The following is a 222,975-nucleotide window of genomic DNA, read 5'->3' as shown; positions in this document are numbered from 1 at the left end:
CACCCACTCCACGAGCCCACCCCAGCCCGGCCGACACACCCGGCCCCGCCGGCACAACCCAGCCCGGCCGGCACAACCCAGCCCGGCCGACACACCCGGCCCCGCCGGCACAACCCGGCCCCGCCGGCACAACCCGCCCCGCCGGGCACAACCCAGCCCCGCCGGCGATTGAGGCGCGGGGTCCGGGGCGGGGCCCCGATTCTTTGAGCCCCGCCGGCGATTGAGGCGCGGGCCCGGGGCGGAGCCCGGGCTTCGAGCCCCGCCGGGTCAGCGCACCGGCAGGTGGTACGCCAGGCGGTAGCGGTCCGCGGGGACGACCACGTCGGCCGTTTCCACCGCGCGGCCGGAGGCGTAGTACGTACGCCCGATCACCAGCACCACATGCCCCGGCACCCCGCCGAGCAGCAGGATCTCCTCCGCCAGACCCGGTCTCGCGCCGACCTCCTCCACCACGTTGTCCACGACGACGTCGATCGCCGCCATCCGGTCGACCACCCCGGAGCCCCCCAGCGGGCCCTCCTCAGGCAGCATCACCGGCGTCCGGCCGGTCACGGCCAGCGGCTCCCAGGAGGTCGACAGCATCATCGCCTCCCCCGCGTCGCGGAACACGTACCGCGTCCGCATCACCCGCTCGCCCGGCTCGATGCCGAGCCGCTTGGCGATCTCCGCCGGGGCGGCCGTCTGCTCGCTGTTCGACTCCCACGTGCCGCGCGCGCCCGACTCCGCCTGCTCCTGCCGGAACGGGGTCGAGATGCCGCCCGTGCGGTAGCCGGAGCGGGCGACCCGGCGCGGCACCGGCTGCTCCCGTACGTACGTGCCCGACCCGGACCGGCCCTCGACCAGCCCTTCCGCCATGAGGACCTTGCGCGCCTCCAGCGCCACGGTGTCGGAGACCCCGTACTCCTCGCGGATGCGGGCCTGCGAGGGGAGCCGGGCGTGCGGGGGCAGGGAACCGTCGACGATCTTCCGTCGCAGGTCCCCGGCCACGCGCAGATAGGCCGGCTGCTCACCGAAAGTCACTGGCCACTCCCATCAGGTTGACAGACAGCTACACCCTGGCAACCGACGGTTGTGGACCGCAAGCAAGGGCCAGAGTTTCACCCGAAGTGATGAAGCCTGGTCACCCAAACCCGTTACCGCGCGTTACGCGGACGACGTCACGCCGCTTGCGCCGAAGGCTCCCGGCCGGGCCCGCTCCCGGGTTCCTCCGGGGACTCCGCCAGCCACTCCGGAACCTCCGTCGCCAGCCCGTACGCACCGCGCAGCGCCTTCTCCGTCTCCACGGACATCGCGCGCAGCGCCCGGTCCCACTGCCGGTCGAAGTCGGCGGCCGTCGTCGCCTGGGAGGTACGCTGCCACGCCGCGCGGGCCGCCTCGATCTCGCCCAGCTGCGCCCGGACCGCCTTCTCCAGTCCCGGCCGGGCCTTGTCGGCCTCCAGCGCCTTCGCCTCGTCGCCGAGCGCCGAGTACACCGAGCGCGCCCACGCCTGGTGTTCGGGGAGCGTGTCCTCGAGGTCCCCCACGGGCGGCCGGCCGAGCACGAACTCGACCTCGTTGGCCACCCGCAGGAAGGCGGACTGCTCGGGCTTCAGCGATCCCGCGTCCTGCCGCAGGCTGCCCCGCCGTTCCTCCGCGGTCGTGCCGATCACGCACACCAGCCGCCGGTCCCCCTGGCGCCAGGACTGGCGGGAGGGGGCGAAGTAGAACATCTCCGCGTAGGCGGGCAGCGCCCACGTGTCCATCGCGTAGGCGTCCTGAGCCTTCCAGCACTCGTCCTCGGAGACCCGGTCCGCCTCGGCCGACTCGGGGGCGTTCGCCGGCTCCAGCAGCTTGGAGGCGGTCACCTCGCCGTGGTGCGGCTCCGCGCAGTCGATCCGGTACGTCAGGGGCCGGTCGGCCATCAGGTCCCCGCCGGGGACGTTGAAGCAGTCGCCCGCCCGCAGGTCGTCGAGGTCCCGGAGGTCGCCCTCGACATCGGTGAACTCGCCCATCGCGTCCATCCGGTGGCGGACCTCCGAGGCGACCCGGTCGACCGCGAACACCATGACTCCGGTCATCACCACGGACACCGCCAGGCCCACGATCGCCAGCACCCTGCCCCGCTGCCGCCGCCTGCCGGTCTGTACGAGGGCCACGACGCCGAAGACCAGGCCCAGCGGCGGCAGGCACAGCAGCCCGACCAGCAGCGAGGCGAGCGCGAAGCCGTTGAGCCCCTGTTCCGGACGCGGCTGCCCGTAGCCCGGTGGCGGCCCCCACCCCGGCTGCGGGGAGGGCGGCGGCCAGGAGTGGCCCGGTCCGGGGGGCGGGCTCGGCGGGGTGCTCACGGGCTGGGGAACTCCATCACGGGGTGCGCGAACGAATGCGCGAATAGTACGCAGCGGGGGCGACCGCCCTGCCGGTCGCCCCCGCCTGTTCACCGCGTCCCTGCGCGTGCGTTCAGTACCGGCGCCTCATGTGCGGCGCCGGTGCCTCAGAACTGGAGCGCCCAGGAGTCGATCTTGCCGGTGTCGATGTTCGCGTTGTCGTTCACCCGCAGCTTCCAGACGCCGTTGGCCACCTCGGAGGAGGCGTTGACCGTGAAGGTCCGGATGATGTTGTCGGCGCTGCCGCCGGCCCGGTTGTGCAGGGTGTAGACGGTGCCGTCGGGGGCGACGAGGTCGACCTTCAGGTCACCGGTGTAGGTGTGCTTGATGTCCACCGGCACGCTCAGCGTGGCCGGGGCGTTGCCGGAGACCCCGCTGACGGTGATCGGCGATTCGACGGTCGCGTTGTCGTTGATCGCGTAGTCGGCGGTGTTCTCGAACTTCGGGCCGGGCGGGACGGTGCCGCCGGCGCCCACGTTCAGCAGGCGGTTCGGGGAACCGGTGCCGGGGCTGGTGACCACGTTCGGGGTCGAGGCGCTCACCAGGCCCGCGGAGACCTGGGCGGGGGTGCTGCCCGGGTTCTGCGAGAGGTAGAGCGCGGCCGCGCCCGCGACGTGCGGCGAGGCCATGGAGGTGCCCGAGATGGTGTTGGTGGCGGTGTCGCCCGTGCCCCACGTGGACGTGATGTTGGAGCCCGGCGCGAAGATGTCCAGGATCGAGCCGTAGTTGGAGTAGCTGGCCTTGGCGTCGGTGTTGGTCGTGGCGCCGACCGTGATGGCCTCGGCGACGCGCGCCGGGGACTTGGTGGAGGCGTCGGTGGACTCGTTGCCCGCCGCGACCGCGTAGGTGATGCCGGAGGCTATGGAGTTGCGCACGGCGGTGTCGAGCGCGGAGTCCGCGCCGCCGCCGAGCGACATGTTGGCCACGGCCGGCTTGACGGCGTTCTGCGTCACCCAGTCGATGCCCGCGACGACCTGGGCGGTCGTGCCCGAGCCCTGGTTGTTGAGCACGCGGACGCCGACGATCTTGACCTTCTTGGCCACGCCGTACGCGCCGCCGCCGACGGTGCCGGCGACGTGCGTGCCGTGGCCGTGGCCGTCCTGGGCGGTGTTGTCGTTGTCGATCGCGTCGTAGCCGTCGGCCGCGCGGCCGCCGAAGTCCTGGTGCGTCTTGCGGACGCCGGTGTCGATGATGTAGGCGGTGACACCCTCACCGGCCTTGTCCGGGTAGGTGTAGCTCTGGTCCAGCGGGAGCGCCCGCTGGTCGATGCGGTCCAGGCCCCAGGACGGCGGGTTGGGCTGGGTGGCGTCGACGGTGAAGACCCGGTTCTGCACGACGGACTTGACCGCCGGGTCGGCGGCCAGCTTCTTGGCCTGCGCCTCGGAGACCTCGACGGAGTAGCCGTTGAGCGCGGCGCTGTAGGTGCGGTCGATCTTCGCGCCGTACCGCTTGGCGACGGCCTTGCCGCTGTCCGCGGTGGAGCGGGCGGCCGTGTCGTGCAGGGTCACGATGTAGCTGCCGGGGACGGCTCCGGCGACACCGGCGTTCTCGATGACGCCCTGCGGGGCGTTGTCGGCCGCCGAGGCGGGCAGCGCCGCGGCCGTGCCGAGCGCGAGGGCCACGACGGCGGTCGCACTGATGCCGGCGAGCTTCCGGCGGGTGTGACGCATCACGGACATGTGAGGGGTCCTCCTCATAGGTGGTGCGCTGCGGGGGGTTAAGCGGAGCCGCGCGGTCCGACGCACGGGCACGTGGGTTAGCCATGCCCATGACAAATCATTCGGCCGAACGGGCTGCCGCCTCCGAAAGGTTGACGCACCCTCACCAGCTCCCACAAGAGGACGGCCGACGCGTAACATCCATGCCATACGCCCGCCATGATCGAGCAAAGGCGCTCCGCACATGACGCACGCACTCCCCGGATACCTCTGCCCCGAGGACGGCACCCGCGCCGACGTCCGGACCGCGCCTTGGTGCTGCCCCGTCTGCGCCGGCCCCTGGGACCTCGACTTCACACCGGATCCGGCCAGCGCGCTGGAACCGTCCGCCGGGCCGAACTCGCTGTGGAGGTACGCGGCCGCGCTGCCGCTGCCGGGGGCGTTCTCCGTGTCGCTGGCGGAGGGGAACACTCCGATGGTGCCGCTGGCAGAGCGGGTTCACGCCAAACTCGACTTCCTGATGCCGACGCTGTCGTTCAAGGACCGGGGCGCGGTGATGCTCGCGGAGGTGGCCCGCCGGCTGGCTCCGCAGCGGGTGGTGGCGGACAGCAGCGGCAACGCGGGGGCCGCGGTGGCGGCGTACTGCGCACGGGCCGCACTGAGTTGTGAAGTTTTCGTGCCCGAGGGCACCTCGGAGAGGAAAACGGACCGGATCCGGTCCCACGGGTCGGCCGTACGGGTGGTGCCGGGCGGCCGCGAGGCCACCGCGGAGGCGGCGCGGGCCGCGGCGGACGATCCGGGGGTGTTCTACGCGAGCCACGTCTTCAACCCGTACTTCCTGCACGGCACGAAGACGTACGTGTACGAGGTCTGGGAGGCCATGTCGGGCCGGCTGCCGGACGTCCTGGTGGTCCCGGTGGGCAACGGCACCCTGCTGCTCGGGGCCGCGCTGGCCGTCGAGGAGCTGGCCCGGCGCGGGGTGCGGCCGCCGGCCCTGATCGCCGTCCAGGCGGAGGCGGTGGCTCCGCTGGCGTCGGCGTTCGCGGCCGGGGCGGAGGACGCGGAGCCGGCCGCCCAACTGCCGACCCTGGCCGAGGGCATCGCGATCCCGGCTCCGCCGCGGGCCCGGCAGATCCTGGCGGCGGTCCGCACGTCGGGCGGCACGTTCCTGACGGTCCCGGACGCCCGGCTCCGCGAGGCCCAGCGGGACCTGGCCCGCCGCGGGCTGTCGGTGGAAGCGACGGCAGCGGCGTGCTGGGCCGCGGTGGGGCCCCTCGCCCCCGAAGACCCCTTGCAGGGCCGCACCGCGGTCCTCCCCCTGTGCGGCGCAGGCCCGAAGTAGCCGCCGCCCCGACGCCCGCATCCAGCCCCGCCGGCGTCTGAGGCGCGGGGTACGGGGCGGAGCCCCGGGCTTCGAGGTGCGGCCGGCCCGGCCCGGCGCTGCCTACATGTCGGAAAATCGCGAGCCCCGGCCCGCGGGGTCTGCTGAACTGGGCCGCATGACCAACAACCCCGACCTCACCGAGCTGGCCGCAGGCTTCACCGCTCTGCACACACCCGCCCGGCCCCTCGCCCTCGCCAACGCCTGGGACGTGGCCAGCGCCCGCGTCGTGGAGGCGGCCGGGGCCCCGGCCGTCGCGACGACCAGCGCCGGCGTCGCCTGGTCCCTCGGTTCGCCCGACGGCGACTCCCTGGCCCGCGACCGCGCCCTCGACCTCATCGCCCGCGTGGCCGCCGCCGTCTCCGTCCCGGTCACCGCCGACATCGAGAGCGGCTTCGGCGCCGATCCCGCCGCCGTCGCGGAGACCGTCGCCGGGGTGCTCGCCGCCGGCGCGGTCGGCATCAACATCGAGGACGGCACACGCGCCGCCGCCGAGCACGCCGAGCGCATCGCCGCCGCCCGCTCCGCCGCGGACTCCGCCGGGGTCCCGCTGTACATCAACGCCCGGATCGACACGTACCTGAAGGGCCTCGGCGACCCCGGCCCCGCCGCCCGCCTCGACGAGACGCTGGCCCGGGCCGCCGCCTACCTCCGCGCGGGAGCCACCGGCGTCTTCGTGCCCGGCGTCACCGACCCGGCGACCGTGGCCCGGCTCGCCCAGGGCATCGACGCCCCGCTCAACGTGCTCGTCGGCCCCGGCGCCCCCTCCGTCGCCGAGCTCGGCGCCCTCGGCGTGGCCCGGGTCAGCCTGGGGTCCTGGGTGGCCGAGGCCGCGTACGCCGTGGTCCGCCGCACCGCCGAGGAGCTGGTCGCGGGCGGGACGTACGGACCGCTCGCGGACTCCCTGCCGTACCGCGAGCTGAACAGCCTGCTCCAGGGCTGAGAGGATCTCGGCCATGCGCACATCAACCCCGGCGGAGAGCCGGTCCACGACCACGCCGCACCGCAAGACAACCGGCGCGGTCTGGACCGCCCTCGTCCTCGTCTACGTCGTCTGGGGCTCGACCTACCTCGGGATCCGGATCGTCGTCGAGACCATGCCCCCGTTCCTCTCCGCCGGGGCCCGCTTCATCACCGCCGGCCTGCTGCTGGCCGGGGCCGTGGCCTGGCGGTCCGGCCCGGCCGCGCTCAAGGCCACCCGCGCCCAGCTCGGCTCGGCGGTCGTGGTAGGCCTGCTGCTGATCCTCGGCGGCAACGGCCTCGTCGTGCTCGCCGAGACCTCGGTGCCGTCCGGGCTCGCCGCGCTGCTGGTGGCGGCCGTACCGATGTGGGTGGTGCTGCTCCGCGCCGGCACCGGGGACCGGCCGCAGCTGCGCACCCTGGGCGGGGTCCTGCTCGGCCTGGCCGGGCTCGCGGTGCTGACCGTCCCGGGGCTCAGCGGCGCGGTGCAGCTGTCGGGGGTGCTGCTGGTGCTGGCCGCTTCGGCGTCGTGGTCGCTGGGCTCGTTCACCGGGTCGAAGGTGGACCTGCCGAAGAATCCTTTCACCGGGAGCGCGTACCAGATGCTCGCGGGCGGGATCGCGGGCGTGGCCGTCGGCCTGCTGCGCGGCGAGCACCACGGCCTCGACCCGGCGGCGTACTCGACCTCCTCCTGGCTGGCCCTCGGCTACCTGATCGTCTTCGGCTCGCTCGTCGGGTTCACCGCGTACGCCTGGCTCCTGCGGAACGCGCCGCTGTCGCTGACGGCCACGTACGCGTACGTCAATCCGGTGGTGGCCGTGGCCCTCGGCGCGCTGATCCTGGACGAGGCCCTGACCTGGCCGATCGTGCTCGGCGGCACGATCGTGGTGGCGGCGGTGGGCGTGATCGTCAGCACGGAGCGCAAGAAGTAACGGAACGGCGGCCGGCCGGCCCGGCACCCACGGCGGCCGCGGCGAACACGGCGGCGTTGGCGCCCACGGCGGCCCCGCGCGGCCCTCAGCCCTCCGCGGCCCGCTCGTACAGCGCCTTCGCGTGCTCGTCGAACAGCGCGGCCGTGGAGTCCACGTCCGTGTCCCCGCCGCTCAGCACCCCGATCAGCCGGCCCGGCCGCTCGGGCCCGCCCCGGTCGGCGATCCAGGGGCTGCCGCTGGTCCCCGTCCAGAACCCGGCGCAGCTGATGTACAGCATGTCCGGGTCCTCGTCGTCGTGGCGGGTCTGCGTGGTGCACGAGACGGGCTTGTTCTGCGGGTTGTGCTCGGACTCCGGGTATCCGACGACGGTCACGTCCCGCTCGTACCCCGAGGTCCAGTCCGGCTTCGGGGTTTCGGCGCCGCCGCCCACGGCCTCCTGGACGCTGCGCCCGTCGCCGTCCGGCGCGATGGTGAGGAAGGCGAAGTCGGCCGTGTCCTCGCCCCACTTCGTCCAGCGGTCGTCGACGTGGATCGAGCGGACCTTCCACGTGCCCAGCGGACGGCTGCCGGAGCCCTCGCCGGAGAAGGCCGGGGCGAAGGCGAGCTCGCCGATGGCCAGGCCGTCGTGCGCGACCTCGCCCGGCTGCCCGTCCTCGCCGGCCGGGGCCACGCAGTGCGCGGCGGTGGCGACGACGTTGCCCTTCGGGCTGTCGACCACGCTCGCCGTGCACCAGTGCTCGCCGCCGGCCATGAGCACGCCCACGGTGGGGAAGGGCCGCACCGGCCGCTCGCCCGGCGGCTTCAGGAACGCGACGGCGCACACCGCCACGATCCCCGCCGCGGCCGCCGCCGACGCGCCCTTCACCACGGGGCTCACCGCACGCCGGGCTCGGGTGTCGGTCCGACCATCACCTTGCTGATCCACTCCAGTGCGCCCTCCCGCATCCCGCGTACGTACGACTTCCCGTTGTGCTCACCATCCTGGATCACCTGCAGCTTGGTGTGCACGGGACCCCTGCCGTAGTCCTTCATGAACTGCTCGGCCTTCTCGCGGCCGGTCTCGGCGGTGCCGATCTGGAAGTTGATGTAGACGTCCGGACCGCCCGCCGTGATCAGCTTCTCGGCGAGCTTCTCGGGGTTGTTCTCGTCCATGGCCTGCGTGTTCCCGTTCCACAGCGGGGAATCGGGGACGATGTCGACCCCGCTCGCGATGGCCGCCTTGAAGCGGTCGGGGTACTTCAGGACGTGCTTGAAGGCGCCGAACCCGCCCGCCGAGGAGCCCATGTAGGCCCACCCGTCGCGGGAGGTGAACGTCCGGAAATTGGCCTTCGTGAAATCCGGGACGTCTTCGACCATCCAGGTGCCCATCCTGGCCTGGCCGGGGATGTCGGAGGCGTCGAAGTGGTGCTTGGTGTCGGCGTTGTGCACCGGCATGATCAGGATGAAGGGCAGGCTCGTACCGGCCTTCGCCCCGTCGCTCACGGCCTTCTGGAGGCCGAGGCCGGGGCCCGTCCCCCAGTAGTTCGTGGGGTAGCCGCGGCCGCCGGGCAGGGAGATCAGGACGGGGAAGGCGCTCTTGGCGTACTTCGGATCGTCGTACTCCTTGGGCACCCACACCCACACGTCGCCCGTGAACCCCGACTTCGCGCCGGTGAGCGTGGTGCGGCCGATCTGGGTGCCGTCGGGCAGCCGGTTGGTGCGGACGAACTCGGCCTTCGGGCCGGTGGGCATGCGTACGCCCGGACGGGTGTCGGAGGCCTTGGTCGCGGCCTTCCCCTTGACGTCGACGTCGGCGTCGGCCTTCCCGAAGGAGACCGGCTCCCCTATGTCCGAGAAGAGCTTGTACTTGTACGCGACGGCGCCGCCCCCGGCGGCGAGGGTGAGCGCGAGGCCGCCACTGATCAGAAGCAGGCGCAGGCGCTTGGGGCGACGGCCGCCCTTGGTCATGGGGCTGCCGTCGCCTTGCTGGTCATGCTGCACGGATTTGTCCCGTTCCTTCTCCGGCGCTCGGATGGGAGCGCGGGCCGGACCGATCGGTCCCCCTTACACCCTTTACAGAGGTATGAACGACGGGATGGGTTGCCTGGGACGGACGGGACGTGGCACGCACCACGCGACCTGCGGCGGGGGAGGTCAGGCGGCGTCGGGCTTCGGGCCCTTGAGCACCTTGCTGATCCACTCCAGGGAGCCTTCCTTCATGCCCCGGACGTAGTGCCAGCCGTTGTGCTCGCCGTTCTGGATGTCGCGGATGGTGGTCTTGACGGGGCCCTGGCCGTACGTCTGCACGAACTTCGTCATCCGCTCCTTCCCGCTCTCCTTGGTGCCGATCTGAAAGTTGATGTAGACCTCGGGACCCTTGGCGTCGATCAGCTTCCGGGCGAGCTTCTCCGGGTTGTTCGCGTCCATCTCCGCCTGGTGGCCCTTCCAGAGCGGGGAGTCGGGGACGATCTCGCCGCCGCTGGCGATCACGGCCTTGAACCGGTCCGGGTACTGCAGGACGGTCTTCATGCCGACGAAGGCGCCGGAGGAGGAGCCCATGAAGGCCCAGCCGTCACGGGACTTGTACGTACGGAAGTTGGCCTTGGCGAAGTCCGGGACGTCCTCGGCGATCCAGGTGCCCATCTTGGGCTGGCCGGGGATGTCGGCGCCGTCGTAGTAGTACTTGGCGTCCGGGTTGAGCACCGGCATGACCACGATGAAGGGCAGGCTGGTCCCGGCCTGGACGCCGTCGCTGATGGCCTTCTGCAGGCCGAGGCTGCGGTCGGCCCAGTAGTTCGCCGGGAAGCCGTTGCCGCCGGGGAGCGCGATGAGCACCGGGAAGCCGCTCTTGGCGTACTTCGGGTCCTCGTACTCCTTGGGCGCCCACACCCATACGTCGCCCTCGAAACCGGACTTCGCGCCGGTGAGGCGGGTCTTGGCGATGATCGTGCCGTCGTCGAGCTTGGTGGTCTGCTTGAAGTCGGCCTTCGGGCCCGTCGGCATGAGCACGTCCGGGTCGCCGGAGGGCGAGGGCTTGCCGGACGGGGACTGGCCCGGCGTCTGCTTGTCCCCGGCCGCGGACGGGGCGCCGCCCGCCTTGCCGAAGCTGACGGCCTCGCCGTTGCCGGAGAACCAGTCGAGCTTCCAGGCGGCGAACCCTCCGCCGCCGAGAAGGAGCGCGAGGGCGGCCACAGCGCTGATCCATATGAGGCGGCGGGAACGCCGGGGCGGCTCCGGCTGGTACGGGTCGTGGTGCACGGACTTCGCTCCGAACGGTCTTGAGTGGCCCCGAGGGCCGAGGGCAGAACGGCTGGGTCCGAATAGGCACCCATTGGTCCTGATGTACGAATCCCCAGGGCAGTTCCAAATCCGAGCAAAAAACTCCCCGGAACCAGCGGACACCCCCCTAGCGCTGGGTGCCGAGCACTTCCGCACACCGGCCGAGCAGCCGGATGAGCTGCTCCCGCTCCTCCCCGGTGAACGCGGCGGCCAGCGCCCGCTCGACCCGCACCGCACCGGAGTCGGCCAGCTCCAGCGCCGCCCGCCCCGCGTCGGTGAGCCGGGTCTCCAGCACGTTGCGGTGCCACTCGTGCGGGGTCCGCTCGATGAGCGCGCGCTCCTGGAGGTTCTTCAGCACGGTGTTCATGGTCGGCGGGGTGACCCCGCACAACCGTGCGAGCGCGGCGGCGGAGATGCCGGGCTTCTCAGCCAGCCAGAGGAGCGCAGCGTACTGCGGAACCGTTACTGCGGCCGGCTTGCACGCGGCGCTCTTCGCCGCGAGAAGCGCCTGCTCGGCGCGCTTGAGGTGCGAGCCGATGCGCTCCTCGGGGGCCATGGAGGTCATCCCCGCATCCTACGGGCCGCACCCCTTGCCGATGTTAGAGCCCTCACATACATTCGCCCGCACCCGACCAGTAGAGGACGACACCTCATGCGCCTCCTGCCCCCCGCCTGGACGACCGCCCTGACGACCGCCGCGGCCGCGGCCCTCACCCTGGGAGCGGCACCTCCCGCACCCACCGCGAACACGCACACCTCCCAGATCTCCCAGACCTCCCCCGTCTCCTCCCTCATATCGACGGCGTTCTCCATACCCGGGGCGAGGGTCTACCCGGAGGGCATCGCCTCCGACGCCCGTACCCACACCGTCTACGTCGGCTCGTACGCGGACGGCACCGTCTACCGGGCCCGCCCCGGCCGGTCCGAGGCCGAGGTCTTCCTGCCCTCCGGGACCGACGGCCGCCGCACGGCGAACGGACTGCGCGTCGATGCGCGGGGCCGCCTGTGGGTGACGGACTCCACGACCGGGGTCGCCGTCTACGACACCGCGACCGGAGCCCGGCTGGCGCACTTCGAGGTGGCGGGCGACGCGCCCCGCTTCGTGAACGACCTGACGATCACCCCGGACGGCACGGCGTACCTCACGGACAGCGTCCGCGGAGTCCTGTACCGCGTGACCCCCGCCCAGCTGGCCGCCGGCAGCGGCCCCCTCACCGAGGCCCACGACCTCTCCCCGGCCCTTCGCCCCCGCCCGGCGGGCGCGTACGGCCTCAACGGCATCACCTCGGACCGGACGGGCCGCTACCTGCTCACCGTCGACATGGCCGCGGGCGACCTCTACCGCGTGGACCTCCGCAGCGGCGCCATCCGCCGCGTCACCCTCACCGGCGCCGACCTCAAGGCCGCCGACGGCCTCGACCTCTCCCCCGGCGGCACCCTGCGCGTGGCACACAACACGACCAACACCCTGACCCGCTGGCAGCTCACCCACGACGGCACCCGCGCCCGCCTGCTGCGCACGCTGACGGACCCGTCCCTGCAGATCCCCACGACCCTCACCCACAGCGGCGGCCGCACGCTGGTGGTCCGCTCCCAGTTCGACAAGGGCGGCCCCCTCGCACCGCACGGGGGCACCCCCACCCCGTTCACCATCGCCTCGGTCCACGGCCTGTAGCCGCGCGACGGCACGACGGTCCCCCGCCTTCGTCGTGCGGCCCGGGTGGCCGCACGACGAAGGTTCAGAGGATCTTCTTCAGCCCCACGTGATCCACGATGATGCGCCGGCCCGCCGGATCGAGGGCGAAGTAGATCCGGCCGACTTCGTTGGGGCTGACCGCGTCGCGGACCTTGACGTGCGGAAGACCGTCGCGGGGACCCTCGAATTCGAAGAAGCGAAGCTTCGGCTTCTTCTTCAGCTCCAGGTCGCTGAACGCCACGTTGAGCCCGTGCTCGGTCTTGAACCAGTCGTCGAGCCGGGGCATCTTGCCCGCCTGCTGGTCGCTGTACAGGTCGATCGACGCCTTCGCCAGCGTCACCAGGACGTCGGTCATCTCCTTCGGGTACGGGTAGCGGGACGCGGTCCACGATCGCTCTGCGGCGGGCGTGAAGACGAGCCTCCCTTCGGAAGCCACCTCCAGGTCCCGAAACGTACCCGCCGCGTCATGGGACTCCAGAGCGGGAATGGCCTCCCACGGGTCCGCTTCGGGAGACGGAGCCGCCCGCCGGGTCTCCTCGAACGCTTCGCGCCAGGAGTCCCTCTCGCGACGAAACCGTTCGGCCGCTTCGGCCAGCGGCGCGAGGTCCGCGACCTTGGACTCCAGTTCCTCTGCCGCGTTCTCCCAGAACTCCGCGGCCTCACTGACCTTCGCCACCTGCGCTTGCAGGGCGGAGATCTCCCGGCGCGAGTTTCCGGAAGCCCGCGCGCTCTCCGACTCCTTGCGCGCAGCGTCCTCCTGCTCCCGCAGCACGGCCCGGCGCGCCAGCCCCCACCCGTTGTCGGATCCCCTCGCCACGACGGAGAGACCCGCCAGCGTCTCCATGAGATGCGCCCGCAGCCCGTCCTCGCCGCCGCCTTCGACGTCCTGCCGGCTGAGCGCGGGATGCAGGAAACGACGACCGGGCCAGACGAGCCGGACGCCGCCGTCCGGTACGGCCAGATCCGAGTGAAGGGAAGCGAGGGCGTGGGAAGTCGAGTAGTTGAGGGTGACGACCTTCGCCAGCCCGATCAGGCCCTGTGCGGCGCGCCCGATCGCCTGCCAGGCGATGTCGGAGCGAGGGTGCGCGAGGACTATGGGGAGTCGGGAAGGCGTTTCGACGGCCTCGGCGAGGACCTCGACGGTGGCGGCTTCGCGGATCCTGTCGTACCTGCCGTCCACGCGCTGGCCGAGAACGCGCACGACGAGCGAGGCGTCCCGGCACACGAGGCCCGTGAGCCGGGGCTGGTAGAGGCTCGCCTCCTTCGCCGGGGCGAGCCAGTCACTCGTGATGCGCTGGCCCATCGCGACGCGCAGCCTTGTCGCAGCACCGTTCCTGGCCACCGTGACCGTGGTGACGAACACCTCGTCACCACTCCCGTGCGGCTGCGAGAGTTCCAGACGGACGGCTTCGACGTCACGTGCTCGCTGCACCTCCCAGGCCGCTGCCCGCTTGGGCTTCAGGCCCACCTGCGGCAGGGTGGCGCTGCCCGGACTCTCGAGGCTCGAGCCGAAGTCCGGCCCCAGCCAGCCGGCGACATGGTGCAGGACCCTCGCGTAGGCGGCCTTGCCGCCGGCGTCACCCGACTCGGACTGGCCGCCCATCGCTATGTCGAACGAAGTGACGTAGAGAACCTGCACAGTTCCCCCAGTTCCTCGCGCCCCCGTCCGGGCTTCCCCCGGATCACCTGGTGCGGTGCAGCCTACTGCCGCACCACCCGGCCGCAGTAGAAACGATCAACATTCAAACCCTCGGGTACGCACCGGATCTCGAGCCAGGACGTGTAGTCCTCCCAGCCCTGATCCTCCTGTCCGCCAGGGCGAGACCTTGGCCGAGGTCGTTGAGCGAGCCGATCGGGACGACGTGCCCACGGTGATCACGCGCCGAGGCAAGGAAGTGGCCGCGGTCGTCTCCATCGAGGTGCTGCGCACGTACCGGGAACGGGAAGAGCGCGAGATCAACCGGATCATCGACGAGCGCATGGCCAACCATGTCCCCGGCATCCCGATCGAGGACGTCATGAGGGAGACGCCGGCGCGCGGTGAGTGACTACCGAACCGTCTTCCGCCCTGAGGCGCAGGCCGATCTTCGGAAGGCCCCCGTGACATGGCGCTGCGCATCCTGGCCAAGCTGACCGAGCTGGAGAGCGATCCCCTCGGCTTCAACACCACCGCGCTCGTGTCGCAGCCGGAACGCCGTCGCCTGCGAGTCGGCGACTACCGGATCGTGTACACGATCGACAACGGAGAGCTGGTGGTGTGGGGTCGTGCACGTCGGGCATCGACGAAGGGGCCGGCTCCTCCAGGAGTCGCCCCCTACCGACCTGCACGCTTGACGCATCGCCTGGCGTGCAGTGCTGGCACGATCACACGTTGAAGCGGAGAAGACGTCAAGTGCAGAGCTATGACCTGCGGAAACGCATTCTTCGATAGGGTCATACCAGCACCAACCCAGCACGGGCGGTCAGTAGTGGTACCGAGCCGCGAGGACGACGATCTCCTTGTCTGTCACCAGGTAGACGAGGCGGTGCTCGTCGTCGATCCGCCGCGACCACGCGCCAGGCAGGTGGTACTTCAAAGGTTCGGGCTTGCCGATCCCTGAGAACGGGTCACGCCTGACGTCCTCGATGAGCTTGTTGATTCGGGCGAGCATCTTGCGGTCGTTCTTGAGCCAGGACGTGTAGTCCTCCCAACCCTGATCCTCGAAGACGAGCCTCACTCGGCACCCGCACCCGCACCCGCGTCCGCCGAGTCCGGATCGATCAGCTCGCGTTCCGACACGTTGATGTTCGCCAGGGCGTTCTCGTACGCCTTGAGGAGCCGGCGAGCGTTCGCAGGTGAACGCAGCAGATACGAGCCCTCGCGCAGCGCCGCATAGTCCTCAGCCGAGACGAGCACGGCGTTGCCGTGCTTCGAGACGATCTCGATGGCCTCGTGGTTCTCGTTGACCTTCTTGATCAACGGGAAGAGCTCCTTGCGGGCTTCACTCGCGGTTATGGACATGCCCTGACCTCTCCCGTGAAGTGGTACCTAATAACGTACCACTACCCACGCCCCTCGCGCAGGGTGAACCAGCCAGGGGACGTCGCTGCGGCACGAGCGGCTTCAGCCCCGCGGCGCACCTGCAAGCACCACGCAACAGCCATGAAGCAGCGATAAGGAGCGGACTATCTTGCACCGCCACCCACGTGAAGGGCACCATTCTCAATATCGTCGACATGGACGATAGCGTCCGGGATGCCGTCGAAGTGCATGAGCGCCTTCACGGAAACCTTATAGCTCGGACATCTCTTCACGTTCAACACCTAAATCGCGAGAGATCCTCGAGGATATTGAACGGAAACACGGAACGATACAATCCAGAATGACCAATCGCCAGGCGTCTCGACCACCCAAATCACACAGCCGCCCCATGGCAATCAAGGACTCCCACAGACGGGAAGTTGGAGCTGAACGCACGCCCGCCGAGATCGCCTCGGTGCGAAACTTTGAATAAGTGGGATGACGCTTAATGTCACACTCGTCGATGTTCCCGACATGAACGCAAATGGCGGCTCAAGAAGAGCCTCAGGGTCACACTCTGGACGAGTCATCCAATTACGTGAAGAATGTTCACCATCGGTCTTTGCCGGTTGCGCTACACCCGGTAGTGCCTCGCGGAGATGCGCGTCGGGCGCCCAGCGATGAGGCGATGGGCCGGACGAAGGCGCAGATGGCAGCGCAGGAGCCTCGCCTGCATCCCAGCACGACAGGAGTGAGCAGGGGTGATGAGAGGTGACGTGGGGTCACATTTCCCAGCACCATCCCAGCACGGGAAACAGTCAGGGGTCCGACTCCGAAGAGCCGAACCCCTTTGACCTGCATGTTTGCTAGATCATCTGCGTTGCGGTATGTAGCCGGCTACACGTTGAAGCGGAACTCCACCACGTCGCCGTCCTGCATGACGTAGTCCTTGCCCTCCATGCGGGCCTTGCCCTTGGCGCGGGCTTCGGCCACCGAGCCGCATTCGACCAGGTCCGCGAAGGAGATGACCTCGGCCTTGATGAAGCCGCGCTGGAAGTCGGTGTGGATGACGCCGGCGGCCTCGGGGGCGGTGGCGCCCTGCTTGATGGTCCAGGCGCGGGTTTCCTTCGGGCCTGCCGTCAGGTAGGTCTGCAGGCCCAGGGTAGCGAAGCCGACGCGGCCGAGGGTGGCCAGGCCGGGCTCGTCCTGGCCGACGGACTGGAGGAGCTCGAGGGCCTCCTCGTCGTCCAGCTCGGAGAGGTCCTGCTCGAGCTTGGCGTTGAGGAAGATGGCCTCGGCCGGGGCGACCAGGGCCGACTGCTCGGCCTTGAAGGCGTCGTCCGTCAGCTCGTCCTCGTCGACGTTGAAGACGTAGAGGAAGGGCTTCGTCGTGAGCAGGTGGAGCTCGTGGAGGAGGTCGCCCTGCTCCGTGCCCTTGGTGATGCCCTTGGAGAAGAGGGTGTCGCCCGCTTCGAGGATCTTCTTGGCCTCGACGACGGCCGCGAGGACCGCGACCTTCTCCTTCTGGAGGCGGGACTCCTTCGTCAGGCGCGGTTCGGCCTTCTCGATGGACTGGAGGTCGGCGAGGATCAGCTCGGTGTTGATCGTCTCGATGTCGTCCTTCGGGGAGACCTTGCCGTCGACGTGTACGACGTTCTCGTCCTTGAAGGCGCGGATGACCTGGCAGATCGCGTCCGACTCGCGGATGTTCGCCAGGAACTTGTTGCCCAGGCCCTCACCCTCCGAGGCGCCGCGGACGATGCCGGCGATGTCGACGAAGTCGACCGTGGCGGGCAGGACGCGCTGCGAGCCGAAGATGCCGGCGAGGACGGCCAGGCGGGCGTCCGGAACGCCGACGACGCCGACGTTCGGCTCGATGGTGGCGAACGGGTAGTTGGCCGCCAGCACGTCGTTCTTGGTCAGGGCGTTGAACAGGGTCGACTTGCCGACATTCGGCAGGCCGACGATTCCGATCGTGAGCGACACGTTGGCGACTTCCCGTAGCTGGAGGGGGCGGCGGCCCGGGAGTGGGCCACCGGACAGTTTACTTTCCGATGAGCGGCAGTCGTTGTACGCGTGTCCCCACACGGATACCGTGCTCGCCCCGCCTAGCGTGGAGCCGTGGAGCAATACAGGACGCGACCGGCCCCTCACCCGCAGCGACCCCCGGCCCAGCGCCGCGGCCCGCGCCCCGCGGCCCTGCCCGCCCAGGGCGGCGGCCCGCAGGCCCCGTACCGGCGGCGGATGCCCCGGCCCCGGCTGACCGGGCTCGGCGGCGGGCTCTTCGCGTGCGCCGGCATGCTGCTGGCCGGCGGGATCTGCTGGCTGCTGTTCGGTTCCTCGCTCTTCGTCTACGGGCTGCTCTTCCTGCCCGTGGCGGCCGCCACCGCCCTGTGGGTACGGCCCGCCGACCTGATCACGGCCCCGATCACCGTGCCCATCGCCTTCGCCGCCGGAGTGTGGCCCATCTCCGGCGGCTCCGGCGGCTTCGGCGGGCAGCTGATGGGGCTGGTGTCCGCCCTGTCCCTGCACGCGGGCTGGCTGTACGCGGGGACCCTGGTCGCCGCCCTGATCGCCGTCGTGCGCAAGGCCGTGCTGATCGGCAGGCGGCGCATGCCCCGGCGCGTCGCCCAGGGCTGAGCCCGGCCGGGGGCCGAGCAGGCCCCCAGGGCTGAGCCCGGCCCGGGGCCGAGCAGGCCCCCAGGGCTGAGCCCGGCCCGGGGCCGAGCAGGCCCCCAGGGCTGAGCCCGGCCCGGGGCCGAGCAGGCCCCCAGAGCCGAGCCAGGCCCCCGCCCTACGCCGGAGCCGAGCCCCTGGCCGCCATCGCCGCTCCCACGATGCCCGCGTTGTTCTGGAGCTTCGCCGGAACGATCTCGGCCCGGATGCCCTCGATCAGCGGCAGGAACTTCTCCGGCTTGCGGCTGACGCCGCCGCCGATGATGAAGAGGTCCGGGGAGAAGAGCATCTCCACGTGGGCCAGGTACTTCTGGACCCGGTGCGCCCAGTGCGGCCAGGTGAGGTCCGCGTCCTCCTTGGCCTTCACCGACGCCCGCGTCTCCGCGTCGTGGCCCTTCAGCTCCAGGTGGCCGAGCTCCGTGTTCGGCACCAGCCGCCCGTCCGTGAACACGGCGCTCCCGATGCCCGTGCCCAGGGTGAGCAGGATGACCGTGCCGTCGCGCCCGCGCCCGGCCCCGTACGTCATCTCGGCGACTCCGGCCGCGTCCGCGTCGTTGAGGACCGTGACCGGCAGGCCGCCCAGCTCGCGCGAGAGCAGGGACGCCGCGTCGGTGCCGATCCAGCCCTTGTCCATGTTGGCGGCCGAACGGGTGACTCCGCTCGTGACCACCCCCGGGAAGGTGACGCCGACCGGGCCCGACCACGAGAACGCCCGGACCACCTCCGCGACGCAGCCGGCCACCCCGTCGGGGGTGGCCGGCTGCGGTGTCAGTACCTTGTGGCGCTCCTGCGCCAGGTCGCCGCGGTCCAGGTCGACCGGAGCGCCCTTGATCCCGGAACCGCCGATGTCCACACCCATGATCTGCATGGACATACCGTACGAAAGGACTTACTTGTCGGCGACCAGTTCGGCCGCTTCGGCGCGCAGGTCGCGGCGCAGTTCCTTCGGGAGGGAGAAGACGATGGACTCCTCGGCCGTCTTGACGATCTCGACGTCCGCGTAGCCGCGCTCCGACAGCCATTCGAGCACCTGGTCGACGAGGACCTCCGGCACCGAGGCGCCCGAGGTCAGGCCGACGGTGGTGACGCCCTCCAGCCAGGCCTCGTCGATCTCGCTCGCGAAGTCGACCAGGTGGGCGGCCCGGGCGCCCGCGTCGAGCGCGACCTCGACCAGCCGGATCGAGTTCGAGGAGTTCTTCGAGCCGACGACGATGACCAGGTCCGAATCGGCGCCCATGACCTTGACCGCCGCCTGCCGGTTGGAGGTGGCGTAGCAGATGTCGTCGCTGGGCGGGGAGACGAGGAGCGGGAACTTCTGCTTCAGCGCGTCGACCGTCTCCATGGTCTCGTCGACCGAAAGGGTGGTCTGCGAGAGCCAGACGACCTTGGACTCGTCGCGCACCTCGACCTTGGCGACGTCGTCCGGGCCGTCCACGATCGTGATGTGCTCCGGGGCCTCGCCGGAGGTGCCGATGACCTCCTCGTGGCCCTCGTGGCCGATGAGGAGGATGTCGAAGTCCTCGTTGGCGTACCGGATGGCTTCCTTGTGCACCTTGGTGACCAGCGGGCAGGTCGCGTCGATCGTCGCGAGCTTGCCGCGCGCCGCCTCCTCGTGCACCACCGGCGCCACACCGTGCGCCGAGAACATCACGATGGAGCCCTCGGGGACCTCCTCCGTCCGCTCGACGAAGATGGCGCCCTTCTTCTCCAGCGTCTGGACGACGTACTTGTTGTGCACGATCTCGTGGCGGACGTAGACCGGCGCACCGTACTGCTCGAGAGCCTTCTCGACAGCGATCACGGCTCGGTCCACGCCCGCGCAGTAGCCGCGAGGGGCGGCGAGCAGGACACGGCGGGAAGCGGGAGCAGTCATGGGCTCCATCGTACGGGGGTCTCCAGGAGGCCGGGCGTCGCCCGTTCGGCAGAGACTGGGGCGAATGTCCGTACCGCCTATCCCCCGGAGGAACGATGGCGTCCGCGTCCGTTACGGAGCCCCGTACGGAATACCCCGGTCTGCGGCGGAGCCTCGGCTTCCGGGACCTGGTGGTCTACGGGCTGCTCTTCATCGCGCCGATGGCCCCGGTGGGGGTCTTCGGCACCCTGGACGCCAAATCACACGGCGCGGTCGCCCTGGTGTACCTCGTCGCGACGGTCGCCATGGCCTTCACCGCCTTCTCGTACGCCCAGATGGTGCGGGTCGCCCCGCAGGCCGGTTCGGTCTTCACCTACGCCCGCAAGGGGTCGGCGAGGGGCCCGGCCTGATCGCCGGGTGGATGGCGATGCTCGACTACCTGCTGATCCCGGCGGTCGCGTACCTGTTCTCCGGGATCGCGATGAACGCCCTGGTGCCGGAGGTCTCGCGGTGGGTGTGGACCGCCCTCGCCGTGGTGGTCACGACCCTGCTGAACCTGTGGGGCGTACGGGCGGCCGCCCGCGTGGGCTTCGCCGTGCTGGCCATGGAGATGCTGGTGCTCCTGGTCTTCGTGGTCGCCGCGGTGACCGTGCTGGTGCGGGACGGGGCCCAGCGCGGCTGGCTGTCCCCGCTGACCGGCGACGGCTCGCCGGCCTTCTCGATGGCCGCGGTCCTGGGCGCGGTGTCGGTGGCGGTGCTCTCGTACCTGGGCTTCGACGCGATCGCCTCCTTCGCCGAGGAGGTGACGGGGGGCTCGGCGAAGGTGGCCCGGGCGGTGCTGTTCTGCCTGGGCGTGACCGGGGTCCTGTTCATCGCCCAGACGTACCTCGCGGCGCTGCTCAGCCCGGTCACGCCGGCGGAGCTCGCGGCGGATCCGGTGCGGCAGGGGCCGGCCTTCTACCACGCGGTGGAGGCCTCGGTGGGCTTCTGGCTGCACGACCTGGTGGCGGTCTCCAAGGCGATCGGGGCGGCGTTCGCGGCGCTGGCCGGGCAGGCGGCGGCCGGGCGGCTGCTCTTCGCGATGGCCCGGGAGCGGCGGCTGCCGGGCGTGCTCGCGCGGACCTCGGACGGCACGCCGCGGGCGGCGCTGCTGGTGGCGGCCACGGTGACGCTGGTGTCGGCGGTGTGGGCGGCGCGGCGCGACGACGGGCTCGACCACCTGGTGTCGGTCGTCGACGTCGGGGCGCTGGTGGCCTTCACGCTGCTGCACGCCTCGGTGGTGGGCTGGTTCGTGGTGCGGCGCGCGGAGGGCCGGCCCGTGTGGTGGAAGCACCTGGTGGTCCCGGTGCTGGGCGCGGCGGTCACGGTCACGGTGATCGTGGAGGCCTCCTGGACGGCGCAGGTGGTGGGGGCGGTGTGGCTGGCGGTGGGCCTGGGGCTGCTGGTGGTGCAGCGCGGTCGCCGGGACGCGGGCCCGGGCGACGGCACCGGCCCGGGCACCGGCCCGGGCACCGGCTCCGCCGGCGCGACGGGGACCGACACCGGCCGCGGAGCCTGAGACGCTGTCAGTGCGGCCCGCTAGCCTGCGTACATGGGTCTGAATACGTCGGCCGAGGCGCCGCTGCCGGTAGGCCAGGTGTCCCGGCTCATCGGGGGCTGGATCGAGCGGCTCGGCCAGGTGTGGGTGGAGGGGCAGATCACGCAGCTCTCGCGGCGGCCGGGGGCGGGGGTGGTCTTCCTGACGCTGCGCGACCCCTCGCACGACATCTCGGTCAGCGTGACCTGCTTCCGCCAGGTCTTCGACGAGGTCGCGGACGTCGTGTCGGAGGGTGCGCGCGTCGTCCTGCTGGCCAAGCCCGAGTGGTACGCCCCGCGCGGGCAGCTGTCGCTGCGGGCCACGGAGATAAGGCCGGTCGGCATCGGCGAGCTGCTGGCCCGGCTGGAGCGGCTGAAGCGGTCGCTGGCCTCGGAGGGCCTGTTCGCACTGGACCGCAAGAAGCCGCTGCCCTTCCTGCCGCAGCTGGTCGGGCTGGTGGTGGGCAGGGCCTCGGCGGCCGAGCGGGACGTACTGGAGAACGCCCGGCGCCGCTGGCCCGCGGTCCGCTTCGAGGTGCGCAACGTCGCCGTGCAGGGGGTGCACGCGGTGCCCCAGGTGGTCCAGGCGGTCAAGGAGCTCGACGCCCTGGACGAGGTCGACGTGATCATCGTGGCGCGGGGCGGCGGCAGCGTGGAGGACCTGCTGCCCTTCTCGGACGAGGAGGTCGTACGGGCGGTCGCGGCGGCCCGCACCCCGGTGGTCTCGGCGATCGGCCACGAGCCGGACTCCCCGCTGCTGGACCTGGTCGCGGACCTGCGGGCCTCCACGCCCACGGACGCGGCCAAGAAGGTGGTCCCCGACGTCGGCGAGGAGCTGGAGCGGGTGCGCCATCTCCAGGGCCGGGGGCTGCGCGCGGTGAGCGGGCTGCTGGACCGGGAGGAGCGCGGCCTCGCGCACGTGCTGGCCCGGCCGGTGTTCGTCCACCCGCAGCGGATGGTGGAGACCCGCGAGGACGAGCTGGAGGCCCTGCTCGGGCGCAGCAGGCGGACCCTGGGCCATCTGCTGGACCGGGCGGACTCGGAGCTCGCGCACACCCTCGCCCGGGTGGTGGCGCTGTCGCCGGCGGCGACGCTGGAGCGGGGGTACGCGGTGCTCCAGCGGGCCGACGGGCACGTGGTGCGCACGCCGGAGGAGGTCGCGGAGGGCGAGACGCTGCGGGCGCGCGTCGCGGAGGGGGAGTTCTCCGTGCGGGTCGCCGGTCCCGAATAGCCCCCCGCCGGGCGGAAACGGCGACACACTGCCGCAATCAAGTCGTTGCACTACACACATAAGGTGGATCAGGGAATGGCAGAGGCCGAGACGGCGCTGGGGTACGAGCAGGCCCGCGACGAGCTCATCGAGGTCGTCCGCAAGCTGGAGGCCGGCGGCACCTCGCTCGAGGACTCGCTGGCGCTCTGGGAGCGCGGCGAGGAGCTGGCGAAGGTGTGCCGGCACTGGCTGGAGGGGGCCAGGGCCCGGCTGGACTCGGCGCTCGCGGCGCGTGACGCGGCGGACGGCGACGAGTGATCCCGATCACCCCACCGCGATTTAGTTGAAAGTTCACCTACTTTCGCCGTAGAGTCGGGGACATCGCTTCACCCACGTATGGAAGAAGGCTTTCCGATGTCTCTCGTTCTTGACTCCGCCGCGCAGGACCTGCTGTTCCGCGAGGCCCGCACGGCCAACTCGTTCACCGACGAGCCGGTCACCGAGGAGCAGGTACAGGCGATCTACGACCTGGTGAAGTTCGGCCCCACCGCCTTCAACCAGACCCCGCTGCGCATCACCCTGGTCCGCTCCCCCGAGGCCCGCGAGCGCCTCGTGAAGCACCTGGCCGAGGGCAACCAGGCCAAGACCGCCGCCGCGCCGCTGGTCGCGATCCTCTCCGCGGACAACGAGTTCCACGAGGAGCTCCCGGCGCTGCTGCCGCACTTCCCGCAGGCCAAGGACATGTTCTTCGCCGAGCGCCCGGTCCGCGAGCAGTCCGCCCTGCTCAACGCCGCGCTGCAGGCCGCCTACTTCATCGTCGGCGTCCGCGCCGCCGGCCTGGCCGCGGGCCCGATGACCGGCGCCGACCTCGGCGGCATCCAGAAGGAGTTCCTGGACGCCGACCACACCCCGCTGATGATCGTCAACATCGGCAAGCCGGGCGAGGACGCCTGGTTCCCGCGCTCCCCGCGCCTGGCGTTCGACGAGGTCATCACCACCGTCTGAGCCGCCCCGCACGACACGCGCAACGGCAACGGCCGCGCCCCCGGATCCCGGGGGCGCGGCCGTTGCCGTACGCGGATCCGCTGCCGGAGGGCGGGACGCCACGCCCTGCCGGAGGACGGGGCGTTACGCGCCCTGCTGCTGGCCCTGCTTGAACTCCAGCGCGGCGGCCATGGTGCCGAGCTGCTCGAAGGAGGCCGTCCCGGTGACCACCGTGACGTAGCCCTGCTCCTGCTTCACCAGGGCGTCGTACTTCTCGCCGTCCCAGCGCTCCCACACCGCGTCGCCGACCTGCTGGGTCTGCCCGGTGGGCTTCGCCTTCTGGGTGACCGCGCCGATGTACTTGGCGGAGGTGTCCACGGACTGCTCCACCGACACGTACTGCCGGTCCGGGTCCTGGAAGCCCAGGTGCCAGGCGTGGGAGTCCTTGCGCTGGAACGTCACCGAGGTCGCCCGCCACTCCGCCGGCAGCCCCACCGGGGCGGCCACGGGGTACGGGGCGGCGCGCCGCGCCGTGAGCGTCTCCACCCGGTAGTCGACCGTGCGCGTCGGATCGGCGTCCTCGTCGTGCGGGACGAAGATGTAGATCCCCGCGACCACGATGCCGATCACCCCCAGCGACCGGACCATGTCCCAGACCGTCTGCTTGCCTTTCATACCTGCCACGGGACCATCGTCCCGCATGCGCGGGAGCGATCACCGCCGGGGTGGCCCCACCGGACCGTGCGGCGCGCCCGCCCGGGTGGCAAGACGTCCGCTCAGGCCAATCGGCTGACCGATATTCCGCTCATACGTGACCCGCCCTGCTCAATATGTCGACGTACCGATAGAGTTCCAGCACCCTCACTTCCCGGCCGTCGCCGTACAGAAAGGTGCGCTCCGATGACCGAGCACAACCTGCCGCCCCAGCTCGAAGTCTCCCCGGAGGCCCCCGACCGCAACCTCGCCCTGGAACTCGTACGGGTCACCGAGGCCGCCGCCATGGCCGCCGGCCGGTGGGTCGGACGCGGCGACAAGATCGGTGCGGACGCCGCAGCGGTCAACGCGATGCGCACCCTGATCTCCACCGTCTCGATGAACGGCGTCGTCGTCATCGGCGAGGGGGAGAAGGACGAAGCCCCGATGCTCTTCAACGGCGAGCGGGTCGGTGACGGCACCGGCGCCGAGGTCGACATCGCCGTGGACCCGATCGACGGCACCACCCTGAACGCCAAGGGCATGCCCAACGCCATCGCCGTGCTGGCCGCCGCCGACCGCGGCACCATGTTCGACCCGTCCGCGGTGTTCTACATGGACAAGCTGGTCACGGGCCCGGAGGCCGCCGACTTCGTCGACATCAACGCCCCCGCGTCGGTCAACATCCGCCGCGTCGCGAAGGCCAAGAACATGGCCGTCGAGGACGTCACCGTCGTCATCCTGGACCGCCCCCGCCACGAGGGCATCGTCAAGGAGATCCGCGAGACCGGTGCCCGGATCAAGTTCATCTCGGACGGCGACGTCGCGGGCTCGGTCATGGCGGTGCGCGAGGGCACCGGTGTGGACCTGCTCCTCGGCATCGGCGGCACGCCCGAGGGCATCATCTCGGCCTGCGCCATAAAGTGCCTCGGCGGCACGATCCAGGGCAAGCTGTGGCCGAAGGACGAGGCCGAGCGCCAGAAGGCCATCGACGCGGGCCACGACCTGGACCGCGTCCTGCACACCAACGACCTGGTGTCCGGCGAGAACGTCTTCTTCGTCGCCACCGGCATCACGGACGGCGAGCTGCTGCGCGGCGTCCACTACCGCTCGGAGACCGCGACCACGTCCTCGCTGGTCATGCGCTCGAAGTCGGGCACGATCCGGCAGATCGACTCGACGCACCGCCTGTCGAAGCTGCGCGCGTACAGCGCGATCGACTTCGACCGCGCCCAGTAGTCCCCGGCGCGGCAGCGCGAGAGGGGCGGTCACCGTGTGCGGCGGTGACCGCCCCTCTCGTCTGTCCGCGGACGACGCGTCCCCCGCAAGCCGCGGCAGGAGGCCGGTTCAGCCGGCGGCGGCGATCGGCCCCGACCCCGGGGCCTGGCGCAGCTCGGCCGAGCGGCGCCGCATACGCGCCAGGACCACCCGGCGCTCGGCGGCGGTGAGGCCGCCCCAGACCCCGTACGGCTCGGGCTGGAGCAGCGCGTGCTCCCGGCAGGCGACCATGACCGGGCAGCGGGCACAGACGCGCTTGGCGGCCTCCTCGCGGGAGAGCCGGGCCGCCGTGGGCTCCTTGGAGGGCGCGAAGAACAGGCCCGCCTCGTCGCGGCGGCACACCGCCTCCGCATGCCATGGACCGTCCTCAGCCCTCGCCGGCACCCGCGGCTTCGGCACGACGGCAACCTTCAGGGACTGATGCGGCGGATGCGGCACGGTCTACTCCTGACGACGGGTACGCGAGCGAGAGACGATGCACCTGTCCCTACCCGCTGCACGCGCCCCTATGCACCGGGTGCCACCGGGCGCCGGGGGTTCGTCCGAAACGCGACCCCCGCGACGGGCCCTTTCCGGCCGCCCCGGCCGCCCCGGCCGCCTCAGCCGCCCAGCCGCTTGCGCATCCGGTCGGCGAGATCGACGAGCCGGGCGCCGAGCCTGGGCCGTGCCTCGATGTTGCCCAGCAGGGCGAAGCCGCGGACGATCACGACCGGGGCCTGCGGATCCGTCGCCCCGCGACCCTGGCCGCGCACCTCGAAGTTGCCGAGGACCCCGCTTCCGTAGCCGCGCAGGGTGACGTTCTCCGGGACCACGACCTCGACGTTCCCGAGGACGCAGGTCACGTTGATCTCGGTGACCTGCTGCTCGAAGACCGCCTCGGTGAGGTCGATGCTGATGTCGCCCATGACCGAGACCGCACGGGTGAGGGCCCCGGGGCGCCAGCGGCCCTTGCGGGCGGAGCTGCTGCACACGGCGACGACCGTCTCTGCGTTGCCCGCGGCCGCGGGGCGGCCGGCGTACTCGTACGCGCCGTGGGCGGAGGTGTGGCCGGTGCCCGGCGCGGGGAGGTCTCGTACGAGCACCTCCAGCTCGCCCACCGTCTTGAGGGTGTACAGCGAGTCCAGGCGCTCGGAGTGCTCCTCGGCGGTCAGCCGGCCCTCGGCGAGGGCGTCGGCGAGGATCTGCGCGATCCGGTCCCGGTCGGCGTCGGAGGCGCGCAGTTCGGACCCCGCGGGGGCGGGAACCGGCGCGGGGGCGGGGGCGGCGGGTTGCTTTTCCAGGTCCACGCGACCCAGCATAGCGAGACACGATAGATCGCGATACTCCTGAGTGAGCCTTACCTCACAGACACGGGCACGCCGGGAGGTTCTACGCTGGTGGACTGCGCTGCCAATTGGTCGTCAGCGCTGTCTGCCGAGTGAGGAATGCCCCCCATGTCCCTTAGCTCCCGCCCCCCCGGCCCGGCGTTCGCGTACACCGACCTGCTGCCCCTGGGCGAGGACACCACCCCCTACCGGCTGGTGACCGCCGAGGGCGTGTCCACCTTCGAGGCGGACGGCCGTACGTTCCTCAAGGTCGAACCCGAGGCGCTGCGCAAGCTCGCCGAGGAGGCCATCCACGACATCCAGCACTTCCTGCGCCCCGCGCACCTCGCGCAGCTGCGCCGGATCATCGACGACCCGGAGGCCTCGTCGAACGACAAGTTCGTCGCGCTCGACCTCCTCAAGAACGCGAACATCGCGGCGGCCGGGGTCCTGCCGATGTGCCAGGACACGGGCACGGCGATCGTCATGGGCAAGCGCGGCCAGAACGTGCTCACGGAGGGCGGCGACGAGGCGGCCCTCTCGCGCGGCGTCTACGACGCCTACACGCGCCTCAACCTGCGCTACTCGCAGATGGCCCCGATCACCATGTGGGAGGAGAAGAACACCGGCTCGAACCTGCCCGCGCAGATCGAGCTGTACGCGACCGACGGCGGCGCGTACAAGTTCCTCTTCATGGCCAAGGGCGGCGGCTCGGCCAACAAGTCCTTCCTCTACCAGGAGACGAAGGCGGTCCTCAACGAGGCCTCCATGATGAAGTTCCTGGAGGAGAAGATCCGCTCGCTCGGTACGGCGGCCTGCCCGCCCTACCACCTGGCGATCGTGGTCGGCGGCACCTCGGCCGAGCACGCGCTGAAGACCGCGAAGTACGCCTCGGCGCACTACCTGGACGAGCTGCCGACCGAGGGTTCCGCGACGGGCCACGGCTTCCGCGACCTCGGCCTGGAGGAGAAGGTCTTCGAGCTCACGCAGAAGATCGGCATCGGCGCGCAGTTCGGCGGCAAGTACTTCTGCCACGACGTCCGCGTCGTCCGCCTCCCGCGCCACGGCGCGTCGCTGCCCGTGGCCATCGCCGTGTCCTGCTCGGCGGACCGCCAGGCGACCGCGAAGATCACCGCGGAGGGCGTGTTCCTGGAGCAGCTGGAGACGGACCCGGCGCGCTTCCTCCCCGACACCACGGACTCGCACCTCGACGAGGCCTCGGACGTCGTCTCGATCGACCTGAACCAGCCGATGGACGAGATCCTGGCGACGCTGACCAAGTACCCGGTCAAGACCCGCCTGTCCCTGACCGGCCCGCTGGTCGTGGCCCGCGACATCGCGCACGCCAAGATCAAGGAGCTGCTGGACTCGGGCGCTCCGATGCCTCAGTACCTGAAGGACCACCCGGTCTACTACGCCGGCCCGGCGAAGACCCCCGAGGGCTACGCCTCGGGCTCCTTCGGCCCGACCACGGCCGGCCGCATGGACTCCTACGTCGAGCAGTTCCAGGCCGCGGGCGGCTCCAAGGTCATGCTGGCCAAGGGCAACCGCTCGCAGCAGGTGACGGACGCGTGCGGCGCGCACGGCGGCTTCTACCTGGGCTCGATCGGCGGCCCGGCGGCGCGGCTGGCGCAGGACTGCATCAAGAAGGTCGAGGTCCTGGAGTACGAGGAGCTCGGCATGGAGGCGGTCTGGAAGATCGAGGTCGAGGACTTCCCGGCCTTCATCGTGGTCGACGACAAGGGCAACGACTTCTTCACCTCGCGTGAACCTGAGCAGCCGACGTTCACCAGCATCCCGGTGCGCGGCCCGGGTCTGTAGGCAGGCGGGGCGAGGGCCCCTCCCCCGTTCGGGGGAGGGGCTCTCGTGTGTGTCCGCCGATCGGCAGATGGATCACCGACGGACCCCCGGCGAGGCTGTTCCCGTAGCCAAACAGCCCTCGGAACACGGGAGTTCGCCATGGAGAACCGCAACTGCCCCCGCAGCCGCAACCGCAGCCGCACCCGCGCCCTCGTCCTCTCCGGAACCGCCGCCGCCCTCGTGGCCACGCTGGTCGCGGCGGCCCCCGCCCCGGCCGCGCCGGCCGGCCCGAAGGCCGCCTCCGTCCACGGGAGCGGCACGATCCTCTTCCCGTACGCCGCCGAGGACGACATCCGCTTCACCGTCGACGCCGAATCGACCCCGTGGACCAGGCCGTTCCCCGCCCCGGGAGGCGAGCAGGGCCTGCCGACGGACGCGCGGGGCCGGGTGACCGTCTCCCACCGCTACACGGCGACCGGCTTCACCGCGACGGCCGAGGCGGAGGTGGACTGCCTGGTCACGGGCGGCCGGACCGCCACGCTCACCGCCGTGGTGAAGTCCTCGAACGTGGGCTGGGAGGGCAGGCGGATCGGCATCAGCGTCCAGGACGGCCGACACGGCGAGCCTGACCGCGTCGGGTTCTCCTGGGCCGTCGCCAACGTCGACGTGAAGCCGGACGGCACGGTCGCCGAGGGCACGGTGGGCACCTGCATGGCCCCGGCCCCCTTCACGGAGGTGACCAAGGACGGCTACCGGGTCACCCCGGCTCCCCTCGCCCCGCAACCGAAGCGGTAGCGGAAGGCGTCGGACCCGACAGGTACCGGGCCTCAACGGGGGTGGCCCGGTACCCGTCCTCCCGGACGCACTCCCCGCACGGCTCGCAGTGAAAGGTCGCGTACACCTGCTGTTCGGCCATCCGGGCAGGATGCGGTACCGGGGCGTACCGCGCATCCGGATAACGTCCGGGGCATGACGCAGAAGCAGCTCCGCACCGAGCGGGCCGTGCGCGTGGTCGCCCATCGCGGGGCCTCCCACGAGCACCCCGAGCACACCATGGCCGCCTACCGGCAGGCGATCGAGGACGGGGCCGACGCGCTCGAGTGCGATGTGCGGCTCACCTCCGACCACAAGCTGGTGTGCGTGCACGACCGCCGGGTCGAGCGGACCTCCGACGGGCGGGGGGTCGTCTCCGGGATGACCTACGAGGAGCTGCGCGCGCTCGATTTCGGGGCGTGGAAGGGGGCCGAGCACGCCGGGGCCCGGGTGCTGCTCTTCGAGGACCTGCTGCGGGAGGCGCTGGCCGCGCCGCGGCCGGTCGGGCTCGCGGTCGAGACCAAGCACCCGACGCGCGCGGGCGGGCGTCTGGAGGCCGAGCTGGTGCGGATGCTCCGGGAGTACGGGCTGGCCGACGGGGCCGGTGGCCGCGTCGAGGTGATGAGCTTCTCCCGGACCGCGCTGACCCGGATGCACCGGCTCGCGCCCGGCCTGCCCACCGTGTTCCTGATCGAGCGCGCGGTCCGCCCGGTGCGGCCCCCGTACGCGACCCACGCGGGCCCCGGCATCGATCTGGTGCGGCGGGACCCGGGGCTGGTGGCCCGGCTGAAGGCCAAAGGGCTGGCCGTGCGGGTGTGGACCGTGGACGAGGCGGAGGACGTCGAGCTGTGCGTGCGGCTCGGGGTCGACACGATCATCACCAACCGGCCGCGGGACGTGCGCAAGCTGCTGCGCGACATGTGACACCCGGCCGGGGTGCGCCGGCCGGGCGTGGGGGGTCGCAGGGGCGGATCGGGGCGGGGTTACGCGAAGCGCTGGTTCGCCGAGCCGTTGCAGGTCTGCAGGCGCAGCGGCTCGCGGGCGGCGGCGACCGTCAGGCACATGCCCGGGGAGGCCGCGGGGCGCAGGGTGGCCCCGTCGCGGACGAACTGCTGGTTCGCGCCGCCGTGGCAGTTCCAGATGATCAGGCCGGTGCCGGGGCCGTAGTGGGCGCCGGGGGCGTCGAGGCAGCGGTCCTGGGTGAGTTCGATGTGGACGGACTTGCGGACGGAGTCGTACCACCAGCCCTGGTTGCGGCCGCCGTGGCAGTCCCAGCCCAGGACCGCCGTCTCATTGGCGCTGGAGCCGCCGTTGGAGTCGAGGCAGGTGCCGGTCGCCTCGTTCCTCAGGGGCTTGAACTTGTCGTCCCAGGACCCGGCTTGGAGGACGGGGGTGCCGGTGCTCGCGGGGTCGGCGCAGGAGGCCTCCCGCAGACCGGAGCCGTAGAGCTGGGTCAGGCAGGACGCGAACGCGCCGTGGCCCCGGTAGTTGGGGTGGAAGGACTGGCGGGCGGTGTTCTCGTCCCACGGGAAGTGGTCGCCGAGGTCCAGGTAGAGGCCGCGGGCCCAGGTGTCCTCCATGCACACCTCGTGCCCGTGGAAGAGCCGCGAGTTGTCGAGGTAGGTGGCGCCGGAGGCGAGGGCCGCGGCGCGCATGCCCTTCTCGAAGGCGGGTACGGCGTGGTTGCGGCCCCAGGTGGCGTCGGAGTCGTAGCCGGCGCAGCCGCCGGGCAGCTTGCCGGGGAAGTTCGGGTTGTCGTGGAAGTCGGGGCCGATGGGGCTGGGGTAGCCCATGACGACGAGCTTGTAGTCGGAGTCGGCGTAGCCGGCGTCGCGCATGACGGTCTTCAGGTCGGCGACGGTGGCCTCGACCTTGGGCTTCAGGCCGTCGACGCGGGCCTGCCAGCCGGGGGCGTACTTGGGCTCGCAGGTGCCCTGGCTGAGCACCCAGCGGGTGACGCAGTCGGTCATGACCGGGCCGAACTGCAGGTCGTCGTTGGCCCCGGCGACCAGCAGCACCATCTTGATCTTCGTATTGCGGGCCTTGATGGCGAGGCTGTCGCTCTGGACCAGCTCGTCGGCGTACTGCTTGCTGCCGCCGATCCTGATGTTGCCGGTGTACCCGCCGGAGCAGGCGACGTTGAAGGTGAGGTCGGCCGGGATGCCGGTGCGGTGGATCGCCGCGTCGGGCGAGCGGTGGCACTGGTTGTCCGGCGTGTTGGTCGCGGGGTCGTAGTTGCCGACGCCCTCGCCCGAGATCTCGCTGTCGCCCAGCGAGATCAGGCCGGTCTTGCGCTCGGCGAGCGGGCGCACGGCGGCGTCGCCGTAGATCCTGACGGCTTCGGCGGCGCGGATCGCCTCCAGCTCGGGCGAGAGGGGGGTCACCGCCCCTGCCGCCGCTGCCGCGGGCACCGCCGCGTGGGCCGTGGGGGTGATGGCGGTGACGCCCCCGAGGGCGGCCGCGGCCGCCGCGATCGCGGCGACGGTAGATCTGAGCCTGGGTTTCCTGTGTGCACGTGTCATGAACGCCTCCCCGAGTACCGGTGTTACCCCCGGTATTTACTGGCCGGTAGGGGAGTTGGGAACACTTCGAACAAGACAATTGCTCAACTTTTTGAGGAGGCCACGAAAATGACCGATCAGCAGCAGGCCCAGGAGTTCCGGACCGAGCACGACTCCATGGGCGGCGTACGGGTGCCCGCCCATGCCAAATGGCGTGCTCAGACCCAGCGCGCGGTGGAGAACTTCCCCATCTCGGGACAGCGGCTCGAGTCCGCCCACATCGAGGCGCTCGCCCGCGTCAAGGCCGCGGCCGCCGTGGTCAACGCGCGCCTCGGCGTCGTCGACCGGGACATCGCCGAGGCGATCCGGTCCGCCGCCGAGGAGGTCGCCGAGGGCCGCTGGGACGACCACTTCCCCATCGACGTCTTCCAGACCGGCTCGGGCACCTCGTCCAACATGAACGCCAACGAGGTGATCGCCACCCTGGCCACCGAGCGGCTGGGCCGGGAGGTCCACCCCAACGACCACGTCAACGCCTCGCAGAGCTCCAACGACGTCTTCCCCTCGTCCATCCACATCGCCGCCACCGCCGCCGTCACCCGCGACCTGATCCCGGCCCTGGAGCACCTCGCCGCCGCCCTGGAACGCAAGGCCGCCGAGTTCGCGCAGGTCGTCAAGGCCGGGCGGACGCACCTGATGGACGCCACGCCGGTCACCCTGGGCCAGGAGTTCGGCGGGTACGCCGCCCAGGTCCGCTACGGCGTCGAACGGCTGCGCGCGGCCCTGCCGCGGCTGGCCGAGCTGCCGCTGGGCGGCACCGCGGTCGGCACCGGGATCAACACCCCGCCCGGGTTCTCCGCCGCCGTGATCGCCGAGGTGGCCGCCGGCACCGGGCTGCCGCTCACCGAGGCCCGCGACCACTTCGAGGCCCAGGGGGCGCGGGACGCGCTGGTGGAGACCTCGGGGATGCTCCGTACGGTCGCCGTCTCGCTCACCAAGATCTGCAACGATCTGCGCTGGATGGCCTCCGGCCCGCGCACCGGATTGGCCGAAATCAACCTCCCGGATCTGCAACCGGGATCCTCGATCATGCCCGGGAAGGTCAATCCGGTCGTCCCGGAGGCCGTCCTGATGGTCGCCGCACAGGTGATGGGCAACGACGCCACCGTCGCGGTGGCGGGCGCGGCCGGCAACTTCGAGCTCAATGTGATGCTCCCGGTGATGGCCCGCAACCTCCTCGAATCGGTCCGGCTGCTCGCCAACGCGAGCCGTCTGCTGGCCGACCGCACGGTGGGCGGGATCACCGCCAATGCCGGGCGGGCCAGGGAGTACGCCGAGTCCTCCCCCTCCGTGGTGACCCCGCTGAACCGGTACATCGGCTACGAGGAAGCGGCCAAGGTCGCCAAGAAGTCCCTCGCCGAGCGGAAGACGATCAGGGAGGTCGTCCTGGAGTCCGGCTACGTCGACCGCGGCGCCCTCACCCTCGAACAGCTCGACGAGGCGCTGGACGTGCTGCGCATGACGCACCCCTGAGCGACGCCCGCGGCAGGGTCCGGATCCGGTCGTTTACCGTCCCCCGCCCCCACGGTGACCTGCACCGCAGCATCCGCGGGGGCGCCCGCCCTAAGATCTGCGCATGACAGGTACCTCCAGGCCTGCGGGCAGCGCCGCGCGCAGGCGTGCGCAGGGCACGCACTGGGCGCCCGGGGAGCAGATCCTCTGGCGCTACCGCGACCACGCCCCGGGGCTCAAGGGGCAGGTGCACATCTGCCGTCCCGTGACGGTGGTGCAGGACACCGACGAGCTGCTCGCCGTCTGGATGGCCCCCGGCACGCAGTGCGTCAAGCCCGTCCTCGCCGACGGCACCCCCGTCCACGAGGAACCGCTCGCCACCCGCTACACCGTGCCGCGCACCACCGCGCGGTCGCGCTGGTTCGGCGCGGGCGTGCTGAAGCTGGCCCGGCCCGGGGAACCGTGGTCGGTGTGGCTGTTCTGGGAGCACGGCTGGCGGTTCAAGAGCTGGTACGTGAACTTGGAGGAGCCGCGCTCGCGGTGGTCCGGCGGGGTCGACTCCGTGGACCACTTCCTCGACATCTCCGTCTACCCGGACCGCACCTGGAAGTGGCGCGACGAGGACGAGTTCGCCCAGGCGCAGCGCTCCGGGCTGATGGGCCCGCAGGAGGCGGAGCGGGTACGGGAGGCCGGCCGGGCGGCGGTCGAGGTCATCCGGCAGTGGGGTGCGCCGTTCCGCGACGGCTGGGAGAACTGGCGGCCGGATCCGGCCTGGACGGTTCCGGACCTCCCCGAGGACTGGGACCGAACCCCGGCGCATATGACCGCATGAGACCCTTGATGCGCCCCTGGCATCCAAACGTAGGATCGTCCTCCGCAAGGCCGCGCGCGGCGGGCGGCGCGATGAGACCCTGTGTGCGCGAGCGGTGCGCAAGTGTCGTGCCGTACGCGGGATTTGACCGGAGGTCGACACAGAGCGAGAGGTAACGGGGGAGACGCGGTATCGCGGGGTGATGGTGCCCCGGCCGCTGAGCGGGTATACCGCGACTGACCGAGTTGAGTGCAGCGCACATCGAGCGCAGACGGACGGAATGCCACGCGTGACGGAGTACCCCACCTCTCAGGAGGGCCCGCAGCCCGTCGTCTCCGGCGGAGGTACGGACGAGGCCGGCCACGGCAAGGCGCCCATCGCCGCAGCCGAGGCCGTACGCACTCATGCGCAGGGCCCGGGCGCGGAGCCCGGCGGGAGCCCTGCCGGTCTCCCCCGGCCCCGGGGCGCCGCGATGTCCCGGGACGGCGGCGCCGCCCGGGCCAGGGACACGGGCGCCGCGCGCAACGCGGCCTCCGACGGCCCGCAGGCACTGCCCGCCCGGGACACGGCCGAGGGCCCGGCCGGCGGCCAGGCCGGTCCCGGCCCGGGATCCCCGCACCCCGTCGGGGGCGACCGGCACGGCGGCGGCGGGGCCGTCATACCGGCCGGCGCCGGCGCCGGCACCGGCACCGGCACCGGCACCGGCACCGGCACCGGCACCGGGGACACCGTCGCGCGCCGCGAAGGGGACCGGCTGCGCTTCGTCGGCGCCGCCACCCGGCGGATCGCCCGCGGCATCGACCTCGACGAGATCGTGCTCGGCCTGTGCCGGGCCACCGTGCCGACGTTCTCGGACGCGATCCTGGTCTACCTGCGCGACCCGCTGCCGGTCGGGGACGAACGTCCCGTCGGCCCGGTCGTTTTAAGGCTGCGGCGCACCGACCGGCTCCGGCCGATCGACGATCTCACCGATGCCGCCTCGGGCGGCACCATCGGCGCGGGCCTGGACCTCGCCGGGGCCGCGGGGGCCACCGGCGAGCTCGACTTCAGCCAGCTGCCGCTGGTCGGCCCGCAGGGTGACCTGCCCGCGGCGGAGCTGTGCGAGATCCGGTCCGGCGGCGCGCTCGCCGAGGTGCTGCGCGGCGTACGGCCCGTCTTCGGGTCCTCCGCGGCCGCCAAGGCCGCGCTGCCCGAGCTGCTGGGCTCGGACCATCCGCTGCCGCGCGGCAACCGGGCCGTGCTGGCACCGCTGCGCGGGCGCCGCCGGGTGATCGGCGCCGCGGTGTTCCTGCGCAGCCCCGAGCGGCCCGCGTTCGAGCAGAACGACCTCCTGGTCGCCGCTCAGCTGGCCACCCACACCGCGCTCGGCATCGACAAGGCGGTCCTGTACGGCCGCGAGGCGTACATCGCCGACGAGCTCCAGCGCACCATGCTGCCCGACAGCCTGCCCCAGCCCACCGGGGTCCGGCTCGCCTCGCGCTACCTGCCCGCCGCCGAGACGGCGCGCGTCGGCGGCGACTGGTACGACGCCATACCGCTGCCCGGCAGCCGGGTCGCGCTCGTCGTCGGCGACGTCATGGGGCACTCCATGACCTCCGCGGCGATCATGGGCCAGCTCCGCACCACCGCGCAGACCCTGGCGCAGCTGGACCTGCCGCCCGCCGAGGTCCTGCACCACCTGGACGAGCAGGCCCAGCGCCTGGGCTCCGACCGCATGGCCACCTGCCTGTACGCGGTCTACGACCCCGTCTCGCACCGGATCACCATCGCCAACGCCGGCCACCCGCCGCCGGTGCTGCTGCACCTGGGCGGCCGGGCCGAGGTGCTCCGGGTACCCCCGGGCGCCCCCATCGGCGTCGGCGGCGTGGACTTCGAGGCGGTGGAGCTGGACGCGCCCGCCGGGGCCACCCTGCTGCTGTATACCGACGGGCTGGTGGAGTCGAGGCTGCGGGACGTGTGGACCGGCATCGAGCAGCTCCGCGAGCGCCTGGCGACCACCGCCCAGCTGACCGGCCTGGACCACCCGCCGCCGCTGGAAGCCCTGTGCGACGACGTGCTCGACATGCTCGGCCCGGGCGACCGGGACGACGACATCGCGCTGCTCGCGGCCCGGTTCGACGGGATCGCGCCCAGTGACGTCGCGTACTGGTTCCTGGACCCGGAGGAGACCGCTCCGGGCCGCGCCCGCCGGTTCGCCCGGCGCGCCCTGACCCGGTGGGGCCTGGAGGAGCTCCAGGACTCCCTGGAGCTGCTCGTCAGCGAGGTGGTCACCAATGCCGTGCGGTACGCGGAACGGCCCGTCACCCTGCGCCTGCTGCGTACGGACGTACTGCGCTGCGAGGTCGGCGACGACTCCCCGCAGCTGCCGCGCCAGCGCCGGGCCCGGGACACCGACGAGGGCGGCCGCGGCCTGTTCCTGGTGAACCGGATGGCCCGTCGCTGGGGCGCCACCCGGCTCAGCAGCGGCAAGGTGGTCTGGTTCGAGCTGGCGCTGCCGCCGGGTCACGGACGGCGCTGAGCCCCGACGGCACCGGCAACGCCACTGCCCCGCAGCCTGAAGGCTGCGGGGCAGTGGCGTTGCCGGGGGTGATGCCGGTCGGTGTCGGAGGGGTCGGTCAGCGACCGCCCACCTGCGGGAACAGCGGCGGGTCCGGCGGCTTCTGGCCGCCGGTGTTGGTCGCCGTCGGCGTCGGGGACTTCGTCGGAGTGGGCGACTTGGTCGGGGTGGTGCTCGGCGTCGGGGACGTCGACGGCGTCGGGGACGTCGATGGCGTCGGGGACGTCGACGGCTGGGCGGAGGGGCTGTGCGAAGGCGTCGGGGAGGGGCTGCGCGACGGGGCCTGCGAGGCACCCATCTCCGCCTCGGAGATGTCGAACTTGTCCGTGTCCACGCCCTTGAGCGCGGCCTCCGTGTACGCCTTCCAGATCTCGGCGGGGAAGCTGGAGCCGCCCACCCGGTCGCGGCCGCCGGCGCCGGCGAGGGTGACCTGGCCGTGGGTAACCGGGTCCTCGCCGAACAGCGCGACGACGGTGACCAGTTCGGGGGTGTAGCCGGTGAACCAGCCGGCCACGTTGGACTCGGTGGTACCGGTCTTGCCGGCGGCCTCGTAGGCGCTGCTCCTGACGGCCTTGCCGGAGCCTTCGCTGACCACGCCGGTGAGCACCTTGGTGACGGTGTCGGCGGTCTGGCGGCTGATGGCCTGCGCTCCGATGGCGGGCTCGGCCGGCTCGTACTCCAGGTCCTTGTGCTCGGCGGACTTGACGATCGTCGGCGTGATCTTCTTGCCGTGGTTGTCGAGGGTCGCGTAGACGCCCGCCATCTCCACGGTGTTGGTGCTCATGGTGCCGAGCGACATGGCCGGCTTGTCCTCGGGCCAGCCCTTGCGGTCCTTCATGCCGAGGGCCAGGGCCGTCTTCTTCACGGCCGGCGGGCCGACGTCCACGATCATCTGCGCGTAGACGGAGTTGACCGAGGAGTTCGTCGCGGACTGGACGGTGATTTCCTTGCCGTAGTCCTTGTTGTCCTGGTTCTGCGGGTTGAACGGGATCTTGCTGCCGACGACCGGGCGCTTGCTGGTGCCGTCGTAGATCGCGTTCGGGGTGATCGGCTTGCCGTCCTGCGTGGTCGCGTTGTTCTGCAGGGCGGAGGCGAGCACGATGGGCTTGAAGGTCGAGCCGGGCTGGAAGTCGTCGCGCAGGGCGTTGCTCGCGTACTTCTCCTGCAGGCCCGTACCGCCGTACATGGCGACGATCGCGCCGGTCTTGGGGTCCACCGAGGTGACGCCGGCCTGGACGACCTTGTCCTGCGCGTCGCCCTTGCGGTCGAGCTTGGACTCCAGCTCGTCCTGGACGGCCTTCTCCAGCGCGGCCTGGTTCTTCGGGTTGATGTTGAGCGTGATCGTCCAGCCGCCGGCGTCGATCTGCTTCTTGGTCAGCACACCGCCCCGGACGAGCTCGGCGTCGGCCGCCTCGACCAGGTAGCCCTTCTGGCCGTCCATGCCGGCGCGGGGCTTCGGCTTGATCGGCTCCTGGAACTTGACCTCGGCCTTCTTGGCCTCGTCCAGCTCACCCATGTCGACCATGTTGGCGAGCGTGCCGTTGAACCGGGTCATGACCAGCTGCTGGGCGTTGGGGCCGGCCACCGCCCAGTCGTACTGGCTCGGGGCCTGGAGCAGGGCGGCGAGGTAGGTGCCCTGCGCCAGGTTCAGCTGCGAGGCGTCGACCCCGTAGTAGGCCTGGGAGGCGGCCTGGATGCCGTACGCGCCGCGGCCGAAGTAGCTGGTGTTCAGGTAGCCCGCGAGGATCTGGGGCTTCTCCATCTGCTGGTCGACCTTGAGGGAGATCACCATCTCCTTCATCTTGCGGGTCGGCGTCTGCTCCTGGGTCAGGTAGTGGTTCTTGACGTACTGCTGGGTGATCGTCGAACCGCCGGCCTTGCCCCGGCCGGTCACCGTGTTCCACAGGCCGCGGGCCAGGCCCTTGAAGTCGATGCCCCGGTCCTCGTAGAAGGACTTGTTCTCGATGGCGATGAACGCCGCCTGGACGTCCTTCGGGACCTTGTCGATGTCGACGATCTCGCGGTTGACCTTGCCCGTGCTGGCCATGGTCGCGCCGTCGGCCCACTTGTAGACGTTGCTCTGCTGCGTCGCCTGCTCATTGGGGTTGGGCACGTCGACGTAGAAGTAGAGGCCGATGAGGGCGGCCATGCCGAGCAGCACCATCCCGAAGAAGGTCCCGACGACCTTCTTCCAGGTGAAGAAGCGACGTATGCCGGTGCGTTTGCCGGCGCCGCCCTTGCCCTTGGCGCCCTTGGCACGTCCGCTCGGCGCCCGCCGCGCACCGCGCTGCTGCTGCGCCTTACGCGCTTCTGCTCGGCCCATCGCTCCCGCTCCGCTCGATATACCCCCCGACGTCAGCTCAGAAAGCTAACACCGCAGGCCGTGACAAAGGTTGATCAACTGTGGCCAATATCGGTCAATTCGGACGTGAGAATCAGCACCCACATCACAGGAACCGACGCACACGATGCCCGAAGGGTTGCCGTAGGGGAAAAAAGTGATATCACTTTGATAAGCGGCTCGACCGGCTGCGACGAAGAGAAACGGGGCAAACGATGACGAACGGCGTCTCCACTCCACTGGGCGTACGGGAATTCACGGCGCGGAGCGTGGGCGGCGGCCTGGCGCTGCTGCTCGGACTGGCCGGTGTTGCGGCCGCGGCGGGCCTGATCGTCGCCGGCGCGGTCCTGACGGCCCTCGCCGCGAAGATCGCGCTGATCGCGGCCGGCGTCCTGCTGGCGCTCGCCTCGCTCATCGCGATGAGCGGACTCAACACGATCGCGCCGGGCGAGGCCCGGGTGGTCCAGCTGTTCGGCCGCTACCGGGGCACGATCCGCACGGACGGCCTGCGCTGGGTCAACCCGCTGACCTCCCGCGAGACGATCTCCACCCGCGTGCGCAACCACGAGACGGCCGTCCTGAAGGTCAACGACGCCTACGGCAACCCCATCGAGCTGGCCGCGGTCGTGGTGTGGCGGGTCGAGGACACGGCGCGGGCCACCTTCGAGGTCGAGGACTTCACCGAGTTCGTCGAGACCCAGACCGAGGCGGCCGTCCGGCACATCGCGATCGAGTACCCGTACGACGCGCACGAGGAGGGCGGCCTCTCGCTGCGCGGGAACGCCGAGGAGATCACCGAGAAGCTGGCCGTCGAACTGCACGCCCGGGTCGACGCGGCCGGGGTGTCCATCATCGAGTCCCGCTTCACGCACCTCGCGTACGCCCCGGAGATCGCCTCCGCGATGCTCCAGCGCCAGCAGGCGGGCGCGGTCGTCGCGGCCCGCAAGCAGATCGTGGAGGGCGCGGTGGGCATGGTCGAGCTGGCCCTGAACCGCCTGGCCGAGGAGGACATCGTGGACCTGGACCCGGAGCGCAAGGCCGCGATGGTCTCGAACCTGATGGTGGTGCTCTGCGGGGACCGCGCGGCCCAGCCCGTGGTCAACGCGGGCACCCTCTACCAGTGACCCCGCCCGAGGAGGGGGGCCGGGCGGCCCGGCAGCCGCGCAAGCAGGTGCTGCTGCGGCTCGACCCGCTCGTGTACGACGCGCTCGCCCGCTGGGCCGGGGAGGAACTGCGCAGCGCCAACGCCCAGATCGAGTTCCTGCTGCGCCGGGCGCTCGCGGAGTCGGGCCGCCTCCCCTCCGGCCCGGGCCCCATCCCCCGACGCGGCCGGCCCCCGAAGTCCGCCGACTGACGGGCGGAACCCGGCGGCCGGCCACCGGCACCCGGGGTCCGGGCCCCGCGCCCCGGACCCGGGGTGCGGGGTGCGGGGTGCGGGGCGAAAGTCCCGGTGCACGGCCCGCCCGGCAGGACGAAAGTCCTCTCTACACCGGGGGTATACATCGAGCGTATACACCCCGTGTAGAGTCACCGGCATGTCCATCGGTCACACCCTGCTCGGCCTCCTGGAGGCCGGCCCCCGCCACGGCTACGACCTCAAGCGGGCCTTCGACGAGAAGTTCGGCCACGACCGCCCCCTCGCCTACGGGCAGGTCTACTCGACCATGTCCCGGCTCCTGAAGAACGGCCTCGTCGAGGTCGACGGGATAGAGAGCGGCGGCGGTCCCGACCGCAAGCGGTACGCGATCACCGACGCCGGCATCACCGACGTCGAGACCTGGCTCTCCCAGCCCGAGAAGCCCGAGCCGTACCTCCACTCGACCCTGTACACCAAGGTCGTCCTCGCGCTGCTCACCGGCCGCAGCGCGGCCGAGCTGCTGGACACCCAGCGCGCCGAGCACCTGCGCCTCATGCGCATCCTGACCCAGCGCAAGCGCAAGGGCGACCTCGCCGACCAACTGGTCTGCGACCACGCCCTGTTCCACCTGGAGGCGGACCTGCGGTGGCTGGAGCTCACCGCCGCCCGGCTCGACCAGCTCGCCCGGGAGGTACGCCGATGACCCCGGCCGGTTCCCTGCTCAGCGCCACCGGCCTCCGCAAGGAGTACGGACCCACCCGGGCCCTCGACGGCGCCGAGTTCTCCATCCACCCCGGCGAGGTCGTCGCCGTCATGGGCCCCTCCGGCTCCGGCAAGTCCACCCTGCTGCACTGCCTCGCCGGGATCGTCCCGCCCGACTCCGGCACCATCACCTACGCCGGCCGCGAGCTGTCCGCCATGAACGACGCCGAGCGCAGCGCCCTGCGCCGCGGCGAGTTCGGCTTCGTCTTCCAGTTCGGGCAGCTCGTACCGGAGCTGACCTGCGTCGAGAACGTCGCCCTCCCGCTGCGCCTGACCGGGGTCAAGCGCAAGGAGGCCGAGCGGACGGCGCTGCACTGGATGGAGCGCCTCCAGGTGGAAGACCTGGCCTCCAAGCGGCCCGGCGAGGTCTCCGGCGGCCAGGGCCAGCGCGTGGCGGTCGCCCGCGCTCTGGTCACCCAGCCCCGGGTGATCTTCGCGGACGAGCCCACCGGCGCCCTCGACTCCCTCAACGGCGAGCTGGTCATGCAGCTGCTCACCGAGGCCGCCCGGTCCGCCAACGCCGCCGTCGTCCTCGTCACGCACGAGACCCGGGTGGCCGCCTACTCCGACCGCGAGATCGTCGTACGCGACGGCAAGTCCCGCGACATGGAGCGCCTCGTATGAGCAAGCTCCAGACCTGGTCCCGCGATCTCGGCATGGGCGCCCGCTTCGCCTTCGCCGGCGGCCGCGAGGGCTGGACCCGCACCCTGTTCACCGGCATAGGCGTCGGCCTCGGCGTCGCACTGCTGCTCATCAGCACCGCGGTCCCCGGCGCGCTCGCCGCCCGCGCCGAGCGCGGCTACGCCCGCAGCACGATCACCTCCTCCGCGGAGCAGGCCGCGCCGAACACCCTGCTGACCGCGCGCGCCAACCAGACGTACCACGGCAAGGACATCGAGGGCCGGCTGCTCCAGGCGGAGGGGCCGCGGGCCCCGGTCCCGCCGGGCCTGAGGAAGGTCCCCGGCCCCGGCGAGATGGCGGTCTCCCCCGCCCTGAAGAAGCTGCTGGCCGCCCCGGACGGCGGGCTGCTGCGCGAGCGCCTCGACGGACGGATCACCGAGACGATCGCCGACGCCGGCCTGACGGGCCCCGGCGACCTGCTCTTCTACGCGGGCAGCGACCGGCTGTCGGCGGCCGCCGAGACCTCGCACCGCGTCGAGCGCATCGCCGCGTTCGGAGAACGGCAGCCCACCGAGCGGCTCAGCCCGGTCCTGCTGCTGCTGGTCGTCCTCACCTTCGTCGCCCTGCTGCTGCCGGTCGCCGTCTTCATCGCCGCCGCCGTCCGCTCCGGCGGCGAGCGCCGCGACCGCCGGCTCGCGGCCCTGCGCCTGGTCGGCGCCGACGGCCACATGGTCCGCCGGATCGCCGCGGGCGAGGCCCTGGCCGGGGCACTGGCCGGGCTCGTGCTGGGCACCGGCTTCTTCCTGATCGGGCGCCGGCTCGTCGGCAGCCTCCAGCTCCAGCGGCGCAGCCTCTTCCCCGCCGACCTCGACCCGAGCGCATGGCTGGCCGTGCTCGTCGCGGTCGCGGTGCCGGCCGCGGCCGTCGCCGTCACCCTGTTCGCGCTGCGCGGCGTGGTGATCGAGCCGCTGGGCGTCGTACGGACGGCCCGGCCGCGCAAGCGCCGCGTCTGGTGGCGGCTGCTGCTGCCGCTGGCCGGACTGGGCCTGCTGGTACCGATGACGGGCCGCGGGAACGACAGCGGGAACTTCAACCAGTGGCAGGTCAGCGCCGGTGTGGTGCTGCTCCTGGTCGCCATCACGGTCCTGCTGCCCTGGGTGCTGGAGCGGGTCGTCGGCCGGATGTCCGGCGGCCCGGTCTCCTGGCAGCTGGCCGTGCGCCGCCTCCAGGTCAACAGCGGTGGCGCCGCCCGGCTCGTCAACGGCATCGCGGTGGCGGTGGCGGGCGCCATCGCCCTGCAGATGCTGTTCGCCGGCGTCGAGGGCGACTACACCGAGGAGACCGGGCAGGACCCCTCCCGGGCCGCCGTCTCGATCCTGATCGACCACGGCACCACGACCGACGTGGACGGGCTGGCCCGTCAGGTCGCCCGGTCCGAGGGCATCGTCAAGACCGTGCCGCTGAGCTCCGTCAGCGCCTCGCACGAGGTCCCGGAGCAGAGCAACGCCGTCGAGGTCACCATCGGCAGCTGCGAAGCGCTGCGCGAGGTCGCCGAGCTGGGCTCCTGCAAGGACGGTGACGCCTTCCTGGCCACCGGCGAGGAGACCGGCCACCGCGGCCCGTACGGCGGCACGGCCGCCGCCGGCGACAAGCTGTTCGTGGGCAACGTGATGGGCTACTCCGACACGGCCAAGCCCGTGGAATGGACCGTGCCCGCCACCGCCCGCGCGGTCGCCAGCCGCCCTGACCCGACCGGCAACCTGCGCTCCGGCCTGCTGGTGACCCCGTCGGCGGCCCCCCGGGGGTACGGCGATTTCGGATCGACCCAGATCTACGTACAGGCCGACGAGTCGGTGCCGGACGGGCTGGAGCGGGCCCGGACGGCCGTCTTCAAGGCGTCCCCGCTGTCCACGGCCATGACGCTGAGGGCCACGAAGCGGGACGGCGACTACTCGGCGATCCGCACCGGGCTGTTCTTCGGCGCCACCGCCGTGCTGATCCTCATCGGGTCGAGCCTGCTGGTCTCCCAGCTGGAGCAGCTGCGCGAACGCAAGAAGCTGCTGTCGGCGCTGGTGGCGTTCGGCACCAAGCGCTCCACGCTGAGCCTGTCGGTGCTGTGGCAGACCGCCCTGCCGATCGGCCTGGGGCTGGGCCTGGCCGCCGTGTTCGGGGTGGGCCTGGGCGCCGTCCTGACGCGGATGGCCGCGGCACCGGTACGGATCGACTGGCTGTCGGTGGCCGGCATGACCGGTGTGGGCGCGGGCGTGGTGGCGGTGGTCACCGCGCTGAGCCTGCCGCTGCTGCTGCGCCTGATGCGCCCGGACGGCCTGCGCACGGAGTAGCCGCGCACGGAGCAGCCCCGTACGCCCGCCCCGCGGCGGCCCGCCGGTTCAGTCGGTCGGCCACACCGGGAGCGGGCGTACGGCTTCCCGCAGCGCGGCCGCGACCGCCCGGAACTCCTCCTGGCGGGCCGTCCCCGTCCGCATGGCCAGGGCGATCCGGCGGGTCGGCGCGGGCTCGGCGAAGTACCCGGTGGCGAGGTACTCGTTGCGGGTGGTCTCCAGCCGCAGCGCGGTGCGCGGCAGCAGCGTCACGCCGAGCCCTCCGGCGACCAGCTGGACCAGCGTGGACAGCCCGGCGGCGGTCGTGGTGACGTCCGCCCCGCCCTCGCGCCGCCCGGCCTCCCGGCAGATGTCCAGGGCCTGGTCGCGCAGGCAGTGCCCCTCGTCGAGCAACAGCAGCTGGAGGCCGCGCAGTTCCTCGCGCGGGATGTCCCGGCGCCCGGCCAGCGGGTGCTCGCGGGGCGTCAGCAGCACGAAATCCTCGTCGAAGACGGGCAGTTCGGTGACACCGGGCACGCCCAGCGGCACCGCGAGCAGCAGCAGGTCGAGCCGCCCGCCGGAGAGCCCCTCCAGCAGCGAGGCCGTCTGCTCCTCGTGGACCTGGAGGTCCATCCGCGGGTAGCGCCGGTGGAACAGCCCGAGCACGGTCGGCAGCAGGTACGGCGCCACGGTGGGGATCACCCCGAGCCGCAGCACCCCGGTGAAGGGCGCCCGTACCGCCTCGGCCTCCTCCAGCAGCCCGCCCATCGCCTCGAGCACCACCCGCGCCCGGGCCGCGATCCGCTCGCCCGCCGGGGAGAGCAGCACCTTCCGGGTGGTCCGCTCCAGCAGCTGCACCCCGAGCGCCTCCTCCAGGGCGGACACCGCCCCGGACAGCGCCGGCTGGCTCATCCCGATGGCGGCGGCGGCATCCCGGAAGTGCAGGTGCTCGGCGACGGCCGCGAACGCGCGCAACTGCGCCAGCGTGGGTTGCTTCGCTCCCCTGTTACCAGCAGCCACTGATAGGCACCTCCGATCACCGGACTCAAGTGTAGCTATTTCCGTAATCAATGCAGCTGTGCCAGCATGTGAGATCCGTCCAACCCCTTTGGAAAGCCCCCAAAAGGGTCACTTTCCTGTTCGCAAGGAGAGCACGTGCTCACTGTCGGTGACAAGTTCCCCACCTACGATCTGACCGCCTGCGTCTCGCTCGAGGCCGGTAACGAGTTCGCGCAGATCGACCACAAGACCTATGAGGGCAAGTGGCGCGTGGTGTTCTTCTGGCCGAAGGACTTCACCTTCGTCTGCCCGACCGAGATCGCCGCGTTCGGCAAGCTGAACGAGGAGTTCCAGGACCGCGACGCCCAGATCCTCGGCGTCTCCGGCGACTCCGAGTTCGTCCACCACGCCTGGCGCAAGGACCACGCCGACCTGCGTGACCTGCCCTTCCCGATGCTGGCCGACTCGAAGCACGAGCTCATGCAGGCGTGCGGCATCCAGGGCGAGGACGGCTTCGCCCAGCGCGCGGTCTTCATCGTCGACCAGAACAACGAGATCCAGTTCACCATGGTGACCGCCGGTTCCGTGGGCCGTAACCCCAAGGAGGTCCTGCGGGTCCTCGACGCCCTGCAGACCGACGAGCTGTGCCCCTGCAACTGGAACAAGGGCGAGGGCACCCTGGACGCCGGCGCGCTGCTGGCCGGTGAGTGACGGATGTCCCTCGACACCCTCAAGTCCGCCATACCGGACTTCGCCAAGGACCTGAAGCTGAACCTGGGTTCGGTCATCGGCAACCAGAGCACCCTGTCGCAGCAGCAGCTGTGGGGCACCGTGCTGTCCTGCGCGATCGCCGCCCGCTCCCCGCGCGTCCTGCGTGAGCTGGAGCCGGAGGCGAAGGCGAACCTGTCGCCCGAGGCCTACACCGCGGCCAAGTCCGCTGCCGCGATCATGGCGATGAACAACGTCTTCTACCGCACCCGGCACCTGCTCTCCGACCCGGAGTACGGCACGCTGCGCGCGGGTCTGCGGATGAACGTCATCGGCAACCCGGGCGTGGAGAAGGTCGACTTCGAGCTGTGGTCGCTCGCGGTCTCCGCGATCAACGGCTGCGGCCAGTGCCTGGACTCGCACGAGCAGGTCCTGCGCAAGGCCGGCGTCGACCGCGAGACCGTCCAGGAGGCCTTCAAGGTCGCCTCGGTGATCCAGGCCGTCGCGGTCACCCTCGACGCGGAAGCGGCCCTGGCCGCCGAGTAGTCACCCGTACGAAGCAAAGGGCCCCGCTGCCGATCCCGGCCGCGGGGCCCCGCGCGTTCAGCCCTTCCTCAGCGCCGCCATCAGCGCCCGCATGTCCTCGATCATGGCCGCCGCCACCGCGTCCTCGTCGGCCGCGGCCCGCTCGGCCGTCTTGCCCCCGCCGCCCGGGTCGTCGCCGTGCCACTGGACGGTGAGCGTGAGCACGGTGCCGCCGTCGAGCACCTCGAGCCGCGACGCCGACATGTAGCCGTGGAGCAGCGCCCGCTCACCGAGGCCGGGCACCTGCCGCAGCTCGTCGGTCTCCGGACCGATCCACGGATCGCCCGCCCCGCCAACCCCGAACTCCGCCGCGGGATCGGTCTTCTTGTGCTGCTCGATCTCCACGAGGCCGTAGTAGGCGAGCCCCTCGCCGTCCCACTGCCCGCCGTAGTCGCAGGTGGCCCAGTCCAGGGCGGGGTGCTCCCCGTGCCGGTCCAGCCGCTCGTCCAGACCCCCGGCCACGGTCGCGAGGGCCTTCAGCTACGTCTGCGCGCACAGCTCCTCGGTGTGCCGGTACGAGATCCTCGGCTCACTGGTGAAACGATCCTGCGCGGCCGGCGCCCCCGCCCACACCGCCGAGGCCAGCGCCGCCCCGCCCAGCGCCCACAGCCACGGGCGGGCGGCGGGCCGCTGTAACGGCCGCTCCCCGGCGCCCTGCTCGGCCGGCTCGGCCGGCCGCTCCGGCCCCCACTCCCCGTCCAGCTCCGGCTCACTGATCACCGTTGCCCGCCTCCCGCGTCGCCGAGCCGAGGGCCGTCGCCCCGTGCGGGCCCGGGCCGACCGCTCCGTGCCCCATGTGGTGCTGCTCGCGCGAGTACGCCCGCAGGTAGCCCACCGCCGTGTTGGTGACGGCCACCAGCGGTACGGCGACCACCGCTCCCCCGATGCCCGCGATCAGGCCGCCCGCGGCCACCGAGAGCACCACCGCGAGCGGGTGCACCCGTACCGCCCGGCCCAGGATGAAGGGCTGGAGCACGTGCCCCTCGATCTGCTGCACCGCCAGCACGACCAGCAGCACCATCAGGGCGCTGAACACGCCCTGGGTCACCAGCGCCACGACCACCGCGAGCGCCCCGGAGACCACCGCGCCGACCAGCGGGATGAAGGCGAACAGGAAGATGAAGACGGCCAGCGGCACGGCCATCGGCACGTCCAGGAAGTAGATGCCCAGGCCGATGAAGATGGCGTCGATGAGCGCGACCAGGACGGTGCCCCGTACGTACGCGGTCAGCGTGCGCCAGGCACGCGGACCGGCTCCCGCCACGCCGGGCCGGGCGGTGGCCGGGACCAGGGCGAGCGTCCAGTGCCAGATGCGCTTGCCGTCGTAGAGCAGGAAGAGCGTCGAGAACATCGCGAGCAGAATGCCCGTCAGCACCTCGACCAGTACGGTCACGCCCTGCAGGCCCGCCGTGGTGATCTGCTCGGTGTTGGTGCCGATGGTCTCGCTGAGGTTCTTCGCGATGTCGTTGATCTGCTTCTCGGTCACGTGGAACGGACTGTCCAGCGCCCAGAGTTTGAGTTCGTTGATGCCGTCGCGGACCCGGTCGGAGAGGTCGTCGAGGTTCTCCATGACCTGCCAGACCACGAACCAGCCGACGAGTCCGATGACCACGAAGCCGAGGATCGCGGTGACGGCGGTGGCCAGCCCCCGGGGCAGGCCCAGTCTGCGCAGCCGGACCACGAACGGCTGGAGCAGCGCGGTGACCAGCATGGCGGCGGCGAAGGCGAGGACGACCAGGCGGACTTCGCTGATCACCTTCATCAGCACCCAGAGCATCCCGGCCAGGAGCAGCAGCCGCCAGCTGACCTCGGCGGCGACCCGCATGCCCCACGGGACCACGCTCACCGGATCGGGGCGCTCGGGGTAGGCCGGGGCGGGCGCGGGGCCCGGTACGGCCGCGGCGGCCGGAGCCGGCTCCCGGTCGGAGGGGGCCGGGTGCGGCAGGTCGCCCCTGGACTCGGCCTCGACTTCGGCGCGCCGCTCGTCGAGCCGCGCCTCCATCCGGTTCAGCCTGCTCCCGAGCCGGCCGAGCCAGCCTTCCCTCTTCGCCATGTCGATCCCTTCCCCCCGCCCCACTGATCACGCCTCGAAAGACCGTACACGCGGAGAGCCCCGCACCGTCGGACGGTGCGGGGCTCTCCGGGGTCGAGCGGGTGCGGCGGTGTCGCCTAGTACCAGCCGTTGGCCTGGTGGAAGCTCCAGGCTCCGCACGGGCTGCCGTACCGGTCTTCCATGTAGTTCAGGCCCCACTTGATCTGCGTGGCGGGGTTGGTGCGCCAGTCGGCACCGGCCGAGGCCATCTTCGAACCCGGGAGCGCCTGGACCAGGCCGTACGCGCCCGAGGACTTGTTCACGGCGAGGTAGTTCCAGGTGGATTCCTGGTTGATGATGTTCGAGAAGCACTGGAACTGGCCGGCCGGGACCATCTGCTGGGCGATGGCCTTGACCTGGGCGACCGTGTAGGAGCTCTGGACGGCGAAGTCTCCGGCGTCGCGGGCGGCGGAGCGGCTGGCCACCTCCTTCGCCTCGCGTTCCTTCTTGGCCTTCTCGTCCGCGGCCTTCTGCGCCTCGGCCTTCTTGGACTTGGCGTCCTCGGCGGCCTGGAGGCGGGCGGCCTCCTCGGCCGAGCGCTTGGCGTCGGCGTCGGCGGCGTGGGCGATGGTGTCGGCCTGCTGCGTCAGGGACGCGGTCTGGACCTGGGCCTGGTCGCCGACCGGGATGTCAGTGAGGAGGGTCGCCCCGGACGCGGTCGTCTCGAGATCGTTCGAGGTGGGGTCGCCGGTGGCAACGCCCACGACTGCGCCGACGGTGGTGACCGCGGTGGCCGAAGCCACTGCGAAGCCCCGAACCGAGATCCGGCTCACACGGTGTCCTTCCAGCAGCGTCCGCAGTGACCGAGCGGGCGCAAGAGTGCCCCTCGACACTGGCCTCCGTGGTTCTGGGGTCACTGGAGACGCGGGCCCGTGGACAGCGGCTCCTTGCGGAGGCTGCCGCGTGAAACTCCGGGCGGCATACGGCAATCGGCTGTGGAGTTGTGTGGTGCTGCGTACCTCACGGGAGATACAGGAGTGCCGTATGTGGGGCCTGACGGAAAACAGACTCTGCCGGACCTCGACACCGCAGGGCAATTCTGCGTTGCGTGGGAAAGGTCACACCTGGCATGGCACCGTTGGTTTGGCCAAAGGGCTGTGCAGCACGACGCCGCCCGGCTAGGCTCTCGGGCCTTTGCCGGGCGGCGCCAACTCACTTTCCCGCTATGGGATTTTTGACCGTTTCAGCCCCCTGCCGGGGTCAGAGGGTCTCCAGCATCTCGGTGACGAGCGCGGCGATCGGGGACCGTTCCGAACGCGTCAGGGTGATGTGCGCGAAGAGCGGATGACCCTTCAGCTTCTCGACGACGGCGACGACTCCGTCGTACCGGCCGACCCGCAGGTTGTCCCGCTGGGCGACGTCGTGGGTCAGAACGACCCGCGAATTCGCGCCGATCCTGGACAGAACGGTCAGAAGGACGTTCCGTTCCAGCGACTGCGCCTCGTCCACGATCACGAAGGCGTCGTGCAGCGAACGGCCGCGGATGTGCGTGAGCGGCAGGACCTCCAGCATCCCGCGGTTCAGCACCTCTTCGATGACCTCGCGCCCGGCGACCGAGGAGAGGGTGTCGAAGACGGCCTGCGCCCAGGGGCTCATCTTCTCGCCCTGGTCGCCCGGCAGGTAGCCGAGCTCCTGCCCGCCCACCGCGTACAGCGGCCGGAAGACCATCACCTTCTGGTGCTGCCTCCGCTCCAGCACCGCCTCCAGGCCCGCGCAGAGGGCCAGCGCCGACTTTCCGGTACCCGCCCGGCCTCCCATCGAGATGATCCCGATCTCGGGGTCGAGCAGGAGGTCGAGGGCGATGCGCTGCTCGGCGCTGCGGCCGTGCAGCCCGAAGGCCTCGCGGTCGCCCCGTACGAGCTTCACGTTGCCGTCGGCCGTCACGCGGCCCAGCGCCTTGCCCCGCTCGGACTGGAGGACCAGCCCGGTGTGCACGGGGAGTTCGGCCGCCTCCGGGACGTACAGGCGCTCCTCGGAGTAGAGGAGGTCCACCTGCTCGCCGGACAGGGCGAGCTCGCTCATGCCGGTCCAGCCGGCATCGGTGATCGCGAGCTCCGCGCGGTACTCCTCCGCGATCAGCCCCACGGAGGAGGCCTTGATGCGCAGTGGGAGATCCTTCGAGACCACCGTGACGTCGTAGCCCTCGGCTTGGAGATTGCGGGCGACCGCGAGGATCCGCGAGTCGTTGTCCCCCAGTCGGAAGCCGGCGGGCAGGACACCCGGGTCGGAGTGGTTGAGCTCGACGCGCAGGGTGCCGCCCAGATCGCCCAGTGGGATGGGGGCGTCGAGGCGTCCGTACCGGACCCGGAAGTCGTCGAGCAGGCGCAGGGCCTGGCGCGCGAAGTAGCCGAGTTCGGGATGGTGCCTCTTTGCCTCCAGCTCGGTGATCACCACGATCGGGAGCACGACCTCGTGCTCGTCGAAGCGGGAGATCGCGTTGGGGTCTGCCAGCAGGACGCTGGTGTCGAGGACGTAGGTCCGCCTGTCGGGCAGGCGGCGCTTTGTGCTGGTCACCACGGAAGGACGTACCCCCTCGGAAGAGGTCGGGCCATGAAGACCGGACCGGTCATCGGCACCCATGCCAGGGCCGATTCCCGGCCCTCCACTCCGTCCGTGCGAACCGCACGTGCGTCCTGGTGCAAAGGGCCTCCCGGGCGGACGGCCCCATGCCGTCCGCTGAGACTCGACACCCGTGGATCGGGCATCGACCTGAAAGTGGTATTCCCCGATCAGGCCAGGCCATGCCATGGCATATGACTGACGCTCGGTGAATCCCAGGTGAAGGCTTGGGAGGCAGGATGCGGTGGTGACCGAAGGGGCGCGAGAGACCACCCCGGGTGAATACGGGCGGGTCAGGTGCCGTAGCGCCGGTGGCGGGCCGCGTAGTCGCGCAGGGCCCGCAGGAAGTCGACCTTGCGGAAGGCCGGCCAGAAGACCTCGCAGAAGTAGTACTCGGAGTGCGCGCTCTGCCACAGCATGAATCCGGACAGCCGCTGCTCGCCGCTGGTGCGGATCACGAGGTCCGGGTCGGGCTGGCCGCGCGTGTAGAGGTGCTCCGCGATGTGGTCGATGTCCAGGATCTCGGCGAGCTCCTCGAAGGAGGTGCCCTTCTGCGCGTGCTCCAGCAGCAGCGAGCGGACCGCGTCGGCGATCTCCTGGCGGCCGCCGTAGCCGACGGCGACGTTGACGAGTATTCCGCCGACGTCGTGCGTGGCCTGCTCGGCCTCCTTCAGCACGGTCTGGGTCCGCGCGGGCAGGATGTCGAGGTTGCCGACGTGGTGGACGCGCCAGCGGCCGTCCGCGGCGAGGCCCCGTACGGTGTTCTCGATGATGTTGAGCAGCGGGCGGAGCTCGACCTCAGGCCGGTCCAGGTTGTCCGTGGACAGCATCCACAGGGTGACGACCTCGACGTCCGTCTCGGTGCACCAGCCCAGCATCTCGGAGATCTTGTCGGCTCCGGCCTGATGGCCCTGCTCCGTGGAACTCCCCGAGGCCTTCGCCCAGCGCCGGTTCCCGTCCAGGATGACGCCGATGTGCTTGGGCGCCGCGTCATGGTCGAGGCGGCCTTCCACCCGGCGTGCGTAGAGCCTGTACACCAGGTCGCGCAGCTTCACGATCTTCCAGCCCCTCCGTGCAATGCCCCCGTGCGAATTGCGGTCCCCCGAGTGCGCCACATTACTGCGCGGTGGGAGGGGGTACCCAACTCGGTCTGTCACAGCTCCGTGATAGGGAGGACAACGTGACTGATACCAATCCCTATCGGGCAGAGCCCGCGCGCTACGACTCCATGGAGTACCGCCGCACGGGCCACAGCGGCCTCAAGCTCCCCGCCATCTCCCTCGGCCTCTGGCACAACTTCGGTGACGACAAGTCGCTCGAGTCCCAGCGGGCGATCCTGCGCCGGGCCTTCGACCTCGGCATCACCCACTTCGACCTCGCGAACAACTACGGCCCGCCGCCCGGGTCGGCCGAGCTGAACTTCGGGAAGGTCTTCGCCCAGGACTTCGCGTCCCACCGCGACGAGCTGATCCTCTCCACCAAGGCCGGCTACCTGATGCACCCGGGGCCGTACGGCGAGTGGGGCAGCCGCAAGTACCTGCTGAGCTCGCTCGACGCCTCGCTGAAGCGGATGGGCGTGGACTACGTCGACATCTTCTACTCGCACCGCTTCGACCCGGAGACCCCGCTGGAGGAGACCATGGGCGCCCTGGCGTCCGCGGTCCAGCAGGGCAAGGCGCTCTACGTCGGCGTCTCCTCGTACACCGCGGAGCAGACGGCCGAGGCGGTCCGGATCCTGCGCGGGATGGGGGTGCGCCCGCTGATCCACCAGCCCTCGTACTCCATGATCAACCGCTGGACCGAGGACGACGGGCTGCTGGACACCCTCGAGGACGCCGGGATGGGCTGCATCTCCTTCGCGCCGCTCGCGCAGGGGCTCCTGACGGGCAAGTACCTCAACGAGATCCCGGAGGGCTCGCGGGCCACCCAGGGCAAGTCGCTGAGCCCCGACCTGCTGTCGGACGAGGTGCTCCGCCGGCTGCGCGGGCTGAACGGGATCGCCGGGCGGCGCGGGCAGTCGCTGGCGCAGCTGGCGCTCAAGTGGGTGCTGCGCGACGACCGGATGACCTCGGCGCTGATCGGCGCGTCGAGCGTGCGGCAGCTGGAGGAGAACGTGGCCGCGCTGGCGGCCGATCCGCTGTCCGAGGCCGAGCTGAAGGAGATCGACTCCTTCGCGGTGTCCACCCCCGGCACCAACCTCTGGGCCCAGCGCGGCTGACCTGCGCGGATGCCCGCAGGGGGCGGAGAACAAAAAACGGGCCGGTCCGTGGGGGGGATACGGACCGGCCCGAGGGGGGGGTTCCACCATAACCCTTCGTAAAGCGAGATGCCTGCATTGCCGCGCCACGATTACGCTCCGAAACCGCCCAGCAGCACTCCGGTGAGTGCTCCGGCGGCCATGAACGGGCCGAAGGCGAAGCCGTCCTTGCGGGTCGCCGAGCCGCGCAGCAACAGGAAGAGGCCGTACAGGGCCCCGTAGAGGAAGCCCAGGAAGGCCCCGGCGACCCATACCCCCCACCCGTACCACCCAAGAGCGACCCCCAGCGAGATCGCCAGCTTGACGTCGCCGAACCCCATCCCGGCGGGGTGGATCAGGAAGAGCGCCAGATACCCGGTCGCGAGCAGGCCGCCGCCGAACAGCGCGAGCCGCCAGTCGCCCGCGGCGCGGGGCAGGAGGGCCGCGGCCCCCAGCCCGGCGGCGGCCGCGGCGGCGAGCGGCAGGGTCAGTACGTCGGGGAGCCGGTGCACCGCGCGGTCGACGAGGACGAGCAGCACGAGCACCGGGGCGAGCCCCACATAGGCCAGGACCTCGGGCCGCGCGCCCACGGCGGCCCCGAGCACGGCGCACACCGCCCCGCTGAGGACGGCGAGCGGCACGGCCCGCCGCCCGTACCCGTGCGGAGCCCCGGCCCCCGCGGCCATCCGGCAGCGGGCCGGACCGATCCACCCGGGCACCACGTGCCCTTCCGGACACCGGTCCCGCCAGGGCTCCCCCGCCCCGACGGACAGCCGCCACAGGGCCCGCGGCAGCAACAGCCCCACGACGCCCCCGTACCCGGCGGCCACGACAACCCCGAAGACACCCACCCGCCAAAGGTAGGCCCAACCTCCACCCACGGACCAGCCCGCGGGCACCCCCCGCCCCGCCCGCCCCGCCCGCCCCGCCCCGCTCCGCAGGACCTAGGCTGCGTCCATGTCGAACTGGCAGGACGGCACGGCCACCCTCAGGATCGGCCCGGTCGCGGTGCCGCTGGAGGTCGCCGCCTCGTACGGCGCCCGGACCCGCGGCCTGCTCGGCCGGGACGGCATCGCGGGGGCGATGCTACTCACCCCCGCGGCGAGCGTGCACACTTTCCGGATGCGCTTCGCGATCGACGTGGCGTACCTGGACCGGAACCTCCGCGTCCTGGCCGTGGTGACGATGCCCAGGGGCCGCCTGGGGCTGCCCCGGCCCCGCGCCCGGCACGTCCTGGAGGCGGCGGCCGGGGCGATGGCCGGCTGGGGACTGCGGCCGGGCACCACCGTGCGCGTGGACAGGTCCTAGTGGAGGTCACGCCTCGGCGGTAGGTTGGGGCGGTTGAGCTGGGGTGTCAGGGGAGCGGCATGAGTGAGAACGCGCGGATCAAGGCGCTGGAGCAGATCATGCCGGCGACGCACGGCGCCGACGAGGACATCGACTGGCAGAGCGCCGAGGCGGCCTGGGGCACCCGGTTCCCGGCGGACTTCGTCGCCTTCATGGGCCGTTTCGGCGCGGGCTCCATCAACGGCGAGGCCAGCATCCTGCTGCCCCTCCCCAAGCCGGGACTCCAGTGGGACCCGGCCGAGATGGCCGAGGAGACCGACAACGCCCGTCAGCTGTGGGAGGCCGAGGGCGGCCGGGCCGCCTTCGACGTGGACCCGGAGGCGATCATCGCCTGGGGCGTCACCGGCGGCTCCGACATCCTGTGCTGGCTCACCTCCGACCCCGACCCGGACCGGTGGCCGGTTCTGGTGTGCGGGCGGCACACCGCCGACTCCTTCGCCGTGTACCCGTACGGCATGGCCGAGTTCCTCTACCGGCTCTGCTCCGACGAGTTCGACGTGAGCCCGGTCAGCATCACCTTCTGGGACGGCGGCCACCTCAGCTTCGTCCACTGGCGCAAGGCCCAGCGCAGGTGGCAGGAGGGCCGCAACCCCGAGACCGGCGAACCGGACCCGTACGCGGGCGAATTCGCCGACTGACGTTCCCGTCACACCCCCGAGCCCGTTCCGGCACCGGAAACGGGCTTTTCGGTATGTCTACGCGCGTCCGCCTCGTGGATCACATATCGGAAAACACCATCCGGAAATGCCCCTGTTGGAGCATTGACCACAAGTGCACCCCAACGGAATCAGCCACCCCATTTTCGGGAGAGAATTCCGGCCAACGGGCCATGGAGGGACACCCCAGCCCGGAGCAACTCATAAGTAGTAATGGGATCCAAAAGAAAATCAGGGGAATACACCCGTGGGACGAAGAATCTTCGGCACGGCCGCCTCCACGGTCGTACTGGGTCTGCTGATACCTCTGGCCGGATGTGGCAGTTCGGGCGGTGACGCAGGTGACGGCGGCACGCTGCACCTCGTGGCCGCCGAATACGGCGACACTCCGGCCACCAGTTCAAAGGCGTTCTGGGACAGGGTGACCACCGATTTCACCGCCGCCAATCCCGGAATCAAGGTCGATGTCAAGCTCCTGCCGTGGGCCGACATCGACCGCGAGGTCTCCCGTATGGTCAAGGCGGGGAAGGCGCCGGACATCGCGCTCATGGGCTCCTACTCCGACTTCGCGGCCCAGGGCAAGCTCTATTCCGCGGACGAGCTCCTCTCGGTCGCCCGCGAGGCGAACTTCCTCCAGCCGCTCGCCGAGGCCGGCACCGTCGGCAGCACCCTCTACGGCCTGCCGTTCGTGGCGAGCAGCCGCCTGCTCTTCTACAACGAGGCTCTGTTCACCAAGGCCGGGGTCACCGCTCCCAAGACCTGGTCGGACCTGAAGTCCGCTGCCAAGGCACTCAAGGACAAGGGCGTGAAGTTCCCGTACGCCCTGCCCCTGGGCCCTGAGGAGGCGCACGCCGAGGCGATGATCTGGGAGCTGAGCAACGGCGGCGGCTACGCCGACAGCAGCGGCAACTACAGCCTGGCCTCCGACTCGAACGTCGAGACCTGGCGCTGGGTCAAGGAGCAGCTGGTCGCCCCGGGCCTCACCGGCCCCACCCCGCCGTCCCAGCTGAACCGCGCCGACGCCTTCGCCGCGTTCCTGCGGGGCGAGGTCGGCATGCTCAACGGCTACCCCTCGCTCGCCCACGAGGCGCGCGCCAAGGGCATCGGCGTCGGCACCGTGTCCATGCCGGTCTCGGACTCGCTCGGCACCGGGGAGATCCCGCCGACCGTGGGCGTGGCCGACTGGATGATGGCCTTCAAGCAGAACGGCAAGCGCGCCGGGATCGGCAAGTTCCTGGACTTCGTCTACCAGGACAAGAACCTCTCGGAGTTCGCCAACCGCTACCACCTGCTGCCGTCCACCGTCACCGCCTCGCGCACCCCGGCCGGCGGCGGCCTCGACAAGACCGACCAGCTGTTCCTGTCCGCGCTCTACGGCGCCCAGCTCTACCCGGTCAACGACCCGTCCTGGGTGAGCGTCAGCGACACCATCAAGCGCAACATCGGACGCGCGGTCGAACCGAACTCCGACCCGAAGACCGTCCTCGAGGACATCGCGTCCCAGGCGAACGAGGCTTCGAAGAAGCGTTGAAGGACCCCGTGACACGGGACCTTCGCCCCATGCCGCAGACCACCCCGTGCGGCAGGATGGCCCCACGGCCCTCGATCCGAGGCCGTCGGCCCCGTCGCCCGCCGAGCACCCACAAGGTGCGCAGGGCGGCCGGCCTCACCCCCGGCCCCGGCGCCCCCGCCCCGGCTGACCCTGCGGGCCCTACCGCCCCTGCCGGCCCTACCGCTCCTACCGCCCCTGCTGACCCTGCTTTCCGTGGTCCGGGGAGAACGCCTTCCGGTGCTGCTCGCAGCTGGAGTCCCAGCGCAGCGAGCCCGAGAGCGTCCCGTAGCCCGAGCGGGTCACCGACCAGTCCACCGTGTACTCCCCGGTGTCACATGCGATCCGCTTGCCGCCCGCGACCTTCTCGCGCCCCGTCGCCGGCTTCTTGTCCAGCTTCCGGCGGACCTCCCCCACCGTGGCCCCCTTGGCCGTGCGCAGGACGGCGTGCACCTCGATCTGGTGCGTGTCGTCCTTGGTGGTCACCACCTTCTTCACCAGCTTCGAGTCCGACACCGACCAGGCGAACTCGTACGACGGCTGCCATGCCAGCGTGTCGGGGTCGGGGACCCGGCGTTCGTAGTCCGGAGCGCCGGACGGGCCGGGGCGGGTGACCATCTCGTACTGGACTCCGGTGTGGAAGCGGAACTGCGCCTCCACCTTGTGCATGTCGTCCTTGGTCCACTTCGACTTCATGGACTTCTCGCCTCCGGCCGGGTCCTGGAGGTAGGCCGTCCCGTCCGCGGCGGTGGCCTGCTGGACGAGGGCGGGGGCGAGGGCCGCCGCGGTGGTGGCGAGGGCGAGAGCTGCCATGCGGGTGCGCTTCATGCCCGGTCCAACGGGACCCCGCAGCGGGCCGGAACGTCACCGGGCCCGCTTTCACCCGTACGGGAGCGCCCGTCGCCCGGACTGCCGGATGGTCGGCTCCCGTTGCACGGGGACCGGTACGAGGACCGAGGGCGGTGGCGGGGCCGATGCGGGACGACGTACCGGAACTAGACCATCCGGTCTCTTCCTGACGGCGGTGGTTCAGGCCTGGCCGGTCTCGAAGCGGCTGATCCTGCCGCCGCCGGGGGCGATGGTGAAGCGCCAGGCGGTGCGCATCTCGCCCCAGGTGTCGTTGCGGTAGTCGACCACCAGGGCGCGGCCGCCGTCGGACTCGGACTGGACGTTCATGTGGCCGCCCGAGCCGAAGATCTCCTTGTCGACCCACTGGCCGAGGTCGCGGTCGGATCCGTCGTCGGACATGGTCGCGTCCGCGGTGAGGACCGCGAGGAAGGCCTCCTTGTCGTGCGCGTTGACGGCGCTGACGAAGGCTCCGACGACGGGGTCGGACAGCTTGGCGGGGGCGATGGTCACGGGGGCCTCCTGATCGGGCGGGTCGTGGGCACGTGCCCCTCCAGGGAACACCCGGGGCCCGGCCACGTCGTCGACCCTCACCCGTTCGCTTGCCGGACGGCGTGTCAGGAGGCGTCGCGTCAGGAGCCGTCGTATCAGGAGGCGTCGGGAGACTCGGGGGCGGTGTGGACCGGGAAGCCGGTCGGCCGGCCCTGGTCCTTCAGCCAGGCCAGCACCTGGTCGAGGGCTTCGACGGTCTGGGTGCGCTCGCCGCCGCCGTCGTGGAAGAGCACCGTGGGGCCGTTGCCGATCTCGCGCTTGACGGTGTCGACGATGGCGGCCGCGCCCGGCTTGGAGAAGTCCTTGGTGTCCACGTTCCAGCCGAGCGGGCGCATCCCGTGCGCTGCGGCGATGCGCCGGCTGTCGGGGGTGAAGGCGCCGCCGGGGGCCCGGTAGTAGTCGACCTTCGCGCCGGCTCCCGCCGCTTCCTCGATCAGCCGCTTCGCGTCCAGGATCTGCTGTTCCTGGTAGGCGACGGGCTTCTTGTCCATGCCCGTGTCGTGGTTCATGGTGTGGTCGCAGAGCCGGTGGCCGGCCGCGACCACCTTCTTGACCAGGTCGGGGTGGGCCTTGGCCTGCGGCCCGATCATGCAGAAGGTCGCCTTCGCGTCGTACTTCTTCAGTACGTCGAGCACCTCGGGGGTCCAGCGCGGGTCGGGGCCGTCGTCGATGGTGATGTTGACGGCGTTCCCGCCTCCCTCCGAGGCGTGGGCTATGCCCTCGGGTATCCCCTGCGGTTGCCGCTGCCCGCCCTGCCCCTGGTTCCCGGTTTCCTGCTGCCGGGAGACGTTCTGGTGCGCGGGCCCGTGCCCCGACTCCAGCGCGCTCGTCACGCCCCACGCCGTCGCCGCCACGACGACGGCGGAAGCCGCGACCACCGCGCGGGCCCGGATGCCCTTCTCGTTCATGCGCGTCCAGAACCCCATGTCCACTCCCCATCCGCTTCGTCAGCGTTCTGTGGATCAGGACGTTCGACACAAGAGGCGGGTTCCAGGCCATTGGTCCATAAAATCCAACTAATGGGACGGATGAGGTCGGTGAGACCTCGCCGAACGCGTGCGGCCGGCCGATTCCGGCCGGTCGCTGGGATGCGCTCAGTCAGTGGGCTGCGGACTCCTGCAGGGCGGGGGCCCTTTCGTCACTCTTGTCCGTTGCTCGCTCGGTTGGGGTGGGGTTGGTGCCGCGGAGGGGGACTTCCTTGATGAAGACGGCGGCGATGAAGCCGAGGACGGCGATGGCGGCGCAGACGAGGAAGGCCCAGTGGGTGCCGATGGCCACGGCGTGGCGGTAGGCCTCGCGGACGGTGTCGGGGAGGGTGGCCAGGCTCGCGGCGTCGAGCTGGGCGGAGTTGAGGGCTCCGGCCTGCGGGCCGAGGCGGCCGGTCATCGCGCTGGTGACCTGGGTGGTGAACAGGGTGCCCATCAGGGCGACTCCGAACGCGCCGCCCAGGGTGCGGCCCAGGGCGGTGGTCGAGGAGGCCACGCCCATGTCCTTCAGCTCGACGCTGTTCTGGGCGACCAGCATCGTGATCTGCATCAGGAAACCGATACCGGCGCCGAGGACCGCCATGTAGAGGGCGGACAGCGGGCGGGGGGTGTGGGTGTCCATGGTGGCCAGCAGGCCCAGCCCGGTCACCACCAGGGCGCCGCCGGTGACGAGGAACACCTTGTAGCGGCCGGTGTTGCTGGTGATCTTCCCGGTGATCATCGAGACGGTCAGCATCGAGGCGAGCAGCGGCAGCAGGAGCAGGCCGGAGTTGGTGGCGGAGGCGCCCTGGACGGTCTGGAGGAACAGGGGGAGGTAGAAGACGCCGCCGACGGTGACGAACCCGACGAGGAAACCGATCAGGGCGATGAGGCTGAAGTTGCGGTTGCGGAAGACGTGCAGCGGCAGGATCGGCTCGGCGGCCCGGGTCTCGGCGTAGAGGAACGCCGCGCTCGACAGGACGCCGAGGGCGATCAGGGTGACGATCTGGACCGAGCCCCAGGCGTACTCGGTGCCGCCCCAGGTCGTGACCAGCACCGTCGAGGTGATCGCGGTGGTCAGCAGCGCCGCACCCGGGTAGTCGACCCTGGGGCGCGGGCCGCCGGCGGTCTTGGGCAGGTGCAGGACCAGCGAGACCATCACCAGGGCCAGCAGGCCCAGCGGCAGGTTGATGTAGAAGGCCCAGCGCCAGCCCAGGAAGTCGGTGATCGCACCGCCGATCAGCGGGCCGCCGATCATCGACAGCGCGGAGACCGCCGCCATCAGACCCTGGTACTTGCCGACCTCACGCGGCGGGATCAGACTCCCGATGATCGACATCGCGCCGACCAGCAGACCCCCGCCGCCCAGGCCCTGGACCGCACGGAACGCGATCAGCTGCCCCATGTCCTGCGCCGCGCCGCACAACGCCGACCCGATCAGGAAGATGACCACCGAGGTCAGGAAGACACCCTTGCGGCCGTACATGTCACCGGCCTTGCCCCACAACGGAGTCGAGGCCACCGTCGCCAGCGTGTAGATCGTCACCACCCACGACAGGTGCTCCAGCCCGCCCAGCTCACCCACGATCGTCGGGATCGCCGTACTGGTGATCATCGTGTCCAGCGAAGCCAGCAACATCGCGATCATGACCGCCACCAGGACGACCCCCACACTCCGCGGCTTCGCATCCCCCGAAGTCCCGGCAGAATTGACCGTGTCCACCATGCGCCCTCCCCTGGCCGTCACCGTGCGGTACGCGCCGAGCGGCCCTTACTTGCCGCCCGGCTAGTCCAGCATTAAGGTAGACCCGTAACTAGCCGGGCGTCAAGTAAGTTCGTGAACCAAGGAGATCCCATGTCCAGCAGCACAACGCAGAGGCGCCGCGGGGACACGCGTCAGCGGATCCAGGACGTGGCCCTGGAGCTGTTCGTGGAGCAGGGGTACGAGAAGACCTCGCTGCGCGAGATCGCGGAGCGGCTGGAGGTCACGAAGGCGGCGCTGTACTACCACTTCAAGACCAAGGAAGACATCATCGTCAGCGTCTTCGCGGACCTGACCCGGCCCATCGACGAACTGATCGCCTGGGCGCAGGAACAGCCGCCGACCCTGACGACCAAGCGGGAAATCCTGCGCCGCTACAGCGAATCGATGGGCGCCGGCGCGCAGTTGTTCCGTTTCATGCAGGAGAACCAGGCCACCATGCGCGACCTGAGCATCGGCGAAACCATGAAGAACTGGATGTTCGAACTGGTGGAGCTACTGCGCACGAAGGACGGGCCGCTGACCGACCAAGTCCGGTGCGTGAGCGCGCTGTTCACCCTGCACGCCGGGCTGATGTACCTCCAGCACGTGGAGGGCGACCCGGAGGAGACCCGCCTCGCGGCCCTGGAGGTCGCGACGGACCTGATCACACAGGCCCACGAGGCGGCCTAGCGGATCAGCCGAGCCGCCGGTCCCCGGCGGCGATGGGGACGTCGTTGATGCTGGCCTCGCGCCGCCCCATCAGCCCGTCGGGAGCGAACTCCCACTGCTCGTTGCCGTGGCTGCGCCACCACTGGCCGGAGGCGTCGTGCCACTCGTACTCGAAGCGGACGGAGATGCGGTTTCCGGTGTACGCCCAGAGCTCCTTGCGCAGCCGGTAGTCGAGCTCGCGCTTCCACTTCCCGGCGAGGAACTCCCGGATCTCGGCGCGCCCGGTGAGGAACCGGTCGCGGTTCCTCCACTGCGAGTCCTCGGTGTACGCGAGGGCCACGCGCTCGGGGTCCCGGCTGTTCCAGGCGTCCTCGGCGGCCTGGACCTTGGCGCGGGCGGATTCCTCGGTGAAGGGCGGCACGGGCGGGCGTACGGCGGAGGCTGCGGCTGCGCTTGCGCGTGCGGCACCTGGGGTCATGGCGGGTCCCTCTCGTGGCTCGATGCGTGGAGAACGATCGTTCTCCACGCACCCTAGAGAACGATCGTTCTCAACACAACCGGAACTGGACTACCCTTCCCCCATGGACGACGAAGAGGCCCGCACCCGGCTCCTGGACGCGGCGGAGGCGCTGTTCTACGCGGACGGCATCCAGGGGGTCGGCATGGACCGCATCCGCACGTCGTCGGGCGTCCCCCTCAAACGGCTCTACCGGCTCTTCCCGGCGAAGGACTCCCTGGTCACGGCGTACCTGGAGCGCCGCGACGCACGCTGGATGACGAGCCTGCGCGAGGCGGTGCCGGCCTCGGCGGCCGCCCCGGACTCCCCGGACTCCCCGGCCCGGGTCCTCGCGGTGTTCGACTGGCTGGCGGCCTGGTTCTCGGAGCCGGACTTCCGGGGCTGCGCGTTCCTGAACGCTTACGGGGAGCTGGGCGCGGGCGGCCCGGCAGCCGTCCTGGACGTCGTACGCCGCCACAAGGCGCAACTCCGCTCGCTCCTCGCCGACCTGGCCGGCCCGAACGACGAAGCCCTGGCAGAGCAGCTCCTCATCCTGGTCGAGGGCGCCACGGTGGTCGCGGCACTGGAGCCGGGCCCGGCTCCGGCCCTCCGGGCACGGGAGGCGGCGGAACGGCTCATCCGGAGCGGCGGCCCGGCCTGCGCGCCATGAACACGTCCACCGGGTCCTCGGCTTCCACGGAGAATCCGTGCCGCTCGTACAGCCGCCGGGCCGGGCTCCCCTGGAGCACGTTCAACCGGACGAGGAGCCCCCGGCGGTCACACCGCTCCAGCAACCGCCGCAGTACGCCCGACCCGATGCCGCTGCCCTGAAGACGCGGAGCCAGGTAGAAGTGCTCCAGCCAGTGCGCGTCCTCGGCCGGCCGCAGCGCCGCGCAGCCGGCGAACGCACCGCCCACCTCGATCACCCAGGTGTGGGCCGGGTCGAACCCGTCCCGGAGCCGCTGCCGCACCCGCTGCTCGTCGTACCGCCCGAGCCGCTCCAGATCCGCGCGGAGCACCTCGGCACGCAGCTCGGCCACGGCCTCGACGTCCGACGCCGAGGCCGGCCTGATCTCCCAGTCCCCCATGATCGCCACGCTATCGTGTGGGCGGTCTCGCGCGGGACCGTCCCGCCGCCGCCCGTCGTCGGCCATGGACGCCCGCACAAGGGCGGCCGCCTCCATCTCGTCCAGCCACACCACCCCGAACTCCTCAGCCGTCTCCGGGGACGCGGGCAGCGGCATCCCGGCCGGCTCCCAGGCCCAGCCCAGGCCGTCCCGCCCGAAAGCGTCGTCGTACGGCACTCCGCGCACGATCCGCCGCCTCACCACCCGTCGCGGCGGCAGCTGCCCTTGCCGCTCAGCCGTGCTGCATCCGCACCCCGGCCAGGTCGAGGTACCCGGCGTGGTCCTGGAGGAACGTGCCGCCGCGTTCGCAGAAGAGCAGGAGCGGCTCGTAGAGGTCCGGCAGGTCCGGCAGGGCAGTGGCGTCCCACTCTCCGTCCCGCTCCGCCGCCCGCAGCCGCTCCAGCACACGCAGCGCCGCCGGTCACTCACGTCGCGAATGACCGTTCACGGCCCTGGTGTGCCTGGGCAACCTTGGCCTGGTCGGTTCGCGTTCCAGGTGTTCGCTACCCAAGGACGGCGTCGGTGAGGTCCGGCCCGCGCCCGTCGATGAGGTCGGGAGCCCGGAGACCGTAGCCCTCGGCTTGGCCGTAGTACGTCGGCTCGCCGGGCTCCGCCTTGACTCCGAGCAGCTGGTCGAGCTCCTGCAGGGCCGAGGCGAGCCGGGGCGCGTTGTTGGCGTGAACGATCGGGTGCGGTCCGCCCCGGAAGTCACACCGGCCCCATACGTCGTGGTACACGGACAGTTCCGCCGAGGGGCCGATCTCGTCGGGGGACACCATGAGTTCGACCAAGCGGTACTCGCTGTGGCGTGTGCCGCTCGCGTCGAACCAGGCGCCTGATCCGAGGACGAGGATCCCGCCCATCTCCGCCTGCGGATGGCCGCCCGGCTGACAGGCTCGGAGGGCACCGGGCAGGGCCGGATCGTCGAGCGGACGCCCGCCGAGGTCCAGCCGACTGTGGATGCCGAGGCCGCCCTTGCCGAGCTGGAACCAGTTCCACTCAACCGAGGCCGGCTCCAGCAGAGCGTGCTTCCGAAGCACCGCACCCATGCGCGCCGCAGTCCTCAGCGCGGACTCCAGACCGGGCTCCGCCACATCGTCGAGGTCCCAGAACCACGAGCCACACTCCTTCGGCGCGCGCATCAACATGGACATCGACTTCCTTACGGCTTGGTGGCATTGGTGGGAAATATGGTGACGGAACCGTCGTCAAATCGTAGCTCGAAGTTGGCGTTGCTCCGATCAGCGGCCCGTTGAACGAGTGCCATATCCCGCTCCGTGAGCTCGCTCCTGAGGCCCCTGACATCGAGAAGTGCGTGCTTGACGTCAACTCCGGGCCCGGCCAGCTGCTTCTCCGCGATCTTCTTGACCGCGGACTTGATGCCCGCGACGCTATCCACGTCCTTGAGCTGAGCACCGTATTCGATGCGCCCGTCGGGGGTGCGGACCAGCACGTCGAGGTCGAGTTTCTGAGCAGGAAGCTTCAGTTCGAACTCGATGTTCTTGATTCCCTTGGACTGGAGGTCCGTGGCGTACTCCAGTGCCTGGTGCACGGCGGGAATCATGTTCCCCTGCTTGACCTGGAACAGCAGGCCCTCGGGGTTCTTGAACCCGGGGGTGTCCGCGAACCGGCCGCTTGCAATGTATTCCGCGACGGCTGCCCCGTATTCCGACTTCTTCAGCTGCACGAGCATGCGTCCCTGGTCCACCGGCGGAACCTTTGCCGCCTGGAGAGCCTCCGTCACGGCGGCCTCCCGCTCAGGAGACATGGGCCCAGTGGCCTGCTGGCCGATCCCGGGGCCCTCCAGAACGACCGCGGGCTGCTGTTCGGGCATCTCGGACCCGTTCCCAGGGCCGTTCCCGGGGCCGTCGCCAGCGCCACCTCCGCCACTTGGCGTCTCCGGGCCGTCGCCCGCGGACGGACCGTCGGTCTGCCCCGTGCCGCCCGGGGTCTCCGGGTGTCCGCCGCCACCGTTCGTGGACGGGCCGTCGGTGTGACCCGCGCCGCTGCCCGACGCCCCGGGCCGGCCACCGCCCGTAGACGGGGTCTCCGCACGCCCACCCCCCGTGGACGGGGTGTGGGTCTCGGTGCCACTGCGCGGCATGTGCTCCGGGGCGTGGCCGCCGGGGGCGGTGTCCGGGCGGGTGCCGGGGAGGTCGTCGGCCGCGCGGACCGGGTCGGAGATGTCGGAGCCGAAGCGGATGCCGTCGTCGCCGCGGCCGCCGACGCCCGTGAGCACGCGGTCGGGTACCTCGACCTTGACCGGGGTGTTGCCCGGCCGCTCGACCGGCGACTCGTCACCGCGCTGGAGGACGCTGCCGTCCTCCTTGTACAGGTTGCCGTCGCCGTCGACGTACTTCGCAGCACTGTCGTCGAAGGGCAGCTTCACCGTGCCGGGCGGCAGGGTGGCCGTGCCCTCCGGGAGCTTGATGTTGCCGTCCGGAAGCTTGACCGCGCCGTCCGGAACCGCCGCACCCTTCGGCAGCTGGATCGAGCCGTCGGGAAACGTGAGGGAACCCTCCGGCAGAGCGAACGCACCGTCCGCATCGATCTTCGGAATCTCGATGTTGCCCAGGCCCTTCAGCCCGGCCATCACATCGCCCGCCTTCGTGATGCCCGCGCCCGCACCCTTCATGACGTACGTCATCGGGTCCACCACCCGGCCGGTCTTGCCCGCCAGCGACAACGCCTTCGCCACCGCACCGGCCTTACCCGCACCGGACACCGCACCGCCCGTGCCACCCGTGGCAATGGTCGTGACCACGTTGAACGTCACCGCACCCGCCGCACGACCCGGATTCGAACCCCACTGATCCCAGGCCAGCAGCGCCTTGCCCGTCTCCTTCATCGCCGTACGCGACTCACGCAGCCACGACGGCAGCTTGTCCTCCGGCGCAGCCAGGAACACAGCGCCCGCACCGGGAACCGACATGATCGCCAGACCCGTACCCAGCTTCGCCAGACCCGTCCACGACTGCTTGAACGTGTCCCAGCCCTGAAAACCGACCAGCCCACCGAGACCCTTGAGCGTGCCCCACACCCCGTCCACGAAGAAGCCCTTCGTGAACTCCCAGCCGTGCTCCCAGATCTGCCAGCCCGGAATCGACTCCTCCACCGCATCACCCCACGGCAGGGACTTCGACTGCTTCAGCACCTCGGCGTCATAGCCGTACATGCCCTCACCATGCGAACCGTCATCCGTCTTCAGCGGCTTCCCGCCCACCAACGCGACGATCTTCGCGTGACAGGCCTTCTCCACTTCCTGGAACTGGGCCCAGACCTCGGCGATCTCGTTGCGGCGATCAAGGTTCTCGTCGATCAGATCGCCGTCCTCACGCCACTTCTCGTCCTTGTCCGTCTTCTCGCGGAACGTTTCCGCTTCCCGCTTCAGACTCTCCAGCTTCTTGATGACCGGCTCGGCGTCGCGGGAGTACGTGCCCAGGGCGCCGGCGATCGTGCACATGTCGGAGCTCAGCTTCAGCCCGAGGTCGGAGACGGGCTTGGTCGTCGCGAACAGCTGATCGGCCTCGGGCGCCTGGTAGAAGGCCTGGATCCCACCGAAGCTCGTATGCACATCCGAGGTCTTCGTCGCGACCGCCGCACCACCCGACGAGATCGCCTTGACCTTCTCCTCGAGCGTCGCCAGATTTCCCGTGAAGACCGGCACCTCAGCCGGATCGACCGGCGCGTCCCCACTCACTTGCCGCCCCCCGGCTTCTCACGCAGCACATCGAGATTGACGGCCCTGGCCGCGTCCTGGGCGGCCTTGGCCTGCTCCAGATCGCCTTCCAGGTACTCGTTCGTCGCCTTCACCGCACCGAGGATGCACGCCTCGATCCGCTCCGCCATCGACGTGAACTCCGGCTTGCGGGCCGTCAGGTACTCACCCAGGGCGGCCGCCACCGGACCCATCGCCTTCTGGCTCAGATGCGGCTGCCCCACCGGCACCGGACCCGCCAGCTTCGTCTCCGCCTGCGAACCCGGCACCGCCGTCCCCGCCGCCTGAGCCGCCTCCGACATCGCCGTCAACAGCGCGTTCAGCGCCTTCTCCAGCTCGCCGGCACGCGTACCGACCGTCCTCAACTGGCCCTGCACACCCTGCGGCTTGATGTCCCACGCCGTCACCAACGAACCCCCGTACCACCCACCGACCGACCTGCCCCACCCGCCTGCTCAGCCGATGTCGTCGACCGCGGCCTTCGCCCGCTGGAGCGTCTGCCGCGCCGTCACGTCGTTCTTCTCCAACGTCGTGTTCAACAGCCGGATGATGTTCTTGACCTCCTGCGACGCGTTCTTCCACCGCAGCTCCTTGGCGTGGTAGTCATCCGCCACACCATCCGCCGCGAAGTCCGTCATCGCCGCCGACACCTGCGCCTCACGCGCCGCGATCACCTGCTCCAACTGCCCGATCACGGCCTTGATACCGCCCTGCACCTCCGTCGAGGCACCCACGTCATACGCACGACGATCCGTCCCACCAGCCACCACAACCACACTCCCCGCGAGAACAACAACCATCAGAACAAGCCGCACCAACAGGACCAACACGACCACCAGGACCCGCAGGACCCGCAGGACCCGCAGGCAGACCTAACGGCCCCGGAAACGCGCCCCGTCGAAGTTCGCCGCACCCTGCTGCTGACGCGCGTTCTCACCCTGCTCCGAGTCACCCGACCCGAACGCCTGCTCCATCCCCGACTGACCACCCACGATCGCCGCCAGCGAAGCGTTCAGCTCCTTCGCGATGTCATCGGCACGCAGCTTGAACGAATCGAACGCCACCTTGCCCTGACCCTGGAACTTGCCCTCCAACGGCTGCGCCGCAGCCACCAGCTGCTTGATCAGCGAACCCAGATCCGTATTCGAGCCACGCGACCCCGACATCAGATTCGTCAGAACCTGCGTCCCCATGTCGAACTTCATCCCACACCCCGTACAGCCAATCGGTGATCGCAAGTATGCCTACGTCCGCGAACGTACATCGCTCCTGCAACCAGCAACGATCGGGTTGTAACGCACCTATGACAAACCACGGGGCCCGGCGCGGGCGTGCGGGCAGCGGGTCGCAGCCTGGCCCGGTCCGGCCCGGGCAGGATGCCCGGGGCGGGCGGGTCGTGCCGCTGTTGGTCATCTCCAGGCAGCGGCCGAGGCCGCCTCGGCGTCAGCCGCCCGCGGTGCGGGGGAAGGTGATCTCGACGCGGCGGTTCTTCTTGCGGCCCTCTTCGGTGCCGTTGTCGGCGATCGGGTAGTCCTCGCTGTACCCGCGGACGTCGAAGACGACGCCGGGGTTGGTGACGGTCTTGGCCAGCTCCGCCTGCACGGCGTCGGCGCGCTGCTTGGAGAGCTCCTTGCCGTGTTCGTAGCTGCCCTGGTCGTCGGTGAAGCCGAAGACGCGGACGCGGGTCGCCTTCTGCGTGTTGATCTCGGCGGCGATGGCTTGTATGCGGGCGGCGGCCTGTGCGTTGAAGACGGCGCTGTCCTCGGGGAACAGGACCTCGGACTGCAGCGCCATCATGACCGTCTGGTTGGTCTCCTGCCGACGCTGCTCACCGCCGAGGTCTTCGACGACCTCGGCGATGTCGAGCACCTTGGCGGGGGCGAGGGTGCCGCCCTGGGGGATCTTCAGGCCGGGCGCGCTGGAGTCGATGGGGACGGGGGCGGATGCGGACGGCTCTGCGCCGGGGGGCACGGACGGCTTGACCTCGTCGGCGTGGGCGGTGCCCCCGCCGACGAAGTGTGCACCGGCGATGACGAGACCGACGACGGCCGTGGCGGCGGTGGTGCGGTGGCTTTTTGTCATGGGGTCACCCGGAGATTTTGACAGTGGCCGTGGCGAAAGTGGGGAGGTTGAACTCCACCTCGGTGGTACCGGTCGGCGGTGCCGGGAACTGTGCGAAGAACGGGACGGTCTGGCCGGCCTCGATGATGGCCAGGCCGGTGGTGCACAGGCAGCGACCCTCCGTGTCACGGAGCACGTAGTACCGCTTCTTTCCTGCTTTGTCGACCAGGGTCACGCCGGCGACGGACACGCCGCTGGCGTTGAGTTCGTTCCCCCGCCAGGGCGCCGTGTTCACGAAGGGAGCCGTTCCCGTGTTCTTGAGCTGGCCGCTCACGGTCAGAAAGCCGCCGGCGTCGCGGGCAGCCGAGTTGATCGTCAGAACCATCCCGCCTTCCCCGGTAACCGTCGCGATGACCTGCGTCGAGGTGGGCGTCGGGGCTGGAGCACTGTTCTGCGTACCACCGGGCTGCGACTGCGACGACTGAGGCTTCGTCTCAGTCTTGGGCTTGCTGTCGTCCCCGCCACCGCATCCGGCCAACGTGAGGGCCAACACCGCCGAAACCGCTACGGCCGCTCCCCCCTGGACCTTCACCACGTGCCGCATGCTCATTTACGCCGCTTCCTCATTCCGTCATTCGTTGTCAGTCGACCAGTCGCACGGCAAAGAGTGTCCTTGCGAAGGTGCTCCACGGTTCGGGTTTGGCAGGATCGAACTTGATGACGCCGCCCTTGCATTTGATCTCGACGGGGCTCGGCTTCTCCGCGCCACCGGGCGACGGCGACGGTTCCGTCGCGGGCTCCCCCAGCCGGCAGCGCGGTTCGATGACTGCCGTGGCATTGGCCGTACCCTGCCGACCGCTGACTCCTGGGACCACAGAGTCTCCGACCGTGCCCTTGGTCGTCACTCCGACCGTGAAACGTGGCGGAGTGGCGGAACAATCGGCTGTCGCGTCGTTCCTCGCGGCGAACTCCCGTGCTGCGCCGCAGGCTCCACCCGCGTACAAGAGGCCGCCCTCGAGAACCTTCTTCCAGTCCTCGGGCTTGAGCGTGAGCAGATCGACCCCGGGCACGAGATGGTCCCTGGCGTCGCGGGCCGCCGCCAGTGCCGCGGCGTCCGCAGCACCCTGCGCGTCGCTCCGCACGACCGATGCCTGTCCGACGGCGAAGAACGCCAGTGCGGCGAAGAGCAGACCTGCCACCGCCACCACGTAGATGGGGAAGGCCTGCCCGCGCTCGTCACGCAAGCTCGGTTCGGTCACCTGCCTGCGGTGATGCTCGCAACCGCAGCCGTGATCCTGGTAGTGATCGCCTGCCCGATACCCGTACCGACCAGCGCCCCGATGATCACCACGACCACCAGGATGATCCCCAGGTACTCGAACGCCGTCTGGCCGCGATCCCGCGCGTCCCCGCCCGCGTACCGCTTCCGCATCCTCGCCAGGGTGTTCTGCAACATGAAAGTTCCCTCCCGGGCCGGTGCCACTGCTGGTTTGCGGACGGTACGGCGAGTCACCAGTCGTAACCAAGGGTCCCGGGGCCCAAATACGGACCCATTGCGCACTCCGTCTACCCATGACCGGACACTCCTGGACGGGCGGTTCCCAGCCAGCGGGCTATGGCCTCGCTGCGCGTGGTGCTGTGGAGTTTGGCGAAGATGCGGTTGATGTGGTTCTTGACCGTCTTCTCGCTGATGAAGCACGCGGCGGCGATCTGCTGGTTGTTCATCCCGGACGCGATCAGATCCATGATTTCCACCTCCCGCGAACTCAGCCCGAAGACAACAGAGTTGTGCATCCGCTCAGACGAGGGTGCCACAGTTCGTTGCTGTTGCGAAGAGGTTCGGAGTTCGGTGAGGAGGGCGTTCGCCGCCGTCGGGGTGAAGTGGGGGCGGCCCTCCGGGGCGTCGCGGACCGCGCGGAGCAGGTCGGGGGCGGTGAACTCGCCGTGGACCAGGTAGCCGCCGGCGCCCAGCAGCAGGGTTTCGCGGACGATCTCGGACTCGCGGCTGTACGTCAGCATCAGGACCGGGGCCAGCTGTACGAGGTGCGGCAGGGCCGAGATGCCGTCCACCCCCGGCATCCGGACGTCCAGCAGGACCACGTCCGGGGCGTGCCGGCGGGTCAGGCTCAGGGCTTCGCGGCCGTCGCCCGCCTGGGCTATGACCTCGATGTCCCCGGCCGCGCACAGGATCGCCGCCAGGCCCGCCCTGATGACCGGGTTGCCGTCGGCGATGAGCACGCTCAGTCGGGCGGCCACGGCTCAGCCACCCCCGAACAGCGCGTCGAAGTCGACGTTCGCGCCGTAGACGAAGCCGCAGACCAGCAGGATGAGCGTGCCCGGCAGCATGAACATGGTGACGGCGAACGTGGCCTTCGGGACGGCCCGGGCCGCGCGCCGCCGGGCGTTCTGGGCGTCCGTACGCCGCATGTCGTCCGCGATCGCGATCAGGGTGTCCACGATCGGGGAGCCGAGTTCCTCGCCCTGCTGGAGGGCCGTCACGAACTGTGCGACCTGCTCGCTGTCGTTGCGGCGGCGCAGTTCGTCGAAGGCCTGACGGCGGCTGACGCCCATGTCCATCTGCTGGAGGGTGATCCGGATCTCGTCCGCCCACGGGCCCTCGTACTTGTGCGCCACCCGCTCCAGTGCCTGCCGGAAGCCGAGTCCCGCACTCACCACCACCGCGAGCACGTCCAGGAAGTCCGGCAGGGTCCGCTCGATGTGGTCGCGGCGGACGCGGATCGCCGACCACAGCCCGACCTCGATCCAGAACAGGCCGAACGCCACCATCAGGAGGGCCGGTACGAGCTGTCCGTTGATCAGCATCGAGAAGGCGCCCAGGGCGCCCAGGGCCCCGTACACCGCGCGGCGCGCCGCGTACCGGTCGATGGTCAGGCCCGCCGGGTTGCCCGCCATGTCGATCTGGCGGCGCTTGCGGGCCACCCGGCCCGGTCCCATGACGCGCAGGACCGCCGGGGCCCAGCGGATGCCCATCCGGTCCACCAGCGAGCCGACGGCCGTCGTGCGCGTGGCGCCGACCTCCAGGGCCAGCGCGAGGTCGGTCGGCAGTTTGACGTCGGCCCGGTAGAGCCGGATCCCGTGGAAGACACCGAACACGGACAGCGCCACGGCCACGGCCAGGAGAAGAGCGATCACGACGGCAGCCCCCTCATACGTCGATCTTGGACAGGCGGCGGATGAGGACGAAGCCCAGGGTGAACAGGCCGAGGGAGATCAGGACCGCCGTCTGGCCGACGAAGGCGCCCGTCATGCGGTCCAGCGCGCCCGGCATCATCATGTCGACGAGGAGCAGCGAGCCCAGGCCGATGGCCGGGACCAGGTACGCCGTCACCGTGACCTGGGACAGCTGGGTGCGGATCTCGCGGCGGGTCTCCTTGCGCTGTTCCAGGGTCACCGTGAGGTTGCGCAGGCTCTCCACGATCGTGCCGCCCGCGCGGGCCGACAGGACGAGGGTGGAGACCAGGACCACGAGCTCCCGCGAGGGGAGCCGTTCGGTCAGTTCGCCCAGGGACTCCTCGATGGAGTGGCCGACGGCGAGGCGGTTGGCGACGCGCGCGAGCTCCTCGCCCGCCGGGGCCTCCAGTTCCTCCGCCGCCATGCCGATGGCCGTACGCAGGGCCAGTCCGGCCTGGGTGGCGTTGGCGAGGATGCGGGCCAGGTCGGGCAGCTGGTTGATGAACCGCTCGGTGCGGCGCGTCCGCTGCCAGTTGAGGAACGCGTTCGCCGCCCACAGGCCGATCAGGCCGGTCACCGGGCCGAAGAACGGTGCCAGGAAGGAGGCGGCGACCAGCCAGGTGCCGGTGATCGCAGCGCACATGTAGACGAAGAACTCTCCGACCGTCAGGTCGAGTCCGGTCACCGCCAGTTTGACCTCGATGCGCCGGCCGAGCTTCGTCTTGCGCAGCCGCCGGTCGACGCCGGCGAAGCGCCGCCGCCGGCCCGCGGCCGGCGGCGCCCCGGTCGCCGAGAGCCGTTCGATGAGCGCGGCGCGCTGGGCGCGGCCCGCCGCGTACGCGTGCACGCCCAGTACGACCAGCAGGCCGGCCAGGAGCGTGGCGCCGAGGGTGAGGAGGATGAGTGGGTTCACAGGGCGGTCCGGGTGACGCGGGGGGTGGTGAACGGGCCGGTGAGGGGGTCGGTGAGCGGGTCGCCGTCCGGCCGGGCCACCCCGAAGGCCTGCGGGATCGGCTGGTTGTTCATGTAGAGGCGTTCGGCGATGAAACGGGGCAGCGGGTAGTACTCGAAGTAGCCGTGGACGCGGGAGTCCGCCCCCATCGGCTGGGCCGCGAAGCGGCAGACCGTCGTGATCCGGAAGGCCTCGCGGCCGTGCGACTCGAGGACGGATATCTCCGTGATCCGGCGCGATCCGTCGCCGAAGCGGGTCAGCTGCACGATCACGTTGACGGCGCTGTTGATCTGGTCCTGGAGCGCCTCGAAGGGGATCTCGACCTCCGACATGGACGCGAGGGTCTGCAGGCGCATCAGGGCGTCGGCGGAACTGTTCGCGTGCACGGTGGCCAGGGAGCCGTCGTGGCCGGTGGACATGGCCTGGAGCATGTCGAGGGTCTCGCCGCCGCGGACCTCGCCCACGATGATGCGGTCGGGGCGCATGCGCAGGGAGTTGCGCACGAGGTCGCGGATGGTGATCTGTCCCTTGCCCTCGACGTTCGCGGGCCGGGATTCGAGGCGGATGACGTGGGCCTGCTGGAGCTGGAGCTCGGCGGAGTCCTCGATGGTGATGATGCGCTCGCCCTCCGGGATCAGGCCGGAGAGGGCGTTGAGGAGGGTCGTCTTGCCGGTGCCGGTGGCGCCCGAGACGATCAGGTTCATCTTCGCCGCGACCAGCCCCGACAGCAGCAGGAGCATCTGCTCGTCGAGCGAGCCGAGGGCGATCATCTCGTGCAGGGTGAAGGCCCGCGGGAAGCGGCGGATGGTGAGGGTGGCGCCGGTCAGGGAGAGCGGCGGGATGATGACGTTGACCCGCTCGCCGCTGGGCAGCCGGGCGTCGACCATCGGATTGGCCTCGTCGACGCGGCGGTTGACGGTGGAGACGATGCGCTCGATGGTCTGCATCAGCTGCTCGTGCGAGGCGAAGCGCAGCGGGAGCTGCTCCACGCGGCCGGCCCGCTCCACGAAGATCTGGTCGGGCCCGTTGACCATGATCTCGGAGATCGACGGGTCTTCGAGGAGCGGTTCGAGTACGCCGAGGCCGAGGGCCTCGTCGACGACGCGGCGGATCAGCTGTGCGCGCTCGACGGTGGAGAGTACGGGGCCTTCGCGGCTGATGATGTGGCCGAGTACGCGCTCCAGGCGCGCCCGGCGCTCGGCGGGCGCGAGCGCGGACATCTCGGCGAGGTCGATCTCCTCCAGCAGCTTGGCGCGGTACGAGGAGACCAGGCGGCCGTCCTCGCGCGGGCTGTGGCGGTCGTCGGGGGTGTTGACCCGGGAACGCAGGCTCATGGTCGGGGGCCCTTCGGGTCGTCGTTGGGCATGACGGCGGTGGCCTTGGCCGGCCCGTCGAAGGTGAGGCCGGGGATGATCGAGTTGATGGGGATGGTCGCGACGGCGGTGACCGCGTCCGCGTTCTTGGTCACCACGACGGTGGCGCCGATCCCTTCCCTGACGGCGGCCACGCCCGCCGCCGCCCCGCCGCTGCCCTTCCGGGCTTCCACGCGGGCCGCCGTACGGGCCGCCGTGTCGGCCTGCTCGTGTACGTACGCCACCCAGCCCAGCTGGATCCCGCACAGCGCCACGAACAGCAGGATCGGCACGAAACCGATGTACTCGATGGCCACTTGGCCCCGGTCGGAGCGAAAGCGCCGTCTCATGTCACTCCGCCTCCTTCTCCATGGCCGCACCGCCCGTACCGTCGATCCCGCCGAAGTTGAGCCCCGGGTAGAAGACGGGAACGGCCAGGGTGACCTTGCTCCAGAAGATGTCTCCGCGCTCCTCGCAGAGCACCTGGAGCTTCCACGCCGCCCCGACGTGTTCCCCGGCGGCCGTGGCGCACGCCCGGGGCCCGTGCACCGCCCCCGCCCGGGCCGCCTCGTCCGCCGCGTTGCCCGCCAGGGAGAACGCGTAGCCGATCAGGACGCACTCCCACACCGCCGCCACGAGCAGCAGGATCAGCGGCACCGTGCCGACGAACTCGATCGCCGTCTGGCCCCGGTCCCCGTCCCGCGTCCCTCTCCGTGGCGACATGGTTCAGCCCTCCCGGCCGCGGCGCAGGCGGGCCACCGGGCCCGCGGCCCGGACCGCCAGCGAGGCGCCGGTGGGCTGCGGACCCGGGGCCTCCGGCGGCGACAGCAGTCCCAGCTCGCCCGCCAGGGCCCACAGGGCCTGCTTGACCGTGGAGCGGTTGTCGAGGTCCTGGACCCGGCCCGCGTCCACCACCGCCTGGAGTTCCTTGAAGGCCGCGGGGACGGGGGTTCGGGCCGCGCGGGTCCTGGTGATCTTCTCGATCAGGGCGGGCTGTATCTCGGTGTGCTTGGTCCAGCGGTTGACGACCATCGTGGTGTCCTCCGCCTTGCGCACCTGGAGCCGTTCCCACATCCGGACCATCCGCTTCGCCGCCCGCACCGCGACCACGTCCGGGGTGGTGACCAGCACCGCCACGTCGGCCGCCTCCACCGCGGCGGCGTTCGCGCCGGTGACCTGCGTCCCGCAGTCGACGACGACGAGTTCGTAGCGGGCGCGCAGCGCGGCGACGACGAGCCGGGCGGTCCGTTCGTCGACCTCCTCGCCGCGTTCCCCGTCCGCCGGGGCCAGCAGCAGGGCGACGCCCGTGCGGTCGTCGTACACCGCGTCCTGGAGGACCCGCGGCGAGATGTCCTGGATCCCGGCGAGGTCGGCGATCGAGCGCCGGAACTGCACGTCGAGGTACGAGCCCACGTCGCCCGCCTGGAGGTCCATGTCGACCAGTGCGGTACGCCGCCCCGAGGCGGCCGCGGCGAGCGCGAACTGCACCGCGGTGAAGGTGGTGCCGACGCCGCCCTTGGCCCCGGTGACGGTGACCACCCGCCCACCGGGCCCGGACGGGGCCTCGGCCGCGCCCCCGCCGAGGTGGCGGCGTACGCCCACGGACCACTGGGCGGCGGCCTGGACGCGGGCGGCCAGTTCCTCGTAGGTGAGCGGGAGACCGATCAGGCCGCGTGCGCCCGAGTCCATGGCCGCGGAGAACAGGGCCGGTCCGGCGTCGGAGCTGACGAGGACGACGCCGACGGCCGGGAAGCGCAGCGCCACTTCCCGGATGAGCTCCAGGGCGGGCGCGGGTCCGATGCGCTCGTGGACGAGGACGACCTCGGGGAGCTCGTCGATCGACTCGGCGGCGAGCCGGGCCAGGGTGTCGAGCAGGGTGGTGGAGTCGGGGACCGGGACGGCCGGCTCGGAGTCGGGGAGCTGGCTCAGCAGGGTCACCAGGGCGCGCGCGGCGTCCGGGTCGCCGGCCGCGGGGAGGATTCGGGTGGTCATCCGGGCCGCCTCACTTGTCCCCGTCGAGGGTGTACGTACGGTCGCCCGGGCTCGGGGCCGAGTCGGTGCCGGGGGCCACCAGGGCCAGACGGACGTGCTCCGCGAAGGATTCGGCGTACGCGACGCGCTGGGTGTCCTTGGTGTTCAGGGCGAAGGTGATCGGGACGGCCTCGGCCGGGCCGTTGCGGTCGCTGTTCTTCTCCAGGGCGGTGAGCTTGCCGACGCCCAGGACCCGGGCGTTGGCGACGATGATCACCGAGCGGGAGGGGTCGGTGTCCTTGGCGCCCTTGAACGTGGCGATGATGTTGACCTTGGCACCGGAGGTGATCTTGCCGGCCACGCCCGTCGCCGCGTCGATCATGATGGCGATCTCCTGCTCACCGGGCTGGAGCTGGGGCCGGTCCACGAACATGTCGGCCTGGAGCAGCGAGCCCTTCTTCAGGGTGGTCAGCGCGATCTTGTCCTTGAGGGCGCCGAGGTCGGTGACGGCGGTGTCCGACAGCCACCGTTTGGGGACCGTGACCTCCTCGAACTGCCCTTCCGTGAGCGGGCTGTACGGGGCGATGTCACCCTTGACGCGGTACGCGACGACCTCCGCCCCGACCTTGGAGTTGACGTCGCCGATCACCACGAGGACTCCGGCGAAGGCCCCCAGGGCGCACAGGACCGACAGGAGCAGCAGAATGACGCCGCGGCGCTGGCGTGAGTTCATGGTCCGTACTACCTCGCCGTTCTTCGTTCGTTCGTCGGGCCGGATCGGTCAGGGTCTGGAGCGGGCGGTGTTCGCCGGGGCGGCCGGCGGAGGCGGTGCGTTCAGTGGTGCGGCGCAGAATCCGCAGCGGTCGCCGATGAGTTCGAAGCCGCACCAGCGGCACTCCTCGCGGCGGACCGAGGAGACGAGCTGGTACAGGACGGAGAGGTCCGGGATGCCGGCGGCGAACTCGACCAGCTTCTGGGTGCCCCACCAGCCGGGCGACGCGGCGGGCAGCGGGTTCTCCATGACCCCGTGCACCTGCCAGGCGGGGCCGAGTTCGGCCGCCACCCAGTCGGAGGCGAGCTGGCCGCGGGCGAAGGTGAGGTGGGTGGCGAACTCGGGCCCGGCGGGCAGCACGGCCGCGCCGCCCCCGTGCGCCGCGCCGGAACGGCCCGACCGGCCGGAGCCTCCCGGGCCGCCGGAGCCGCCGGACCCGCCCAGCCTGGCCAGGTGCGGCGTCGGATGCGCGAGTACGGCGAACTGCGCGCCCGGCGACCAGGACCGGGCGTGCGCCTTGAGCCCGACCGGGATCCGGTCGAGTTTGGCGACCGAGCCCAGCAGGGCACCCGCGTAGATGTAGTGGGACAGCAGCCGGGCCGCGGAGGCGATGACTCCGGGACTGAAGTCGCAGCCGCTGAGCTGGCGCAGCTGACGTACCAGCAGAGCCGTGCCCAGCGGCGGCAGATCGACGTCGAGGAGCGCGATCCGGTCGGTTTCCAGGATGGCGCGCACGGTGTGCAGCCGCTGGACGGCGGTCCGCGGCAGCCAGTTCGGCACGACGGCCACGAGATGGCCGTGGCGCTCCAGCAGCGCGCTGGTCTGGGCGAGCGTGCCCGCGAGGTCGAGCTGCTCGGGCGGGGGCAGCACGGCGGCCCCGGGCGTGTGCCGATCGGGGGCCGGAAGGACCAGATCGGCGCTGGTGACAGCGATGGCGGTCGGCACGCGAATCCCCCCGTTCACCCCGTGCGCCACGGCCGTTCGCGAAGCCGCCGCACACACGCACACGCTGCGCGACCGCAAACGATCGACGCTCTTCCCCCTTGCCTCAGCACCATATCCGCGTCACCGCTGGCAGGGCAGGGCCTTGGAAATACCCGTGCGGCGAGCACGTGTCACAGGTGGCGGGAAACCCGGACAACAGGGATCGGACGATCGAGCATTTCCAGCCACATTGCAAAGACTCTTGACATGCTGATTGGTCTGGACCAACTTGGCTGCGCCAGGCCTTTACCGGGGCGCCCCCACTCGCCCCGCACTCCTCCCGTCCCCTTCCTCCCCCCACCGGAGCCCACGTGAACCGCATACGCTCCCTCGCCCTTGTGGCCGCCGCCACCCTCACCGCGGGCGGCCTCACCGCCCTCGCCGCCGGCACCGCCCAGGCCGCGGACATCAACGTCGCCCGCAACGGCGGCTTCGAGTCCGGGCTCGCCAACTGGTCCTGCTCCGGCGGAAGCGGCGCCTCCGTCTCCTCGCCTGTCTACGCCGGGGCCGGCGCTCTCAAGGCCACCCCGGCCGGGTCCGACAACGCCCGGTGCAGCCAGACCGTCACGGTCAAGCCGAACTCGACGTACACGCTGAGCACGCAGGTCCAGGGCAGCTACGTCTACCTCGGCGCGACCGGGACCGGCACCCAGGACGTCTCCACCTGGACCCCCGGCTCGGGTTCGGGCTGGCAGAAGCTCTCCACCACGTTCACCACCGGCCCGGGCACCACCCAGGTCACCGTCTACACGCACGGCTGGTACGGCCAGCCTGCGTACGCCGTCGACGAGTTCAGCGTCTTCGGCCCGGACGGCGGCGGTGGCACGGACCCCGGCCCCTCCATCCCCGGCGCCCCGTCCGGTACCGCTGTTTCCGGACAGAGCTCGAGCGGACTCACCCTTTCGTGGAACGCGGTCAGCGGGGCCACCGGCTACTACGTGTATCAGGACGGCGTCCGGGTCCGTACGGTGTCCTCGGCGAGCGCCCAGATCACCGGGCTGGCGGCCTCGACCTCGTACGCGTTCCAGGTCAGCGCCTACAACGCGGCGGGCGAGGGGCCCAAGTCCGCGGCCGTCACCGGCACCACGACCGGCGGCGGGGGACCGAACCCGAATCCGGCCGTCCCCCGGCACGCGCTGACGGGCTACTGGCAGAACTTCAACAACGGCGCGACCGTGCAGAAGATCTCCGACGTCTCCGCGCAGTACGACATCATCGCGGTCTCCTTCGCCGACGCCACGGCCACGCCCGGCGCCATCACCTTCAACCTCGACTCGGCCGGCCTCGGCGGCTACACCGTCGCCCAGTTCAAGTCGGACATCGCCGCGAAGAAGGCGGCCGGCAAGTCGGTGATCCTCTCGGTCGGCGGCGAGAAGGGCACCATCACGGTCAACGACTCCGCCTCCGCGACCAACCTCGCGAACTCGGCGTACGCGCTGATGCAGGAGTACGGCTTCACCGGCATCGACATCGACCTGGAGAACGGCCTCAACCCGACCTACATGACGCAGGCCCTGCGCGCGCTGTCGGCGAAGGCGGGCCCCTCGCTCGTCATCACCATGGCCCCGCAGACCATCGACATGCAGTCCACGCAGGGCGGCTACTTCAAGACGGCGCTGGGCATCAAGGACATCCTCACCGTCGTCAACATGCAGTACTACAACAGCGGCTCGATGAACGGCTGCGACGGCAACGTCTACTCGCAGGGCTCGGTGGACTTCCTCACCGCGCTGGCCTGCATCCAGCTGGAGGGCGGCCTCGATCCCTCCCAGGTGGGCATCGGCGTCCCGGCCTCGCCGAGCGGGGCGGGCAGCGGCTACGTCTCCCCGACCATCGTCAACAACGCCCTCGACTGCCTGACCCGCGGCACGAACTGCGGCTCCTTCAAGCCCTCCAAGACCTACCCCGGCCTGCGCGGCGCGATGACCTGGTCGACGAACTGGGACGCCAAGGCGGGTAGTGCCTGGTCCAACGCGGTGGGTCCCAAGGTCCACGGCCTCCCGTAGGCGGTAGGTGTGGGGGTGGCCGGTTCGGGTCGGCGGACGCGATGCGGGTCTTGACCTGGACATGCCACAAGAGCACGCTGTGCGCGTCCGCACGGCTACCCCCACACTCCCCACCCAGGAGAACGCATGCGGCTCCACTACCGCCGAAGGGCCGCCGTCACGGCGGCCCTGCTGGCGCTCGCGCTGGGCGCACCCGCCTACGGCATGAGCGCCACGGCATCACCACCGCCCACCCCGTCCACCGCCACCCAGGACGAGGCCATCGTCCAGTACCGGATCCACGGCCCCGCCACGGCGACCGACCGCACCGCCCTGCTCCGAACGGGCGTTTCGATCGACGAGGTGGACGACCACACGGTCGTGGTCAGCGCCGACACCATGCAGGCCAAGAACCTGCGCGCACTGGGCTACCAGCTCACCGCGCTGCCCGGCCCGCCGGACCGCTCGCTGCCCGGGATCGCGGCAGGACCGATGGACTTCCCGTCGGCGGACTCCCGCTACCACAACTACGCCGAGGCCAACGCGGAGATCGACCAGCGCCTCGCCCAGTACCCCGGGATCATGAGCAAGCGGGTGATCTGGAAGTCGTACCAGGGCCGGGACCTCATCGCCATCAAGATCAGCGACAACGTCGCGACGGACGAGGCCGAGCCCGAGGTGCTCTTCACCCACCACCAGCACGCCCGCGAGCACCTGACCGTGGAAATGGCCCTGTACCTGATCAAGGAACTCGGCTCCAAGTACGGCACCGAGTCCCGCATCACCAACGCCGTCAACGGCCGCGAGATCTGGATCATCCCGGACCTCAACCCGGACGGCGGCGAGTACGACATCGCCACCGGCTCCTACCGGTCCTGGCGCAAGAACCGCCAGCCCAACTCCGGCTCCTCGTACGTCGGCACGGACGAGAACCGCAACTGGAACTACAAGTGGGGCTGCTGCGGCGGCTCCAGCAGCAGCAAGAGCTCCGAGACCTACCGCGGCGCGGCCGCCGAGTCGGCGCCCGAGGTGAAGGCCGTCTCGGACTTCGTGCGCAGCCGCGTGGTCGGCGGCAAGCAGCAGATCAAGGCCTCGATCGACTTCCACACGTACAGCGAACTGGTGCTGTGGCCCTTCGGGTACACGTACAACGACACCGCCCCGGGCCTGACCGCCGACGACCTCGCCGTCTTCAAGAAGATCGGCACCAGCATGGCGGCGAGCAACGGCTACACCCCGGAGCAGTCGAGCGACCTGTACATCACGGACGGCACGATCGACGACTGGCTGTGGGGGAACCAGAAGATCTTCTCCTACACCTTCGAGATGTACCCGGCGGGCTCGGGCGGCGGCGGCTTCTACCCGCCCGACGAGGTGATCGACCGCGAGACCGCCCGCAACAAGGACGCGGTGCTCCAGCTGCTGGAGAACGCGGACTGCATGTACCGCTCGATCGGCAAGGAAGCCCAGTACTGCACCGCCTGATCCACCGCACGTCACGAGCCGGGGCGCCCCACCGCCAGGGGGGCGCCCCTCCGCGTGCTCGGCGCCGCGTGCTCAGCCGAGGACGGCCAGGGCGTCGATCTCGATGAGCAGCCCGGCCGGCAGGCCCACGTACACGGTGGTGCGGCCGGCCGGGGCCTCCTTGAGGTTCCGCTCCTCGAAGTAGGTGTTGTAGAGCTCGTTCATCTCGGCGAAGTGCGCGGTGTCGGTGAGGTAGACGCGGATCATCATCACGTCGTCCCAGCCGGCGCCGCCCGCTTCGAGGACCGAGCGGACGTTCTCCAGCGTCTGGAGGGTCTGCTCGCGCAGCGTCGGCCCGGCGGGGGTGGGCGGCTGCCCTTCGACGTGCGGGAGGAAGCCGACCTGGCCGGCGACCTGGAGGATGTTGCCCTTGCGCACGCCGTGCGAGAAGCGGGCGGGCGGGGCGGTGTGGGTGTCGGGGGTGATCGCGGTCTTCTCGCTCACGAGTCCTGTTCCTCTTCCGGTTCGGGTTCGGCTTCGGCTTCGGCTTCGGGGTCCGCCTCGGGATCCGACGATCCCGAATAGTCCCGGCTGACGGCATCGGCGGCGCCGCGCACCAGCGGCAGCAGTGCGACGAGCCCCTCGGCGGTGACCACCACACTGGGGGCGGACACGGACAGCGCGGCGACGACGCGCCCGTCGGGCCCGTACACGGGCGCGCCCAGGCAGTTGATGGACTCCTCGTGCCCCCCGAGGTCGGCGGCCCAGCCCTGCTCCCGTACGAGGTCCAGCTCGCGGAGGAAGGCGGCGGCGTCGGGCGTGGACCGGGCGGTGTAGCGCGGATAGTCGATCCGCTCGGCGAGGCTCCTGCGCTCCCCCTCGGGCAGGTCGGCGACGAGCAGCTTCGCGACGGCGGCGACGGTGAGGGGCACGGGCTTGCCGATACGGGAGTACATGCGGACCGGGTAGCGGCTCTCGACCTTGTCCACGTACACGACCTCGTCGTCCTGGAGGAGGGCGAGGTGGACGGTGTGCCCGGTGGCCTTGTTCAGCGCGACCAGGTGGGGGTGCGCGATCTCCCGCACGTCGAGGTTCTCGACGGCCTCGGCGGCGAGCGCGAACAGCTGCGCGCCGAGCCGGTACCGGCCGTCGGCCTGGCGGTACACGAAACCGTGCTCGTGCAGGGTGCGCAGGAGGCGCAGCGCGGTGCTCTTGTGCACACCGAGCTCCTCGGCGACCTCGCCGAGCCCGGCCGGCCCCTTGGCCAGCAACGGCAGCACCGAGAGCGCCCGCTCCACGGACTGGCTCATCCCTCGTCCTCTCGTACGGTCACGTCACGGCCCCACCGGCCCCGCCAGTGCGTTCAGCAACGGCGCCGCACGTTGACCCACCGTCACCTGGGATGTTAGACAGCATCCAGCGACGCACGCAACGACAGTTGCACCCAGCGCAACCCCCGGGAGGGCACCGCATGGCCAGCGACCCCGTCAAGGACCTCGCCGACGAGCCGGTCGACCACCGGTTCAAGGGCCTGCCCCCGGACGCCCACGCCGCCGGCCTGACCGTCGGCCGGCTCACCGCGCAGCGCCGGAACCTGCACACCGGCGGCTTCACCACCCCGGTCCTGACCCTCGACGCGGACGCGCTGGAGCACAACCTCACCGCCCTCGGCACGTACGCCGCCCGGCACGCCCTCGCCTTCGCCCCGCACGGCAAGACCTGCATGGCCCCGCAGCTCTTCCGCCGCCAGCTGGACCACGGCGCATGGGGCATCACGGCCGCCGTGCCCCACCAGGCCCGCGTCTACCGCGCCTTCGGCATCCAGCGGATCTTCCTCGCCAACGAGCTCGTCGATCCCGCCGCCCTGCGCTGGGTCGCCGCCGAGCTCGCCTCCGACCCCGCCTTCCGCTTCGTCTGCTACGTCGACTCCGTGCGCGGCGTCCACCTCATGGACCGCGCCCTGCGCGACGCGCCCGCCGTCATCGACGTCGTCGTCGAGCTCGGCGCCGGCGAGGGAGCCCGTACCGGGGCCCGCAGCGACGAGGACTGCCGGGCCGTCGCCGACGCCGTCGCCGACGCCGCGACCCTCCGCCTCGTCGGCATCGCCGGCTACGAGGCCGAGGTTCCCGACGCCGACCCGGAGCGCGTCCACGCGTACCTGCGCCGCCTCACCGGGCTCGCCGTCGAATTCGACAAGGCCGGCCGGTTCGCCGCGTACCCGGACCTCGAGGAGATCGTCGTCAGCGCCGGCGGCTCCGCCTGGTTCGACGCCGTCGCCGACGTGTTCGGCGAGATCACCGAGCTCTCCCGCCCCACCCTCAAGCTGCTGCGCTCCGGCGCGTACGTCTCCCACGACCACGGCTGGTACACCCGCCTCACCCCCTTCAACCGGCACCCCGAAGAGGGCGGTCTGCGTCCCGCGTTCCGGCTCTGGACCCAGGTCGTCTCGCGTCCCTCCCCCACCCAGGCGTTCGTCAACGCCGGCAAGCGCGACATCGCCTACGACCTCGGCCTGCCCACCGCCGAACTGGTCCGCGACGCCCTCACCGGCGAGGAACGGCCCGCCGCCGGCGTCCGCGTGGTCAAGCTCTCCGACCAGCACGCCTGGCTCGAAACCGACTCCGCCGACGACGTACAGGTCGGCGACTGGGTGTCGCTCGGCATGTCCCACCCCTGCACCATCTTCGAGAAGTGGCCGCTGATCCCGGTGGTGGAGTCCGACGGCACCGTCAGCGACTACGTCCGCACCTTCTTCTAGACACCGGGCCCGGTCACACGGGTGGGACCGGCCGGATGACCCGGCCGAGGGCCCGGTCATCCGGCCGCCCCCACCCGTGTGACCGGGACATTTACGATGAACCGATGGTCGCCTTCGCCCTCGCCGCCCTGTTCTTCCTCACCTTCTGCATCAGCGCCCGCAAGGACCGCCGCCGCTTCCGCAACGCGGTGCTGTTCGGCCTGACCTTCATCACCTCCTCCTTCGCCCTGCTCCTCCAGCTGCCCGCGCTGCCGCAGTGGGTGGCCGTACCGGTGCTCGTACTCGTCTTCGCGGTCCCCACGCTCGGCATCCTGGCGCTCGGCGTCTTCCTCGTCGCCAACGGCCTGACGATGATCCGCAAGGAGGGCGCCCGCCCGCCCAACCTGCTGTCGATGGCGGCGGGGCTCGGCATCTTCGGCATGATCGCGCTGCTGCTCCTCGTGGGCCGGTACGGCTCCACGGTCGCGCACGGCATCGCGGCGACCTTCACCCTGGTCGTCGCCTACGTCTCGTTCGTCTTCCTGTGCTTCCTCGGCTACGCCTACCTGTACGGGCGGATCAAGGTGCGCGGCGACGTCGACCACGTGGTGATGCTGGGCTCGGGCCTGATCGGCGGCGACCGGGTGCCACCGCTGCTGGCCTCGCGGCTGCGCAAGGGCCAGGAGATCTACGCGGCCCAGCTGGCCCGGGGCAGCCGTCCGCCGGTGCTGCTGGTCTCCGGCGGCAAGGGCTCGGACGAGCGGGTCTCCGAGGCGCGGGCGATGGCCGACTGGCTGATCACGGAGGGCGGGGTTCCGGCGGAGCACATCCGGCTGGAGGACCGGTCGCGGACGACGGAGGAGAACATGCTCTTCTCGCGGGAGCTGATGCTGGCGGACGACCCGGGGTACCGGTGCGTGGTGGTCACCAACAACTTCCACGCCTTCCGCTCCGCGATGATGGCCCGGAAGGCCGGGGTGAACGGGCAGGTGCTGGGCTCGCCGACGGCGAGGTACTTCTGGCCGAGCGCCACGATCCGCGAGTTCGTGGCGGTGTTCTGGGAGCACAGGACCGTGAACCTGTGGATCTGCGGCCTGCTGGTCGCCCTCGGCACCGTGGCGACGATCATCGCCTGACGGGACCGCGCTTTCGGCCGGGCCGCGGCTCGGGCATCGGCTCGGACATCGGCTCGGACCGCGTCCGTTCGGGTCAACGTGCGTTCATGGAGCCGCCGCCGGAGGATGGGGCCAGGGAACACCGGGGGACACCGGAGGAGGTACGCGATGGACAGTGAATCGGACCAGCAGCCCACACGGTCGGACCGGCTCTTCACGGGCGGGGAGCGGCCGTACGACCCCGAGGACCTCGTGATGGCGACCGGCCACGACCCGACTCCGGAGCGGATCGAGAAGGCACGCCAGCTCATCGAGAAGGAGGGCCCGCAGGTCATCGAGCGCTACCTGCCGTAACGCTCCGTACGCACGCACCTGCACGCTGCTGATGCCCCGGCCCGAGGTCGCCCCTCGGGCCGGGGCCGTCTGCGTACGGGGGTGTGGCCGGGCCGGACCGCATCCAGATTTGGTGAATGCTCGTTATCGGTCCGGGGGCCACAACCCTAAGGACAGGTGAATGCACGCTCTCGATGTCGACTGGGACCACCCCACGGACCCACGCCCCGGCCCACGGCTGGACCACGTCCGCGCGTACGTCGGCACGGCCGGCGCCGACGGACACCTGTGGCACGGGGTGCCCACCCTGCTGCTCACCACGATCGACCGCGCCTCCGGCCGGCCGGTCCGCACCCCGCTGATCTACGGCGCGGACGCGAACCGCCTGATCGTCGCGGCCGCCGCGCACGGAGCCCCCGAACACCCGGCCTGGTACGGCAACCTCACCGCGGACCCCGAGGTCCGCGTCCAGGTCGGCGCCACCGTCTCCCGGGCGGCGGCGCGCACGGCGACGCCGGTGGAGCGGGAGACGTACTGGGAGATGATGACGGGCCTGTGGCCGGCCTTCGAGGACGACCAGACCGCGGCGGCGCCCCGCGGGATCCCGCTGGTGATCATCGACAGCAGAAACGGTTGGTCGGACCGCTAGCGGCGGATCGGGGCGGTCAGCGGTACCGGCGCCGGTACCGGTACCGACGTCAGGCGCGTTCATAGACGGTGACCTCCACGTCTCGCGCGCACAGGGCGTCGGTGATGAGCGGCTCGACACGTGACCACTTCCCGCCGGCGAGCCCGCACCCGATGCGCGGCATGTGCACCCCGGCGCCCAACTCGACGGCGTGATCGGCCAAAGCGGCGAGGCAGCGCGCGACGGCGTCGTACCGGATCGGCGGCCCCGCGCTCCCGGTGCGCATGCCCCGCTGACCGACCATGTTGGCCACCCACACATCGGGCTTCACCCGCACCAACTGCACGGCTCCCAGCCCGAAGTCGTTCCCGCTGCGCCCGCGATGCCAGGCCCGGTACTCGGCCTCCGGCTCCGCCCACCGCCGCGACAGGGCCAGCACGAACCCCTTGCCCCAGCCCCCGATGTCATTGCAGACATGCGCAATCGCCTTGGACCCCTTGGCCTGCGGACTCGTGGCATCCCCGGCGATGACCGTGAGCGGCTTCATACCCGAAAACATATGCGGGGCCACTGACAGGGGGTAGGGCTTCGGGGGTGGGGGGTGGGGGATTCAGTTCCCCGGCCCCGCGTGACGAGCGCAACACCCCCGCCCCCGTCGACCCGCACCTCACCCATTCCGCAGGCCCGGACGCGACCCCGGCCCCGGATTCCAAGGGTGGACCGGGTCGGTACCCGGCCATTACCCGAAACGGGACATATCGCTCCCCGCCCCGCCCGCCCAAATGACGCGCCACGCCCGCCCCCGGGCCCGTAAGCTCCCGTCATGCAGGTGATCCAGTCAACGAAACTCGCCAATGTCTGCTACGAGATCCGCGGCCCCGTGCTCGAAGAGGCGATGCGGCTCGAAGCAGCAGGTCATCGCATCCTCAAGCTCAACACCGGGAACCCCGCCGCCTTCGGCTTCGAGTGCCCGCCGGAGATCCTTGAGGACATGCTCCGCAACCTGGGGAACGCCCACGGTTACGGGGACGCGAAGGGGCTGCTCTCCGCGCGCCGCGCGGTCATGCAGCACTACCAGACCAAGGGCATCCACCTGGACGTCGAGGACATCTACCTCGGCAACGGCGTTTCCGAGCTGATCCAGATGTCGATGCAGGCGCTGCTCGACGACGGCGACGAGGTCCTCGTCCCCGCGCCGGACTATCCGCTGTGGACCGCCTCCGTCTCGCTCGCCGGCGGCACGGCCGTGCACTACCGCTGCGACGAGCAGGCCGACTGGATGCCGGACCTCGCCGACATCGAGCGCAAGGTCACCGACCGCACCCGCGCCATCGTGATCATCAACCCGAACAACCCGACCGGCGCCGTCTACGACGACGAGATGCTGCGCGGGCTCACGGACATCGCGCGCCGCCACAACCTGGTCGTCTGCTCGGACGAGATCTACGACCGGATCCTGTACGACGGAGCGACCCACACCAACACCGCCGCCATCGCGCCGGACCTGCTCACCCTGACCTTCAACGGGCTGTCCAAGAACTACCGCGTCGCCGGCTACCGCGCCGGCTGGATGGCGGTCTGCGGCCCCAAGAAGCACGCCTCGTCGTACATCGAGGGCCTGACGATCCTGGCCAACATGCGACTGTGCGCGAACATGCCCTCGCAGTACGCCGTCGCGACCGCCCTCGGCGGCCGGCAGTCGATCGACGACCTGGTGCTTCCGGGCGGGCGGCTGCTGGAGCAGCGCGACACGGCGTACGACCTGCTGACGCAGATCCCCGGCATCACCTGCGCGAAGCCCAAGGGGGCGCTGTACCTCTTCCCGAAGCTCGACCCCGCCGTCTACAAGATCAAGGACGACCGGCAGATGGTCCTGGACCTGCTGCGGGCCGAGAAGATCATGGTGGTGCACGGTACGGGCTTCAACTGGCCCGAGCCCGACCACTTCCGGATCGTGACGCTCCCGAACGCCAAGGATCTGGCGGACGCGGTCACGCGGATCGGGAACTTCCTCGACGGCTACGGCCAGCCGTGAGGGGACCCGGTCCCCGGCCATAGCCCCTGGTCCCCGTGCCGCGCTCGAGCGACTCCAGGATCCAGCTCAACTTTAGAACGATTCCAATGTAGGATGGTCTCCTGACCCTGGCAGGAGGCCACCTCATGTACGAGCCGAGCCGCACCAAGTCGGTCGTCCACCGCATGGGCGCCGCCACCGTCGACTACCCGCACCGCAGCCGCAGCGAAGCCCTGGACGTGCAGCTCGCCGGGCACCTCGCGGCCCTGCTCGCCGTCACCGACGAGCTCGGCCTCGACGAGGCCGCCGCCCGCATCGCCACGCAGGTCGCGCGGCTGCGCGGGGCCCAGCCGGTCCGCGCGCCCCGGTCGGACGTCGCCTCGGACACCACGGACCTGCACCAGCGCGCGCACGACCTCGCCGCCCGCGCCCTGCTCGTCGCCGCGTCCCGCGCCGACACCACCGTCGCGATCCTCGCCGCCGAGCGCATGGACGCGCACGCCGCCGCCCTCACGTCCCAGGACCTGGCCGGCGCCCTCTGACGGCCCCGGTCCGGGGCCGCGGAGGCTCCGGACCGGGCGCCATACCCCTGCGGCGCGCCCGGCGGACAAACCCCGGCCCCCTCGCCACCCCGGGCCGAGCCCGCCACGCGCCCGGCGCCCGGCGCCCGCCGGACGGATCCCCGCCCCGCGAGCCCCGGCACGGCGCCGCGGAGTCCGGCCGGCCTGCCGCACCCTCCGCCGGACCCCTGCGTGACCCGTCGCGGGTGCCTCCGCCGGTCAGGGCCCGCCGCGCCCCGTCGGAACCCCCGGATCGCCCGGGCCTCCCGCGCCCCCCGGCGACCCCTCCGCCGCCCGGACCGCGTCGGCGACCCCGCACCACGGGACCGTCGCCACCGGCCAGACCGGGCCCACCGCCTCGGCGCGTTCCGCCGCCCCCGGCAGCACGCCCGGGACCTTGACCAGGGCCTGCGCGGCGCGCGTGCCCGGGCCCGGGTGTTCCCGGTCGCGGAACTCCACCGTGACGACGTACGAGCCCCGCCCGGTCACCTCCACCGTCGCCGTCACCCGCCGGCTGGCCGGATCCACGCGGCACGCGGTGACCCGCGCCTCCGGCTCCACCTCCACCGCCTCGTTCGGGGACGGGCCGCCGCTGGCCCACACGTACAGCCCCAGCGGGGCGAACACCAGCAGTCCGGCCAGTGTCACCAGGCCGACCAGCCAGCCCTGCCACTTCAACGCGCTCGCGCTCACGCCCATGTCCAGATCCTCCCGGGCGGCCGCCCCTCCCACCAGCACCCACGGGCCCACACAGCATTTCGAAGTGGGACCGCCTGGACACCTGACGTTCATTCAACTCCGCGCGGAATGTGGGTTTCCGTGAGCACGCTGCACCCGTGAGACGCATCCTAGGAATCGTCCTGGGCCTCCTCCTGATCGGCGGCGTCGTAGCAGTCGCCCTCGTGAACGAGCAGGACCCGGAAACGCCGGCAACGAAGACCGTGCGTGGCGTCATCGGCTCGGAGAAGTCCGAATTCTTCCGCGACCCGGACGTCGTCAAGGCCCTTGCCGCCAAGGGCTACACCGTGAAGGCGGAGACCTCGGGCTCCTGGGCGATGGACCAGCTCGCCCTCAAGGAGTTCGACTTCGCCTTCCCCAGCAGCAGTGAGCCCGCCAAGGAGGTCGAGGCCGCCGCCGGGGTCAAGGGCGCCCAGCAGACCAAGACCTTCTACTCCCCGCTCGTCGTCATCGCCCGCTCCAACGCGGCCAAGGTGCTGGCCGACAACGGCCTCGCGAAGATGACCGGCAAGAACTCCGGGACCCTCCTGATGGGCGCCTTCCTCAAGGCGGCCGGCGAGGACCGCACCTGGCAGCAGCTGCCCGGCTCCTCCGCCCACGCCGAGCTGACCGGCACGGTGTTCATCAAGACCACCGACCCGGCCACCTCGAACTCCGGCGCCCTGTTCCTCGCCGCCGCCTCCAACGTGGCGAACGGCGGCACCGTCGTCTCCGACGACGCCGGGGTCGCCCGCACCGCGCCCCTGCTGCGCAAGCTGATCTCCGTACAGGGCGCGCTGGAGCCCAGCACCGACGATCCGTTCCGGGCCTTCATCAGCGGCAGCGGCGAACCGCTCATCCTGGTCTACGAGTCCCAGGTGGCGGCCCTCCTGCTGCAGAAGCAGGATCCCGGCGACATGGTGGTCCTCTACCCGGACACCACGGTCAACACCGCGCACACCTTCGTACCGCTCGGCGAGAAGGCAGCGGAGCTCGGCACGCTCCTCGCGACCGATCCGAAGCTGCGCGAGCTGGTGCTGCGCCACGGCTTCCGCCCGCAGGACGGCGTGCCCGAATTCACCGCCGCGACCGCCCCGCACGCCGCCTACCTCAACCCCGCGCTGACCGGCATCCGCCAGGTCGGCACACCGACCGTCAAGATCCTGATGGCGCTGGCCGACCGCGCCAAGGGGCAGGGGGACACACCGTGACACTGACACCTCCGGAGGACTCCCCGCTCGTCCTCACCGCGCCCGAGCCCGTCGCCCCCGTCCGCAAGGAGCAGGCGGCCGGACTCGTACCGCTCCAGGACGGCGTGCGCGAGGAGATGGCCCGCCGGGCCGGGGAGTACGTCGGCTCGCTCGCCGGGATCGACGCCCGCTCGCCCGAGTTCGCGCAGCGGATCGGCGAGATCGCGGGGCTCGGCTCGGCCGACATCCGCTCCGCCGCCCAGCAGTCCAACCGGATGCTGGACCGGGCCGTGCGCTCGCTGGGCTCCGACGGCGGCGGTGACTCCCAGGCCCGGGTCGCCGGCTCGCTCGTCGAACTGCGCCGCACGGTCGAGGACCTCGACCCGCGCGACACGCCCGCCAAGGGATTCGGCAAGCTGATCTCGAAGCTGCCGGGCGGCAACAGGTTCCGCGACCACGTGGCCAAGTACGCCTCCTCGCAGGCGACCTTGAACCGGATCGTGGGCGCGCTGCGCAGCGGGCAGGACGAGCTGCGCCGTGACAACGCGGCCCTGCACACGGAGCGGGCGCGGCTGTGGGAGACCATGGGCAAGCTCCAGGAGTACGCGGTCCTCACCGAGGCCCTGGACTCCGCCGTGGAGCAGCGGATCGCCGAGGCGGAGCCCTCCGATCCGCAGGGGGCCGACGCGCTGCGCGCGGACATGCTGTTCCCGGTCCGGCAGAAGCACCAGGACCTGCTGACGCAGCTGGCCGTGTGCGCCCAGGGGTACCTGGCGATGGACGTGGTCCGGCGCAGCAACGAAGAGCTGATCAAGGGTGTCGACCGGGCCGCGACCACCACGGTGTCCGCGCTGCGGATCGCCGTGATGCTGGCGTCGGCGCTCGACAACCAGCGCAAGGTGGTCGAGCAGGTCAACACGCTGCGCGACACGACGGAGGACCTGATCCGGGGGAACGCGCGGATGCTGTCGACGCAGAGCGGCGAGATCCAGCGGATCGCGGCCGATCCGGCGGTGGGGGCGGAGACCCTGCGGACGGCGTTCGCGCAGATCTACCAGACGCTCGACGCGATCGACACCTTCAAGGTGCAGGCCACGGAGAACATGGCCGCGACCGTGGAGTCCCTGACGGGGGAGTTGCAGACGGCGTCGGCGTACCTCGCGCGGACGCGGAGCGTCAGTGCGCTCGAGGGCGGTGCCCGGTGAGCCGGCCGCTGCGCGGGGCTTCCCCGCGCCTCGGGGGCGGCCGGGGCTGGATCGCGGCCCTCGCCCTGCTTCTCGGTGCCACCGCCTGCACGGCCGACGCACCGGACGGTCCGAAGCCGTCGGCCTACAAGGAGGGCACCCTGCGGGTGCTGGCCTCCAGTGAGCTGGCGGATATGCAGCCGGTGCTGGACGAGGCCTGGAAGGCCACCGGGGTGAAGGTGGAGCTGACCTGGTCCGGCACGCTCGACGCGGCCGAGCAGGTGGCGTCGGGGAAGGCGGACGGGACGTACGACGCGATCTGGCTGTCGTCCAACGACTATCTGCGGCTGCGTCCCGAGGCCGCGCGGAAGCTCGCCAACGAGACCCCGGTGATGTCCTCGCCCGTCGCCCTCGGCGTGCGGCCGGAGGCGCTGGCGCGGCTCGGCTGGAAGCCCGAGGACGTCACCTGGTCGGCGGTGCACGAGGCGGTGAGCGGCGGGAAGCTCACGTACGGGATGACGGACCCGGTGCGGTCCAACTCCGGTTTTTCCGCGCTGGTCTCGGTGGCCTCGGGACTGTCGGGCGCGCAGGCGGCGCTGACGGACGCGGATGTGAAGGCGGCCGCGCCGCGGCTGAAGGAGTTCTTCGCCGGGCAGCGGCTGACGTCGGGCTCCTCGGGCTGGCTGGCGACCGCCTACGCCCAGCGCGCGGACGTGGACGCGCTGGTGAACTACGAGTCGGTGCTGCTGTCGGTGAACCGGGACGCGAAGTCCCCGCTGACGGTGGTCCGGCCGCGCGACGGCGTGGTCACCGCGCACTATCCGCTGACGCTGCTGACCTCGGCCCCGGCCGGGGCCCGCGAGTCGGGCCGGGCGCTGACGGAGTACCTGCGCGGTGCGCAGGCGCAGCGGGCGATCACGGAGAAGACCTTCCGCCGTCCGGTCGCGGCGGGGGTGGCGCCGGCTGCGGGGCTGGGTGCCGACAAGCGGCGCGAGCTGCCGTTCCCGGGTTCGCTGGCGGTCGCGGACGGGCTGCTGGCCTCGTACGAGAACGAGCTGCGCCGGCCGTCGCGGACGGTGTACGTGCTGGACACCTCGGGGTCGATGTCCGAGGGGGACCGGATCGGGCGGCTGAAGGCGGCGCTCACGGAGCTGACGGGTACGGGGAGTTCGGGAACCGGGGAGCGGTTCCGGGACCGCGAGGAGGTGACGCTCCTGCCGTTCGGGTCCAAGGTGAAGAAGGTGCGGACGCACGTGGTGGAGCCCGGTAATCCGGGTCCGGCCCTGGACGGGATCCGGGGGGACGTGAAGGCGCTGGAGCCGGAGGGGGGTACGGCGGTGTACAGCAGTCTGGAGGCGGCGTACGAGCAGCTCGGCAAGGGTGGCGGGGACGCGTTCACCTCGATCGTGCTGATGACGGACGGCCAGAACACGGAGGGGGTGGGGGCGGGGCACTTCGACTCCTTCTACGCCTCGCTGCCCGGGGACCGCAAGCGCACCCCGGTGTTCGCGGTGCTGTTCGGGGATTCGGACCGCAGGGAACTCACCCACATCACCGAACTGACCGGCGGGCGGCTGTTCGACGCCACCGGCGGGAGCGGTTCGCTGAACGGAGCCTTCGAGGAGATCCGTGGCTACCAGTAGAGCCTCCGGCGGGGCGGCGGGCAGGGCGCTGGGCGCGCGGTTGCTCACCTACCTGGAGTCGAAGAAGAACCTGGCCGGCTCGGCGTGCGGGGTGGCCGGGCTGGGTCTGGGCCTGGCCGGGGTGGGCGGCTCGTACTGGCCGGTGGTGGTGGCGGGGCTGTACGGCGCGGGCGTGCTGATCGCCCCGCCGGAGACGGTGGCTCCGCCGCTCTATCCGGATGCCGCCGAGCAGCTGGGCGTCGTACGGGAGGACTTCGGGCGGCTGCGCGAGTACCTGGCGGAGGTGGAGCTGCCGCCGGCGGCCGGGGGGAAGCTGGCCGAGCTGGTGGAGCTGTACGCGGCGCTGCTGGATCCCGGGTGGGTGGCCGATGCCCTGGCGGCGGATCCGGAGTCGGTGCATTCGCTGTCGCGGGCGATCCGGCTGGACGTGCCGGAGTGCGTGGACACGTACAACCGGACGCGCTGGTGGACGCGGCTGACGCCGGGCGGCGAGTCGCCGGAGCGGCATCTGGAGCGGCAGCTGACGGTCCTGTACGACGAGGCGGAACGAGTGACGGCGGGCCTCCGTGAAGCAGAGGCCCGCCGTCAGCAGACGCACACGACCTACCTGGAGGAGCGCGGACGCTCCTGACAGGTCGTGTGCTGCGGTGGGAACCGCTTGGTCGGGGGCTCCCACAGCGGTGGGACGCCGCTTGGTCGGGGGCTCCCACGTTCTTCGGCGCCCTTGTTCAGGGCGCGGCCCGGCTAGCCCAGGCGCTCCACGAGCGCGTGGTACTGGTCCCACAGCTCCTTGGGGGTGTGGTCGCCGTAGGTGTTCAGGTGCTCGGGGACCAGGGCGGCCTCGTCGCGCCAGATGTCCTTGTCGACCGTGAGGAGGAACTCGAGGTCGGCGGCGGGCAGGTCGAGGCCGTCGGTGTCGAGGGAGGTCACGGTCGGCAGGACGCCGATGGGGGTCTCCACGCCCTCGGCGGTGCCGTCGAGGCGGCCGACGATCCACTTCAGGACGCGGCTGTTCTCGCCGAAGCCGGGCCACACGAACTTGCCCGCGTCGTTCTTGCGGAACCAGTTCACGTAGTAGATCTTCGGGAGCTTGGACTGGTCCTTGCCCTTGGCGACGTCGACCCAGTGGCCCATGTAGTCGCCCATGTTGTAGCCGCAGAACGGCAGCATGGCGAAGGGGTCGCGGCGCAGTTCGCCGACCTTGCCCTCGGCGGCGGCGGTCTTCTCGGAGGCGATGTTCGAGCCGATGAAGACGCCGTGGTTCCAGTCGAAGGACTCGGTGACCAGCGGCACGGCGGAGGCGCGGCGGCCGCCGAAGAGGATCGCGGAGATCGGGACGCCCTTGGGGTCCTCCCACTCGGGGGCGATCGTCGGGCACTGGGCGGCGGGGACGGCGAAGCGGGCGTTGGGGTGGGCCGCCGGGGTCTCGGACTCGGGGGTCCAGGCGTTGCCCTTCCAGTCGATGAGGTGCGCGGGCGCCTCTTCGGTCATGCCCTCCCACCACACGTCGGAGCCGTCCGGGGTGAGCGCGACGTTGGTGAAGACGGTGTTGGCGTACATCGTCTTCATGGCGTTGGCGTTGGTGTGCTCGCCGGTGCCGGGGGCGACGCCGAAGAACCCGGCCTCGGGGTTGATCGCGTACAGGCGGCCGTCCTCGCCGAAGCGCATCCAGGCGATGTCGTCGCCGACGGTCTCGACGGTCCAGCCGGGGATCGTGGGCTCCAGCATGGCGAGGTTCGTCTTGCCGCAGGCGCTCGGGAACGCGGCGGCGAGGTACTTCGCCTCACCCTGTGGCGGGGTGAGCTTGAGGATGAGCATGTGCTCGGCGAGCCAGCCCTCGTCGCGGGCCATGACGGACGCGATGCGCAGGGCGTAGCACTTCTTGCCGAGCAGGGCGTTGCCGCCGTAGCCGGATCCGTAGGACCAGATCTCGCGGCTCTCGGGGAAGTGCGAGATGTACTTGGTGGTGTTGCACGGCCACGGCACGTCCGCCTGGCCCTCTTCCAGGGGGGCGCCGAGGGTGTGGACGGCCTTGACGAAGAAGCCGTCGGTGCCGAGCTCGTCGAGGACGGCCTTGCCCATGCGGGTCATGGTGCGCATCGCGACGGCCACGTAGGCGGAGTCGGTGATCTCGACGCCGATCGCGGAGAGCTCGGAGCCGAGGGGGCCCATGCAGAAGGGGACGACGTACATCGTGCGGCCCTTCATGGAGCCGCGGAAGATGCCCTGGTCCCCCGCGAAGATCTCCTTCATCTCGGAAGGGGCCTTCCAGTGGTTGGTCGGGCCCGCGTCCTCCTCCTTCTCGGAGCAGATGAAGGTCCGGTCCTCGACGCGCGCGACGTCGGAGGGGTCGGAGGCGGCGTAGTACGAGTTCGGGCGCTTCGTCTCGTCGAGCTTCTTGAACGTTCCCTTGGCGACGAGCTCCTCGCACAGGCGCTCGTACTCGCCCTCGGAGCCGTCGCACCAGACGACGCGGTCCGGCTGGGTGAGGGCTGCGATCTCGTCCACCCAGGAGATCAGTGCCGCGTGATCAGTGGGAAGAGTCGGGATGGAAGTGGGAGCCGCGTTGTCGCGCGCCACGATTGCTCCTTGTTGAGGGGTTTGTTTGGTGTAGGCCCCGTGGGGGCTGCGACCCGGACGCTTCGCGCTCCGCTCATCCGGTGTCGACCGCACTCATCTGATCATCCGGTGCGTGTGCGCATATGTCCAGGGGGCCTCTCACGTGAGCATCGCCACGTCCGTCAATCTTCCGTAAAGAGGACTAACGGAAACCTACGGACCCGTAGGTAGCATGGCGTGCATGAATTCTGACGCCGCCGCCGTCCCGGCCGCCGACGCCTCCCCGGTCGTCCGGGCCCTGGAGACGGCCGAGACCGCCCTGGAGGAGAAGCCGCTCATGCGCGGCTGGCTGCACCTCGGGATGTTCCCCGCCGTGGTGGTGGCGGGCCTGGTGCTGATGGCCTTCACCGACTCGACCCGGGCCCGCGTGGCCTGCGGGGTGTACATCCTCACGGCCTGCCTGCTCTTCGGCGTCAGCGCGGTCTACCACCGCGGCACGTGGGGTCCCCGGGGCGAGGCCATCCTGCGGCGGCTCGACCACGCCAACATCTTCCTGATCATCGCGGGAACCTACACCCCACTGACCGTCCTGCTGCTCCCGCCCTCCACCGGGCGCACGCTGCTGTGGGCGGTGTGGCTCGCGGCCGCGGCCGGCATCGCCTTCCGGGTCTTCTGGGTCGGCGCCCCGCGCTGGCTGTACACGCCCTGCTACATCGCCATGGGCTGGGCGGCCGTCTTCTTCCTCCCCGACTTCATGCGCACCGGCGGCATCGCCGTACTGGTCCTGGTGATCGTCGGCGGCCTCCTCTACAGCGTGGGAGGGGTCATCTACGGCATGAAGCGCCCCAACCCCTCCCCCCGCTTCTTCGGCTTCCACGAGGTCTTCCACTCCCTGACCCTCGCGGCGTTCGTGGCCCACTACGTCGGCATCTCGCTCGCCGCCTACCAGCACTGACCGCGGACGGACCGCGTCAGCAGGCGTAGCCGTCGCGGTCCTGGTCCAGGCGCAGCGGGTCGCTGCCGTTGACCTTCATGCGCTTGGGGTACCGGTGGGCGGCCAGCCAGTCGCAGCGGGCCTTCGTCGTCTCCTTCACCTCCGCCGGGAAGCGGGTCGGGACGCACACGCCGGCCGTCCCGTAGTGCCGGTCGCAGCCGGCCACGGTCGGGGCCACGGGTACGGAGTCCCGCTTGGCCGGGTTCGGCTTCGGGGGCCCCAGCTTGTCGGCGAAGGTGTGCTCGTGCGCAGACGGCGGCTCCGCCGTCGCCGCCAGGGCCGAGGGCCCGCCCAGGTGCACCCAGGTCGCGATCGACGGGACCCCGTTCGCGTCGACCGCGAAGAGCATGTACCAGCCGGGCGGCGCCAGGTTGGGGTTGCTGGTGACGTTGAGGTCGATGTTGTTGCCGTCGACCGTCATCGGCAGGTCCACGAACCGCTGGTTGGGGTCGGAGGAGTGCGTGACCGCCGCCGGACGGATCAGCTCCGCCTTGGCGACGGGCCGGTTGACGGTGATCCGCTGTGTGTCCCCGTACACCCACTGGGTGTCGATCACCGAGGTGATCTGCGGGCGCGGGCCCTTGAACAGGTACGGCGGGGTGTAGATCGACACGTTGTGGTTGTAGGTGCCGTTGCCCGGGTTGTCGCCCACCGACATGACCCGGCCGTCGGGCATCAGGAACGACGCCGAGTGGTAGGTCCGCGGGATCGGGTCGGTGGCCAGGCCCGCCTGGTAGGTGTTGGTCGCCGGGTCGAAGAAGGAGGCCTCGAACACCGGGTCGGCCCGGTCGTGGAGCCCGCCGCCGGTCTCCAGCACCTTGCCGTCCGGAAGCAGTACGGCGGAGGCGTACATCTTGCCCTCGGCCCCGGTCTGCGGCCGCTTGCCCGCTCCGGTGTCCACCAGGCCCAGCGGGATGTCAGGGCCCGCCGTGTAGGCGGGGCTCGGCTGCTTCAGGTCGATGATGTCGGTGATCCGGTTCGCCGCCGGGTTGGTCTCGTTGTTGCCTCCGCCGATGGTCAGGACCCGCTGGTCCTGCGCCGGGGGCAGCAGCACGCTCGCCGACTCGTCGCGCTGGTCCTTGTTCCGCAGGCCCGGCACGTCGGTGATGGTGTTGGCCCCGTAGTCGTAGACCGACGCGCCCGTGCCCGGCGTGCCGTTGCCGAAGGTGTGGCTGCCCGAGTAGAACAGCCGCCCGTCCTGCATGAGGATCATCGACGGGTACAGGCCCCAGTACGACCAGGTCTGGTTGACCTCGTTCATCGGGAGCCACTTGTTCTGCGCGGCCGAGAACTTCTCCGCCGTCACGTTGCCCGTCGAGTCCTCCTTCAGGCCGCCGAAGGAGATCACGTCACCGTTGCCGAGGATCGTCGCCGACGGGTACCAGTGCCCGCCGTTCATGTCGTTCGTCCTCGTGTACGTCTCGGTCGCCGGGTCGAAGGTGTACGAGTCCTTCAGCCCCTGGTAGCCGATCGTGCCGTCGGCGGACGGGTAGCCCTTGTTGCCGCTCATGACCAGCACCCGTCCGTCGGCCAGCTGCACGTGGCCCGAGCAGAACATGTCGACCGGGGTCGGGATCGTCCTGAACGATCCGTTCGCCGGGTCGTAGACGGCCGAGGTGAAGGTGCCCGCGTTGAACTGGGCGATGTCGTTTCCCGAGCCCGCGATCAGCAGCACCTTCCCGTTCTTCAGGACCACCGCGTGCATCGAACGCACCGGGTTCTTGGCCGGGATCACCTCCCACTTGCCCTTGGCGCACTCCTCCGCCGTACCGGAGCAGGCGGGCTGCGGCGGCGCCGCGCCCACCTCCTCCAGCGCGTAGTCGTCGGTGGTGAGCGTGCCCACCCCGTACACCGAGAGCCCCCACGCGATCTTGTCGGTGTTCGGCGGTACGACGGGCGTACGGACCTCCGTGCGCGCCCAGCCGGCACTGACCGGCGGATTCTGCAGGTCGGTCCAGTACTGCCAGTTCCCCGTCGTCGCCTCCCGGCGGAACACCGTCACCGAGACGTCCGGGGTGTTCGACTTGTACCAGGCAGACAGGTCGTACTGCTTGCCCGGCGCCACGGCCGGCGCACAGGTGGTGTTCTCGGTGACCAGGGCCTTGCGGTCGCCCTCCACCCGGCGGGTGAGCGAGACCCGCATCGCCTTGGTGCCGCTGTGCGCGTCGGGAACGGTCGCGAAGGTGAAGTCGTTGTCGCCCCAGCCCGATTTGGACCAGCAGGACGGCATGTCGGCGCCGGGTACGCCGGCGGTTTCGAAGCCGGGGTTGGAGAGCAGATTGGGCGGTCCGGCCGTGGCCTGCTGGGGTGCGGTGAGCAGCAGGCCCGCGGTCAGCGCCCCGACGGCCAGCAGGGCGGCCCGCCGACCGGCCCGCCGCCGGATCTTCAGACGCATGGGAAGGTTCCCTTCTGTGCGGCTCAACTCCTGGTGTGACGCCCTGCCTTGCGCGAGGTGCGCGGCAGGTAGACGAGCGCTTCGGTGGCCGCGAACCGCAGGACGAAGGTGGTGACCAGCGCGAGGGCGGTGGCGGGCAGCGCGCCCATGCCGAACTGGGCGACGAAGACCGCGATGAGCGGGATCCGCAGCAGCAGGTCGGCGTTGGCGAGCAGCGCGAAGCGGCCGATCCGGTCCGCCCAGTGGCGGTGGCGGCGGCGGTCGCGGAACAGCAGGGTCTCGATGAGGAGGAAGTTCCACAGGACCCCGGCCTGGTTGGCGACGATCTCGGCCGGGAGGTAGTGCATGCCGCCGCGGGTGAGCAGCCAGAGCGCGGCCAGATTGGGGACGAAGCCGGTCAGGCCGATCAGGCCGAAGCCGACCAGCCGGGCCAGCGGGGTCGCGGAGCGCAACGAGGCCAGGTGGGCCAGGAAGCGCATGCCCTCGCGGGCGGTGGACTTCGATGCGCCGGAGTAGCGGTCCTGGAAGACGAAGGGCACCTCGGCGACCTTCGCGGGCCGGCGGGGCGCACCTCCCGGCGGTGGCTGGGTGGGCGCACCTCCCGGCGGTGGCTGGGTGGGGGCACCTCCCGGCGGTAGCTGGGTGGGGGCACCTCCCGGCGGTAGCTGGGTGGGGGCACCTCCCGGCGGTAGCTGGGGGCGGACCGCCAGCTCCAGCAGGATCTTGTAGCCGAGCGGTTTGAGTGCCTCGGCGGTGACCATCGAGCGGCGCATCGCGAAGAAGCCGCTCATCGGGTCGCTGATGCCGCGCAGGGCGCGCGGGAAGAGCGCCTTGGTGAGCCAGGTCGCGGCGCGGGACACGGCGATGCGGTAGCCGCCGGCGAGTCCGGCCCGGCTGCCGCCGCTGATGTAGCGGGAGGCGACGACGAGGTCGGCGCCGGTGCGTATCCCCTCGCCGACGAGTTCGGGCACGAGGTGCGGCGGGTGCTGGAGATCGGCGTCCATGACGACGACCCAGTCGGTGTCCGCCCGTTTGAACCCTTCGACGACGGCGCCGCCGAGGCCGCCCTCGGCGGTCTCCCGGTGCAGGACGGACACCGGGAAGGGGTGGTCGGCGGCGGCCTTCTCGATGACGGCCGGGGTGTCGTCCGTGGAGTCGTCCACGAACAGCACCTCGCAGGGCAGCTGCTCGGGGTCGGGCAGCGCCTCGGCGAGCCGGCGCAGCAGCTCGGCGATGTTCCCCGCCTCGTTGAAGGTCGGGATGATCAGGGTGACGCTGCCGGCCACCGCCTGCGGAAGGCCGAGGTCCGGATCGATCGGGGCATGCAGGGACCACAGGTCCTCGCTCATGGTGGCTCAGCTCCCACTCTGGCGGTCGGCGGGGGTGCCGGGGGCGGCAGGGTCGCCGGGGGCGGTCCGGTCGGTGCGGCGGATCTCGATGCGGTCCTCGCCCGAGCCGAAGACGGCGACCACCGTCGAATGCTCCAGCGCGGCCTGCACGTTCGGCAGGTCCACCGCGTCACGGCGCACGGTGGGCGAGGAGACCACGTAGTCGATGTCCCGCCAGCCGCGCGGCAGCGTCCTGGTGACGGCCGGGTCGAGGTCCGCCTTGTAGAACCAGATGGCGCCGAGCCCCGGCTCGAAACCGTGGTGCACGGCGTCCAGCCACAGCGCGTCGTCCAGCAGCACCCGGGTGCGCGCCGGGTCCTCGACCTCGCTGCCGAGCCAGGCCGCGGCCTGCCGGTAGGGGGCGTTCGCGTCGACGGTGAGCGCCGTGCGGTTGCCCTCGTACCAGCGCGGCAGCACGTACACGGCGGCCGCCGCGGCCAGTACGCCGATCATCGCCCAGCGCGCGTACACCAGTTGCCTGCGCTCGCCCGGCGAGCGGCGGCGGCGGAGCACGGCGTGCGTGACGCTGGCCGCGCCCCCGGCCAGGACGAGGGCGAGGAAGGGCAGCGCCTGGATCACGTACATCGCCGGGAGGTAGCCGGAGGGCCGCATCGCGACGAGGGCGAGGATGACGGCGGCGAGCGCGGGGCCGGCGAGCGCGCGGGCGGTGACGGACCATCGAAGGGTCACGAGCAGGAGGACGGCGCCGGCGAGTCCGCCGAGCGGCAGGACGGTGTCGTAGTACAGCCAGGACCGCAGGACGCCGTTCGAGCCGGAACCGGGGTCGAGGATGAATCCGGATCCCTCGCGGCCCATCTGGTAGGTGATGCCGTCGATGAGGGAGACGTGCCCGGAGCCGGGCAGCAGCTCGCCGTTGAGCAGGGCGAACAGCGGGTAGGCCAGCCCGATGAGCGTGCAGGCGGTGATGGCTCCGGTGACGGCGAACTTGCGGGTGTCGCGGTGGCTGTGGCGCCACATCGTCACCAGCAGCGCCGGGAGCACCACCAGCATCGTCTCCTTGGTCAGGACGGCGGTGGCGGCCGCGAGCCCGGACCCGAAGTGGTGCCACAGGTGGCGGCTGGGTGACGCGGCCAGGCAGAAGGCGAGCAGGATCCACATCACCGCGAGGTTGTCGAGGAAGATCTCCCGCTGGAGGACGACCGAGAGCGGCGAGAGCCCGAAGAGGGCCATGGCCAGCCCGGCCGCCCAGCGCGGCAGCCACAGCCGGCGCGCGAGGACGTACATGAGCACGGAACTGGCGGCGGAGACGGCCAGCATCGCGAACCGCATCGAGGCGACCGTCATCGATTCGGGTACGAACAGCGAGGGCAGCCAGGTGAGTCCCGCGATCTGGATCCAGCCGAGGGGCGGGTGGTCGTACCAGTACGTGTAGTGGGCGAGGCCGTCGCCCTGCTGGACGGCCCACGCCTGGGCGAGGTAGGTGCCCTCGTCGTCGCTGAGGGTCGGGAAGTGGGTGATGTTCCAGCCCTGCACGAGGACGATCACGATCAGCAGGGCCCCGCACAGCAGCAGGTCGGGGCGGGAGGAGCGGAAGCGCACGAGCGGGCGGACGGGCAGTGCGGTCGGTCGGACGCCGGGGGCGCCGCGCTGGGCGGGGACGCGGGGAGCGGTCTCGGTGGCGGTGGCGGTGGTGGTGGCAGTGGCCTGGGCGGTCGCGGTCGCGGTGGCGGTCGCGGTCGTGTGCGCGAGGGCGCCCGGCTGGGGATCAGTGGCCGTGGGCAGGGTGGCGGTCACTGGTTGCCGTCCTCTCGGATCGCTGTGGCGGCCGGCGCGCCGGTGAGGTGGGCGCCGGTGTGGCTGGTCAGTTCCCACTCGCCCTGGCCGCGCTGTTCGCGCCAGACCGCGCGGATCGCCGCGCCCGCGAGCATCACCTGGTAGAACGGGCCGCCGACGACGAGCTTGACGTAGTGCACGAAGCGGACGCGCAGTCCGTACTGCCGGCCGAAGTCGTGCAGGCCGACGATCTCGAAGACGAAGGTCACCATCGCCGTGAGCATGGGGAGGAAGGTGATGATCGCGATGCCGACCGGTACGTCGAGGAAGACCGCGACGGCGAAGTTGAGCGGGATGATCACCCCGGACGCGGCCTGCATGAACGGGGTCATCAGCGTGTAGCGGGCGAGCCAGCGCTGGCCGCGGCCCGGCAGCTGCTGCCAGTCCTTCTTCCGGTACACCTGGAGGAAGCCCTGGTTCCAGCGGGTGCGCTGCTTGAGCAGGCTCACCAGGGAGCCGGGCGTCTCCTCCCGGGTGACCATGTCGGAGTCGTACGCGACGACCACCTTCTTGCCGACCGAGGACAGCCGCACGCCCAGGTCGCAGTCCTCGGCGAGGCAGTCCTGGTCCCAGCCGCCGGCCTCGCGGAGCACCTCGGTGCGTACGAAGACGGTGTTGCCGCCGAGCGGGATGAAGCCCTTCTCGGCGTGCAGGTGCAGGCGGGAGCGGAACCAGAAGAAGTACTCCAGGCAGTTGCGCAGGCTGTACCAGCTGGAGTGGAAGTTGATGAGCTGGACCCCGCCCTGGACCACGTCCGCGCCGGTGGAGCGGAAGGCGTGGTCGACGTGGGCGAGCAGCTCGGGGTGGACCTGGTCCTCGGCGTCGAAGACCCCGACGATGTCGCCCCGGCAGGTCGGGAGGGCGGTGTTGAGGGCCTTGGGCTTGTTCTTGGTCTCGTGGTGGTCGACGACGACCCGGACCCGGGCCGGTGCCTTGGCGGCGGCGCGCTCGGCGACTTCGGCGGTCCCGGGGTCGTCGTGCCCGACGATCACGATGATCTCGTAGTCGGTGTGGCTCGATTCGAGGAGCCGCTCGATGGTGTGCTCCAGCACCGCCTGCTCGTGGCGGGCGGGCAGCAGCAGCGAGAAGGCCAGCGCGCCGCCGCCGTCGGGGCGGTCGAAGCGGGTGGAGGCGAGCACCTCCGGCGTCCGCCAGGCGTGCATCTGCCACCAGAGCGTGAAGGCGGCGATCCCGAAGAGTGCCAACGAAATAACAGAAATGAACACAGAGGTGAACAAATTGTCCCCCCGGACATGCCGCAACCCCCGGCGGCGATCGTCAAACCCCCCGGAGGCTCACGGCGGGCCCCCGGCCCGCCGCCTCCGCTTCCCCCTTGCGCGCACCCCCCAGTGCGCCATCTCGGTGTCTCCCGGAACGGTGACTCTCGAAACGCGACTCGCGAACGACACGAGATTAGACAGTGAACATGACACTCAGGCGCAGCACAGATAAAAAGCCGGTTTCTTCATCGATATATCGGTAACCGGAATTGACGGTACTCCGGGTACTTCAGGGACGAACCGTACCCAACTGCTCTGCCAACTCGACCGGATCCGTCGTAGGCCGCGCGCAGACGAAATGTCGACACACATACGCCGTCGGAAGGTCGTGTACGAGTGTGCGCTCGGTCAGCAGGGGGAACTCCCCGCCGCTGCCGTCCTCCGCGAGCGGCAGGCCCGTCGCCACGACCGCCCCAGGAGCCGTCCCCAGCAACGCCGTCCGGTGCAGCGCCGCCCGCGCCGGGTCGTCCGGGTGCCCGACGACCGCCACCTCCCGCGGCCCGTCCAGCAGCGCCTCGGCCACCGCCAGTCCGTGCCCGATGAAGCGCGGGGCGCGCGGCCCGAGGGCGTGTACCACCCCGAGCGCCCGCTGGGCCGCCGTACGGTGCGCCTCCGAACCGGTGTGCGCGGCGTACGAGAGCAGGGCGCCGGCCGCCGCGGTCCAGCCGGACGGCGCGGCCGTGTCGGTCGGGTCCTGCGGGCGGCGGATCAGCTTCTCCGCGTCGTGCGCGGTGTCGTACAGCGAGCCGTCCTCGGCGGTGAACCGGTCCAGCACCAGGTCGACGAGGAACCCGGCGAACTCCAGCCAGACCCCCTCCCCCGTCACCGACGCCAGCGCGAGGAACCCCTCGGCCACGTCGCCGTAGTCCTCCAGCACGCCCGCGTTCGCGCCCACCTGGCCGTCCTTGCTGGTCCGCGCCAGCCGGGCCCGGCCGTCCATGTGCACGCGCACCAGCAGATCGGCGGCCTCGGTGGCCCGCTCGACCAGGTCGGGCCGCTCGAAGAAGGCCCCGCACTCGGCGAGGGCGGCGACGGCGAGCCCGTTCCAGGCCGCGACGACCTTGTCGTCCCGCCCGGGCGCGGGCCTCGTCTGCCGGGCCGCGAACAGCCTCGCGCGGATCGACGCGATCCGCTCGGCGTCGGCCGCCGGACCGTCCTGCGGCAGCTGGAGCACGGACTTCCCGTGCTCGAAGGTGCCCTCCTCGGTCACCCCGAAGTACCCGGCGGCCAGGTTCCCGTCGTCCTCGCCGAGCACCACCCGCAGCTCGTCGGGGGTCCAGGCGTAGTACGCCCCCTCCACGTGCCGGCCGCTCGCCGGGTCCTCGCTGTCGGCGTCGAGCGCGGAGGCGAAGCCGCCCTGGTCGGTGCGCAGCTCCCGCACCATGAAGTCGGCCGTCTCCAGCGCGACCCGCCGCGCGAGGTCCGAGCCCGTGGCCCGCCACAGGTGCGCGTAGACCCGGCACAGCAGCGCGTTGTCGTAGAGCATCTTCTCGAAGTGCGGAACGACCCACTCCCGGTCCACGGAGTAGCGGGCGAACCCGCCGCCGAGCTGGTCGTAGATCCCGCCCCGGGCCATCGCCTCACAGGTGTCGGCGGCCATCTGCAGCGCGCCCTCGGACCCGGTGCGGGCGTGGTGGCGCAGCAGGAACTCCAGCACCATGGACGGCGGGAACTTCGGGGCCCCGCCGAATCCGCCGCGCGTGGCGTCGTACTCCCGCGTCAGCCCGAGCAGTGCCTGGGCGAGCTCCTCGGGGCCGGGCGTGCCGGCCTTCCCGTAGTCCAACTCCCGCCCGGCCAGGTCCCGTACGATCCGCTGCGCGACCTCGGCCACCTCCTCGGGCCGCCCGACCCAGGCGGTCCGCACGCCTTCGAGGACCTGCATGAAGGAGGGCATGCCGTGGCGGGGCTCGGGCGGGAAGTAGGTTCCGAAGTAGAACGGCTCGGCGTCCGGCGTCAGGAACACGGTCATCGGCCAGCCGCCCTGCCCGGTGGCGGCCTGCACGGCCTCCATGTAGACGGCGTCGACGTCGGGGCGTTCCTCGCGGTCCACCTTGATGTTGACGAAGTGCTCGTTCATGTAGGCGGCGGCCAGCTCGTCCTCGAAGGACTCATGCGCCATCACATGGCACCAGTGACAGCTGGAATAGCCGACGCTGAGCATGACGGGCACCCCCCGCTCCCGCGCCTGCGCGAACGCCTCCGGCGACCACGGCCACCAGTCCACGGGGTTGTCTGCGTGCTGGAGCAGATACGGCGAGGTCTCGTTCTCGAGGCGGTTCGGCATGGGGACATCCTGCCGCACGAGATCGGATCGGCGCCGAAGGAGCGGGACCAGGTCGCGGGTCCGGCAGGTTTCGCCTCCCTCTGAACTAGCTCAGATTCCCTCGCGCTCGCGGACGTCCCGACGGACACTTGTGGCACGTTGCCGGAGATCTCCGAGGGGGAAGCCGATGCGGGACAGCCATCGCAGTGAGGCAGAGCGGCTGTTGGAGCGGGCTGTGGAGGAGGAGGCGCGGCGGGCGGCGACGGGTGCGCCGCTGGACCGGGCGGCGCTGCTGGCCCGCGCGCGGGAGGCGCTGGACGCGCTCGCCGTGAGTGCGGATCCGGAGTACGAGGCGTACGTGCGGGCCCTGGACGAGGCGGCGGCCGGGGACCAGTCGCTCGGCGAGGCCTTCCGGCAAGGCAGCACCTCAACGGCCTTACTCGTCGCGGCGGTTGCGGGCGCAGCGGCCGTCGGGGCGGATCTGGCACTGGGCGTCGCCGCCGGTACGGCACTGACCGTGGGAGCGGTGACGGGCGTCGCGGGGGCGGTCGCGACCGTGGCCAAGGTGACGGCCCTTCACCTGCCCGCGGCGAACCGGCGGGCCGGGGAACGCGGCCGCCCGGGCGGGCCCGAGCAGCTCAGGCTGCAATGGCTGTCGGCGCTGGAAGTGCGCGGCATACGGCCCTTCCTGGAGCAGCAGCGCGCGGTGACCGCAGCCGCGCGGGCCCCCCGTACACCGCCCCGCGGCGCCCCGCGGCTGCGCGGTACGGACCGCAGCGCGGAGGCCCGGCGGCGCAGCGCCCTGGAGCAGTCCTTCGGGCAGCTTCCGCAGCCCTCGGACCCCTTCGCCGGCCGCAAGGCGGAGCTGACCCGGATCGCCCAGTGGGTGCAGGCGGCCCGCGCCAGCACCGAGACCCGCCCGGTCGTGGTCGTGCTGCACGGCGAGCCGGGCGTGGGCCGGACCGCTCTGGCCCTGCGGGCCGCGCACGCGCTGCGGGACCAGTTCCGCGGCGCCTGCCTGGTGGACCTGCGGGGCGGCTCACCGGGCGGCGGCGGGGCACCCCTGTCGACGCGCGAGGCCCTGCTGCACCTGCTGAACCGGCTCGGCGCCCCCCGCGAGCAGCTGCTCTTCCGGGAAGGCGCCACGGCGGAGCAGCAGGTGCGCAGGCTGGGCGAGCTCTACCACCAGCACCTCCAGGGCCTGCCGGTGACCGTGGTGCTGGACGACGCCGTGGACGCGGCGCAGGTCCGGACGCTGGTGCCGGAGCGGTCGGAGAGCCTGGTGCTCGTGACGGCACGGGGGCCGCTGGAGCTGCCCGCGGACCTGGCGGCCTGGGTGCACCAGCTGCCGGTGGAACCGCTGGCCGAGGCGGACGCCGTCGAGCTGGTACGGGCCGCCGCCCTGCCCGTGGACGCGGACGCGGCGGCGGTGGTGGAGCGCGGCGGCGGACTCCCGCTGGCGCTGCGGATGCTGACCCCGCCGGCCCGCGCGGGCCTGGTGCCCGCCGCCGGACCCGGCCACCCGGTGGAGCTGGCGCTGCGGGCCGCCGACGCCCGCCTCGACGGGCCGGCCCGCCGGCTGCTGCGGCTGCTGCCGCTGGCCGGGCGGGCCTCGCTCGGCGGCGCGGCCGCGGCCGCGCTGGCCGACGTACCCGAACAGGCGGCGCTGCGCGCGCTGGAGGAGCTGTGCGAGGCGGGCCTGATCGAACGGGTGCGGGGCCAGCGGTTCCGGATGCACGACGCGGTGCGCGCGTACGCGGCGGAGCGGCTGGCGGCGGAGGAGGACCGGGCGGAGGCGGCGGCCGCGCACGAGCGGCTGATCCGCGCGTACGCGCAGCTGGCGGACTCGGTGATCCGGATGGTCGACGGGAAGATGTCGACGCGCGCCCACCAGTTCGGCGTGCACGGCTTCACCTCGCTGGACGCGGCCCTGCGCTGGCTGGACGACGAGTCCAGCTTCATCACGGCCGCGCTGCGGCACTCGGAGGGCGTGGACCAGCAGGCGGTACTGGACCTGCTGGGCGCACTGTGCGATTTCTGCCTGCTGCGCGGGGACCTGTACCGGCTCGGCGAGATCAACGAGCTCACCCAGGCGGTGGAGGCGGGCCGGCAGGGGCGGCTGGTGCGGTCGGTGCAGTGGCGCACCGGTATCGCGGCGCGGCAGCTCGGCGAGCTGGACAAGGCCCGCACGACGCTGGCCTCGGTGGTGGACCAGTACATGGAGGCCCACCAGGAGGCGGGGGCGGGCATGGCCCTGATCTCGCTGGGCATCACCCTGCACCACCAGGGCAACCTGCCCGAGGCCGCGGCCCGCATCCGGGAGGCGCTGGTGCTCCAGGAGCCGCCGGAGCTGGCGGGCGACCGCGCGTGGGGCCTGCACGCGCTGGCGGCCGTGGAGCGCGACCGGGCGCACCTGGCGGAGGCGATGGCGCTGCTGGAGCGGTCGCTGGAGCTGCACCGGGAGAACGAGAGCGTGCACGGCGAGGCGTGGGCCCACTTCCAGCTGGGCCAGGTCTTCCTGCGGCTGGGCGACGTGAAGCGGGCGGAGGCGGAGCTGCGGCGCGCCCTCGACCTGTACGGGCGCACGCGCGACGACCGCGGTCAGGCCTGGGCGCTGACGCAGCTGGGCCGCGCCCGGGTGGTCGACGGGGACCCGGGCCCGGCCCTGGAGCGGCTGCGCGACGCGCTGGCCCGGCACCGGGAGGCGGAGGACGCGCGCGGGGAGGCGTGGACGCTGTACTACCTCGGGCAGGCGCTGGAGGAGGGCGGCGAGCGCGATCAGGCGGTGCGGGAGCTGGAGCGGGCCCGGACGATGTTCTCGCGGATGCGGGACGTGTACGGGCTGGCGCACGCACGGCACCACTCGGGGCGGGTGACGCGCGACCAGCGGGCCGCGCAGACCGGCAACCTGAGGAACTCCGGCTTCGCCCGGCAGCTGCTGGTGGACGCGCGGGCGGACTTCCGGCGGATCGGGCTGGCCCACGGCGAGGCGTGGACCTGCCTGGAGCTGGCGGTGGTGGACGCGGGCAACGCCAGGGTGGCGCAGGCGCTGGGCCTGTGCGAGGAGGCGGTGCGGCTGTTCATCTCGTACGGGGACCGGCGCGGGGAGGACTGGGCGCGGTTCCTGCGCTGCACGATGCTGCCGTACACCGGTTCCGCGGCCCCGGCGGTGCCTGCGGTGCCGGGCGCTCCGGAGGAGGCGCGGTCCGAGCTGGACCGGCTGGCCGGGTCGCCGCATCCGGCCCGGGACGGGCGGCTGGAGGACTGCCTGGAGACGTACGCGGTGATCCTGGGCCGCGGGGTGGACCCGGCGGAGGGCTGGCAGGCGTGGCGGCTGGGCCTGGTGCCGAACCTGCACTCGCGGGAGATCATGGGCGTCCCGCTGCTGCCGCCCGCGTGACGCGCGGAGACCGCCGCCCCGCCCGGTCCGGGGGCGGTGCGGCGGTCTTCGACGGCCTGGCTGCGGCTGCCGGTCTTCGGCTGCCGGGCGGCGGCGCCTAGGAGGTCCGGTCCTTGGCGGTGCCGGCGGCGGTGGAGCCGGCGGCGGCCCCGCTCTCCGGAGCCTCCTGGAAGTCCACCCGTCCCATGTGCCGGTTCATCGACTTCATCAGGGCCCACACGCCGACGGCGAGGGCCGCGAAGACGATGAAGCCCAGGATGCCGGGGGTCACCTTGTTCTTGTCGAAGGTGTCACCCGCCAGCGGGAGGAGCTGGGTCAGTGCTGCCTGCGTAGCGCTCATAGCTACGCATTCTCCCGGATGCCCGCGAAGAGGTCGGACTCGGGGAGGGAAGTGTCGACGAGCGACTTCGCGAGCTCGTACTCCTCGGTGGGCCAGACCTCCCTCTGGACGTCCATCGGGACGCGGAACCAGCCGCCGTCCGGGTCGATCTGCGTGGCGTGGGCGACCAGCGCCTTGTCACGGATCTCGAAGAAGTCCGCGCAGGGCACGTGGGTGGTCAGCGTCCGCTCGGTGCGCTCGAACTCCTTCCACCGCTCCAGCCACTCCCCGTACGGGGACTCCATGCCGCGCGACAGCAGCGCCTCGTGCAGGGCGACGGTGCGCGGCTTGTTGAAGCCCTGGTTGTAGTAGAGCTTCTGCGGCTGGTACGCCGGGCCGAACTCGGCCTCCGGGTACTTCTCGGTGTCGGCCGCACCGTCGAAGGCGACCATCGAGATCTTGTGGGTCATGATGTGGTCGGGGTGCGGGTAGCCGCCGTTCTCGTCGTACGTGGTGACGACCTGCGGCTTGAAGGCGCGGATCTTCTTCACCAGCTCGCCGGCGGCCTCGTGCACGTCCGCGAGCGCGAAGCAGCCCTCGGGCAGCGGCGGCAGCGGGTCGCCCTCGGGCAGGCCGGAGTCGACGTATCCCAGCCACTCCTGCTCGACGCCGAGGATCTCGCGCGCCTCGTCCATCTCCTTGCGGCGCACCTCGTGGATGTTCTCCTCGATGTACTTGTCACCCTGGAGCTTGGGGTTCAGCACGGAGCCGCGCTCGCCTCCGGTGCAGGTCACGACCAGCACGGGCACCCCCTCGGACACGTACTTGGCCATGGTGGCCGCGCCCTTGCTCGACTCGTCGTCGGGGTGGGCGTGGACGGCCATCAGTCGAAGCTGCTCGGTCAAGACGGGATCCTCTGCAATTCGGCGTGACAGTCGGCTTCTATAGTGACCGAATCGGGGGGCGGAAAATTCCGGGGGTGGGTCCACGCGGATCCGGCCCCGCCCTGGCGGAAGGAACGATCGATGAGCGCGGTGCGCGAAGGGCTGCCCGAGGGCCGTTACGGCCGGTCGGCGGACGAGCGTGCGGATCGCAAGCTCAAGGTCGTGGGGGCCGTGATGGGGGCCCTGCTGCTCGGTGTCGTCGGGTGGATCGGCTGGGACTACATCGCGGGGCAGAGCGTCAGCGCCGAGGTGATCAAGTTCCAGGTCGTCTCGGACACCGAGGTGAAGGTGCACCTGGAGGTCCGCAAGGAGTCCTCGGTCACCGGGGTGTGCACGCTCAGCTCGCAGGACACGGAGCACGGCGAGGTGGGCCGGGCGGACTTCACGTTCCCGCAGGCCCAGGCGCGCGTGGACGAGATGGTCTCGCTGAAGACGACCAGCCGCGCCACGATGATCGAGCTGGTCGGCTGCCAGCCGGCGGCCCGCTGAGGGCACGCTGACGGCCCGGCCGGACCTCGGACGGCGGGCAATCGGACTCGCGGGTCCTCCCCCTTTTCTTCCCGAATTGTTAGGCTCGTGGTTTCGTCCGCCGCTGGCGGCCTAGTAGTCCCCTGTACCGACGAGGAGCACCCGTGACCCAGACGAGCGAAAGCGTCACCTGGCTGACCCAGGCGGCGTACGACCAGCTGAAGGCAGAGCTGGACTACCTCTCTGGTCCCGCACGCACGGAGATCGCCACGAAGATCGCAGCCGCCCGCGAGGAGGGCGACCTGCGCGAGAACGGCGGTTACCACGCGGCGAAGGAAGAGCAGGGCAAGCAGGAGCTCCGTGTCCGACAGCTGACGCAGCTCCTGGAGAACGCCAAGGTCGGGACCGCGCCCGCCGCCGAGGGCGTGGTGGCCCCCGGCACTCTCGTCAAGATCGCCTTCGATGGCGACGAGGACGACACCATGGAGTTCCTGCTGGCCTCGCGCGAGTACGCGTCCTCGGACTTCGAGACGTACTCGCCCCAGTCCCCGCTCGGCAGCGGTGTGCTGGGCAAGGCGATCGGCGAGGACGCCGAGTACGAGCTGCCGAACGGCAAGAAGGCCTCCGTCAAGATCCTCGACGTCAAGCCCTTCACCGGCTGATCACCCACCCTCTTCACACGCCGATGCCCGGCCGGGTCCTCCCCGGCCGGGCATCGGTGCGTACGGCCCGCGTACGGCCCGCGTACGGGTCTTCGTACGGGTCCGCCCGCTGCCTACGCGGTCGCCGAGCGGTACTTGCGGACCGCCAGGGTCCGGAAGACCACGATGATCAGCAGCGACCAGAGGACGGACGCCAGGACCGGGTTCTGCATCGGCCAGGCCGCCGGGGCCTCGTAACCCGGCGGGAGGTTGCCGAACAGCTCGCGGGCCGCCTGGACGGTGGCGCTGAAGGGGTTCCACTCCGCGATGTGCCGCAGGAAGGTCGGCATGTTGTCGGAGGGGACGAAGGCGTTCGAGATGAACGTCAGCGGGAAGAGCCAGATCAGGCCGCCCGAGGTGGCCGCCTCCGGGGTGCGCACCGACAGGCCGATCAGGGCGCCGATCCAGGAGAAGGCGTAGCCGAGCAGGAGCAGCAGCGCGAAGCCGGCGAGGACCTCACCGATGCTCGTGTGGGTGCGCCAGCCGACGATCAGGGCCACGATCGCGAGGACCACGATGGTCAGCGCGGTCTGGACGAGGTCGGCGAGCGTCCGTCCGGTCAGGACCGCGCCGCGGGCCATGGGCAGCGAGCGGAACCGGTCGATCAGGCCCTTGTGCATATCGTCCGCGATGCCCGCGCCCGCGCCGGCGGTGGCGAAGGTGACGGTCTGGGCGAAGATGCCGGCCATCAGGAACTCGCGGTAGGCGGCGGGCGAGGTGTTTCCGCCGACGCTGATGGAGCCGCCGAAGACGTAGCTGAAGAGCACGACGAACATGACCGGCTGGATCACGCCGAAGATGATCATCTCGGGGATCCGGGACATGCGGATCAGGTTGCGCTTGGCGATCACGAGGGAGTCGTTGACGCCCTGGACCACGCCGCCGCGCGGGCGGGGCGCGGCCAGGTCCTGGACCGGGGAGGAGCCCGGGGTCGGGGAGGTGATGGTCACTTCGCCTTCTCCTTCCGCGGCGCCTTGCGGCCCTTGGCGTCGGCGGCGGGCTCGCCGTCGCCGTTCTCTTCGGTGTCGCGTTCGGCCGCGTGGCCGGTCAGGGAGATGAACACGTCGTCGAGGGTCGGGCGGCGCAGCCCGATGTCGTCGATCTCGATGCCCCGGCCGTCCAGCTCGCGGATGACCTCGGCGAGCAGCTTGGCGCCGCCCGAGACGGGCACGGTGAGCTTGCGGGTGTGCTCCTCGACGGTGGTCTCGCCCTTGCCGAAGCCGGCGAGGATCTCGCGGGCGGTGGCGATGTGGTCCCGTTCGTGGACGACGACCTCCACGCGCTCGCCGCCCGTACGGGCCTTGAGCTGGTCGGAGGTGCCGCGCGCGATGACCTTGCCGTGGTCGACCACGCAGATGTCGTGGGCGAGGTGGTCGGCCTCCTCCAGGTACTGGGTGGTGAGCAGCAGGGTGGTGCCGCCGGCGACCAGTTCCTGGATGATGCCCCACAGCTGCTGACGGTTGCGGGGGTCGAGTCCGGTGGTCGGCTCGTCCATGAACATCACGGGCGGGCTGACGACGAGGGCCGCCGCGAGGTCCAGGCGCCTGCGCATGCCGCCGGAGTAGGTCTTGGCGGTGCGGTCGGCGGCGTCGGAGAGGTTGAAGCGCTCGAGGAGTTCGTCGGCCCGGGCCTTCGCGGCCTTGGCCTTCATCTGGTAGAGCTGGCCGACCATCTGGAGGTTCTCGCGGCCGGTGAGGTACTCGTCGACGGCGGCGAACTGGCCGGACAGGCCTATCGCGCGGCGGACCTCGTTGGGGTGTTTGAGTACGTCTATGCCGGCGACGACGGCCTTGCCGCTGTCGGGGCGGAGCAGGGTGGTGAGGACGCGCACGGTCGTGGTCTTGCCCGCGCCGTTGGGGCCGAGCAGACCCAGGACGGTGCCCTCCGGAACATCGAGGTCGACGCCGTCCAATGCCCGTACGTCGCCGAAGGTCTTGACCAGCCCTTCGGCGTAGATCGCGCCTGGCATGAGGATTCTCCCAGTGTGAATCGGGCCAGCTGAAATCCGGTCATTCGTAGGCAAAGCTTATGGGCGCCGGGCATCCCTCGCCCGGCCCGGCGGGGACACGGCTCCGCCCTCCCCGCCACCCGGCGCACGTTATCGCGTTATATCGCGAGCCGCCAGCCTCAGCTCATCACCTTGTACCCCGCGCTGTGCAGCGAGCGCGCGACCTCCGCGCAGTGCTCCGGGCCCTTCGTCTCCAGGTGCAGCTCCACCTCCACCTCCGTGAGCCCGAGCCGCGGGTCGGTCCGTACATGGCTCACGTCGAGTACGTTCGCATCCACCACTGACAACACCCCCAGGAGCCCGGCCAGTGCCCCCGGCCGGTCCGCCACGCGCAGCCGCAGCGACAGGTACCGGCCCGCCGCCGCCATGCCGTGCCGCAGGATCCGCTGGAGCAGCAGCGGGTCGATGTTCCCGCCCGACAGGACGGCCACCACCGGCCCCCCGCCGTACCGTTCGGGCTCGCTCAGCAGCGCGGCGACCGGGCTGCACCCGGCCGGCTCGACCACCAGCTTGGCCCGCTCCAGGCACAGCAGCAGGGCACTGGAGAGCGCGTCCTCGGACACCGTACGCACGTCGTCGAGGAGATCACCGATGATTCTGAAGGGGATGTCGCCGGGACGGCCGACCTTGATGCCGTCCGCCATCGTGTTCGGGTTGTCGATGGACACCGGGTGCCCGATCTTCAGCGAGGGCGGGTAGGCGGCCGCGCCCGCCGCCTGGACGCCGATCACCTTCACGTCGGGACGCAGCGCCTTCACGGCGACCGCGACACCGGCCGCGAGACCGCCGCCGCCGATGCCGACGAGGATCGTGCGCACCTCGGGGCACTGCTCGAGGATCTCCAGGCCCACCGTGCCCTGGCCCGCGATGATGTCGCGGTGGTCGAAGGGGTGGATGAACACCGCCCCGGTGCGGTCCGCGTAGTCCTGGGCGGCGGCCAGGGTCTCGTCGACGACGTGCCCGTGCATGCGCACCTCGGCGCCGTACTCCTGGGTCGCGGCGACCTTGGGCAGCGGCGCTCCGAGGGGCATGAACACCGTGGAACGGACCCCGAGGAGGGAGGAGGCCAGAGCCACGCCCTGGGCGTGGTTGCCGGCGCTGGCCGCCACGACACCGGCGGCCCGCTGCTCGGGGCGCAGCCCGGCGATGCGCACGTACGCGCCGCGCAGCTTGAAGGAGCCGGTGCGCTGGAGGTTCTCGCACTTGAGGTGGACCGGGGAGCCGGTGAGCGAGGAGAGGTGCCGGCTGCCCTCCATCGCGGTCACCCGGGACACGCCGGAGAGCATCTTCTGAGCCCCCCGGACGTCGTCGAGGATGACCTGCGGGACGGGCTCGGGCACGCGGTAGTTCATGCCGTCAGTCTCGCAGCACGCGCACGGCCGGGCTCGGTGCGCCGGAGGGGGTGCGCGTGAGGTGCGCGTGGGGGCTCGCGTGAGGGTGCGCGTGACAGCGCGAGGGGTGCGAGAGGGGCGAAATCACGCCATCCGGGACGGCCCCGGAGCGGCCTCGCGGACCGGCCGTACCAGTTCTCGTACGAGCCGTACGAGCCGCCGCACGGCCGCGTACGCTGTCCCCCATCCTTGTCGGACCCATGCGAAGAGAGCCCACGGCCATGCCTTCATCCCCGGCCAATTCCGATCTGCCCGTGGCGGGCGAAGCGCCGGCCGGAGCCGGTCTCCTCGACGCGCTCCAGCACCAGGTGGCGGTCTTCGCGCGGCGCGCCGAGCAGACCCGCCTGGGCGGTGTCGGCCAGGCCCGCAACTCCATGGACCGGGCCGCGTACCTGCTGCTGAACCGGCTCGACCTGGAGGGGCCGATGGGCGTCAAGGCGCTCGCCGGCGGCATGGGCATCGACTCCTCGACCGTGACCCGGCAGGTCGCGCCACTGGTCGACGGCGGCCTGGTCAAGCGGACCTCGCACCCCGAGGACGGGCGGGCCGTGGTGCTCGCGCTGTCCCCGCGCGGGCTCGCGCGGCTGGAGGAGGTGCGCTCCTCGCGGCGCGAGCTGATGGCGCGCGTGACGGAGGAGTGGAGCGAGCAGGAGCGCGAGTCCTTCACGAAGCTGCTGACCCGCTTCAACCTGTCGCTGTCGGATCTGATGGCGGCGGTCGCCGACGCCGGCCCGGCGTCCTGACCCTTGACCCGGACGGACCCGCTGCCCGCACTATGTGAGGCATGCGGGCGGTTGACCAACGGGCGGGCTCCTACACGGAGTTCCAGGCCTTCGTCGCGGGTGCGGCGGGGCGGCTGCTGCACGTCGCGATTCTGCTGACCGGTGAGCCGGAGGCCGCGGCCCGGCTGCTGGCGGGCGCGCTGGCCCGTACGTACGCGGACTGGGACCGGCTGCGCGGCGACGATCCGTACGACTTCACGCGCCAGGAGCTGTGCGGCGCCTTCGCCCGCACCGGCCGCCGCCACCAGGGCGGCCACGGGGTGCTGGCCCGGCTGAGCCCGCTGGAGCGGCTCGTCCTCGTGCTGCGGATCTACGAGGGACTCGCGGAGGAGGTCACGGCGGCGCAGCTGGGGCTGCCGGCCGAGCGGGTGCGGGTGCTGTGCAACCGGGCCGTGGCGGAGCTGCGGTGAGCGGGTTCCCGGACCGGAAGGAAGCCCGGGTCAGGCAGCTGATGGAGGGCCCGTACCCGGTGGTCCCGGCGGGTCTGGCGGCCGGCGCGGCGGCCCGCGGCGACCGCATGCTGCGCCGCCGCCGGATGCTCCGCGGGTTCGGCTGGGCGCTGCTCTTCGCGGCGGCGGTGGCCTTCACGGTCTGGGCCGTGCTGACCCAGCCGTGGGCCACGCCGCCCGCGGACGTCTCGCCGCCCCTGGAGGGCTGGTGAGCCCAGCCCTCCAGGGGAACGGCGGTCAGCCCAGGGCCTGGGCCAGGTCCGCGAGGAGGTCGTCGGCGTTCTCGATGCCCACCGACAGGCGGACCAGGTCCGCCGGGACCTCGAGGGCCGAACCGACCACGGACGCGTGCGTCATGCGGCCGGGGTGCTCGATGAGGGACTCGACGCCGCCGAGGGACTCGCCCAGCGTGAACAGCTTGGCGCGGTTGCAGACCTCGACCGCCGCCTCCTCGCCGCCGGCGACCCGGAAGGAGATCATCCCGCCGAAGTTGCGCATCTGCTTGGCGGCGATGTCGTGGCCCGGGTGCTCCGGCAGGCCCGGGTAGAGGACCTGGGTGACCTTGGGGTGGCGGGTCAGCATCTCGGCGACCTTGGCCGCGTTCTCCGCGTGCCGGTCCATGCGCACGGCCAGGGTCTTGATGCCGCGCAGCACGATCCACGAGTCGAACGGCCCGGCGACCGCGCCCATGGCGTTCTGGTGGTAGGCCAGCTCCTCGCCCAGCGCCGCGTCGGCGGTGACCAGCGCGCCGCCGACCACGTCGGAGTGGCCGCCCATGTACTTGGTCAGCGAGTGCAGGACCACGTCCGCGCCCAGCGCGAGGGGCTGCTGGAGGTAGGGGGAGGCGAAGGTGTTGTCCACGACCAGCCGGGCCCCGGCCGTGCGCGCGATGTCGGCGACCACGGCGATGTCGGTGATGCCGAGCAGCGGGTTGGACGGGGTCTCGACCCAGATGAGCTTGGTCTTGGGGGTGATGGCGGCGCGCACGGCGTCCGCGTCGGAGGTGTCGGCCACCGACCACTCGACGCCCCAGCGGGAGACGACCTTCGCGAAGAGGCGGAAGGTGCCGCCGTAGGCGTCGTTGGGGATGACCACGTGGTCGCCCGGGGAGAGCATCGTGCGCAGCAGGCAGTCCTCGGCGGCGAGCCCGGACGCGAAGGCGAGGCCGCGCCGGCCGCCCTCCAGCGCCGCGAGGTTCTCCTCCAGCGCGGTGCGGGTCGGGTTGGCGCTGCGGCTGTACTCGTAGCCGCCGCGCAGGCCCCCGACGCCGTCCTGCTTGTACGTGGATACCTGGTAGATCGGCGGTACGACCGCGCCGGTCAGCGGGTCCGCCGTGTTGCCCGCGTGGATCGCGCGGGTCTCGAAGCTCTGGTGCTCGTGGCTGTCGTCGCTCATGGGCTGAGCCTAAGCCCCGCCTGGGGACCGTCGCTCTCCCGGCCGGGCCGTGGACCGCCGGCGGGAGGCCATTGGCCTGCGACCCCCTCGGTCTGGTTCGCTTGAGGCATGGAGATTCTGTGGTTCCTGTTCGCGATCCTCATGGTCGTGTTCGTCATCAGTCCGTACATACGGCGCAAGCGGGGCGGTATCCGGCTGGTCGCCCCGGACAGCCCCGACGCCGCCGACCCCGCGGCCTACGGATTCGACCCGCAGGAGGATCTCGACATCCGGATCCCCGGGCCGGACCAGGACCTGATGGACGCCCTGGACAACGTCCGCGGCACCGGCCGGTGGCAGGCGGCCTCGCAGCTGCTCGCCGGGACCCCGAAGGACGGCGAGCAACGCTGGCAGCGCGTGCAGGCCTTCGGCGGGGCGGCGGCGCTGGAGCTGTCCCCCGGCTACCGCCGGGAGGTGCCCCCAGAGCAGCCCGGGGTGGGCGCGCAGTGGCTGAAGGCGTGGCGGCTGGAGGCGGAGAAGGACGCGGGCGGCGCGCAGGTGCACGCGGAACTGCTGGTGCAGCAGGCCTGGCGGAGCTCGGGCGGGGTCGGCTCGGAGGACCACCGGATCATCCTGGAGGAGGCGCGGGAGGTCTGCCGCAAGGCGGCGCTGCTGTCGCCGGGCGACCCGGTGCCGTACATCACGGAGCTGGCGATCGCGCGGGGGCTCGCCTACTCGGAGGCGGAGTTCGACGTGCTGTGGGCGAAGGTCATGGACCGGGCTCCGGCGCACATGGGCGCGCACCTGGCGGCGCTGCACTACTGGTGCGGGAAGTGGCACGGCTCGCGGGAGCACGCGGACGCCTTCTCGCACGCGGCCGCGGCCCGCGCCCCGCAGGGCTCGCTGCTGGCGGCGCTTCCGCTGTTCGCGGTGTACGAAAACCTGCCGGACGTGGTCCTGATCGGGAGCTTCTACCAGAGCGCCGTCGTGACGCGGGCGGTGGAGGGCGCGCTGTACGCGGTCCACACGGCGCGCCAGGACGACCCGATGCTGGCGCACGTACGGCACCTGTTGCTGCTGTTCCTGGTCAACATGGAGCGCTGGGCGGAGGCGATGGAGCAGGTGCGGCACGTGGACGGCTACGTGGGAGCCCTGCCCTGGTCGGCCTCGGAGGACCCGGCGGCGCAGTACGCGGTGTACCGGGCGCTGGCGGTGGCGGGCTACGAGGCGAACGGCGGCTCCCCGGCGACGCTGCCGCACTGAGTCCGCGGACCTCACGGAACCTCACGGAACCTCCCCGAAGCGCCCCGAAGCGCCCCGAAGCGCCCCGAACCTTACGGAACGGTAACGCGCGGGCCGGGGACGGCCGGGCCGGGAATCCGGACCCCTCCGTCCCCGTTGTCATGCGCACAAGGAGGGAATCCATGTTCTCGTACCGCCGCACGCCCGAGCTCCCCACCCGCGAGGAGGCCCTGAAGGGCCGCTCGCAACCCCTGTTCGACCTGCCCGTGAAGCACACCGTGCTGGGCAACCCGCTGGCCGGCCCCTACCCCGAAGGCCTCGAGGTCGCCGACTTCGGGCTGGGCTGTTTCTGGGGCGCGGAGCGCAAGTTCTGGCAGACCCCGGGGGTCTGGACCACCCTGGTCGGCTACCAGGGCGGCTTCACCGAGAACCCGACCTACGAGGAGGTCTGCTCGGGCCGGACCGGCCACACGGAGGCCGTCCGCGTGGTCTTCGACCCGGCGCAGGTCTCGTACGCCACGCTCCTCAAGCTGTTCTGGGAGTCCCACGACCCGACCCAGGGCTTCCGCCAGGGCAACGACGTGGGCACCCAGTACCGCTCGGCGGTCTACACCCACACCCCCGCCCACCAGCAGGCGGCGGAAACCTCCCGCGAGGCCTACCAGCAGGTCCTGACCGCCTCGGGCCACGGCCGGATCACCACGGCGGTCCTCCCGGCGACGGACCGCCCCTTCTGGCCGGCCGAAGCCCACCACCAGCAGTACCTCGACAAGAACCCCGGCGGCTACTGCGGCATCGGCGGCACAGGCGTGAGCTGCCCGATCGGCGTGGCCCCGGCCCAGTAGGCCGGGTCAGATCGTGGAGGTGTCGATCACGAAGCGGTAGCGGACGTCGCTCGCCAGGACGCGTTCGTACGCCTCGTTGACCTGCTCCGCGCGGATCAGTTCGATCTCCGAGCCCAGGCCGTGCGCGGCGCAGAAGTCGAGCATCTCCTGGGTTTCGGCGATTCCGCCGATCATCGAGCCGGCCAGGGTCTTGCGGCCGTCGATGACGGAGAAGAGGTCGAGCGCGACCGGCTCCTCCGGGGCTCCGACGTTCACCAGGGCGCCGTCGACCTTCAGCAGGGCCAGGTAGGCGTCCAGGCCGAGCGGCGCGGAGACCGTGGACAGGATCAGGTCGAAGGTGCCGGCCAGCTCCTCGAAGGTGGTCTCGTCGTTGGTGGCGTAGTAGTGGGCCGCGCCGAGGTTGAGGCCGTCCTCCCGCTTGCGCAGGGACTGGGACAGGACGGTGACCTCCGCCCCCAGGGCCGCCGCGATCTTCACGCCCATGTGCCCGAGGCCGCCCAGGCCGACGACGGCGACCTTCTTGCCGGGGCCCGCCTGCCAGTGGCGGAGCGGCGAGTACAGGGTGATGCCGGCGCACAGCAGCGGCGCGGCGACGTCCAGGGCCAGGCCTTCGGGGATGCGGACGGTGTAGTTCTCGTCGACGACGATGCGGGTGGAGTAACCGCCGTACGTGGGCTCGCCGTTCCGGTCGAGCGCGTTGTACGTGCCCGTGGTGCCCTCGGTGCAGAAGTGCTCGTCCCCGCGCAGGCAGTACTCGCACGCGCGGCAGGAGTCGACGAAGACGCCGACGCCCACCCGGTCCCCGACCGCGAACCTCGTGACGCCCGGCCCGACTTCGGCGACGACCCCGGCGATCTCGTGCCCGGGGACCATCGGGTAGATGCCCTCGCGCCAGCCGTCACGGACCTGGTGGATGTCGGAGTGGCAGATGCCGGCGTACTTGATGTCGATCAGGACGTCGTGCTCGCCGACGGGGCGGCGCGGGACGGTGGTGCGCTCCAGCGGGGCCTTGGGAGCCGGCGCGGCGTAGGCGGCGACCCGGGTGGCGGGGACGGGCACGGACATGTGGGGGCTCCTCGGGGTGGTGCTGGTCTGTACGTGACAGCCTGCCCCTCCGGTCCCCGTCCACCCAGCCCCCTGCCCTGCCTAGGACTGGCGGACCTACCCCTGGCGGGGTCAGGAACAGCGCCGCGCCGTGCCGGGCGGTCCGGCGATACTGACGGCATGGACCAGCGTGATCAGCGAGCCGAGCTCGGCGAGTTCCTCCGCAGCCGCCGGGCCCGGCTGCGCCCCGAGGACGTGGGCCTGCGCGACTACGGGCGCCACCGGCGCGTCCCGGGCCTGCGCCGCGAGGAACTGGCGCTGCTGGCAGGGGTGTCGGTCGCGTACTACACGCGCCTGGAGCAGGGCAGCGGGCACAACGTGTCCGCGGAGGTCCTGGACGCCCTCGCGCAGGCGCTGCGGCTGGACGGCACGGAGCGCGCCCACCTGACCGATCTGGCCCGCCCGCAGGCGCGCCGGCGCCGCCAGAGCCACCGGCCGCAGCAGGTCCGGCCGGAACTGCGGACGCTGATGGACGCGATGGACGGCGTACCGGCCTATCTGGTGGGCCGCCGGCAGGACGTGCTGGCCTGGAACCGGCTCGCGGCGGCCGTGTTCGGGGACTTCGGGGCACTGCCCGTGCAGGAGCGCAACCTCGTGCGCCTGGTGTTCCTGGACCCGGCGACGGCCGAGCTGTACGCGGAGTGGGAGTGCCGGGCCTGCGAGGTGGTGAGCAACCTGCGGATGTACGCGGGCCAGCACCCGGACGACGAGCGGCTGTCGGCGCTGGTCGGGGAGCTCTCGGTGAAGAACGAGGAGTTCCGGCGGCTGTGGGCGGCGCACACGGTGGCGGACAAGACGCACGGGCTGAAGAGGCTGCGGCATCCGCTGGTGGGCCGACTGGACCTGCACTTCGAGCGGCTGGCGCTGCCGGACGATCCGGCGCAGTTCCTGGTCACCTTCCACGCGGCGCCGGGCTCCCCGTCCGAGGACGCCCTGCGCCTGCTGTCGTCGTGGTCCGCCCCTTCCGGCGGGGCGGGGGCCGGGGCGGACCGGGACCCCGCCGCTACAGCTTGAGCTGGTAGTAGGCGGCGCCGCGTTCGTGGCGGTAGCCCAGGGCCTCGTTCACCGTGCGCATCGGGGTGTTCTCGTCCGCGACGGTCGTGGCGATCTGCCGCAGCGCGGGGTAGCGGTGCGCGGCCAGCTCCAGCATGCGGAGCTTCACCGCGCGTCCGAGGCCGTGGCCCCGGTGGGCGGGTACGACGACCGTGTCGTACTGGAGGGCGCGGGGGCCGTCGGGGTCCGGCAGCACCAGCTCCGTGTACGCGGCCACTTCGCCCGTCGCGGTGACCGCGGCGACCGTGGTCAGCTCGCCGCCCCGGTCCAGGATCAGCCGGTGCGCCGCGTGCAGCCGCTCGGCCGTCCAGGACTCGATCTTCTCGTCCACGTCCCCCATCGGCGCGTCCTCCATCGCCCCGTGGGCCCTGGCCACCGCGTCCGCCCAGTCGTCGTGCACCAGGCCGTGCCAGGCGTGCAGTTCGTAGCCGGGGGTGGCCGGGACCGCGCTCCGCGCCGCGCCCCTGCCCGCTTGCCCGGGCGGCACGTCCTGCGTGTACCAGGCCATGGGCAGGACGTTCTCGAACCCGAGCGATTCCGCGAACGCCTGCCCCGGGCCCCCCAGGTCCGCGACCGTGCCGACCGAGGTGCGCCCCTGCGCGAGCAGTTCCTCGCGGACCCGCTGCCACAGGGCGGTGGCGATGCCCTGCCGGCGGGCGTCCGGACGTACCGTCAGCACGTCCAGGTAGGCGGTGTGGCGGTTCGCCTCGTCGGTGAACAGGAGCAGGCCCGCCACGCCCCGTCCCCCGTCCGCCGCCCAGAGCGCGGCCCGGCCGCGGGCGGGTGCCACGCACAGCCGCCCGGCGACCTCCAGCCGGGTGGGCGCGGGCAGCTGCGGCAGGTCGGCTGCCGAGGCGGCGACCAGGACCGCCCACCAGTCGTCCACCTGGGTGTTGGTCGGGGGCACGGGCAGGGCTTGGATCTCCATCCCCCGACCCTAGTCAGACTCCAGGGCCTGTGGTCAGGCGTTTTCGGTCACCGTCACCCGGTCGCGTCCGGCCGTTGGGCCGCGTGCGAACGGCGGACGGCCGGGAACCGGTGGGGTTCCCGGCCGTCCGCCGGATGTGCTGCGAGCCCTCGGGGAGGGACGTCGGACGTGCCGTCAGACGGCCGCGCCCGCCTTCCACTCCGACCAGCTCATGTTCCAGCCGTTGAGGCCGTTGTCCGGGGCGATGGTCTTGTCCGGGGAGTTGACCACGGTGACCACGTCGCCGATGAGCGTGTTGTCGTAGAACCAGGCGGCCTGCTGGTTCGGGTCGCCCGCGCCCTTCACGTCGTTCAGACCGACGCAGCCGTGGCTGGTGTTGGCGCTGCCGAAGACCGAGTCGGGTCCCCAGTAGTTGCCGTGGATGAAGGTGCCCGAGGTGGACAGCCGCATCGCGTGCGGGACGTCCTTGATGTCGTACTCGCCCTTGCCGTCGTCGTCCGTGAAGCCGACGGTGGCGCCGTTCATCCGGGTCTCCTTGAACTTCTCGGAGACCACCATCTGACCGTTGTACGTCGGGTTCTCCGGGGAGCCCGCCGAGATCGGGATGGTCTTGAGGACCGCGCCGTCCCGGGTGATCGTCATCTTCTTCGTCTTCGTGTCGACCGTGGAGACCTGGCTGCGGCCGATCTTGAAGGTGACGGTCTTGCTCTGGACGCCCTGGATGCCGGGTGCGCCCTGCACGCCCTCCAGCGCCAGCTTCAGCGTGACGGTGGAGTTGGCCTGCCAGTACTGCTCGGGGCGGAAGTCCAGCCGCTGCGAGCCGAACCAGTGGCCGACGACCTCCTGGTTGCTGCTGGAGGAGACGGAGATGGCCGCCTGGACGGCCTTCTTGTCCTTGATCGGCTTGTTGAAGGTGATCGAGACCGGCATGCCCACGCCGACCGTCTGGCCCTCGTCCGGGACGAACGAGCCGATGAAGCTGTTCTCCGGGGAGACGGTGGTGAAGGAGGCGTTCTCGTGCGCCTCGCGGCCGTCCGCGTCCTTCGCGGTCGCCGACAGGGCGTACTTGGTGGAGCGCTTGAGGGCGGCGTCCGGCTTCCAGCTCTTGCCGTCCGCGGCGATCTTGCCGGCCACGGCCGCGCCCTCGGCGGTCTTCAGCTCGACCTGGGTGAGCGTGCCGTCACTGACGGCGACGTTGGCCGAGTCGTTCAGACCGACGTTGGTGGCGCCGTCCTTGGGCGTGATGGCTATTCGGGCCTTGGAGGTGTCCTTGGCCGCCGCCGCGTCGACGTCCGCCTGGGATTTGCTGCTCTCGCTCGCGTTCGGCTTGTCACCCCCGCCGTTGCACGCCGAGAGCATCAGTACACCGCCGAGCACGGCGGATACGGCCACCAGGGACCTTCTCCGCCGCTTGCTGTCCGTCCTCACACGCCACTCCATCGTTGCCGGAAACCCCGAGGCTGCCGTCCCGGGGTTGGGCCGGGCAGGGGACATGGCCCCCTGCCTCGTCCTGACAACGCGTTAACGCAGCGGATCGGTTCCACATTCCGTTGGATTGTGGGCAACCACACGGTCAGGCGTTGTCGGTCTTCTCCTCGTCGAAGTCACCATCTTCCTCGTCCAGGTCCCACTCCATGGACTCGGGGTCGTATTCGACGGGCTCGCTGCTCCAGGAGGCCTGCGCCAGCTCCACGCCCGGGATGTCGGCGACCAGGTCAGTGGGGTCGACGAGGTAGGCGAGCGCCTCCGACTCGTCCTCCCGCACGGCGGACTCGGCGTGGCCGCGCTCCTCGTCCGGCATGAACTCGTCGGCCTTGATGTGCGCGAGCGCGGCTCCCGTGAGTGCCTGGGGGTCCGGGACTTCGAGTACCAAATCCACCCGAAGCCGGACGTATCGTGATGTCTCAGAAGGGTTCATACGACGGAGAGTAAGCCCGTGGAAGCCCTGACTTTCCCACGACCCGCCCCTTTCCGTAGCATCACGGCACACGGCCAATTCGCTGCTGCCACAAGGGGGATCGCACCGTGTCCGCACGCCGACCGCTGCTCACCGCTCTCGGAGCGACCACCCTCCTCGCCGCCCTGTGGTTCGTGCCATCGGCGGGAGCCACCGCGCCGGGGCCCGGCCAGGGCGACTCCGGGGTGCCCGTGCCCGCCGCCGCGAACGCGGCCCGTACGGCCACGCACCCGCGACCGGATCACGCACCGCAGGGCCGGCAGGCGCCCGTCGCCCTCGCCGACACCGGCTCCGTCGACACCACCCCCTACCTCCTGGGCGGCACGCTCTGCCTCGGTGTCGGGGCCGGGTTCGTGGCCTTCTCGGTACGCCGCTCCCGCACCGCGTAGGGGCCCGCGACGACGGCGAAGGGCCGCCCCGGTAGCGGGGCGGCCCTTCGCCGTCGTCGTGCCCGTGGTGCGTCGCACCGCCCGCCGTCAGGCGAGCGGGCCCGTCACGCCCTCCACCGCGGCCACCAGGGCGCCCGTACGGACGAACTCGTCGGCGGCGGCCAGGTCGGGCGCGAGGAACCGGTCCGGCCCCGGACCCTGCACTCCCGCCGCGCGGGCCGCCCCGATCGCGGCGAGGCTCGCCGGGGCCGCGGTGAGCCCGTGGCGCAGCTCGATGGCGCGGGTGGCCGCGTACAGCTCGATCGCGATGATCCGGGTGAGGTTGTCCACGGCGGTACGGAGCTTGCGCGCGGCCGACCAGCCCATGGAGACGTGGTCCTCCTGCATGGCGGAGGAGGGGATCGAGTCGGCCGAGGCCGGCACCGCGAGCCGCTTCATCTCGCTGACCAGGGCGGCCTGTGTGTACTGGGCGATCATCAGCCCCGAGTCCACCCCGGCGTCGTCCGCGAGGAACGGCGGCAGGCCGTGCGAGCGGTTCTTGTCGAGCAGCCGGTCGGTGCGCCGCTCGGCGATGGAGCCGAGGTCGGCGGCGGCGATGGCCAGGAAGTCCAGTACGTAGGCGACGGGCGCGCCGTGGAAGTTGCCGTTGGACTCCACCCGTCCGTCGGGCAGGACCACCGGGTTGTCGACGGCGGCGGCCAGCTCGCGGGAGGCGACCAGGGCGGCGTGCGCCATGGTGTCGCGGCCGGCGCCCGCGACCTGCGGGGCGCAGCGCACGGAGTACGCGTCCTGCACGCGCGGGGCGGACTCCTCCTGGAAGTGCCCGGTGAGCCCGGACCCCTTCAGCACGGCGGCCATGTTGGCGGCGGAGGCGCCCTGGCCGGGGTGCGGGCGGATGGCGTGCAGCTCGGGCTGGAGCACCTTCTCGGTGCCGAGCAGCGCCTCCAGCGTCAGCGCGGCGGTGATGTCGGCGGAGGTGTAGAGCTTGCCGAGGTCGGCGAGGGCCATGACCAGCATGCCGAGCATGCCGTCGGTGCCGTTGAGGAGGGCCAGGCCCTCCTTCTCGCGGAGCTCGACGGGCTCGATGCCGGCTTCGGCGAGCAGTTCGCCGGCGGGGCGGACGACCCCGTCCGGGCCCTCGGCGTCGCCCTCGCCCATCAGCGCGAGCGCGCAGTGGGACAGCGGCGCGAGGTCGCCGGAGCAGCCGAGGGAGCCGTACTCGTGGACGACGGGGGTGATCCCGGCGTTGAGCACGTCGGCCATGGTCTGCGCGACGGAGGGCCGTACGCCGGTGTGCCCGGAGGCGACGGTCTTGAGCCGGAGGAACATCAGCGCGCGGACGACCTCCCGCTCGACGCGCGGGCCCATGCCGGCGGCGTGCGAGCGGACGATGTTGCGCTGGAGCTGGGCGCGCAGCTCGGGGCTGATGTGCCGGGAGGCCAGCGCGCCGAAGCCGGTGGACACCCCGTAGACGGGCTCGGGCTTGGCGGCGAGCGCGTCGACGATCTCCCGGGCGCGGGCGAGGGCGTCCAGCGCCTCGCCGGACAGCTCGACCCGCGCGTTGCCGCGGGCCACGGCGATGACGTCCTCGGCGGTGGTCCCGGACGTCCCCACCACGACAGTGTGCATATCCATATTCAGCACCCTACGGATTGAATCGCTTCATGTCACCCCTTCCGGAGGGGCCTCTCGGCGACCCGGCGCCGGAGTGCTCACGGGCGGCCCCGGAAGCGGCGGCGCTCGCCCGAGGCGGCTTCGGCGGCGGCGTCCGCGAGGCGGACCACGGCGGTGTCCCGGCCCGCCACCACCGGCTTCGGGGAGCGCGCGGCCTTGGCCTTGTACTGGGCGGCGTCCGCGAGCCGGAACAGCCGACGGGAGGACTTCACCAGCCCGATCGGGTCCCCGGTGGAGGCCACCCCGCAGGCCACGCCCTCACCGAGGTCCAGCTCGGCGGCCCGGGTGCACAGCTCCTCGGTGACCCGCACCACCTCGTCCGCCGTGGGGCCGACCCCGACCAGGCAGAACTCGTCACCGCCGAGGCGGGCCACCAGCGCGCCGGGCAGCATGGCCCCGCACAGGCTCAGCACCGAGCCGAACCGCTCCAGCAGCCGGTCGCCCGTGGCGTGGCCCAGGGTGTCGTTGACCTTCTTCAGGCCGTTCAGGTCGCAGACCACCAGGCTGACCACGGCTCCGGTCCGCCGGTGCTCCTCCAGGGCCTCGTCGAGCCGCATGTCGACCGCCCGCCGGTTGGCGAGGCCGGTCAGCGGGTCGGTGAAGGCGAGGCGGCGGGCCTCCTCCAGGCGTTCGTTCTGGGCGAGGCCGGCCGCGACCACGGCCGCCAGGACGGTCGCGAACTCGGCGTCGTCCTCGTCGAAGTCGGGCAGCCCCTCGTCCCGCGCCACGTACAGCTCGCCCCAGGCCCGTCCGCTGAGCACGATCGGGGCGACCACGCAGGTGCCGCGGCCGCGGCGGCGCAGGGCCTCGCCGCGCCGCCCGGGCCGGTCGCCGGCCGCGCTCTCGATCCAGGCGTGCGGGCCGCCGCCGCCCACCCAGCGCTCGTGCAGGAACTCGGTGATCTCGGGGAAGTCGTGCACGGGATAGGACTCGTCCTCGGGGAACTCCTCCTCCCCCGGCCGCAGCTCCCCCTCGTTCACGAGCACCCGCAGGCTGCCCCGCTCGCGCTCCCACGCGGAGATCGCGGCGAAGGAGCCGTCCAGCGCCACCCGCGCGCCCCGCGCGGCCGCCCGCACACTGTCGCGCGGCACGCACGCCGCGGCCATCGCCTGCGCGAGGCCCACCACGGCTCGCAGCCGCCCGTCAACTCCCATCACCCCAGGTTAGGGACTTTTGTCCGATTTGGTGATAATCGGCGCGACATTCGGTACCAGCAAGATCACGAACGGTGAGCGGCGGTCACGGCCCGGCTGCCCGCCGCCCGCCACTCGCCGCCCGCCGCCCGCCGCCCGCCGCCCGCCGCCCGCCGCCCGCCGCCCGCTACGCGCTACTCGCCGGGCCAGTTCGGCTGCCGCTTCTCGTTGAACGCCGCCACGCCCTCGGCCCGGTCCCCCGAGAAGGCCACCGTCCGCCAGGCCGCGTCCTCGATCTCCAGACCGGCCGCCAGGTCCATCCCGTGCCCCAGCCGCAGCGCCCGCTTGGCCGCCCGCAGGCCCACCGGCGAGTTCGCCGCCATCCGGGCCGCCAGGGCCAGCGCCTCGGCCCTGTCCTGCCCGGCCGGGACCACCGAGTCCACCAGCCCCAGCGACAGCGCCTCGGCGGCCTCCACCCGGCGCGCCGTGAAGATCAGCTCGGCCGCCCGCGCCGCACCCACCCGGCGCGGCAGCAGCTGCGTGCCCCCGCCGCCCGGGATCACCCCCACCGACACCTCGGGCAGCCCGACCACGGCGCTCTCGTCGGCGACGATCACGTCGCAGGCCAGGGCCAGCTCGAAGCCTCCGCCCAGGGCGAAGCCGTGCACGGCGGCGATCGTGGGCACCGGCAGCTCCAGTACGCCCCCGTACGCCCCGCGCGTGGTCGGCCGCTGCCGCACCAGCTCGGCGTCCGAGAGGGAGTTCCGCTCCTTGAGGTCCGCCCCCACACAGAAGGCCCGCTCCGCGGTGGAGGAGAGCACGACCACCCGCACCGACGGGTCCGCCGCGAGCGCCGCGCAGGCCGCGCCGATGGACCGGGCCATCTCCGTGGACACCGCGTTCATCGCCTTGGGGCGGTCCATCGCCAGCTCCGCGACGTGCCCGTCGCCCTCCCGGCGTACCGCGACGAACTCTCCGAAGCGCTGCTCAGACATGCCTGCGACCCTCCCGGTTAACGAGCGTTATCGCCGCACTCTAGTGCGCGGGGCAGCCGTCCGGTCAAGGGCCCCGGGCAGGCCCGTGAGCGGCCTCAGGCCGGGTTCTTGGGCTTCCTGCGGGTCAGCGACCAGGGCTCCACCACGCCCAGGCCGCGCACCGGCCGCTGCCACATCGGCTGGAGCGCGAAGCGGTACGTGCCGCCGCCCTCCGCCTCGGCCTCCTTCTCGGAGACCGGCGCGGCCCCGGTCCGGCCCAGTTCCTCCGCCATCGCCCCGTCCACCAGCACCGCGTCCTTCGGCGCTATGGACGTCAGCCGGCTCGCCAGGTTCACGGTGGTCCCGAAGACATCGCCCATCCGGGTCGTCACCGTGCCGAAGGCGATCCCGACCCGCAGCTCGGGCATCTGCGGATCGGCCTCCATGGTCTCGATCAGCCGCAGGGCGATCTCCGCCGCCGTCGCCGCGTCGTCGGCGCAGTACAGCACCTCGTCGCCGAGCGTCTTGATCAGCCGGCCGCCGTGCGCCGCGACCAGGTCCGCCGACGTCGTCTCGAAGGACTCGACGAGCTCGCCGAGCTCCTCCTCCTCCAGCCGCCGCGTCAGCCGGGTGAAGCCCACCAGGTCCGCGAAGCCCACCGCGAGCCGCCGGTCGACCATCTCCTCGTCGTCCGCCACCTGCACGACGCGCCCGGTGGCCGCCGCCAGCTGGCGGCGCCACACGTAGACGAGGAACTCCTCCAGCTCCGGCAGCAGCAGCTCGACCAGCGGGTACGTGACCTCCGTACGGGTCATTCCCGGCTCCGGCGGCTCCGTCAGCCCCTCCAGGAACGAGTCGATCTGCCACTCGGCCAGCCGCGCCGTGGTCTGCCCGGTCGAGCGCGCCACCTGCACCGCCATCGGCTCGGACAGCAGCCCGGCCTCCACCAGGCCGGCGAGGCGGCGCAGCGCCAGTACGTCCGCCTCCGTCAGGGCCTTGGCCTGCCCGATGTCCGCGAAGCCCATGGCCCGCCAGAAGCGGGAGGCGAGCTCCATCGAGACCCCGGCGCTGCGGGCGGCCTGGAAGGGCGTGTACCGGCGCTCGGCGCCCAGGATCAGCTGCTCGAGCCGGATCGCGAGGGGGTCCGCGGTGGGCTGGGCCGTGTGGTCCACCTCGTGGTGCGGGGTGTGCTGGTCACGCCCGATCGGGGTGCCCGGACCCGTGGGCCCGGGGGCGGACGCGCTGGACGTAGAGTCGTCGACGGTCAAGGGCCGCCTCCTGTCCATTCCGTGCGCACTGCCCTGCCGAACCGGTTGATCGCCACGAGTACCGGGATCGCCTAAACCATACGGCAGGTGTGCCGTAGCTCACTCCCCCTCCCCGTCTTTGAACGGGGGTCAGTGCACCGACCGCAGGTGCACCACGTCGCCCGCGCCCACCGCCTCGTGCTCGTCGTCGGCGGTACGGATCACGAGCCGGCCCTCGGCGTCGACCGCTTCGGCCGTTCCGGTGAGCGTGCGGCCGCCCGGGAGCTCCGCGCGCACGTGCCGGCCCAGGGTCGCGCAGCCCGCCGCGTAGGTCTCCTGCAGGCCGCTCGACGCGGGGTCGCCCCCGGCCTCGCGCCAGTTCCCGTACCACTGCTCGAGCGACCGCAGTACGGCCCTGAGCAGCGGGTCCCGGTCGGTCACGGTGGCCTTGGCCAGTGCGAGGGAGCCCGCGGCGGGCACGGGCAGCTCGTCCTCGGTCAGGGTGACGTTGAGCCCGATCCCGATGACGACCCCTCCCCCAGAGCCGCCGGCCCGGGAGGTGCCCCCAGCCACCCGCTCGGCGAGGATCCCGCCGGTCTTGCGCTCCTCGCCGTCCACGGTGACCAGCAGGTCGTTGGGCCACTTGAGGGCGGTGTCCACGCCCGCGGCCCGGGAGAGCCCGGTCGCGGCGGCCACCCCGGCCAGCAGTGTCAGCCACCCCCAGCGCTCCTGCGGCACGGCCTCCCCCGGCTTGAGCAGGACGGAGAAGAACAGCCCGGACCGGGGCGGCGCCACCCAGCTCCGGTCGAGGCGTCCGCGCCCGGCGGTCTGCTCCTCGGCGACGAGCACGGCCCCCTCGGGCAGCCCGGCCGCCCGGGCCGCGAGATCGGTGTTGGTGGACCCGGTGGCGGCGACGACCTCCAGGGAGGTCCACAGCCCGCCTTCGGTGACGAGGGCCCGCCGGAGCGCGGCGGCGTTGAGGGGCGGCCGGTCCAGATTCGACCAACGACCCGCGGAAGCACCTGCTGAGGCATCTGATGGCGTCATGCAAGCCACATTAGGTGTGTCAAACGCCGCACTGCCGAGCGCCATGCCCGCCGATACGCTACGCACCAGTAGCCAGCAGTAGTCAATCAATTGACCAGGCCGTTGACACCACGCAGGGAGCCGCGACCCCGATGTCACAACCGTCAGAGCCGATCGACATGCACACCACCGCGGGGAAGATCGCGGATCTGCAGCGCCGCATCGACGAAGCCACCCACGCCGGATCCTCGCGTGCCGTGGAGAAGCAGCACGCCAAGGGGAAGCTGACGGCGCGTGAGCGGGTTGCCCTGCTGCTGGACGAGGGCTCGTTCGTCGAGCTCGACGAGTTCGCCCGGCACCGTTCGACCGCCTTCGGGCTGGAGAAGACCCGCCCGTACGGCGACGGCGTCGTCACCGGCTACGGCACGGTGGACGGCCGCCCGGTGGCCGTGTTCTCGCAGGACTTCACCGTCTTCGGCGGGGCCCTCGGCGAGGTCTACGGACAGAAGATCATGAAGGTCATGGACTTCGCCCTGAAGACCGGCTGCCCGCTGATCGGCATCAACGACTCCGGCGGCGCCCGCATCCAGGAGGGCGTGAGCGCCCTCGGCATGTACGGGGAGATCTTCCGCCGCAACGTCCACGCTTCGGGCGTGATCCCGCAGATCAGCCTGATCGTGGGGCCCTGCGCGGGCGGCGCGGTGTACTCGCCCGCCATCACCGACTTCACGGTCATGGTCGACCAGACCTCGCACATGTTCATCACCGGCCCGGACGTCATCAAGACGGTCACCGGCGAGGACGTCGGCTTCGAGGAGCTGGGCGGGGCCCGGACGCACAACAGCACGTCCGGCGTCGCGCACCACATGGCGGGCGACGAGAAGGACGCCATCGAGTACGTGAAGTCGCTCCTCGCGTACCTGCCGTCGAACAACCTCTCCGAGCCGCCCGCCTTCCCCGAGGAGGCGGACACCGAGGTCACCGACGGCGACCGCGAGCTCGACGTCCTGATCCCGGACAGCGCGAACCAGCCGTACGACATGCACACCGTGATCGAGCACGTGCTCGACGACGCGGAGTTCCTGGAGACGCAGTCCCTCTTCGCGCCGAACATCCTGACCGGCTTCGGCCGGGTCGAAGGCCACCCGGTGGGCATCGTCGCCAACCAGCCGATGCAGTTCGCCGGCTGCCTGGACATCAACGCCTCCGAGAAGGCGGCGCGGTTCGTCCGGACGTGCGACGCCTTCAACATCCCGGTGCTGACGTTCGTGGACGTCCCGGGCTTCCTTCCGGGCACCGACCAGGAGTACAACGGAATCATCCGGCGCGGCGCGAAGCTGATCTACGCGTACGCGGAGGCCACGGTCCCCCTGATCACCGTGATCACCCGCAAGGCCTTCGGCGGCGCCTACGACGTCATGGGCTCCAAGCACCTCGGCGCGGACCTGAACCTGGCCTGGCCGACCGCGCAGATCGCCGTCATGGGAGCGCAGGGCGCGGTCAACATCCTGCACCGCCGCACCATCGCGGAGGCGGATGACGTGGAGGAGACCCGGGCACGGCTCATCGCCGAGTACGAGGACACGCTGCTGAACCCGTACACGGCCGCCGAGCGCGGCTACATCGACGCGGTGACCATGCCGTCCGAGACCCGGGCGCACGTGGTGAAGGGGCTTCGGCAGCTGCGCACCAAGCGCGAGTCCCTGCCGCCGAAGAAGCACGGCAACATCCCCCTCTAGCCCCTCCAGGAGGTCTCTGTGGTGATCAAGGTCGTCAAGGGCAATCCGACCGCGGAGGAGCTGGCCGCCGCACTGGCGGTGGTCCAAGCGCGCGCGGCGGCACTGGCCTCGGTGCCGCCGGGCGCGCCCCCGGTGACGGACGAGTGGTCGACGCCCGCCCGGGTGGCGCGCCGACGGCTGCCGCAGCCGGGGCCGCGCGCGTGGGGCCGTACGTACTGGCCGGGCTAGGCCCTGCCCTTCACGGGCGGGCCAGGCCCGGTCCGGACGGGCCCCCGAAGCGGAATATGACGCGAACGGACGGTGGTGCCTGAGTACGGGTACTCAGGCGCCCCTCCCGTCCCGGGGACAGGATCGGAGCATGCTCTGGTCCGACCCTGAGAACGAGCCGCCGAAGGACATGCGCGACGCGCAGACGATGATCCGGCGGCTGACGGTGGTGCTCGCCCTCGCGATGCTCGTGGGCGTCTACGTGCTGGGCGTGGGCCACTTCTGATCCGGCTGCCGGCCTCGGTCGGCCGCGGCTCCCGGTCCGGCGGCCGGGGCCGCCGCGTGCCGCCCTACGATGGCGGGCATGACTGCCGAACCGCGCCCGCTCGTCCTCGCCTCCGCCTCCCCCGCCCGGCTGAACCTGCTGCGGCAGGCCGGGCTCGCCCCGCACGTGATCGTCAGCGGCTTCGACGAGGACACGCTCGACCACGAGGAGCCGGCCGAGCTGGCGCTGGCGCTGGCCGAGGCGAAGGCCGGGGTGGTGGCGGCCCTGGAGGAGGCCGCGGGCGCCCTGGTGATCGGCTGTGACTCCGTACTGGAGCTGGACGGCGAGGCGCTGGGCAAGCCGGCGGACGCCGCGGAGGCCACGGCCCGCTGGAAGGCGATGCGCGGGCGCGCGGGCGTGCTGCGCACCGGGCACTGCGTGATCGACACGGTGAGCGGCCGTCAGGTCTCGGCGACGGCCTCCACGACGGTGCGCTTCGGCGAGCCGACGGACGCGGAGGTCGCCGCGTACGTGGCGAGCGGCGAGCCGCTGCACGTGGCCGGCGCGTTCACCCTGGACGGGCTGTCGGCGCCGTTCATCGAGGGCATCGACGGGGACCACGGCAACGTGATCGGGCTGTCGCTGCCGCTGCTGCGCTCCCTGCTGGGCGAACTGGGTGTGTCCATCACGGATTTGTGGGCTTGAGCTCCCCGAGCGGCGGCGGGGCGTCCTTCTGGGCGCCCGCCCCGCGCGGGGCGGCGTAGAGCGTCAGGGTGAGGACCAGCAGGCACAGGATCAGCGTGGTCGCCGCGAAGGCGCCCCAGCCGATCAGGACGACGGCGAGGATGCCGAGCACCCCGTGGGTGACGGCGGCCGTGACGAGCACGACGCGGGCGAAACCGCCGGGTGCCCGGTCGCGGACGGCCGTCAGGGCGGCGAGCACCGCAGCCAGCACGAGGAAGGCGCCCATGCCCGCCCCGAGGGCATAGGTTGCCTTGGACATGACATCCGGATCGCTGCCCGCGATCGACATCGACTGGTTGGCGGTGGTGCTGCCCAGCACGATGTGGACGAACACCAGCACGGCCGCTTCGGCCACCAGTACGATCGCGGCCAGTCCTGCGACGAGTCTTCGCAACACGGCGCCCCCACCCCCCACGCGTCACAAGCCTGTTCGACGCCTGGAGGCTACTAACGGGTAAACCTTCGGACAAGGGGTGCGGGCCGCTTCGTTACGGGAGGGGCCGCAGACAGCGATCACACGGAGAACCAGTGGGCCGTTCGTAGGGACTCGACAAAGAATCACCCGGGGCCGCTGACCCGCATGACAGAGACCCGGGCTGTAATACGGGGTTACTGTGCAGTCGGGGATCCCCCTGACCTGGGGCGCCACAAGGGTTCCCCGGTAGAGCGAACCTCGAATCACACTCTGTGTGGGCAAGCTCACCACCGGGGAAGGGTCGTAAGGCCGTGTGGGCTGTCCCTAAACTCAGCTTGTTTCAAGGAGGGAGCCATCGTGCGCAAGGTGCTCATCGCCAACCGTGGCGAAATCGCTGTCCGCGTTGCTCGGGCCTGCCGGGACGCCGGGATCGCGAGCGTAGCCGTCTACGCCGATCCGGACCGGGACGCTCTGCACGTCCGCGCGGCAGACGAAGCTTTCGCGTTGGGCGGTGACACCCCGGCCGCCAGCTACCTGGACATCTCCAAGGTCCTCCAGGCCGCAGCCGATTCCGGCGCGGACGCCATCCATCCCGGATACGGCTTCCTCTCCGAGAACGCCGAATTCGCCCAGGCCGTGCTCGACGCGGGCCTGACCTGGATCGGCCCGCCGCCGCAGGCCATCCGCGACCTCGGTGACAAGGTCGCCGCGCGCCACATCGCCCAGCGCGCCGGCGCGCCGCTGGTCGCCGGCACCCCGGACCCGGTCTCCGGGGCCGACGAGGTCGTCGCCTTCGCCAAGGAGCACGGCCTGCCCATCGCCATCAAGGCGGCCTTCGGCGGCGGCGGCCGCGGCCTCAAGGTCGCCCGCACCCTCGAAGAGGTGCCGGAGCTCTACGACTCCGCCGTCCGCGAGGCCGTCGCCGCCTTCGGCCGCGGCGAGTGCTTCGTCGAGCGCTACCTCGACAAGCCGCGCCACGTCGAGACCCAGTGCCTGGCCGACACCCACGGCAACGTGGTCGTCGTCTCCACCCGTGACTGCTCGCTCCAGCGCCGCCACCAGAAGCTGGTCGAGGAGGCGCCCGCGCCGTTCCTCACCGAGGCCCAGAACGCGGAGCTGTACGCCGCCTCCAAGGCGATCCTGAAGGAAGCCGGCTACGTCGGCGCCGGCACCGTCGAGTTCCTCGTCGGCACCGACGGCACGATCTCCTTCCTGGAGGTCAACACCCGCCTCCAGGTCGAGCACCCGGTCACCGAAGAGGTCACCGGCATCGACCTGGTCCGCGAGATGTTCCGCATCGCCGACGGCGAGGAGCTCGGCTACGGGGACCCGGTCCTGCGCGGCCACTCCTTCGAGTTCCGCATCAACGGCGAGGACCCGGGCCGCGGCTTCCTGCCGGCGCCGGGCACCGTGACGAAGTTCGCCCCGCCCTCCGGTCCGGGCGTGCGCCTCGACGCGGGCGTGGAGTCCGGCTCGGTCATCGGCCCGGCCTGGGACTCGCTGCTCGCCAAGCTGGTCATCACCGGCGCCACCCGCGAGCAGGCGCTCCAGCGCGCCGCCCGCGCGCTCGCCGAGTTCGAGATCGAGGGCATGGCCACGGCCGTCCCGTTCCACCGCGCCGTCGTCACCGACCCGGCCTTCGCCCCCGCGGAGGGACCCTTCACGGTCCACACCCGCTGGATCGAGACCGAGTTCGTCAACGAGATCCCGGCGTTCACGGCCCCGGCCGCGGAGGACACCGAGGACGAGCCGGGCCGCGAGACGGTGGTCGTCGAGGTCGGCGGCAAGCGCCTTGAGGTCTCGCTGCCGTCGTCCCTGGGCATGACCCTGGCCCGCACGGCCGCCGCGGGCGGCGCCAAGCCCAAGCGCCGCGCGGCCAAGAAGTCCGGCCCGGCCGCCTCCGGCGACACCCTCGCCTCCCCGATGCAGGGCACGATCGTCAAGGTCGCGGTCGAGGAGGGCCAGCGCGTCGAGGAGGGCGAACTGATCGTCGTACTCGAGGCGATGAAGATGGAGCAGCCCCTCAACGCCCACCGCTCCGGCACGATCGTCGGCCTGACGGCGGAGGTCGGCGCGTCCCTCACCTCGGGCGCCACGATCTGCGAGATCAAGGACTGACGTCCGGGCCGAGCCGGCACGACGCAATCGGCCCCCAGGACCCGTTCGGGTCCTGGGGGCCGACGTCATGCGTGCGGCGGGCCGCTACCAGGTGCCCGCCGTCGCCTCCCAGCTCCTCAGGTGGTCGTTGAAGCCACCGTCGGGGCGGGCCTTGAACGTGTAGGCCGAGGTCGCGCCCTTGGCCGTGTTGTACATGACCGAGACGTCGTCACGGCCGTCCTTGTCCGTGTCACCGGACACGAGGTTGCCGAGGGAACCCGCCCACCATCCGGTCGGACGGGTCCAGCTCACGAAGTCCTCGTTGATCCCGCCGTCGGGCTTGCCCATCAGCGTGAACAGGGCCGAGCGACCGTTGGTGTAGTCGAACATGATGGCGGCGTCGGCGCGGCCGTCGCCGTTGAAGTCGCCGGCAACCAGCTTCGCCTTGGACCCGTCCCAGTTGCCGGCGCCCACGTAGGCGCTGCGCGGCAGGGACTTGAAGGTCCCGTCCGGCTGACCGAGGAAGGTGAACAGGCCGTTGGGGCTGTCGCCGGCGCCGTAGTCGTACAGCGCGGCCAGGTCGTCGCGGCCGTCTGCGTTGAAGTCGCCCGCGACCCACTGCGCGTTGCCGGCGGTGAAGTTGCCGAGGCCGCTGTTGAAGGCGAGAACCGGCGCCAGGAAACCGCCGCCCTCGTTGGCGCGCAGGACGTAGAGCGCGGTGGTGCCGCTGCCGAAGTCGTACACGGTGGCCATGTCCGAGCGGCCGTCTCCGTTGAAGTCACCGGCCAGGTCGTTGCGCAGGTGGGCGGTGCGGTCCTCCGGCTTGTGCTCGATGCTGACACCGGTGGTGAGGTTGTGCCGGATGTAGCCGCCCTTGAAGTCCGCGCGGGGGCCGTCGGCGACGTCGTACTCGTCGGACTGCGGGTAGCCCAGGAAGCTCTTCTCGGCGCCGAGGCTCATCCCCTTCTCGCGGATGCCGTTGACGATGAGCCAGGCTCCGTTGCTCGGGTGCCAGTAGATCGAGGCACCGTCACCGGGGGCACCGTTGTAACGGATGTGCACGTACTTGCCGCCGTCGGCGGTGTCCTTGACGTTGCCCGTATAGCTCGGCCGGTGCGCGCCCTACCACTCGAAGGGCAGTCGCAGCCGGGAATTGAATGACAGCACCAGAAGGCCCCGCCGACGGACCTTGGGTTCTAGAAGTCGTCGCAACACCCCAGCTCAAGGGGTGCGATGGAGTTCGAGATCCGCGAGGTGCGGACGGTGGCCCAAGGCCGTCGGAAGCTGGTCCGTGAGCGGGAGGAATACTTCCGGCTCATGGACCAGGGCCTGAGCAGTTCCGAAGCCTGCAGACGAGTCGGGATCAACCTGCGCACGGGCAAGCGGTGGCGTAACGGCCGCAACCCGTCGGGCCGGCACAAGGCGGCACCACCGGTTCGTCCGGTGGTGCCGCCTTCCGCGTCGTCGCGGTATCTGTGTGAGGCCGACCGGATCCACATCGCAGACCGGCTGCGGGAGAAGGCCACGATCCGGGCGATCGCGGCCGAGCTGGGCCGCAGCCCGTCCACGGTCAGCCGGGAGCTTCGCCGCAACCGGCACCCGGGGAACGGGCAGTACCGGCCCTTCGCGGCGCAGGCCCGGGCCGATGACCGCCGGCCACGGCCCAAGCCGCGCAAGATCAGCCAGAACCCCGAGCTGAGAGCCGCGGTCCAGGCCGGCCTGGACGAGCTGTGGAGCCCGGAGCAGATCTGCCAGGCTCTGCGGGCACAGTTCCCCGACCGGCCGGAGATGCACGTGGTCCACGAAACCGTCTACCAGGCCCTCTACGTCCAAGGACGCGGGGAACTGCGCAGGGAGCTCGCCGGAGCACTGCGGACCGGACGGGCCCGCCGCAAGCCCCACCGCCAGGCCCAGCAGCGACGGCCCCGCTTCGCCGAGCCCATGGTCATGATCAGCGAGCGTCCCGCCGAGGCGGAAGACCGTGCGGTCCCCGGCCACTGGGAAGGCGACTTGATCATCGGCAAGGACAACGGGTCCGCGATCGGAACCCTGGTCGAGCGGGCCACCCGATACGTGATGCTCGTGCACCTGCCGGACGGCCGGAGCGCCGAGCAGGTCCGCGACGCACTGCAGGAGACCGTCCAGCTCCTGCCTGCCCACCTGAAACGGTCCCTGACCTGGGACCAGGGTTCGGAGATGGGCCGCCATCACGAGTTCACCGTCGCCACCGACGTTCCGGTCTACTTCTGCGATCCGGCCAGTCCCTGGCAGCGCGGCTCGAACGAGAACACCAACGGCCTGCTGCGGCAGTACTTCCCCAAGGGCACCGACCTGTCCGTCCACGACCGGGAACACCTCGACGCCGTCGCCGCCCAGCTCAACGGCCGCCCACGCAAAACGCTCGACTGGGAAACCCCAGCCGAGCGCCTGCATAAACTGCTCGCGGCCTGATCAACATGACCACGTGTTGCGACGACCCCTAGAAAGCACCGACAGTCGGCGGGGCCTTTTCCCTCACGGGTCACCGGCGCCGCATGTCCGCCACCCTCGCCCGTTCCCGTTCGCCCGGGTCCGTCAGCGGGGACGCGCTGCGGAGCTGGGCCGTCGGGCCGCCGCGGCGTTGGACCGGGAGGGGGGAGTCGCGGCGGGGGCGGCGGCCGCCCATGCCGTCCAGACCGCCGGAGGCGGAGGCGGAGGACGCGCCGCCCGCCACCGTGATCTGGACGCCCTGGTCCGCCAGGGCCTGGAGCTCCGTAGCCGCGCGGTCGTCGTGCGGTGGGGGTTCGTCCGTGACCAGGCGGGTCATCACGTCCGTCGGCACCGTCTGGAACATGGTGTCCGTGCCGAGCTTCGTGTGGTCCGCCAGGACGACCACCTCCGCCGCCGCCTGCACCAGCGCCCGGTCCACGCTCGCGGAGAGCATGTTGGACGTGGACAGGCCGCGCTCGGCCGTCAGGCCGCTGCCCGACAGGAACGCCCGGGAGACCCGGAGCCCCTGGAGGGACTGTTCGGCCCCGCTGCCCACGAGGGCGTAGTTGGACCCGCGCAGGGTGCCGCCGGTCATCACCACCTCCACCCGGTTGGCATGGGCCAGCGCCTGGGCGACCAGGAGGGAGTTGGTCACCACGGTGAGGCCGGGCACCCGGGCGAGCCGGCGGGCCAGCTCCTGGGTCGTGGTGCCCGCGCCGACGACGACGGCCTCGCCCTCTTCGACGAGGGAGGCCGCGACATCGGCGATGGCGGTCTTCTCCGCCGTCGCGAGATGGGACTTTTGCGGAAAGCCGGACTCCCGCGTGAAACCGCCCGGCAAGACCGCACCGCCGTGTCGGCGGTCGAGGAGTCCTTCTGCCTCCAGTGCCCGCACGTCCCGCCGTACGGTCACTTCGGAGGTCTGGACGACGCGGGCGAGCTCCCGGAGCGACACCGCTCCGTTGGCCCGCACCATTTCGAGGATCAATTGGCGACGTTCTGCAGCGAACACGAAACTGACAGTAACCCCAACGACCGTCTGGTTTCAGCTCCTTGCGCCGGAATACCGAAGTTGTCCATATGGCGGGGCGACTAGTGGTATACGCGGCCCGAGGGCTGGGTGAACATCCTGCCACTCGGCGGCGCACCGCCCCAACCCCCTTGCAGGGTGGGGCGGTTGAGGCCGAATCAGGCCTCCTCGCCGGCCTTCCGCGTGTGCAGCTGGCGGGCCACCTCGGCGATCGAACCCGACAGGGAGGGGTACACGGTGAACGCGTTTGCGATCTGCTCGACCGTCAGGTTGTTGTCGACCGCGATCGAGATGGGGTGGATCAGCTCGCTCGCACGCGGCGAGACGACCACTCCGCCGACGACGATGCCGGTGCCCGGGCGGCAGAACAGCTTCACGAAGCCGTCGCGGATGCCCTGCATCTTGGCGCGCGGGTTGCGCAGCAGCGGCAGCTTCACCACACGGGCGTCGATCTTGCCGGCGTCCACGTCGGCCTGGGTGTAGCCGACGGTCGCGATCTCGGGGTCGGTGAAGACGTTCGAGGAGACCGTCTTGAGGTTCAGCGGGGCCACCGCGTCGCCCAGGAAGTGGTACATCGCGATGCGGCCCTGCATGGCGGCGACGGAGGCCAGCGCGAAGATGCCGGTGACGTCACCCGCGGCGTACACGCCGGGCGCGGAGGTGCGCGAGACCTTGTCGGTCCAGATGTGCCCGGAGTCCTTGAGCCGGACCCCGGACTCCTCCAGGTTCATGTCCTTGGTGTTCGGGATCGCGCCGACCGCCATCAGGCAGTGCGTACCGGTCAGCACCCGGCCGTCCGAGAGCGTGACCTCGACCCGGTCGCCGACGCGCTTGGCGGACTCGGCGCGCGAGCGGCCGATGACGTTCATGCCGCGGCGCCGGAACACGTCCTCGAGGACGGCGGCCGCGTCGGGGTCCTCGCCCGGCAGCACGCGGTCGCGGGAGGACACCAGCGTGACGCGGGAACCGAGGGCCTGGTACGCGCCGGCGAACTCCGCGCCGGTGACGCCGGAGCCGACCACGATGAGCTCCTCGGGGAGCTCGTCCAGGTCGTAGACCTGGGTCCAGTTCAGGATGCGCTCGCCGTCCGGCTGGGCGTCCGGGATCTCGCGCGGGTGGCCGCCGGTGGCGATCAGTACGGCCTCGGCGGTCAGGATCGTCTCCGTGCCGTCGGCGGCCGTGACGATGACGTCGCGGGTGCCGTCGATGCCCTGCGGGCCGCCGAGCTTGGCGCGGCCCCGTACGACGCGGGCGCCGGCCCGGGTGACGGAGGCGGTGATGTCGTGCGACTGGGCGAGGGCGAGGCGCTTGACGCGCCGGTTCACCTTGCCGAGGTCCACGCCGACGACGCGGGCGGCCTGCTCGATGTGCGGGGTGTCGTCCGCGACGACGATGCCGAGCTCCTCGTACGACGAGTCGAAGGTCGTCATGACCTCGGCGGTCGCGATGAGGGTCTTGGAAGGTACGCAGTCGGTCAGGACCGAGGCCCCGCCCAGACCGTCGCAGTCCACGACGGTCACCTCCGCGCCGAGCTGGGCCCCCACCAGGGCCGCCTCATACCCGCCGGGTCCGCCGCCGATGATCACGATCCGGGTCACGAAAAGTCCGCCTCACGTCTACCCGGCCGGCTGCCGCCCCGGCCGGTGTTCCGGGGGGTCTCCCCGGGGGATGCATTCCGTGCCCCATTGTCCCGCACGCTTCAAGGTGCTTCGCGCACGGTCCCGCCATCCGGGACCACGGCCCGGCTCCCGGCCGGGACGGCGGCCCTTGCCCGGCCGTGCCCGGCCCGCACCCGGCCCGCACCCGGCCCGCACCCGGCCCGCATCCCGCCCGCGCCCGGCCGGGAGCGCCGCCACCGCCGCCCCTCCCGTACCCTCGACCACATGTCGCTCTACGCCGCGTACGCCGGCAACCTCGACCCGCGGCTGATGACGCGCCGCGCACCCCATTCGCCGCTGCGCGGCACGGGCTGGATCAACGACTGGCGGCTGACCTTCGGCGGCGAGCAGATGGGCTGGGAGGGCGCGCTCGCGACGATCGTCGAGGCTCCGCGCCACCAGGTCTTCGTCGCCCTCTACGACATCGCGCCGCTCGACGAGGACTCGATGGACCGCTGGGAGGGTGTCGGGCTCGACATCTACCGCCGGATGCGGGTGCGCGTGCACACCCTGGACGGCGAGGAGGCGGCCTGGGTGTACGTCCTGAACGGCTACGAGGGCGGCCTGCCCTCGGCGCGCTACCTGGGCGAGATCGCGGACGCCGCCGAGTCCGCGGGCGCTCCGCACGACTACGTGATGGAACTGCGCAAGCGCCCCTGCTGAGCGGTTCCGGGCCCGCAGGGGTCTCCCGAAGCCGCCCGGGACCGCCCGGGACCGCCCGGGACCGCCCGGGGACGATTCGGTGGAAACGACAAGGCAACGATCCGAACACCGTGAGCTGTGCCATCTACGCGCGTAGGCAATGAGCGGCTACGCTCTTCCGCGTGAACGCATCTGTTACCGACCCCTTCGCCGCCGCCGACGCCGCAGCCGCCCGCCTCCGCGAGCTGACCGGCGCGGAATCCCACGACGTCGCCCTCGTGATGGGCTCCGGCTGGGCCCCCGCCGCAGAGGCGCTCGGCGCCCCCGAGGCCGAGTTCCCGGTCACCGAGCTGCCCGGCTTCCCGCCCCCCGCCGTCGAAGGCCACGGCGGCAAGATCCGCTCGTACAAGATCGGCGACAAGCGCGCGCTGCTCTTCCTCGGCCGGACCCACTACTACGAGGGCCGCGGCGTCGCCGCCGTCGCCCACGGTGTCCGTACCGCCGTCGCCGCCGGCTGCAAGACCGTCGTCCTCACCAACGGCTGCGGCGGGCTGCGCGAGGGCATGAAGCCCGGCCAGCCGGTCCTGATCAGCGACCACCTCAACCTGACGGCCACCTCGCCGATCGTCGGCGCGAACTTCGTGGACCTCACCGACCTCTACTCGCCGCGCCTGCGCGCGATGTGCAAGGAGATCGACGAGACCCTCGAAGAGGGCGTCTACGTACAGTTCCCCGGCCCGCACTACGAGACCCCGGCCGAGATCAACATGATCCGCGTGATGGGCGCCGACCTGGTCGGCATGTCCACCGTGCTGGAGGCCATCGCCGCCCGCGAGGCCGGCGCCGAGGTGCTGGGCATCTCCCTGGTCACCAACCTGGCGGCGGGCATCTCCGGCGAGCCCCTGAACCACGAAGAGGTGCTCCAGGCCGGCCGTGACTCGGCCGCGCGCATGGGCAAGCTGCTGACCCAGGTCCTCGCCCGCATCTGAGACGGCGGCACAGGCACCGGCACCGTACGAGAGACAAGGCGGAAGTAGTGCAGGAACAGGACGACCTGATCACCCGGGCGCAGGCCTGGCTGGCGGAGGACCCGGACCCGGAGACGGCGGCCGAGCTCGCCGAGCTCATCGAGGCGGGCGACACGGCGGAGCTCGCGGACCGGTTCTCGGGCACGCTGCAGTTCGGCACCGCCGGTCTGCGCGGCGAGATCGGCGCGGGTCCGATGCGGATGAACCGCTCGGTGGTCATCCGGGCCGCGGCGGGCCTCGCGGCGTACCTGAAGGCCCAGGGCCACGACGGCGGCCTGGTCGTCGTCGGCTACGACGCCCGCTACAAGTCGGCGGACTTCGCCCGCGACACCGCGGCCGTGATGACCGGCGCCGGCCTGCGTGCGGCCGTCCTGCCCCGCCCGCTGCCGACTCCCGTCCTCGCGTACGCCATAAGGCACCTGGGCGCCGTCGCCGGCGTCGAGGTGACCGCGAGCCACAACCCGCCCCGGGACAACGGCTACAAGGTGTACCTCGGCGACGGCTCGCAGATCGTCTCCCCGGCGGACGCCGAGATCGCGGCGGAGATCGCCCGCGTCGAGACCCTCGACTCCGTACCCCGCCCCGCGGACGGCTGGCTCCAGCTCGACGAGGAGGTCCTGGAGGCCTACCTGGCGCGTACGGACGCGGTCCTGACCTCCGGTTCCCCCCGGGGCGTGCGGAGCGTCTACACGGCCATGCACGGCGTCGGCAAGGACGTCGTCATGGCGGCCTTCGCGCGGCACGGCTTCCCGGAGCCGGTGCTCGTCGCCGAGCAGGCCGAGCCGGACCCGGCGTTCCCGACCGTGGCCTTCCCCAACCCGGAGGAGCCGGGCGCGATGGACCTGGCCTTCGCGAAGGCCGCCGAGGTCCGCCCGGACATCGTGATCGCCAACGACCCGGACGCGGACCGCTGTGCGGTGGCCGTCCCGGACAACGGCGGCTGGCGGATGCTGCGCGGCGACGAGGTCGGCGCGCTGCTCGCGGCCCACCTCGTCCACAAGGGCGCACGGGGCGTCTTCGCCGAGTCCATCGTCTCCTCCAGCCTCCTGGGCCGGATCGCGGAGGCGGCGGGCGTGGGCTACGAGGAGACCCTGACGGGCTTCAAGTGGATCGCCCGCGTGGAGGGCCTGCGCTACGGCTACGAGGAGGCGCTCGGCTACTGCGTCGACCCCGAGGGCGTCCGCGACAAGGACGGCGTCACCGCCGCGCTGCTCGTGGCCGAACTGGCCGCCGAGCTCAAGGAGCAGGGCCGTACCCTGACCGACCTGCTGGACGACCTGGCGATGGCCCACGGCCTGCACGCCACCGACCAGCTGTCGGTCCGCGTCTCGGACCTGTCGGTCATCGCCTCCGCGATGGCCGCGCTCCGCGCGGAGCCCCCGACCTCCCTGGCCGGCCTGCGGGTCGTCGCGGCGGAGGACCTGACGAAGGGCACGGAGTCCCTCCCGCCCACGGACGGCCTGCGCTACTACCTGGACGGCGCGTACAAGGCCCGGGTCATCGTCCGTCCGTCGGGCACGGAGCCGAAGCTGAAGTGCTACCTGGAGGTCGTGGTCCCGGTCCCCGAGGCCTCCGACCTCGCCCCGGCCCGCACGCGCGGCCAGGAAGTCCTGGACGCGATCAAGAAGGACCTGGCAGTGGCGGCGGGCATCTGATCCCCCGGCCCCACGGTCACATCGGCCCCCCGAGCTCCGGCTCGGGGGGCCGTCGCCGTCGGGGGCGTGGCGCGGGCCCGCTATGTCCCCCAACGACCGCCCGACCTGCGGAGCGCCCAGACGCATCAGCTCGCTACGCGCTGCCCAGGGTTTGACGTCTGCGGCCCGTCGGAAGCCGGCCCAAGGCGAGCAGCAGCACGTCGTGCACGGGGGCCCCGGCCCACGGGTGTGCGTCGCCCACCTTGCGGTACCCCCATGAACGGTACGCGGCCACCGCCGCCTCGCCGTCCGGGTGGACATTGAGCACGACCCGTTCGGCGTCAACGGTCGCGAGCAGGGTTTCGTGCAGGCGAAGGGCGACGCCCTGTTGCATCCGTCGCGAGGCCCCCGAGAAATGCGCTCTTGCGGGTCTGGGACCGACAACGCCGGAAGGCGGCCGATGCGTCCGCCTCGGTTTCGGCATACGGCGGTTCGGCGAATGCCTCGGCGTAGACCAATCGGAAGGCATCCTCGGCCAGGGCCGCCGCCGGGCCGTGGAGGCGTTTGATGCTGATCCGTACTGGCTGGCTCATCTCAGCCCCCTCGTATGGTCTCGCGAATCCGCGCGACGCAGTCGCGGGCGGTCCGGCTGTCGATGCACGGCGGCCCGGAGGAAGGGCACCGCTCTGTGCGGCTGGTTCGCTCGGACGTACATGTCGGCAGTGGCGCAGTCGACTTCGAAGGGCCCAACGAACTTGCCCACGTTCGATCCGCCTTGATCGCCAGGAGTACGAGAGTCTCCAGCACGGAAACCTGAAGGAGAGGATCGTCGACAAGCTGGGCAGCAGCGAGGGCTTCCATGCGCGCGGACCTGCCCTCGGCGGTAGGGCCGCCGTCAGAGCCGTACCAGGCGCGATGGCCATTCAGTTCGGCGAGCATTGTGTGGAGTTCGCGACCCACGGCCGAGGTGTACGACCCGTTGCGCAAGATGCTGGTGATGTCCGCCTCGATGTGACCGGCCTGGACGCCGGCCGGCACGCTGCCCTTGGTGTGGTCCGTCCACGCGCGGCCCCGACGCGGCAGGCATGAGCGTCGCCGCCACGAGGGCGGCGGCGTTTCGTTCTCCCGGCGCCGTAGCCGGCGGACGCTCACCGCAGCGGCAATGCCGAGCCGCCTCAGCGGTGAATGCCGAGACGAACGATGCCTGCGTGTATCCCGCCGCCTGGCGTAACGGGACCAGCTTCTTCACCAGCTCGCTCACCATCCGTGCATCTGCCGTGCCGATTTCAGGATACGGGCGGCCGGGTGGCGGTGAGGGGAAACGTCCGCCCAAACGTCCGCGCTCCCGGCAACCGTGGCACCTCCCCAAGCGCTGGACTTGGTCCCACGCCGCTCCGTGTGAAAGGCAGGAGGATCCATGACCACGATCCACGAGCAACCCGCACCGGACGGCCCCCGGCCGAGGCCGGAGGTCGGGACCGCGCCCAGTCGGCAACCTCTAGACCGTGCCCGTGTCGGATGGGAGCGCTTCCTCGACAGCTTCGAAGAAGCGCCCGATGAGTAGCCAGTCTGGGTGCTCCGCAGGGCGGGCTGGTTCTCGTGTCGTGCGGTCGGGCACCCCGCGGCCCTCCCCTGAGCACCGGCCCACTGACCGGGGGCAGGTGGGGCAACCACCGCCCGGCCCCGGTGGCTCGACGGGGAGATAGCGGGCCCGCGCCGTGCCTGGTGCTTGCCGGGGTCAGGAACGGCTCGGGGTCGGGCTCGGGCGGACCAGTTCGCCCAGGGTCGGGGCCGACTCCGGGCGGGATCGGACCGCGTCCGTGCACTCCCACGCCCGCGGCGGGTCCGCGTCCGGGCCGCCCAGCACCACCGGTCCCGGCCCCGCCGACACCGCCTCGCTGCCCGCCAGCGTGCAGACGATCTGCGACAGGGCCACCGGCGGCAGGTCCTCCGGCTTGCGGCTCAGCCGTACCGTGCCCGCCGGATCGCCCGGCCTCGGCGCTCCCGCCGTGAGTCCCGCCGGCACCCCGGTGGTGAACCCGGCGTCCCGCTCCTCACCCGACGGCGCCTTCTCCAGCGCCTCCAGCAGCGCCTGCACGACCAGCGCGACGGGATCCTTCAGCGGCCGCTTCTCCGGTACCGGCACCACCCGTTCCACGCCCACCAGCTGCGAGCCGCAGACCAGTTCCACCGTGGCCCGGAAGCCCTGCACACCGCCCTGCCCGGCCGGCTGCGCCGGGGTGTCGCACGACACCCGTGAGGGCGCCGCGCCCACGTCCACCGGTACGGTCGTCGCCCTGATCCCGCAGCCCGCGAGGGCCGGCAGGGCCAACAGGGCCAGGAGTGCCGAGCCGGCCCGCAGAGCCCTACGCGTCCTGGTCACCCGAGATCACCTTCCCCACGTCCACCGGCAGCCGCAGCGTGAACAGCGCCCCGCCCCCGGGCCCGTTGGCCGCGGTGATGTCTCCGCCGTGGATGTGCGCGTTCTCCACGGCGATCGACAGGCCCAGCCCGCTGCCGTCCGACTTCGGCCGGGAGGCGCTCGCCTTGTAGAACCGGTCGAACACGTGCGGCAGCACGTCCTCGGGGATGCCCGGGCCGTTGTCCTGCACCGCGATCACCAGCCAGTCCCCTTCGACGACCACCCGCACCCGCACCGGCGAGCCGCCGTGCTTGAGGGCGTTGCCGATCAGGTTGGCCAGGATGACGTCGAGGCGGCGCGGGTCGAGCCGGGCCACGATGCCCCGGTCGGCATCGAGTTCGACGGCGTCGAGCCAGGCCCGCGCGTCGATGCACGCCGTGACCTGGTCGGCGACGTCCACGTCGTCCAGCACCAGCCGGGCCGTGCCCGCGTCGAAGCGGGTGACCTCCATCAGGTTCTCCACGAGGTCGTTGAGCCGCCGGGTCTCGCTGACGACCAGCGCCACCGCCGGTGCGATCATCGGATCGAGGTCGTCGACCTCCTCCTCCAGCACCTCGGCGACCGCCGTCAACGCCGTCAGCGGCGTGCGCAGTTCGTGGGACATGTCCGCGACGAAGCGCCGGCTCGACTCCTCCCGCGCGCTCATGTCGGCGACCTTCTTCTCCAGCGCCTCGGCCGTCTTGTTGAACGTGTGCGAGAGGTCGGCCAGTTCGTCGGTCCCCGACACGTCGAGCCGGGTGTCCAGCTCGCCCTCGCCGAGCCGCCGGGCCGCGTCGCCCAGCCGCTGCACGGGCTTGAGCACCGTACGGGACGCGGCCTGCGCCAGCAGCGCGGAACCCAGCAGCGCCAGGCCCGTCGCGATCGTCAGCGACCAGGCCAGCGCGTTCAGGTCGTCCCGCTCCTGCGCGAGCGACTTGTACATGTAGCCGGTGAGTCCGCCGCCCACGATCCGCGTCCCGCCGACCAGGTACGGATTGCCGCCGGGCTTCGTCCGCTGCCAGTACATGTGGTACTCGGAGTCGTTCGCCGCCGTCGTCTTCTGCCGGTCGTTGACCGCGTCCCGCAGGGACTTCGGTACGTCGCCCAGCCCGAACACGTCGGGCCCGGCCGTACCGGACACCTGGCCTTCCTTGCCCTCCTGCACCAGCAGCACGCTGTAGCCGGGGCTGCTGCCCGCCATCAGCTCGGCCGTGCGCTGGATCTCCTGCGGGGTCGGGTCGGCGGGCAGCGCCGCGGCCCGGTTCTGCATCTCCTGCCGGAAGTCGCCGAGCGCCGCGTCCTGGGTACGGGTGAGGACCGCCTCGCGGTTGAGCCAGTACGCGATCCCCGAAGCGGAGACCGCGGCCGTCAGCGCGACCAGTGCGAACACGACGAGGAGCCGCAGCCGCAGGCTGGTCCAGCGCCGGCCCGCGAGCAGCGCCGGGATCACTGCGGGGAGTCCAGGCGGTAGCCGACGCCGCGGACGGTGCGGATCAGGGTGGGCGAGGACGGCACGTCCTCGACCTTGGCGCGCAGCCGCTGCACGCAGGCGTCCACGAGCCGCGAGTCGCCGAGGTAGTCGTGCTCCCAGACCAGGCGGAGCAACTGCTGGCGGGAGAGGGCCTGTCCGGGACGGCGGCTCAGCTCCAGCAGCAGCCGCAGCTCGGTCGGGGTGAGCTGGAGGTCCTCGCCGTTCTTCGTCACCGTCATGGCGGCGCGGTCGATGACCAGGGAGCCGAAGCTCGCCGAGTCGCTGGACTCGCGCTCGCCGCGGCGCAGCACGGCGCGGATGCGGGCGTCGAGGACCCGCCCCTGGACGGGCTTGACCACGTAGTCGTCGGCACCGGACTCCAGGCCGACGACGACGTCGATGTCGTCGCTGCGCGCGGTGAGCAGGATGATCGGCAGCTGGTCGGTGCGCCGGATCCGCCGGCACACCTCGAAGCCGTCGATCCCGGGCAGCATCACGTCCAGCACGATCAGATCCGGCCGCTGCTCGCGCAGCAGTTTCAGGCCGTCCTCGCCCGTCGCCGCGGTGGCCACACGGTGGCCCTGGCGAGACAGGGAGAGTTCGAGGGCCGTGCGGATGGCGTCGTCGTCCTCGATCAGCAACAGGAAAGGCACGGGCTCATTCTGTCCCATCGGCAGTCGGGAGTTCGACCGGCAGGGGCACCCGGTCCCGGACGGGTCCGGCGGCGGCCGCTGTGACAGGCCTGTGACAGTCGGCGGACACCCCGGTTAAGTCGGCCGGGCAGGCTTCTACCAACAACCGAAGCACAGCAACGGACCGAAGCAGACTCCACGACGGGGGGCGCGAGATGAACACGCTGCACAGCACCACGACCAGCGCGGTTGTCACGCGGCTGCACGATGTGAACCGCCGGGCGGGTGTCCGTAACGTCGCGGTATCCCGGCCCCGGCCGGCACACGTCGTAGCCATTGACGCGAAGCAGTACCAGGCGGTTCCCGCACAGCGCACGCCGTCCTCGACGTCCGAGGCGGAGTTCACGGCGTACGTCCGGGAGCGCCGGGCCGCCCTGTACGCGACGGCCTTCCACCTCACCGGCGACCGCCACGAGGCGGAGGACCTGCTGCAGAGCGCGCTGTTCTCCACGTACCGGGCCTGGGACCGGATCACCGACAAGGCGGCCGTGGGCGGGTACCTGCGCCGCACGATGACGAACCTGCACATCAGTGCGTGGCGCCGGCGGAAGCTGAACGAGTACCCGACGGAGGAACTGCCGGAGACGGCCTCGGACACGGACGCGATGCGCGGTACGGAGCTGCGCGCGGTCCTGTGGCAGGCACTGTCCCGGATCCCGGAGCCGCAGCGCACGATGCTGGTCCTGCGGTACTACGAGGGCCGTACGGACCCGGAGATCGCGGAGATCCTCGGGATCAGCGTCGGCACGGTGAAGTCGAGCATCTGGCGGTCGCTGCGGCGGCTGCGCGAGGACGAGGCGCTGAGCTTCGGCGCCGACGAGGCGGAGTCCTTCGAGGAGCTCGTCGCGTAGCCCTGCGGGGCCGGACGGACACGGCGGGACACCACGAGCCAACGGGCCAGGGGGCCCGTCCCACGGGGGTGGGGCGGGGGCCGCGGGGGGAACGGGCGGGATCAAGCGGCCGGGGGTCCGCTTGGTCCCGCCTTTCCGCGTCCGCGGGGTCCGGCGGCCCGTCGGGATCCGGCTCGAGGACCCGGGGCTCCGCCCCGCACCCCGTGCCTCGAACGCCGGCGGGGCCGGATCGGGTCAGGCCGGGGTCGTGGCCGGGCGGTGGCGGCCGGCTGCGGCGGCGGCCAGCCGGCCGAGGGCCTCGTCGCGGGCGCAGGCATGGGCGCCGAGCGCGGTGTGCCGGGCCACGATGCCCCGCTCGGCCCGCATCAGCCGGTAGCCCCGTCGCAGCAGGAACGTCACCGACTTGCGCCCCTCCCGCAGATCCCCGCACCAGCCGCCGCCGGAACGTCGTGGACGGCCGGCCCCGCAGGCAGATCGCGTCGGCGAGCAAGCCCAGCTCCTGGCAGCGGGCCACGACGTCGGCCGCGAAGATGCCCTCCGCGATGAACAGCGGCGTCCGGGAGATGTCCAGCGCCTCCGTCCCGACCCGGGAGGACGTCGCGATGTCGTAGACGGGGACCTCCGTACGGCCCGTCGCGCACAGCTCCTCGATGGCCGCCACGGCGGTGTCCGCGTCCCAGGACAGCGGGGAGTCCCAGTCGATGTCCGAGCTCCCCTCGACCAGCGGAAGGGTCGGGTCGTCCGCCTCTTTGTAGAAGTCGTCCAGGCGCAGTACGGGGAGCCCCGAACGGGCCGCCAGCGAGGACTTGCCGGAGCCTGAGGGTCCGGTCAGCAGCACGACGCGCGTCGGCAGGGGAGAAGAACAGCTCACGGGACACCAGTCTGAACCATTAATCCCTGTAGGGGACCCCTCCGGTGGCCGGTTGGTATCAAGGATCACACGTCAACTACGCTGCGTGCGCACGCGACTACGACCACAGGCGGGAACCATGGCACGTCACGCAGCTCCGCACAGCTCCCCGTTGCGCACCGCAGGCCTCACCGTCTCCATGGCGGGCGCCGCGCTCGCGATGGCCGCGGGCGGCGCCCAGGCCGGTGAGCTCGACGTCCCGGCGGCGCTGGCCGGGGTCACCGACCCGATCTCGAACCTCAAGGTGAACCCGCTGGCCCACACCGGTGTGGACCCGCTGGACAACGGCGTCGCTACCCGGGTCGCCGACTTCCCCGCCGTCGGCACCACCATGGTCACGGGGATCCTCACGCAGGGTCCGTCCGTCGGCGAGCTGCCCGGGGCGGCCGCGTCCTCGCTGCTCGGGCCGGTTCTGAAGAAGTAGGAGAAGAAGGCCCCGGCAGCGCGGGGATGCTGCCGGGGCCGGTTCTTGGGGGTCTTCTAGTACGAGGACCCGCCCGAGCCCAGCGACCCCGTCGGGTGCCAGACCGTCTTGGTCTCCAGGAACGCCGTCATGCGGCGGGTGCCCGGGTCCGCGGTCCAGTCGTCCACAGGCTGTGGACGCAGGACGCGCTTGAGGTTGTCCGCCGCCGCGATCTCCAGCTCCTTGGCCAGGGCGACGTCGGCGCCCGCCAGGTCGATCGCGTTGACGTCCTGGTGGGAGGCCAGGTGCGGGCCCATCTCGGCGGCCTTGCCGGAGAGGATGTTGACCACACCGCCGGGCAGGTCGGAGGTGGCCAGCACCTCGCCCAGGGAGAGGGCGGGCAGCGGGGACTTCTCCGAGGTGATCACGACCGCCGTGTTGCCGGTCGCGATGACCGGGGCGATCACCGAGACCAGGCCCAGGAAGGACGAGTCCTGGGGGGCGATCACGGTCACGACACCGGTCGGCTCGGGGGTGGAGAGGTTGAAGAACGGGCCCGCGACGGGGTTGGCCCCGCCGACGACCTGGCCGATCTTGTCGGTCCAGCCCGCGTACCAGACCCAGCGGTCGATGGCCGCGTCCACGACGGCTCCGGCCTTCGACTTGGACAGGCCCTCCGCCTCACCGACCTCGCGCACGAACTGGTCGCGGCGGCCCTCGAGCATTTCGGCGATGCGGTAGAGGATCTGGCCGCGGTTGTAGGCCGTGGCGCCCGACCAGCCGCCGAAGGCCTTGCGGGCCGCGACGACCGCGTCGCGGGCGTCCTTGCGGGAGGACAGCGGCGCGTTGGCCAGCCAGTTGCCCTTGGAGTCCGTCACCTCGTACACCCGGCCGCTCTCGGAGCGGGGGAACTTGCCCCCGACGTACAGCTTGTAGGTCTTGAAGACGTTCAGACGGGTCGTCGACTCAGACATCGAGGTAGCCCTCCAGGCCGTGGCGGCCGCCCTCGCGGCCGAAGCCCGACTCCTTGTAGCCGCCGAAGGGCGAGGTCGGGTCGAACTTGTTGAACGTGTTGGCCCAGACGACACCCGCGCGGAGCTTGCCGGCGACCGCCAGGATGCGCGAGCCCTTCTCCGTCCAGATGCCCGCGGACAGGCCGTACTGGCTGTTGTTGGCCTTGGCGACGGCCTCGTCGGGCGTACGGAAGGTCAGCACGGACAGCACCGGGCCGAAGATCTCGTCGCGGGCGACGGTGTGCGCCTGGGTGACGTTCGTGAAGAGCGTCGGGGCGAACCAGTAGCCGGCGGACGGCAGCTCGCAGGCGGGGGACCAGCGCTCGGCGCCCTCGGCCTCGCCGGTCTCCGCGAGCGCGGTGATCCGGGCGAGCTGCTCGGCGGAGTTGATCGCGCCGATGTCGGTGTTCTTGTCGAGCGGGTCGCCCAGGCGCAGGGTCGACAGGCGACGCTTCAGGCTGTCCAGCAGCTCGTCGTGGATCGACTCCTGGACCAGGAGGCGGGATCCGGCGCAGCAGACCTGGCCCTGGTTGAAGAAGATGCCGTTGACGATGCCCTCGACGGCCTGGTCGACGGGGGCGTCGTCGAAGACGATGTTGGCGCCCTTGCCGCCCAGCTCCAGGGTGACCTTCTTGTCGGTGCCGGCGACGTGGCGGGCGATCTTCTTGCCCACGGCCGTCGAGCCGGTGAAGGCGACCTTGTTGACGTCCGCGTGCTCGACGAGGGCCGCGCCCGCGTCGCCGTATCCGGTGAGGATGTTGACGACGCCCTTGGGCAGGCCCGCCTGGCGGCAGATGTCCGCGAAGAAGAGCGCGGAGAGCGGGGTGGTCTCGGCGGGCTTCAGGACGACCGTGTTGCCGGTGGCGAGCGCCGGGGCGATCTTCCACGCCAGCATCAGGAGGGGGAAGTTCCAGGGGATGACCTGGCCGGCCACGCCCAGCGGGCGCGGGTTCGCGCCGTAGCCCGCGTGGTCGAGCTTGTCGGCCCAGCCCGCGTAGTAGAAGAAGTGCGCGGCGACCAGCGGGAGGTCCGCGTCGCGGGTCTCCTTGATCGGCTTGCCGTTGTCCAGGGTCTCCAGGACGGCGAGCTCGCGGCTGCGCTCCTGGATGATCCGGGCGATGCGGAAGAGGTACTTGGCGCGCTCGGAGCCGGGCAGCGCGGACCACTTCTCGAAGGCCTTGCGGGCGGCCCTGACGGCGCGGTCCACGTCGGCGGCACCCGCCTGGGCGACCTCGGCGAGGACCTCCTCGGACGACGGGGAGACGGTCTTGAAGACCTTGCCGTCGGCGGCGTCGGTGAACTCGCCGTCGATGAACAGCCCGTACGAGGGGGCGATGTCGACGACCGAGCGGGACTCGGGGGCCGGTGCGTACTCGAAAACAGAACCCATGGTGATCAGTCCACCGTCACGTAGTCGGGACCGGAGTAACGCCCGGTGCTCAGCTTCTGGCGCTGCATCAGCAGGTCGTTGAGCAGGCTGGAGGCGCCGAAACGGAACCAGTGGTTGCTCAGCCAGTCCTCGCCCACGGTCTCGTTGACCAGGACCAGGAACTTGATCGCGTCCTTGGTGGTCCGGATGCCGCCGGCCGGCTTCACGCCGATCTGGATTCCAGTCTGCGCCTTGAAGTCGCGGACGGCTTCGAGCATGAGGAGCGTGTTGGCCGGGGTGGCGTTGACGCCCACCTTGCCCGTCGACGTCTTGATGAAGTCGGCGCCCGCGAGCATGCCGATCCAGGAGGCGCGGCGGATGTTGTCGTACGTCGACAGCTCGCCGGTCTCGAAGATGACCTTGAGGCGGGCCGCGGTGCCGTCGGGGCGGACGCAGGCCTCCTTGACGGCCTTGATCAGCTCGTACGTATCGAGGTAGCGGCCGGCGAGGAAGGCGCCACGGTCGATGACCATGTCGATCTCGTCGGCGCCGGCGGCGACGGCGTCACGGGTGTCGGCGAGCTTGACGGGCAGCGCGGCGCGGCCGGCCGGGAAGGCGGTCGCGACGGAGGCCACCTTGACGTCGGCGCCGTTCAGGGCCGCCTTCGCGGTGGCCACCATGTCGGGGTAGACGCAGACCGCGGCGGTCATCGGCGTCGTACGGTCGGTCGGATCGGGGTTGACGGCCTTGGCGGAGAGCGCCCGGACCTTGCCCGGGGTGTCCGCGCCTTCCAGCGTCGTCAGGTCGATCATCGAGATGGCCAGATCGATGGCGTACGCCTTGGCCGTCGTCTTGATCGAACGGGTGCCGAGGGCGGCCGCGCGGGCCTCCAGTCCGACTGCGTCGACGCCGGGCAGCCCGTGCAGGAAGCGGCGCAGCGCACTGTCGGACGTCGTCACGTCAGCGAATGCGGTGAGGGTGGTGGGCATGGTCACCACATGAGCATATCTACGCGCGTAGCGGCCTGTCACCCCCTCCCCCCGAATCGGCCGGTTCCGGTGCGGAATCGACACCTCCGGCCGCTGTTACGCGGCCATGACAGGAGGCGGATCCTCCCGTCGTACGAGATCCTTAGATTTCTTTTCAGCAGCCCGCCACACCTGACCCGGTGAACCAGACCGAACAGACCCGACGCGGCATGCGACTCTCCTCCGCCCTGCTCGCCCACGCTCCAGGAGTCGTTATGCGTACCGCCCTCCGCACCTCGATCGTCACCGCCGCCCTCGCGGGCGCGATGCTCGTACCGGCCGCCGGCGCCGCGTTCGCGGCGCCCGCCGCGGCCCCGCAGACCGCCGCGGCGTCGGACAGCAGCCGCTACGAGGGCACTCCGGTCTACATCGGCGAGGGCATGGTCGCGGTGCTGCGCAACGAGCAGGAGGGCCCCGAGGCCTGGATCCGCGAAGTCGGCCCGGACTGGAAGCCCGGCGACACCTACCTGGTCCGCGTCGTGACGAAGCTGGACCGGACCGCACCCCACGACAAGGCCAAGGGCCTGGACCTCGAGCTCACCAAGGCCGCCGGCGCCCACCCCGTGCTCGTCGTCACCGCCGGGGACGGGAGCAGCCGGTCGTACCCGCTGCCGGCGGGCGAGGCGAGCACGGACTGCCGGGTGGGGCCGGTGGGGCTGTCCATGGGCGCGGGCGTGAACGCCGAGCTGTACGTCTCCGAGCAGGGCCCGAAGGCGGTCCTCTACCACTCCGGCGACGACGGCCGCGGCTTCGCCCAGCTGGACCGCACCCACCCCTCGCTGCCGGAGTCCGCGGGCATCATCGCCCGGATCGTGAACCCGAGCGGCGCCACGCCCGTCATGGAGTGGAAGACGCAGGGCGGCAGCAGCGAGCTGGGCCGGGCCCCGTTCCCCGCCTTCCCCAAGGGCTGCAAGCCGAACTACCAGTTCACCGACGACAAGCCGGTGACGAAGCCCACCACCCCCGCGCCCGCCCCGGCGAAGCCGCAGACCGCCGGCCAGACCTCGGTGGTGCCCAAGGGTCCGGTCGCCGCGGGCGCCGAACTTCCGGCCGAGGCCGCCGCGGACACCGGCGGCGCCACCACCGTGGCGGCGGGCGCCGGCCTGATCGCCGCGTTCGGGGCCCTGGGTGCCAGCGTGGTCCTGCGCCGCCGCCGCGCCGCCCAGGACTGACGCCCCTCGTCCCGCAGGCGTCCCGCATGCCTCCTCCCGCTGCCCCTCCTCCGGCGGGCCACCGACCCGGTGGCCCGCCGGAGGCCGTCCCCGGAGCTCTCCATGGCCCACCGCGCCGCCAGCCCGCTGCTCGCCGCCGTCCTCCTCGCCGCCGCACTGACCGGCTGCGGCGGCGCAGCCACCCCACCGGTGGCCGCCGCTCCGCCCCCGGACGCCGCCCCGCCCGCCGTCACCCCCACGACCGCCCCCGCGGCCGCGTCCCCGGCCGCCCCGATGCCCGCCGCCGCGCCCGTACGCGTACGGATCCCCTCGGCCGGAGTGGACGCCTCCCCGCTGCTGACGCTGGGGCTGGCGGCCGACGGCACGGTCGAGGTGCCCTCCGTCGCGGAGGGGGACGAGATCGGCTGGTACGGCAAGGGAGTCACCCCCGGCGAGACCGGCCCCGCCGTGCTGATCGGCCACTTCGACACCGTCCGCGGCCCGGCCGTCCTCAAGGACGTCGCGCGCGTCCGCACCGGCGACGAGATCACGGTCTCGCGGGCCGACGGCAGCACCGCCGTCTTCCGCGTCCGCGAGCTGGAGCAGGTCGACAAGAAGCGGTTCCCGACCGACAAGGTCTACGGGGACACGGACCGGCCGGAGCTGCGCGTCATCACCTGCGGCGGCCGGATCACCGACGGCCACCGGCCCGACAACATCATTCTGTACGCCGATCTCGTGGGGTGAGACGGCGTGGGGCAGAATCGGCCCCATGAGCAGCCAGCAGCAGCCGACCGACGAGCCCGTCTACGACGACCGGGTCTACCGCTCCTCCGCGTCCGTGGTCACCGGGGTGCTGCTGCTCGCGCTGACCGCCTGGCTCTGCGGGGACGCGGTGGTGCGCGGCTCCGGGAACACCCCGTGGGTCGCCCTCGCGCTCGCGCTGTGCGTGGTCCCGCTGATCGTGGCCTTCACGATCCGTCCCGCCGTGTTCGCCAATGACGACCGGATGCGCGTACGGAACCCCTTCCGGGTCATCGAGCTGCCGTGGGCGGCCGTGGACGCGGTGCGCGCCGGGTACTCGGCGGAGGTGCTGGCCGAGGGCTCGAAGTACCAGCTCTGGTCGGTCCCCGTCTCGCTGCGGGAGCGCAAGAAGGCCAGCCGGGGCCAGCTCAGCCGCCGCGGCGGGCTCACCGGCCGCGGAGCGTCCGCCCCGGACGGCGCGAAGCCGCAGACGCCGGCCGAGCCGCAGCGGGCGGGCGCCGACAAGGTCGTGGACGAGCTGCGGGAGCTGGCCGAGCGCGGGGCCTCGCGGGCCGGGGCCCAGGGCAGCGTGCGCGTGCAGTGGTCGTACGAGATCATCGCGCCCGCCGTGGCCGGCGCGGTACTGCTGATCGTGCTCCTCGCGACGTCCTGACCGTACGTGCCCTCGTACGTGCCCGCGCACGTGCTCCCCACCACACCCCTTCCGTGGCGGAACCAGCGCTACCGGCCGGTGCGTCCTCGCAGGTGTGCAGCGTCATGAGGCCGGCGGCAGCGCCGCCACCGCCATTCATCTCCGGTTCCGGCTCCTGGGCGTCGTCCTGCTGGCCGCCCACCTCCTGGTCGTCGGCTGGCTGACGCTGCGACCACTGGACGTGCCCTGGGCCGAGGCCGCGAACCTGACTCTCCTGGAGGGGATCCGGGCGGATCTCGCCCAGGGGCCGCTGGAGGGCGCCCGCCGGATCGGCGAGGGGCTGGCGCTGCTGGCCCCGCTGGGTGTGCTGCTGCCGCTGATCAGCGGGCGGGTCGCGCCGTCGGCGCTGTCCGCGTGGTCCTCGCTGGCCCGGACGGCGGCCGCGGGCGCACTGGTCTCGGTGTCCATCCTGATGCTCCAGAGCGCTGTGCCGGGCCAGGTCGTCGACGTGGACTCGGTCCTGCTGAACACCGTCGGCGTGCTGCTGGCGCACGCGGCCGTCGTACCCGCTCTGCGGGCCCGGATCCGGCGCTCACGCACCGCTTATCAGGGGCCCACCCCGAGAATTTCCAGGGTCGGGCTCGGTCCGTGGACCGAGGTTCTCTCCGCGGTTCCCCGGGAGTATTGAGACATCGCAAGCTGAGCTGGTCTTCAGAACAGCAGAACAGCGATCCCGGTGAAGGAGAACCCCATGAGCGCCATTGTCCGCCCCCGTGACGGTCGTTGGATCGGCGGCGTCTGCGCCGGACTGGCCCGGCGTTTCGGAATTTCCGCCAACACGATGCGCGTCATATTCGTCATCTCGTGCGTGCTGCCCGGCCCGCAGTTCCTGATCTACCTGGCGCTGTGGCTGCTCCTGCCGAACGAGAAGTCCGCCTCCACCGCCTGGTAGCCCGCGCCCGCGGGCCGGGGCCGGTCCGGACGGCCCGTCGGCCGGCCGGGATCAGCCGGCCTTCTGGACCTTCTCCAGCTGCTTGTCGGCGACCTCCTGCGGCACCTGCGTCCTCTGCTGGGCCGCGGCGACGTTGAGGGCCATCAGCCGCACGATGGTGTCGCCCTCGCGCACGACGACCAGGTGGACCTGCGCCGAGACGCCCTGGGCGGCGGCGGTCGTGGTCCAGCTGACGCTCTCGTCGCCGGACGTGCGGTAGTCGGCGGCGCGCACGTCGCGGTAGCTGCCGGTCTGCTTCTCGACGGTGGCCGTGAAGCCCGTACCGCAGGCGGGCACGGCGGCCTTGAGGCGGGCGATCAGCGCCTTGGCCCCGCTCTCGGTGTACGAGCTGACGGAGGCGGAGACGGCGAGCCCGACCTGCTTCTGGGAGCCGACGCCGCGGTTGACGGTCTCGCGCGCGGCCGGGTCCGGCTTGTCGCCCATGATGTCGGCCAGCGGCTGGCAGGCCTTCTTGTCGGCCTGCGGCTGACCGTCCGGGGCACCGGGGTTCTTGCCCTGCGCCGAGATCTGGTAGCCGGGCAGGTCGCCCTGTTCCAGCGCGGACCGCTCGGCCTTGGTGCCGCCGCTCTTGGGCGCGGCGGAGCCGCCGGGCGTCGCTGCGGGGGCGCCGGGCGCGCCGGAGGCGGGGCTCGCGGACCCCTTGGGATCTGGGCCCTTGCCCGGCGGGGCGCTGTCGGGGCTGTTCGAGCCGCATCCGACCGCGGCGAGCAGCAGGGCGGGGAGCAGCGCGACCACGGTCGCTCGTACCTTCATGCGCATGACCAAGGACCTCATACCGCGGATGTCGGCGGGCAGTTGGTGGCGATCGTGACACACCGCACGGCGGCGCACACACTCCGTCGAAGAGGTGTGCGACCGCCGTGGGCGCGTTCGCATTGCGACAGCGTCAGCCGTTGAGGGCACCGGTGACGGGGCCCAGCAGGCCGGTGACGGCCTTGGTGGGGTCGCTCGGTCCGCCCTCCTCGGAGTTCATCTGCTGCTGGCTGGTCACACCCTGGAGCGCTCCGGTGGCGGTGCCCAGCGCGTCGGTGAGGCCGACGGCCGGAACGGCCGAGGCGGTACCCGCGGCGACGGCGGCGAACGCGGCACCGAGAGCGGCGGTACCGAGGATCTTGGCAGCTGACTGCTTCATGAAAACGTGTCCTTGCGACGGGGAATTGAGCGGCTCCGAAAGCTAGCCACTTCAAACCCCCGCCCGCAAACATCATCAAATACGAGAAAGCGCCCGGGAATTGCTCCTCCCGGGCGCTTTCCGTACGTCATGCCATGGCCTACACCGAGACAGAACCGCTGGTGGAAGCGGTCTGCTGGAACAGCCACTCCGACTTCAGCTCCGCGTAACCGGGCTTGATGACCTCATTGATCATGGCCAGTCGTTCATCGAAAGGAATGAACGCCGACTTCATCGCATTGACGGTGAACCACTGCATGTCGTCCAGCGTGTAGCCGAAGGTGTCCACGAGGTGCTCGAACTCGCGGCTCATGCTGGTGCCGCTCATCAGGCGGTTGTCGGTGTTGACCGTGAGCCTGAAGTGCAGCTTCCGCAGCAGACCGATCGGGTGCTCGGCGTACGAGGCGGCCGCGGCGGTCTGGAGGTTCGAGGTCGGGCACATCTCCAGGGGGATGCGCTTGTCCCGGACGTACGAGGCCAGGCGGCCCAGCTTCACCGAGCCGTCGGCGGCGACCTCGATGTCGTCGATGATCTTCACGCCGTGGCCGAGGCGGTCGGCGCCGCACCACTGCAGGGCCTGCCAGATCGACGGCAGGCCGAAGGCCTCGCCCGCGTGGATCGTGAAGTGGTTGTTCTCGCGCTTGAGGTACTCGAACGCGTCGAGGTGGCGGGTGGGAGGGAACCCGGCCTCGGCGCCGGCGATGTCGAAGCCGACCACGCCGTTGTCGCGGTAGCGGTTGGCCAGCTCCGCGATCTCCAGCGCACGGGCGGCGTGGCGCATCGCGGTCAGCAGGGCGCCGACGCGGATGCGGTGGCCGTTGGCCTTCGCACGCCGCTCGCCCTCGCGGAAGCCGTCGTTCACGGCCTCGACGACCTCTTCGAGGGTCAGGCCGGCTTCCAGGTGCTGCTCGGGGGCGTAGCGGATCTCGGCGTACACGACGCCGTCCTCGGCCAGGTCCTCGGCGCACTCGGCGGCGACCCGGAAGAGGGCCGCCTTGGTCTGCATGACCGCGCAGGTGTGCGCGAAGGTCTCCAGGTAGCGCGGCAGGGAGCCGGAGTCGGCGGCTTCCCGGAACCAGATGCCGAGCTTGTCGGCGTCGGTCTCGGGGAGGTTCTCGTAGCCGGCGTCGCGGGCCAGCTCGATGATGGTCCCGGGGCGCAGCCCACCGTCGAGGTGATCGTGCAGGAGCACCTTCGGGGAGCGGCGGATCTGATCCGGGGTCGGCAGGTTGGGGGTCTCGCTCGTCATCTGGGCACTCTAGCTCCTACGCGCGTAGAGCGGGTGCCGACCGCGTGCGCCGATATGTAACAGAGACCGCACGGACGGATGTCGTACACCTCGGCGTCTGAGACTGTTCCGCCATGGCACAGCATGCGCCGCCGGTGCGCGGGGCCCGCCTGGGGCGGGCAGCCGGCGCGAGAACCGGCTCGGGTTCGACGGAAAGCCCGGTCAACGGGGTGGTGCTCCTGCTTCCCGGAGCGTCCAGATTCTCCCCCGGCCCGCTGCGCCCGCTCGGGCGCGCGCTGGCCCGGGCGGGCGGTACGGAAGGGCTGGTCGCGCACACCGTCATCCACGGCGGGGGAGCCTCCCGCGAGGAGCAGGCGGGGTGGGCGGCGGACGAGGCGGTACGGCGGTACGGGGACGTGCCCGTGTGCCTGGCCGGGTACGGCGCGGGCGGCCTGGCCGCGCTGCGGGCGGCGGGCCACGCGGCCGTCAACTCGGTGGTCTCGCTCGCCCCTTGTTTAGGGGACGCGGCCGCGGCGGACTCGCCGGAACCGGTGAAGCAGCTGTCGGGGCGGCAGGTGCTGATCGTGCACGGCACGAACGACGCGCGCAGCGATCCGGAGGCGTCGTTCCAATTGGCGGCCCGGGCCAAGAAGGCGAACCGTTCCACGTGCCGGTTCGAGGTCCACTCCGACGGGCACGGACTGCGCGAGCACCAGCCGGAAGTGGTGGCGCTGGCCGTGGACTTCGTCCTCGGCGCGGTGTGCTCGGGGCGGTACTCGCGGCCGGTCACCGACGCTCTTGCCGCTCCCCCGCCGCTGGGCCTGCGCATGCCGCTGGCCTCCGGTTACGGGCGCTCGCTCCGCCGCTGAGGCCGGGGCCCCGCGCGGGCGCGGTACGACGAGGCCATGGCGCGTACCGTGGGGAGTGGACTCGGGACCTTCTCCTCCCGGAGGCGATGGACCATGGCCGCAATGGTGTCGAAGAGCTTCGACCAGCCCGACGAGACCCGGCCGTTCGTCGACGGCAAGGGCAGGCTGGACCTGCTGGAGACGAGCAGCGGCACCGCCCTCGGGCGCGCCACCTTCGAGCCCGGCTGGAAGTGGTCGGACCACGTCAAGCCGCTGGCCGGGACGGACAGCTGCCGGGCCGACCACACCGGGTACGTGGTGAGCGGCCGGATGAAGGTCGTCATGGACGACGGGGAGAGCGCCGAGTTCGGCCCCGGCGACTACATGCGGGTGCCTCCCGGGCACGACGCCTGGGTCCTGGGCGACGAGCCCTGCGTCACCCTGGACTGGACCGGCTTCGCCGACTACGCGAAGCCGAAGCCCTCGGGCTGACGGATCCGCCGATCCGCCGGGCGGATCAGACCGGCGGCCCGGTCCAGGATGCGGGCCAGTGCGCCCGAGGTCGGGGCGGTGGCCAGGACGTAGGCGTGGTGCAGGCCGCCCGTCGGGGCGCGGCGGACCGTGGCCCCGGGCGGGATCTCCAGCTGGACGCGGACCACCCCCGGCACGGCCCGCGCCGCGGCGATGCCCGGCCGGACCCCGCCGGGTCCGCGGCCGGGCGGGAAGTCCACGTACCGCAGCCCGGCGTACGCGGCGCGCGGGGTGCGCACGGGCTCGGGCAGGCCCAGTCCGGCGGCGAGCGCGAGGGCGAGCACGTCGGTGCCGTGGGCGATCCGCAGCAGCCTGCCGAACTCCTCGCCGCCGGGGCGGGCGTGGGCCTCGACGAGACGGGGGCCGCGCGCCGTGAGGATGACCTCGGTGTGGGAGGGGCCGTCGCGGTGTCCGGCGAGGTCGAGGACGCCCCGTACGAGGGCCCGTACGGCCTCCGCCGTCGAGGGGTCCAGGGCGACCGGCAGGTCGTGGCCGGTGGCGGTGAGGCGCGGGCCGGTGAGGCGGCGGGTCCAGCCCAGGACGCGGTGCCGGCCGCCGCGGGAGAGGGCTTCGACGGCGATCTCCGGCCCTTCGAGGTACTCCTCGACGAGCAGGTCGGTGATCTCCGGGTAGCCGCGGGCGGCGGCCCGCGCCTCGGCCTCGTCGCGCACCAGCCGGACCCCTTCGCCTTCGGCGCCCGCCCGGGGCTTGATGACGCAGGGGTAGCCGATCAGGGTGGCGACGAAGGGGAGGGTCTCGGCGCGGGAGCAGCGGGCGAAGGAGACGGGCCGGCCCGGGTGCAGGGTGTTGGAGCGGGCGCGCAGGGAGGCCTTGTCCATGAGGGCGGTGACGGCGGCGGTGGGGGTGCCGGGCAGGCCCAGTTCCTCGTTGGCGCGGGCGGCGGCCAAGGCTCCGGCGGCGTCGAAGCCGAAGACGGCGGCGCGGCCCCGGCGCACCGCCTCCATCCGGCCGACCGCCCCGACGAGGTGCCGGTGGTCGCGCCAGTCCGTCCGTACCCGCCGCTCCGCCCCCTCACGGTCGGATGGCACCGATGGATCCGGCGCGACCACCACGGTGCGGGCGCCCGCACGGCGGGCGGCCGCCACCACGGCGGGTCGCGGGCTCAGCAGGACAGCCACGGGCCCCCGTCCATCACTGGGTGTCCCCTGCCGCATGCCGCGCTCCCCCCTCACGCCGTGCGACCACTGTGCCCCCTTCGGCATATGCCGAAGGGGGCCTGACAGGGGTCGTCTTGCCGCCTTGCGGGAATACGAGGGGTTTACGAACAGACACAGGCCGGGACGAATAGGCATATGCCAGCCGATCAAGCCGAAGCACTGAGCCCCGCGGCCCGGCGCCTCTACGCGTACGCCGCCGAACGGCACGCCTTCGACGCCGCCGAGGCCACCGAGGCCCTGGGGGTGCGCGCCGCCGCCGCGATCACGGAGCTGGCCGCCGCGCACCTGCTCCAGCGGGCGCCCGGCGGCGGGCCCGACCGGTGGAGCGCCGTAGCGCCCCGGGCGGCCGCGGCGCGGGCACTGGCCCCGCTGACGCAGCTCGTGCGGGAGACCCATGACGAGATGGACCGGCTGCGGGGGCGGCTGGAGGCGCTGGTGCCGGCGTACGAGGCGGGGACCGCGCACCGGGACCTGAGCGGCTCGGGCCGCCTGGAGCTGGTGACGGACCTCGGGGCGGTTCGGGGGCTGATCGCGGAGCTGGTCGCGGCGTGCGAGCGGGAGCTGCTGACCTCGCAGCCGGGCGGCGGGCGGCCGCTGGAGACCCTGGAGGAGTCGATCGGCCGGGACGAGTCGCTGCTGGCGCGCGGGGTCCGGATGCGGACGCTCTACCAGCACACGGCCCGGTACTCGCGGCCCACGGCGGCGTACGTCGAACGGGTGACGGCCCTCGGCGCGCAGGTACGGACGCTGGGCGACGGGCTGATGCGGATGCTGGTCTTCGACGACCACACGGGCCTGATGGCCGTCCCGGACCGCAGCGGGGCGGCGCTGGTGGTGCGCGAGCCGAACGTCGTCCACTTCATGCGGGGGGCCTTCGAGCGGTCCTGGCTGGGCGCGGAGCCGTTCCCCACGACGGTGAGCCCGGAGGCGGCCCGGTCGATCTCGGACGAGCTGCGGCAGACCATCGTGCGGCTGCTGTCCGAGGGACTGGAGGACAAGGTGATCGCGCGGAGGCTGGGCATGTCGGAGCGGACCTGCCAGCGGCACATCGCGGAGATCATGCGGGCCATCGGGGCCAAGTCCCGCTTCCAGGCGGGCTACTTGCTGGCCCCTCCGCCACCGGTCGCCTCCGGGGGCGGAACCGGGGACTAGTGACCTGAGTCGGAGATCTCCTGGTAGATCTCCGACTCAGGTCACTAGGCGGGCGGTTCGAGTTCGGGGATCAGGCGGCCGCGGCGGGACAGCAGGAAGCGCTTGAACTCGGCCACCGGCGGGGTGTCGGGGTGGCCGTCCAGCCAGGCCAGGCCGATCTCGCGGACGGCGCGCGGGGCCGTGACCGTCAGCTCGACGACGCCCGGGCGGGCCACGGCCGGCGGTGGCAGCAGGGCCACGCCCAGCCCGGCGGCGACCAGGCCGCGCAGGGTCTCGGCCTCCTCGCCCTCGAAGGCGACCCTGGGGGTGAACCCGGCCTCCGCGCACAGGTCGTCGGTGATGCGGCGCAGGCCGTAGCCGGGTTCCAGGGTGACGAAGGTTTCCTCGGCGGCCTCGGCGAGGCGGATGCGCTTGCGGCCCGCGAGGCGGTGGTCGTCGGGGACGACCAGACGCAGCCGCTGCTCGTCGAGCCGGCGGGCGACCAGGTCGGGGGCGTCGGGCAGCGGCGAGGTGAGGCAGAGGTCGAGTTCGCCGGCGCGCAGCCGCTCCAGCATGGCCTCGCCGTAGTTCTGGACCAGGGAGAAGCGCACGCGCGGATGGTCGGCGCGGAAGGCCCGGATGAGGCCCGGTACGGTCTCGGGGCCCAGGGTGTGCAGGAAGCCGAAGGCGACCTTGCCGAAGGCCGGGTCGGCGTCCTGCTGGACGGACTCGGCCGCGCGGGCGATGCCCTCAAGGGCCTGTTCGGCGGAGGCGAGGAAGGTGCGGCCGGCCGTGGTGAGGGCGACGTTGCGGCCCTTGCGGGCGAACAGCGTGACCCCGAGGTCCTGTTCGAGGCGGACCATGGCCCGGGACAGCGTCGACTGGGGGACGCCCAGCTCGTGGGCGGCCCGGGTGACGTGCTCGTGCCGGGCCACGGCCGCGAAGTACGCGAGGCGGGGGGCCAGCAGACGTGTCACGGACGCGTCTTCTTCGTAACGGTTCATTGACAGGCGCCGCCCTGAGCTGTGCTGATGCGTGAGGGGATCGATTATCGCGAATCCGTGCATTGGACGCATCAAAATGACCGGCCTACCTTCGACGTATGCCTCCCGTTCATACCGGGGCACCTGTCATCACAGGTGCCTCCACCCCGTCGTCGCCGCAGCCCGAACCGCGCTCCCCCGGCCGCCCCGGCTACCGCCGGATGAGCCTCGCGCTCTTCGCCGCCGGACTCGCCACCTTCGCCCTCCTCTACTCCACCCAGGCGCTGCTGCCCGCGATCTCCGAGGGCTTCGGGGCGACGGCGGGTCAGGCCAGCTGGACGGTGTCCGCGGCCACCGGGGCGCTCGCCCTGTTCGTGCTGCCGCTCAGCGCGCTGTCCGAGCGCTTCGGGCGCACCCGGATGATGACCTGGTCGATGGTCGTGGCCGTGGGCATCGGCCTGCTGGTGCCCTTCGCGCCGAACCTGGAGTGGCTGGTGGCCCTGCGGGCCGTCCAGGGCGCGGCGATCGCCGGCATCCCGGCCTCCGCGATGGCGTACCTGGCGGAGGAGGTCAAGCCGAAGGCCCTGGTCGGGGCGATCGGGCTGTTCGTGGCGGGCAACTCCATCGGCGGCATGAGCGGCCGCCTCGTCACCGGCTGGGCAGCGCAGCTCGGCGGCTGGCGGGCCGGTCTGCTGGCCGTCGGGCTGATGGCGCTGGCCTGCGCGGTGGCCTTCCTGGTGCTGCTGCCCAGGGCGCGGTTCTTCCGCCCGGCGTCGCTGAACCCGCGCGCGGTGGGCCGTACCGTCACCGGTCACCTGCGCGATCCGCTGCTGCTGCGGCTGTACGGGATCGGCGCACTGTTCATGACCGTGTTCGGCGCCGTGTACACCGTCATCGGCTACCGGCTGGTGGACGAGCCGTTCTCTCTGGGGCAGGGCGTGGTCGGGTCGATCTTCCTGATCTACCTGGTCGGTACGGCCTCTTCGGCGGCGGCCGGGCAGCTGGTGGCCCGCGCGGGGCGGCGCGGCGCGCTGTACCTGGCCGTGACCACGACCGCGCTCGGGCTGCTGCTGTCGCTTTCGGATTCCCTGGCGGCGATCCTGCTCGGGCTGGTGCTGATCACGGCGGGCTTCTTCGCGGGGCACGCGGTGGCCTCGGCCGCGGTGAGCCGGACGGCGCGCACGGGCCGTGCGCAGGCCTCCGCGCTCTACCAGTCGGCGTACTACCTGGGCTCCAGCGCGGGCGGCACCCTGGGCGCCCTCGCCTACAACTCGGCGGGGTGGGCGGCCACGGTGGGCATCGCGCTGCTGGCCGTGCTCGGCGTCGTATCGATCACGCTGTACGGGTCCCACGCGGCCCGCGCGGAGCGGCGCGTGCCGGCTTCGGCCGCTGCCGTGCGCTGAGTGACCAGTCGGAAATACGTCTCTCCCGCACGTAACTCGCAGGGTTTTCCGGGCATTCAACACGGAGAACGCATTGCGGGGCGAAAAGGGGAGGGTGCCATGGGGACGCGCACGCGCGCGGCGGCGGTGTTCGGCGGGGCGGTGGTGCTGGCGCTGCCGCTGGTGGTCGCGGGGGGCGGGCCGGCCGGGGCCGCCTCCTGCAACCTCGGTACCGGGCCGTACCAGCGGCAGGTCGAGCAGTTCCTGGGGCGGCCGGTGGACGGGCGGCAGTCGGCGGCCGACTGCACGGCGACCAGGGCGTTCCAGGCGCGCCACGGGATCACCCCGACGCAGGGGTACGCGGGACCGCTGACCTGGCAGACGATGAGCACGATCCTGGCCCAGCGGGCGGCGGGCAAGACGCCCAACAGGGCCGGCAACTGCCCGGTGAACCGGGGGCGGATCGCCTGCGTCGACCTGACGCGGCAGCTCAGCTGGATCCAGGACGGCGCCGCCTTGAAGTACGGTCCGGTCCCGGTCCGCACCGGCAAGAACGGCACGGAGACCCGGACCGGCCTGAAGAGGATCTACCTCCGCAGCATCGACCACTGGTCGACGGTCTACGACGTGTCGATGCCGTACGCGCAGTTCTTCGACGGCGGCATCGCCTTCCACTCGACCACCAAGAGCATGTGGAACCCGCCCGGCTCGGGCGGGTGCGTGAACATGCGGTCCGCCGACGCCAAGGCGTACTGGAACCTGCTCGGCAAGGGCGAGGACGTCTACGTGTACGGGCGCAAGCCGGGGACGTGACCCGTGGCGCGCGGCCGCTGCGGCTGCCGTTGTCAGACCCCTCCGGTAGGTTCCGAAGGAGTGGACCTACCTGGGGGCGACGACAGCCATGAGTGACCTCGCGACCACACCGACGGACCTGGACACCGCGCTGGACCGCTACCGGGTCGAGCTGACGGGGTACTGCTACCGGATGCTCGGCTCGTCCTTCGACGCCGAGGACGCGGTGCAGGACACGTACATCCGTGCCTGGCGCAGCTTCGAGAAGTTCGAGGGCCGCTCCTCGCTGCGGTCGTGGCTGTACCGGATCGCCACCAACGTCTGCCTGGACCTGCTGAACGCGGGGAACAAGCGGGCCCGGCCGATGGACCTGACCGCCCCGCAGCACCAGGCCTCCGCCGTGCTGAACGAGCGGCCCGAGGTGACCTGGCTGGAGCCGGTCCCGGACGGCCGGGTGCTTCCGCAGACCGCCGACCCGGCGGAGATGGCGCTGGCGAGGGAATCCGTCCGGCTGGCGTTCGTCGCGGCCCTCCAGCACCTGCCGGCGAAGCAGCGGGCGGTGCTGATCCTGCGCGAGGTGCTGGCCTGGAAGGCCGATGAGGTCGCGGCGCTGCTGGAGACCACGGTGGCCTCGGTGAACAGCGCGCTGCAGCGGGCCCGGGCCACGATGGCCGCGCACGGGGTGCGCGACAGCGATCCGGCGGACCCGCTGGACGCGGACCAGGCGAAGCTGCTGGAGCAGTACCTGTCCGCCTTCGAGGCGTACGACATCTCGCGGCTCACCGCGCTGCTGCACGAGGACGCGGTGCTGTCGATGCCGCCGTTCGACCTGTGGCTGCGGGGCCGGGAGGACATCGCGGCCTGGCACCTGAACCAGGGCATAGGCTGCAAGGGCTCCCGCCTGATCCCGACGACGGCGAACGGGATGCCGGCCTTCGGCCAGTACCGGCCGGCGGCTTCCGGGAAGGGCCACACCCCGTGGGCGCTCCAGGTCATGGAGATCTCAGAGGGCAGGATCGTCGGGCTCAACGCCTTCCTGGACACCGCCCGCTGGTTCCCCCTCTTCGGTCTCCCCGAGCAGCTCGACGAGGCCCACGAGACCCAGTAGGGCCCGTAGCGCGGGCCCGGCGCCGGTCACCCGGTACGGCCGGCCCCGGGCGGTCAGCCGAAGCCGGGCCAGGAGCTCCACGGCCGCCAGGCCCGGCGCGGTGACGGCCCCGGCGTCGCACTCCACGGCCGCGGCCCCGTCCTCGTACAGCCGGGCCAGCCGGGCGCACAGCCGCGTCACGTCCCGCGGGGTCGGGGCCGGGCCGGGAAGGACGAGTCGGGTGATCTCCATGCGAGGGTGACTCCGGCGCGGCGCGGAACTCATCGGCCGCGCCGGCCCCCACTGCGTCCCGCGGCGGGCGAGCCGGTCCCACGGCGGACGAGCCGGTCCCGGCATGCCGAACGGGACCGGCGGGGGTCCACCGGTCCCGTTCGCGCGTCAGGGAAGCCGCAGGTCAGGCGATGCGGTCCAGGACGATCGGCGTGGCGGTGAAGGCCGTACCCGCCGGGGCGACGTCGTACGAGCCCTTCAGGGAGGCCAGGGCGTAGTCGAACTTCTCCGGGGTGTCCGTGTGCAGGGTCATCAGCGGCTGGCCCTCGGTCACCGTGTCGCCCGGCTTCGCGTGGAGCTCGATGCCCGCGCCCGCCTGCACCGGGTCCTCCTTGCGGGCGCGGCCCGCGCCCAGGCGCCAGGCGCCGACGCCCACCGCGTAGGCGTCGAGGCGGGTCAGGACGCCCGAGGCCGAGGCGGTGACCACGTGCTGCTCGCGGGCCACGGGCAGGGCCGCGTCCGGGTCGCCGCCCTGGGCCGCGATCATCCGGCGCCAGTGGTCCATCGCGGAGCCGTCGGCCAGGGCCTTCGCCGGGTCGGCGTCCTTGATGCCCGCGGCGTCCAGCATCTCCTTGGCCAGGGCGATGGTCAGCTCGACCACGTCGGCCGGGCCGCCGCCGGCGAGGACCTCCACCGACTCGCGGACCTCCAGCGCGTTTCCGGCGGTCAGGCCGAGCGGGGTCGACATGTCGGTGAGCAGGGCGACGGTCTTGACGCCGGAGTCGGTGCCCAGGCCCACCATGGTCCGCGCCAGCTCGCGCGCGTCCTCGATGTTCTTCATGAAGGCGCCGCTGCCGACCTTGACGTCGAGGACGAGCGAGCCGGTGCCCTCGGCGATCTTCTTCGACATGATCGAGGAGGCGATCAGCGGGATGGCCTCGACCGTGCCGGTCACGTCGCGCAGGGCGTAGAGCTTCTTGTCCGCCGGGGCCAGGCCGTCGCCCGCCGCGCAGATGACCGCGCCGGTGGTGTCCAGGACGTGCAGCATCTCCTCGTTGGACAGCAGCGCGCGCCAGCCGGGGATGGACTCCAGCTTGTCCAGGGTGCCGCCGGTGTGGCCGAGCCCGCGGCCGGACAGCTGCGGCACCGCGGCGCCGCACGCGGCGACGAGCGGGGCCAGCGGCAGCGTGATCTTGTCGCCGACACCGCCGGTGGAGTGCTTGTCGGCGGTGGGGCGGGAGAGGGAGTCGAAGTTCATGCGCTCGCCGGAGGCGATCATCGCCGCCGTCCAGCGGGCGATCTCGGTCCGGTTCATCCCGTTGAGCAGGATGGCCATCGCCAGTGCCGACATCTGCTCGTCGGCGACGACACCGCGGGTGTACGCGTCGATGACCCAGTCGATCTGCTCGGGGCTCAGCTCGCCGCGGTCCCGCTTGGTCCGGATGACGGAGATGACGTCCATGTTGGTGCTTCCTTCTACGCGCATAGAGAGAGGGGTTTGCGGAAGTACGACGGCCCTCCGCCCGGCAGGGCGGAGGGCCGTCGGCACGGCTATCTCAAGTGGTCGGGCCCGAAGGCCTGCGGCAGCATCTCCGCCAGCGGCAGGACCCCCTTCGGGGTCTCCACCAGCAGTTCCGGTCCGCCGAATTCGAAGAGCAGCTGCCGGCACCGGCCGCACGGGACGAGGATCTCGCCCCGGCCGTCGACGCAGGTGAAGTGCGTCAGCCGGCCGCCGCCCGTGGCCTGGAGGGAGGACACCAGGCCGCACTCGGCGCACAGGCTGAGTCCGTAGCTCGCGTTCTCGACGTTGCAGCCGACGACGGTCCTGCCGTCCTCGACCAGGGCCGCGACACCGACCGGGAAGCCCGAGTACGGGGCGTAGGCCCGGGACATGGCGTCCCGGGCGGCCTCGCGCAGGGCCTCCCAGTCGACGGCGGGCGCGCTCGTCACTTGCCCTGGCCCTTGCGGTACGGCATGCCGTCCGCCTTCGGCATCCGCAGGCGCTGCGCCGACAGTGCGAGCACCAGCAGGGTGGTCACGTACGGGGCGGCGTCCACGAACTGGCTGGGCACCGAGTCGGTGACCGCGTACCAGAGGAACAGCAGCGCGGCGCAGACCGCCGAGATGCCGGCCTGGAGGTACTTCTTCTTGTACAGCTGCCAGACGCAGACCAGCACCAGCAGGATCGCGATCAGCAGCAGCATCGCGTGGACGTTCGTCGCGCCACCGCGCAGCTTGAGGCTGTCGATGAAGCCGAACAGGCCCGCACCCAGCGCCATGCCGCCCGGCATCCAGTTGCCGAAGATCATGGCGGCGAGGCCGATGTAGCCGCGGCCGCCGGTCTGGCCCTCCTGGTAGATGGGGCTGGCGACCTCGGAGAGGTACACGCCGCCGAGGCCCGCCAGGGCGCCGGAGACGATCACGGCGATGTACTTGTACTTGTAGACGTTGACGCCGAGGGACTCCGCCGCGATGGGGTTCTCACCGCAGGAGCGCAGGCGCAGGCCGAAGGTGGTCCGCCACAGCACCCACCAGGTGCCCGGGATGAGCAGCAGGGCGACGATGGTCAGCAGCGAGAGCTCGGTGACCAGGCCGCCGATGACGCCGGCGAGGTCGGAGACGAAGAACCAGTGCTTGCCCTGGAGGTCGGCCATCCAGTCGGACAGCCCCGGCACGGTGATCTTGTAGATCGGTTCGACCTGCGGGGACTGCTTGGAGGAGCCGCCCGGGGCCTCGGCGAAGGTGAAGTTCGACAGGTACTGGGTGAAGCCCAGCGCCAGGATGTTGATGGCCACACCGGAGACGATGTGGTTGACGTTGAAGGTCACCGTGATGATCGCGTGCAGCAGGCCGCCGAGGGCGCCGCCGGCGATGCCGACGAGCACACCGGTCCACGGACCCCACTGGTAGCCGGCCCAGGCACCGAACCAGGTGCCGAGGATCATCATGCCCTCGAGGCCGATGTTGACGACGCCCGCGCGCTCGGCCCACAGACCGCCGAGGCCGGCGAGGCCGATCGGGACGGCGAGGGAGAGGGCGCCGGAGACCTGGCCGATGGAGGTCAGGTCGTTGGCCCCGGAGATCAGGCGGACCAGCGAGACCAGCGCGAGGCCGCCCGCGATGATCAGCAGGATCCAGGGCAGGGTGAGCTTCTTGCGGCCGCCGGACTTCGGGGCGGCGGCCGTCGCGGAGACAGTGCTGGTGCTCACGCCGCGACCTCCTTGTCGGTCTTGATGGCGTGCCCGGCGGCGAGCTCCTCGCCGACCTTCTGCTGCTGGCGCCGGATGCCGTAGCGGCGGACGAGTTCGTACGAGACGACGACCGCGATGACGATCAGGCCCTTCATGATCGTGCCGATCTCCTTCGCGTACCCGGCCTGGTCGAGCGAGGCCGAGGCCTTGTCGATGAAGGCCATCAGGAACGCGGCGAAGAGGATGCCGACCGGGCTGTTGCGGCCGAGCAGCGCGATGGTGATGCCGGTGAAGCCGACACCGACCGGGAAGGCCAGGTTGTAGGTGTGCGTCTCGCCCAGCAGCTGCGGCATGCCGGCGAGGCCGGCCACCGCGCCGGAGATGAGCATCGAGGTGATGATCATCTTCTTGGCGTCGACGCCGGAGGCCTGCGCGGCGGACTCGCTGGCGCCGGTGGCGCGCAGGTCGAAGCCGAAGCGGGTCCGGTTGAGCACGAACCAGTAGACGATGCCGAGGGCGAAGGCCACGAAGGTGAAGCCGTAGATCTCCAGACCGTCGCCCAGGGACACCGCCGGGAACCAGCCCGACTCGGCGATGTCGCCGGTCGTGAGGTCGTTGGAGCCCTCGAGCTGGACGCCGAGGTTCTTCGGCAGCAGCAGCCAGGCGATCAGGCTGGTCGCGATGGCGTTCAGCATGATCGTGGAAACAACCTCGCTCACCCCGCGCTTGGCCTTGAGGACACCGGCGATGCCGGACCAGGAGGCACCGACGAGCATGGCCACGAGGATGATCAGCAGCAGGTGCAGCGGGCCCGGCAGGGCCACGGCCGTACCGACCACGGCGGAGAGCATCGCCGCGAGGCGGTACTGGCCGTCGACGCCGATGTTGAACAGGTTCATCCGGAAGCCGATGGCCACGGCCAGGGCCGCCAGGTAGTACGTGCCCGCCTGGTTCACGATGAGGACCTGGACGTCCTCGTAGCCGGCGTTCTCCACCATCAGGCGCAGCGGCTCGATCGGGTCGATGCCCGTCGCCGCCAGCACGATCACGGTCAGCAGGAAGGCGCTGACCAGGGCGAGCACGGGCCCGGCCAAGCCGAGGAGCAGCCGGTCCTTGTCGAATTTCTTCATCGGGCCTCGTCCTCCGGTGCAGCGGAACCGGGCTCGGTACCGGCGGCGGAGTGGTTGTCGGTTGCTTCCAGGTGCCCCGAGGCGGCGCCGGTCATGGCGGTGCCGAGCTCCTCCGGGGTGACGGTCGCGGGGTCGGCGTCCGCGACCAGGCGGCCGCGGTAGATCACCCGCAGGGTGTCGGACAGGCCGATGAGCTCGTCCAGGTCCGCGGAGATGAGCAGGACGGCCAGGCCCTCGCGGCGGGCTTCGCGGATCGCGTCCCAGATCTGCGCCTGTGCGCCGACGTCCACACCGCGGGTGGGGTGGGCGGCGATCAGGAACTTCGGGTTGTGGCTCATCTCGCGGCCGACGATCAGCTTCTGCTGGTTGCCGCCGGAGAGCGAGGCCGCGGTGACCTCGATGCCGGGCGTGCGGACGTCGTACTCGCGCACGATCCGCTCGGTGTCCTTGCGGGCCGCCTTGATGTCGAGGATGCCGCGCTTGGAGTTGGGCGCCTCGGTGACGTGGCCCAGGATGCGGTTCTCCCAGAGCGGGGACTCCAGCAGCAGGCCGTGCCGGTGCCGGTCCTCGGGGATGTAGCCGATGCCGGCCACGCGGCGCTTGCGCACCGGTTCGCGCGTGATGTCCGCGCCGTCGAGCCTGATCACGCCCGAGTCGGGGGTGCTCATGCCCATCAGGGCCTCGATCAGCTCGGTCTGGCCGTTGCCCTCGACGCCGGCGATGCCGAGGACCTCGCCCTTGTGGATGGTGAAGCTGACGTCGTTCAGCAGCAGCCGGCCCACGGGCACGTGCTCGTGCACGTAGGTGTCATCGATCGCGCCGTCGGCCGGGGTCATGGCCACGGGCGCGGTCGGCACCTCCGTCTCGGCCAGGGTCAGGCCCCTGACCTCCAGCATCGGCGTGGTGGTGACCGTGGACTCGCGGGTCTCGGGCGAGGGGAGTTCGGCGCCGACCATCAGCTCGGCGAGCTGCTTGGTGGTGGCCGTCCTCGGATCGGCGGTGCCGACCGTGGTGCCGCGGCGGATGACCGTGATGTCGTCGGCGACCTTCAGCACCTCGCCCAGCTTGTGCGAGATGAAGATGACGGTCAGGCCCTCGGCCTTGAGCTCGCGCAGGTTGTCGAAGAGCGCGTCCACTTCCTGCGGCACGAGCACGGCGGTCGGCTCGTCGAGGATGAGGATCCGGGCGCCGCGGTAGAGGACCTTGAGGATCTCCACGCGTTGGCGGTCGGCGACGCCCAGGTCCTCGACCAGGGCGTCGGGACGCACGCCGAGGCCGTAGGCGTCCGAGATCTCCCGGATCTTCTTACGGGCCTTGGCACCGATGCCGTACAGCTTCTCGCCGCCGAGGACCACGTTCTCCAGGACGGTGAGGTTGTCGGCGAGCATGAAGTGCTGGTGCACCATGCCGATGCCGCGGGCGATGGCGTCGCCGGGGCTGCTGAAGGACACCTGCTCCCCGTCGATGGCGATGGTGCCCTCATCCGGCTTCTGCATGCCGTAGAGGATCTTCATCAGGGTCGACTTGCCGGCGCCGTTCTCGCCGATCAAGGCATGGACCGTGCCCTTGCGGACGGTGATCGCGATGTCCTTGTTGGCGACGACGCCGGGGAAGCGCTTGGTGATGCCGTGCAGTTCTACGGCGGGGGGCGGGCTGGACGCGTTGATGACGCACTCTCCTTGGCGCGGAAGGAGCGGGAGGCAGGGGGACAGGGCGGGGAGTGAAAGTATCGCGTCCACGATGCTTCTACGCGCGTAGCACTGTCGGAAGTGAAAACTTGAGGCCAACCGGCCACAAGCGACACTGGCGTGTGGATTTTACGAACGCGGCTCGGGGCCCGGGAGCGGTAGAGACCGCTTCCCGGACCCCGGAGACCAGAACTACTGTCAGGAGCGGCCTTACGACGCGGTCTTGACGGCGAACTTCTTGGCGATGATGTCGGCCTTGGCCTTCTCCACCGCGGCGATGACGTCGGTCATCTCCTTGTACTTCGGGTTGGAGTCGGCCAGGCCGACGCCGTCCTTGTCCAGGCCGTAGCGGATCTCACCGGTGGTCGGCTTGCCGTCCTTGACCGACTTGATCAGGTCGAAGACGGAGTCCGAGACGTCCTTGGTGACCGAGGTCAGGATGGCGTCCTTGTACTTCGCCAGACCGGCCTGGTTGTACTGGTCGGAGTCGACGCCGATGGCCCACTTGCCCTTGGCCGAGGCGGCCTCGATGGCACCGGAGCCGGCCAGACCGGCGGCGGCGTAGACCACGTCGGCGCCCGCGTCGAGCTGACCCTGCGCGGCGGCCTTGCCGAGGTCGGGCTTGGCGAAACCGTCGAAGTTCGGCGGCTGGGTCAGGTACTGGGAGAGCACCTTGGCGTTCGGGTTGGTGTCCTTGACGCCCTGCGTGAAGCCCGCCTCGAACTTCTTGATCAGCGGAACCTCGACACCGCCGATGAAGCCGACCGTGCCGGTCTTGGAGACCTTGGCGGCGGCGACGCCGGCCAGGTAGGAGCCCTGCTCCTCGTTGAAGACCAGGTTGGCGATGTTCGCGCCGGTCACCGAGGTGTCGTCGATGATGCCGAACGTGGTGTCCGGGAACTTCGGCGCGACCTTCTTTATGGCCGGGGCGTACGCGAAACCGACGCCGATGACCGGGTTGTTGCCCTTGCGGGCGAGCTCGGTGAGGCGCTGGACCTTGTCGGCCTCGCCCTCGCCGTCGGTGGGCTCCGCCTCGGCGCCCTTGATCTTCAGCTCCGACTCGGCCTTCTGCAGACCGGCGTACGCGGCATCGTTGAACGACTGGTCGCCGCGGCCACCGATGTCGTACGCGATGGCGGCGCTGGCTTCCTTCGAGTCCGAAGATCCGGTGTCCGACGACTTCTTACCGCCACAGGCGGTGGCCGAGAGGGCCAGCGCGGCGGACGCGAGGCCCACGGTGGCGATCCTGGTGATCCGGCGCAAGGGGAGGCTCCTTCAAAACCTGACCGAAGCGCCACGACCGGCGCTGGTTTCGCGGCGATCGTAACGCGCGTAGATGTCAGTTAAAGGCCCGTTCATGAGTCGTTATCGGATCGTCGCGAACCGGACAGTGACCGATCGGTAACTGGTCTTGCGCCCAGCCCTTGCGTACCAAGGGCTGGACACCTCCGCCGCGCTCAGTGCGGATGCTGTACCGGAAGGGCGGCTGACGTGCTCACGGCCGTTCCCTGACGACCCCCGTACGCCGCGCGTCCAGCAGGGCCGCGGCCGTGAAGAACTCGACGCCGACGGCGATCGCGGACTCGTCCACGTCGAAGTCGCCCCGGTGCAGGTCGTGCTTGGCGGTGTCGCCGGGCCGGCGGACCCCGAGGCGGGCCATGGCGCCCGGGACGTGCTCCAGGTACCAGGAGAAGTCCTCGCCGCCCAGGCTCTGCTCGGTGTCCTCGACCGAGCCCGCACCGCAGCGGACCGTCATCGCCTCGCGGAGCAGTTCGGTGACCGCCGGGTCGTTGACGACCGGGGGCACCCCGCGCACGTGGTTGATCTCGAACTTGGCCCCGTGCATCGTCGCGACCTCGTCGATGGCCGCGTGGATCATGTCCGGCGCCTCGTGCCAGGCGTTCAGGTCCAGGCACCGTACGGTTCCGGACAGCTCGGCGTGCATCGGGATGACGTTGCAGGCGTGCCCGGCCTCGATCCGGCCCCAGGTGACCGACATCCCCGAGCGCGCGTCCATCCGCCGGGTCAGCAGCGCCGGGACGTCCACGGCGACCCGGGCGGCGGCGGTCACCAGGTCGGTGGTCAGGTGCGGGCGCGCGGTGTGCCCGCCGGAGCCGGAGAGGGTGACCTCCAGCCGGTCGCAGGCGGAGGTGATGGGGCCCGGCCGCAGCCCGATCCGCCCAGCGTCGACCCGGGGGTCGCAGTGCACGGCGATCATCTTGCCCACGCCGTCCAGCACCCCGGACTCGATGGCCTCGGTCGCCCCGCCCGGGAGCACCTCCTCGGCCGGCTGGAAGAGCAGCCGCACGGGGCGGGGCAGCAGACCCTGGCGGTCGAGCTCGGCGAGGACCAGTCCGGCGCCGAGCACGATCGCGGTGTGCACGTCGTGCCCGCAGGCGTGGGCGCGGTCCGGGAAGGTCGAGCGGTACGAGACGTGCGTCTTGGCGTCCGGGATGGGCAGGGCGTCGATGTCCGCGCGCAGGGCCAGCATCGGCCGGACGCCCGTCCGCCGCCCGCCGGCGCCGCCTTCGAACGCGCTGCGCGCCCCTTCCGGCTCCCAGGTGCCCACGTCACAGATCAAGCCGGTTCCGGACTTCAGCACCCGAGGGCGCAGGCCGGCTTTCTCGAGCCGGGCCTTGATCGCCGCCGTGGTGCGGAATTCCTGGTGTCCGAGCTCCGGGTGCATGTGCAAGTCCCGGCGGAAGGCGATCAGTTCGGCACGCAGGTGGTCCGGAAGCTTGCCGGGCAGCTCGGGCCGCTCGGACACGGCGGGCTGGGCGGTCTGGGACTCGCGGGACATCAACTGGTTCACCTGTTGAAGGGTAGGCGCACCAATGGCCCAACTGGCTGAGGATCACGAAAAGTTCATGCCGTTAGGGGAAAGAAACCCGGCCTCTGGACGCATGACCGGTTGCGCCCGGGGGTACACTCGCCCGCTCATCCGGCCGCGGGAGCCGCCTGAGCGGGCAGTCTGCGCACATCGCGGGCGCTGTCGGTGACCCCCGCGAGGAAGCCGCGGGCGCGCGGCGAGGCGGACCCGGTGAGCCAGTCGGGGTCGATATCGCATACGGCCACGGTCACACCGGTGCCGGTGAGCGCGTACGGCAGGGTGTGGACGACGGTGGACGGAAAGCTGACGATGGTGCGGCCGACCGGACCGCGCCGTGCGATGAGCTCCAGCGGCAGGTCGGGACGCACGATCTCCAGCCCCGTCGCCTCGCTCAGCGCGCGCAGCTTCTCCGGGGACTCCCGGCGGTGCGCGAAGTAGCGGGTGGCGCCGTGCACACGGGTCAGGGTGCGCACCGCGTCCAGGTAGCAGGCCGGATCCACCACGCCCGTCTCCACGAGCGAGGTGCCGACCAGGTCGGTGCCCTTGGTCAGGCGCGGCGGGCCGAAGCGGGCCCGGGTCCAGGCGAAGTCGTTGACCCTCAGCGTCATGGCGCCGTGGGCGGTCACGGGCATCGAGGTGAACACCTCGACGCGCCGGGCCGCCTTCGCGCCGGTGGCCTTGACGGCCGTGAAGCGGCGCCGGGCGGTCGCCGAGACCGGTGCGTACGCCAGTTCGCGGACCCGGCCCGCGAGCCCGCCGCCGCCGACCCGGTGCCAGCGCACCAGGCGCTCGCCGCGGGCGGTCTGGGCGATGAACTCCATCGTGGCGGTGCCGTCGTCGACCACCACGAGCCGCTCGGCCCGTACCAGGGTGAGCAGCAGCTGGACGTAGCGGGAGAAGGGGTCGCCCACCACGACCGTGTGCGCCGCGCGCACGTCGCCCGCCAGGGCGGCGAGCGCCTTCAGCGGTGCGAGCCGGCCGCCGCGCGCCTCCTGCCAGCGGACCTCGTGGCCCTCGTCGCGGGCGAGCGCCGCCATCCGGCGCAGCTGGCCGCGGGACATGGGGTCGGTGGGCGGCAGTACGACGATCCGGACCGGCCCCGCGGCGCCGGCGGCGGCGGCCGGAACCGGACCGGAACCGCCGGCGGCGGCCGGGGCGGCTCCGGGGGAAGCGGCTCCGGCGGAGACCCCCTGCGGCCCGCCGCCCTGCGCGGGGCCCGCGCCGCGGAGCTGGCTGGGCACGCCGTCGAGCAGCGGACGGCCGTCCGCCGGGGCGGCGCCGCGCGCGTGGATCCACTCCAGCACGTTGAGCAGTTGGACCGGGCTCTCGACGAACGCCAGCGTGGGGCCGGAAGGGGTCACCGCGTACTCCTCATCTCAGGGTGGACCGCCGGGCGGACCGCGGATCAGACGGCCGCGAGCTCGCCCTGCACGCGGCGGAGCTTCTTCATGGGGCCGAGCTCGGACTCGTAGACGCGCTTGACGCCGTCGCCGAGGGCGGTCTCGATGGTGCGGATGTCGCGGACCAGGCGGGCGAGGCCGCCGGGCTCGACGGAGGCGGCCTGGTCGGATCCCCACATCGCGCGGTCGAGGGTGATGTGGCGCTCGACGAAGGCGGCGCCGAGGGCGACGGCGGCCAGGGTGGTCTGCAGGCCCGTCTCGTGGCCGGAGTAGCCGATCGGAACGTTGGGGTACTCCTCCTGGAGGGTGTTGATGACCCGCAGGTTGAGCTCCTCGGCCTTGGCCGGGTACGTCGAAGTGGCGTGGCAGAGAAGGATGTTGTCGCTGCCGAGCACCTCCACCGCGTGGCGGATCTGCCTCGGGGTGGACATGCCGGTGGACAGGACGACGGTGCGGCCGGTGGCGCGCAGGGCGCGCAGCAGCTCGTCGTCGGTCAGCGAGGCGGAGGCCACCTTGTGGGCGGGGAGGTCGAACTTCTCCAGGAACGCGACGGCCTCGGTGTCCCACGGGGAGGCGAACCAGTCGATGCCGCGGGCGGCGCAGTGCTCGTCGATGGCTCGGTACTCGTCCTCGCCGAACTCCACCTTGTGGCGGTAGTCGATGTAGGTCATGCGGCCCCAGGGGGTGTCGCGCTCGATGTCCCACTGGTCGCGGGGGGTGCAGATCTCGGGGGTGCGCTTCTGGAACTTCACGGCGTCGCAGCCGGCTTCGGCGGCGGCGTCGATCAGGGCGAAGGCGTTGCCGAGGTCGCCGTTGTGGTTGATGCCGATCTCGCCGACGACGTACACGGGCCGGCCGGGGCCCGCGGTGCGCGATCCGAAGGTACGGAGGCGGGTGTTGGGGGAGGCGGTCATGACAGGTGACGTCCTTCGGTGCGGGGGTACGAGAGCGGGTGTTTCGGGTGCGGCGTGGGGTGTGGCGGGTGTGGCGTGAGGTGTGGCGGGTGTCGCGTGGGGTGTGGGCTGCGGGTCGGGTCGTACGTCGAGGAGGGGGGCGAGCAGGCGGGCGCGCTCCAGGTCGTGCGGGTCGTCGATCTCCAGGACCCGCGCGGGGTCGGTGGCGACGGGGAGCGTGCGTCCGAAGAAGCGGTGGCGGGCGGTGCGGAAGCCGGCGGCGTCCATGGCGTAGGCGGCGCCGGTCTCCAGCAGGTCCTGGGGCCGGTTCTGGCGGCGGGGGCGGTACGCCGTCTCGTGGTTGACCCCGGTGCCGAAGCCGTCGGGGTCCTCCCGCCAGAGGAAGCCGTGGAAGGGGGCCACGGTCAGGGCCGAGTCGGCGGCGCCGCAGGCGACGGCCGCGGCCACCGCCTCGACGTCGGAGGCGGCCAGGAAGGGGCTGGTGCACTGGACGAGGAGGACCACGTCCACGGAGACGGAGTGCAGTTCCTCGAAGGCGGTGAGGGCGTGCAGGAGGGCGGCCTCGCTGCTCGCGGTGTCGCCGGAGATCGCGGTGGGGCGGGTGATCACACCGGCGCCCGCGGCGCGGGCGGCGGCCGCGATGCCTGCGGCGTCGGTGGAGACCACCACGTCGGTGACGGTCGGCGCGGCGAGGCAGGCCCGGACGGCGCGGGCGACGAGCGGGGTGCCGGCGACCTCGGCGAGGTTCTTGCCGGGGACCCCCTTGGAGCCGCCGCGCGCCGGGATGACGGCGAGGACGCGGGGGCTCACAGCTCCCCCATCCGGCGGATCACGGGGGCCACGCGCTGCACTCCGTGCCGGTAGGCCCCGCGGGCGGCGTCGCGCAGATGGGCGCGGAGCCTGCGGCGCAGGCGGGACTGTCCCGCCGTCTCGCGCACCGCGCCGGGCAGCGGGGTGCCGTCGGGCGCGAGGTGCTGCCGGGCGAGGATCCCGGGCAGGTACCGGGGTGCGGTGGTGAGCGTGTAGTACGGGTCGGGCGACGGCAGGACGGGCTCGGCCAGCAGCGCGGCGGCCTTCGCCCGGGCGGCCGCGTAGGGGTCCCCGGCTCCGGTGACCCCCTGGGCCGCCAGCCAGCCCGCGTCGGCCCGCGGGAGCAGGCCGGCGTCGAGCTGGTCCCAGGAGGCCAGGCAGCCGGAGCCCAGGAAGTGGTGGTTGCCGAGGGCCTCGCGGATGCCGAGGTCGGTGAGGACGGCCGTCGGGACGGAGCGGTGCAGGGACTCCAGGGCGGCGGTGGAGGAGACGGTGACCAGCAGGTCGGTGCCGTCCAGGACCTCGCCCATGTTCCCGTACACCAGGCGGCAGTTGGGCGGGAGCCCGCCGGGGAGTTTGGCGGCGAGCCGCTGGTAGGGCTGCTCCTCCAGGTGCGTGGTGTGCTCGCCGGGGCGGCTGCGCAGCTTGATCAGCACTTCGCGGTCCGGGTGCAGCCGCGCGTGCCCGGCCGCCCGCTCCAGCAGGTAGGTGCGGTCGGCACGGCTGTCGGGCACGGAGGGCTGGACGGCGAAGACGACCGTGTGGGTCCGCGGTCCGGCCGGCGCGTACGGCGCCCCGCCGAGGAAGGGCAGCGCGGTCTCGGTGACGGCGCCCGGGTCCGCGCCGACCCCCTCGTACACGGCCCGGAACCGCTCCGCGTCGTGGCGGGAGTTGGCCAGCACGAGGTCGGCTCCGTGCCGCAGCAGCAGGCCGTCGGCGAGCTTCTCGTAGACGACGCCCACGTACCCGGTGACGAGGACGGGGCGGCCGGCCGGCTCGGGCCACAGGGCGCGGGCCCCGTGCAGGACGGCCTGGACGGCTCCGCCGACCAGGGCGAGGACGACCACGTCGTAGCGCTCCCGGCCGATCTCGGCCAGGAACTCCGCGCAGGTCACCTCGGCCGGCCGGTCGCCCTGGACGCCCACCTCGCCGAGCTGGCGCGCGGTGGGTGTGGCGCGTCCGCGCAGCAGGAATCCGGCGAGCTGGTGGTCGGGCACGAGACGGCGGGCGGTGAGTGCGCCCCATTTCCATCGCGTGTCGGAATCGGCGATAACGGCGACGCGTTTGCGTTCTGGCACGCGGCAGAAGCTATTCCGCGAATTCGGTGATCGGCCCAACGAACGCACAACAGCGGGTTAACAACGCGTCGACGGAATGCGAAAGCGCGCGGGTTAACGCGCCCGCCGCGCGCCGTTCACATGGAATCCGCGTCGGGGCCACAGTGAATGCCGGGCGGCGTCCTAATGTCTCACGGGTGCCCAAGCTCTCTGTTGTCGTGCCGTTCTACAACGTGCAGACATATGCACCAGATGCCCTGAAGAGTCTCGAACTCAATGCCCGGGACGATTTCGAGTTCCTCCTCGTCGACGACTGTTCGACGGACGGGACCCCCGGCCTGCTCGAGCGGGCGGCGCGCGAGCTGCCCGGGGCGGTGCACCTCAGACACGGGCGCAACGGCGGCCTGGCCACCGCCCGGAACACCGGCCTGGACGCGGCGAACGGCGAGTACCTCGCCTTCCTGGACGGGGACGACTGGCTGGCCCCGGGCCACCTGGCCCGGACCCTGGCCGCCATAGAGGCCCTGAACTGCGATTTCGTCCGCACCGATCATGTGAAGTGCACCGGCAGGTCGCGGACCGTGCAGCGCGTCCCCTACGGCCCGGAGGCGGTCGTCGCCGATCCGCGCACCGCGATCCTGCCCGCCGACCGGGCCACCTCGGTGGACTACCCGTACGCCTGGGCCGGGATGTACCACCGGCGACTGCTGGACCGCGGGCTGCTGCACTTCACCCACGGGCTGCGGACGGCGGAGGACCGGCCGTGGATCTGGCGGCTGCACCGGGAGGCGGAATCCTTCGCCGCGGTCGGAATGCCCGGAATCTTCTACCGGCGCGGGGTTGCCACCTCTTTGACGCAGATCGGCGACGAACGGCAGCTCGATTTCATTCGCGCATTTGATCAGGTGCTCTCGGATACCGCCGCGGACGTAGAATCCGATCTGCTGCTCCCGAAAGCCGTCCGCACGTATTGCGCGATTATCGCGCATCATTTCGGATCCATCGAGAGGTTCGAACCGGACGTGGCCAGAAAACTCCGCTCCATGAGCACGGACGCGCTCGGCCGCATGCCGCAGGACGTGCTCGACCTGGTCCTGGACTCGATGGACGTGGAGCGCTCCGCCCTGCTGCGCCGCGTGCGCGGCCGCCGTCGCACGACCGCCCCGGGGGCGAACGCCTGATGCCCACCCAGCTCTTCCTGGCCTCCACCCTCTACGGAGCTGCCACCCTCGCCGCCGGCATCGACGCCGGAGTCTTCCCGGCCTCCAGCCGCCGGATCCTGCTGACCAGCAACCACTCCGTCACCGCCGAGGTCGGCCCCGGGGTGGCGGACATGCCCGGCTTCGAGGCCCTGCGCCCCCGCTTCGACGAGGTCATCGACTGGAACCGCGTCATCGAACCGCAGCACCCGAGCACCTGGAACCCGCGCGCGGAGGACGTCCCGCTGTGGGAACGGCAGCTGCGCGCCCTGTGGGGCCTCGGCGACGGCCGCGTCGAACTGATCGTGGAGTCCCTCCAGGTGCCGCCCGCCCAGGCCCTGTGCCGGATCTTCCCCGGCGCCGCCGTCGACGTGTACGCCGACGGCCTGATGAGCTACGGCCCCACGCGCATCCGCCTCGACCCGCAGCTCGGGATGCGCGTGCGACGCGTCCTGCACCTGGACCTCGTACCCGGGCTGGAGCCGCTGCTCCTGACCGAGTTCGGGGTACGGGTCGAACTGGTGCCGTCGGAGGCGTTCCTGAAGGTGCTGGCGGAGCTGCCCTCGCAGGACACCGCCTTGGACGGCGTCGGGGAGTCCCCCGCCCTCCTGCTCGGCCAGTACCTCTCGGCGCTCGACCTCATGAGCCCGGAGCAGGAGGAGGAGCTGCACGTCTCGATGGTCCGCGGCGCGCACGCCCTGGGCCACACCGAGCTGGTCTTCAAACCGCACCCCAGCGCCCCGGCCGCCTACTCCCGCCGTGCGGAGGAGGAGGCCGAGCGGCTCGGGGCCCGGATGACGGTGGTCGACACGCCGTTCCTGGCCGAGACCCTCTACCAGCGGCTGCGCCCGGCCCTGGTCGCCGGCTGCTTCTCCACCGGGCTGCTGACCGCCGCCACGCTGTACGGGCTCCCGGTGGCGCGGACCGGCACGGACGCCATACTGGCCCGCCTCGCCCCGTACCCCAACAGCAACCGCGTACCGCTGGCCCTGGTGGACGCCCTGCTCCCCGACCTGGCCGACGCGGACGCCGTACGCGCCTGGACTCCGCCGACGCCGGAGCAGGTCCGCGCCGAGCCCGCCGGGCTGCTGACGGCGGTCGGGTTCACCATGCAGCCGCAGATCCTCGCCGCGCGGCGGCCGGTGGCCGAGGCCTACCTGTCCCGGCACCTGACCGACCGCACCTGGCGGTACTTCACCCGCCGCCGGCTCACCGCGCTCGGCCTGCCGGGCGGCATCCCCGCCCAGCTGTCCTTCCTGCCGCGCAGCCGGGCGGTGCGGCGCATGGCCCGGCGGCTGCGCCGCGTCCTGCGCTGAGTCCGGTCTCCCCGGTCTCAGCCGACGGCGAGCTTGGCCGCGAACCCGAGGAACAGCACGCCCGCCGCCGAGGTGGCCCCGGCCGACAGCCGCTTGCGGCGGCGGAACGCGGCGGACAGCCGGGTCCCGGTGAAGATGAGCGTCGACAGGTACAGGAAGCTCGCCAGCTGGGACAGCGTGCCCAGCAGCAGGAACGACAGCGCGGGGTAGGCGTACCCGGGATCCACGAACTGCACGAAGAAGGACAGCAGGAACAGGATCGCCTTCGGGTTGAACAGGCTCACCACCAGCGCCCGCCGGTACGGCCGCTCCATGCCGCCGGCCGGCTCCGCGCCGGTGAGCAGCTCCTCCTGCCGCGCCCTGCGGTCGCGCCACATCCCCCAGGCGGCCCGCATCATCCCCACGGCCAGCCACGCCAGGTACCCGGCGCCGAGGAACTTGACCACGGTGACCAGCAGCGGACTCGCCTGGAGCAGCGCTCCCGCGCCCGCCGCGGTCAGCACCATCAGCACGGTGTCCCCGGTGAACACCCCGCAGGCGGCCTTGTAGCCCTCCTTCACCCCGCGGCGCGCGGCGACGGACAGCACGTAGAGCGAGTTCGGCCCCGGCAGCAGAACGATCAGCACCAGGCCGGCGAGATAGGTCGGAAGATCTGTCACACCCAGCATGCGCAGGAGTGTCCCATAAGGACGCACCTGTCAGAAGAGCGGTGTCACCAGGTGGAACCGGCCGGGGTGTAGGTGCCCCACACCTCGCGCAGCGCCCCGCACACCTCCCCCACCGTCGCCCGTGCCCGCAGCGCCTCCTTCATCGGGTAGAGCACGTTCGCCGTCGGCTGCGCGGCCGCCTCCCGCAGCCGGGCCAGCGCCGCCCCCACCGCCTCCGCGTCCCGTTCCGCGCGCAGCCGGGCCAGGGCCGCGCGCTGCCGCGCCTCGATCCCGGGGTCCACGCGCAGCGGCTCGTACGGCTCCTCCCGCTCCAGGGCGAAGCGGTTGACCCCGACCACCACCCGCTCCCCGCCGTCGGTCTCCCGCGCGATGCGGTAGGCGTTCCGCTCGATCTCCGCCTTCTGGAACCCGGCCTCGATGGCGGCCACCGCACCGCCCCGGGCCTCGACCTGCCCCATCAGGTCGAGCGCGGCCGCCTCCAGGTCGTCCGTCATCCGCTCCACGGCGTACGACCCTGCGAAGGGATCCACGGTGTGCGGCACGTCCGTCTCGTGCGCGAGGACCTGCTGGGTGCGCAGCGCGAGGCGGGCCGACTTCTCCGTGGGCAGTGCGATCGCCTCGTCGAAGGAGTTGGTGTGCAGCGACTGCGTGCCGCCCAGTACGGCGGCCAGCGCCTGCACGGCCACCCGTACGAGGTTCAGCTCGGGCTGCTGCGCCGTCAGCTGGACCCCGGCCGTCTGGGTGTGGAAGCGCAGCATCAGCGACTTCGGGTTCCGCGCGCCGAACTCCTCGCGCATGACCCGGGCCCAGATCCGCCGGGCCGCGCGGAACTTCGCCACCTCCTCGAGCAGGGTGGTGCGGGCGACGAAGAAGAAGGAGAGCCGGGGCGCGAACTCGTCGACCGCCATCCCGGCTTCGAGGGCCGTACGGACGTACGCGATGCCGTCGGCGAGGGTGAAGGCCACCTCCTGCACGGGCGAGGCACCCGCTTCGGCCATGTGGTAGCCGGAGATGGAGATGGTGTTCCACTTGGGGATCTCGGCCCGGCAGTAGCGGAAGGTGTCGGCCGTGAGCCGCAGCGAGGGCCCGGGCGGGAAGATGTACGTCCCGCGCGCGATGTACTCCTTCAGCACGTCGTTCTGGACGGTGCCCGTCAGCTGCGCGCCCGAGATGCCCTGTTCCTCCGCGACGAGTTGGTAGAGCAGCAGGAGCAGCGCGGCGGGGGCGTTGATGGTCATGGAGGTCGAGACCCGGTCGAGGGGGATCCCGTCGAACAGCGTCCGCATGTCGTCGAGGGAGTCGACGGCCACCCCGACCTTGCCGACCTCGCCGTGCGCGAGGGGCGCGTCGGAGTCGTGGCCCATCTGCGTCGGCAGGTCGAAGGCGACGGACAGCCCGGTCCCGCCGCCCTCGATGAGCTGCCGGTAGCGGGCGTTGGACTCGGCGGCCGTGCCGAAGCCGGCGTACTGCCGCATGGTCCAGGGCCGACCGGTGTACATGGTCGGATAAATCCCCCTGGTGTACGGGAAATCCCCCGGCTCGCCCAGCTCGAACCGCGGGATCCACCCCGTCAGGTCGGCGGGTCCGTAGACGGGTTCGATCGGAATGCCGCTCTCCGTGCGTGCCATGTGGCGAAGACCTCCGTGGAGCAACCGGGCCCGGGACTGGTACAACCGTTCCGCTTCGTAAGCCCGCGGACGGCTGCTGGTCACAATGGCGCAACATCCCGGGACCCAGTGCAACTCTCCACGCGTGCGAGGCATCACCTAGATACACAACGTAGAAATCGGGGGAAGCTCATGCACCGCCAGAGAGTCATATTCCGCACGCTCGGGGTGGCCACCGCCGTCGCGCTCGCCGCGACCGCCTGTGGGCCGCAGAAGTCGGAGTCCGCGGGCTCCGCTTCATCGGCCCCCTCCTCGCCCACGGCGGGCGCCTCCCCCGAATCCTCCCCGTCCACCGACAACAAGCCGGCCTCGCCGTCCCCGTCGGCCTCGGCCTCCGCCTCCGCGTCCCCGTCCGCCTCTCCTTCGCCGACGGTGAAGCAGGTCATGGCCAACGGGGACGACAGCGAGCAGGTGCGCGAGCTCCAGGCCCGCCTCAAGCAGCTCAAGCTGATGTCGGTCGCGCCGACCGGCTTCTACGGGACCAAGACCACCGCGGCCGTGAAGTCGTACCAGTCGAAGAACGGGCTGAACCCCACCGGTTCGGTCGACGAGGCCACCTGGAAGAAGATCCAGGGCGCCACGAAGAAGCCGACCGCCGACGAGCTGCGCCCGCCGACGGTGAACGAGGCCGACGCGCCCGACCCGCGCTGCATGGAGGGCCGGGTCATGTGCATCAGCAAGGAGAGCCGCACGCTCGCCTTCATGATCGACGGCAAGATCATCTCGACCATGGACGTGCGCTTCGGTTCGGAGAACACCCCCACGCGCGAGGGCGTCTTCAAGGTGGACCGCAAGGAGAAGGAGTGGACGTCCACGCTCTACCACACGTCCATGCCGTACTCGATGTTCTTCAGCGGCGGCCAGGCGGTGCACTACTCGGCCGACTTCGCGGCCCGCGGCTACGCCGGCGCCTCGCACGGCTGCGTGAACGTCCGGGACAAGGGCAAGCTGGCCGCCGTCTTCAACCAGGTGCAGGCCGGCGACAAGGTCGTCGTCTACTGGTGAGCCCCCGGCGGCGCGGACCGTTCGGTCCGCGTGGTCTGAACGTCAGAGGCGCGGGCAGGGCCGGGGGAACGTGCCCCGCCCGCGCCGGTTGCGCAGAGCCCAGGGGTACGGGGGGAACCCCGGCTCATGCGCGGCCGATGACCAGTCGGCTCGTTATGTACTGCGCCACGGATTCGAAAAGTGTTACAGGCGGGACGCGACCGGAGCCGGGTCCCTCAGCATCCGGCCGACCGGAGGGCTGTCCGCCGGAGCGCTCGGGCTGTTCGTGCGCCCGTCGTCGTGGACGACGCCGTCCAGCAGCGCCTCGCAGTAGTACGGAATGCGCGACAGGCCCTTGGCCAGGCGGGACAGCCGCTCGCGCCGGTCGTCGTTGAGGTGTCCGGCCCGGTAGTCGTGGCACAGGTCCACCGCCCGGCGCTGGTTCTCCCGGTCCCGGTCGCGGCCGGCGCTCTCGCCGCCGGAGCCGTCCGGGAATCCGTCCGTACGGAACGTGCCGTCCTTCTCTGCGTCCTTGCCGTCCCGGCGGTCCCGGCCGTCCCGGCGGTCCTCGGCGCCCCCGCCCGCGCCGCCGACGGCGGACGTACCGGACGAGCCCCCGCCCAGCGGGTCGCCGCCGGATCCCGTGAACCCCTCCGTACCGAGCGGGTGCGGGGTGCCCGGGGGGAGCGTGGGACCGGATCCCTCCCGCAGGGGGGTGGGCCGCAGCTGCGGGTCGAGCGTCGAGCCCCCGCCGCCCTCGCCCTGGGCCGGGTCGCCGTCGGCGCTCACCGACATCGCGGGTCCCGGACCCGCCGTGTCGTGCCCGGGCCGGTCCAGCAGGCCGGCGCCGGCGGCCGCGGCGAGACCGCCGACCGCGACGCTCGCCAGGGCCGCGGCCAGGCCGAAGCGCACCGCCCGGGTGCGCCGGGGCGCGGGCACCCGCGGGCCGGCGCCGCACCCGAGGGCGACCAGGGGTTCGCCGGAGCGACCCGTCGCCGCGGAGGAGGGGAGCCCTGCGGAGGGCAGCCCGGAGGACGCGGGCGCGCCCGCGGCGTGCGCCGCGCGGAAGGCGGCCACCGCGGCGGCCTCACCGGGCAGTTCGCCGGCCGCCGGAGCGGCCGGGGCGAGGCTGTCGAGGGCCGCCCGCAGCCGGGCGGCTTCGTTGCGGGCCCGCGGACCGGCGGCCGGACCCACAGGTTCCACCGGTTCGCCGCGCAGCAGTCTGTCGGCGGCGGCTTTGTCCAGCCACCTGTCGCGCTCGTCGGCCATCACATGTCCTTCTGCGTCCGCCAACGTGAATGCGTCACACCGGTTTTTTCCACGAGGCCCCCGCCGTGGCCACGCTGAGCGGGTACGGCGTCGAGATCCCTCCCGCCCCTGCCGCCCCGTGCCTGGCCACCGGCATTATGGCCGACGCGGGCACCAGGATCCGAGCCCCGGCCCCCCTCACCGTCCGAGTCCGGCTCGAAGCCGCCCTCCGCGCCCTCCGGGCCGAGCAGCTCGGCCAGCTTCTTCAGACCGCGGTGGGCCGCGGTCCGTACCGCGCCGGGCCGCTTGCCGAGGGTCTCGGCCGCGCTCTTGGCGTCCAGGCCGACGACGACCCGCAGGACCACGGCCTCCGCCTGGTCCTGGGGAAGCTGTGCGATCAGCGCCATGGCGCTGCCGGTGGAGAGGGACTCCATCGCGGCGCCCGCGGTGTCGCAGTCGGCGGCCCAGCCGGTGAGCTCGGTGTCGTCGCCGCCTATGGCGGGGCGGCGGCCGCGCATGCGGATGTGGTCGAGGGCCCGGTTGCGGGCGATGCGGGCGGCCCAGCCGCGGAAGCGGTCGGCGTCGCCGGTGAAGGAGTCCAGGTCGCGGGCGATCTGCAGCCAGGCCTCGGAGGTCACGTCCTCCGCGTCGCCGTCACCGACGAGCGTGCGTACGTATCCGAGCAGGCGTGGGTGCACGGCGCGGTACACAGCACGGAACGCGTTCTCTTCGCCGTCCTGTGCCGCGAGCACCGCGGCGGTCAGCTCCGCGTCGTCCCCCAGCAAAGTCCCCAACCCGTTCACTGTCCTGTACGTCTGGCGCAAATCAGCACGTTACGGCTTTCAAGCACCGCCGTCCACGAGTTGTACAACGAGCAACCATCCCTGCGCGGAGCGAGGTGTGACACAAAACGCACTCGGGGCGCTGACAGGGATACGGGCTTGTCGCACGAGCCCGTGACGGATGGTGGCCGGGGCCTCTCCTGTGGGGGGTGGCGGCCTCGGCCGCCCTCCCCTCCCCCGGGCCGTCTCCCTCTCCCGGCCCCCCTTCGGTTCGCGTCCATGATGCTCCCGTCATCCTTTCGGCTCACTTCCGGGTGAATTCCCCGAATGCGTACGACACACCCCACCCGGCGTCGATAGCGTGGCAGCACACCCGCGCCACGCCACGAGGAGCCCCCCGCTGTCCAGCCACCTTCCGGCACAGGCCCGCGGAAGCTCCGACCCCTTCCACGGCCCCGGGCTGGCGCGGTTCAACGCCCTGACCCCCGAGGCGGCCGAGGCGGCGCTGATGCACTGCTGCGGCAGCCGCCGCTGGGCCCACCGGGTCGCGATACACCGCCCGTACCCCGATTCCGGCGCGCTGCTCGCCGCCGCGGACGAGGCCTCGTACGACCTCTCGCAGGCGGACCTGACGGAGGCGCTCGCCGCCGAGTCCTCCGCGGAACTGGAGCACGGGGCCCCGTACGCCGCCCTGCTCGCCCTCGACGCGGGGCACGCGGAGTACGAGCGCAAGTTCGGCCACGCCTTCGTGATCTGCCTCCCGGGGCGCACGCCGGAGGAGCAGGCGGACCAGCTGCTGGCGGCGATCCGGCGCCGGATGGGGCACGACGTGGACGAGGAGCGCTCCCTCTCCGCCGACGAGCTGCGCCGCCTCGCCCAGGCCCGGCTGTGCGACCTGACACATTGGCTGACGTCTTCCGATGGCCTGACTGGGGCGGAAATGGGGCTATTCGCCCCTGTCGGATAGTCCGTCCGAGCCTGTTTGATCACACCGATGGCCCCCGCGCGAAGGAACCGACAAAGCGTCGCTACGATGTCCGGGGCCGGAGGACCGTACCCGGCCGGGCCCGACCGACAAAGAAGCCGGCTGGCCCCCGCCCCGCTTCCGGAGGGTTTTCCGTGCCGGCTGGAACGTTGTACCGCGGCCGGGAAGGAATGTGGTCATGGGTGGCTCATCGAGTCACCGGCGTCCTCATTTTCTTCTTCCTGTTCGTACACGTCCTCGACACCGCACTCGTCCGCGTCTCCCCCGAGGCGTACGACGATGTCGTGGCTACCTACAAGACGCCGATCGTCGCGCTGCTGGAGTACGGCCTCGTCGCCGCAATCCTGTTCCACGCGCTGAACGGCCTGCGCGTCATCGCAGTGGACTTCTGGTCCAAGGGCCCGCGCTACCAGAAGCACATGCTCTGGTACGTCGTGGGCATCTGGATCGCGCTGATGATCGGGGCCATCTACCCCGTCCTCAGCCACGCCTACCTTGAACTGTTCGGGAAGTGACACGCATGTCTTCTGACACTTCTTCCGCCAAGGTCATGGGCGACGCCGAAGGCGTGAGCCTCTACGACGTCGACAACCCGGCGCCGTACATCGAGGCCCCGCGCAAGCGCACGGGCAAGACCCCGCGCTCGACCCGCGGCAACTTCGAGATGGTCGCGTGGCTCTTCATGCGCCTCTCGGGCATCGTGCTCGTCGTCCTCGTCATCGGCCACCTGCTGATCCAGCTGGTGCTCGACGGCGGCGTCTCCAAGATCGGTTTCGCCTTCGTGGCCGGTCGCTGGGCGTCCCCGTTCTGGCAGATCTGGGACCTGCTGATGCTGTGGCTGGCGATGCTGCACGGCGCCAACGGCCTGCGCACCGTCATCAACGACTACGCAGAGCGCGCCAACACGCGGCTGTGGCTGAAGGGCCTGCTCTACACCGCCACGGTGTTCACCATCCTTCTGGGCACGCTGGTGATCTTCACCTTCGACCCGAACATCCGCTAGGCAACGGGGCTGAGGCGAAACCAATGAAGATCCACAAGTACGACACCGTCATCGTCGGCGCGGGCGGCGCGGGCATGCGCGCCGCCATCGAGTCGACGAAGCGCAGCCGCACCGCTGTGCTGACGAAGCTCTACCCGACCCGCTCCCACACGGGCGCCGCGCAGGGCGGCATGGCCGCCGCGCTGGCCAACGTGGAAGAGGACAACTGGGAGTGGCACACCTTCGACACGGTCAAGGGCGGTGACTACCTGGTCGACCAGGACGCCGCCGAGATCCTGGCGAAGGAGGCCATCGACGCGGTCCTCGACCTGGAGAAGATGGGCCTGCCGTTCAACCGCACCCCGGACGGCACCATCGACCAGCGCCGCTTCGGCGGCCACTCGCGCAACCACGGCGAGGCCCCGGTCCGCCGGTCCTGCTACGCCGCGGACCGCACCGGCCACATGATCCTCCAGACGCTGTACCAGAACTGCGTCAAGGAGGGCGTGGAGTTCTTCAACGAGTTCTACGTCCTGGACCAGCTCCTGGTCGAGGAGGACGGCGTCAAGAAGTCGGCCGGTGTGGTCGCGTACGAGCTCGCCACCGGCGAGATCCACGTGTTCCAGGCCAAGGCCGTCATCTACGCCTCCGGCGGCACCGGCAAGTTCTTCAAGGTGACCTCCAACGCGCACACCCTCACGGGTGACGGCCAGGCGGCCTGCTACCGCCGCGGCCTGCCGCTGGAGGACATGGAGTTCTTCCAGTTCCACCCGACGGGCATCTGGCGCATGGGCATCCTGCTGACGGAGGGCGCCCGCGGTGAGGGCGGCATCCTCCGCAACAAGGACGGCGAGCGCTTCATGGAGAAGTACGCGCCGGTCATGAAGGACCTCGCGTCCCGTGACGTCGTCTCGCGCTCCATCTACACCGAGATCCGCGAGGGCCGCGGCTGCGGTCCGGCCGGTGACCACGTGTACCTGGACCTGACGCACCTGCCGCCGGAGCAGCTTGACGCGAAGCTCCCGGACATCACCGAGTTCGCGCGCACCTACCTGGGCATCGAGCCGTACACGGACCCGATCCCGATCCAGCCCACCGCGCACTACGCCATGGGCGGCATCCCGACGAACGTCGAGGGTGAGGTCCTCAGCGACAACACCACCGTCGTCCCGGGTCTGTACGCGGCCGGCGAGGTCGCCTGCGTGTCGGTGCACGGCGCGAACCGCCTGGGCACCAACTCGCTGCTGGACATCAACGTCTTCGGCAAGCGCTCGGGCATCGCCGCGGCCAGGTACTCGCAGGAGAACGACTACGTCGAGCTCCCCGAGAACCCGGCGCAGCTCGTCGCGGACCAGGTCGAACGCCTGCGCAACTCCACGGGCAACGAGCGGGTCGCCGACCTGCGTCTGGAGCTCCAGGAGACGATGGACGCGTGCGTGATGGTGTTCCGTACGGAGCAGACCATCAAGACCGCGGTCGAGAAGATCGCGGAGCTGCGCGAGCGCTACAAGAACGTGTCCGTCCAGGACAAGGGCAAGCGCTTCAACACGGATCTGCTCGAGGCCATCGAGCTGGGCAACCTGCTCGACCTGGCCGAGGTCATGGCCGTGTCCGCGCTGGCGCGCAAGGAGTCCCGCGGCGGTCACTACCGCGAGGACTACCCGAACCGCGACGACGTCAACTTCATGCGCCACACCATGGCGTACCGCGAGGTCGGCGCCGACGGCAAGGACTCCGTCCGGCTGGACTACAAGCCCGTCGTCGTCACCCGCTACCAGCCGATGGAGCGTAAGTACTGATGGCCACCCCGACCCTGTCCAAGACGGACAAGATGGAGGCGGCGGCCGCCGCCTCGCCGTTCATCACGGTCACCTTCCGGATCCGGCGCTTCAACCCGGAGATCTCGGAGGAGTCGACCTGGCAGGACTTCCAGGTCGAGATCGACCCGAAGGAGCGCGTGCTCGACGGTCTCCACAAGATCAAGTGGGACCTCGACGGCACGCTGACCTTCCGCCGCTCGTGCGCGCACGGCATCTGCGGCTCCGACGCGATGCGGATCAACGGCAAGAACAGGCTCGCCTGCAAGACGCTGATCAAGGACATCAACCCGGAGAAGCCGATCACCGTCGAGGCCATCAAGGGCCTCACGGTGATGAAGGACCTCGTCGTCGACATGGAGCCCTTCTTCCAGGCGTACCGGGACGTCATGCCGTTCCTGGTCACCACGGGCAACGAGCCGACGCGCGAGCGCCTGCAGTCCGCCGAGGACCGCGAGCGCTTCGACGACACCACCAAGTGCATCCTGTGCGCCGCGTGCACGTCCTCGTGCCCGGTGTTCTGGAACGACGGCCAGTACTTCGGCCCGGCGGCGATCGTGAACGCGCACCGCTTCATCTTCGACAGCCGTGACGAGGCGGGCGAGCAGCGCCTGGAGATCCTCAACGACAAGGACGGCGTGTGGCGTTGCCGCACGACGTTCAACTGCACCGACGCGTGCCCGCGCGGCATCGAGGTCACCAAGGCGATCCAGGAAGTCAAGCGTGCGCTGATCACGCGCCGCTTCTGATCCCCTCGGCGCCACCGGCCCGTACACGAGGCCCCGTACCCGGAGTTGCTCCGGGTACGGGGCCTCGCGCGTGCTCCCCGGCTTACCCGGTTACGGGGTACAGGCTTGGTGCACGCTGTGGAAGGATCGGCCACATGAGCGAGCAGCAGCCGAATCCGTACGCAGGCGATCCGGGCTACACCGGCCAGCCGGGGCAGCCCGGTCAGGGCGACTACAAGTGGGGCCCGGGCGAGGCGGGTTACGGCTACCCGCAGCCCTACCCGGCGGCCCCGGCCTACCAGCCGACCATGGGGGCGGGCATGCCGGCCCCCATGCCCGCGCCCGCAGGCGGCGGTGCGGGCATGTCCCTCGGCGACATCACCATCGCGGGGGACCAGATCATCACCCCGTCGGGCACGATGCCGCTGCGGGGCGCGATGTGGAACGCGACGGACTTCTCGCGCACCGAGGAGAAGATCCCGACCCACGCGATCATCCTGGCGGTCATCTTCTTCCTGTTCTGCCTGCTCGGCCTGCTGTTCCTCCTGATGAAGGAGAAGAAGACCACGGGCTACATCCAGATCACGGTGACGAGCGGCGGCCGCCACCACTCCACGATGATCCCGGCCCAGGACCAGAACACGTACCCGTGGGTGATGTCCCAGCTCAACTTCGCCCGGTCGCTGAGCATCTGAGGACACCGGCCCCGGAAACGCGGTGGCGGGCGCGGACGGGGGCCGCGAAGATCCCTGGATGACCGTTTCCTTTGAGGTGTCCGGGCCCGCCGAAGGGCCCGCCGTCGTGCTGCTGCACTCTTCCGTCTGCGACCGGCGGATGTGGGACCCGCAGTGCGGGCCGCTCGGCGAGGCCGGATTCCGGGTGATCCGCCTCGACTTCCGGACCTGCGGGGACTCCCCCGCCGCGCGGGAGCCGTACAGCGACGACGTCGACGTCGTCGCGCTGATGGACCGGCTCGGTGTGCAGCGCGCCTCGCTCGTGGGGGCCTCGTACGGCGGGCGGATCGCCCTGACGGTCGCCGCGCTGCACCCGGAGCGGGTGACCCGGCTGGCCCTGCTCTGCGCGGGCCGCCCGGGACGCCGGCCCGACAGCCCCGAGGTGCGGGAGTTCGGTGCCGCCGAGGACGCCCTGCTGGAGGCGGGCGACCTGGCCGGCGCGGCCGCGCTGAACGCCCGTACCTGGCTCGGTCCGGAGGCCGACGAGGCCGCGCACGCCCTCGTACGGGCCATGCAGCTGCGGAACTTCGAGAACGCCCGGGTCCCCGCCGAGGACCACGAACTACCCGAGCCCGACGTCGACTTGGCCGCCATCACCGCCCCGACCCTGGCGATCGGCGGCGCCCACGACCTCCCGGACTTCCGCGGCATCGCCGCCGAACTCCCGGCCGTCATCCCGCAGGCCCGCCACCTGGAACTCTCCTGGGCGGGCCACCTCCCCTCCCTGGAACGCCCGGCCACGACCACGGACCTGCTGCTGGAGTTCCTCCGGCCGGTCCGGTGACCGCGGCGGCCGGGGTCACCGCCCGCGTTCGGCCGCGCTGCGTTCGACGCAGAACTCGTTGCCCTCGGGGTCGGCCAGCGTGACCCAGCCCGTGCCGTCGGGGTTGCGGTGGTCGCCGACGACCGTGGCGCCGAGGGCGAGGATGCGTTCGACCTCCTCGTCGCGCGTGCGGTCCTGCGGCTGGAGATCCACGTGCACGCGGTTCTTCACGGCCTTGGCGTCGGGCACCGTCACGAACAGCAGGGCCGAGCCGGGGGCCGTGACCAGTGCCTCCGGGTCGCCCGGGAAGTCCTCGTCCGAGATCTTGCCGTCCAGGACCCCGGCCCAGAACGTCCCCTGGGCGTAGGCGTCGGTGCAGTCGAAGGTGAGGTGTCGCACGAGAGAAGTCATACGGCGGACTATCGGACAGGGGTGCGTGGCCTGTCCACCGAGTTCCAGGGGATCCCGGGGCGCCGGGGGCGGTCTGTGATGGAGTGGCTCCATGACCGACTTCGAGACGATCACGGTTCCGGACCACCTCTGCGGATACCCGGGCGTGGCCTTCGGCGGCTACGTGGCGGGGCTGCTGGCCGGGCGGGCCGCTGCGAAGACCGTACGGGTGGACTTCCGCCGGCCGGTGCCGACCGGAACGCCGGTCCTGCTGACCGGTGCGGCCGGCGGGGGCGCCGAACTCACCTCCGGTGAGCTGCTGCTGGCCGCCGCCACACCGGCCGAGCTGGGTACGGACGCATCCGACGTGCCCGAGGCGCCGTCCTGGGCGGCGGCCTCGGCCGCGGCCGAGGCCTACCGGGCGGCCCCGCCGGACGGATCGACGGACTGCTTCGGCTGCGGCCTGGACCGTACGCCCGCCACCGGACTGCGCCAGCACTGCGGACTGGTGCCGGGCGGCGGCAGTGGCGGCGCCGGCCTGGTCGCCACCGCCTGGACCCCGTCCCCCGCACTCGCTTCCCCCGACGGGCTGTTGCCGCCGGAGCTGGTGTGGGGCTCGCTGGACTGCCCGGGGAACGCGGCCGGACGCCTGCTCGGCGGCCGGCCGGCCGGCGCGGTCACGGCGGCGCTGACGGCGCGGCTGCTGCGGCCGGTTCCGGTCGGCGAAGGCCTGCTCACCTACGCCTGGCTGCTCGGCTCGGAGGGCCGCAAGTACACGGTCGGCACGGCCCTGGCCACGGCTGCGGGCGACCTCTGCGCCTTCGCCGAGGCCCTGTGGGTGCAGCCGCGCCGGACCGTCCAGGCCTAAAACCGCCGGACGTCGGGCCGTCTCTTCCGGATCTTGTCGGCCGAGCCCTCCGAGATTTGCTTGAACCTGTTCAAAAAAGGCCCTACAGTGATCCCTGTCAGCAGTTGAACACGTTCAAGGGGGCTTGAGGGCATGGACCTCACCGTGATCGCGTACGTCATCTACCTGCTCATCAGCATCGGGCTCACCGTCTGGGTCGCCCGTACGCTCAGCCGCAACGGCCGCGTCTTCATCGGCGACGTACTCCAGGGCAACGAGAAGCTCGCGGACGCCGTCAACCAGCTCCTCGTGGTCGGCTTCTACCTCGTGAACATCGGCTTCGTGACCCTCTACCTCCGCTCGGGCGAGGACATAGTCGAGGCCCGCCACCTCTTCGAGGCGCTCTCGGTCAAGCTCGGCGTCGTCCTGCTCGTCCTCGGGGTCATGCACCTCGGCAACGTCTGGGTCCTGAACAAGATGCGCCGCCGGGGCATCATGGAGCGCCAGCAGACCCCGCCGGTCACCCCGCAGGGGTGGACCGCTCCGGCCGGGGCCTGACCGGTGGCCGCGCCCGGGTCGGCGGTCCGCCACCTGACCGTGCTCTACGACGCGAACTGTCCGCTCTGCGTGCACATCAGGCACTGGCTGCTCGCACAGCGCTGGCTGGTACCGCTGCGGCTCGTCCCCGCCGCGTCCTTCGAGGCGCGGCGCCGGTTCCCGGGGCTCGACCACGAGTCGACGCTGAGGGAGATCACCGTGATCGGGGACTCCGGGCAGGTGTGGACCGGGACCGATGCCTTCGTCGTGTGCCTGTGGGCGCTCGCCGAGCACCGGCCGAAGGCCAACTGGCTCGCCACCCCCGCCGGGCGGCCCTTCGCCCGCGCCGCCATGCACACCGCCTCGAAGTGGCGGGCCGCGGTACGGACCGAGGGGCACCCTCAGGGGGCACAGGACCCGGCCTGTGACGACCAGTGCTCCGTCCCCCGATAGGCTCGTGCACCGTGACTGATCAGAAGGCTCCCAAGAGCGAGCAGACCCGCACGCTCATCCTCGAAACCGCGCTCCGTCTCTTCCAGGAGCGCGGCTTCGACAAGACGACGATGCGGGGTATCGCGAAGGAGGCCGGTGTCTCGGTCGGCAACGCCTATTACTACTTCGAGTCGAAGGAACACCTCGTCCAGGGCTTCTACGACCGGATCGGCGCCGCCCACCAGGCGGCGGTCCGGCCCATCCTGGACAACGAGACCGATCTGCAGAAGCGGCTCGCGGGCGTACTGACGAGTTGGATGGACATCGCGGCCCCGTACCACGAGTTCGCCTCGCAGTTCTTCAAGAACGCGGCGGACCCTGAAAGTCCGCTCAGCCCGTTCTCGCCGGAGTCGGAGGACGCGCGGCAGGCCGCGATCGACATCCACCGCGAGGTGCTCGCGGGGGCGAAGACCAAGGTGCCGGCCGAGCTGGCCGACGTACTGCCCGAGTTGATGTGGCTCTCGCAGATGGGCCTGGTCCTGTACTGGGTCTTCGACCGGTCGCCGAACAGCGAGAAGACGCGGCGGCTCGCCGAGCGCGGCGCGCAGCTGACGACGCGGGGCATCGTGCTGGCCCGGTTCAGGGTGCTGCGGCCGCTCGTGCGCGAGGTGCACGAACTGTTCGCGGACTTCCTGCCCGGCATGGCGCAGACGGCCACGGCCGGTGCCCGCAAGCGGGCCTCGGACCCGGACCCGGACCCGGAGCAGGACCACGAGCAGGAACCGGACCACACGGACCCGAAGTCCGCCGGCCGGAAGTCCGCGGGGGCGAAGTCCGCACGTGCGAAGTCCGCGGGCCCGAAGTCCGCGTAGGCCCGGACGGCGCTACAGCCAGTCGAGTTCCCACAGGCGCCACACGCCCGTCCCGTCGGACAGGTACTGGGCGCCGGTGACGGCCTCGCGGGACATCACGTAGTCCTTCTTCTGCCAGATCGGCACCATCGGGACCTGCTGGGCGACCAGCTTCTGGAGCTCGCGGAAGTCGGCGGCCGCCCCGGCCCGGTCCGAGTGCGACTGGGTACGGGCGACCAGGCCGTCCACGGCCTGGTCGGAGAAGCCGTTGTTCATGGAGGAGTCGGTGCCGACCAGCGGGGCGAGGAAGTTGTCCGCGTCGGGGAAGTCGGCGATCCAGCCGATCGTGTAGGCGTCGAACGCCCCGGCCGCGTAGGCCTTCTGGAAGTCGGCCCACTGCTCCACCGGCTTGACGTCCAGCTGGAAGAGCCCGGTCGACTCCAGCTGCCGCTTGAGCTCTTCGGCCTCGGCGAGGTTCGCGCCGCGCGCGTTGACCCCGACGGTGAGCGGGACCGGGGTGGTGATTCCGGCGTCCTTGAGCAGCTTCTTGGCGGTGGCCCCGTTGGGCGCCGGGTAGGTGTCGAAGAACGGCGTGCTGTGCGCGGCGATGCCCGCCGGCACCAGGGAGTACAGCGGGGTGACGGTGCCCGAGTAGACCTCGCTCGCCAGCTTGGAGCGGTCGAGCACGGCCGCCACGGCCTGGCGGACGGCGAGGGGCGCGGCGGCCGAGCCGGGTCGGACGTTGAAGACCACGGAGCGGGTCTCGGAGCCGCCGGAGGCCTGGTAGCGGGTGTCCTTCAGGCCCGGGTTGAGGGCGGCGAGCACCGCCGGGGGCATCTCCCGGTGGGCCACCTCGACCTCGCGCTCGTTCCAGGCCCGGTCGAGCTGCGCGGAGTCCTTGAAGTAGCGGACGGTGACGGGCGCGTGGGCGGGCTTGGCCTGGCCCTTGTAGGAGGGGTTGGGCTTCAGCTCGGCACTCGTGCCCGCCTTGTACGCGGCGAGGGAGTACGGGCCGGAGCCGGCGATCTTCCCGTCCTCGCGCAGGGCCCTGGCCGGGTAGGCGTCCTTGTCGACGATGGAGGCGGCGCCCGTGGCGATCTTGAAGGGGAAGGTGGCGTCGCCCGCGGAGAGGTTGAAGGTGACCGTGAGCCCCTCAGCCTTGACCGAGTCCAGGGTGTTGAAGAGGGGGGCCGGCCCCTGGTCGGAGTTGATGGCCTTGATCCGGTCGAAGGAGTGCTTGACGTCCTCGGCGGTGATCGCGCGGCCGCCCGCGAACTTCAGGTCGGGGCGGAGCTCGCACCGGTAGGTGGTGAGCTTCTGGCCGACGAAGGCGCAGGAGGTGGCGGCGTCCGGCACAGGGGTGGACGAGCCGGACTTCAGGGTCAGCAGGGACTGGTAGACGTTGCCGAACAGGGCCCAGGAGCCGGCGTCGTACGCGCCCGCGGGGTCGAGGGAGGAGACGACGTCGCTCGTCCCGACCCGGATGGCGCCGCCACTGCTGCCCGATGCGGGCAGCAGCTGCCAGGCACCGACGCCGGCCGCGGCCAGGACCAGCCCGGCCGCAATGATCTTCGAGCGGACAGACCGCATCCCTGAACCCCACCCCTGTACCGCTGACAGCGACGCACTGTCCGATTACCGGTCATCCCATCACGGAATTTTGGCGTCCGGAAGGTCAGGCCTGATATGAGGCGAGTTCGACCACGGTGATGTCGGAGGGTGCGCCGACCCGCACCGGCGGTCCCCACGCACCGGCCCCGCGCGATACCCACAGCTGGGTGTCGCCGTACCGCTCCAGACCCGCGACGGTGGGGTTGGCGAGCTCGGCGAGGTAGTTGCCGGGCCAGAGCTGGCCGCCGTGGGTGTGGCCGGAGAGCTGGAGGTCGACGCCGTGCTTGACGGCGTCGTGGATCACGACGGGCTGGTGGGCGAGGAGTACGGCGGTACGGGCGCGGTCGCGGTCGCCGAGCGCCGCCGCGAAGTCGGGACCGTGGCCCTCGCTCTCGCCCGCGATGTCGTTCACCCCGGCGAGGTCGAAGTACGGGAGGGCGTGGCGGGCGTTCTCCAGCGGGTTCAGGCCGAGCTCGCGGACGTGGTCGACCCACTGCTGGGCGCCGGAGAAGTACTCGTGGTTCCCGGTCACGAAGTACGTGCCGTGGCGGGCGGTGAGCCCGCGCAGCGGCTCGGCGGCCGGACCGAGGTCCCGGACGTCGCCGTCGACGAGGTCGCCGACGATGGCGATGAGGTCGGGCTGGGTCCGGTTGACGGTGTCGACGATGCGCCGGGTGTGGGCGCGGCCGAGGATCGGGCCGAGGTGGACGTCGCTGACGACGGCGATCCGGAAGCCGTGCGCGGCGCGCGGCAGCTTGGCGAGGGGGACCTGCACCCGCCGGACGCTGGGCCCGCGCAGGACGCCGTGCGCGCCGTACGCCCCGTTCACGACGGTCCCGACGGCCACGGCGGCGGCCGCGCCGCCGAGGGTGCGCGCGACGAACCGACGGCGCGTCAGCTCGTCCGCGGCGGGTGCGGGGGACGCGGCCGGTGCGACGGGCGCGACGGGCGGGGCGACGGCGGTGGCCGTCGCGGCCGTGCCGGCGCCCTCCTGGCGGGCGTCCCCGGAGGCCGGGTCCGCCACCCGGGAGGGGACGCGGTGGGCCAGTCGGCGGAGCAACAGCGCGCGGATCGGCTCCGCGACCAGCATCGTCAGGGTCAGGTACAGGAGTACCGCGAGCCAGAGGAACCCGGGCCAGGACACGGCCTGCTGGAGCGGGAAGGGAACGCCCGCGCGGCCCGCGGTCAGCGCGGCCACGGAGAGGAGGGGCAGGGCGATGGCCAAGGCGGTGCCGATGCGGCGGGGCAGACCGCCGGGGGCCGTGGTGTCGCGGACCAGGCGGGTCCACAGCCACCGGTGGACCAGGACCAGGAGGGCGACGACCACGAGCGCGACCAACGCGAAGACGGCGATTCTCATGCGTTCTGCTCCTTACGTGATGCACGCCGCAGCGCCCGGACACCGCGCAACCCGATCACTCCGACGGCCGTCCCCAGGAGAAAGGACGTCACCGCGAGCGTCAGGTGCACCCAGAAGTAGGTCGTGGGGTCGCCCGCCGCATCGAATGCCTGCCAGCTGCCGTTCTTCCACAGGTTCCGGACGAAAGACACCCAGATGAACCAGCTCCACACGCCGAAGGCGAGCAGGAACCAGGAGGCGGTACGGCTGAGTCTCATGGCCCCAGTATCGGATCGGTCCCCAGGACGGACGCGCCGGGGTGGGCTGTCCCGGCAGTGGTTGCACCGAATTGGCCGGTCAGCGCCACCGCCCAGCCGATCGGGAGGTACTTTCACCTGCGTGTCTGTTAAGAAGACCGCGCTGACGGTCCTTTCCGCCGCGCTGCTGGTGCCCGCGATGCTCGCGGCCCCCGCGCATGCCGCGCCGACCCCGCCGGCCGACGGGAAGGGGCAGCCGCCGAAGGCCCCGAAGGCGCCGGCCGCGCCCCCCGCGTCGATGTCCACGGTCGGTGGTGCCCTGCTCGGCCAGCCGGGGACCCAGGTCAACCTGCTGCCCGGCGCGCCGGCCCTGCCGTCGAACCTGACGGGGCGCTCCTGGATCGTGGCGGACGCCGAGTCAGGCGAGGTGCTGGCCTCGCACAACGCGCACTGGCGGCTCCCCCCGGCCTCGACCATGAAGATGCTCTTCGCGGACACCGTGCTGCCGGGCCTTCCCAAGGACCAGGTCCACAAGGTCACCGAACAGGACATGGAGGGCGTGGGTCCGGGCAGCAGCCTGGTCGGGGTCAAGGAGGACCACGAGTACAGCGTCCACGATCTGTGGCTCGGCGTGTTCCTGCGGTCGGGGAACGACGCCGTGCACGTGCTGTCGGCCATGAACGGCGGCATCGAGAAGACCGTCAAGGACATGCAGGCGCACGCGGAGGAGCTCCAGGCGCTGGACACCCACGTGGTGTCGCCCGACGGCTACGACGCCCCCGAGCAGGTGTCGAGCGCGTACGACCTCACGCTGATCGCCCGCTCCGGGCTCCAGAAGCAGGACTTCCGGGAGTACTGCGGCACGGTCGAGGCCAAGTTCCCGGGTCTTCAGGAGCCCGGGAAGCCGCGGGACCACTTCGAGATCCAGAACACCAACCGGCTGATGACGGGCGCGGGCGGCATCTCCCCGTACAAGGGGATCGCTGGGGTGAAGAACGGCAACACGACGATGGCCGGCTCCACGTTCACCGGCGCGGCGCAGCAGGGCGAGCGCAAGCTGCTGGTCACCGTGATGAACCCGGGCGCGGGCGGGGCGAACTCGGTGTACGAGGAGACCGCCGCGCTGTTCGACTGGGGTTTCTCGGCGGCCGGGAAGGTCAAGCCGGTGGGTGAGCTGGTGCCGCCGAAGAGCGCGGACACCTCCTCGCACGGCTCCCCGGCCCAGTCGCACGAGAACAACCCGTCGGCGGGCGGTGCGGGATCGGGCGGGATCGGTACGGCGCTCGGTGTCGCGGGCGGGGCGCTGATCGTGCTGGCGGGCGGCGCGTTCGTGGTCAACCGGCGCTGGCCGCACGGCCGCCGGGGCCGGGGCGAGGACCTGGTCTGAGCCGATGGCCGGAGGCCCCGTCCACGGGGGCCTCCGGCCGTTCCGTCCGGTCAGAACGTCCGCTCGGAGCGCCAGGTCGCCTGGCTGTTCGGGTTGTTCAGGTCGTAGGTGGTGCCGGAGAGGCGGCGGTCCGGTCCGCGCTCGCCGGTGTAGCGGCCCCGGGGCCCGTGGTTCCAGCTGACGACGAAGTAGATCTTCTCCCCGTCCACGCGGCCGCCGCTCTCGAGGGTGCCGCTGGTGTTGCCGGAGGTGACGGTGCCGAAGAGGTAGCCGTTGCCGTCCTGGGTCAGGTTCACCGTCACCGTCGCGTTGCTCTGGTAGATGGTCCAGATCCCGCCGGCGTTGAACGCGGGCGCCGCCCGTACGGGCTGCACCGTGCTGGAGCCGGACGTGGGAGCTCCGCTCGCCGGGGCGGCCAGACCGGCCCCGGCGACGGAGAGGAGAAGGGCGGCGGCGGTCGTGGTGAGGAGCTTGCGCATACGGCGTGAAGCGGTCATGAGCCCTCCAGGGGCGGCCAGGACGATCGTTCCCATCGATCCCGTTGCATGGTGCACGGAACCTCGCGGCAGGCCTACCCCGCACCCATGCGGACGATCTCCGGATTCACCCGAAGGAGTAGCGGCCTAGGCGCGGGGCCCCGCCGGTTCCTCCTGGGACTCGTCGTCCCGGGTCGCGGTCCAGGACGCGACGAAGAGCAGCAGCTTCGCCGTGAAGTTGATCCACAGCAGCAGGGCGATCGGCACGCCGAAGGCCCCGTACATGCTCTTCGTGGCGACCCCGCTGATGTAGCCGCTGAGCAGGAGCTTCAGCAGCTCGAAGCCCGCCGCGCCGATGAGGGCCGCCTGGATCAGGCGGCGGCGCGGGGGTTCGACGCCGGGGAGCAGGGTGAGCAGGTACAGCAGCAGCAGGAACGCGGCGAGCACGCCGATGAGGAAGCCGCCCGAGCGCAGCAGTGCGCCGCCCGCGCCCTCGCGCGGGATGCCGAGCCACTCGGCGGACTTGCCGACCGCGGTGGCGCCGAGCGTCGAGGCGGCGGCCGAGGCGAGACCGACGCCGCCGAGGCCGAGCAGCACCAGGCCGTCCTTGCCCTTGCGCAGGACCGGGTTGCCCTCGTCCTCGTCGTCCTTCTCCCAGACGGCGCGCAGGCAGTCCCGCATGGAGCCGACCCAGCCGATGCCGGTGAAGAGCAGGAGGGCGCCGGCGACGAGGCCGACGGTGCCGGCGTTGTCGACGAGCGAGTCGAGGTGGAGCTGGTCGGAGATGCCGGGGACCTGTTCGGCGAGGTTCTTCTGGAGCGTGTCCAGCTGCTTCTGGCTGAGCAGCGCGGCTCCGACGGCGGCCGCCACGGTGATCAGCGGGAAGAGCGCGAGGAAGCTGATGAAGGTGATCGCGGCGGCGAGCCGGCTCCAGTGCACGCGGTCGAGGCGTTCGTAAGAACGCCACGCGTGAGTGCGCATCAGACGGGCCGCCAGTGGGCCGATCACCGGGAGTTTCGTCAGCCAGTCCATGAAGTCACCGTAATTGAGCTGTCGGAAATAGCCTGGATTGCCGGTTTCTGGGACTACGGTCGTCGACTGTGACTTTTCGCGAGGTGCCCCGGACGGACCGCCCGTTCCACGCCCTGGTCCTGCGCAGGCTCAGGTTCCGTACGCATCAGGCCCTGCGGCCGCTCCGTCAGGAAGGCAGCGCGGTCGACCCGGCCGCTTCGTCGGCGGGTGACCCCTGCTGCGCCGGAACGCCCGCCGGACCCGTGCCGAACGGGTACTCGCGCAGCTTGCGCCAGACCCCGTCCGAGCCCTGCTCGTAAAGCGCGAAGCCCCCGCAGACCCACTCGGCCGCGTACTCGGCGAGGGCCGTGAACGCCACGTCCATCGCCTCCTCGGAGATCCCGTGGGCGACCGTGACGTGCGGGTGGTACGGGAAGGCCAGCTCGCGCACGAGCGGGCCGGAGGGGTCGCGGACCTCACTCTGGAGCCGGGTGCAGCCCTCGGCGCCCTCGACGACCTGGACGAAGACGACCGGCGAGAGGGGGCGGAAGGTTCCCGTCCCCTCCAGCCGCATCCGGAAGGCCCGGGAGGCGGCGGCCACGGCGCCCAGGTGGGCGCGGATCCCGGGGAGCCGGTCCGCCTCCACCTCGGTCGGCGGGACGAGGGTGACGTGCGTGGGGATGCCGTGCGCGGCGGCGTCCCCGAAGCCGGCGCGCAGCTGCTGGAGCCGGCTGCCGTACGGCTCCGGGACCGCGATCGAAACGCCGAGCGTTACGGTCCCCACGTATCTCTCCTCCGTGTGTCTGGATGGACTGCTGCCGCCAGTGTGAGGGCAGGACCCCCGGTCTCGCCAGAGCCGTCTTTCGGGCGGCGTCCGCCCCGGTGTTCCGCCGAGGCCCCGGCGGCGCTCCGGCGGCGCTCCGCCGCTGCTCCGCCGGTGCTCCGTCAGTGCTTGGCGGGCAGGAACCCGAGCCGGTCGTACGCCCGGGCGAGGGTCTCGGCGGCGACCGCCCGGGCCTTCTCCGCACCCTTGGCGAGGATCGAGTCCAGCGTCTCCGGATCGTCCAGGTACTCCTGGGTGCGCTGCTTGAACGGTGTGACGAAGTCGACCATCACCGCGGCCAGGTCGGTCTTGAGCGCGCCGTAGCCCTTGCCCTCGTACCGCGCCTCCAGGGCGGGGACCGTCTCGCCGGTGAGGGTGGAGTAGATCGTGAGCAGGTTGCTGACGCCGGGCTTGTTCTCGGTGTCGAAGCGGATCTCCGCCTCGGTGTCGGTGACCGCGCTCTTGATCTTCTTCTCGGTGACCTTGGGCTCGTCGAGGAGGTTGATCAGGCCCTTGGGGGACGACGCGGACTTCGACATCTTGATCGCCGGGTCCTGGAGGTCGTAGATCTTCGCGACCTCCTTGACGATGTGCGCGGCGGGGAGGGTGAAGGTCTGGCCGAAGCGCTGGTTGAAGCGCTCGGCCAGGTCGCGGGTCAGCTCGATGTGCTGACGCTGGTCCTCGCCGACGGGGACGGCGTTCGCCTGGTAGAGCAGGATGTCGGCGACCTGGAGGATCGGGTACGTGAACAGCCCGACGGTGGCGTTGCCGGCGCCCTGCTTGGCGGACTTGTCCTTGAACTGGGTCATCCGGCTGGCCTCGCCGAAGCCGGTGATGCAGTTCATGACCCAGCCGAGCTGGGCGTGCTCGGGCACGTGGCTCTGGATGAAGAGCGTGCAGCGCTCGGGGTCCAGGCCGGCGGCGAGCAGCTGCGCGGCGGAGAGGCGGGTGTTCGCGCGCAGTTCCTTCGGATCCTGCGGCATGGTGATCGCGTGCAGGTCGACGACCATGTAGAACGCGTCGTGCGTCTCCTGGAGGGCGACGTACTGCCGGATGGCTCCGAGGTAGTTCCCGAGGTGGAACGAGCCGGAGGTGGGCTGGATGCCGGAGAGCGCGCGAGGACGATCAGAAGCCATGGCTTCATTCTCTCAGGTGCGGGGGCGGGCTCGGGCCCGCCGCCGGCCGGATCCCTCCGGGACGCGCGGCCCGTTCCCGCACCGTGCCCCGGTACCCGGCGGTAGCGCTCCGTCCGGATCCCGCCCCGGCCAAGCGACCGCTTTCCCCGGCGGGGGAGGTGCGGGGACCGCGGGCGGAGCCCCGGTCCCCGCACCTCGGGCGTCAGGACAGCGGGAGGCCCGGGGCCGGGTGGGCCGCCATCAGGTTCGCGACCTCGGCGCGCACCGCGCCCAGCGCGGCCTCGTCCGCCTTGCCCGCCGCGTCGACCACCCGCGCGATCCACTCCGCGACCTGCGCCATGTGCCCGGCACCGAGCCCGCGCGACGTCAGCGACGGCGTCCCGATCCGGATCCCCGACGGGTCGAACGGCTTGCGCGGGTCGAACGGCACCGTGTTGTAGTTCACCACGATCCCCGCGCGGTCGAGCGCCTTGGCCGCCACCTTCCCGGGCACGCCCCGCGAGGTGAGGTCGATCAGGATCAGGTGGTTGTCCGTACCGCCCGACACCAGGTCGAAGCCCCGCGCCAGCAGGGCCTCGGCCAGGGCCTTGGCGTTGGCCACCACCGCGTGCGCGTACGCGGTGAAGGCCGGCTGCGCCGCCTCGTGCAGCGCCACCGCGATACCGGCCGTCGTCTGGTTGTGCGGCCCGCCCTGCAGCCCCGGGAACACCGCCTTGTCGATGGCCTTCGCGTGCTCCTCGCGGCACATCAGCATCGCCCCGCGCGGCCCCCGCAGCGTCTTGTGCGTGGTCGTGGAGATCACGTCCACGTGCCCCGCCGGGGACGGGTGCGCCCCGCCCGCGATCAGGCCCGCGATGTGGGCCACGTCCGCGACGAGGACCGAGCCCGCCTCCTCGGCGATCGAGGCGAACGCCGCGAAGTCGATCGTGCGCGGAAGGGCCGTACCGCCACAGAAGATGATCTTCGGTCGCTCGGCGAGGGCGAGGTCGCGCACCGCGTCGTAGTCGATCAGGCCGGTGTCGGCGCGTACGCCGTACTGCACGCCCCGGAACCAGGAGCCCGTCGCCGAGACCCCCCAGCCGTGCGTCAGGTGCCCGCCCATCGGCAGGGCCATGCCCATCACCGTGTCGCCCGGCTTCGCGAAGGCCAGGTAGACGGCCAGGTTCGCGGGCGAGCCGGAGTACGGCTGGACGTTGGCGTGGTCCACCCCGAACAGGCCCTTCGCCCGCTCGACGGCCAGCGCCTCGACCCGGTCGATGTTCTGCTGGCCCTCGTAGTAGCGGCGGCCCGGGTAGCCCTCGCTGTACTTGTTCTGCAGCACCGTGCCGGACGCCTCGAGGACGGCGGCGGACACGTAGTTCTCGCTGGGGATCAGGCGCAGGGTCTCGGCCTGCAGCGTTTCCTCCGCCGCGACGAACGAGGCCAGTTCGGGGTCGGTCGCGAAAAGGGCGGGATGGCGGCTCGCGGACATGGCGGGCTCCTCCGGGGTCGATGTGATCGGTACCCCGCGAGGCCCAGGCGAGCGGCCCTGTCAGCGGTCGAGCGCGCACGACTCCCCCGGAGTCCGTTCTCCGTACGCCAGTCGCCGTGCGTACCGCCCACCTTAGCGGGCGCGCCACGAGAAAGGTTTCTCCGTCCCCTCGGCGAGCGAGGATGGAAAGTGACGCCACCCTCGTCACAGGCCTGACGGACGATCGGAGACCCCGTGTCGACAACTGCTGATGCCATCCGCTCCGCCGACGCGCACAGCGCGCACAACTACCACCCGCTGCCCGTCGTCGTCGCGACCGCGGACGGCGCGTGGATGACCGACGTGGAGGGCCGCCGGTATCTGGACATGCTCGCCGGCTACTCGGCGCTGAACTTCGGGCACGGCAACCGCCGCCTGCTCGACGCCGCCCGCGCCCAGCTGGACCGCGTCACGCTCACCTCGCGCGCCTTCTTCCACGACCGCTTCGCCGACTTCTGCACCGAACTCGCCTCGCTGTGCGGCAAGGACATGGTGCTGCCCATGAACACGGGCGCGGAAGCCGTGGAGACCGCCGTGAAGACGGCCCGCAAGTGGGGGTACGAGGTCAAGGGGGTGCCGGACGGCCACGCCAAGATCGTGGTCGCCGCCGACAACTTCCACGGCCGTACGACGACGATCGTCTCCTTCTCCACGGACCACGAGGCGCGCGACCACTTCGGCCCGTACACGCCGGGCTTCGAGATCGTCCCCTACGGGGACCTCACCGCGCTGGCCCACGCCGTCACCGAGAACACCGTCGCCGTCCTGCTGGAGCCGGTCCAGGGCGAGGCGGGGGTGCTGGTGCCGCCCGCCGGGTACCTGAGCGGCGTACGGGAGCTCACGCGCGAGCGGAACGTCCTGTTCATGGCGGACGAGATCCAGTCCGGGCTGGGCCGCACCGGCCGGACCTTCGCCTGCGACCACGAGGAGGTCGTCCCCGACGTGTACATCCTGGGCAAGGCGCTCGGCGGCGGGGTGGTGCCCGTCTCGGCCGTGGTCGCGGACCGGGACGTGCTCGGCGTGTTCCGGCCGGGCGAGCACGGGTCGACCTTCGGCGGCAACCCGCTGGCCTGCGCCGTCGGCCTGGAGGTCGTCGCGATGCTGAAGACCGGCGAGTACCAGCAGCGCGCCACCGAGCTCGGCGACCACCTGCACCGGGAGCTGAACCTGCTGGTCGGCGGGGGCGCGGTGACCGCCGTACGGGGGCGGGGGCTGTGGGCGGGCGTGGACATCGACCCCTCGCGCGGGACCGGCCGGGAGATCTCCGAGAAGCTGATGGAGCGGCGCGTCCTGGTGAAGGACACCCACGGGTCCACCATCCGGATCGCCCCGCCGCTGGTGATCGGCAAGGAGGACCTGGACTGGGGTCTGGAGCAGCTCCGCGCGGTCCTGTCCGCGTAGCGGCCGGACCCCTAGAGGATGACGTGGGGCAGGAAGCGGGCGTACTCGTCCGTGACCGGCCCTGCCGATTCGCGGATGCCGAGCCCCGCCGCCTCGTCCTCGACGACCCATGCGCCGAGCACCACCCGGTTGCCGTCGAAGTCGGGCAGCGGGGCCAGGCCCTGGAAGCAGTACTTCTCGTCGTCCCGCGCCGTGAACGGCTCGCCGCCCGGTTCGTGCAGGGTGACTCCGGCGCCCTCCCGGCCGAGCAGCGGCTTGGCGACGTAGCCGCCCTCCTCGGCCAGCTCGTGCGGGCCGTCGAGGTAGGCGGGCAGCAGGTTCGGGTGCTCGGGGAAGAGCTCCCACAGGATCGCGAGCAGCGCCTTGTTGGACAGCAGCATCTTCCACAGCGGCTCGATCCAGCAGGTGGTGCCGGAGCCGCCGCCGTGGTCGTAGGTGCCCAGCACCTGGGGGCCGAACTGGTCCGTGGCCAGCCACTCCCACGGGTAGAGCTTGAAGCAGCTGCGGATGAAGCGGAGCTTCTCGTCCACGAAACGGCCGGACAGGCTGTCCCAGCCGATCTGCTCGACGGACAGCGCCTGGGTGTCGAGACCGGCCTGCTCGGCGGTCTCCTGGAGGTAGGCGACCGTCATCAGGTCCTCGCCGAGCTCGTCGGTCTCGGAGTGCGCGAAGTGCAGCGGGCCGGGCGGCAGCAGCTCGGCCTGCCGGCGCCAGGCGTCGACGAGGCGTTCGTGGAGCGAGTTCCACTGGTCGGCGCCGGGGAACCGCTCCTCCATCCAGAACCACTGCGGACTGGCCGCCTCCACCAGCGAGGTCGGGGTGTCGGCGTTGTACTCCAGCATCTTGGCCGGGCTGCCGGTGCCGTCGTAGCGCAGGTCGAAACGGCCGTAGAGGGAGGGCTGTTCGGCGCGGCGGCGCCAGGACTCGGCGATCAGCGCGGCCAGCTTGGGGTCGGTGATGCCGAGGTCCGCGAAGCGGTCGTGCTCGACGATGTGCGCGGCCGCGGCCAGGCACATGGCGTGCAGCTCCTCCACCACGTTCTCCAGCGCCTCGACCTCGGGGAGCGAGAAGGAGTAGTACGCGCTCTCGTCCCAGTAGGGACGCAGGGAGTCGTCCGGGTACCGGGTCAGGGGGTAGATCAGCCCCTGCTCCTCGACGGTCTTCTGCCAGTCGGGGCGGGGCTCGATGGTGTGCCGCTGCATGGGTTCCGGTTTCCTCAGCCGCCGCTGGAGCCGGAGCTGGAGTGCCCGCCGATGCCGCCGCGGGTGACGGCGGACTTGTCGAAGCTGCCGCCGGTGACCTTGCCGTTCGCGACGGTGCCGCCGTAGTAGTACGAGCCGGTTCCGCCGCTCTTGCAGTCCTTGTTGTTCAGGTGGTTCAGCGTGGAGCGGGACGCGCAGCGCTTGTCCGGCTCGCCGCTGCTGCCGCAGGCCACGAGCGTGGCCGCGAGCAGGCCCATTCCGCCGAGCGCGACGGCGCCCGAGCGCATACGGCGCTTGTTGGTGCTGCTGGTGTCCATACCTGCTGCTCCCCCTATGTCCTGGCGTGCTCCCGACAGACTAGAGGCGAGCCCCCGGCCGATGGAATCCGGCCGTCCTCAGATCCGTGACCTAGAGTCAGTTCGTGCTCATTGGGATGATTTGCGCGCTCGGTGCGGCGGTCTGTTTCGGTACGGCGTCCGTTCTGCAGGCCGTCGCGGCGCGGGCGGCGGAGCCCGGGACGGGGTCCGGGGTGGACGCCGCACTGCTGCTGCGGGCGGTCCGGCAGTGGCGGTACCTCGCCGGTCTGGGGCTGGACGCGGTGGGCTTCGTGCTCCAGATCATCGCGCTGCGCCACCTCCCCATCTACGCGGTCGGGGCCGCACTGGCCGCGAGCCTCGCGGTGACGGCGGTGGTCGCGGCCCGGCTGCTGAAGGTCCGGCTGTCGCGCACGGAGTGGGGCGCGGTGGCGGTGGTGTGCACGGGGCTGCTGATGCTGGGGCTGGCCTCCGGGGCGGAGGGCACGGGGACCGGGTCGCTCGCCCTGAAACTGGGTCTGCTGGCCGTGGCGGTGCTGATCCTGCTGGTCGGCGCGGTGGCGGGCCGGCTGCCCGACGGGCCGCGGGCCCTGGTCCTCGGCCTGGCGGCGGGCACGGGCTTCGGCGTCGTCGAGGTCGCGGTCCGCCTCATCGACTCCGTGTGGGACCTGGGCAACCCCGCCCTGTACGCCCTCCTGCTGGGCGGCGGCGCGGCCTTCCTCCTCCTCACCTCGGCGCTGGCCCGCGGCTCGGTGACGGCGGCGACGGCCGGAATGGTCCTGGGCGAGACCATCGGCCCGGCGGTGGTCGGCGTCGCCTGGCTCGGCGACCGCACCCGCGAAGGCCTGACCTGGCTGGCCGTCCTCGGCTTCACGGTGGCCGTCGCCGGAGCACTGGCCCTGGCCCGCTTCGGGGAGCCCCCGGAAACGCCGGCCGCTCCCGTGCGGTGACGGCCGGCGCCGCCGCGCCCTCCGGGCACCCGCTACGGTCTCCCCCGCTACGGCCCCGCCCGCTACGGCAGCGCCGCCGAGAGCGCCGCCAGGGTCGGGGTCCAGGCGCTGTCCGGCGGGGTGCCGTAGCCCACCACCAGGGCGTCGCGCGGCGGGAAGGCCGCCTCCGGGTGGCGGAAGGCGGACAGGCCCTGTAGGGCGAGGTCCTGCCAGGCCGCCGACTGGAGCACCGAGCGCTCCGTCCCCGCCGGGAGGTCCAGCACCGCGTGCAGGCCCGCCGCGATCCCCGATACGCCGACCCGGTCGCCGACGGCCAGGGCGAGCTCGTCGCGGCGGCGCCGGTAGCGCAGGCGCATGCCGCGCACGTGGCGGTCGTACGCCCCCGAGGTGATGAACTCCGCCAGCGTGAGCTGGTCCAGTGCGCTGGAGGGCCGGTCGCCCGCCCCCTTGGCGGCCATGACCTCGTCCAGCAGGCCCGGCGGGACCACCATCCAGCCCATCCGGAGCCCCGGCGCCAGCGACTTGCTGGCCGTGCCGAGGTACACCACCCGGTCCGGGTCCAGTCCTTGCAGGGCGCCCACCGGCTGGCGGTCGTAGCGGAACTCGCCGTCGTAGTCGTCCTCCAGGATCAGCCCGCCGGTGGTCCGGGCCCAGTCCACCGCCGCCGCCCGTCGGGCCGGGGTCAGGGCGGCCCCCGTCGGGAACTGGTGCGCGGGGGTCAGCAGGACGGCTCCGGCTCCGGCCGTCAGCTCCCCCGTGCGCGCCCCGTCCCCGTCCACCCCCAGCGGCCGGGTCCGCAGGCCCGCCCGCGTGAGCAGGTCGCGGTGGATGTCGAGGCCGTACCCCTCCACCGCCATCTCGCGCACCCGCCGCGCCCGCAGCACCCGGGCCAGCAGGCTCAGCCCGTGTCCGAAGCCGGCGCACAGCACGATCCGGTCCGGGTCCGCGTACACCCCGCGCGCCCTCGCCAGGTACCCGGTCAGCGCCTCCCGCAGCTCGGGGCGGCCGCGGCCGTCTGTCCCGTAGCCGAAGGCCTCGTTCGGCGCGGCGGCCAGCGCCCGGCAGGCCGCCGACAGCCAGGCCGCCCGCGGGAAGCCGCTCAGGTCCGGGGAGCCGGGCATCAGGCTGTACGCGAGCCCCGGGCGCGCGGTACGCCGTACGGGGACGGCCGCCGCGGCCCGGCGCGGCCTGGCCCGCTCCGCGACCCGGGTGCCGGACCCCTGGCGGGCCGTCAGCCAGCCCTCGGCGACGAGCTCGGCGTAGGCCTCCGCGACCGTGTTCCGGGCGATCCCGAGGTCGGCGGCGAGCGAACGGGAGGACGGCAGCCGGGTCCCGGCCGCCAGCCGCCCGCTGCGGGCGGCCTCGCGCAGCGCCTCGGTCAGCCCGGCCCGCAGGCCGCGTCCCGCGGAGAGGTCGAGGTGCAGGTCGGCACCGAAAGTGGCCCACGATTCCTTCATGTGTGTGGACCATAGTCGCGGGCCGCCTGCGGCCTAGGGTGGATGCCATGACGAACACGCAGAACGCCCCCGAGCACACCCCCCGCCTGCACATGGCGAAGCTCGCCCCGGAGGTCTACAAGGCGGTCCTGGGTCTGGAGATCGCCGCGAAGAAGGGCCTGGACCCGGCCCTCGTCGAACTCGTCAAGATCAGAGCCTCGCAGGTCAACCACTGCGCGTTCTGTCTCGACATGCACACCAAGGACGCCATCGCGGCCGGTGAGAGCGTCGAGCGGATCGTCCAGCTGGGCGCGTGGGAGGAGTCCCGGCACTTCTACACCGAGAAGGAGCTCGCCGCGATCGAGCTCACCGAGGCGGTGACGGTGCTGACCGACGGATTCGTACCGGACGAGGTCTACGAGAAGGCCGCCAAGCACTTCGAGGAGCGCGAGCTGGCCCAGCTGATCTCGGTCATCGCGACGATCAACGTCTGGAACCGCTTCGGCGTCACCACGCGGATGGTGCCGGGGCACTACACGCCGGGCATGTACAAGAGCTGACCCGACGGTCAGTCCACCCGGAAGGACTCGACGGCCGTGGTGAGGTGCTCGCGCACGAGCGGGACGTCCGTGTCGGGGCCGAAGGCCAGGACCACCCACCGGGTGTCGTCGGCGGCCACGACGAGCCGGACGATGGCGTGCGCGGCGGGCTCGGCCGTGGCGGGGTCGTCGAACGCGTAGACCTGCTCGCAGCCCTCGCCGCCCACGGCCTCCCTGGAGATCTCCCGGTAGCCGGGGTACTTGCTCAGTTCCGCCGTGGTGTTCCGCAGGACCTCGCAGGCGCTCAGGGTGTCCTCGGTGGCCCGGACGATCTGGATCCCCGCACTGCGGTCTCCCCCGGCGGGGCGGTAGACGGTCCCGTACGCGCCCTCGCCGGCGCTGGCCTGCCAGCCCTCGGGAATCCCGACCGAGAAGCCGGCCACCGTGTCGTGCACCCGCGTGGATCCGGGCCGCGGCACAGGGCCGGAGGAGCCGGAGCCCTTGTCGTCCAGGTACAGCCACCCGGTCACGGCGGCGGCGCCCAGGACCGCCACCCCGAGCGCCACGCCCGCCACGGCCAGGACCCGCCGCCGACGCGCGGACGCCGGGGAACCCGGCGGGTACGCGTACGGGTGCGGGGGCCGGGGACCCGGCGGGTACGCATAGGGGTCCAGGCCCGGCTCCGGAGCCCGCGGCCCGGTCGACGGCGGAGCGGGTGCCGGGGCCGGGTCCGTCGCGGTCTCCGCCGGGGGCGGGTCCGCGGGCGTACGCGGGGCCGAGGACGCACCGGGCTCCGCGACCGCGGCCGGCCGCCCGCCTCGGTCCGCATCCGGGGCCGCAGGCCCGCCCGGCTCCGGACCGGCGCCCGGCTCCGGGCCCGCGGCCGGGACCCGCTCCCAGCGCTGCGAGCGCGGGTTCCAGCGGATCCCGCCCTCCCCCGTGGCCACCGTCAGCCGCCCAGTGAGGTCAGCAGGGCGGCCAGGGCGGTGGCCGCGCTCACCGAGTCCACCAGCGGGGCCCATCTCTCCAGCGCCCCGCGCAGCCGGGCCGGCAGGCCCGCCCGTACCTCCCCGGCCTCCTCCAGCTCGCCCGCGACCTCGTCCAGTTCGCCGTCGAGCTCCGCCCGTTCCGGGCTGCGGGGCAGCCGTACGAGGGCCGCGCGGAGCTCGCGTACGGCCTCCAGCAGTTCCTCGGCACCCGCACCCGTCGGCCCGCCGGCCCCCGCACCGCCGCCGCCCTGATGGACGGTGTTGGTGTTGTGGGCGCCGCCGATGCTGAAGCTGCTGCCGTGGACCTCGCCGATCCGTACCGCGGACTGCTCCGCGCCGCTACCACCGTTCGTCGCCACCGCTTCTCCCCTTCTTCTCCCTGCCCTTGTCGGGGTCCTGGCGGCCGGTGACGCTGTTGTGGCTCACTCCGCCCACGCCGAAGGCGCTGTTGTTCACCGATTGGATGAAGACCGCCCCCTCCGCCACGTTGACGGCCCGCTCCGCGAACTCCCTGGTGCGCCAGCCCGCCTCGTGCAGGGCCACGGCCACCCCGCCGACGATCCGCTCCTGAACGGTCTTCAGGTACCGGTCCAGGTCCATCAGCTGGAACAGCGAGGCGTCGGTCTGCGAGGCCAGTTCGCGCACGGAGACGGCCGGTCCGGCCGGGATGGCCACGCCGTGGCCCGCGGTGGCCATCCGCCACGGGATGCGGACCGCGCGCACCAGGGCGAGCAGCGCCGGGCCGAGGGCGCCCGCACCGTTCGCGACCGCCCAGACCACCTTGGCGAAGGCGGTGTTGAGCTGCTGGCGCCGGACGGTGTCGTCGGCCCGCTGGAAGTCCGGCCGGACGGGCAGCAGCACGTGCGGCGCGACCTCCAGCATCAGCATGCCGCCCTGCGTGTGCACGCGGATGAAGACGGTGACCACGAGGTTCTCGTCCCAGCCGCCGATCCGCACCCGCAGGAAGTGCCGTCGGCGCTCGCCGCCCTCCTCGATGGCGGCGGCGCGGTGCTCGGCGAACGCCTCGTCCGACAGGTCCAGGGCGTCGGCGTCGGGCAGCCCCTCGGCCGGCAGGAACACGCACTCGTCGATGACCAGTTCGCGCAGCCGGTCCAGTACGGATGCCTCCGCCTCCGGCGATCCGTGCGGCGACGGGACGCGCAGGGCCTCCAGCTGTGGCCGGATCCGGTCCACGATCTGCGCGTTGTCCAGCTCCTCCGCCTCGCCGTCGCCGCGCGGGCGCAGTTCGACCGTCAGCTGCCACGGCCGGTGGGCCCGGCCCGACCCGCAGAACGGGTTGCCCACGTCGTACAGGACCAGGGGCGCGTACTGGATCCGCTGGATCCGTGCGCGGGCCCGCCCGAAGCGCCGGCCCGTCACCACCAGGTCGCCCGCCCCGGCGGCGTAGCCCTCCCGGTCCAGCGAGCCGTTCAGGAGCCGGGCGAAGTGGCCCCGCTGGAGCCCGGCGACGGTCGTGAGCAGGAGGAAGACGAGTACGGCGACCCACGAGTAGGCCTCGCCGTGGATCCGCCCCAGCCTCGGCCACTCCAGGAAGAAGCCGAACGGGTTCTTGACGACGATCTCGCCGAGGAACGGGAAGAACCAGTCCGTGTCCCCGAAGCGCAGCGGCGGCATGCGGTCGTCGGCGAATCCGGCGGCCACGCCCCACAGGACGTTGCCGAGCATCCAGAGGGCGTACCCGCGCAGGACGTACTCGACGATCCGGCTGCCGCGGCCGGTCCGCTCGCGGCGGCGTCTGATCCGGCCGGCGCCGCCGAGCAGGAGCGCCGGGACGATCAGGAAGACGATGAAGGTCTGGAGCAGCAGCAGGCCGAGGGCCCAGACCGCCGTCACCGCCGCCGCCCAGGCGAGCTCGACGCGCCGGGCGCGCAGGGCGTGGGCGAGGACGCGGGCAGCGTCGAAGCCGTAGGAGGGCGCGACGAAGCGCTCCTCGTGGACGTACAGCTCGTCGATCACCCGGTCGCGGTAGGCCGTGTCGAGGTAGACGCCGGCGCACAGGAGCCGTCCGGCCTCCGTCTGCGACGGGTGGACGGGCGTTCTGCCGTCCGGATCGCTGCCACTCACCGGGTCCCCCCTCAGGTGTGGGAGGAAACCGTACGGGGCCGGGCGGTGCCCGGACAGGGCGGATCACGCCAAAAGGCCCCGGCGCGCTGCTTGGGTTCTAGAAGTCGTCGCAACACCCCAGCTCAAGGGGTGCGATGGAGTTCGAGATCCGCGAGGTGCGGACGGTGGCCCAAGGCCGTCGGAAGCTGGTCCGTGAGCGGGAGGAATACTTCCGGCTCATGGACCAGGGCCTGAGCAGTTCCGAAGCCTGCAGACGAGTCGGGATCAACCTGCGCACGGGCAAGCGGTGGCGTAACGGCCGCAACCCGTCGGGCCGGCACAAGGCGGCACCACCGGTTCGTCCGGTGGTGCCGCCTTCCGCGTCGTCGCGGTATCTGTGTGAGGCCGACCGGATCCACATCGCAGACCGGCTGCGGGAGAAGGCCACGATCCGGGCGATCGCGGCCGAGCTGGGCCGCAGCCCGTCCACGGTCAGCCGGGAGCTTCGCCGCAACCGGCACCCGGGGAACGGGCAGTACCGGCCCTTCGCGGCGCAGGCCCGGGCCGATGACCGCCGGCCACGGCCCAAGCCGCGCAAGATCAGCCAGAACCCCGAGCTGAGAGCCGCGGTCCAGGCCGGCCTGGACGAGCTGTGGAGCCCGGAGCAGATCTGCCAGGCTCTGCGGGCACAGTTCCCCGACCGGCCGGAGATGCACGTGGTCCACGAAACCGTCTACCAGGCCCTCTACGTCCAAGGACGCGGGGAACTGCGCAGGGAGCTCGCCGGAGCACTGCGGACCGGACGGGCCCGCCGCAAGCCCCACCGCCAGGCCCAGCAGCGACGGCCCCGCTTCGCCGAGCCCATGGTCATGATCAGCGAGCGTCCCGCCGAGGCGGAAGACCGTGCGGTCCCCGGCCACTGGGAAGGCGACTTGATCATCGGCAAGGACAACGGGTCCGCGATCGGAACCCTGGTCGAGCGGGCCACCCGATACGTGATGCTCGTGCACCTGCCGGACGGCCGGAGCGCCGAGCAGGTCCGCGACGCACTGCAGGAGACCGTCCAGCTCCTGCCTGCCCACCTGAAACGGTCCCTGACCTGGGACCAGGGTTCGGAGATGGGCCGCCATCACGAGTTCACCGTCGCCACCGACGTTCCGGTCTACTTCTGCGATCCGGCCAGTCCCTGGCAGCGCGGCTCGAACGAGAACACCAACGGCCTGCTGCGGCAGTACTTCCCCAAGGGCACCGACCTGTCCGTCCACGACCGGGAACACCTCGACGCCGTCGCCGCCCAGCTCAACGGCCGCCCACGCAAAACGCTCGACTGGGAAACCCCAGCCGAGCGCCTGCATAAACTGCTCGCGGCCTGATCAACATGACCACGTGTTGCGACGACCCCTAGAAAGCACCGACAGTCGGCGGGGCCTTTCGGGCTTCCGCAGGGGTGGATCCGCGATCAGATGAGGCCGAGCTCGCGGACCGCGTCGCGCTCCTCGACGAGCTCCGCGACGGAGGCGTCGATGCGGGCGCGGGAGAACTCGTTGACGTCCAGGCCCTGGACGATCTCGTACTTGCCGTCCTTGGTGGTGACGGGGAACGAGGAGATGATGCCCTCCGGGACGCCGTAGGAACCGTCCGACGGGATGCCCATGGAGGTCCAGTCGCCCGCGGCGGTGCCGTTGACCCAGGTGTGCACGTGGTCGATGGCGGCGTTCGCGGCCGAGGCGGCGGAGGACGCGCCACGGGCCTCGATGATCGCGGCGCCGCGCTTGGCGACGGTCGGGATGAAGGTCTCGGCGAGCCACAGCTCGTCGCTGACGACCTCGGCGGCGTTCTTGCCGGCGATCTCCGCGTGGAAGATGTCCGGGTACTGGGTCGCCGAGTGGTTGCCCCAGATGGTGAGGCGCTTGATGTCGGAGACGGCGGCGCCGGTCTTCTGCGCGAGCTGCGAGATCGCGCGGTTGTGGTCCAGGCGGGTCATCGCGGTGAAGCGCTCGGCCGGTACGTCCGGGGCGGCGGCCTGCGCGATGAGCGCGTTGGTGTTGGCCGGGTTGCCCACGACCAGGACCTTGATGTCGTCCGCGGCGTGGTCGTTGATGGCCTTGCCCTGGGGCTTGAAGATGCCGCCGTTGGCGGAGAGCAGGTCGCCGCGCTCCATGCCCTTGGTGCGCGGGCGGGCGCCGACGAGCAGCGCGACGTTGGCGCCCTCGAAGCCCTGGTTCGGGTCGTCGAAGATGTCGATGCCCTTGAGCAGCGGGAAGGCGCAGTCGTCGAGCTCCATGGCGGTGCCCTCAGCGGCCTTCATGCCCTGGGGGATCTCCAGAAGACGGAGCTTGACCGGCACGTCCGCGCCGAGCAGGTGGCCGGAGGCGATGCGGAAGAGCAGCGCGTAGCCGATCTGGCCGGCGGCGCCGGTGACGGTGACATTCACGGGAGTGCGGGTCATGGCCTTCTCCGTTAGACAGCTGGCGGTGGGGCGTCCCCGCCCCATGTGCTGGAGGACGCCGCTTCCCAGTAAATCTTGACGTGAAGAGACATCCGCGGTCAGGCTATCGGACCCTGGCGCCGCCGGAGCCCCGGGGGCCCATTCGGCTCCGGCAGCGCCGTGCGGCGCGGTCAGCGGACGGTGAAGCGGACCGCCGTCTCCAGGAACGGGACGTTCAGCCACGGCTTGGGCTCCATGACCAGCGCCAGCAGCGTGATCGCCACACCCAGCAGCCCGTACGTGACCATGTCCGTGAAACGGGAGCGCACCGCGAGCATCCCCACCGAGGGCAGTACGCGCCGCAGCGCCCCGGCCGCGATCAGGGCCACGCCGATCACCAGGCAGCCGATCCGCGGATGCCCCATCGCCGTGGCCAGCAGCCCGGCCGCGGTCGCGGTGAGCACGCTGAGCATCGGCCACTGGCGGGCGGGCGTGGACACGGCCCCGGGCACGGCCCGGCCGCTGCCCTCGGGGCGCGCGGTGTCGCGGGTGACCGGGGGGAAGCGCCGGGACCGGGAGCCTTCGGCGGCGGACGCCGCACGCTCTTCGTCCCGCTCAGCCCGCACTGGCGTTCCGTTCCGCGGCCTCGACGACGTTGACGAGCAGCTGGGCCCGCGTCATCGGGCCGACGCCGCCCGGGTTCGGGGAGATCCAGGCCGCCACCTTGGCGACTCCGGGGTGGACGTCGCCGACGATCTTGCCGTTCTCGTCGCGGCTGACGCCCACGTCGAGCACGGCCGCGCCCGGCTTCACGTCCTCCGGCTTGACCAGGTGCGGGACGCCGGCCGCGGCGACGACGATGTCCGCCTGGCGCAGCAGCCCGGAGAGGTCGCGGGTACCGGTGTGGCAGAGCGTCACGGTGGCGTTCTCGGACTTGCGGGTGAGCAGCAGGCCGATCGAGCGCCCGACGGTGATGCCCCGTCCGAGGACGACGACGTGCGCGCCGTTGATGCCGACGCCGTGGTGGCGCAGGAGTTCGACGATCCCGTACGGGGTGCAGGGCAGCGGTCCGGGCTCGTTCAGCACCAGCCGGCCCAGCGACATGGGGTGCAGGCCGTCGGCGTCCTTCAGCGGGTCCATCAGCTCCAGGACCCGGTTGGTGTCGATGCCCTTGGGGAGCGGGAGTTGGACGATGTAGCCGGTGCATTCCGGATTGGCGTTGAGTTCCCGTACGACCGCCTCGATGTCCTCCTGGGAGGCCGTCGCGGGAAGTTCGCGCTGGATGGAGGCGATGCCGACCTCGGCACAGTCCTTGTGCTTGCCGTTGACGTACCAGCGGCTGCCCGGGTCGTCACCGACCAGCAGGGTGCCGAGGCCGGGGGTGATACCCCGTGCCTTCAGGGCCGCCACACGGGCGGTCAATTCGGACTTGATCGCGGCGGCGGTGGCCTTGCCATCGAGAATCTGGGCGGTCATGTGCCCATCCTCCCGGATGGAGTGCCCCCGGTTCCAGTCAAGGCGCTCGCGGACCCTCGGGGTTAGCGGGGTTGATTGCACTTGCACAACAAGTCCGCGGCCCCACAGCGCCCGGCTGGACAAGTCCGGCCCGGTCGGACGACGATGACCGGAAAAGAGTGCCGCGGGCAGTGCCGGGGGGCGGACCGTAGAACACAGCTTTCCTCTTTCCTCCGTGCGTGCCGTGCGTCCCCGCACTTCCACGGAGGAACACCCCAGATGAGCTTCGG

The 222,975-nt window shown here is 71.6% G+C and carries 219 protein-coding genes, 4 pseudogenes and 1 riboswitch (1 of these 224 only partly in view); of the genes and pseudogenes, 96 read left to right on the top strand and 127 right to left on the bottom strand.

Annotated elements, in window-relative coordinates; genetic code table 11:
- Positions 1–267 precede the first annotated feature (267 nt).
- The 3 genes from ACTVZO_RS26720 to ACTVZO_RS26710 all read right to left on the bottom strand — a co-directional run bounded on the left by ACTVZO_RS26720 (position 268) and on the right by ACTVZO_RS26710 (position 4,042).
- On the bottom strand, positions 268–1,020 hold the full coding sequence (locus tag ACTVZO_RS26720) for a GntR family transcriptional regulator (protein ID WP_443300778.1): 753 nt from the start codon (positions 1,018–1,020) through the stop codon (positions 268–270).
- Positions 1,021–1,157: 137 nt separating this feature from the next.
- A complete protein-coding gene (locus tag ACTVZO_RS26715) occupies positions 1,158–2,324 on the bottom strand; it encodes a DUF4190 domain-containing protein (protein WP_443300777.1) in 1,167 nt (388 codons plus the stop codon).
- A gap of 146 nt (positions 2,325–2,470) precedes the next feature.
- Positions 2,471–4,042 (bottom strand): S8 family peptidase, encoded by a 1,572-nt coding sequence (locus ACTVZO_RS26710; protein WP_443300776.1) that lies wholly within the window; start codon positions 4,040–4,042, stop codon positions 2,471–2,473.
- Between the two features lie 223 nt (positions 4,043–4,265).
- On the opposite strand from ACTVZO_RS26710, the gene ACTVZO_RS26705 reads away from it, so the two are divergent.
- The 3 genes from ACTVZO_RS26705 to ACTVZO_RS26695 all read left to right on the top strand — a co-directional run bounded on the left by ACTVZO_RS26705 (position 4,266) and on the right by ACTVZO_RS26695 (position 7,294).
- Positions 4,266–5,363, top strand: a complete 1,098-nt coding sequence (locus ACTVZO_RS26705) for a pyridoxal-phosphate dependent enzyme (protein WP_443300775.1) — start codon at positions 4,266–4,268, stop codon at positions 5,361–5,363.
- Positions 5,364–5,520: 157 nt separating this feature from the next.
- Positions 5,521–6,345, top strand: coding sequence for an isocitrate lyase/PEP mutase family protein (locus ACTVZO_RS26700; protein ID WP_443300774.1), 825 nt, complete (start codon positions 5,521–5,523; stop codon positions 6,343–6,345).
- A 13-nt stretch (positions 6,346–6,358) separates the two neighbouring features.
- Positions 6,359–7,294, top strand: a complete 936-nt coding sequence (locus tag ACTVZO_RS26695) for an EamA family transporter (RefSeq protein WP_443300773.1) — start codon at positions 6,359–6,361, stop codon at positions 7,292–7,294.
- Between the two features lie 85 nt (positions 7,295–7,379).
- Here ACTVZO_RS26695 and ACTVZO_RS26690 read toward each other — a convergent pair whose 3' ends face one another.
- The 4 genes from ACTVZO_RS26690 to ACTVZO_RS26675 all read right to left on the bottom strand — a co-directional run bounded on the left by ACTVZO_RS26690 (position 7,380) and on the right by ACTVZO_RS26675 (position 11,117).
- The gene (locus ACTVZO_RS26690) at positions 7,380–8,162 is read right to left on the bottom strand and encodes a trypsin-like serine peptidase (RefSeq protein WP_443300772.1); all 783 of its coding nucleotides are present in this window, start codon (positions 8,160–8,162) and stop codon (positions 7,380–7,382) included.
- 5 nt (positions 8,163–8,167) lie between these two features.
- Complete coding sequence (locus ACTVZO_RS26685; protein WP_443300771.1) at positions 8,168–9,274, bottom strand: alpha/beta hydrolase; 1,107 nt, start codon at positions 9,272–9,274, stop codon at positions 8,168–8,170.
- A gap of 153 nt (positions 9,275–9,427) precedes the next feature.
- Positions 9,428–10,531, bottom strand: a complete 1,104-nt coding sequence (locus tag ACTVZO_RS26680) for an alpha/beta hydrolase (RefSeq protein ID WP_443300770.1) — start codon at positions 10,529–10,531, stop codon at positions 9,428–9,430.
- 148 nt (positions 10,532–10,679) lie between these two features.
- Positions 10,680–11,117 carry a MarR family winged helix-turn-helix transcriptional regulator gene (locus ACTVZO_RS26675; RefSeq protein ID WP_443300769.1) on the bottom strand — a complete coding sequence of 146 codons (438 nt, stop codon included), beginning with the start codon at positions 11,115–11,117 and terminating at the stop codon, positions 10,680–10,682.
- A gap of 87 nt (positions 11,118–11,204) precedes the next feature.
- Between ACTVZO_RS26675 and ACTVZO_RS26670 the strand changes: the two genes are divergently transcribed.
- On the top strand, positions 11,205–12,227 hold the full coding sequence (locus ACTVZO_RS26670; protein ID WP_443300768.1) for an SMP-30/gluconolactonase/LRE family protein: 1,023 nt from the start codon (positions 11,205–11,207) through the stop codon (positions 12,225–12,227).
- Positions 12,228–12,291: 64 nt separating this feature from the next.
- Here ACTVZO_RS26670 and ACTVZO_RS26665 read toward each other — a convergent pair whose 3' ends face one another.
- On the bottom strand, positions 12,292–13,887 hold the full coding sequence (locus ACTVZO_RS26665) for a hypothetical protein (RefSeq protein WP_443300767.1): 1,596 nt from the start codon (positions 13,885–13,887) through the stop codon (positions 12,292–12,294).
- Between the two features lie 187 nt (positions 13,888–14,074).
- Here ACTVZO_RS26665 and ACTVZO_RS26660 point away from each other — a divergent pair, with 187 nt between their 5' ends.
- Both ACTVZO_RS26660 and ACTVZO_RS26655 read left to right on the top strand, forming a co-directional pair.
- The gene (locus tag ACTVZO_RS26660) at positions 14,075–14,296 is read left to right on the top strand and encodes a type II toxin-antitoxin system prevent-host-death family antitoxin (RefSeq protein ID WP_443300766.1); all 222 of its coding nucleotides are present in this window, start codon (positions 14,075–14,077) and stop codon (positions 14,294–14,296) included.
- Positions 14,289–14,582 (top strand): annotated as a pseudogene (locus ACTVZO_RS26655) (type II toxin-antitoxin system RelE family toxin). The gene ACTVZO_RS26660 and the pseudogene ACTVZO_RS26655 overlap by 8 nt, the downstream one beginning before the upstream one ends.
- 128 nt (positions 14,583–14,710) lie before the next feature.
- On the opposite strand, the gene ACTVZO_RS26650 reads toward ACTVZO_RS26655, so the two are convergent.
- From ACTVZO_RS26650 to ychF, 3 genes are all read right to left on the bottom strand, one after another.
- The gene (locus tag ACTVZO_RS26650; RefSeq protein WP_404004013.1) at positions 14,711–14,965 is read right to left on the bottom strand and encodes a Txe/YoeB family addiction module toxin; all 255 of its coding nucleotides are present in this window, start codon (positions 14,963–14,965) and stop codon (positions 14,711–14,713) included.
- Positions 14,962–15,249 (bottom strand): type II toxin-antitoxin system Phd/YefM family antitoxin, encoded by a 288-nt coding sequence (locus ACTVZO_RS26645; protein WP_443300765.1) that lies wholly within the window; start codon positions 15,247–15,249, stop codon positions 14,962–14,964. The genes ACTVZO_RS26650 and ACTVZO_RS26645 overlap by 4 nt, the downstream gene beginning before the upstream one ends.
- A gap of 897 nt (positions 15,250–16,146) precedes the next feature.
- Entirely contained in the window at positions 16,147–17,235 is a 1,089-nt protein-coding gene (ychF, locus tag ACTVZO_RS26640; RefSeq protein ID WP_443300764.1) for a redox-regulated ATPase YchF, read from the bottom strand.
- Positions 17,236–17,370: 135 nt separating this feature from the next.
- Here ychF and ACTVZO_RS26635 point away from each other — a divergent pair, with 135 nt between their 5' ends.
- Complete coding sequence (locus ACTVZO_RS26635; RefSeq protein WP_443300763.1) at positions 17,371–17,889, top strand: DUF6542 domain-containing protein; 519 nt, start codon at positions 17,371–17,373, stop codon at positions 17,887–17,889.
- A gap of 154 nt (positions 17,890–18,043) precedes the next feature.
- Here the strand turns inward: ACTVZO_RS26635 and ppgK are convergent, their stop codons facing one another.
- Together ppgK and ACTVZO_RS26625 are read right to left on the bottom strand one after the other, a co-directional pair.
- Positions 18,044–18,793 carry a polyphosphate--glucose phosphotransferase gene (gene ppgK / locus ACTVZO_RS26630; protein ID WP_443300762.1) on the bottom strand — a complete coding sequence of 250 codons (750 nt, stop codon included), beginning with the start codon at positions 18,791–18,793 and terminating at the stop codon, positions 18,044–18,046.
- A 21-nt stretch (positions 18,794–18,814) separates the two neighbouring features.
- On the bottom strand, positions 18,815–19,807 hold the full coding sequence (locus ACTVZO_RS26625; RefSeq protein ID WP_384223371.1) for a 4-hydroxy-3-methylbut-2-enyl diphosphate reductase: 993 nt from the start codon (positions 19,805–19,807) through the stop codon (positions 18,815–18,817).
- Positions 19,808–19,893: 86 nt separating this feature from the next.
- On the opposite strand from ACTVZO_RS26625, the pseudogene ACTVZO_RS26620 reads away from it, so the two are divergent.
- From ACTVZO_RS26620 to ACTVZO_RS26605, 4 genes and pseudogenes are all read left to right on the top strand, one after another.
- A pseudogene (locus tag ACTVZO_RS26620) lies at positions 19,894–21,335 on the top strand (APC family permease).
- A 33-nt stretch (positions 21,336–21,368) separates the two neighbouring features.
- Positions 21,369–22,583: an exodeoxyribonuclease VII large subunit gene (xseA, locus tag ACTVZO_RS26615; protein ID WP_443300761.1), complete on the top strand. Its 1,215-nt coding sequence runs from the start codon at positions 21,369–21,371 to the stop codon at positions 22,581–22,583.
- Positions 22,584–22,658: 75 nt separating this feature from the next.
- Positions 22,659–22,880 (top strand): exodeoxyribonuclease VII small subunit, encoded by a 222-nt coding sequence (locus ACTVZO_RS26610; protein ID WP_384223380.1) that lies wholly within the window; start codon positions 22,659–22,661, stop codon positions 22,878–22,880.
- A 96-nt stretch (positions 22,881–22,976) separates the two neighbouring features.
- The gene (locus tag ACTVZO_RS26605; RefSeq protein WP_443300760.1) at positions 22,977–23,567 is read left to right on the top strand and encodes a malonic semialdehyde reductase; all 591 of its coding nucleotides are present in this window, start codon (positions 22,977–22,979) and stop codon (positions 23,565–23,567) included.
- A gap of 123 nt (positions 23,568–23,690) precedes the next feature.
- Here ACTVZO_RS26605 and ACTVZO_RS26600 read toward each other — a convergent pair whose 3' ends face one another.
- Complete coding sequence (locus ACTVZO_RS26600; protein WP_443303274.1) at positions 23,691–24,221, bottom strand: DUF4245 domain-containing protein; 531 nt, start codon at positions 24,219–24,221, stop codon at positions 23,691–23,693.
- 225 nt (positions 24,222–24,446) lie between these two features.
- Here ACTVZO_RS26600 and glpX point away from each other — a divergent pair, with 225 nt between their 5' ends.
- A complete protein-coding gene (gene glpX, locus ACTVZO_RS26595) occupies positions 24,447–25,478 on the top strand; it encodes a class II fructose-bisphosphatase (RefSeq protein WP_443300759.1) in 1,032 nt (343 codons plus the stop codon).
- A gap of 108 nt (positions 25,479–25,586) precedes the next feature.
- On the opposite strand, the gene ACTVZO_RS26590 is transcribed toward glpX, so the two are convergent.
- Complete coding sequence (locus tag ACTVZO_RS26590; RefSeq protein ID WP_385062306.1) at positions 25,587–25,955, bottom strand: WhiB family transcriptional regulator; 369 nt, start codon at positions 25,953–25,955, stop codon at positions 25,587–25,589.
- Between the two features lie 161 nt (positions 25,956–26,116).
- The gene (locus ACTVZO_RS26585) at positions 26,117–26,803 is read right to left on the bottom strand and encodes a DUF1707 SHOCT-like domain-containing protein (protein WP_443300758.1); all 687 of its coding nucleotides are present in this window, start codon (positions 26,801–26,803) and stop codon (positions 26,117–26,119) included.
- A gap of 147 nt (positions 26,804–26,950) precedes the next feature.
- Between ACTVZO_RS26585 and ACTVZO_RS26580 the strand changes: the two genes are divergently transcribed.
- The 3 genes from ACTVZO_RS26580 to ACTVZO_RS26570 all read left to right on the top strand — a co-directional run bounded on the left by ACTVZO_RS26580 (position 26,951) and on the right by ACTVZO_RS26570 (position 30,358).
- Positions 26,951–28,642, top strand: coding sequence for a fumarate hydratase (locus ACTVZO_RS26580; protein ID WP_443300757.1), 1,692 nt, complete (start codon positions 26,951–26,953; stop codon positions 28,640–28,642).
- A 138-nt stretch (positions 28,643–28,780) separates the two neighbouring features.
- Positions 28,781–29,416, top strand: a complete 636-nt coding sequence (locus ACTVZO_RS26575) for a hypothetical protein (RefSeq protein ID WP_443300756.1) — start codon at positions 28,781–28,783, stop codon at positions 29,414–29,416.
- Positions 29,417–29,590: 174 nt separating this feature from the next.
- Positions 29,591–30,358 carry a glycerophosphodiester phosphodiesterase gene (locus tag ACTVZO_RS26570; protein ID WP_443300755.1) on the top strand — a complete coding sequence of 256 codons (768 nt, stop codon included), beginning with the start codon at positions 29,591–29,593 and terminating at the stop codon, positions 30,356–30,358.
- A gap of 59 nt (positions 30,359–30,417) precedes the next feature.
- Here ACTVZO_RS26570 and ACTVZO_RS26565 read toward each other — a convergent pair whose 3' ends face one another.
- Positions 30,418–31,956 carry a ricin-type beta-trefoil lectin domain protein gene (locus ACTVZO_RS26565; protein ID WP_443300754.1) on the bottom strand — a complete coding sequence of 513 codons (1,539 nt, stop codon included), beginning with the start codon at positions 31,954–31,956 and terminating at the stop codon, positions 30,418–30,420.
- 108 nt (positions 31,957–32,064) lie between these two features.
- Between ACTVZO_RS26565 and ACTVZO_RS26560 the strand changes: the two genes are divergently transcribed.
- The 3 genes from ACTVZO_RS26560 to ACTVZO_RS26550 all read left to right on the top strand — a co-directional run bounded on the left by ACTVZO_RS26560 (position 32,065) and on the right by ACTVZO_RS26550 (position 36,776).
- Positions 32,065–33,468: a class II fumarate hydratase gene (locus ACTVZO_RS26560; RefSeq protein WP_443300753.1), complete on the top strand. Its 1,404-nt coding sequence runs from the start codon at positions 32,065–32,067 to the stop codon at positions 33,466–33,468.
- A 103-nt stretch (positions 33,469–33,571) separates the two neighbouring features.
- Entirely contained in the window at positions 33,572–34,279 is a 708-nt protein-coding gene (gene fomD, locus ACTVZO_RS26555; RefSeq protein WP_443300752.1) for a cytidylyl-2-hydroxypropylphosphonate hydrolase, read from the top strand.
- Positions 34,280–34,547: 268 nt separating this feature from the next.
- Complete coding sequence (locus tag ACTVZO_RS26550; protein WP_443300751.1) at positions 34,548–36,776, top strand: SpoIIE family protein phosphatase; 2,229 nt, start codon at positions 34,548–34,550, stop codon at positions 36,774–36,776.
- Positions 36,777–36,873: 97 nt separating this feature from the next.
- Here the strand turns inward: ACTVZO_RS26550 and ACTVZO_RS26545 are convergent, their stop codons facing one another.
- A complete protein-coding gene (locus tag ACTVZO_RS26545) occupies positions 36,874–39,138 on the bottom strand; it encodes a transglycosylase domain-containing protein (protein ID WP_443300750.1) in 2,265 nt (754 codons plus the stop codon).
- Between the two features lie 233 nt (positions 39,139–39,371).
- Here ACTVZO_RS26545 and ACTVZO_RS26540 point away from each other — a divergent pair, with 233 nt between their 5' ends.
- The 5 genes from ACTVZO_RS26540 (at position 39,372) to ACTVZO_RS26520 (ending at position 44,238) form a co-directional block, all read left to right on the top strand.
- Positions 39,372–40,280 (top strand): SPFH domain-containing protein, encoded by a 909-nt coding sequence (locus ACTVZO_RS26540; protein WP_443300749.1) that lies wholly within the window; start codon positions 39,372–39,374, stop codon positions 40,278–40,280.
- The gene (locus ACTVZO_RS26535) at positions 40,277–40,510 is read left to right on the top strand and encodes a hypothetical protein (RefSeq protein WP_443300748.1); all 234 of its coding nucleotides are present in this window, start codon (positions 40,277–40,279) and stop codon (positions 40,508–40,510) included. Before ACTVZO_RS26540 ends, ACTVZO_RS26535 begins: the two co-directional genes overlap by 4 nt.
- 181 nt (positions 40,511–40,691) lie before the next feature.
- Complete coding sequence (locus ACTVZO_RS26530) at positions 40,692–41,216, top strand: PadR family transcriptional regulator (RefSeq protein WP_443300747.1); 525 nt, start codon at positions 40,692–40,694, stop codon at positions 41,214–41,216.
- Complete coding sequence (locus ACTVZO_RS26525; protein ID WP_443300746.1) at positions 41,213–41,899, top strand: ABC transporter ATP-binding protein; 687 nt, start codon at positions 41,213–41,215, stop codon at positions 41,897–41,899. The genes ACTVZO_RS26530 and ACTVZO_RS26525 overlap by 4 nt, the downstream gene beginning before the upstream one ends.
- Entirely contained in the window at positions 41,896–44,238 is a 2,343-nt protein-coding gene (locus ACTVZO_RS26520; protein WP_443300745.1) for an ABC transporter permease, read from the top strand. The genes ACTVZO_RS26525 and ACTVZO_RS26520 overlap by 4 nt, the downstream gene beginning before the upstream one ends.
- 48 nt (positions 44,239–44,286) lie before the next feature.
- Here ACTVZO_RS26520 and ACTVZO_RS26515 read toward each other — a convergent pair whose 3' ends face one another.
- Entirely contained in the window at positions 44,287–45,237 is a 951-nt protein-coding gene (locus tag ACTVZO_RS26515; protein ID WP_443300744.1) for a LysR substrate-binding domain-containing protein, read from the bottom strand.
- A 135-nt stretch (positions 45,238–45,372) separates the two neighbouring features.
- On the opposite strand from ACTVZO_RS26515, the gene ACTVZO_RS26510 reads away from it, so the two are divergent.
- Together ACTVZO_RS26510 and ACTVZO_RS26505 are read left to right on the top strand one after the other, a co-directional pair.
- Positions 45,373–45,927 (top strand): peroxiredoxin, encoded by a 555-nt coding sequence (locus tag ACTVZO_RS26510; RefSeq protein ID WP_443300743.1) that lies wholly within the window; start codon positions 45,373–45,375, stop codon positions 45,925–45,927.
- Positions 45,928–45,930: 3 nt separating this feature from the next.
- A complete protein-coding gene (locus tag ACTVZO_RS26505) occupies positions 45,931–46,470 on the top strand; it encodes an alkyl hydroperoxide reductase (protein ID WP_443300742.1) in 540 nt (179 codons plus the stop codon).
- 57 nt (positions 46,471–46,527) lie between these two features.
- Here ACTVZO_RS26505 and ACTVZO_RS26500 read toward each other — a convergent pair whose 3' ends face one another.
- The 6 genes from ACTVZO_RS26500 to ACTVZO_RS26475 form a co-directional block, all read right to left on the bottom strand.
- Positions 46,528–46,971 (bottom strand): hypothetical protein, encoded by a 444-nt coding sequence (locus tag ACTVZO_RS26500; protein ID WP_443300741.1) that lies wholly within the window; start codon positions 46,969–46,971, stop codon positions 46,528–46,530.
- An 18-nt stretch (positions 46,972–46,989) separates the two neighbouring features.
- Positions 46,990–47,229 (bottom strand): hypothetical protein, encoded by a 240-nt coding sequence (locus ACTVZO_RS26495; protein WP_443300740.1) that lies wholly within the window; start codon positions 47,227–47,229, stop codon positions 46,990–46,992.
- Positions 47,219–48,562: an AI-2E family transporter gene (locus tag ACTVZO_RS26490; RefSeq protein WP_443300739.1), complete on the bottom strand. Its 1,344-nt coding sequence runs from the start codon at positions 48,560–48,562 to the stop codon at positions 47,219–47,221. The genes ACTVZO_RS26495 and ACTVZO_RS26490 overlap by 11 nt, the downstream gene beginning before the upstream one ends.
- Before the next feature lie 116 nt (positions 48,563–48,678).
- Positions 48,679–49,374: a transglycosylase SLT domain-containing protein gene (locus ACTVZO_RS26485; RefSeq protein WP_443300738.1), complete on the bottom strand. Its 696-nt coding sequence runs from the start codon at positions 49,372–49,374 to the stop codon at positions 48,679–48,681.
- 427 nt (positions 49,375–49,801) lie between these two features.
- On the bottom strand, positions 49,802–51,118 hold the full coding sequence (locus ACTVZO_RS26480) for a PhoH family protein (protein WP_443300737.1): 1,317 nt from the start codon (positions 51,116–51,118) through the stop codon (positions 49,802–49,804).
- Between the two features lie 335 nt (positions 51,119–51,453).
- Positions 51,454–52,215: an isoprenyl transferase gene (locus ACTVZO_RS26475; protein ID WP_443300736.1), complete on the bottom strand. Its 762-nt coding sequence runs from the start codon at positions 52,213–52,215 to the stop codon at positions 51,454–51,456.
- 125 nt (positions 52,216–52,340) lie between these two features.
- On the opposite strand from ACTVZO_RS26475, the gene mgrA reads away from it, so the two are divergent.
- Positions 52,341–53,378 carry an L-glyceraldehyde 3-phosphate reductase gene (gene mgrA, locus ACTVZO_RS26470; protein ID WP_443300735.1) on the top strand — a complete coding sequence of 346 codons (1,038 nt, stop codon included), beginning with the start codon at positions 52,341–52,343 and terminating at the stop codon, positions 53,376–53,378.
- A 131-nt stretch (positions 53,379–53,509) separates the two neighbouring features.
- Here mgrA and ACTVZO_RS26465 read toward each other — a convergent pair whose 3' ends face one another.
- Positions 53,510–54,247, bottom strand: coding sequence for a prepilin peptidase (locus tag ACTVZO_RS26465; protein WP_443300734.1), 738 nt, complete (start codon positions 54,245–54,247; stop codon positions 53,510–53,512).
- A 106-nt stretch (positions 54,248–54,353) separates the two neighbouring features.
- Between ACTVZO_RS26465 and ACTVZO_RS26460 the strand changes: the two genes are divergently transcribed.
- From ACTVZO_RS26460 to ACTVZO_RS26450, 3 genes are all read left to right on the top strand, one after another.
- Positions 54,354–54,704, top strand: a complete 351-nt coding sequence (locus ACTVZO_RS26460; RefSeq protein WP_443300733.1) for a DUF192 domain-containing protein — start codon at positions 54,354–54,356, stop codon at positions 54,702–54,704.
- 59 nt (positions 54,705–54,763) lie between these two features.
- A complete protein-coding gene (locus ACTVZO_RS26455) occupies positions 54,764–55,381 on the top strand; it encodes an SMI1/KNR4 family protein (RefSeq protein ID WP_443300732.1) in 618 nt (205 codons plus the stop codon).
- Positions 55,382–55,646: 265 nt separating this feature from the next.
- Positions 55,647–56,930 carry an extracellular solute-binding protein gene (locus ACTVZO_RS26450; RefSeq protein ID WP_443300731.1) on the top strand — a complete coding sequence of 428 codons (1,284 nt, stop codon included), beginning with the start codon at positions 55,647–55,649 and terminating at the stop codon, positions 56,928–56,930.
- A gap of 207 nt (positions 56,931–57,137) precedes the next feature.
- On the opposite strand, the gene ACTVZO_RS26445 is transcribed toward ACTVZO_RS26450, so the two are convergent.
- The 4 genes from ACTVZO_RS26445 to ACTVZO_RS26430 all read right to left on the bottom strand — a co-directional run bounded on the left by ACTVZO_RS26445 (position 57,138) and on the right by ACTVZO_RS26430 (position 61,037).
- Positions 57,138–57,776, bottom strand: a complete 639-nt coding sequence (locus tag ACTVZO_RS26445) for a hypothetical protein (protein WP_443300730.1) — start codon at positions 57,774–57,776, stop codon at positions 57,138–57,140.
- Between the two features lie 201 nt (positions 57,777–57,977).
- Entirely contained in the window at positions 57,978–58,307 is a 330-nt protein-coding gene (locus ACTVZO_RS26440) for a nuclear transport factor 2 family protein (RefSeq protein WP_443300729.1), read from the bottom strand.
- Between the two features lie 134 nt (positions 58,308–58,441).
- Positions 58,442–59,272, bottom strand: coding sequence for a polysaccharide deacetylase family protein (locus ACTVZO_RS26435; RefSeq protein ID WP_443300728.1), 831 nt, complete (start codon positions 59,270–59,272; stop codon positions 58,442–58,444).
- 172 nt (positions 59,273–59,444) lie between these two features.
- Entirely contained in the window at positions 59,445–61,037 is a 1,593-nt protein-coding gene (locus tag ACTVZO_RS26430) for an MDR family MFS transporter (RefSeq protein WP_443300727.1), read from the bottom strand.
- A 129-nt stretch (positions 61,038–61,166) separates the two neighbouring features.
- On the opposite strand from ACTVZO_RS26430, the gene ACTVZO_RS26425 reads away from it, so the two are divergent.
- Complete coding sequence (locus tag ACTVZO_RS26425; protein WP_443300726.1) at positions 61,167–61,745, top strand: TetR/AcrR family transcriptional regulator; 579 nt, start codon at positions 61,167–61,169, stop codon at positions 61,743–61,745.
- 4 nt (positions 61,746–61,749) lie between these two features.
- Here ACTVZO_RS26425 and ACTVZO_RS26420 read toward each other — a convergent pair whose 3' ends face one another.
- Complete coding sequence (locus ACTVZO_RS26420; RefSeq protein ID WP_443300725.1) at positions 61,750–62,202, bottom strand: nuclear transport factor 2 family protein; 453 nt, start codon at positions 62,200–62,202, stop codon at positions 61,750–61,752.
- Positions 62,203–62,305: 103 nt separating this feature from the next.
- Between ACTVZO_RS26420 and ACTVZO_RS26415 the strand changes: the two genes are divergently transcribed.
- The gene (locus tag ACTVZO_RS26415) at positions 62,306–62,890 is read left to right on the top strand and encodes a TetR/AcrR family transcriptional regulator (RefSeq protein ID WP_443300724.1); all 585 of its coding nucleotides are present in this window, start codon (positions 62,306–62,308) and stop codon (positions 62,888–62,890) included.
- On the opposite strand, the gene ACTVZO_RS26410 is transcribed toward ACTVZO_RS26415, so the two are convergent.
- From ACTVZO_RS26410 to ACTVZO_RS26315, 20 genes are all read right to left on the bottom strand, one after another.
- Positions 62,856–63,308 carry a GNAT family N-acetyltransferase gene (locus tag ACTVZO_RS26410; protein WP_443303272.1) on the bottom strand — a complete coding sequence of 151 codons (453 nt, stop codon included), beginning with the start codon at positions 63,306–63,308 and terminating at the stop codon, positions 62,856–62,858. The genes ACTVZO_RS26415 and ACTVZO_RS26410 overlap by 35 nt on opposite strands.
- Positions 63,309–63,579: 271 nt before the next feature.
- Entirely contained in the window at positions 63,580–63,753 is a 174-nt protein-coding gene (locus ACTVZO_RS26405; protein WP_443300723.1) for a hypothetical protein, read from the bottom strand.
- Between the two features lie 97 nt (positions 63,754–63,850).
- Positions 63,851–64,495 (bottom strand): hypothetical protein, encoded by a 645-nt coding sequence (locus ACTVZO_RS26400; protein ID WP_443303271.1) that lies wholly within the window; start codon positions 64,493–64,495, stop codon positions 63,851–63,853.
- Positions 64,496–64,509: 14 nt separating this feature from the next.
- Positions 64,510–67,047: a hypothetical protein gene (locus ACTVZO_RS26395; protein ID WP_443300722.1), complete on the bottom strand. Its 2,538-nt coding sequence runs from the start codon at positions 67,045–67,047 to the stop codon at positions 64,510–64,512.
- Complete coding sequence (locus ACTVZO_RS26390; protein WP_443300721.1) at positions 67,044–67,472, bottom strand: DUF6507 family protein; 429 nt, start codon at positions 67,470–67,472, stop codon at positions 67,044–67,046. The genes ACTVZO_RS26395 and ACTVZO_RS26390 overlap by 4 nt, the downstream gene beginning before the upstream one ends.
- 48 nt (positions 67,473–67,520) lie before the next feature.
- A complete protein-coding gene (locus ACTVZO_RS26385) occupies positions 67,521–67,832 on the bottom strand; it encodes a pore-forming ESAT-6 family protein (protein WP_443303227.1) in 312 nt (103 codons plus the stop codon).
- 105 nt (positions 67,833–67,937) lie between these two features.
- Entirely contained in the window at positions 67,938–68,270 is a 333-nt protein-coding gene (locus ACTVZO_RS26380) for a hypothetical protein (protein WP_443300720.1), read from the bottom strand.
- Positions 68,271–68,508: 238 nt separating this feature from the next.
- On the bottom strand, positions 68,509–69,147 hold the full coding sequence (locus tag ACTVZO_RS26375) for an OmpA family protein (protein WP_443300719.1): 639 nt from the start codon (positions 69,145–69,147) through the stop codon (positions 68,509–68,511).
- Between the two features lie 4 nt (positions 69,148–69,151).
- Entirely contained in the window at positions 69,152–69,736 is a 585-nt protein-coding gene (locus ACTVZO_RS26370; RefSeq protein ID WP_443300718.1) for a hypothetical protein, read from the bottom strand.
- Between the two features lie 31 nt (positions 69,737–69,767).
- Positions 69,768–70,385 (bottom strand): pilus assembly protein TadG-related protein, encoded by a 618-nt coding sequence (locus ACTVZO_RS26365; protein ID WP_443300717.1) that lies wholly within the window; start codon positions 70,383–70,385, stop codon positions 69,768–69,770.
- A complete protein-coding gene (locus ACTVZO_RS26360) occupies positions 70,382–70,582 on the bottom strand; it encodes a hypothetical protein (RefSeq protein ID WP_443300716.1) in 201 nt (66 codons plus the stop codon). The genes ACTVZO_RS26365 and ACTVZO_RS26360 overlap by 4 nt, the downstream gene beginning before the upstream one ends.
- A 110-nt stretch (positions 70,583–70,692) precedes the next feature.
- Positions 70,693–71,382 carry a response regulator gene (locus ACTVZO_RS26355; RefSeq protein ID WP_443300715.1) on the bottom strand — a complete coding sequence of 230 codons (690 nt, stop codon included), beginning with the start codon at positions 71,380–71,382 and terminating at the stop codon, positions 70,693–70,695.
- A gap of 3 nt (positions 71,383–71,385) precedes the next feature.
- Complete coding sequence (locus tag ACTVZO_RS26350) at positions 71,386–72,276, bottom strand: DUF5936 domain-containing protein (RefSeq protein ID WP_384231099.1); 891 nt, start codon at positions 72,274–72,276, stop codon at positions 71,386–71,388.
- 16 nt (positions 72,277–72,292) lie between these two features.
- A complete protein-coding gene (locus tag ACTVZO_RS26345) occupies positions 72,293–73,231 on the bottom strand; it encodes a type II secretion system F family protein (protein WP_443300714.1) in 939 nt (312 codons plus the stop codon).
- Positions 73,228–74,604 carry a CpaF family protein gene (locus ACTVZO_RS26340; RefSeq protein WP_443300713.1) on the bottom strand — a complete coding sequence of 459 codons (1,377 nt, stop codon included), beginning with the start codon at positions 74,602–74,604 and terminating at the stop codon, positions 73,228–73,230. Before ACTVZO_RS26340 ends, ACTVZO_RS26345 begins: the two co-directional genes overlap by 4 nt.
- A complete protein-coding gene (locus tag ACTVZO_RS26335; RefSeq protein WP_443300712.1) occupies positions 74,601–74,972 on the bottom strand; it encodes a TadE/TadG family type IV pilus assembly protein in 372 nt (123 codons plus the stop codon). Before ACTVZO_RS26335 ends, ACTVZO_RS26340 begins: the two co-directional genes overlap by 4 nt.
- A 1-nt stretch (position 74,973) precedes the next feature.
- Complete coding sequence (locus tag ACTVZO_RS26330) at positions 74,974–75,345, bottom strand: TadE/TadG family type IV pilus assembly protein (protein WP_443300711.1); 372 nt, start codon at positions 75,343–75,345, stop codon at positions 74,974–74,976.
- Between the two features lie 3 nt (positions 75,346–75,348).
- Positions 75,349–76,614, bottom strand: a complete 1,266-nt coding sequence (locus ACTVZO_RS26325) for an AAA family ATPase (RefSeq protein ID WP_443300710.1) — start codon at positions 76,612–76,614, stop codon at positions 75,349–75,351.
- A 10-nt stretch (positions 76,615–76,624) separates the two neighbouring features.
- Positions 76,625–77,326, bottom strand: coding sequence for a Flp pilus assembly protein CpaB (cpaB, locus tag ACTVZO_RS26320; RefSeq protein ID WP_443300709.1), 702 nt, complete (start codon positions 77,324–77,326; stop codon positions 76,625–76,627).
- A gap of 48 nt (positions 77,327–77,374) precedes the next feature.
- A complete protein-coding gene (locus ACTVZO_RS26315; RefSeq protein WP_443300708.1) occupies positions 77,375–78,310 on the bottom strand; it encodes a hypothetical protein in 936 nt (311 codons plus the stop codon).
- A gap of 350 nt (positions 78,311–78,660) precedes the next feature.
- On the opposite strand from ACTVZO_RS26315, the gene ACTVZO_RS26310 reads away from it, so the two are divergent.
- Both ACTVZO_RS26310 and ACTVZO_RS26305 read left to right on the top strand, forming a co-directional pair.
- The gene (locus ACTVZO_RS26310; RefSeq protein ID WP_443300707.1) at positions 78,661–80,355 is read left to right on the top strand and encodes a chitinase; all 1,695 of its coding nucleotides are present in this window, start codon (positions 78,661–78,663) and stop codon (positions 80,353–80,355) included.
- A gap of 126 nt (positions 80,356–80,481) precedes the next feature.
- Positions 80,482–81,819, top strand: coding sequence for a M14 family metallopeptidase (locus ACTVZO_RS26305; protein WP_443300706.1), 1,338 nt, complete (start codon positions 80,482–80,484; stop codon positions 81,817–81,819).
- A gap of 72 nt (positions 81,820–81,891) precedes the next feature.
- On the opposite strand, the gene ACTVZO_RS26300 is transcribed toward ACTVZO_RS26305, so the two are convergent.
- Positions 81,892–82,302, bottom strand: a complete 411-nt coding sequence (locus ACTVZO_RS26300) for a RidA family protein (protein ID WP_443300705.1) — start codon at positions 82,300–82,302, stop codon at positions 81,892–81,894.
- Positions 82,299–83,108, bottom strand: coding sequence for an IclR family transcriptional regulator (locus ACTVZO_RS26295; protein WP_443300704.1), 810 nt, complete (start codon positions 83,106–83,108; stop codon positions 82,299–82,301). The genes ACTVZO_RS26300 and ACTVZO_RS26295 overlap by 4 nt, the downstream gene beginning before the upstream one ends.
- A gap of 161 nt (positions 83,109–83,269) precedes the next feature.
- Here ACTVZO_RS26295 and ACTVZO_RS26290 point away from each other — a divergent pair, with 161 nt between their 5' ends.
- From ACTVZO_RS26290 to ACTVZO_RS26275, 4 genes are all read left to right on the top strand, one after another.
- Entirely contained in the window at positions 83,270–84,556 is a 1,287-nt protein-coding gene (locus ACTVZO_RS26290) for an amino acid deaminase (RefSeq protein ID WP_443300703.1), read from the top strand.
- Between the two features lie 104 nt (positions 84,557–84,660).
- Entirely contained in the window at positions 84,661–85,671 is a 1,011-nt protein-coding gene (locus ACTVZO_RS26285; protein WP_443300702.1) for a YdcF family protein, read from the top strand.
- A 147-nt stretch (positions 85,672–85,818) separates the two neighbouring features.
- Positions 85,819–86,004 (top strand): hypothetical protein, encoded by a 186-nt coding sequence (locus ACTVZO_RS26280; protein ID WP_362310556.1) that lies wholly within the window; start codon positions 85,819–85,821, stop codon positions 86,002–86,004.
- Between the two features lie 160 nt (positions 86,005–86,164).
- Positions 86,165–86,632: a nitroreductase/quinone reductase family protein gene (locus ACTVZO_RS26275; protein ID WP_443300701.1), complete on the top strand. Its 468-nt coding sequence runs from the start codon at positions 86,165–86,167 to the stop codon at positions 86,630–86,632.
- A gap of 49 nt (positions 86,633–86,681) precedes the next feature.
- On the opposite strand, the gene ACTVZO_RS26270 is transcribed toward ACTVZO_RS26275, so the two are convergent.
- Positions 86,682–87,158, bottom strand: coding sequence for a macro domain-containing protein (locus ACTVZO_RS26270; protein ID WP_443300700.1), 477 nt, complete (start codon positions 87,156–87,158; stop codon positions 86,682–86,684).
- Positions 87,159–87,434: 276 nt separating this feature from the next.
- On the opposite strand from ACTVZO_RS26270, the gene ACTVZO_RS26265 reads away from it, so the two are divergent.
- Together ACTVZO_RS26265 and ACTVZO_RS26260 are read left to right on the top strand one after the other, a co-directional pair.
- Positions 87,435–88,646 (top strand): pyridoxal phosphate-dependent aminotransferase, encoded by a 1,212-nt coding sequence (locus tag ACTVZO_RS26265; protein WP_443300699.1) that lies wholly within the window; start codon positions 87,435–87,437, stop codon positions 88,644–88,646.
- Positions 88,647–88,771: 125 nt separating this feature from the next.
- Positions 88,772–89,167 (top strand): SCO4983 family protein, encoded by a 396-nt coding sequence (locus ACTVZO_RS26260; RefSeq protein ID WP_443300698.1) that lies wholly within the window; start codon positions 88,772–88,774, stop codon positions 89,165–89,167.
- Between the two features lie 237 nt (positions 89,168–89,404).
- Here ACTVZO_RS26260 and ACTVZO_RS26255 read toward each other — a convergent pair whose 3' ends face one another.
- Positions 89,405–89,884: a hypothetical protein gene (locus tag ACTVZO_RS26255; RefSeq protein WP_443300697.1), complete on the bottom strand. Its 480-nt coding sequence runs from the start codon at positions 89,882–89,884 to the stop codon at positions 89,405–89,407.
- 137 nt (positions 89,885–90,021) lie between these two features.
- On the opposite strand from ACTVZO_RS26255, the gene ACTVZO_RS26250 reads away from it, so the two are divergent.
- The 4 genes from ACTVZO_RS26250 to ACTVZO_RS26235 are packed head-to-tail and all read left to right on the top strand — an operon-like array spanning position 90,022 to position 94,550.
- A complete protein-coding gene (locus tag ACTVZO_RS26250; RefSeq protein WP_443300696.1) occupies positions 90,022–91,113 on the top strand; it encodes a hypothetical protein in 1,092 nt (363 codons plus the stop codon).
- Positions 91,110–92,297: a toxic anion resistance protein gene (locus ACTVZO_RS26245; protein WP_443300695.1), complete on the top strand. Its 1,188-nt coding sequence runs from the start codon at positions 91,110–91,112 to the stop codon at positions 92,295–92,297. The genes ACTVZO_RS26250 and ACTVZO_RS26245 overlap by 4 nt, the downstream gene beginning before the upstream one ends.
- The gene (locus ACTVZO_RS26240; protein WP_443300694.1) at positions 92,294–93,919 is read left to right on the top strand and encodes a substrate-binding and vWA domain-containing protein; all 1,626 of its coding nucleotides are present in this window, start codon (positions 92,294–92,296) and stop codon (positions 93,917–93,919) included. The genes ACTVZO_RS26245 and ACTVZO_RS26240 overlap by 4 nt, the downstream gene beginning before the upstream one ends.
- Entirely contained in the window at positions 93,906–94,550 is a 645-nt protein-coding gene (locus ACTVZO_RS26235; protein ID WP_443300693.1) for a hypothetical protein, read from the top strand. The genes ACTVZO_RS26240 and ACTVZO_RS26235 overlap by 14 nt, the downstream gene beginning before the upstream one ends.
- Before the next feature lie 113 nt (positions 94,551–94,663).
- Here the strand turns inward: ACTVZO_RS26235 and ACTVZO_RS26230 are convergent, their stop codons facing one another.
- Positions 94,664–96,499, bottom strand: a complete 1,836-nt coding sequence (locus ACTVZO_RS26230) for a phosphoenolpyruvate carboxykinase (GTP) (RefSeq protein ID WP_443300692.1) — start codon at positions 96,497–96,499, stop codon at positions 94,664–94,666.
- Between the two features lie 316 nt (positions 96,500–96,815).
- Between ACTVZO_RS26230 and trhA the strand changes: the two genes are divergently transcribed.
- A complete protein-coding gene (gene trhA / locus ACTVZO_RS26225; RefSeq protein WP_443303270.1) occupies positions 96,816–97,433 on the top strand; it encodes a PAQR family membrane homeostasis protein TrhA in 618 nt (205 codons plus the stop codon).
- 16 nt (positions 97,434–97,449) lie between these two features.
- Here trhA and ACTVZO_RS26220 read toward each other — a convergent pair whose 3' ends face one another.
- From ACTVZO_RS26220 to ACTVZO_RS26200, 5 genes are all read right to left on the bottom strand, one after another.
- Complete coding sequence (locus ACTVZO_RS26220; RefSeq protein ID WP_443300691.1) at positions 97,450–99,867, bottom strand: galactose oxidase-like domain-containing protein; 2,418 nt, start codon at positions 99,865–99,867, stop codon at positions 97,450–97,452.
- Positions 99,868–99,890: 23 nt separating this feature from the next.
- Positions 99,891–101,216 carry a glycosyltransferase gene (locus ACTVZO_RS26215; RefSeq protein ID WP_443300690.1) on the bottom strand — a complete coding sequence of 442 codons (1,326 nt, stop codon included), beginning with the start codon at positions 101,214–101,216 and terminating at the stop codon, positions 99,891–99,893.
- Between the two features lie 6 nt (positions 101,217–101,222).
- A complete protein-coding gene (locus tag ACTVZO_RS26210; RefSeq protein WP_443300689.1) occupies positions 101,223–103,010 on the bottom strand; it encodes an ArnT family glycosyltransferase in 1,788 nt (595 codons plus the stop codon).
- Positions 103,007–104,287 carry a glycosyltransferase gene (locus ACTVZO_RS26205; protein WP_443300688.1) on the bottom strand — a complete coding sequence of 427 codons (1,281 nt, stop codon included), beginning with the start codon at positions 104,285–104,287 and terminating at the stop codon, positions 103,007–103,009. The genes ACTVZO_RS26210 and ACTVZO_RS26205 overlap by 4 nt, the downstream gene beginning before the upstream one ends.
- Before the next feature lie 271 nt (positions 104,288–104,558).
- Positions 104,559–106,613, bottom strand: coding sequence for a thioredoxin domain-containing protein (locus tag ACTVZO_RS26200; RefSeq protein WP_443300687.1), 2,055 nt, complete (start codon positions 106,611–106,613; stop codon positions 104,559–104,561).
- A gap of 166 nt (positions 106,614–106,779) precedes the next feature.
- Here ACTVZO_RS26200 and ACTVZO_RS26195 point away from each other — a divergent pair, with 166 nt between their 5' ends.
- Positions 106,780–109,992 carry a tetratricopeptide repeat protein gene (locus ACTVZO_RS26195; protein ID WP_443300686.1) on the top strand — a complete coding sequence of 1,071 codons (3,213 nt, stop codon included), beginning with the start codon at positions 106,780–106,782 and terminating at the stop codon, positions 109,990–109,992.
- Between the two features lie 97 nt (positions 109,993–110,089).
- Here ACTVZO_RS26195 and ACTVZO_RS26190 read toward each other — a convergent pair whose 3' ends face one another.
- Entirely contained in the window at positions 110,090–110,332 is a 243-nt protein-coding gene (locus tag ACTVZO_RS26190; protein WP_443300685.1) for a hypothetical protein, read from the bottom strand.
- A gap of 2 nt (positions 110,333–110,334) precedes the next feature.
- Complete coding sequence (mca, locus tag ACTVZO_RS26185) at positions 110,335–111,216, bottom strand: mycothiol conjugate amidase Mca (protein WP_443300684.1); 882 nt, start codon at positions 111,214–111,216, stop codon at positions 110,335–110,337.
- A 120-nt stretch (positions 111,217–111,336) separates the two neighbouring features.
- On the opposite strand from mca, the gene ACTVZO_RS26180 reads away from it, so the two are divergent.
- Positions 111,337–111,744: a DUF4307 domain-containing protein gene (locus ACTVZO_RS26180; RefSeq protein WP_443300683.1), complete on the top strand. Its 408-nt coding sequence runs from the start codon at positions 111,337–111,339 to the stop codon at positions 111,742–111,744.
- A 143-nt stretch (positions 111,745–111,887) separates the two neighbouring features.
- Entirely contained in the window at positions 111,888–112,385 is a 498-nt protein-coding gene (gene greA, locus ACTVZO_RS26175; protein WP_069921688.1) for a transcription elongation factor GreA, read from the top strand.
- Positions 112,386–112,498: 113 nt separating this feature from the next.
- Here the strand turns inward: greA and ACTVZO_RS26170 are convergent, their stop codons facing one another.
- From ACTVZO_RS26170 to ilvA, 3 genes are all read right to left on the bottom strand, one after another.
- The gene (locus ACTVZO_RS26170; protein ID WP_443300682.1) at positions 112,499–113,374 is read right to left on the bottom strand and encodes an ABC transporter permease; all 876 of its coding nucleotides are present in this window, start codon (positions 113,372–113,374) and stop codon (positions 112,499–112,501) included.
- Positions 113,371–114,393, bottom strand: coding sequence for an ATP-binding cassette domain-containing protein (locus ACTVZO_RS26165; protein ID WP_443300681.1), 1,023 nt, complete (start codon positions 114,391–114,393; stop codon positions 113,371–113,373). The genes ACTVZO_RS26170 and ACTVZO_RS26165 overlap by 4 nt, the downstream gene beginning before the upstream one ends.
- Positions 114,394–114,551: 158 nt before the next feature.
- A complete protein-coding gene (ilvA, locus tag ACTVZO_RS26160) occupies positions 114,552–115,784 on the bottom strand; it encodes a threonine ammonia-lyase (protein ID WP_443300680.1) in 1,233 nt (410 codons plus the stop codon).
- 260 nt (positions 115,785–116,044) lie between these two features.
- On the opposite strand from ilvA, the gene ACTVZO_RS26155 reads away from it, so the two are divergent.
- The 3 genes from ACTVZO_RS26155 to ACTVZO_RS26145 are packed head-to-tail and all read left to right on the top strand — an operon-like array spanning position 116,045 to position 117,266.
- Positions 116,045–116,566 carry a MarR family winged helix-turn-helix transcriptional regulator gene (locus ACTVZO_RS26155; protein WP_443300679.1) on the top strand — a complete coding sequence of 174 codons (522 nt, stop codon included), beginning with the start codon at positions 116,045–116,047 and terminating at the stop codon, positions 116,564–116,566.
- 41 nt (positions 116,567–116,607) lie between these two features.
- Positions 116,608–117,015 carry a sigma factor-like helix-turn-helix DNA-binding protein gene (locus ACTVZO_RS26150; protein WP_443300678.1) on the top strand — a complete coding sequence of 136 codons (408 nt, stop codon included), beginning with the start codon at positions 116,608–116,610 and terminating at the stop codon, positions 117,013–117,015.
- Complete coding sequence (locus ACTVZO_RS26145) at positions 117,012–117,266, top strand: hypothetical protein (protein ID WP_443300677.1); 255 nt, start codon at positions 117,012–117,014, stop codon at positions 117,264–117,266. The genes ACTVZO_RS26150 and ACTVZO_RS26145 overlap by 4 nt, the downstream gene beginning before the upstream one ends.
- Positions 117,267–117,291: 25 nt before the next feature.
- On the opposite strand, the gene ACTVZO_RS26140 is transcribed toward ACTVZO_RS26145, so the two are convergent.
- Positions 117,292–118,449, bottom strand: coding sequence for a cystathionine gamma-synthase (locus ACTVZO_RS26140; RefSeq protein ID WP_443300676.1), 1,158 nt, complete (start codon positions 118,447–118,449; stop codon positions 117,292–117,294).
- A gap of 108 nt (positions 118,450–118,557) precedes the next feature.
- On the opposite strand from ACTVZO_RS26140, the gene ACTVZO_RS26135 reads away from it, so the two are divergent.
- Positions 118,558–119,691 (top strand): hypothetical protein, encoded by a 1,134-nt coding sequence (locus ACTVZO_RS26135; protein WP_443300675.1) that lies wholly within the window; start codon positions 118,558–118,560, stop codon positions 119,689–119,691.
- Between the two features lie 161 nt (positions 119,692–119,852).
- Positions 119,853–120,515, top strand: a complete 663-nt coding sequence (gene msrA / locus ACTVZO_RS26130) for a peptide-methionine (S)-S-oxide reductase MsrA (protein WP_443300674.1) — start codon at positions 119,853–119,855, stop codon at positions 120,513–120,515.
- Between the two features lie 6 nt (positions 120,516–120,521).
- Here the strand turns inward: msrA and ACTVZO_RS26125 are convergent, their stop codons facing one another.
- On the bottom strand, positions 120,522–121,580 hold the full coding sequence (locus ACTVZO_RS26125; RefSeq protein ID WP_443300673.1) for an NAD(P)-dependent alcohol dehydrogenase: 1,059 nt from the start codon (positions 121,578–121,580) through the stop codon (positions 120,522–120,524).
- A 159-nt stretch (positions 121,581–121,739) separates the two neighbouring features.
- Between ACTVZO_RS26125 and ACTVZO_RS26120 the strand changes: the two genes are divergently transcribed.
- Positions 121,740–122,633: a helix-turn-helix transcriptional regulator gene (locus tag ACTVZO_RS26120; protein WP_443300672.1), complete on the top strand. Its 894-nt coding sequence runs from the start codon at positions 121,740–121,742 to the stop codon at positions 122,631–122,633.
- Here the strand turns inward: ACTVZO_RS26120 and ACTVZO_RS26115 are convergent.
- The 3 genes from ACTVZO_RS26115 to ACTVZO_RS26105 form a co-directional block, all read right to left on the bottom strand.
- On the bottom strand, positions 122,623–123,600 hold the full coding sequence (locus ACTVZO_RS26115) for a GNAT family N-acetyltransferase (protein WP_443300671.1): 978 nt from the start codon (positions 123,598–123,600) through the stop codon (positions 122,623–122,625). The genes ACTVZO_RS26120 and ACTVZO_RS26115 overlap by 11 nt on opposite strands.
- Before the next feature lie 174 nt (positions 123,601–123,774).
- A complete protein-coding gene (locus ACTVZO_RS26110) occupies positions 123,775–125,040 on the bottom strand; it encodes a L,D-transpeptidase (RefSeq protein ID WP_443300670.1) in 1,266 nt (421 codons plus the stop codon).
- 133 nt (positions 125,041–125,173) lie between these two features.
- A complete protein-coding gene (locus ACTVZO_RS26105) occupies positions 125,174–125,479 on the bottom strand; it encodes a hypothetical protein (protein ID WP_443300669.1) in 306 nt (101 codons plus the stop codon).
- A gap of 146 nt (positions 125,480–125,625) precedes the next feature.
- Between ACTVZO_RS26105 and ACTVZO_RS26100 the strand changes: the two genes are divergently transcribed.
- The gene (locus ACTVZO_RS26100; RefSeq protein WP_443300668.1) at positions 125,626–125,946 is read left to right on the top strand and encodes a hypothetical protein; all 321 of its coding nucleotides are present in this window, start codon (positions 125,626–125,628) and stop codon (positions 125,944–125,946) included.
- Between the two features lie 87 nt (positions 125,947–126,033).
- Here the strand turns inward: ACTVZO_RS26100 and hutH are convergent, their stop codons facing one another.
- The 5 genes from hutH to ACTVZO_RS26075 form a co-directional block, all read right to left on the bottom strand.
- Positions 126,034–127,575 carry a histidine ammonia-lyase gene (gene hutH / locus ACTVZO_RS26095; RefSeq protein ID WP_443303269.1) on the bottom strand — a complete coding sequence of 514 codons (1,542 nt, stop codon included), beginning with the start codon at positions 127,573–127,575 and terminating at the stop codon, positions 126,034–126,036.
- An 83-nt stretch (positions 127,576–127,658) separates the two neighbouring features.
- The gene (locus tag ACTVZO_RS26090; RefSeq protein WP_443300667.1) at positions 127,659–128,774 is read right to left on the bottom strand and encodes a diguanylate cyclase domain-containing protein; all 1,116 of its coding nucleotides are present in this window, start codon (positions 128,772–128,774) and stop codon (positions 127,659–127,661) included.
- A gap of 173 nt (positions 128,775–128,947) precedes the next feature.
- A complete protein-coding gene (locus tag ACTVZO_RS26085; RefSeq protein WP_443300666.1) occupies positions 128,948–129,748 on the bottom strand; it encodes an enoyl-CoA hydratase/isomerase family protein in 801 nt (266 codons plus the stop codon).
- A 95-nt stretch (positions 129,749–129,843) separates the two neighbouring features.
- Entirely contained in the window at positions 129,844–130,995 is a 1,152-nt protein-coding gene (locus ACTVZO_RS26080) for an adenylate/guanylate cyclase domain-containing protein (RefSeq protein ID WP_443300665.1), read from the bottom strand.
- Positions 130,996–131,124: 129 nt separating this feature from the next.
- Positions 131,125–132,021: a biotin--[acetyl-CoA-carboxylase] ligase gene (locus ACTVZO_RS26075; protein ID WP_443300664.1), complete on the bottom strand. Its 897-nt coding sequence runs from the start codon at positions 132,019–132,021 to the stop codon at positions 131,125–131,127.
- A 131-nt stretch (positions 132,022–132,152) separates the two neighbouring features.
- Here ACTVZO_RS26075 and ACTVZO_RS26070 point away from each other — a divergent pair, with 131 nt between their 5' ends.
- The 4 genes from ACTVZO_RS26070 to ACTVZO_RS26055 all read left to right on the top strand — a co-directional run bounded on the left by ACTVZO_RS26070 (position 132,153) and on the right by ACTVZO_RS26055 (position 134,916).
- Complete coding sequence (locus ACTVZO_RS26070) at positions 132,153–133,739, top strand: acyl-CoA carboxylase subunit beta (protein ID WP_443300663.1); 1,587 nt, start codon at positions 132,153–132,155, stop codon at positions 133,737–133,739.
- 18 nt (positions 133,740–133,757) lie between these two features.
- The gene (locus tag ACTVZO_RS26065) at positions 133,758–133,967 is read left to right on the top strand and encodes an acyl-CoA carboxylase epsilon subunit (protein ID WP_443300662.1); all 210 of its coding nucleotides are present in this window, start codon (positions 133,758–133,760) and stop codon (positions 133,965–133,967) included.
- A gap of 130 nt (positions 133,968–134,097) precedes the next feature.
- Complete coding sequence (gene mmpB, locus ACTVZO_RS26060; RefSeq protein ID WP_443300661.1) at positions 134,098–134,232, top strand: morphogenic membrane protein MmpB; 135 nt, start codon at positions 134,098–134,100, stop codon at positions 134,230–134,232.
- A gap of 78 nt (positions 134,233–134,310) precedes the next feature.
- Positions 134,311–134,916 (top strand): nucleoside triphosphate pyrophosphatase, encoded by a 606-nt coding sequence (locus tag ACTVZO_RS26055; RefSeq protein ID WP_443300660.1) that lies wholly within the window; start codon positions 134,311–134,313, stop codon positions 134,914–134,916.
- Here the strand turns inward: ACTVZO_RS26055 and ACTVZO_RS26050 are convergent.
- Positions 134,897–135,352, bottom strand: coding sequence for a hypothetical protein (locus ACTVZO_RS26050; RefSeq protein WP_443300659.1), 456 nt, complete (start codon positions 135,350–135,352; stop codon positions 134,897–134,899). The genes ACTVZO_RS26055 and ACTVZO_RS26050 overlap by 20 nt on opposite strands.
- 375 nt (positions 135,353–135,727) lie before the next feature.
- Between ACTVZO_RS26050 and ACTVZO_RS26045 the strand changes: the two genes are divergently transcribed.
- Positions 135,728–137,488 carry an acetyl/propionyl/methylcrotonyl-CoA carboxylase subunit alpha gene (locus tag ACTVZO_RS26045; protein WP_443300658.1) on the top strand — a complete coding sequence of 587 codons (1,761 nt, stop codon included), beginning with the start codon at positions 135,728–135,730 and terminating at the stop codon, positions 137,486–137,488.
- An 84-nt stretch (positions 137,489–137,572) separates the two neighbouring features.
- Here the strand turns inward: ACTVZO_RS26045 and ACTVZO_RS26040 are convergent, their stop codons facing one another.
- Positions 137,573–138,529 (bottom strand): FG-GAP-like repeat-containing protein, encoded by a 957-nt coding sequence (locus tag ACTVZO_RS26040; RefSeq protein ID WP_443300657.1) that lies wholly within the window; start codon positions 138,527–138,529, stop codon positions 137,573–137,575.
- A gap of 171 nt (positions 138,530–138,700) precedes the next feature.
- Here ACTVZO_RS26040 and ACTVZO_RS26035 point away from each other — a divergent pair, with 171 nt between their 5' ends.
- A complete protein-coding gene (locus ACTVZO_RS26035; protein ID WP_443298897.1) occupies positions 138,701–139,918 on the top strand; it encodes an IS30 family transposase in 1,218 nt (405 codons plus the stop codon).
- Between the two features lie 70 nt (positions 139,919–139,988).
- Here the strand turns inward: ACTVZO_RS26035 and ACTVZO_RS26030 are convergent, their stop codons facing one another.
- Positions 139,989–140,948, bottom strand: a complete 960-nt coding sequence (locus ACTVZO_RS26030; protein ID WP_443300656.1) for a DeoR/GlpR family DNA-binding transcription regulator — start codon at positions 140,946–140,948, stop codon at positions 139,989–139,991.
- 176 nt (positions 140,949–141,124) lie between these two features.
- Positions 141,125–142,564, bottom strand: a complete 1,440-nt coding sequence (locus ACTVZO_RS26025) for an NAD(P)H-quinone dehydrogenase (RefSeq protein ID WP_443300655.1) — start codon at positions 142,562–142,564, stop codon at positions 141,125–141,127.
- Positions 142,565–142,849: 285 nt separating this feature from the next.
- Here ACTVZO_RS26025 and ACTVZO_RS26020 point away from each other — a divergent pair, with 285 nt between their 5' ends.
- The 3 genes from ACTVZO_RS26020 (at position 142,850) to ACTVZO_RS26010 (ending at position 145,949) form a co-directional block, all read left to right on the top strand.
- Entirely contained in the window at positions 142,850–143,287 is a 438-nt protein-coding gene (locus tag ACTVZO_RS26020) for a gamma-glutamylcyclotransferase (RefSeq protein ID WP_069921661.1), read from the top strand.
- A 161-nt stretch (positions 143,288–143,448) separates the two neighbouring features.
- On the top strand, positions 143,449–144,255 hold the full coding sequence (locus ACTVZO_RS26015; RefSeq protein ID WP_215148388.1) for a purine-nucleoside phosphorylase: 807 nt from the start codon (positions 143,449–143,451) through the stop codon (positions 144,253–144,255).
- Positions 144,256–144,302: 47 nt separating this feature from the next.
- Entirely contained in the window at positions 144,303–145,949 is a 1,647-nt protein-coding gene (locus ACTVZO_RS26010) for a phospho-sugar mutase (RefSeq protein WP_443300654.1), read from the top strand.
- Between the two features lie 133 nt (positions 145,950–146,082).
- On the opposite strand, the gene ACTVZO_RS26005 is transcribed toward ACTVZO_RS26010, so the two are convergent.
- The 4 genes from ACTVZO_RS26005 to afsQ1 all read right to left on the bottom strand — a co-directional run bounded on the left by ACTVZO_RS26005 (position 146,083) and on the right by afsQ1 (position 150,453).
- Positions 146,083–146,322, bottom strand: a complete 240-nt coding sequence (locus tag ACTVZO_RS26005) for a hypothetical protein (RefSeq protein ID WP_443300653.1) — start codon at positions 146,320–146,322, stop codon at positions 146,083–146,085.
- A 1,344-nt stretch (positions 146,323–147,666) separates the two neighbouring features.
- Complete coding sequence (locus tag ACTVZO_RS26000) at positions 147,667–148,311, bottom strand: hypothetical protein (protein ID WP_443300652.1); 645 nt, start codon at positions 148,309–148,311, stop codon at positions 147,667–147,669.
- On the bottom strand, positions 148,295–149,779 hold the full coding sequence (locus ACTVZO_RS25995; protein WP_443300651.1) for an ATP-binding protein: 1,485 nt from the start codon (positions 149,777–149,779) through the stop codon (positions 148,295–148,297). The genes ACTVZO_RS26000 and ACTVZO_RS25995 overlap by 17 nt, the downstream gene beginning before the upstream one ends.
- Complete coding sequence (afsQ1, locus tag ACTVZO_RS25990; protein WP_063754818.1) at positions 149,776–150,453, bottom strand: two-component system response regulator AfsQ1; 678 nt, start codon at positions 150,451–150,453, stop codon at positions 149,776–149,778. Before afsQ1 ends, ACTVZO_RS25995 begins: the two co-directional genes overlap by 4 nt.
- A 194-nt stretch (positions 150,454–150,647) precedes the next feature.
- On the opposite strand from afsQ1, the gene ACTVZO_RS25985 reads away from it, so the two are divergent.
- On the top strand, positions 150,648–151,343 hold the full coding sequence (locus ACTVZO_RS25985; RefSeq protein WP_443300650.1) for a SigE family RNA polymerase sigma factor: 696 nt from the start codon (positions 150,648–150,650) through the stop codon (positions 151,341–151,343).
- 234 nt (positions 151,344–151,577) lie between these two features.
- Here ACTVZO_RS25985 and ACTVZO_RS25980 read toward each other — a convergent pair.
- Positions 151,578–152,175 (bottom strand): annotated as a pseudogene (locus tag ACTVZO_RS25980) (uridine kinase family protein).
- 157 nt (positions 152,176–152,332) lie between these two features.
- On the opposite strand from ACTVZO_RS25980, the gene ACTVZO_RS25975 reads away from it, so the two are divergent.
- Positions 152,333–152,677: a hypothetical protein gene (locus tag ACTVZO_RS25975; protein ID WP_443300649.1), complete on the top strand. Its 345-nt coding sequence runs from the start codon at positions 152,333–152,335 to the stop codon at positions 152,675–152,677.
- A 56-nt stretch (positions 152,678–152,733) separates the two neighbouring features.
- On the opposite strand, the gene ACTVZO_RS25970 is transcribed toward ACTVZO_RS25975, so the two are convergent.
- From ACTVZO_RS25970 to deoC, 3 genes are read right to left on the bottom strand one after another with little or no spacing between them, the layout of a single operon-like run.
- The gene (locus tag ACTVZO_RS25970; RefSeq protein WP_443300647.1) at positions 152,734–153,630 is read right to left on the bottom strand and encodes an aldehyde dehydrogenase family protein; all 897 of its coding nucleotides are present in this window, start codon (positions 153,628–153,630) and stop codon (positions 152,734–152,736) included.
- Positions 153,623–155,059, bottom strand: a complete 1,437-nt coding sequence (locus ACTVZO_RS25965) for an aldehyde dehydrogenase family protein (protein WP_443300646.1) — start codon at positions 155,057–155,059, stop codon at positions 153,623–153,625. The genes ACTVZO_RS25970 and ACTVZO_RS25965 overlap by 8 nt, the downstream gene beginning before the upstream one ends.
- 5 nt (positions 155,060–155,064) lie before the next feature.
- Positions 155,065–156,027 carry a deoxyribose-phosphate aldolase gene (deoC, locus tag ACTVZO_RS25960; RefSeq protein ID WP_384216745.1) on the bottom strand — a complete coding sequence of 321 codons (963 nt, stop codon included), beginning with the start codon at positions 156,025–156,027 and terminating at the stop codon, positions 155,065–155,067.
- 254 nt (positions 156,028–156,281) lie between these two features.
- Between deoC and ACTVZO_RS25955 the strand changes: the two genes are divergently transcribed.
- The 5 genes from ACTVZO_RS25955 to ACTVZO_RS25935 all read left to right on the top strand — a co-directional run bounded on the left by ACTVZO_RS25955 (position 156,282) and on the right by ACTVZO_RS25935 (position 159,565).
- Entirely contained in the window at positions 156,282–157,238 is a 957-nt protein-coding gene (locus ACTVZO_RS25955; RefSeq protein ID WP_443300645.1) for a hypothetical protein, read from the top strand.
- A 102-nt stretch (positions 157,239–157,340) separates the two neighbouring features.
- Positions 157,341–157,964: a class F sortase gene (locus ACTVZO_RS25950; protein WP_443300644.1), complete on the top strand. Its 624-nt coding sequence runs from the start codon at positions 157,341–157,343 to the stop codon at positions 157,962–157,964.
- 25 nt (positions 157,965–157,989) lie between these two features.
- Entirely contained in the window at positions 157,990–158,634 is a 645-nt protein-coding gene (locus tag ACTVZO_RS25945; protein ID WP_443300643.1) for a PH domain-containing protein, read from the top strand.
- A gap of 94 nt (positions 158,635–158,728) precedes the next feature.
- Positions 158,729–159,301, top strand: a complete 573-nt coding sequence (locus tag ACTVZO_RS25940) for a VanZ family protein (RefSeq protein WP_443300642.1) — start codon at positions 158,729–158,731, stop codon at positions 159,299–159,301.
- A gap of 63 nt (positions 159,302–159,364) precedes the next feature.
- A complete protein-coding gene (locus ACTVZO_RS25935; protein WP_443300641.1) occupies positions 159,365–159,565 on the top strand; it encodes a PspC domain-containing protein in 201 nt (66 codons plus the stop codon).
- Positions 159,566–159,616: 51 nt separating this feature from the next.
- Here ACTVZO_RS25935 and ACTVZO_RS25930 read toward each other — a convergent pair whose 3' ends face one another.
- From ACTVZO_RS25930 to ACTVZO_RS25920, 3 genes are all read right to left on the bottom strand, one after another.
- Positions 159,617–160,378 carry a hypothetical protein gene (locus tag ACTVZO_RS25930; RefSeq protein WP_443300640.1) on the bottom strand — a complete coding sequence of 254 codons (762 nt, stop codon included), beginning with the start codon at positions 160,376–160,378 and terminating at the stop codon, positions 159,617–159,619.
- 133 nt (positions 160,379–160,511) lie between these two features.
- On the bottom strand, positions 160,512–160,757 hold the full coding sequence (locus ACTVZO_RS25925; protein ID WP_362308239.1) for a hypothetical protein: 246 nt from the start codon (positions 160,755–160,757) through the stop codon (positions 160,512–160,514).
- 139 nt (positions 160,758–160,896) lie between these two features.
- The gene (locus ACTVZO_RS25920; RefSeq protein ID WP_443300639.1) at positions 160,897–162,045 is read right to left on the bottom strand and encodes an adenosine deaminase; all 1,149 of its coding nucleotides are present in this window, start codon (positions 162,043–162,045) and stop codon (positions 160,897–160,899) included.
- Between the two features lie 113 nt (positions 162,046–162,158).
- Here ACTVZO_RS25920 and ACTVZO_RS25915 point away from each other — a divergent pair, with 113 nt between their 5' ends.
- Positions 162,159–162,893 carry an alpha/beta hydrolase gene (locus tag ACTVZO_RS25915; protein WP_443300638.1) on the top strand — a complete coding sequence of 245 codons (735 nt, stop codon included), beginning with the start codon at positions 162,159–162,161 and terminating at the stop codon, positions 162,891–162,893.
- 93 nt (positions 162,894–162,986) lie between these two features.
- Positions 162,987–163,364 carry a cupin domain-containing protein gene (locus ACTVZO_RS25910; RefSeq protein WP_443300637.1) on the top strand — a complete coding sequence of 126 codons (378 nt, stop codon included), beginning with the start codon at positions 162,987–162,989 and terminating at the stop codon, positions 163,362–163,364.
- On the opposite strand, the gene ACTVZO_RS25905 is transcribed toward ACTVZO_RS25910, so the two are convergent.
- On the bottom strand, positions 163,337–164,542 hold the full coding sequence (locus ACTVZO_RS25905; protein ID WP_443300636.1) for an ATP-grasp domain-containing protein: 1,206 nt from the start codon (positions 164,540–164,542) through the stop codon (positions 163,337–163,339). The two genes, ACTVZO_RS25910 and ACTVZO_RS25905, sit on opposite strands and share 28 nt — an antisense overlap.
- A 174-nt stretch (positions 164,543–164,716) precedes the next feature.
- Between ACTVZO_RS25905 and ACTVZO_RS25900 the strand changes: the two genes are divergently transcribed.
- On the top strand, positions 164,717–165,733 hold the full coding sequence (locus ACTVZO_RS25900; protein ID WP_443300635.1) for a LuxR C-terminal-related transcriptional regulator: 1,017 nt from the start codon (positions 164,717–164,719) through the stop codon (positions 165,731–165,733).
- 44 nt (positions 165,734–165,777) lie between these two features.
- Here ACTVZO_RS25900 and ACTVZO_RS25895 read toward each other — a convergent pair whose 3' ends face one another.
- Positions 165,778–166,716 (bottom strand): LysR family transcriptional regulator, encoded by a 939-nt coding sequence (locus ACTVZO_RS25895; RefSeq protein WP_384216614.1) that lies wholly within the window; start codon positions 166,714–166,716, stop codon positions 165,778–165,780.
- 98 nt (positions 166,717–166,814) lie between these two features.
- On the opposite strand from ACTVZO_RS25895, the gene ACTVZO_RS25890 reads away from it, so the two are divergent.
- From ACTVZO_RS25890 to ACTVZO_RS25880, 3 genes are all read left to right on the top strand, one after another.
- Positions 166,815–168,098 carry an MFS transporter gene (locus ACTVZO_RS25890; RefSeq protein WP_443300634.1) on the top strand — a complete coding sequence of 428 codons (1,284 nt, stop codon included), beginning with the start codon at positions 166,815–166,817 and terminating at the stop codon, positions 168,096–168,098.
- 99 nt (positions 168,099–168,197) lie between these two features.
- Positions 168,198–168,890, top strand: coding sequence for a L,D-transpeptidase family protein (locus ACTVZO_RS25885; RefSeq protein WP_443300633.1), 693 nt, complete (start codon positions 168,198–168,200; stop codon positions 168,888–168,890).
- Positions 168,891–168,978: 88 nt separating this feature from the next.
- The gene (locus ACTVZO_RS25880; RefSeq protein WP_443300632.1) at positions 168,979–169,977 is read left to right on the top strand and encodes a sigma-70 family RNA polymerase sigma factor; all 999 of its coding nucleotides are present in this window, start codon (positions 168,979–168,981) and stop codon (positions 169,975–169,977) included.
- Here the strand turns inward: ACTVZO_RS25880 and ACTVZO_RS25875 are convergent.
- From ACTVZO_RS25875 to ACTVZO_RS25820, 12 genes and pseudogenes are all read right to left on the bottom strand, one after another.
- On the bottom strand, positions 169,873–170,208 hold the full coding sequence (locus tag ACTVZO_RS25875) for an STAS domain-containing protein (RefSeq protein ID WP_443300631.1): 336 nt from the start codon (positions 170,206–170,208) through the stop codon (positions 169,873–169,875). The two genes, ACTVZO_RS25880 and ACTVZO_RS25875, sit on opposite strands and share 105 nt — an antisense overlap.
- Before the next feature lie 163 nt (positions 170,209–170,371).
- Positions 170,372–171,649, bottom strand: a complete 1,278-nt coding sequence (locus ACTVZO_RS25870; protein ID WP_384216625.1) for a thymidine phosphorylase — start codon at positions 171,647–171,649, stop codon at positions 170,372–170,374.
- A gap of 89 nt (positions 171,650–171,738) precedes the next feature.
- The gene (locus ACTVZO_RS25865) at positions 171,739–172,137 is read right to left on the bottom strand and encodes a cytidine deaminase (RefSeq protein ID WP_443300630.1); all 399 of its coding nucleotides are present in this window, start codon (positions 172,135–172,137) and stop codon (positions 171,739–171,741) included.
- Entirely contained in the window at positions 172,134–173,396 is a 1,263-nt protein-coding gene (locus ACTVZO_RS25860) for an ABC transporter permease (RefSeq protein WP_443300629.1), read from the bottom strand. Before ACTVZO_RS25860 ends, ACTVZO_RS25865 begins: the two co-directional genes overlap by 4 nt.
- Entirely contained in the window at positions 173,393–174,508 is a 1,116-nt protein-coding gene (locus ACTVZO_RS25855) for an ABC transporter permease (RefSeq protein ID WP_443300628.1), read from the bottom strand. Before ACTVZO_RS25855 ends, ACTVZO_RS25860 begins: the two co-directional genes overlap by 4 nt.
- Positions 174,505–176,247, bottom strand: a complete 1,743-nt coding sequence (locus ACTVZO_RS25850; protein ID WP_443300627.1) for an ABC transporter ATP-binding protein — start codon at positions 176,245–176,247, stop codon at positions 174,505–174,507. The genes ACTVZO_RS25855 and ACTVZO_RS25850 overlap by 4 nt, the downstream gene beginning before the upstream one ends.
- A 159-nt stretch (positions 176,248–176,406) precedes the next feature.
- The gene (locus ACTVZO_RS25845) at positions 176,407–177,459 is read right to left on the bottom strand and encodes a BMP family lipoprotein (RefSeq protein ID WP_443300626.1); all 1,053 of its coding nucleotides are present in this window, start codon (positions 177,457–177,459) and stop codon (positions 176,407–176,409) included.
- A 232-nt stretch (positions 177,460–177,691) separates the two neighbouring features.
- On the bottom strand, positions 177,692–178,996 hold the full coding sequence (locus ACTVZO_RS25840) for an amidohydrolase (RefSeq protein ID WP_443303268.1): 1,305 nt from the start codon (positions 178,994–178,996) through the stop codon (positions 177,692–177,694).
- Positions 178,997–179,133: 137 nt separating this feature from the next.
- On the bottom strand, positions 179,134–180,387 hold the full coding sequence (locus ACTVZO_RS25835; RefSeq protein ID WP_443300625.1) for a hypothetical protein: 1,254 nt from the start codon (positions 180,385–180,387) through the stop codon (positions 179,134–179,136).
- A 44-nt stretch (positions 180,388–180,431) separates the two neighbouring features.
- The gene (locus ACTVZO_RS25830; protein ID WP_443303267.1) at positions 180,432–181,340 is read right to left on the bottom strand and encodes an N-acetylneuraminate synthase family protein; all 909 of its coding nucleotides are present in this window, start codon (positions 181,338–181,340) and stop codon (positions 180,432–180,434) included.
- Positions 181,341–181,781: 441 nt separating this feature from the next.
- Positions 181,782–182,150: pseudogene (locus ACTVZO_RS25825) on the bottom strand (cytidylyltransferase domain-containing protein); the annotation flags it as partial.
- Positions 182,147–183,448, bottom strand: coding sequence for a DUF6716 putative glycosyltransferase (locus ACTVZO_RS25820; protein WP_443300624.1), 1,302 nt, complete (start codon positions 183,446–183,448; stop codon positions 182,147–182,149). The gene ACTVZO_RS25820 and the pseudogene ACTVZO_RS25825, both read right to left, overlap by 4 nt.
- A gap of 176 nt (positions 183,449–183,624) precedes the next feature.
- Between ACTVZO_RS25820 and ACTVZO_RS25815 the strand changes: the two genes are divergently transcribed.
- Both ACTVZO_RS25815 and ACTVZO_RS25810 read left to right on the top strand, forming a co-directional pair.
- On the top strand, positions 183,625–184,608 hold the full coding sequence (locus ACTVZO_RS25815) for a glycosyltransferase family 2 protein (protein WP_443300623.1): 984 nt from the start codon (positions 183,625–183,627) through the stop codon (positions 184,606–184,608).
- Complete coding sequence (locus tag ACTVZO_RS25810) at positions 184,608–185,942, top strand: polysialyltransferase family glycosyltransferase (protein WP_443300622.1); 1,335 nt, start codon at positions 184,608–184,610, stop codon at positions 185,940–185,942. The genes ACTVZO_RS25815 and ACTVZO_RS25810 overlap by 1 nt, the downstream gene beginning before the upstream one ends.
- A 17-nt stretch (positions 185,943–185,959) precedes the next feature.
- Here ACTVZO_RS25810 and leuE read toward each other — a convergent pair whose 3' ends face one another.
- Both leuE and ACTVZO_RS25800 read right to left on the bottom strand, forming a co-directional pair.
- Entirely contained in the window at positions 185,960–186,610 is a 651-nt protein-coding gene (leuE, locus tag ACTVZO_RS25805; RefSeq protein WP_443300621.1) for a leucine efflux protein LeuE, read from the bottom strand.
- A gap of 44 nt (positions 186,611–186,654) precedes the next feature.
- Positions 186,655–188,238 carry an acyl-CoA mutase large subunit family protein gene (locus ACTVZO_RS25800; RefSeq protein ID WP_443300620.1) on the bottom strand — a complete coding sequence of 528 codons (1,584 nt, stop codon included), beginning with the start codon at positions 188,236–188,238 and terminating at the stop codon, positions 186,655–186,657.
- Positions 188,239–188,409: 171 nt separating this feature from the next.
- Between ACTVZO_RS25800 and ACTVZO_RS25795 the strand changes: the two genes are divergently transcribed.
- Positions 188,410–189,282 (top strand): L,D-transpeptidase family protein, encoded by an 873-nt coding sequence (locus ACTVZO_RS25795; protein WP_443300619.1) that lies wholly within the window; start codon positions 188,410–188,412, stop codon positions 189,280–189,282.
- A 183-nt stretch (positions 189,283–189,465) separates the two neighbouring features.
- Here the strand turns inward: ACTVZO_RS25795 and ACTVZO_RS25790 are convergent, their stop codons facing one another.
- Positions 189,466–190,530 (bottom strand): hypothetical protein, encoded by a 1,065-nt coding sequence (locus tag ACTVZO_RS25790; RefSeq protein ID WP_443300618.1) that lies wholly within the window; start codon positions 190,528–190,530, stop codon positions 189,466–189,468.
- Complete coding sequence (locus ACTVZO_RS25785) at positions 190,530–191,294, bottom strand: RNA polymerase sigma factor (protein ID WP_443303266.1); 765 nt, start codon at positions 191,292–191,294, stop codon at positions 190,530–190,532. Before ACTVZO_RS25785 ends, ACTVZO_RS25790 begins: the two co-directional genes overlap by 1 nt.
- A gap of 358 nt (positions 191,295–191,652) precedes the next feature.
- On the opposite strand from ACTVZO_RS25785, the gene ACTVZO_RS25780 reads away from it, so the two are divergent.
- From ACTVZO_RS25780 to ACTVZO_RS25750, 7 genes are all read left to right on the top strand, one after another.
- Positions 191,653–192,258: a 2-oxo-4-hydroxy-4-carboxy-5-ureidoimidazoline decarboxylase gene (locus ACTVZO_RS25780; RefSeq protein WP_443300617.1), complete on the top strand. Its 606-nt coding sequence runs from the start codon at positions 191,653–191,655 to the stop codon at positions 192,256–192,258.
- 152 nt (positions 192,259–192,410) lie between these two features.
- Complete coding sequence (sdhC, locus tag ACTVZO_RS25775; RefSeq protein ID WP_362308165.1) at positions 192,411–192,791, top strand: succinate dehydrogenase, cytochrome b556 subunit; 381 nt, start codon at positions 192,411–192,413, stop codon at positions 192,789–192,791.
- Between the two features lie 5 nt (positions 192,792–192,796).
- Positions 192,797–193,279: a succinate dehydrogenase hydrophobic membrane anchor subunit gene (locus tag ACTVZO_RS25770; protein ID WP_443300616.1), complete on the top strand. Its 483-nt coding sequence runs from the start codon at positions 192,797–192,799 to the stop codon at positions 193,277–193,279.
- 23 nt (positions 193,280–193,302) lie between these two features.
- Positions 193,303–195,057 carry a succinate dehydrogenase flavoprotein subunit gene (sdhA, locus tag ACTVZO_RS25765; protein ID WP_443300615.1) on the top strand — a complete coding sequence of 585 codons (1,755 nt, stop codon included), beginning with the start codon at positions 193,303–193,305 and terminating at the stop codon, positions 195,055–195,057.
- Positions 195,057–195,824, top strand: coding sequence for a succinate dehydrogenase iron-sulfur subunit (locus tag ACTVZO_RS25760; RefSeq protein WP_443300614.1), 768 nt, complete (start codon positions 195,057–195,059; stop codon positions 195,822–195,824). The genes sdhA and ACTVZO_RS25760 overlap by 1 nt, the downstream gene beginning before the upstream one ends.
- A gap of 134 nt (positions 195,825–195,958) precedes the next feature.
- The gene (locus ACTVZO_RS25755; RefSeq protein ID WP_443300613.1) at positions 195,959–196,498 is read left to right on the top strand and encodes a hypothetical protein; all 540 of its coding nucleotides are present in this window, start codon (positions 195,959–195,961) and stop codon (positions 196,496–196,498) included.
- A 58-nt stretch (positions 196,499–196,556) separates the two neighbouring features.
- Entirely contained in the window at positions 196,557–197,321 is a 765-nt protein-coding gene (locus ACTVZO_RS25750; protein WP_443300612.1) for an alpha/beta fold hydrolase, read from the top strand.
- Between the two features lie 15 nt (positions 197,322–197,336).
- Here ACTVZO_RS25750 and ACTVZO_RS25745 read toward each other — a convergent pair whose 3' ends face one another.
- The gene (locus ACTVZO_RS25745) at positions 197,337–197,711 is read right to left on the bottom strand and encodes a VOC family protein (RefSeq protein ID WP_443300611.1); all 375 of its coding nucleotides are present in this window, start codon (positions 197,709–197,711) and stop codon (positions 197,337–197,339) included.
- Between the two features lie 91 nt (positions 197,712–197,802).
- Between ACTVZO_RS25745 and ACTVZO_RS25740 the strand changes: the two genes are divergently transcribed.
- The 4 genes from ACTVZO_RS25740 (at position 197,803) to ACTVZO_RS25725 (ending at position 200,378) form a co-directional block, all read left to right on the top strand.
- Positions 197,803–198,558: a PaaI family thioesterase gene (locus ACTVZO_RS25740; protein ID WP_443300610.1), complete on the top strand. Its 756-nt coding sequence runs from the start codon at positions 197,803–197,805 to the stop codon at positions 198,556–198,558.
- Positions 198,559–198,690: 132 nt separating this feature from the next.
- Positions 198,691–199,095 (top strand): hypothetical protein, encoded by a 405-nt coding sequence (locus tag ACTVZO_RS25735; RefSeq protein WP_443300609.1) that lies wholly within the window; start codon positions 198,691–198,693, stop codon positions 199,093–199,095.
- Positions 199,096–199,098: 3 nt separating this feature from the next.
- The gene (locus ACTVZO_RS25730; protein ID WP_443300608.1) at positions 199,099–199,527 is read left to right on the top strand and encodes a thiol-disulfide oxidoreductase DCC family protein; all 429 of its coding nucleotides are present in this window, start codon (positions 199,099–199,101) and stop codon (positions 199,525–199,527) included.
- 11 nt (positions 199,528–199,538) lie between these two features.
- Positions 199,539–200,378, top strand: a complete 840-nt coding sequence (locus ACTVZO_RS25725; RefSeq protein ID WP_443300607.1) for a TetR family transcriptional regulator — start codon at positions 199,539–199,541, stop codon at positions 200,376–200,378.
- Between the two features lie 12 nt (positions 200,379–200,390).
- On the opposite strand, the gene ACTVZO_RS25720 is transcribed toward ACTVZO_RS25725, so the two are convergent.
- From ACTVZO_RS25720 to ACTVZO_RS25710, 3 genes are all read right to left on the bottom strand, one after another.
- Positions 200,391–201,947 (bottom strand): ABC transporter substrate-binding protein, encoded by a 1,557-nt coding sequence (locus tag ACTVZO_RS25720; RefSeq protein WP_443300606.1) that lies wholly within the window; start codon positions 201,945–201,947, stop codon positions 200,391–200,393.
- An 85-nt stretch (positions 201,948–202,032) separates the two neighbouring features.
- Positions 202,033–203,328 (bottom strand): metallophosphoesterase, encoded by a 1,296-nt coding sequence (locus ACTVZO_RS25715; RefSeq protein WP_443300605.1) that lies wholly within the window; start codon positions 203,326–203,328, stop codon positions 202,033–202,035.
- A complete protein-coding gene (locus tag ACTVZO_RS25710; RefSeq protein ID WP_443300604.1) occupies positions 203,325–203,585 on the bottom strand; it encodes an SCO4848 family membrane protein in 261 nt (86 codons plus the stop codon). The genes ACTVZO_RS25715 and ACTVZO_RS25710 overlap by 4 nt, the downstream gene beginning before the upstream one ends.
- Between ACTVZO_RS25710 and ACTVZO_RS25705 the strand changes: the two genes are divergently transcribed.
- Positions 203,524–204,951: a D-alanyl-D-alanine carboxypeptidase gene (locus ACTVZO_RS25705; RefSeq protein WP_443300603.1), complete on the top strand. Its 1,428-nt coding sequence runs from the start codon at positions 203,524–203,526 to the stop codon at positions 204,949–204,951. The two genes, ACTVZO_RS25710 and ACTVZO_RS25705, sit on opposite strands and share 62 nt — an antisense overlap.
- Before the next feature lie 50 nt (positions 204,952–205,001).
- Here the strand turns inward: ACTVZO_RS25705 and ACTVZO_RS25700 are convergent, their stop codons facing one another.
- From ACTVZO_RS25700 to glyA, 5 genes are all read right to left on the bottom strand, one after another.
- On the bottom strand, positions 205,002–205,448 hold the full coding sequence (locus ACTVZO_RS25700) for a hypothetical protein (RefSeq protein WP_443300602.1): 447 nt from the start codon (positions 205,446–205,448) through the stop codon (positions 205,002–205,004).
- Positions 205,449–205,574: 126 nt separating this feature from the next.
- Entirely contained in the window at positions 205,575–206,459 is an 885-nt protein-coding gene (locus tag ACTVZO_RS25695; protein ID WP_443300601.1) for a YihY/virulence factor BrkB family protein, read from the bottom strand.
- A 166-nt stretch (positions 206,460–206,625) separates the two neighbouring features.
- Positions 206,626–207,222: a 2'-5' RNA ligase family protein gene (locus ACTVZO_RS25690; RefSeq protein WP_443300600.1), complete on the bottom strand. Its 597-nt coding sequence runs from the start codon at positions 207,220–207,222 to the stop codon at positions 206,626–206,628.
- A gap of 161 nt (positions 207,223–207,383) precedes the next feature.
- Positions 207,384–208,397 (bottom strand): tryptophan--tRNA ligase, encoded by a 1,014-nt coding sequence (trpS, locus tag ACTVZO_RS25685; RefSeq protein WP_443300599.1) that lies wholly within the window; start codon positions 208,395–208,397, stop codon positions 207,384–207,386.
- Between the two features lie 202 nt (positions 208,398–208,599).
- A complete protein-coding gene (gene glyA / locus ACTVZO_RS25680; RefSeq protein WP_443300598.1) occupies positions 208,600–209,868 on the bottom strand; it encodes a serine hydroxymethyltransferase in 1,269 nt (422 codons plus the stop codon).
- A gap of 34 nt (positions 209,869–209,902) precedes the next feature.
- A riboswitch (ZMP/ZTP riboswitch) is annotated at positions 209,903–209,993 on the bottom strand.
- A gap of 109 nt (positions 209,994–210,102) precedes the next feature.
- Here glyA and rocD point away from each other — a divergent pair.
- Complete coding sequence (rocD, locus tag ACTVZO_RS25675; RefSeq protein WP_443300597.1) at positions 210,103–211,308, top strand: ornithine--oxo-acid transaminase; 1,206 nt, start codon at positions 210,103–210,105, stop codon at positions 211,306–211,308.
- A gap of 11 nt (positions 211,309–211,319) precedes the next feature.
- Here the strand turns inward: rocD and ACTVZO_RS25670 are convergent, their stop codons facing one another.
- A complete protein-coding gene (locus tag ACTVZO_RS25670) occupies positions 211,320–212,510 on the bottom strand; it encodes a glutathionylspermidine synthase family protein (protein ID WP_443300596.1) in 1,191 nt (396 codons plus the stop codon).
- Positions 212,511–212,524: 14 nt separating this feature from the next.
- Entirely contained in the window at positions 212,525–212,827 is a 303-nt protein-coding gene (locus ACTVZO_RS25665; protein WP_443300595.1) for a hypothetical protein, read from the bottom strand.
- A gap of 116 nt (positions 212,828–212,943) precedes the next feature.
- Here ACTVZO_RS25665 and ACTVZO_RS25660 point away from each other — a divergent pair, with 116 nt between their 5' ends.
- Positions 212,944–213,774, top strand: a complete 831-nt coding sequence (locus ACTVZO_RS25660) for a hypothetical protein (protein WP_443303264.1) — start codon at positions 212,944–212,946, stop codon at positions 213,772–213,774.
- A 62-nt stretch (positions 213,775–213,836) separates the two neighbouring features.
- On the opposite strand, the gene pdxR is transcribed toward ACTVZO_RS25660, so the two are convergent.
- Complete coding sequence (pdxR, locus tag ACTVZO_RS25655) at positions 213,837–215,231, bottom strand: MocR-like pyridoxine biosynthesis transcription factor PdxR (RefSeq protein ID WP_443300594.1); 1,395 nt, start codon at positions 215,229–215,231, stop codon at positions 213,837–213,839.
- Between the two features lie 47 nt (positions 215,232–215,278).
- Here pdxR and ACTVZO_RS25650 point away from each other — a divergent pair, with 47 nt between their 5' ends.
- Positions 215,279–215,770: a carboxymuconolactone decarboxylase family protein gene (locus ACTVZO_RS25650; protein WP_443300593.1), complete on the top strand. Its 492-nt coding sequence runs from the start codon at positions 215,279–215,281 to the stop codon at positions 215,768–215,770.
- 8 nt (positions 215,771–215,778) lie between these two features.
- Here the strand turns inward: ACTVZO_RS25650 and ACTVZO_RS25645 are convergent, their stop codons facing one another.
- Genes ACTVZO_RS25645 through ACTVZO_RS25635 form a run of 3 tightly spaced genes read right to left on the bottom strand, consistent with a single transcriptional unit; the run spans position 215,779 to position 218,823 of the window.
- On the bottom strand, positions 215,779–216,696 hold the full coding sequence (locus ACTVZO_RS25645) for a hypothetical protein (protein ID WP_443300592.1): 918 nt from the start codon (positions 216,694–216,696) through the stop codon (positions 215,779–215,781).
- A gap of 2 nt (positions 216,697–216,698) precedes the next feature.
- Positions 216,699–217,097: a hypothetical protein gene (locus ACTVZO_RS25640; RefSeq protein WP_443300591.1), complete on the bottom strand. Its 399-nt coding sequence runs from the start codon at positions 217,095–217,097 to the stop codon at positions 216,699–216,701.
- Positions 217,078–218,823: a hypothetical protein gene (locus tag ACTVZO_RS25635; RefSeq protein ID WP_443300590.1), complete on the bottom strand. Its 1,746-nt coding sequence runs from the start codon at positions 218,821–218,823 to the stop codon at positions 217,078–217,080. Before ACTVZO_RS25635 ends, ACTVZO_RS25640 begins: the two co-directional genes overlap by 20 nt.
- Before the next feature lie 134 nt (positions 218,824–218,957).
- Between ACTVZO_RS25635 and ACTVZO_RS25630 the strand changes: the two genes are divergently transcribed.
- Positions 218,958–220,175 (top strand): IS30 family transposase, encoded by a 1,218-nt coding sequence (locus ACTVZO_RS25630; protein WP_443298897.1) that lies wholly within the window; start codon positions 218,958–218,960, stop codon positions 220,173–220,175.
- Between the two features lie 86 nt (positions 220,176–220,261).
- Here the strand turns inward: ACTVZO_RS25630 and ACTVZO_RS25625 are convergent, their stop codons facing one another.
- The 3 genes from ACTVZO_RS25625 to ACTVZO_RS25615 form a co-directional block, all read right to left on the bottom strand.
- Positions 220,262–221,251 carry a malate dehydrogenase gene (locus ACTVZO_RS25625; protein ID WP_443300589.1) on the bottom strand — a complete coding sequence of 330 codons (990 nt, stop codon included), beginning with the start codon at positions 221,249–221,251 and terminating at the stop codon, positions 220,262–220,264.
- Between the two features lie 170 nt (positions 221,252–221,421).
- Positions 221,422–221,856, bottom strand: a complete 435-nt coding sequence (locus ACTVZO_RS25620) for a DUF3017 domain-containing protein (RefSeq protein WP_443300588.1) — start codon at positions 221,854–221,856, stop codon at positions 221,422–221,424.
- Positions 221,846–222,706: a bifunctional methylenetetrahydrofolate dehydrogenase/methenyltetrahydrofolate cyclohydrolase gene (locus tag ACTVZO_RS25615; RefSeq protein ID WP_443300587.1), complete on the bottom strand. Its 861-nt coding sequence runs from the start codon at positions 222,704–222,706 to the stop codon at positions 221,846–221,848. Before ACTVZO_RS25615 ends, ACTVZO_RS25620 begins: the two co-directional genes overlap by 11 nt.
- A 258-nt stretch (positions 222,707–222,964) precedes the next feature.
- On the opposite strand from ACTVZO_RS25615, the gene ACTVZO_RS25610 reads away from it, so the two are divergent.
- On the top strand, positions 222,965–222,975 hold the 5' end (the start) of the coding sequence (locus ACTVZO_RS25610; RefSeq protein ID WP_443300586.1) for a hypothetical protein. It continues 604 nt past the right edge of the window; only the first 11 of its 615 coding nucleotides appear in the window; the start codon lies at positions 222,965–222,967; its stop codon lies beyond the right edge, outside the window.

The sequence above is a fragment of the Streptomyces sp. IBSNAI002 genome, assembly GCF_052244475.1.
Lineage (GTDB): Bacteria > Actinomycetota > Actinomycetes > Streptomycetales > Streptomycetaceae > Streptomyces.
Note: the sequence above shows the minus strand (reverse complement) of the source record. Positions and strands in the feature narration are given on the sequence as shown.

Excerpts from the sequence above, each read along its gene's own strand:
- ACTVZO_RS26710 (WP_443300776.1), bottom strand. The coding sequence starts at position 4,042 with ATGTCCGTGATGCGTCACACCCGCCGGAAGCTCGCCGGCATCAGTGCG.
- ACTVZO_RS26705 (WP_443300775.1), top strand. The coding sequence starts at position 4,266 with ATGACGCACGCACTCCCCGGATACCTCTGCCCCGAGGACGGCACCCGC.
- ACTVZO_RS26700 (WP_443300774.1), top strand. The coding sequence starts at position 5,521 with ATGACCAACAACCCCGACCTCACCGAGCTGGCCGCAGGCTTCACCGCT.
- ACTVZO_RS26695 (WP_443300773.1), top strand. The coding sequence starts at position 6,359 with ATGCGCACATCAACCCCGGCGGAGAGCCGGTCCACGACCACGCCGCAC.
- ACTVZO_RS26675 (WP_443300769.1), bottom strand. The coding sequence starts at position 11,117 with ATGACCTCCATGGCCCCCGAGGAGCGCATCGGCTCGCACCTCAAGCGC.
- ACTVZO_RS26670 (WP_443300768.1), top strand. The coding sequence starts at position 11,205 with ATGCGCCTCCTGCCCCCCGCCTGGACGACCGCCCTGACGACCGCCGCG.
- ACTVZO_RS26645 (WP_443300765.1), bottom strand. The coding sequence starts at position 15,249 with ATGTCCATAACCGCGAGTGAAGCCCGCAAGGAGCTCTTCCCGTTGATC.
- ppgK (WP_443300762.1), bottom strand. The coding sequence starts at position 18,793 with ATGCAGATCATGGGTGTGGACATCGGCGGTTCCGGGATCAAGGGCGCT.
- ACTVZO_RS26625 (WP_384223371.1), bottom strand. The coding sequence starts at position 19,807 with ATGGAGCCCATGACTGCTCCCGCTTCCCGCCGTGTCCTGCTCGCCGCC.
- xseA (WP_443300761.1), top strand. The coding sequence starts at position 21,369 with ATGGGTCTGAATACGTCGGCCGAGGCGCCGCTGCCGGTAGGCCAGGTG.
- ACTVZO_RS26610 (WP_384223380.1), top strand. The coding sequence starts at position 22,659 with ATGGCAGAGGCCGAGACGGCGCTGGGGTACGAGCAGGCCCGCGACGAG.
- ACTVZO_RS26605 (WP_443300760.1), top strand. The coding sequence starts at position 22,977 with ATGTCTCTCGTTCTTGACTCCGCCGCGCAGGACCTGCTGTTCCGCGAG.
- ACTVZO_RS26600 (WP_443303274.1), bottom strand. The coding sequence starts at position 24,221 with ATGAAAGGCAAGCAGACGGTCTGGGACATGGTCCGGTCGCTGGGGGTG.
- glpX (WP_443300759.1), top strand. The coding sequence starts at position 24,447 with ATGACCGAGCACAACCTGCCGCCCCAGCTCGAAGTCTCCCCGGAGGCC.
- ACTVZO_RS26580 (WP_443300757.1), top strand. The coding sequence starts at position 26,951 with ATGTCCCTTAGCTCCCGCCCCCCCGGCCCGGCGTTCGCGTACACCGAC.
- ACTVZO_RS26575 (WP_443300756.1), top strand. The coding sequence starts at position 28,781 with ATGGAGAACCGCAACTGCCCCCGCAGCCGCAACCGCAGCCGCACCCGC.
- ACTVZO_RS26570 (WP_443300755.1), top strand. The coding sequence starts at position 29,591 with ATGACGCAGAAGCAGCTCCGCACCGAGCGGGCCGTGCGCGTGGTCGCC.
- ACTVZO_RS26565 (WP_443300754.1), bottom strand. The coding sequence starts at position 31,956 with ATGACACGTGCACACAGGAAACCCAGGCTCAGATCTACCGTCGCCGCG.
- ACTVZO_RS26560 (WP_443300753.1), top strand. The coding sequence starts at position 32,065 with ATGACCGATCAGCAGCAGGCCCAGGAGTTCCGGACCGAGCACGACTCC.
- fomD (WP_443300752.1), top strand. The coding sequence starts at position 33,572 with ATGACAGGTACCTCCAGGCCTGCGGGCAGCGCCGCGCGCAGGCGTGCG.
- ACTVZO_RS26545 (WP_443300750.1), bottom strand. The coding sequence starts at position 39,138 with ATGGGCCGAGCAGAAGCGCGTAAGGCGCAGCAGCAGCGCGGTGCGCGG.
- ACTVZO_RS26540 (WP_443300749.1), top strand. The coding sequence starts at position 39,372 with ATGACGAACGGCGTCTCCACTCCACTGGGCGTACGGGAATTCACGGCG.
- ACTVZO_RS26530 (WP_443300747.1), top strand. The coding sequence starts at position 40,692 with ATGTCCATCGGTCACACCCTGCTCGGCCTCCTGGAGGCCGGCCCCCGC.
- ACTVZO_RS26525 (WP_443300746.1), top strand. The coding sequence starts at position 41,213 with ATGACCCCGGCCGGTTCCCTGCTCAGCGCCACCGGCCTCCGCAAGGAG.
- ACTVZO_RS26520 (WP_443300745.1), top strand. The coding sequence starts at position 41,896 with ATGAGCAAGCTCCAGACCTGGTCCCGCGATCTCGGCATGGGCGCCCGC.
- ACTVZO_RS26505 (WP_443300742.1), top strand. The coding sequence starts at position 45,931 with ATGTCCCTCGACACCCTCAAGTCCGCCATACCGGACTTCGCCAAGGAC.
- ACTVZO_RS26490 (WP_443300739.1), bottom strand. The coding sequence starts at position 48,562 with ATGGCGAAGAGGGAAGGCTGGCTCGGCCGGCTCGGGAGCAGGCTGAAC.
- ACTVZO_RS26460 (WP_443300733.1), top strand. The coding sequence starts at position 54,354 with ATGTCGAACTGGCAGGACGGCACGGCCACCCTCAGGATCGGCCCGGTC.
- ACTVZO_RS26455 (WP_443300732.1), top strand. The coding sequence starts at position 54,764 with ATGAGTGAGAACGCGCGGATCAAGGCGCTGGAGCAGATCATGCCGGCG.
- ACTVZO_RS26445 (WP_443300730.1), bottom strand. The coding sequence starts at position 57,776 with ATGAAGCGCACCCGCATGGCAGCTCTCGCCCTCGCCACCACCGCGGCG.
- ACTVZO_RS26435 (WP_443300728.1), bottom strand. The coding sequence starts at position 59,272 with ATGGGGTTCTGGACGCGCATGAACGAGAAGGGCATCCGGGCCCGCGCG.
- ACTVZO_RS26430 (WP_443300727.1), bottom strand. The coding sequence starts at position 61,037 with ATGGTGGACACGGTCAATTCTGCCGGGACTTCGGGGGATGCGAAGCCG.
- ACTVZO_RS26425 (WP_443300726.1), top strand. The coding sequence starts at position 61,167 with ATGTCCAGCAGCACAACGCAGAGGCGCCGCGGGGACACGCGTCAGCGG.
- ACTVZO_RS26420 (WP_443300725.1), bottom strand. The coding sequence starts at position 62,202 with ATGACCCCAGGTGCCGCACGCGCAAGCGCAGCCGCAGCCTCCGCCGTA.
- ACTVZO_RS26415 (WP_443300724.1), top strand. The coding sequence starts at position 62,306 with ATGGACGACGAAGAGGCCCGCACCCGGCTCCTGGACGCGGCGGAGGCG.
- ACTVZO_RS26410 (WP_443303272.1), bottom strand. The coding sequence starts at position 63,308 with ATGGGGGACTGGGAGATCAGGCCGGCCTCGGCGTCGGACGTCGAGGCC.
- ACTVZO_RS26400 (WP_443303271.1), bottom strand. The coding sequence starts at position 64,495 with ATGTTGATGCGCGCGCCGAAGGAGTGTGGCTCGTGGTTCTGGGACCTC.
- ACTVZO_RS26380 (WP_443300720.1), bottom strand. The coding sequence starts at position 68,270 with ATGAAGTTCGACATGGGGACGCAGGTTCTGACGAATCTGATGTCGGGG.
- ACTVZO_RS26375 (WP_443300719.1), bottom strand. The coding sequence starts at position 69,147 with ATGACAAAAAGCCACCGCACCACCGCCGCCACGGCCGTCGTCGGTCTC.
- ACTVZO_RS26370 (WP_443300718.1), bottom strand. The coding sequence starts at position 69,736 with ATGAGCATGCGGCACGTGGTGAAGGTCCAGGGGGGAGCGGCCGTAGCG.
- ACTVZO_RS26360 (WP_443300716.1), bottom strand. The coding sequence starts at position 70,582 with ATGTTGCAGAACACCCTGGCGAGGATGCGGAAGCGGTACGCGGGCGGG.
- ACTVZO_RS26340 (WP_443300713.1), bottom strand. The coding sequence starts at position 74,604 with ATGAGCCTGCGTTCCCGGGTCAACACCCCCGACGACCGCCACAGCCCG.
- ACTVZO_RS26335 (WP_443300712.1), bottom strand. The coding sequence starts at position 74,972 with ATGAGACGGCGCTTTCGCTCCGACCGGGGCCAAGTGGCCATCGAGTAC.
- ACTVZO_RS26330 (WP_443300711.1), bottom strand. The coding sequence starts at position 75,345 with ATGTCGCCACGGAGAGGGACGCGGGACGGGGACCGGGGCCAGACGGCG.
- ACTVZO_RS26325 (WP_443300710.1), bottom strand. The coding sequence starts at position 76,614 with ATGACCACCCGAATCCTCCCCGCGGCCGGCGACCCGGACGCCGCGCGC.
- cpaB (WP_443300709.1), bottom strand. The coding sequence starts at position 77,326 with ATGAACTCACGCCAGCGCCGCGGCGTCATTCTGCTGCTCCTGTCGGTC.
- ACTVZO_RS26305 (WP_443300706.1), top strand. The coding sequence starts at position 80,482 with ATGCGGCTCCACTACCGCCGAAGGGCCGCCGTCACGGCGGCCCTGCTG.
- ACTVZO_RS26295 (WP_443300704.1), bottom strand. The coding sequence starts at position 83,108 with ATGAGCCAGTCCGTGGAGCGGGCGCTCTCGGTGCTGCCGTTGCTGGCC.
- ACTVZO_RS26290 (WP_443300703.1), top strand. The coding sequence starts at position 83,270 with ATGGCCAGCGACCCCGTCAAGGACCTCGCCGACGAGCCGGTCGACCAC.
- ACTVZO_RS26285 (WP_443300702.1), top strand. The coding sequence starts at position 84,661 with ATGGTCGCCTTCGCCCTCGCCGCCCTGTTCTTCCTCACCTTCTGCATC.
- ACTVZO_RS26280 (WP_362310556.1), top strand. The coding sequence starts at position 85,819 with ATGGACAGTGAATCGGACCAGCAGCCCACACGGTCGGACCGGCTCTTC.
- ACTVZO_RS26275 (WP_443300701.1), top strand. The coding sequence starts at position 86,165 with ATGCACGCTCTCGATGTCGACTGGGACCACCCCACGGACCCACGCCCC.
- ACTVZO_RS26270 (WP_443300700.1), bottom strand. The coding sequence starts at position 87,158 with ATGAAGCCGCTCACGGTCATCGCCGGGGATGCCACGAGTCCGCAGGCC.
- ACTVZO_RS26265 (WP_443300699.1), top strand. The coding sequence starts at position 87,435 with ATGCAGGTGATCCAGTCAACGAAACTCGCCAATGTCTGCTACGAGATC.
- ACTVZO_RS26260 (WP_443300698.1), top strand. The coding sequence starts at position 88,772 with ATGTACGAGCCGAGCCGCACCAAGTCGGTCGTCCACCGCATGGGCGCC.
- ACTVZO_RS26255 (WP_443300697.1), bottom strand. The coding sequence starts at position 89,884 with ATGGGCGTGAGCGCGAGCGCGTTGAAGTGGCAGGGCTGGCTGGTCGGC.
- trhA (WP_443303270.1), top strand. The coding sequence starts at position 96,816 with ATGCGCGGCTGGCTGCACCTCGGGATGTTCCCCGCCGTGGTGGTGGCG.
- ACTVZO_RS26220 (WP_443300691.1), bottom strand. The coding sequence starts at position 99,867 with ATGCGTCTGAAGATCCGGCGGCGGGCCGGTCGGCGGGCCGCCCTGCTG.
- ACTVZO_RS26215 (WP_443300690.1), bottom strand. The coding sequence starts at position 101,216 with ATGAGCGAGGACCTGTGGTCCCTGCATGCCCCGATCGATCCGGACCTC.
- ACTVZO_RS26200 (WP_443300687.1), bottom strand. The coding sequence starts at position 106,613 with ATGCCGAACCGCCTCGAGAACGAGACCTCGCCGTATCTGCTCCAGCAC.
- ACTVZO_RS26195 (WP_443300686.1), top strand. The coding sequence starts at position 106,780 with ATGCGGGACAGCCATCGCAGTGAGGCAGAGCGGCTGTTGGAGCGGGCT.
- ACTVZO_RS26190 (WP_443300685.1), bottom strand. The coding sequence starts at position 110,332 with ATGAGCGCTACGCAGGCAGCACTGACCCAGCTCCTCCCGCTGGCGGGT.
- ACTVZO_RS26180 (WP_443300683.1), top strand. The coding sequence starts at position 111,337 with ATGAGCGCGGTGCGCGAAGGGCTGCCCGAGGGCCGTTACGGCCGGTCG.
- ACTVZO_RS26165 (WP_443300681.1), bottom strand. The coding sequence starts at position 114,393 with ATGCCAGGCGCGATCTACGCCGAAGGGCTGGTCAAGACCTTCGGCGAC.
- ilvA (WP_443300680.1), bottom strand. The coding sequence starts at position 115,784 with ATGAACTACCGCGTGCCCGAGCCCGTCCCGCAGGTCATCCTCGACGAC.
- ACTVZO_RS26155 (WP_443300679.1), top strand. The coding sequence starts at position 116,045 with ATGCCTTCATCCCCGGCCAATTCCGATCTGCCCGTGGCGGGCGAAGCG.
- ACTVZO_RS26150 (WP_443300678.1), top strand. The coding sequence starts at position 116,608 with ATGCGGGCGGTTGACCAACGGGCGGGCTCCTACACGGAGTTCCAGGCC.
- ACTVZO_RS26140 (WP_443300676.1), bottom strand. The coding sequence starts at position 118,449 with ATGAGCGACGACAGCCACGAGCACCAGAGCTTCGAGACCCGCGCGATC.
- ACTVZO_RS26135 (WP_443300675.1), top strand. The coding sequence starts at position 118,558 with ATGGAGATTCTGTGGTTCCTGTTCGCGATCCTCATGGTCGTGTTCGTC.
- msrA (WP_443300674.1), top strand. The coding sequence starts at position 119,853 with ATGTTCTCGTACCGCCGCACGCCCGAGCTCCCCACCCGCGAGGAGGCC.
- ACTVZO_RS26125 (WP_443300673.1), bottom strand. The coding sequence starts at position 121,580 with ATGTCCGTGCCCGTCCCCGCCACCCGGGTCGCCGCCTACGCCGCGCCG.
- ACTVZO_RS26120 (WP_443300672.1), top strand. The coding sequence starts at position 121,740 with ATGGACCAGCGTGATCAGCGAGCCGAGCTCGGCGAGTTCCTCCGCAGC.
- ACTVZO_RS26115 (WP_443300671.1), bottom strand. The coding sequence starts at position 123,600 with ATGGAGATCCAAGCCCTGCCCGTGCCCCCGACCAACACCCAGGTGGAC.
- ACTVZO_RS26110 (WP_443300670.1), bottom strand. The coding sequence starts at position 125,040 with ATGGAGTGGCGTGTGAGGACGGACAGCAAGCGGCGGAGAAGGTCCCTG.
- hutH (WP_443303269.1), bottom strand. The coding sequence starts at position 127,575 with ATGCACACTGTCGTGGTGGGGACGTCCGGGACCACCGCCGAGGACGTC.
- ACTVZO_RS26090 (WP_443300667.1), bottom strand. The coding sequence starts at position 128,774 with ATGGGAGTTGACGGGCGGCTGCGAGCCGTGGTGGGCCTCGCGCAGGCG.
- ACTVZO_RS26085 (WP_443300666.1), bottom strand. The coding sequence starts at position 129,748 with ATGTCTGAGCAGCGCTTCGGAGAGTTCGTCGCGGTACGCCGGGAGGGC.
- ACTVZO_RS26075 (WP_443300664.1), bottom strand. The coding sequence starts at position 132,021 with ATGACGCCATCAGATGCCTCAGCAGGTGCTTCCGCGGGTCGTTGGTCG.
- ACTVZO_RS26070 (WP_443300663.1), top strand. The coding sequence starts at position 132,153 with ATGTCACAACCGTCAGAGCCGATCGACATGCACACCACCGCGGGGAAG.
- mmpB (WP_443300661.1), top strand. The coding sequence starts at position 134,098 with ATGCTCTGGTCCGACCCTGAGAACGAGCCGCCGAAGGACATGCGCGAC.
- ACTVZO_RS26055 (WP_443300660.1), top strand. The coding sequence starts at position 134,311 with ATGACTGCCGAACCGCGCCCGCTCGTCCTCGCCTCCGCCTCCCCCGCC.
- ACTVZO_RS26035 (WP_443298897.1), top strand. The coding sequence starts at position 138,701 with ATGGAGTTCGAGATCCGCGAGGTGCGGACGGTGGCCCAAGGCCGTCGG.
- ACTVZO_RS26020 (WP_069921661.1), top strand. The coding sequence starts at position 142,850 with ATGTCGCTCTACGCCGCGTACGCCGGCAACCTCGACCCGCGGCTGATG.
- ACTVZO_RS26005 (WP_443300653.1), bottom strand. The coding sequence starts at position 146,322 with ATGCAACAGGGCGTCGCCCTTCGCCTGCACGAAACCCTGCTCGCGACC.
- ACTVZO_RS25985 (WP_443300650.1), top strand. The coding sequence starts at position 150,648 with ATGAACACGCTGCACAGCACCACGACCAGCGCGGTTGTCACGCGGCTG.
- ACTVZO_RS25975 (WP_443300649.1), top strand. The coding sequence starts at position 152,333 with ATGGCACGTCACGCAGCTCCGCACAGCTCCCCGTTGCGCACCGCAGGC.
- ACTVZO_RS25970 (WP_443300647.1), bottom strand. The coding sequence starts at position 153,630 with ATGTCTGAGTCGACGACCCGTCTGAACGTCTTCAAGACCTACAAGCTG.
- ACTVZO_RS25965 (WP_443300646.1), bottom strand. The coding sequence starts at position 155,059 with ATGGGTTCTGTTTTCGAGTACGCACCGGCCCCCGAGTCCCGCTCGGTC.
- deoC (WP_384216745.1), bottom strand. The coding sequence starts at position 156,027 with ATGCCCACCACCCTCACCGCATTCGCTGACGTGACGACGTCCGACAGT.
- ACTVZO_RS25955 (WP_443300645.1), top strand. The coding sequence starts at position 156,282 with ATGCGTACCGCCCTCCGCACCTCGATCGTCACCGCCGCCCTCGCGGGC.
- ACTVZO_RS25950 (WP_443300644.1), top strand. The coding sequence starts at position 157,341 with ATGGCCCACCGCGCCGCCAGCCCGCTGCTCGCCGCCGTCCTCCTCGCC.
- ACTVZO_RS25945 (WP_443300643.1), top strand. The coding sequence starts at position 157,990 with ATGAGCAGCCAGCAGCAGCCGACCGACGAGCCCGTCTACGACGACCGG.
- ACTVZO_RS25935 (WP_443300641.1), top strand. The coding sequence starts at position 159,365 with ATGAGCGCCATTGTCCGCCCCCGTGACGGTCGTTGGATCGGCGGCGTC.
- ACTVZO_RS25930 (WP_443300640.1), bottom strand. The coding sequence starts at position 160,378 with ATGAAGGTACGAGCGACCGTGGTCGCGCTGCTCCCCGCCCTGCTGCTC.
- ACTVZO_RS25925 (WP_362308239.1), bottom strand. The coding sequence starts at position 160,757 with ATGAAGCAGTCAGCTGCCAAGATCCTCGGTACCGCCGCTCTCGGTGCC.
- ACTVZO_RS25920 (WP_443300639.1), bottom strand. The coding sequence starts at position 162,045 with ATGACGAGCGAGACCCCCAACCTGCCGACCCCGGATCAGATCCGCCGC.
- ACTVZO_RS25915 (WP_443300638.1), top strand. The coding sequence starts at position 162,159 with ATGGCACAGCATGCGCCGCCGGTGCGCGGGGCCCGCCTGGGGCGGGCA.
- ACTVZO_RS25910 (WP_443300637.1), top strand. The coding sequence starts at position 162,987 with ATGGCCGCAATGGTGTCGAAGAGCTTCGACCAGCCCGACGAGACCCGG.
- ACTVZO_RS25900 (WP_443300635.1), top strand. The coding sequence starts at position 164,717 with ATGCCAGCCGATCAAGCCGAAGCACTGAGCCCCGCGGCCCGGCGCCTC.
- ACTVZO_RS25895 (WP_384216614.1), bottom strand. The coding sequence starts at position 166,716 with ATGAACCGTTACGAAGAAGACGCGTCCGTGACACGTCTGCTGGCCCCC.
- ACTVZO_RS25890 (WP_443300634.1), top strand. The coding sequence starts at position 166,815 with ATGCCTCCCGTTCATACCGGGGCACCTGTCATCACAGGTGCCTCCACC.
- ACTVZO_RS25885 (WP_443300633.1), top strand. The coding sequence starts at position 168,198 with ATGGGGACGCGCACGCGCGCGGCGGCGGTGTTCGGCGGGGCGGTGGTG.
- ACTVZO_RS25880 (WP_443300632.1), top strand. The coding sequence starts at position 168,979 with ATGAGTGACCTCGCGACCACACCGACGGACCTGGACACCGCGCTGGAC.
- ACTVZO_RS25875 (WP_443300631.1), bottom strand. The coding sequence starts at position 170,208 with ATGGAGATCACCCGACTCGTCCTTCCCGGCCCGGCCCCGACCCCGCGG.
- ACTVZO_RS25870 (WP_384216625.1), bottom strand. The coding sequence starts at position 171,649 with ATGGACGTCATCTCCGTCATCCGGACCAAGCGGGACCGCGGCGAGCTG.
- ACTVZO_RS25855 (WP_443300628.1), bottom strand. The coding sequence starts at position 174,508 with ATGAAGAAATTCGACAAGGACCGGCTGCTCCTCGGCTTGGCCGGGCCC.
- ACTVZO_RS25840 (WP_443303268.1), bottom strand. The coding sequence starts at position 178,996 with ATGTCCCGCGAGTCCCAGACCGCCCAGCCCGCCGTGTCCGAGCGGCCC.
- ACTVZO_RS25830 (WP_443303267.1), bottom strand. The coding sequence starts at position 181,340 with ATGACCGCCTCCCCCAACACCCGCCTCCGTACCTTCGGATCGCGCACC.
- ACTVZO_RS25810 (WP_443300622.1), top strand. The coding sequence starts at position 184,608 with ATGCCCACCCAGCTCTTCCTGGCCTCCACCCTCTACGGAGCTGCCACC.
- leuE (WP_443300621.1), bottom strand. The coding sequence starts at position 186,610 with ATGCTGGGTGTGACAGATCTTCCGACCTATCTCGCCGGCCTGGTGCTG.
- ACTVZO_RS25800 (WP_443300620.1), bottom strand. The coding sequence starts at position 188,238 with ATGGCACGCACGGAGAGCGGCATTCCGATCGAACCCGTCTACGGACCC.
- ACTVZO_RS25795 (WP_443300619.1), top strand. The coding sequence starts at position 188,410 with ATGCACCGCCAGAGAGTCATATTCCGCACGCTCGGGGTGGCCACCGCC.
- ACTVZO_RS25790 (WP_443300618.1), bottom strand. The coding sequence starts at position 190,530 with ATGGCCGACGAGCGCGACAGGTGGCTGGACAAAGCCGCCGCCGACAGA.
- ACTVZO_RS25770 (WP_443300616.1), top strand. The coding sequence starts at position 192,797 with ATGTCTTCTGACACTTCTTCCGCCAAGGTCATGGGCGACGCCGAAGGC.
- sdhA (WP_443300615.1), top strand. The coding sequence starts at position 193,303 with ATGAAGATCCACAAGTACGACACCGTCATCGTCGGCGCGGGCGGCGCG.
- ACTVZO_RS25760 (WP_443300614.1), top strand. The coding sequence starts at position 195,057 with ATGGCCACCCCGACCCTGTCCAAGACGGACAAGATGGAGGCGGCGGCC.
- ACTVZO_RS25755 (WP_443300613.1), top strand. The coding sequence starts at position 195,959 with ATGAGCGAGCAGCAGCCGAATCCGTACGCAGGCGATCCGGGCTACACC.
- ACTVZO_RS25750 (WP_443300612.1), top strand. The coding sequence starts at position 196,557 with ATGACCGTTTCCTTTGAGGTGTCCGGGCCCGCCGAAGGGCCCGCCGTC.
- ACTVZO_RS25745 (WP_443300611.1), bottom strand. The coding sequence starts at position 197,711 with ATGACTTCTCTCGTGCGACACCTCACCTTCGACTGCACCGACGCCTAC.
- ACTVZO_RS25740 (WP_443300610.1), top strand. The coding sequence starts at position 197,803 with ATGACCGACTTCGAGACGATCACGGTTCCGGACCACCTCTGCGGATAC.
- ACTVZO_RS25735 (WP_443300609.1), top strand. The coding sequence starts at position 198,691 with ATGGACCTCACCGTGATCGCGTACGTCATCTACCTGCTCATCAGCATC.
- ACTVZO_RS25720 (WP_443300606.1), bottom strand. The coding sequence starts at position 201,947 with ATGCGGTCTGTCCGCTCGAAGATCATTGCGGCCGGGCTGGTCCTGGCC.
- ACTVZO_RS25715 (WP_443300605.1), bottom strand. The coding sequence starts at position 203,328 with ATGAGAATCGCCGTCTTCGCGTTGGTCGCGCTCGTGGTCGTCGCCCTC.
- ACTVZO_RS25705 (WP_443300603.1), top strand. The coding sequence starts at position 203,524 with ATGAACCAGCTCCACACGCCGAAGGCGAGCAGGAACCAGGAGGCGGTA.
- ACTVZO_RS25710 (WP_443300604.1), bottom strand. The coding sequence starts at position 203,585 with ATGAGACTCAGCCGTACCGCCTCCTGGTTCCTGCTCGCCTTCGGCGTG.
- ACTVZO_RS25700 (WP_443300602.1), bottom strand. The coding sequence starts at position 205,448 with ATGACCGCTTCACGCCGTATGCGCAAGCTCCTCACCACGACCGCCGCC.
- ACTVZO_RS25695 (WP_443300601.1), bottom strand. The coding sequence starts at position 206,459 with ATGGACTGGCTGACGAAACTCCCGGTGATCGGCCCACTGGCGGCCCGT.
- trpS (WP_443300599.1), bottom strand. The coding sequence starts at position 208,397 with ATGGCTTCTGATCGTCCTCGCGCGCTCTCCGGCATCCAGCCCACCTCC.
- glyA (WP_443300598.1), bottom strand. The coding sequence starts at position 209,868 with ATGTCCGCGAGCCGCCATCCCGCCCTTTTCGCGACCGACCCCGAACTG.
- ACTVZO_RS25670 (WP_443300596.1), bottom strand. The coding sequence starts at position 212,510 with ATGCAGCGGCACACCATCGAGCCCCGCCCCGACTGGCAGAAGACCGTC.
- ACTVZO_RS25665 (WP_443300595.1), bottom strand. The coding sequence starts at position 212,827 with ATGGACACCAGCAGCACCAACAAGCGCCGTATGCGCTCGGGCGCCGTC.
- ACTVZO_RS25660 (WP_443303264.1), top strand. The coding sequence starts at position 212,944 with ATGATTTGCGCGCTCGGTGCGGCGGTCTGTTTCGGTACGGCGTCCGTT.
- pdxR (WP_443300594.1), bottom strand. The coding sequence starts at position 215,231 with ATGAAGGAATCGTGGGCCACTTTCGGTGCCGACCTGCACCTCGACCTC.
- ACTVZO_RS25650 (WP_443300593.1), top strand. The coding sequence starts at position 215,279 with ATGACGAACACGCAGAACGCCCCCGAGCACACCCCCCGCCTGCACATG.
- ACTVZO_RS25630 (WP_443298897.1), top strand. The coding sequence starts at position 218,958 with ATGGAGTTCGAGATCCGCGAGGTGCGGACGGTGGCCCAAGGCCGTCGG.
- ACTVZO_RS25625 (WP_443300589.1), bottom strand. The coding sequence starts at position 221,251 with ATGACCCGCACTCCCGTGAATGTCACCGTCACCGGCGCCGCCGGCCAG.
- ACTVZO_RS25615 (WP_443300587.1), bottom strand. The coding sequence starts at position 222,706 with ATGACCGCCCAGATTCTCGATGGCAAGGCCACCGCCGCCGCGATCAAG.